Source organism: Laceyella sediminis (assembly GCF_003003125.1).
Classification (GTDB): Bacteria; Bacillota; Bacilli; order Thermoactinomycetales; family Thermoactinomycetaceae; genus Laceyella; species Laceyella tengchongensis.
The window spans coordinates 57,363-288,048 of sequence record NZ_PVTZ01000003.1; the positions used below are offsets into that span (position 1 = coordinate 57,363).

220 protein-coding genes, 4 tRNA genes, 1 pseudogene, 1 riboswitch and 3 other annotated features (2 of these 229 only partly in view) are annotated in these 230,686 nt (G+C 49.1%); of the genes and pseudogenes, 58 read left to right on the forward strand and 167 right to left on the reverse strand.

The window, feature by feature from the left end:
* From minD to mreC, 4 genes are all read right to left on the reverse strand, one after another.
* Nucleotides 1-149, reverse strand: partial view of a septum site-determining protein MinD gene (gene minD, locus CLV36_RS04940; RefSeq protein ID WP_022736051.1) — the start only. 646 nt of this gene lie to the left of the window's left edge; only the first 149 of its 795 coding nucleotides appear in the window; it begins with the start codon at nt 147-149; its stop codon lies beyond the left edge, outside the window.
* Nucleotides 150-223: 74 nt separating this feature from the next.
* Nucleotides 224-913 carry a septum site-determining protein MinC gene (locus CLV36_RS04945; protein ID WP_223248059.1) on the reverse strand — a complete coding sequence of 230 codons (690 nt, stop codon included), beginning with the start codon at nt 911-913 and terminating at the stop codon, nt 224-226.
* 68 nt (nt 914-981) lie between these two features.
* The gene (mreD, locus tag CLV36_RS04950; RefSeq protein ID WP_181352832.1) at nt 982-1,512 is read right to left on the reverse strand and encodes a rod shape-determining protein MreD; all 531 of its coding nucleotides are present in this window, start codon (nt 1,510-1,512) and stop codon (nt 982-984) included.
* Nucleotides 1,509-2,366, reverse strand: coding sequence for a rod shape-determining protein MreC (gene mreC, locus CLV36_RS04955; RefSeq protein WP_102992045.1), 858 nt, complete (start codon nt 2,364-2,366; stop codon nt 1,509-1,511). The genes mreD and mreC overlap by 4 nt, the downstream gene beginning before the upstream one ends.
* A gap of 108 nt (nt 2,367-2,474) precedes the next feature.
* Between mreC and CLV36_RS17805 the strand changes: the two genes are divergently transcribed.
* Nucleotides 2,475-2,597, forward strand: a complete 123-nt coding sequence (locus CLV36_RS17805) for a hypothetical protein (protein ID WP_281257237.1) — start codon at nt 2,475-2,477, stop codon at nt 2,595-2,597.
* Here the strand turns inward: CLV36_RS17805 and CLV36_RS04960 are convergent.
* From CLV36_RS04960 to CLV36_RS04985, 6 genes are all read right to left on the reverse strand, one after another.
* Complete coding sequence (locus tag CLV36_RS04960) at nt 2,594-3,640, reverse strand: rod shape-determining protein (RefSeq protein WP_102992044.1); 1,047 nt, start codon at nt 3,638-3,640, stop codon at nt 2,594-2,596. The genes CLV36_RS17805 and CLV36_RS04960 overlap by 4 nt on opposite strands.
* Nucleotides 3,641-3,829: 189 nt before the next feature.
* Nucleotides 3,830-4,534 (reverse strand): RadC family protein, encoded by a 705-nt coding sequence (radC, locus tag CLV36_RS04965; RefSeq protein WP_223248102.1) that lies wholly within the window; start codon nt 4,532-4,534, stop codon nt 3,830-3,832.
* Nucleotides 4,535-4,626: 92 nt separating this feature from the next.
* Nucleotides 4,627-5,217: a Maf family protein gene (locus CLV36_RS04970; RefSeq protein ID WP_102992043.1), complete on the reverse strand. Its 591-nt coding sequence runs from the start codon at nt 5,215-5,217 to the stop codon at nt 4,627-4,629.
* A 174-nt stretch (nt 5,218-5,391) separates the two neighbouring features.
* The gene (locus CLV36_RS04975; RefSeq protein WP_102992042.1) at nt 5,392-6,615 is read right to left on the reverse strand and encodes a hypothetical protein; all 1,224 of its coding nucleotides are present in this window, start codon (nt 6,613-6,615) and stop codon (nt 5,392-5,394) included.
* 46 nt (nt 6,616-6,661) lie between these two features.
* Nucleotides 6,662-7,405 carry a prepilin peptidase gene (locus CLV36_RS04980; RefSeq protein ID WP_102992041.1) on the reverse strand — a complete coding sequence of 248 codons (744 nt, stop codon included), beginning with the start codon at nt 7,403-7,405 and terminating at the stop codon, nt 6,662-6,664.
* Nucleotides 7,398-8,411, reverse strand: a complete 1,014-nt coding sequence (locus tag CLV36_RS04985) for a type IV pilus twitching motility protein PilT (RefSeq protein WP_102992040.1) — start codon at nt 8,409-8,411, stop codon at nt 7,398-7,400. Before CLV36_RS04985 ends, CLV36_RS04980 begins: the two co-directional genes overlap by 8 nt.
* Nucleotides 8,412-8,582: 171 nt before the next feature.
* Between CLV36_RS04985 and CLV36_RS04990 the strand changes: the two genes are divergently transcribed.
* Nucleotides 8,583-9,308 carry an ABC transporter ATP-binding protein gene (locus tag CLV36_RS04990; RefSeq protein ID WP_102992039.1) on the forward strand — a complete coding sequence of 242 codons (726 nt, stop codon included), beginning with the start codon at nt 8,583-8,585 and terminating at the stop codon, nt 9,306-9,308.
* Complete coding sequence (locus CLV36_RS04995) at nt 9,305-10,513, forward strand: ABC transporter permease (protein WP_146130597.1); 1,209 nt, start codon at nt 9,305-9,307, stop codon at nt 10,511-10,513. The genes CLV36_RS04990 and CLV36_RS04995 overlap by 4 nt, the downstream gene beginning before the upstream one ends.
* Nucleotides 10,514-10,596: 83 nt before the next feature.
* On the opposite strand, the gene CLV36_RS05000 is transcribed toward CLV36_RS04995, so the two are convergent.
* From CLV36_RS05000 to hemA, 15 genes are all read right to left on the reverse strand, one after another.
* Nucleotides 10,597-11,250 (reverse strand): SCO family protein, encoded by a 654-nt coding sequence (locus CLV36_RS05000; RefSeq protein WP_245888293.1) that lies wholly within the window; start codon nt 11,248-11,250, stop codon nt 10,597-10,599.
* Nucleotides 11,251-11,431: 181 nt separating this feature from the next.
* Nucleotides 11,432-12,820: a UDP-N-acetylmuramate--L-alanine ligase gene (gene murC / locus CLV36_RS05005; RefSeq protein WP_102993798.1), complete on the reverse strand. Its 1,389-nt coding sequence runs from the start codon at nt 12,818-12,820 to the stop codon at nt 11,432-11,434.
* Nucleotides 12,821-12,840: 20 nt separating this feature from the next.
* Complete coding sequence (locus CLV36_RS05010; RefSeq protein WP_106341930.1) at nt 12,841-14,178, reverse strand: bifunctional folylpolyglutamate synthase/dihydrofolate synthase; 1,338 nt, start codon at nt 14,176-14,178, stop codon at nt 12,841-12,843.
* 123 nt (nt 14,179-14,301) lie between these two features.
* Nucleotides 14,302-16,959: a valine--tRNA ligase gene (locus tag CLV36_RS05015; RefSeq protein ID WP_106341931.1), complete on the reverse strand. Its 2,658-nt coding sequence runs from the start codon at nt 16,957-16,959 to the stop codon at nt 14,302-14,304.
* A 48-nt stretch (nt 16,960-17,007) separates the two neighbouring features.
* Nucleotides 17,008-17,246: a binding site (T-box leader), on the reverse strand.
* A 125-nt stretch (nt 17,247-17,371) separates the two neighbouring features.
* Nucleotides 17,372-17,530 carry a hypothetical protein gene (locus CLV36_RS17180; RefSeq protein WP_154986126.1) on the reverse strand — a complete coding sequence of 53 codons (159 nt, stop codon included), beginning with the start codon at nt 17,528-17,530 and terminating at the stop codon, nt 17,372-17,374.
* 342 nt (nt 17,531-17,872) lie between these two features.
* Complete coding sequence (locus CLV36_RS05020; RefSeq protein ID WP_106341932.1) at nt 17,873-18,940, reverse strand: phosphotransferase; 1,068 nt, start codon at nt 18,938-18,940, stop codon at nt 17,873-17,875.
* 24 nt (nt 18,941-18,964) lie between these two features.
* Nucleotides 18,965-20,056 (reverse strand): LysM peptidoglycan-binding domain-containing protein, encoded by a 1,092-nt coding sequence (locus CLV36_RS05025; protein ID WP_102992034.1) that lies wholly within the window; start codon nt 20,054-20,056, stop codon nt 18,965-18,967.
* 241 nt (nt 20,057-20,297) lie between these two features.
* A complete protein-coding gene (gene hemL, locus CLV36_RS05030) occupies nt 20,298-21,590 on the reverse strand; it encodes a glutamate-1-semialdehyde 2,1-aminomutase (protein WP_102992033.1) in 1,293 nt (430 codons plus the stop codon).
* A gap of 183 nt (nt 21,591-21,773) precedes the next feature.
* Entirely contained in the window at nt 21,774-23,003 is a 1,230-nt protein-coding gene (locus CLV36_RS05035) for a pyridoxal phosphate-dependent aminotransferase (RefSeq protein WP_106341933.1), read from the reverse strand.
* A 302-nt stretch (nt 23,004-23,305) separates the two neighbouring features.
* A complete protein-coding gene (hemB, locus tag CLV36_RS05040) occupies nt 23,306-24,280 on the reverse strand; it encodes a porphobilinogen synthase (protein WP_106341934.1) in 975 nt (324 codons plus the stop codon).
* Between the two features lie 57 nt (nt 24,281-24,337).
* The gene (gene cobA, locus CLV36_RS05045) at nt 24,338-25,852 is read right to left on the reverse strand and encodes a uroporphyrinogen-III C-methyltransferase (RefSeq protein ID WP_106341935.1); all 1,515 of its coding nucleotides are present in this window, start codon (nt 25,850-25,852) and stop codon (nt 24,338-24,340) included.
* Nucleotides 25,849-26,775, reverse strand: a complete 927-nt coding sequence (gene hemC, locus CLV36_RS05050) for a hydroxymethylbilane synthase (protein WP_102992029.1) — start codon at nt 26,773-26,775, stop codon at nt 25,849-25,851. Before hemC ends, cobA begins: the two co-directional genes overlap by 4 nt.
* Before the next feature lie 16 nt (nt 26,776-26,791).
* Nucleotides 26,792-27,439 (reverse strand): precorrin-2 dehydrogenase/sirohydrochlorin ferrochelatase family protein, encoded by a 648-nt coding sequence (locus CLV36_RS05055; protein ID WP_106341936.1) that lies wholly within the window; start codon nt 27,437-27,439, stop codon nt 26,792-26,794.
* A 24-nt stretch (nt 27,440-27,463) separates the two neighbouring features.
* Entirely contained in the window at nt 27,464-28,279 is an 816-nt protein-coding gene (locus tag CLV36_RS05060) for a cytochrome C assembly family protein (RefSeq protein ID WP_106341937.1), read from the reverse strand.
* 14 nt (nt 28,280-28,293) lie between these two features.
* Nucleotides 28,294-29,637: a glutamyl-tRNA reductase gene (hemA, locus tag CLV36_RS05065; RefSeq protein ID WP_102992026.1), complete on the reverse strand. Its 1,344-nt coding sequence runs from the start codon at nt 29,635-29,637 to the stop codon at nt 28,294-28,296.
* Nucleotides 29,638-29,900: 263 nt separating this feature from the next.
* Here hemA and CLV36_RS05070 point away from each other — a divergent pair, with 263 nt between their 5' ends.
* The 6 genes from CLV36_RS05070 (at nt 29,901) to map (ending at nt 34,789) form a co-directional block, all read left to right on the forward strand.
* Nucleotides 29,901-30,617: a glycoside hydrolase family 25 protein gene (locus CLV36_RS05070; protein ID WP_106341938.1), complete on the forward strand. Its 717-nt coding sequence runs from the start codon at nt 29,901-29,903 to the stop codon at nt 30,615-30,617.
* Between the two features lie 174 nt (nt 30,618-30,791).
* Entirely contained in the window at nt 30,792-31,796 is a 1,005-nt protein-coding gene (locus tag CLV36_RS05075; protein ID WP_106341939.1) for an ABC transporter substrate-binding protein, read from the forward strand.
* 3 nt (nt 31,797-31,799) lie between these two features.
* Nucleotides 31,800-32,582 (forward strand): ABC transporter ATP-binding protein, encoded by a 783-nt coding sequence (locus CLV36_RS05080; RefSeq protein ID WP_022736022.1) that lies wholly within the window; start codon nt 31,800-31,802, stop codon nt 32,580-32,582.
* Nucleotides 32,566-33,390: an ABC transporter permease gene (locus CLV36_RS05085; protein ID WP_022736021.1), complete on the forward strand. Its 825-nt coding sequence runs from the start codon at nt 32,566-32,568 to the stop codon at nt 33,388-33,390. The genes CLV36_RS05080 and CLV36_RS05085 overlap by 17 nt, the downstream gene beginning before the upstream one ends.
* A 155-nt stretch (nt 33,391-33,545) precedes the next feature.
* The gene (locus CLV36_RS05090; protein WP_022736020.1) at nt 33,546-34,016 is read left to right on the forward strand and encodes a hypothetical protein; all 471 of its coding nucleotides are present in this window, start codon (nt 33,546-33,548) and stop codon (nt 34,014-34,016) included.
* A gap of 17 nt (nt 34,017-34,033) precedes the next feature.
* Nucleotides 34,034-34,789, forward strand: coding sequence for a type I methionyl aminopeptidase (gene map / locus CLV36_RS05095; protein ID WP_106341940.1), 756 nt, complete (start codon nt 34,034-34,036; stop codon nt 34,787-34,789).
* Between the two features lie 16 nt (nt 34,790-34,805).
* Here the strand turns inward: map and CLV36_RS05100 are convergent, their stop codons facing one another.
* The 13 genes from CLV36_RS05100 to CLV36_RS05155 all read right to left on the reverse strand — a co-directional run bounded on the left by CLV36_RS05100 (nt 34,806) and on the right by CLV36_RS05155 (nt 49,231).
* A complete protein-coding gene (locus CLV36_RS05100; protein ID WP_022736018.1) occupies nt 34,806-35,738 on the reverse strand; it encodes an ABC transporter permease in 933 nt (310 codons plus the stop codon).
* Nucleotides 35,731-36,624, reverse strand: coding sequence for an ABC transporter permease subunit (locus CLV36_RS05105; RefSeq protein ID WP_022736017.1), 894 nt, complete (start codon nt 36,622-36,624; stop codon nt 35,731-35,733). Before CLV36_RS05105 ends, CLV36_RS05100 begins: the two co-directional genes overlap by 8 nt.
* Nucleotides 36,625-36,791: 167 nt before the next feature.
* A complete protein-coding gene (locus tag CLV36_RS05110; protein WP_106341941.1) occupies nt 36,792-37,889 on the reverse strand; it encodes a D-alanine--D-alanine ligase in 1,098 nt (365 codons plus the stop codon).
* A 34-nt stretch (nt 37,890-37,923) separates the two neighbouring features.
* A complete protein-coding gene (gene yihA / locus CLV36_RS05115; RefSeq protein ID WP_022736015.1) occupies nt 37,924-38,532 on the reverse strand; it encodes a ribosome biogenesis GTP-binding protein YihA/YsxC in 609 nt (202 codons plus the stop codon).
* Nucleotides 38,513-40,858 carry an endopeptidase La gene (gene lon / locus CLV36_RS05120; RefSeq protein ID WP_022736014.1) on the reverse strand — a complete coding sequence of 782 codons (2,346 nt, stop codon included), beginning with the start codon at nt 40,856-40,858 and terminating at the stop codon, nt 38,513-38,515. Before lon ends, yihA begins: the two co-directional genes overlap by 20 nt.
* A gap of 151 nt (nt 40,859-41,009) precedes the next feature.
* Nucleotides 41,010-42,686 carry an ATP-dependent protease LonB gene (gene lonB, locus CLV36_RS05125; RefSeq protein WP_106341942.1) on the reverse strand — a complete coding sequence of 559 codons (1,677 nt, stop codon included), beginning with the start codon at nt 42,684-42,686 and terminating at the stop codon, nt 41,010-41,012.
* 106 nt (nt 42,687-42,792) lie between these two features.
* The gene (locus CLV36_RS05130) at nt 42,793-43,929 is read right to left on the reverse strand and encodes a lipid II:glycine glycyltransferase FemX (protein ID WP_245888295.1); all 1,137 of its coding nucleotides are present in this window, start codon (nt 43,927-43,929) and stop codon (nt 42,793-42,795) included.
* Nucleotides 43,930-44,089: 160 nt separating this feature from the next.
* A complete protein-coding gene (gene clpX, locus CLV36_RS05135; RefSeq protein ID WP_106341943.1) occupies nt 44,090-45,358 on the reverse strand; it encodes an ATP-dependent protease ATP-binding subunit ClpX in 1,269 nt (422 codons plus the stop codon).
* Nucleotides 45,359-45,374: 16 nt separating this feature from the next.
* Nucleotides 45,375-45,956 (reverse strand): ATP-dependent Clp endopeptidase proteolytic subunit ClpP, encoded by a 582-nt coding sequence (gene clpP, locus CLV36_RS05140; protein WP_022736010.1) that lies wholly within the window; start codon nt 45,954-45,956, stop codon nt 45,375-45,377.
* Between the two features lie 83 nt (nt 45,957-46,039).
* The gene (gene tig / locus CLV36_RS05145; RefSeq protein ID WP_106341944.1) at nt 46,040-47,332 is read right to left on the reverse strand and encodes a trigger factor; all 1,293 of its coding nucleotides are present in this window, start codon (nt 47,330-47,332) and stop codon (nt 46,040-46,042) included.
* Nucleotides 47,333-47,616: 284 nt separating this feature from the next.
* A complete protein-coding gene (locus tag CLV36_RS05150) occupies nt 47,617-48,156 on the reverse strand; it encodes a hypothetical protein (protein ID WP_022736008.1) in 540 nt (179 codons plus the stop codon).
* Between the two features lie 477 nt (nt 48,157-48,633).
* Complete coding sequence (locus CLV36_RS16950; protein WP_181352833.1) at nt 48,634-48,897, reverse strand: hypothetical protein; 264 nt, start codon at nt 48,895-48,897, stop codon at nt 48,634-48,636.
* A gap of 43 nt (nt 48,898-48,940) precedes the next feature.
* Entirely contained in the window at nt 48,941-49,231 is a 291-nt protein-coding gene (locus CLV36_RS05155) for a hypothetical protein (RefSeq protein ID WP_022736006.1), read from the reverse strand.
* A gap of 290 nt (nt 49,232-49,521) precedes the next feature.
* On the opposite strand from CLV36_RS05155, the gene CLV36_RS05160 reads away from it, so the two are divergent.
* Nucleotides 49,522-50,862 carry a helix-turn-helix domain-containing protein gene (locus CLV36_RS05160; RefSeq protein WP_022736005.1) on the forward strand — a complete coding sequence of 447 codons (1,341 nt, stop codon included), beginning with the start codon at nt 49,522-49,524 and terminating at the stop codon, nt 50,860-50,862.
* A 318-nt stretch (nt 50,863-51,180) separates the two neighbouring features.
* Here the strand turns inward: CLV36_RS05160 and CLV36_RS05165 are convergent, their stop codons facing one another.
* The 9 genes from CLV36_RS05165 to CLV36_RS05205 all read right to left on the reverse strand — a co-directional run bounded on the left by CLV36_RS05165 (nt 51,181) and on the right by CLV36_RS05205 (nt 57,647).
* Nucleotides 51,181-51,651, reverse strand: a complete 471-nt coding sequence (locus CLV36_RS05165; RefSeq protein ID WP_022736004.1) for a GNAT family N-acetyltransferase — start codon at nt 51,649-51,651, stop codon at nt 51,181-51,183.
* A 246-nt stretch (nt 51,652-51,897) separates the two neighbouring features.
* Nucleotides 51,898-51,974 (reverse strand) — tRNA-Arg (locus CLV36_RS05170).
* Nucleotides 51,975-52,130: 156 nt separating this feature from the next.
* Complete coding sequence (locus tag CLV36_RS05175; RefSeq protein WP_022736003.1) at nt 52,131-52,634, reverse strand: metallophosphoesterase family protein; 504 nt, start codon at nt 52,632-52,634, stop codon at nt 52,131-52,133.
* Between the two features lie 5 nt (nt 52,635-52,639).
* Complete coding sequence (locus tag CLV36_RS05180) at nt 52,640-53,278, reverse strand: XTP/dITP diphosphatase (RefSeq protein ID WP_245888296.1); 639 nt, start codon at nt 53,276-53,278, stop codon at nt 52,640-52,642.
* Between the two features lie 212 nt (nt 53,279-53,490).
* The gene (gene rph / locus CLV36_RS05185; RefSeq protein ID WP_029071764.1) at nt 53,491-54,246 is read right to left on the reverse strand and encodes a ribonuclease PH; all 756 of its coding nucleotides are present in this window, start codon (nt 54,244-54,246) and stop codon (nt 53,491-53,493) included.
* Nucleotides 54,247-54,374: 128 nt separating this feature from the next.
* Nucleotides 54,375-55,409, reverse strand: a complete 1,035-nt coding sequence (locus tag CLV36_RS05190) for a GerMN domain-containing protein (RefSeq protein WP_022736000.1) — start codon at nt 55,407-55,409, stop codon at nt 54,375-54,377.
* A 112-nt stretch (nt 55,410-55,521) separates the two neighbouring features.
* Nucleotides 55,522-56,364: a glutamate racemase gene (gene racE, locus CLV36_RS05195; protein WP_106341945.1), complete on the reverse strand. Its 843-nt coding sequence runs from the start codon at nt 56,362-56,364 to the stop codon at nt 55,522-55,524.
* 169 nt (nt 56,365-56,533) lie between these two features.
* Nucleotides 56,534-56,983, reverse strand: a complete 450-nt coding sequence (locus CLV36_RS05200; RefSeq protein ID WP_022735998.1) for a MarR family winged helix-turn-helix transcriptional regulator — start codon at nt 56,981-56,983, stop codon at nt 56,534-56,536.
* A gap of 268 nt (nt 56,984-57,251) precedes the next feature.
* Nucleotides 57,252-57,647 carry a gamma-glutamylcyclotransferase family protein gene (locus CLV36_RS05205; RefSeq protein ID WP_106341946.1) on the reverse strand — a complete coding sequence of 132 codons (396 nt, stop codon included), beginning with the start codon at nt 57,645-57,647 and terminating at the stop codon, nt 57,252-57,254.
* A 114-nt stretch (nt 57,648-57,761) separates the two neighbouring features.
* Between CLV36_RS05205 and speE the strand changes: the two genes are divergently transcribed.
* Nucleotides 57,762-58,610 (forward strand): polyamine aminopropyltransferase, encoded by an 849-nt coding sequence (gene speE / locus CLV36_RS05210; RefSeq protein ID WP_106341947.1) that lies wholly within the window; start codon nt 57,762-57,764, stop codon nt 58,608-58,610.
* A gap of 195 nt (nt 58,611-58,805) precedes the next feature.
* Nucleotides 58,806-59,960, forward strand: coding sequence for a peptidase C39 family protein (locus tag CLV36_RS05215; protein WP_106341948.1), 1,155 nt, complete (start codon nt 58,806-58,808; stop codon nt 59,958-59,960).
* A gap of 70 nt (nt 59,961-60,030) precedes the next feature.
* Here the strand turns inward: CLV36_RS05215 and fni are convergent, their stop codons facing one another.
* The 6 genes from fni to CLV36_RS05245 all read right to left on the reverse strand — a co-directional run bounded on the left by fni (nt 60,031) and on the right by CLV36_RS05245 (nt 67,066).
* Nucleotides 60,031-61,086, reverse strand: a complete 1,056-nt coding sequence (gene fni, locus CLV36_RS05220; RefSeq protein WP_106341949.1) for a type 2 isopentenyl-diphosphate Delta-isomerase — start codon at nt 61,084-61,086, stop codon at nt 60,031-60,033.
* A gap of 160 nt (nt 61,087-61,246) precedes the next feature.
* Nucleotides 61,247-62,068, reverse strand: coding sequence for a DUF5412 family protein (locus CLV36_RS05225; protein WP_106341950.1), 822 nt, complete (start codon nt 62,066-62,068; stop codon nt 61,247-61,249).
* Nucleotides 62,069-62,242: 174 nt separating this feature from the next.
* On the reverse strand, nt 62,243-63,055 hold the full coding sequence (locus CLV36_RS05230) for a YitT family protein (protein ID WP_029071762.1): 813 nt from the start codon (nt 63,053-63,055) through the stop codon (nt 62,243-62,245).
* 288 nt (nt 63,056-63,343) lie between these two features.
* Complete coding sequence (locus tag CLV36_RS05235) at nt 63,344-65,110, reverse strand: B12-binding domain-containing radical SAM protein (RefSeq protein ID WP_106341951.1); 1,767 nt, start codon at nt 65,108-65,110, stop codon at nt 63,344-63,346.
* A gap of 313 nt (nt 65,111-65,423) precedes the next feature.
* Entirely contained in the window at nt 65,424-65,996 is a 573-nt protein-coding gene (locus tag CLV36_RS05240; protein WP_106341952.1) for a GNAT family N-acetyltransferase, read from the reverse strand.
* Between the two features lie 125 nt (nt 65,997-66,121).
* The gene (locus tag CLV36_RS05245; RefSeq protein ID WP_106341953.1) at nt 66,122-67,066 is read right to left on the reverse strand and encodes a hypothetical protein; all 945 of its coding nucleotides are present in this window, start codon (nt 67,064-67,066) and stop codon (nt 66,122-66,124) included.
* 191 nt (nt 67,067-67,257) lie between these two features.
* Here CLV36_RS05245 and yyaC point away from each other — a divergent pair, with 191 nt between their 5' ends.
* Together yyaC and CLV36_RS05255 are read left to right on the forward strand one after the other, a co-directional pair.
* Entirely contained in the window at nt 67,258-67,812 is a 555-nt protein-coding gene (yyaC, locus tag CLV36_RS05250) for a spore protease YyaC (RefSeq protein WP_106341954.1), read from the forward strand.
* 129 nt (nt 67,813-67,941) lie between these two features.
* Nucleotides 67,942-69,558, forward strand: coding sequence for a M20/M25/M40 family metallo-hydrolase (locus CLV36_RS05255; RefSeq protein ID WP_106342039.1), 1,617 nt, complete (start codon nt 67,942-67,944; stop codon nt 69,556-69,558).
* A gap of 62 nt (nt 69,559-69,620) precedes the next feature.
* Here CLV36_RS05255 and CLV36_RS05260 read toward each other — a convergent pair whose 3' ends face one another.
* From CLV36_RS05260 to metA, 3 genes are all read right to left on the reverse strand, one after another.
* A complete protein-coding gene (locus CLV36_RS05260; protein ID WP_102991994.1) occupies nt 69,621-69,833 on the reverse strand; it encodes a hypothetical protein in 213 nt (70 codons plus the stop codon).
* Nucleotides 69,834-69,933: 100 nt separating this feature from the next.
* Nucleotides 69,934-70,092, reverse strand: a complete 159-nt coding sequence (locus tag CLV36_RS17185) for a hypothetical protein (RefSeq protein WP_181352834.1) — start codon at nt 70,090-70,092, stop codon at nt 69,934-69,936.
* The gene (metA, locus tag CLV36_RS05265) at nt 70,089-71,006 is read right to left on the reverse strand and encodes a homoserine O-acetyltransferase MetA (protein ID WP_106341955.1); all 918 of its coding nucleotides are present in this window, start codon (nt 71,004-71,006) and stop codon (nt 70,089-70,091) included. Before metA ends, CLV36_RS17185 begins: the two co-directional genes overlap by 4 nt.
* 280 nt (nt 71,007-71,286) lie before the next feature.
* Between metA and CLV36_RS05270 the strand changes: the two genes are divergently transcribed.
* Nucleotides 71,287-71,973 carry a Crp/Fnr family transcriptional regulator gene (locus CLV36_RS05270; RefSeq protein WP_106341956.1) on the forward strand — a complete coding sequence of 229 codons (687 nt, stop codon included), beginning with the start codon at nt 71,287-71,289 and terminating at the stop codon, nt 71,971-71,973.
* A 118-nt stretch (nt 71,974-72,091) separates the two neighbouring features.
* Nucleotides 72,092-73,318: an NO-inducible flavohemoprotein gene (hmpA, locus tag CLV36_RS05275; RefSeq protein ID WP_106341957.1), complete on the forward strand. Its 1,227-nt coding sequence runs from the start codon at nt 72,092-72,094 to the stop codon at nt 73,316-73,318.
* Nucleotides 73,319-73,667: 349 nt separating this feature from the next.
* Here hmpA and CLV36_RS17190 read toward each other — a convergent pair whose 3' ends face one another.
* The gene (locus CLV36_RS17190; RefSeq protein ID WP_181352836.1) at nt 73,668-73,826 is read right to left on the reverse strand and encodes a hypothetical protein; all 159 of its coding nucleotides are present in this window, start codon (nt 73,824-73,826) and stop codon (nt 73,668-73,670) included.
* On the reverse strand, nt 73,823-74,035 hold the full coding sequence (locus CLV36_RS05280) for a hypothetical protein (protein WP_106341958.1): 213 nt from the start codon (nt 74,033-74,035) through the stop codon (nt 73,823-73,825). The genes CLV36_RS17190 and CLV36_RS05280 overlap by 4 nt, the downstream gene beginning before the upstream one ends.
* 454 nt (nt 74,036-74,489) lie before the next feature.
* Here CLV36_RS05280 and CLV36_RS05285 point away from each other — a divergent pair, with 454 nt between their 5' ends.
* A complete protein-coding gene (locus CLV36_RS05285) occupies nt 74,490-74,927 on the forward strand; it encodes a hypothetical protein (RefSeq protein WP_106342040.1) in 438 nt (145 codons plus the stop codon).
* Nucleotides 74,928-75,099: 172 nt separating this feature from the next.
* Here CLV36_RS05285 and CLV36_RS05290 read toward each other — a convergent pair whose 3' ends face one another.
* Complete coding sequence (locus CLV36_RS05290) at nt 75,100-75,930, reverse strand: aldo/keto reductase (protein WP_083464821.1); 831 nt, start codon at nt 75,928-75,930, stop codon at nt 75,100-75,102.
* A 128-nt stretch (nt 75,931-76,058) separates the two neighbouring features.
* Nucleotides 76,059-76,301, reverse strand: coding sequence for a cysteine-rich CWC family protein (locus tag CLV36_RS05295; protein WP_245888297.1), 243 nt, complete (start codon nt 76,299-76,301; stop codon nt 76,059-76,061).
* A 533-nt stretch (nt 76,302-76,834) separates the two neighbouring features.
* Here CLV36_RS05295 and CLV36_RS05300 point away from each other — a divergent pair.
* Entirely contained in the window at nt 76,835-77,254 is a 420-nt protein-coding gene (locus tag CLV36_RS05300) for a hypothetical protein (RefSeq protein WP_022735978.1), read from the forward strand.
* A gap of 51 nt (nt 77,255-77,305) precedes the next feature.
* Here CLV36_RS05300 and CLV36_RS05305 read toward each other — a convergent pair whose 3' ends face one another.
* Complete coding sequence (locus CLV36_RS05305; protein ID WP_106341960.1) at nt 77,306-77,554, reverse strand: hypothetical protein; 249 nt, start codon at nt 77,552-77,554, stop codon at nt 77,306-77,308.
* Nucleotides 77,555-77,877: 323 nt separating this feature from the next.
* Between CLV36_RS05305 and CLV36_RS05310 the strand changes: the two genes are divergently transcribed.
* Nucleotides 77,878-78,939, forward strand: a complete 1,062-nt coding sequence (locus tag CLV36_RS05310) for an endonuclease/exonuclease/phosphatase family protein (RefSeq protein ID WP_106341961.1) — start codon at nt 77,878-77,880, stop codon at nt 78,937-78,939.
* Between the two features lie 72 nt (nt 78,940-79,011).
* Here the strand turns inward: CLV36_RS05310 and CLV36_RS05315 are convergent, their stop codons facing one another.
* The 6 genes from CLV36_RS05315 to CLV36_RS05335 form a co-directional block, all read right to left on the reverse strand.
* On the reverse strand, nt 79,012-81,687 hold the full coding sequence (locus CLV36_RS05315; RefSeq protein WP_106341962.1) for a S8 family serine peptidase: 2,676 nt from the start codon (nt 81,685-81,687) through the stop codon (nt 79,012-79,014).
* A gap of 314 nt (nt 81,688-82,001) precedes the next feature.
* Entirely contained in the window at nt 82,002-82,853 is an 852-nt protein-coding gene (locus CLV36_RS05320) for a 1,4-dihydroxy-6-naphtoate synthase (protein ID WP_106341963.1), read from the reverse strand.
* On the reverse strand, nt 82,850-83,539 hold the full coding sequence (locus CLV36_RS05325; RefSeq protein ID WP_245888303.1) for a futalosine hydrolase: 690 nt from the start codon (nt 83,537-83,539) through the stop codon (nt 82,850-82,852). Before CLV36_RS05325 ends, CLV36_RS05320 begins: the two co-directional genes overlap by 4 nt.
* A gap of 161 nt (nt 83,540-83,700) precedes the next feature.
* Nucleotides 83,701-83,829, reverse strand: a complete 129-nt coding sequence (locus CLV36_RS17810; RefSeq protein WP_281257238.1) for a hypothetical protein — start codon at nt 83,827-83,829, stop codon at nt 83,701-83,703.
* 55 nt (nt 83,830-83,884) lie between these two features.
* Nucleotides 83,885-84,256 carry a hypothetical protein gene (locus tag CLV36_RS05330; RefSeq protein ID WP_106341965.1) on the reverse strand — a complete coding sequence of 124 codons (372 nt, stop codon included), beginning with the start codon at nt 84,254-84,256 and terminating at the stop codon, nt 83,885-83,887.
* 43 nt (nt 84,257-84,299) lie between these two features.
* A complete protein-coding gene (locus CLV36_RS05335) occupies nt 84,300-84,746 on the reverse strand; it encodes a protease complex subunit PrcB family protein (RefSeq protein WP_106341966.1) in 447 nt (148 codons plus the stop codon).
* Between the two features lie 639 nt (nt 84,747-85,385).
* Between CLV36_RS05335 and CLV36_RS05340 the strand changes: the two genes are divergently transcribed.
* Together CLV36_RS05340 and CLV36_RS05345 are read left to right on the forward strand one after the other, a co-directional pair.
* Nucleotides 85,386-86,333, forward strand: coding sequence for an eCIS core domain-containing protein (locus CLV36_RS05340; RefSeq protein ID WP_106341967.1), 948 nt, complete (start codon nt 85,386-85,388; stop codon nt 86,331-86,333).
* 316 nt (nt 86,334-86,649) lie between these two features.
* Nucleotides 86,650-87,555, forward strand: a complete 906-nt coding sequence (locus CLV36_RS05345) for a PhzF family phenazine biosynthesis protein (protein ID WP_106341968.1) — start codon at nt 86,650-86,652, stop codon at nt 87,553-87,555.
* A 20-nt stretch (nt 87,556-87,575) separates the two neighbouring features.
* Here the strand turns inward: CLV36_RS05345 and CLV36_RS05350 are convergent, their stop codons facing one another.
* Nucleotides 87,576-87,992 (reverse strand): GNAT family N-acetyltransferase, encoded by a 417-nt coding sequence (locus CLV36_RS05350; protein ID WP_106341969.1) that lies wholly within the window; start codon nt 87,990-87,992, stop codon nt 87,576-87,578.
* 277 nt (nt 87,993-88,269) lie between these two features.
* On the opposite strand from CLV36_RS05350, the gene CLV36_RS05355 reads away from it, so the two are divergent.
* Both CLV36_RS05355 and CLV36_RS05360 read left to right on the forward strand, forming a co-directional pair.
* Complete coding sequence (locus tag CLV36_RS05355) at nt 88,270-88,458, forward strand: glycine zipper domain-containing protein (RefSeq protein WP_106341970.1); 189 nt, start codon at nt 88,270-88,272, stop codon at nt 88,456-88,458.
* 213 nt (nt 88,459-88,671) lie between these two features.
* Nucleotides 88,672-89,433 (forward strand): MerR family transcriptional regulator, encoded by a 762-nt coding sequence (locus tag CLV36_RS05360; RefSeq protein WP_106341971.1) that lies wholly within the window; start codon nt 88,672-88,674, stop codon nt 89,431-89,433.
* A gap of 90 nt (nt 89,434-89,523) precedes the next feature.
* Here CLV36_RS05360 and CLV36_RS05365 read toward each other — a convergent pair whose 3' ends face one another.
* A complete protein-coding gene (locus CLV36_RS05365; protein WP_106341972.1) occupies nt 89,524-90,087 on the reverse strand; it encodes a GDYXXLXY domain-containing protein in 564 nt (187 codons plus the stop codon).
* Complete coding sequence (locus tag CLV36_RS05370; RefSeq protein ID WP_106341973.1) at nt 90,084-91,187, reverse strand: DUF2157 domain-containing protein; 1,104 nt, start codon at nt 91,185-91,187, stop codon at nt 90,084-90,086. Before CLV36_RS05370 ends, CLV36_RS05365 begins: the two co-directional genes overlap by 4 nt.
* A gap of 236 nt (nt 91,188-91,423) precedes the next feature.
* On the opposite strand from CLV36_RS05370, the gene CLV36_RS05375 reads away from it, so the two are divergent.
* Nucleotides 91,424-92,131, forward strand: a complete 708-nt coding sequence (locus CLV36_RS05375; protein ID WP_181352838.1) for an N-acetylmuramoyl-L-alanine amidase family protein — start codon at nt 91,424-91,426, stop codon at nt 92,129-92,131.
* 119 nt (nt 92,132-92,250) lie between these two features.
* Here CLV36_RS05375 and CLV36_RS05380 read toward each other — a convergent pair whose 3' ends face one another.
* Nucleotides 92,251-93,159: an amidoligase family protein gene (locus CLV36_RS05380; RefSeq protein WP_106341975.1), complete on the reverse strand. Its 909-nt coding sequence runs from the start codon at nt 93,157-93,159 to the stop codon at nt 92,251-92,253.
* A gap of 289 nt (nt 93,160-93,448) precedes the next feature.
* Here CLV36_RS05380 and CLV36_RS05385 point away from each other — a divergent pair, with 289 nt between their 5' ends.
* Nucleotides 93,449-94,921 (forward strand): protein adenylyltransferase SelO, encoded by a 1,473-nt coding sequence (locus CLV36_RS05385; protein WP_106341976.1) that lies wholly within the window; start codon nt 93,449-93,451, stop codon nt 94,919-94,921.
* Between the two features lie 205 nt (nt 94,922-95,126).
* Here the strand turns inward: CLV36_RS05385 and CLV36_RS05390 are convergent.
* The 11 genes and pseudogenes from CLV36_RS05390 to CLV36_RS05440 form a co-directional block, all read right to left on the reverse strand.
* Nucleotides 95,127-95,216, reverse strand: a pseudogene (locus tag CLV36_RS05390) (LuxR C-terminal-related transcriptional regulator); the annotation flags it as partial.
* Nucleotides 95,217-95,260: 44 nt separating this feature from the next.
* Nucleotides 95,261-95,743 carry a hypothetical protein gene (locus CLV36_RS05395; RefSeq protein WP_106341977.1) on the reverse strand — a complete coding sequence of 161 codons (483 nt, stop codon included), beginning with the start codon at nt 95,741-95,743 and terminating at the stop codon, nt 95,261-95,263.
* A 167-nt stretch (nt 95,744-95,910) separates the two neighbouring features.
* Nucleotides 95,911-97,437, reverse strand: coding sequence for a tripartite tricarboxylate transporter permease (locus tag CLV36_RS05400; RefSeq protein ID WP_106341978.1), 1,527 nt, complete (start codon nt 97,435-97,437; stop codon nt 95,911-95,913).
* 15 nt (nt 97,438-97,452) lie between these two features.
* On the reverse strand, nt 97,453-97,902 hold the full coding sequence (locus CLV36_RS05405) for a tripartite tricarboxylate transporter TctB family protein (RefSeq protein ID WP_102991971.1): 450 nt from the start codon (nt 97,900-97,902) through the stop codon (nt 97,453-97,455).
* A gap of 54 nt (nt 97,903-97,956) precedes the next feature.
* Entirely contained in the window at nt 97,957-98,976 is a 1,020-nt protein-coding gene (locus CLV36_RS05410) for a Bug family tripartite tricarboxylate transporter substrate binding protein (protein ID WP_106341979.1), read from the reverse strand.
* 154 nt (nt 98,977-99,130) lie between these two features.
* Nucleotides 99,131-99,838 carry a response regulator gene (locus CLV36_RS05415; protein WP_022735954.1) on the reverse strand — a complete coding sequence of 236 codons (708 nt, stop codon included), beginning with the start codon at nt 99,836-99,838 and terminating at the stop codon, nt 99,131-99,133.
* On the reverse strand, nt 99,835-101,451 hold the full coding sequence (locus tag CLV36_RS05420; protein WP_022735953.1) for an ATP-binding protein: 1,617 nt from the start codon (nt 101,449-101,451) through the stop codon (nt 99,835-99,837). The genes CLV36_RS05415 and CLV36_RS05420 overlap by 4 nt, the downstream gene beginning before the upstream one ends.
* A gap of 118 nt (nt 101,452-101,569) precedes the next feature.
* Complete coding sequence (locus tag CLV36_RS05425; RefSeq protein ID WP_106341980.1) at nt 101,570-103,054, reverse strand: recombinase family protein; 1,485 nt, start codon at nt 103,052-103,054, stop codon at nt 101,570-101,572.
* Between the two features lie 137 nt (nt 103,055-103,191).
* A complete protein-coding gene (locus CLV36_RS05430; protein ID WP_123827420.1) occupies nt 103,192-103,380 on the reverse strand; it encodes a hypothetical protein in 189 nt (62 codons plus the stop codon).
* A 195-nt stretch (nt 103,381-103,575) separates the two neighbouring features.
* Entirely contained in the window at nt 103,576-104,880 is a 1,305-nt protein-coding gene (locus tag CLV36_RS05435; RefSeq protein ID WP_106341981.1) for an amidohydrolase, read from the reverse strand.
* A gap of 288 nt (nt 104,881-105,168) precedes the next feature.
* Nucleotides 105,169-105,633 carry a VOC family protein gene (locus tag CLV36_RS05440; protein WP_106341982.1) on the reverse strand — a complete coding sequence of 155 codons (465 nt, stop codon included), beginning with the start codon at nt 105,631-105,633 and terminating at the stop codon, nt 105,169-105,171.
* Between the two features lie 113 nt (nt 105,634-105,746).
* Here CLV36_RS05440 and CLV36_RS05445 point away from each other — a divergent pair, with 113 nt between their 5' ends.
* Complete coding sequence (locus CLV36_RS05445; RefSeq protein WP_106341983.1) at nt 105,747-105,944, forward strand: hypothetical protein; 198 nt, start codon at nt 105,747-105,749, stop codon at nt 105,942-105,944.
* 106 nt (nt 105,945-106,050) lie between these two features.
* On the opposite strand, the gene CLV36_RS05450 is transcribed toward CLV36_RS05445, so the two are convergent.
* From CLV36_RS05450 to CLV36_RS05480, 7 genes are all read right to left on the reverse strand, one after another.
* A complete protein-coding gene (locus tag CLV36_RS05450; RefSeq protein ID WP_106341984.1) occupies nt 106,051-106,896 on the reverse strand; it encodes a 3'-5' exonuclease in 846 nt (281 codons plus the stop codon).
* 300 nt (nt 106,897-107,196) lie between these two features.
* Nucleotides 107,197-107,625 (reverse strand): very short patch repair endonuclease, encoded by a 429-nt coding sequence (locus CLV36_RS05455; protein ID WP_106341985.1) that lies wholly within the window; start codon nt 107,623-107,625, stop codon nt 107,197-107,199.
* A gap of 51 nt (nt 107,626-107,676) precedes the next feature.
* Nucleotides 107,677-109,002 (reverse strand): DNA cytosine methyltransferase, encoded by a 1,326-nt coding sequence (locus tag CLV36_RS05460; RefSeq protein ID WP_106341986.1) that lies wholly within the window; start codon nt 109,000-109,002, stop codon nt 107,677-107,679.
* Nucleotides 109,003-109,131: 129 nt separating this feature from the next.
* Entirely contained in the window at nt 109,132-110,982 is a 1,851-nt protein-coding gene (gene drmB / locus CLV36_RS05465; protein ID WP_106341987.1) for a DUF1998 domain-containing protein, read from the reverse strand.
* Nucleotides 110,979-114,359 carry a helicase-related protein gene (locus CLV36_RS05470; protein WP_106341988.1) on the reverse strand — a complete coding sequence of 1,127 codons (3,381 nt, stop codon included), beginning with the start codon at nt 114,357-114,359 and terminating at the stop codon, nt 110,979-110,981. The genes drmB and CLV36_RS05470 overlap by 4 nt, the downstream gene beginning before the upstream one ends.
* Nucleotides 114,356-116,077, reverse strand: coding sequence for a nuclease-related domain-containing DEAD/DEAH box helicase (locus CLV36_RS05475; RefSeq protein ID WP_106341989.1), 1,722 nt, complete (start codon nt 116,075-116,077; stop codon nt 114,356-114,358). The genes CLV36_RS05470 and CLV36_RS05475 overlap by 4 nt, the downstream gene beginning before the upstream one ends.
* Complete coding sequence (locus tag CLV36_RS05480) at nt 116,065-118,467, reverse strand: DrmE family protein (RefSeq protein WP_106341990.1); 2,403 nt, start codon at nt 118,465-118,467, stop codon at nt 116,065-116,067. The genes CLV36_RS05475 and CLV36_RS05480 overlap by 13 nt, the downstream gene beginning before the upstream one ends.
* A gap of 1,586 nt (nt 118,468-120,053) precedes the next feature.
* Here CLV36_RS05480 and CLV36_RS05485 point away from each other — a divergent pair.
* Complete coding sequence (locus CLV36_RS05485) at nt 120,054-120,362, forward strand: transposase (protein ID WP_342748006.1); 309 nt, start codon at nt 120,054-120,056, stop codon at nt 120,360-120,362.
* On the opposite strand, the gene CLV36_RS18010 is transcribed toward CLV36_RS05485, so the two are convergent.
* Complete coding sequence (locus CLV36_RS18010; protein WP_425436561.1) at nt 120,349-120,621, reverse strand: helix-turn-helix domain-containing protein; 273 nt, start codon at nt 120,619-120,621, stop codon at nt 120,349-120,351. The genes CLV36_RS05485 and CLV36_RS18010 overlap by 14 nt on opposite strands.
* A gap of 277 nt (nt 120,622-120,898) precedes the next feature.
* Nucleotides 120,899-122,095 (reverse strand): M24 family metallopeptidase, encoded by a 1,197-nt coding sequence (locus CLV36_RS05495; RefSeq protein ID WP_245888299.1) that lies wholly within the window; start codon nt 122,093-122,095, stop codon nt 120,899-120,901.
* Nucleotides 122,096-122,236: 141 nt separating this feature from the next.
* On the opposite strand from CLV36_RS05495, the gene CLV36_RS05500 reads away from it, so the two are divergent.
* From CLV36_RS05500 to CLV36_RS05530, 6 genes are all read left to right on the forward strand, one after another.
* The gene (locus CLV36_RS05500) at nt 122,237-123,841 is read left to right on the forward strand and encodes an alkaline phosphatase family protein (RefSeq protein WP_106341992.1); all 1,605 of its coding nucleotides are present in this window, start codon (nt 122,237-122,239) and stop codon (nt 123,839-123,841) included.
* A 92-nt stretch (nt 123,842-123,933) separates the two neighbouring features.
* On the forward strand, nt 123,934-124,680 hold the full coding sequence (locus CLV36_RS05505) for a hypothetical protein (protein WP_123827419.1): 747 nt from the start codon (nt 123,934-123,936) through the stop codon (nt 124,678-124,680).
* Between the two features lie 159 nt (nt 124,681-124,839).
* A complete protein-coding gene (locus tag CLV36_RS05510) occupies nt 124,840-125,145 on the forward strand; it encodes a winged helix-turn-helix transcriptional regulator (RefSeq protein ID WP_102991951.1) in 306 nt (101 codons plus the stop codon).
* A gap of 36 nt (nt 125,146-125,181) precedes the next feature.
* Nucleotides 125,182-125,424 carry a DNA alkylation repair protein gene (locus tag CLV36_RS05515; protein WP_102991950.1) on the forward strand — a complete coding sequence of 81 codons (243 nt, stop codon included), beginning with the start codon at nt 125,182-125,184 and terminating at the stop codon, nt 125,422-125,424.
* A gap of 197 nt (nt 125,425-125,621) precedes the next feature.
* The gene (locus tag CLV36_RS05520; protein ID WP_106341993.1) at nt 125,622-127,163 is read left to right on the forward strand and encodes a fumarate hydratase; all 1,542 of its coding nucleotides are present in this window, start codon (nt 125,622-125,624) and stop codon (nt 127,161-127,163) included.
* Nucleotides 127,164-127,444: 281 nt separating this feature from the next.
* Nucleotides 127,445-128,350, forward strand: coding sequence for a DUF1002 domain-containing protein (locus CLV36_RS05530; protein WP_106341995.1), 906 nt, complete (start codon nt 127,445-127,447; stop codon nt 128,348-128,350).
* A 113-nt stretch (nt 128,351-128,463) separates the two neighbouring features.
* Here the strand turns inward: CLV36_RS05530 and sdhB are convergent, their stop codons facing one another.
* The 7 genes from sdhB to CLV36_RS05565 form a co-directional block, all read right to left on the reverse strand.
* A complete protein-coding gene (gene sdhB, locus CLV36_RS05535) occupies nt 128,464-129,216 on the reverse strand; it encodes a succinate dehydrogenase iron-sulfur subunit (protein WP_022735927.1) in 753 nt (250 codons plus the stop codon).
* Nucleotides 129,213-130,970, reverse strand: a complete 1,758-nt coding sequence (sdhA, locus tag CLV36_RS05540) for a succinate dehydrogenase flavoprotein subunit (RefSeq protein ID WP_106341996.1) — start codon at nt 130,968-130,970, stop codon at nt 129,213-129,215. The genes sdhB and sdhA overlap by 4 nt, the downstream gene beginning before the upstream one ends.
* Before the next feature lie 15 nt (nt 130,971-130,985).
* Entirely contained in the window at nt 130,986-131,636 is a 651-nt protein-coding gene (locus tag CLV36_RS05545) for a succinate dehydrogenase cytochrome b558 subunit (protein ID WP_106341997.1), read from the reverse strand.
* 298 nt (nt 131,637-131,934) lie between these two features.
* Nucleotides 131,935-132,942 carry an ABC transporter ATP-binding protein gene (locus CLV36_RS05550; protein WP_106341998.1) on the reverse strand — a complete coding sequence of 336 codons (1,008 nt, stop codon included), beginning with the start codon at nt 132,940-132,942 and terminating at the stop codon, nt 131,935-131,937.
* Between the two features lie 12 nt (nt 132,943-132,954).
* Entirely contained in the window at nt 132,955-133,878 is a 924-nt protein-coding gene (locus CLV36_RS05555) for an ABC transporter permease (RefSeq protein ID WP_106341999.1), read from the reverse strand.
* A 1-nt stretch (nt 133,879) separates the two neighbouring features.
* Nucleotides 133,880-134,794, reverse strand: a complete 915-nt coding sequence (locus CLV36_RS05560) for an ABC transporter permease (RefSeq protein ID WP_146130601.1) — start codon at nt 134,792-134,794, stop codon at nt 133,880-133,882.
* A 245-nt stretch (nt 134,795-135,039) separates the two neighbouring features.
* Nucleotides 135,040-136,269: an aspartate kinase gene (locus CLV36_RS05565; RefSeq protein WP_022735923.1), complete on the reverse strand. Its 1,230-nt coding sequence runs from the start codon at nt 136,267-136,269 to the stop codon at nt 135,040-135,042.
* Nucleotides 136,270-136,492: 223 nt separating this feature from the next.
* Nucleotides 136,493-136,679, reverse strand: a riboswitch (Lysine riboswitch).
* Between the two features lie 157 nt (nt 136,680-136,836).
* Here CLV36_RS05565 and CLV36_RS05570 point away from each other — a divergent pair.
* Both CLV36_RS05570 and CLV36_RS05575 read left to right on the forward strand, forming a co-directional pair.
* Nucleotides 136,837-137,616 carry an RNA ligase family protein gene (locus tag CLV36_RS05570; protein WP_022735921.1) on the forward strand — a complete coding sequence of 260 codons (780 nt, stop codon included), beginning with the start codon at nt 136,837-136,839 and terminating at the stop codon, nt 137,614-137,616.
* Nucleotides 137,609-138,706, forward strand: a complete 1,098-nt coding sequence (locus CLV36_RS05575; protein WP_022735920.1) for an AAA family ATPase — start codon at nt 137,609-137,611, stop codon at nt 138,704-138,706. Before CLV36_RS05570 ends, CLV36_RS05575 begins: the two co-directional genes overlap by 8 nt.
* A gap of 33 nt (nt 138,707-138,739) precedes the next feature.
* Here CLV36_RS05575 and CLV36_RS05580 read toward each other — a convergent pair whose 3' ends face one another.
* Nucleotides 138,740-139,063: an SCP2 sterol-binding domain-containing protein gene (locus CLV36_RS05580; protein WP_022735919.1), complete on the reverse strand. Its 324-nt coding sequence runs from the start codon at nt 139,061-139,063 to the stop codon at nt 138,740-138,742.
* 132 nt (nt 139,064-139,195) lie between these two features.
* Between CLV36_RS05580 and CLV36_RS05585 the strand changes: the two genes are divergently transcribed.
* Nucleotides 139,196-139,372 carry a twin-arginine translocase TatA/TatE family subunit gene (locus CLV36_RS05585; RefSeq protein WP_022735918.1) on the forward strand — a complete coding sequence of 59 codons (177 nt, stop codon included), beginning with the start codon at nt 139,196-139,198 and terminating at the stop codon, nt 139,370-139,372.
* Nucleotides 139,373-139,379: 7 nt separating this feature from the next.
* On the opposite strand, the gene CLV36_RS05590 is transcribed toward CLV36_RS05585, so the two are convergent.
* From CLV36_RS05590 to uvrC, 5 genes are all read right to left on the reverse strand, one after another.
* On the reverse strand, nt 139,380-140,900 hold the full coding sequence (locus CLV36_RS05590; protein WP_106342000.1) for a phytoene desaturase family protein: 1,521 nt from the start codon (nt 140,898-140,900) through the stop codon (nt 139,380-139,382).
* Nucleotides 140,861-141,628, reverse strand: coding sequence for a lysophospholipid acyltransferase family protein (locus tag CLV36_RS05595; protein ID WP_106342001.1), 768 nt, complete (start codon nt 141,626-141,628; stop codon nt 140,861-140,863). Before CLV36_RS05595 ends, CLV36_RS05590 begins: the two co-directional genes overlap by 40 nt.
* A gap of 5 nt (nt 141,629-141,633) precedes the next feature.
* Nucleotides 141,634-142,290, reverse strand: coding sequence for a TetR/AcrR family transcriptional regulator (locus CLV36_RS05600; protein WP_181352839.1), 657 nt, complete (start codon nt 142,288-142,290; stop codon nt 141,634-141,636).
* Nucleotides 142,291-142,517: 227 nt separating this feature from the next.
* On the reverse strand, nt 142,518-143,012 hold the full coding sequence (locus CLV36_RS05605; RefSeq protein ID WP_054095476.1) for a DnaD domain protein: 495 nt from the start codon (nt 143,010-143,012) through the stop codon (nt 142,518-142,520).
* 119 nt (nt 143,013-143,131) lie between these two features.
* The gene (gene uvrC, locus CLV36_RS05610) at nt 143,132-144,913 is read right to left on the reverse strand and encodes an excinuclease ABC subunit UvrC (protein WP_054095477.1); all 1,782 of its coding nucleotides are present in this window, start codon (nt 144,911-144,913) and stop codon (nt 143,132-143,134) included.
* A 295-nt stretch (nt 144,914-145,208) separates the two neighbouring features.
* On the opposite strand from uvrC, the gene CLV36_RS05615 reads away from it, so the two are divergent.
* Nucleotides 145,209-146,168 (forward strand): hypothetical protein, encoded by a 960-nt coding sequence (locus tag CLV36_RS05615; RefSeq protein ID WP_106342002.1) that lies wholly within the window; start codon nt 145,209-145,211, stop codon nt 146,166-146,168.
* 38 nt (nt 146,169-146,206) lie between these two features.
* Here CLV36_RS05615 and trxA read toward each other — a convergent pair whose 3' ends face one another.
* The 7 genes from trxA to CLV36_RS05645 form a co-directional block, all read right to left on the reverse strand.
* Nucleotides 146,207-146,530 (reverse strand): thioredoxin, encoded by a 324-nt coding sequence (gene trxA / locus CLV36_RS05620; protein ID WP_022735911.1) that lies wholly within the window; start codon nt 146,528-146,530, stop codon nt 146,207-146,209.
* Between the two features lie 150 nt (nt 146,531-146,680).
* Entirely contained in the window at nt 146,681-147,667 is a 987-nt protein-coding gene (locus CLV36_RS05625) for an electron transfer flavoprotein subunit alpha/FixB family protein (protein ID WP_054095480.1), read from the reverse strand.
* A gap of 19 nt (nt 147,668-147,686) precedes the next feature.
* On the reverse strand, nt 147,687-148,466 hold the full coding sequence (locus CLV36_RS17620) for an electron transfer flavoprotein subunit beta/FixA family protein (protein WP_245888300.1): 780 nt from the start codon (nt 148,464-148,466) through the stop codon (nt 147,687-147,689).
* Nucleotides 148,467-148,478: 12 nt separating this feature from the next.
* Nucleotides 148,479-149,084 (reverse strand): fatty acid metabolism transcriptional regulator FadR, encoded by a 606-nt coding sequence (locus CLV36_RS17625; RefSeq protein ID WP_022735908.1) that lies wholly within the window; start codon nt 149,082-149,084, stop codon nt 148,479-148,481.
* A 124-nt stretch (nt 149,085-149,208) separates the two neighbouring features.
* The gene (locus CLV36_RS05635) at nt 149,209-150,900 is read right to left on the reverse strand and encodes an AMP-binding protein (RefSeq protein WP_106342003.1); all 1,692 of its coding nucleotides are present in this window, start codon (nt 150,898-150,900) and stop codon (nt 149,209-149,211) included.
* Nucleotides 150,901-151,054: 154 nt separating this feature from the next.
* Nucleotides 151,055-152,536, reverse strand: a complete 1,482-nt coding sequence (locus CLV36_RS05640; protein ID WP_106342004.1) for a spore germination protein — start codon at nt 152,534-152,536, stop codon at nt 151,055-151,057.
* A 144-nt stretch (nt 152,537-152,680) separates the two neighbouring features.
* Nucleotides 152,681-153,988, reverse strand: coding sequence for a purine/pyrimidine permease (locus CLV36_RS05645; protein ID WP_106342005.1), 1,308 nt, complete (start codon nt 153,986-153,988; stop codon nt 152,681-152,683).
* A 232-nt stretch (nt 153,989-154,220) separates the two neighbouring features.
* Between CLV36_RS05645 and CLV36_RS05650 the strand changes: the two genes are divergently transcribed.
* The 5 genes from CLV36_RS05650 to CLV36_RS05670 all read left to right on the forward strand — a co-directional run bounded on the left by CLV36_RS05650 (nt 154,221) and on the right by CLV36_RS05670 (nt 159,485).
* Nucleotides 154,221-155,489 (forward strand): BaiN/RdsA family NAD(P)/FAD-dependent oxidoreductase, encoded by a 1,269-nt coding sequence (locus tag CLV36_RS05650; protein ID WP_106342006.1) that lies wholly within the window; start codon nt 154,221-154,223, stop codon nt 155,487-155,489.
* Between the two features lie 435 nt (nt 155,490-155,924).
* Entirely contained in the window at nt 155,925-156,365 is a 441-nt protein-coding gene (locus CLV36_RS05655; protein ID WP_106342007.1) for a hypothetical protein, read from the forward strand.
* A 194-nt stretch (nt 156,366-156,559) separates the two neighbouring features.
* The gene (locus CLV36_RS05660) at nt 156,560-157,198 is read left to right on the forward strand and encodes a YhbD family protein (protein WP_106342008.1); all 639 of its coding nucleotides are present in this window, start codon (nt 156,560-156,562) and stop codon (nt 157,196-157,198) included.
* On the forward strand, nt 157,191-157,922 hold the full coding sequence (locus CLV36_RS05665) for a bactofilin family protein (protein ID WP_106342009.1): 732 nt from the start codon (nt 157,191-157,193) through the stop codon (nt 157,920-157,922). The genes CLV36_RS05660 and CLV36_RS05665 overlap by 8 nt, the downstream gene beginning before the upstream one ends.
* Before the next feature lie 237 nt (nt 157,923-158,159).
* Nucleotides 158,160-159,485, forward strand: a complete 1,326-nt coding sequence (locus tag CLV36_RS05670; RefSeq protein WP_106342010.1) for a helix-turn-helix domain-containing protein — start codon at nt 158,160-158,162, stop codon at nt 159,483-159,485.
* A 1-nt stretch (nt 159,486) separates the two neighbouring features.
* Here the strand turns inward: CLV36_RS05670 and CLV36_RS05675 are convergent, their stop codons facing one another.
* Nucleotides 159,487-160,137 carry a YdcF family protein gene (locus CLV36_RS05675; RefSeq protein ID WP_106342011.1) on the reverse strand — a complete coding sequence of 217 codons (651 nt, stop codon included), beginning with the start codon at nt 160,135-160,137 and terminating at the stop codon, nt 159,487-159,489.
* 145 nt (nt 160,138-160,282) lie between these two features.
* On the opposite strand from CLV36_RS05675, the gene CLV36_RS05680 reads away from it, so the two are divergent.
* Nucleotides 160,283-161,668, forward strand: coding sequence for an RsmF rRNA methyltransferase first C-terminal domain-containing protein (locus tag CLV36_RS05680; RefSeq protein ID WP_106342012.1), 1,386 nt, complete (start codon nt 160,283-160,285; stop codon nt 161,666-161,668).
* Nucleotides 161,669-161,787: 119 nt separating this feature from the next.
* On the opposite strand, the gene CLV36_RS05685 is transcribed toward CLV36_RS05680, so the two are convergent.
* The 3 genes from CLV36_RS05685 to CLV36_RS05695 all read right to left on the reverse strand — a co-directional run bounded on the left by CLV36_RS05685 (nt 161,788) and on the right by CLV36_RS05695 (nt 165,380).
* Nucleotides 161,788-162,672 carry an RNA polymerase sigma-70 factor gene (locus CLV36_RS05685; RefSeq protein WP_106342013.1) on the reverse strand — a complete coding sequence of 295 codons (885 nt, stop codon included), beginning with the start codon at nt 162,670-162,672 and terminating at the stop codon, nt 161,788-161,790.
* Nucleotides 162,672-163,973: a phytoene desaturase family protein gene (locus CLV36_RS05690; protein WP_106342014.1), complete on the reverse strand. Its 1,302-nt coding sequence runs from the start codon at nt 163,971-163,973 to the stop codon at nt 162,672-162,674. Before CLV36_RS05690 ends, CLV36_RS05685 begins: the two co-directional genes overlap by 1 nt.
* Nucleotides 163,974-164,189: 216 nt before the next feature.
* On the reverse strand, nt 164,190-165,380 hold the full coding sequence (locus tag CLV36_RS05695) for an MFS transporter (RefSeq protein ID WP_181352840.1): 1,191 nt from the start codon (nt 165,378-165,380) through the stop codon (nt 164,190-164,192).
* A gap of 407 nt (nt 165,381-165,787) precedes the next feature.
* Between CLV36_RS05695 and CLV36_RS05700 the strand changes: the two genes are divergently transcribed.
* Nucleotides 165,788-166,024, forward strand: a complete 237-nt coding sequence (locus tag CLV36_RS05700) for a hypothetical protein (RefSeq protein ID WP_106342016.1) — start codon at nt 165,788-165,790, stop codon at nt 166,022-166,024.
* A gap of 107 nt (nt 166,025-166,131) precedes the next feature.
* Here CLV36_RS05700 and CLV36_RS05705 read toward each other — a convergent pair whose 3' ends face one another.
* Nucleotides 166,132-166,761: a hypothetical protein gene (locus tag CLV36_RS05705; RefSeq protein WP_106342017.1), complete on the reverse strand. Its 630-nt coding sequence runs from the start codon at nt 166,759-166,761 to the stop codon at nt 166,132-166,134.
* Nucleotides 166,762-167,226: 465 nt separating this feature from the next.
* A complete protein-coding gene (locus tag CLV36_RS05710; protein ID WP_102991914.1) occupies nt 167,227-168,231 on the reverse strand; it encodes an aromatic acid exporter family protein in 1,005 nt (334 codons plus the stop codon).
* A 310-nt stretch (nt 168,232-168,541) separates the two neighbouring features.
* On the opposite strand from CLV36_RS05710, the gene CLV36_RS05715 reads away from it, so the two are divergent.
* From CLV36_RS05715 to CLV36_RS05735, 4 genes are all read left to right on the forward strand, one after another.
* Nucleotides 168,542-168,736 (forward strand): hypothetical protein, encoded by a 195-nt coding sequence (locus tag CLV36_RS05715; protein ID WP_022735890.1) that lies wholly within the window; start codon nt 168,542-168,544, stop codon nt 168,734-168,736.
* 730 nt (nt 168,737-169,466) lie between these two features.
* Nucleotides 169,467-170,630, forward strand: a complete 1,164-nt coding sequence (locus tag CLV36_RS05725) for a S8 family peptidase (RefSeq protein ID WP_102991912.1) — start codon at nt 169,467-169,469, stop codon at nt 170,628-170,630.
* 88 nt (nt 170,631-170,718) lie between these two features.
* Nucleotides 170,719-171,882 (forward strand): S8 family peptidase, encoded by a 1,164-nt coding sequence (locus CLV36_RS05730; protein WP_106342018.1) that lies wholly within the window; start codon nt 170,719-170,721, stop codon nt 171,880-171,882.
* 174 nt (nt 171,883-172,056) lie between these two features.
* Complete coding sequence (locus CLV36_RS05735) at nt 172,057-173,178, forward strand: S8 family peptidase (RefSeq protein ID WP_106342019.1); 1,122 nt, start codon at nt 172,057-172,059, stop codon at nt 173,176-173,178.
* A gap of 158 nt (nt 173,179-173,336) precedes the next feature.
* On the opposite strand, the gene CLV36_RS05740 is transcribed toward CLV36_RS05735, so the two are convergent.
* The 7 genes from CLV36_RS05740 to CLV36_RS16955 all read right to left on the reverse strand — a co-directional run bounded on the left by CLV36_RS05740 (nt 173,337) and on the right by CLV36_RS16955 (nt 178,462).
* On the reverse strand, nt 173,337-175,697 hold the full coding sequence (locus CLV36_RS05740) for an endonuclease MutS2 (RefSeq protein ID WP_106342020.1): 2,361 nt from the start codon (nt 175,695-175,697) through the stop codon (nt 173,337-173,339).
* A gap of 93 nt (nt 175,698-175,790) precedes the next feature.
* Nucleotides 175,791-176,579: a spore cortex-lytic enzyme gene (sleB, locus tag CLV36_RS05745; RefSeq protein WP_102991909.1), complete on the reverse strand. Its 789-nt coding sequence runs from the start codon at nt 176,577-176,579 to the stop codon at nt 175,791-175,793.
* Between the two features lie 173 nt (nt 176,580-176,752).
* A complete protein-coding gene (locus tag CLV36_RS05750) occupies nt 176,753-176,971 on the reverse strand; it encodes a hypothetical protein (protein ID WP_102991908.1) in 219 nt (72 codons plus the stop codon).
* Between the two features lie 6 nt (nt 176,972-176,977).
* A complete protein-coding gene (locus tag CLV36_RS05755; RefSeq protein WP_106342021.1) occupies nt 176,978-177,166 on the reverse strand; it encodes a hypothetical protein in 189 nt (62 codons plus the stop codon).
* Nucleotides 177,167-177,514: 348 nt separating this feature from the next.
* Nucleotides 177,515-177,949, reverse strand: a complete 435-nt coding sequence (locus CLV36_RS05760) for an NUDIX hydrolase (RefSeq protein ID WP_106342022.1) — start codon at nt 177,947-177,949, stop codon at nt 177,515-177,517.
* Nucleotides 177,950-178,033: 84 nt separating this feature from the next.
* On the reverse strand, nt 178,034-178,279 hold the full coding sequence (locus tag CLV36_RS05765; RefSeq protein ID WP_106342023.1) for an NUDIX hydrolase: 246 nt from the start codon (nt 178,277-178,279) through the stop codon (nt 178,034-178,036).
* A gap of 24 nt (nt 178,280-178,303) precedes the next feature.
* Nucleotides 178,304-178,462 (reverse strand): NUDIX domain-containing protein, encoded by a 159-nt coding sequence (locus tag CLV36_RS16955; protein WP_146130599.1) that lies wholly within the window; start codon nt 178,460-178,462, stop codon nt 178,304-178,306.
* 603 nt (nt 178,463-179,065) lie between these two features.
* On the opposite strand from CLV36_RS16955, the gene CLV36_RS05775 reads away from it, so the two are divergent.
* Nucleotides 179,066-180,457: a helix-turn-helix domain-containing protein gene (locus CLV36_RS05775; protein ID WP_106342024.1), complete on the forward strand. Its 1,392-nt coding sequence runs from the start codon at nt 179,066-179,068 to the stop codon at nt 180,455-180,457.
* A gap of 757 nt (nt 180,458-181,214) precedes the next feature.
* Here the strand turns inward: CLV36_RS05775 and polX are convergent.
* Nucleotides 181,215-182,939: a DNA polymerase/3'-5' exonuclease PolX gene (gene polX, locus CLV36_RS05780; protein WP_102991897.1), complete on the reverse strand. Its 1,725-nt coding sequence runs from the start codon at nt 182,937-182,939 to the stop codon at nt 181,215-181,217.
* A 377-nt stretch (nt 182,940-183,316) separates the two neighbouring features.
* Between polX and CLV36_RS05785 the strand changes: the two genes are divergently transcribed.
* The gene (locus CLV36_RS05785; protein WP_223248051.1) at nt 183,317-184,291 is read left to right on the forward strand and encodes an ADP-ribosylglycohydrolase family protein; all 975 of its coding nucleotides are present in this window, start codon (nt 183,317-183,319) and stop codon (nt 184,289-184,291) included.
* Between the two features lie 289 nt (nt 184,292-184,580).
* On the forward strand, nt 184,581-185,909 hold the full coding sequence (locus tag CLV36_RS05790; RefSeq protein ID WP_102993788.1) for an MATE family efflux transporter: 1,329 nt from the start codon (nt 184,581-184,583) through the stop codon (nt 185,907-185,909).
* 57 nt (nt 185,910-185,966) lie between these two features.
* Here the strand turns inward: CLV36_RS05790 and CLV36_RS05795 are convergent, their stop codons facing one another.
* The 6 genes from CLV36_RS05795 to CLV36_RS05820 form a co-directional block, all read right to left on the reverse strand.
* Nucleotides 185,967-186,491, reverse strand: a complete 525-nt coding sequence (locus CLV36_RS05795) for a CvpA family protein (RefSeq protein WP_102991896.1) — start codon at nt 186,489-186,491, stop codon at nt 185,967-185,969.
* A 9-nt stretch (nt 186,492-186,500) separates the two neighbouring features.
* Entirely contained in the window at nt 186,501-186,749 is a 249-nt protein-coding gene (gene zapA, locus CLV36_RS05800) for a cell division protein ZapA (RefSeq protein WP_102991895.1), read from the reverse strand.
* 73 nt (nt 186,750-186,822) lie between these two features.
* Nucleotides 186,823-189,237, reverse strand: coding sequence for a phenylalanine--tRNA ligase subunit beta (gene pheT, locus CLV36_RS05805; RefSeq protein ID WP_102991894.1), 2,415 nt, complete (start codon nt 189,235-189,237; stop codon nt 186,823-186,825).
* A gap of 15 nt (nt 189,238-189,252) precedes the next feature.
* Complete coding sequence (gene pheS, locus CLV36_RS05810) at nt 189,253-190,254, reverse strand: phenylalanine--tRNA ligase subunit alpha (RefSeq protein WP_102993787.1); 1,002 nt, start codon at nt 190,252-190,254, stop codon at nt 189,253-189,255.
* 47 nt (nt 190,255-190,301) lie between these two features.
* Nucleotides 190,302-190,539, reverse strand: a binding site (T-box leader).
* 61 nt (nt 190,540-190,600) lie between these two features.
* Nucleotides 190,601-191,413 (reverse strand): TrmH family RNA methyltransferase, encoded by an 813-nt coding sequence (locus CLV36_RS05815; RefSeq protein ID WP_106342025.1) that lies wholly within the window; start codon nt 191,411-191,413, stop codon nt 190,601-190,603.
* Complete coding sequence (locus CLV36_RS05820) at nt 191,410-192,072, reverse strand: potassium channel family protein (protein WP_102991892.1); 663 nt, start codon at nt 192,070-192,072, stop codon at nt 191,410-191,412. The genes CLV36_RS05815 and CLV36_RS05820 overlap by 4 nt, the downstream gene beginning before the upstream one ends.
* Before the next feature lie 102 nt (nt 192,073-192,174).
* Here CLV36_RS05820 and sspI point away from each other — a divergent pair, with 102 nt between their 5' ends.
* A complete protein-coding gene (sspI, locus tag CLV36_RS05825) occupies nt 192,175-192,384 on the forward strand; it encodes a small acid-soluble spore protein SspI (protein WP_022735871.1) in 210 nt (69 codons plus the stop codon).
* 69 nt (nt 192,385-192,453) lie between these two features.
* Here sspI and CLV36_RS05830 read toward each other — a convergent pair whose 3' ends face one another.
* The 3 genes from CLV36_RS05830 to CLV36_RS05840 form a co-directional block, all read right to left on the reverse strand.
* The gene (locus CLV36_RS05830; RefSeq protein WP_022735870.1) at nt 192,454-192,636 is read right to left on the reverse strand and encodes a hypothetical protein; all 183 of its coding nucleotides are present in this window, start codon (nt 192,634-192,636) and stop codon (nt 192,454-192,456) included.
* Between the two features lie 91 nt (nt 192,637-192,727).
* Entirely contained in the window at nt 192,728-193,165 is a 438-nt protein-coding gene (locus CLV36_RS05835; RefSeq protein WP_181352841.1) for a disulfide oxidoreductase, read from the reverse strand.
* Nucleotides 193,166-193,185: 20 nt separating this feature from the next.
* Nucleotides 193,186-193,878: a DsbA family protein gene (locus tag CLV36_RS05840; RefSeq protein WP_106342026.1), complete on the reverse strand. Its 693-nt coding sequence runs from the start codon at nt 193,876-193,878 to the stop codon at nt 193,186-193,188.
* A gap of 183 nt (nt 193,879-194,061) precedes the next feature.
* On the opposite strand from CLV36_RS05840, the gene thiD reads away from it, so the two are divergent.
* The 3 genes from thiD to CLV36_RS05855 all read left to right on the forward strand — a co-directional run bounded on the left by thiD (nt 194,062) and on the right by CLV36_RS05855 (nt 196,438).
* Nucleotides 194,062-194,877 carry a bifunctional hydroxymethylpyrimidine kinase/phosphomethylpyrimidine kinase gene (gene thiD, locus CLV36_RS05845; RefSeq protein ID WP_102991890.1) on the forward strand — a complete coding sequence of 272 codons (816 nt, stop codon included), beginning with the start codon at nt 194,062-194,064 and terminating at the stop codon, nt 194,875-194,877.
* Entirely contained in the window at nt 194,867-195,505 is a 639-nt protein-coding gene (gene thiE / locus CLV36_RS05850) for a thiamine phosphate synthase (protein ID WP_102991889.1), read from the forward strand. Before thiD ends, thiE begins: the two co-directional genes overlap by 11 nt.
* A 510-nt stretch (nt 195,506-196,015) precedes the next feature.
* Complete coding sequence (locus CLV36_RS05855; protein WP_181352843.1) at nt 196,016-196,438, forward strand: MarR family winged helix-turn-helix transcriptional regulator; 423 nt, start codon at nt 196,016-196,018, stop codon at nt 196,436-196,438.
* Between the two features lie 137 nt (nt 196,439-196,575).
* Here CLV36_RS05855 and rplT read toward each other — a convergent pair whose 3' ends face one another.
* The 12 genes from rplT to nrdR form a co-directional block, all read right to left on the reverse strand.
* On the reverse strand, nt 196,576-196,929 hold the full coding sequence (rplT, locus tag CLV36_RS05860; protein WP_022735864.1) for a 50S ribosomal protein L20: 354 nt from the start codon (nt 196,927-196,929) through the stop codon (nt 196,576-196,578).
* A 43-nt stretch (nt 196,930-196,972) separates the two neighbouring features.
* A complete protein-coding gene (gene rpmI, locus CLV36_RS05865) occupies nt 196,973-197,170 on the reverse strand; it encodes a 50S ribosomal protein L35 (protein ID WP_022735863.1) in 198 nt (65 codons plus the stop codon).
* Between the two features lie 19 nt (nt 197,171-197,189).
* The gene (infC, locus tag CLV36_RS05870) at nt 197,190-197,648 is read right to left on the reverse strand and encodes a translation initiation factor IF-3 (protein ID WP_425436562.1); all 459 of its coding nucleotides are present in this window, start codon (nt 197,646-197,648) and stop codon (nt 197,190-197,192) included.
* 83 nt (nt 197,649-197,731) lie between these two features.
* Nucleotides 197,732-197,872, reverse strand: a sequence feature (ribosomal protein L20 leader region).
* Between the two features lie 164 nt (nt 197,873-198,036).
* On the reverse strand, nt 198,037-198,930 hold the full coding sequence (gene ytxC / locus CLV36_RS05875) for a putative sporulation protein YtxC (protein WP_102991887.1): 894 nt from the start codon (nt 198,928-198,930) through the stop codon (nt 198,037-198,039).
* Between the two features lie 105 nt (nt 198,931-199,035).
* Complete coding sequence (locus CLV36_RS05880) at nt 199,036-199,674, reverse strand: metal-dependent hydrolase (protein ID WP_102991886.1); 639 nt, start codon at nt 199,672-199,674, stop codon at nt 199,036-199,038.
* A 123-nt stretch (nt 199,675-199,797) separates the two neighbouring features.
* On the reverse strand, nt 199,798-201,270 hold the full coding sequence (locus CLV36_RS05885; RefSeq protein WP_223248050.1) for a flavin monoamine oxidase family protein: 1,473 nt from the start codon (nt 201,268-201,270) through the stop codon (nt 199,798-199,800).
* A 255-nt stretch (nt 201,271-201,525) separates the two neighbouring features.
* On the reverse strand, nt 201,526-202,638 hold the full coding sequence (gene mqnC / locus CLV36_RS05890; protein ID WP_102991885.1) for a cyclic dehypoxanthinyl futalosine synthase: 1,113 nt from the start codon (nt 202,636-202,638) through the stop codon (nt 201,526-201,528).
* Between the two features lie 160 nt (nt 202,639-202,798).
* Nucleotides 202,799-202,887, reverse strand: a tRNA-Leu gene (locus CLV36_RS05895).
* Between the two features lie 9 nt (nt 202,888-202,896).
* Nucleotides 202,897-202,971, reverse strand: a tRNA-Gly gene (locus CLV36_RS05900).
* Between the two features lie 3 nt (nt 202,972-202,974).
* Nucleotides 202,975-203,050 (reverse strand) — tRNA-Phe (locus CLV36_RS05905).
* A 119-nt stretch (nt 203,051-203,169) separates the two neighbouring features.
* Nucleotides 203,170-204,627: a replication initiation and membrane attachment family protein gene (locus CLV36_RS05910; protein ID WP_102991884.1), complete on the reverse strand. Its 1,458-nt coding sequence runs from the start codon at nt 204,625-204,627 to the stop codon at nt 203,170-203,172.
* Between the two features lie 93 nt (nt 204,628-204,720).
* Nucleotides 204,721-205,218, reverse strand: coding sequence for a transcriptional regulator NrdR (gene nrdR, locus CLV36_RS05915; RefSeq protein WP_022735855.1), 498 nt, complete (start codon nt 205,216-205,218; stop codon nt 204,721-204,723).
* Between the two features lie 298 nt (nt 205,219-205,516).
* On the opposite strand from nrdR, the gene CLV36_RS05920 reads away from it, so the two are divergent.
* Nucleotides 205,517-207,118 (forward strand): peptide ABC transporter substrate-binding protein, encoded by a 1,602-nt coding sequence (locus CLV36_RS05920; protein ID WP_181352844.1) that lies wholly within the window; start codon nt 205,517-205,519, stop codon nt 207,116-207,118.
* Between the two features lie 127 nt (nt 207,119-207,245).
* The gene (locus CLV36_RS05925; protein ID WP_102991882.1) at nt 207,246-207,716 is read left to right on the forward strand and encodes a GyrI-like domain-containing protein; all 471 of its coding nucleotides are present in this window, start codon (nt 207,246-207,248) and stop codon (nt 207,714-207,716) included.
* Between the two features lie 140 nt (nt 207,717-207,856).
* On the opposite strand, the gene CLV36_RS05930 is transcribed toward CLV36_RS05925, so the two are convergent.
* The 18 genes from CLV36_RS05930 to citZ form a co-directional block, all read right to left on the reverse strand.
* A complete protein-coding gene (locus CLV36_RS05930; protein ID WP_102991881.1) occupies nt 207,857-208,879 on the reverse strand; it encodes a glyceraldehyde-3-phosphate dehydrogenase in 1,023 nt (340 codons plus the stop codon).
* A 130-nt stretch (nt 208,880-209,009) separates the two neighbouring features.
* Nucleotides 209,010-209,624 (reverse strand): lytic transglycosylase domain-containing protein, encoded by a 615-nt coding sequence (locus CLV36_RS05935; RefSeq protein ID WP_102991880.1) that lies wholly within the window; start codon nt 209,622-209,624, stop codon nt 209,010-209,012.
* Complete coding sequence (gene coaE, locus CLV36_RS05940) at nt 209,594-210,196, reverse strand: dephospho-CoA kinase (protein WP_102991879.1); 603 nt, start codon at nt 210,194-210,196, stop codon at nt 209,594-209,596. Before coaE ends, CLV36_RS05935 begins: the two co-directional genes overlap by 31 nt.
* A gap of 13 nt (nt 210,197-210,209) precedes the next feature.
* Entirely contained in the window at nt 210,210-210,872 is a 663-nt protein-coding gene (ytaF, locus tag CLV36_RS05945) for a sporulation membrane protein YtaF (protein ID WP_102991878.1), read from the reverse strand.
* A gap of 63 nt (nt 210,873-210,935) precedes the next feature.
* Nucleotides 210,936-211,760 carry a DNA-formamidopyrimidine glycosylase gene (gene mutM, locus CLV36_RS05950; protein WP_102991877.1) on the reverse strand — a complete coding sequence of 275 codons (825 nt, stop codon included), beginning with the start codon at nt 211,758-211,760 and terminating at the stop codon, nt 210,936-210,938.
* A gap of 93 nt (nt 211,761-211,853) precedes the next feature.
* Nucleotides 211,854-214,502 (reverse strand): DNA polymerase I, encoded by a 2,649-nt coding sequence (gene polA / locus CLV36_RS05955; protein WP_102993783.1) that lies wholly within the window; start codon nt 214,500-214,502, stop codon nt 211,854-211,856.
* 173 nt (nt 214,503-214,675) lie between these two features.
* Nucleotides 214,676-215,887, reverse strand: coding sequence for a GTP-binding protein (locus tag CLV36_RS05960; protein WP_106342027.1), 1,212 nt, complete (start codon nt 215,885-215,887; stop codon nt 214,676-214,678).
* Between the two features lie 220 nt (nt 215,888-216,107).
* Nucleotides 216,108-216,758: a phosphate signaling complex protein PhoU gene (gene phoU, locus CLV36_RS05965; protein ID WP_106342028.1), complete on the reverse strand. Its 651-nt coding sequence runs from the start codon at nt 216,756-216,758 to the stop codon at nt 216,108-216,110.
* Between the two features lie 27 nt (nt 216,759-216,785).
* Nucleotides 216,786-217,544, reverse strand: coding sequence for a phosphate ABC transporter ATP-binding protein PstB (gene pstB, locus CLV36_RS05970; RefSeq protein WP_223248049.1), 759 nt, complete (start codon nt 217,542-217,544; stop codon nt 216,786-216,788).
* A gap of 22 nt (nt 217,545-217,566) precedes the next feature.
* Nucleotides 217,567-218,490: a phosphate ABC transporter permease PstA gene (pstA, locus tag CLV36_RS05975; RefSeq protein ID WP_425436563.1), complete on the reverse strand. Its 924-nt coding sequence runs from the start codon at nt 218,488-218,490 to the stop codon at nt 217,567-217,569.
* Nucleotides 218,490-219,419 carry a phosphate ABC transporter permease subunit PstC gene (gene pstC / locus CLV36_RS05980; RefSeq protein WP_102991873.1) on the reverse strand — a complete coding sequence of 310 codons (930 nt, stop codon included), beginning with the start codon at nt 219,417-219,419 and terminating at the stop codon, nt 218,490-218,492. Before pstC ends, pstA begins: the two co-directional genes overlap by 1 nt.
* Nucleotides 219,420-219,518: 99 nt before the next feature.
* A complete protein-coding gene (locus tag CLV36_RS05985; protein WP_102991872.1) occupies nt 219,519-220,451 on the reverse strand; it encodes a PstS family phosphate ABC transporter substrate-binding protein in 933 nt (310 codons plus the stop codon).
* Between the two features lie 120 nt (nt 220,452-220,571).
* Entirely contained in the window at nt 220,572-222,329 is a 1,758-nt protein-coding gene (pnpS, locus tag CLV36_RS05990; protein ID WP_102991871.1) for a two-component system histidine kinase PnpS, read from the reverse strand.
* Nucleotides 222,326-223,039: a response regulator transcription factor gene (locus CLV36_RS05995; protein WP_102991870.1), complete on the reverse strand. Its 714-nt coding sequence runs from the start codon at nt 223,037-223,039 to the stop codon at nt 222,326-222,328. Before CLV36_RS05995 ends, pnpS begins: the two co-directional genes overlap by 4 nt.
* 181 nt (nt 223,040-223,220) lie before the next feature.
* On the reverse strand, nt 223,221-223,694 hold the full coding sequence (locus CLV36_RS06000) for a hotdog family protein (RefSeq protein WP_123827415.1): 474 nt from the start codon (nt 223,692-223,694) through the stop codon (nt 223,221-223,223).
* Between the two features lie 120 nt (nt 223,695-223,814).
* Entirely contained in the window at nt 223,815-224,753 is a 939-nt protein-coding gene (gene mdh, locus CLV36_RS06005; protein ID WP_022735837.1) for a malate dehydrogenase, read from the reverse strand.
* A gap of 21 nt (nt 224,754-224,774) precedes the next feature.
* Complete coding sequence (gene icd, locus CLV36_RS06010; protein ID WP_102991868.1) at nt 224,775-226,070, reverse strand: NADP-dependent isocitrate dehydrogenase; 1,296 nt, start codon at nt 226,068-226,070, stop codon at nt 224,775-224,777.
* A gap of 88 nt (nt 226,071-226,158) precedes the next feature.
* Nucleotides 226,159-227,274, reverse strand: coding sequence for a citrate synthase (citZ, locus tag CLV36_RS06015; RefSeq protein WP_102991867.1), 1,116 nt, complete (start codon nt 227,272-227,274; stop codon nt 226,159-226,161).
* Nucleotides 227,275-227,807: 533 nt separating this feature from the next.
* Between citZ and ytvI the strand changes: the two genes are divergently transcribed.
* Nucleotides 227,808-228,947, forward strand: coding sequence for a sporulation integral membrane protein YtvI (gene ytvI, locus CLV36_RS06020; RefSeq protein WP_022735834.1), 1,140 nt, complete (start codon nt 227,808-227,810; stop codon nt 228,945-228,947).
* Nucleotides 228,948-229,029: 82 nt separating this feature from the next.
* On the opposite strand, the gene CLV36_RS06025 is transcribed toward ytvI, so the two are convergent.
* From CLV36_RS06025 to pyk, 3 genes are all read right to left on the reverse strand, one after another.
* A complete protein-coding gene (locus CLV36_RS06025) occupies nt 229,030-229,422 on the reverse strand; it encodes an FxsA family protein (protein ID WP_029071719.1) in 393 nt (130 codons plus the stop codon).
* Between the two features lie 5 nt (nt 229,423-229,427).
* Complete coding sequence (locus CLV36_RS06030) at nt 229,428-229,868, reverse strand: acyl-CoA thioesterase (protein WP_022735832.1); 441 nt, start codon at nt 229,866-229,868, stop codon at nt 229,428-229,430.
* A 489-nt stretch (nt 229,869-230,357) separates the two neighbouring features.
* Nucleotides 230,358-230,686 carry the 3' portion of a pyruvate kinase gene (pyk, locus tag CLV36_RS06035; protein WP_022735831.1) on the reverse strand. Its footprint extends 1,426 nt past the window's final position, so 329 of the gene's 1,755 nt are visible here — the last part of the coding sequence; its start codon lies off the right edge, out of view — the gene reads right to left on this strand; its stop codon occupies nt 230,358-230,360.

The window sequence follows — 230,686 nt, forward strand, 5'->3', positions numbered from 1 at the left end:
ATCAACACGTCGAGATTGCGAAGACCGATATCCGTATCGACCAAACATACCTTTTTGCCGGTCAAAGCGAGCGCGGTCCCAATGTTGACTGAAGTGGTGGACTTGCCCACGCCCCCTTTTCCGGACGTTACAACGATACTTTCCCCCATCCATAACCTCCGTCTAATCCTACACTCTCATGAACCACATCGGTATATTTCACCAAGCAATGACTGTAAGATGGTTATAAATTTAATCGCCTGCGATTCTCATTCCACTCGAGTTCAGGACGCAATTGTCCAAGTTGAGAAATTTTTTCAACGATAATCTGGTTGTCCGCCAGATAAGCAAACCGCATCCCTACTTCTGAGTCATCCCATTTGTCCGGCGGGCGGGAAATGACATCAGCGATGCGAAGTTGAGTTGGACGCAGTGTGGAGGCGACGATCACCGCATTCTGATCACCATGGCTACCTGCGTGAGCCAATCCGCGTAGCGATCCCAACACGTAGATGCTGCCGGTGCATTGGATCGTTCCTCCCGGGTTGACATCACCCAAAAACAATAAATTTCCGCTATGTACTAACACCTGTCCAGAACGCACCGTCCCGGCCTTCGTCGCCAGATCTGTCTCCGCTCCGCGCAAATACGGCATGCCATCCGCCTCAAACCGATGAATGATTAAATTCTGGCGGATAGAAAACAACTCCCGCACCGCCAATTCTTCTGTGCGGGTAATCTGCCGTTGGCCCAATTTGATGGTGACTTTCATATCCGGGCCATCCCAAATCTGGGCCGCCTGCGTATTTTCCAACTTATGCTTCAATTCCTCCAAAACATAAGAAAAGGGTCGCGAATCATCGAGAATAAACAGCAGGCCTTCTTTGTTGCCCTTAATTGTAACGCCCGGTTTCATCACTTTCCCCATACTCATGTCACCCCGCCTCACTAATGATTTCGCTCCTCCCCTTTATTTTCCTTCCTTTTCCATTATAAGCCGCATCAGCGAATAATCGTATCAAACACGACCTGCCGGTTCCGCTTTTTCATGTAAACATAATGTATGAACCGGAAAATGGGATAGGCGCTGATGGCGTTAAAGACCAACGTCGGCACGATATGTGTCATGAAAGAAAAAAGGAAAGGCATGTTCGTGAACCCAAACAAACGATACCAACCATACACCAAGAGTGTATAACAGCATTGCCCCAATACGATCGCCACACCGACAATCCACACAAAAGGCGGAAAATGATTGGCCAACAAATACGTGCCGTAGGCTACTGCCGCCAATGTGAAGGCAGTGACCCCCCACGCCGGGCCGTAGACGATGTCATGCAACAATCCGAAGGAGAAGGCGAACATCAGCACATAACGTTTGGGCAAATACAAAGAAATGACAATGATCCCACTAACCACCAATTGGGGGATAACGACAAAAGTGCTCCCCCACGCCTGAGGGAGCAACAACTGGAAGACAGACCCTTCTAACAAGAAGAGGATCAAGAGGAAAGCGACGAAACCCTTTTTCACCGTTTGTCCCCTCCCGTCTTCGATTGAAGCTCGTTCTTGTGTTGTTGCAACTGCAACTTTTCCGGGTCTCTCACGACCATTACATAGTCCAGCCGTTCAAAAGTAGCAGACGGTTTCACATACGCGATTTGTTCAACCCCGCTTTCGCCGGGTTTAATTTCAGCAACCGTCCCAATCAGAATACCACCTGGATAAATATCTGACAATCTCGATGTTACCACCGTTTCACCTGGCTTAATTTTGGCGGTCACCGCTACTTTTTTCATGATCAACCGTTTCTTCACCGCATCATATCCTTCGATGATGCCCAAAACCTCTTCATTCTCCCCTTGGATCATCGCGGCGATGCCAGGGCCGCCACCCGTGTCAGTCAATAGTTGCACATCCGCCATATGGCTGGTCACTGACTGCACTCGGCCGATCAGCCCTTGCGAAGTGACGATGGGCATTTTTGGCTCCACGCCATCTGCCTTGCCCCGGTTAATGACCACCTTATTATGCCAACGGTCGGTGTTTCGGAATACTACGCGTGCCGCAATGTATTCGATGGGGTTTTCTTTTGCGTATCCCCATTGTTTTTTTAATTCTTCATTCTCCCGCTTCAATTCTTTCAACTCCGCTTCCATGCGAGCCAACTCCGTCTTCGGGGAGGCAGCTTCCGTGGAAGAGGAAAGGGCCAGCGCCGAATGCACGGGCGTGTAAAAAATGCCTTCTACCACCGCCGCTACATTCTTTACCCAACTTTCCGGACCGATGAGAAGCCCGCGCTCACCGCGCGTCATCCCCACCGAAATAAACAGCAGCAGCGACAAGCAAACAAAAATGAGAATGTGACGAGCGTCATTGCGTCGCATGGCTTCACTCCTTCGGGGCGATTTTCATTTCTCTTCCGGCTAGCCCGCGAAAAAGGGGCGCCAATCCGCCCCCTTCCGAGCCAACCGACGACTACTAGGGCGTGTCTGGTGAATCAAGTTGGTAGGGAAGAAGCGGCGGAAAAACCTTTTCTCGAGGAGCGCCGATGCACAAGTGAAGCGAATGAGAAAATGGTTTTGGAGCCGCTGGCCTATTCATCAGACACGCTCTAGAAAAAGCGCTTGCGCCGAAAACGGTCAATCGCCGAAGTGGGTTTAAACAGCCCGATCTGCTCCAGGGCCGAACCGGTACCGACGGCCACGCAATCCAACGCGTTTTCCGCCACATGGCATTCCATGTGGGTCTCTTCACTCAAGCGGACATTCAAATTGCGCAACAAAGCTCCGCCACCCGTCAACATGATACCCCGGTCCAAGATGTCCGCCGACAATTCCGGTGGCGTTTGTTCCAATGTCTGCTTGACGGAGTCGATAATCGCCATGACGGTTTCGTTTAAGGCCTCGGCAATTTCACTCGTCGTAATCTCAATCATGCGCGGCAAGCCCGTAATCAAGTCCCGGCCTTTGATCTCCCGCGAGTCACCGCCCTGATCATCAGGGATAGCTGAGCCGATTTCCAGCTTCAGCGTTTCCGCCGTGCGCTCTCCAATCAGCAAATTGTGTTTGCGACGAATGTATTGGATGATGGCATCATCCATTTTGTCACCAGCCACCCGCAGCGAATGACAAGTCACGATCCCCCCCAAGGAGATCACCGCTACCTCCGTCGTCCCGCCACCAATGTCAACCACCATGCTTCCCGTCGCATCCCACACGGGCAAACCGGCGCCGATCGCAGCCGCCAACGGCTCTTCAATGGTGTAAGCATCCTTGGCCCCAGCTCTAACAGTCGCCTGCTCCACCGCCCGCTTTTCGACCGCGGTGACTCCTGACGGCACGCACACCATCACATTGGGTTTGCGTGGCAAAATGATGTGCTGGTCAGAAGCCTGCTTCAAAAAGTATTCAATCATCGCCGCTGTTGTATTGTAATCGGCGATCACGCCATCTTTCATCGGGCGGATAGCCACGATATTACCAGGTGTTCGCCCGATCATCGCTTTCGCTTGGTTCCCAACCGCCTTGATTTCTTCCGTTCCCACTTCCATCGCCACCACAGACGGTTCACGAACCACAATCCCTTGCCCTTTTACATAAACGAGGGTATTGGCCGTTCCCAAATCCAATCCCATATCTTTCACAAATCCGCCAAACACGGCAAGCCCCCCCTTTCATTCATTCAAAATCAAAATATTATCAAACAGAAAGCCTCTCCACATAAGCTCCTGGTATAAACCGCCCTCCACACCCGAGCAAATTCGGACAATTTCGTCAATAGGAAAACAGCACTAAGAAAACGGCTGTTAGTCAGGCGATGGCATGCGCATGATCAAAGGGATTAAAACCTACTCGGCAATCAGCCCTTTCTCTTTCATGCTGAAATACGTTTGATCCCCGATAATCAGATGGTCCACAACGTCTATGCCCAACAATTTACCGACTTCCACCAACCGCTCTGTAACCAAGAGATCCTCCGTGCTGGGCGTGGGGTCGCCGCTGGGGTGATTATGTACGCAAATGATTGCGGCGGCGCTACAGCGGATCGCTTCGTGGAAAATTTCGCGCGGATGCACAACCGAGGTGTTAAGGCTTCCTTTGAAAATGCATTTTTTGTCAATCACACGATATTTTGTGTTTAAGTATAGGCAGATGAAGTGTTCCTGTTGCAGGAAGCGGAGTTCATCCATTACGTAACAAGCTGCATCATCCGGCGACCGAATCGCATGGCGGTCTTCCGGCATCATACGTGAAATCCGCTGTCCCAACTCAATGCCAGCCATCAACTGAATGGCTTTGGCCGGCCCGATTCCGTGAATGCCCATTAACTCTTGCAACGAAAGTCGGGTCAGGCCTTTGAGCCCGCCCCCCTTGTTCAACACCCGCTGGGCCAACGTCATCACGGATTCACCCGTGCTGCCCGTGCGCAACAACAAGGCAATCAACTCCGCATTAGAGACATAATTCGGTCCTAACCGAATCATGCGTTCACGCGGCCGCTCCTCTTCTGGCACATCGCGCAGCAACATGTAATTGCGACCGGTTTCATCCATCATCTATTCCTCCTCTGCCTCTCTCCACTTCCATTTAGGAATTTGATCCCCACGGGTGTGCTCGGCAGAGTTGTTACGTTTGCATTTATCTTCTATGGTACCAACGAATAGCCCATGTCTTGGAACATTTGATCCAATTCGACCAATGAAAGTCCGACAACATTGAAATAACAGCCGTCGATCTTGTCGATCAGACATGCGCCCAAGCCTTGGATTCCATATGCGCCCGCCTTGTCGAGCGGTTCTTTCGAATTCACGTACCACGAGATTTTTTCATCTGAGAGCGACCTCATCCACACATGGGTCATGCGATGGCTGACACGTTCACGCACCACTTGGCCATCAGCCACTTCAACCAAGGCAATGCCCGTGTATACTTGATGCGCGCGGCCTTGGAGCCTGGAAAGCATCTGAACCGCTTCCCGCTCATCCCGCGGTTTGCCCAAAATCTCACCGTCACAGACCACTATCGTATCCGCGCCGATGACAAGAGCGGCATCCAACTGCCGGGCCACATCCTTGGCTTTGCGGTGCGCCAATTCCTCAGCCACTGCGCTCGGAGGGCACGAAGGGTCAAACGTTTCATCGACCTGGCTCGTTTTCACCTCAAACGGAACGCCTAAGCCCGCAAGTAACTCTCGTCTCCGTGGAGAACCGGATGCCAAAACAATTTTCGGCCGCATATCGCGTACACACCTTTCAGTGATAAGTAAAAAGTAAAAAAGAAGGATGTTCCTTTAAGGAGTGCATCCCGTCCACGGAAAAAAGCACCTCTGCGATTAAGGTGCCTTCCAACCTTGGAACAATTTAAGTTTAGCAGATGAAGAACCGCCCAACAAGCGATGGTCAACGCTTTGTCAAAATTTGTTTTCCCCTCCTTCTGCCGCCGCTTTGGCCACCCGTTCATAAGCCAATGCATATCGAACCAACCCTTCTTGAATCTGCCACAGCAACGCTTGATTAGGATGTTTGTCTGCCGTTTCCCCGCTTTGAATCGCCAAATCCAAAGCGCTGAGGCATTGGTTGAGCGACGACCGTAACGCTGGCGGCAACCCCTTTTCCATCGCGTGAAAGTCGGAGAGCATCTGTTCATATTCTTTTTTCCAAGAGGATTGAAATGCGAATGCCGGCGTCTCCGTTTGGGGATTGCCCTGTATATTGACGATGGCGGCGTTCCCCAGCTGTTGGATCAGTTGGTTTCCACGCACAAGCAAGCGGGCCAGCTGTTCCCGCTGGTTCCATTTCTCAGGCAATGTTCCGGTCATCTGCCATTCCTTTAAATACACTTCCACTTCTTTTTTTTGATAAATAGCAGAAAGTTTCAACGCTTCATCCCTTGTCCAACCCATTCCCAGGAAGATGCGGTAAGGGGGATGATCAGACATCACCGCGGCTAGCCCTTGCGTGCGATATTCCTGCACTTTCTTTTGGGCATGCTGCTTGTTTTGAAAATTCCCCGCTTGCAACATCACGACCTTTAGCGCTGGAAGGGGGCTTTCCACTTCCTTGTCCTTAGCTTTGTTCCCTTTGGCGTCCGTGAGCGGCATCTCAGCCACCATATTGCTCTTGGGCAAGTGATCATCGATCGACCGGGCCGAATGAGAGGCGTTTTCCAAAAAGAAAATCCGCAATATGGAAAAGCCCATAATCAGTCCCACCACGATCGCGGCAGCGATCGACAGCAGGAGTTGTCCCAATTTCACGTTTGACGGGCGCATTTTCAACTGTCTTTGCACAAAGGGATTGTTGGGAGAGCTCCACTCGATTACTTGTTGCTTTTTATCGGCGCGCCCCAAGGTAAAAGAAGGCGTTTGTCGAATCGGCCCGGCGATTGCTTCCTGCGACGCCTGCCACCCCTCCTTCTCTTGCGGATAAGCGGTGGTGGAGACGGGCGCCGTTCTCACTTTTTCCCATGTCACTTGTATACCTCGGGCATTGGCTTTTTCCTGCCGCTTCGAAATGGTGATCGCTTGCCCTGTTGGTTTATCCGCTTTGACAGAAGACGTTTGGGATGGATGGGGTTGGATGGTCACTTTCATGCCAGACTGCTGGGAAGAAATTCTTGGTTTTGTGTTCTCCATCGCAATGATCCGCTCCTTCAAAAATCTATTACTAGAGTTTATGAATTCATAGAGAAGATAGAACCTGAATTTCCGGCCAATCAGCAAACCAGCTAAAACCAGCGCACCATCCATTCAACCAATGACTGGCCGCGCCATCGAACAGCAGAGCAGTGATCATCCCTGCCGCCAAATGAGGAGCGTACGGCAACGGGGAACGGCCCGTCCACTGGCCGCAGGCGAGCGAGCGTCCGACCACCGTCAAAAAGGCACTCCAACTCGACAGCCACAAGGCGAAGAACAAATCCAATCCCAACAGCCAGACCGCCATCGCCAGCAACTTCACATCTCCCATACCGATCCCTTTGGTCTTCCGCCATACGAGATAGCCGACACCGTAAATACCCAGTGCCGCCAAGCTGAGCCATCCAAACGAATCTGGACGCTCAAACCAACTATGAATAGCAAAGAAGAGGCTCCCCCCCAAAGTGAGGGAATTGGGTATCAGCCAAGCCATCAAATCGGTCAGAACCACGGTGAACAAAATGGACAAAAATATGACCATGGCAAACTTGTCAGACAAAGAACGCGGCTGTTGCACCACCCACCAGACTAGACCTGCGTAAAACGCCATGATCCCCACCCGGGCATAGGCGAAAAACAATCGCTCCGCCGTCGGTCGCATCCGACGGTAAAACGCGCGCACCAGTGTATCCTCCCTCCTGCGTCGCAAAAAGCGCTCCGCACATTCCGGCAACCAATATGCTCCCATTCCCGCCGCTAACACCGCCAATCCTTCCCACTCAACCATGGGACAACAACCACTCTTCTTTCACCGCTGCACGTTCCACTTCCTTGCTTTTCATCAGAGCCTGCACGGCCATGTCCATCGTTTGCATCCCCACTTGTTGACCCGCTTGCATAATAGAATCAATTTGATGAATTTGTTCAGCCCGAATCAAGTGTTGCACCGCCCGGGTGTTTACGAGCACTTCAAACGCGGCGATCTGGTTGTTGTATCCATTGCCAGGAAATAAGCGCTGGGCGGCGATACCTAGCAAACTCATAGACAATTGCGTACGGATCAGGGTTTGCTCTTCGGCCGGAAACTGATGGATGATGCGTTGGATGGCTTGCGCAGCCCGAGCAGCGTGCATGGTGGCCATGACCAAACGCCCCGCTTCCGCCGCATACAGCGCCGCCCGAACCGCCTCTGGCTCCCTTAACTCCCCGATCATCAGCACATCGGGATCTTGCCGTAATGCCGCCTGAACACCCGATTGATAACTGTCCGTGTCCAGGCCAATCTGCCGCTGGATCACCAAGGATTGTTGGGAGCGGTGCGTATACTCAATCGGATCTTCCAACGTGATGATCAAGGAGGAGCTTGTCTGATTTTTCAGCTCCAACAGCGCGGCCAACGTCGTCGACTTGCCGCTACCCGTAGGGCCGGTGACCAGTAAAATCCCTTGCTTCTTTTGGCTTAAGCTGAGGAGCGCTTCCGGAAGGCGCAATTCCTCGGGGCTGGGAATGTCGCGCGGAAACAAACGAATGGCCAACCCTACCCCCGTCTGAAGCCGATATGCGTGGACACGCAACCGAATTTCGTCAAACTGAAAGGCAAAATCCAATTCCCGGTCACGGATCACCTTTTTATGCGCGGCCAAGAATGACCAAATCATTTTTCCTTCCACTTGTTCCTCTGCCAACAACTCCATCTTGCCCTGTATGCGCACCCGTGGAGGCTGTCCTTCCACCAAGTGAAGATCAGAAGCTTCATTTACGATGGCCAAGGATATCCAATCAGTGATTTGCATGTCTAGCTCCTCCCATGTTCCATTTATAACCAATTTCCATTGTAAGGAAAAAACAGCCAAAGAAACGTGTCTATATCAAGAAAATTTGGGCAACATCGATGTTCCCCTTGCCGGACGCGGCGTAATCGAGTAGATTAACATAAGAATCCATCCAGCTAAAGGAGCGGACTTATGCTAACTGTTCATGAATTGACTGGCGGCTATTCGCGGGTGCAACCCGTCATCCATGACTTGTCTTTTGATGTGAAACCGGGTGAAATGGTCGGCTTGATCGGTTTAAACGGAGCCGGTAAAAGCACGACGATCAAACATATCCTCGGCCTGATGACCCCAGTTGCCGGGAAAGTCACCCTCCATGGGAAAACATTGCAGGATGATCCCATTGCATTCCGCTCACAAATCGCCTACATACCGGAAACCCCACAATTTTATGAAGAACTTACCTTATGGGAGCATCTGGAGTTGACGATCCGCGCATATCGATTGGACGAAGCTGAAGCTAGCCGGCGTGCCCACGACTTGTTGGAACAATTCCGTATGGGTAAAGCCAAGCATTGGTTCCCTCACACGTTCTCCAAAGGCATGCAACAAAAAATCATGATCTTATGCGCTTTTCTCGCACAACCTGCCCTGCTGATCGTCGATGAACCTTTCGTCGGCCTCGACCCACTGGCCATCCAGACGTTACTCGATCTGTTGCAGGAAGGTAAACAGCAGGGGATGGGCATCCTGATATCGACTCATATCTTGGACATGGCAGAAAAATACTGCAACCGCTTCATCCTTCTGCATGATGGGCGCATTCGGCTAAAAGGGGATTTGCCAGCGATGCAACATACGCTCAACAAGCCCGGAGCCAGCTTGGAACAGCTGTTCATTCAGGTCGTGAAAGGGTGAATCGCTTGGAAACCTCCACTCTATTTTGGAGCCGCATGCGCAGTTCTTGGACAAAGGCATTGCGGCTGATCCGCATCATCGCAGGCGGGGGAGGCACCCCGATCATCTTGGGAATCACCATCATCGCTTTCTCATTCGGATATAACCAATTGCTGGCTTGGTTGCCTGAATCGTTTCCGTTGGCACCCGTTTTGGCCGTCATGATCGGTCTTTTCCTGACCCACCACCGCATCCGAACCTGGATTAAGCCGACTGACGCGGTGTTTCTGTTGCCCTTGGAACCTCATATGGGAAGATATTTCCGGGCGAGCTTGCTCTACACCGGCGCGGTGAAGCTCCTCCATTTGGGAGTGATCATGAGCATTTTGTATCCGTTATACCGCGCCAACCTAGGCACACTGGGAACCTATGTCGTTACTTGCTTTCTCTTGGCGGGAGTCCTTCTTCTCAATCTTGTGCAGGAATGGCAGGCGACGAGACTGACCGTCAACTCTGACGCCGGCGACTTGCGCTTATGGAAAATTTGCCGTTTTGGTTTGAACCTTCTGTTGGCCTACGACGCACTGGCATCCGAATGGTGGTTTGTGCTCTTGCCTCTCACCGCGCTGGCCATCTGGTGCTGGCAAGGGTTTCGCCTGATCCCACAAGCCCCCTATCCCTGGCAGCGTTTAAGTCGACTGGAGCAAGAAACCTTGGCCCGATATTACACCGTCGCCAATTGGTTCGTGGATATGCCCCGCTACAAACGCCCATTGCGCCAACGAAAATGGTTAATCCGCCTCGTCAACCGCTTGATCCGCGACGATGCAGTTTACCCTTACCTCTATTGGCGCACATTGGTGAGGCAGAGCGATCTGTTGGCGATGTTTGCCCGCCTCTTGGCATGGGTAATCCTGCTCTCTTTCTGCGTGCCCCATCCGTGGGTCATCACCCTGCTCACTCTCTTGGGCAACTGGATGTTTACTGTACAATTGCGGAACATTGAACATGCAGCGCATTACCCGGTCTTGTTTAAGCTCATGCCCCGACCAGCATCTGAGCGGTCACAAGCACTTCAGCAAATCGCACGGCTGTTATCAACCGCGTTTGCGTCGCTCATCGCACTGGTCGGCCTTTTGGTCGGTTGGCTGGACGGTAAGGGATTGGTCATCTATCTGATAATCAACGGCGCGGCGATTCTCTTCTTTAGCCGCACCAAAAGATAAAAGACGGGAGCGGCTACTGGCCAATCCCGTCTTTCTCATGTCAAACGATGAAAAACGACTCCGCAACAACGGAGTCGTTTTTTTCACTTCCCTTTACTCAGAGATGCAACATCTTTAGCAATTTGCGCCGCATCAGGTTGTAGGCCGTTATAGAATCGAACCACTTTTCCAGTTCCGTCAATCAGGTAAAACTGCGTAGGATGGGTGACTAACAGCGGAACGTCAGGGGAAGTTCCTTTTTGATGCGCGATTTGCGCCTTGAAAGTATCTTTTGTCACCTTGGTTATTTCTTCTAACGAATAACCTGTTAAGAGATGCCAATTGCTAAAGTCAGCACCATGTTTCTCCGCATAGGCCTTCAACACTTCTGGTTTGTCATACTCGGGATCCACGCTAAAGGAGACCAATTCCACCTGTACGCCAGCCTTTTTCAGCTCCTGTTGTACCTTGGCCATGTTGGCCGTCATCGGCGGACACACATTGGGGCAACGGGTAAAAATAAAATCAGCCAACCAGAATTTCCCTTGCAAATCCTTCAGCCCAAATGGCTTGCCCTCTTGGTTGGTGTACGTAAAATCGGGGACACGCCAATTGAGAGCGGATACATCATTATTGTTAGCGGACGCATCTTGGTTTTGGCCCGAGTCAGGAGACTCCGTCTTAGTTGGAGCACAACCAGCTACCAGCAAAAAAGCACACAAGATCAGGGAAAGTCGTCTGAATGTGAATAAATTCACAAAAAGTCATCTCCTATCTGCATCACATCGCGATGGATGCTTCTTAGTTCAACGTTTGGCAAGCAGCGCCGTCAAACGCCGCACAATCTTACTATAGCGCGATTAAACGCAACAGGGCAACCCGCATTTAAGCGGATCGCCCTGAAAGGGAATCAGGCAAAGCGTATGGATAAGTGCAAATTCATCTTTTCACGGTCCGCTTCTCCAACTCAGGCACCAAACCGTGCGAAACGCGCCAGATGTCTCCCGCGCCCATGGTCAATACGAGGTCGCCCGGCCGGACGTGATCTAAAAGATAGGCGATCACATTTTCTTTGGTATCAATGAAGCGGGTGTTGGGGTTGCTATTCTTTGTGATCAATTCGGCCAAGCGCTCGGCAGACACGCCCGGAATCGGTTGTTCACCGGCCGGGGCGTACAAGGTATTGATAATAACCTCGTCGGCCAAGGCAAACGCCCGGCTGAATTCATCCATCAACAGATGCGTGCGAGAGTAACGTTGCGGTTGGAACACCACGATCATCCGCCGCCCCAGCGCTTTAGCACCTTTCAAGGTCGCTTCGATTTCAGTCGGATGGTGGGCATAGTCATCGACAACCACAATGTCGTCCACTTCGCCAATTACTTGGAAGCGGCGTTTGGCCCCTTGAAATTGATACAGGGCAGCTGCCGCGCGTTCAAATGGCACGCCCACTTCCAAACAAGCGATGATGGCCGCCAAGGCGTTGGCTACGTTGTGGCGCCCCGGAATCCGCAGGGATACATCTCCCAGCTCCTGGCCATTTTTAACCACCGTAAACGTCATTTCGCGCTCTTGTTCGCGGATGTTGGTCGCCATATAGTCGGCTGGATGATCCAACGCATACGTGATGTAACGGCCGCGCACTTCTGGAGCAATGGCTCGGACATATGCGTCATCCCAGCACAAAATCGCCGCTCCCTCTGGGCGAACCTGGCTGGCAAATACGCGATACGCTTGTTTTAGCTTTTCGAAGTCACCTTCATAATTCTCCAAATGGTCGGGCTCAATATTGGTTACCACCGCCAAGTAGGGGAAGTATTCCAAGAAAGAGCCGTCGCTCTCGTCGGCCTCGGCCACCACATAATCGCTTTGCCCCGCTTTGGCGTTGCCTTTTAAGCTGACGATTTCCCCGCCGATGATGTATGTTGGATCGACATCGCACAATTCCAACGTTTGCGCAATCATGGAAGACGTCGTTGTTTTGCCGTGTGCGCCAGCAACAGCGATCCCTTTCTTGTCGTTTAACAAACGGGCCAGCATTTGCGAGCGGTGCAACACTTCAATCCCCTGCTCTTGGGCTGCGATGCGCTCCACATTGTTTTCCGAAATGCTTGTGGAGAATACGACCATATCCGCTCCGTTGACATTGTCGGCATGATGGCCGATGGTCACCTTAGCGCCGCGTTCAATCAGCTTTTGCACCAATGCGTTTTCCGCGACATCAGACCCGGACACTTCATACCCCAAGTCCAGCAACACACGCGCGATCGCGCTCATCCCATATCCACCAATTCCAACGAAATGCACTCTTTTCTTATCCAACAGAATCACCAGCCTTTTTTAATACCTTATTCGTCTTTTGCTTGTATCAGTAATGAGCGGGCTTCAGATACGAGATAGAGAGAACCAGCGATCACACCCAGATCGCGTTCACCCAACTCAGCCCGTAACAACGCCAGCGCCTTTTGCACAGAGGATGCACTTGACACCGACGCGGACGGATGCAGACGCCGTGCCACTTCGGCCAATTCGCGTCCCGTCATGGAGCGCGGTTGATCAGCCACTTGCGTGGTGATCACATGGTCGGCCACGTCCAACAAGGGTGCCAACATATCCTCCACCCGTTTGTCATTCATCATCGCCAAGATCAACACAAGGCGATCATAAGTATAGTGGTCACGAAGTGCGTTGACCAATGAGTGAACCCCGTCGACGTTGTGTGCACCATCCAATAAGATGCGCGGATATTCACTCACTTGTTCCAACCGGCCCGGCCAATGAACAGAAGCCAAACCGCGTTGAATATGTTCATCTTCAATTACCGTGGCATAGGCTTGGCGCAACACATCCAGCGTCATCAAGGCTGTGCCTGCGTTTTTCAGCTGGTGTTCCCCCATTAGGGACACATTGGCCGAAAGCCGACGATAAACATTGGAAAAAGTAAACGCTTGTCCTGTCTCCGCCGTCTGTTCTGCTGGCTCTATCCGATAATCGCGGCCCACTTGGTAAACCTTGCAGTTTTTCAATTGTGCCGCTTCATGAATCACAGCTTGCACTTCCGCCCGTCCCGCACCGCACACGACAGGTACCCCCGCCTTGATGATGCCCGCTTTTTCCTGCGCGATGTCCGCGAGGGATTCCCCCAACCACGCTTGGTGATCCAAACCAACCTCGGTGATCACCGAAACCAGCGGATAGCAGACATTGGTGGAATCGAGGCGGCCGCCAAGGCCGGTTTCCCACACCACAAACCAAGGAACGGCATCCTTAGCAAAGTATAAAATCGCCACAAGCGTCCAAAATTCAAACGGAGTGAGCGGGCCAGGCCCTTCCGTTCTAATCTCTTCCGCCAATGGACGCAACTGATTGGACCAATGCACGAACGCCTCATCGGAGATCGGGTTCCCATCCACTTGAATCCGTTCGCGCCATGAAAGGATATAGGGGGAAACAAACAAACCAGTCGAATATCCCGCTTCCTTAATCACCGATGCAATCATCGCCGCAGTCGACCCTTTGCCATTCGTGCCAGCGATATGAATAAATTTGCATCTTCTCTCTGGATGGCCCAGCCGCTCAAGCACCCACTCCATCCGCTCTAAACCGGGCTGGATCGCTTGCGCACAAGTTTGTTCCATCCAGTCGAACACATCACTTGGTACAGCAAATGAAGTCATTCGATCCATGACCTTCTTCCCCTTCGTTAAACAATAAAAAAACTACCTCTGTACATTTTGCATTTAAAAGGACGCTCCGTCAACAATACGGGACGGGAGGAATCTTTGGTCGTTCCTCCCGTCAACCGCCTTTTATGAACCTTTGATCTCCTGAATCCGTGCCAACACTTTCTCGCGTTTTTCCTTGTACTCTTCCCCTTTTTGCCGTTCCGCTTCCACCACATGTTCAGGTGCTTTGGCGACAAATCCCGGATTGGACAATTTCTTTTCAACGCGTTCTACTTCGGCGTTTAACTTTTTCAACTCCGCCTCCAAGCGTTTCACCGTCTGTTCCACATCAACCAGCCCCGCGAGCGGCAAGAACAGCTCAGCACCGGTCACTACCGCAGCCATCGATTTGTCGGGTCGCGCCAATGCAGGATCGATGGTCAATTGGTTCACTCCGCACAAACGCTTGATAGCCGCTTCGTTCCGTTCAAACGCCTGCCGGGTTTCCCCATCAGGACGCACCATCAATGACACTTGATGCTTAGGAGGTACTTCCATTTCAGCACGGATGTTGCGCACCGCACGGATCGTTTCGATTAACACTTGCATTTCATGAACCGCTTCTGGCGCGTCAAACGCTTCATTTACCTGAGGCCAAGCGGAAACGGTGATGCTTTCCCCTTCCACCGGCAGATGCTGCCAAATCTCTTCCGTGATGAAAGGCATCATCGGATGCAACAACCGCAATGCTTGATCCAGCACATGGGTCAGCACCGAGCGGGTCACGCGTTTGGCTTCTTCATCTTCTCCATACAGCGGTAGCTTGGCAAATTCAATGTACCAGTCGCACAGTTCATCCCAAATGAAGTTGTAGATCACACGTCCCACTTCGCCAAATTCGTACCGTTCCAACAGGCGAGTGGCGTCTTTCACTGTCTCGTTGAGTCGGTGCAAAATCCATTTGTCGGCGATGGAGAACGGCCCTTTGAGTTCCAGTTCTTCAGCCGACACCCCTTCCAAGTGCATGAGCGCAAACCGGGACGCATTCCAGATCTTGTTGGCGAAGTTGCGCGCCGCCTCCACCCGTTCAAAACGGAAGCGGAGGTCATTCCCCGGAGTACAACCAGTTGACAGCATATAGCGCATCGCATCTGCGCCATACTGGTCGATCACTTCCATCGGGTCAACGCCGTTCCCCAGAGACTTGGACATCTTTCTGCCTTCCGCATCGCGAACCAAACCGTTCATCAGCACATCTTTAAATGGAATCTGATCAGTGAATTCCAACGCCGTAAAGATCATGCGCGCTACCCAGAAGTAGATGATGTCATAACCTGTCACCAAAACATCCGTGGGGAAATAACGCTTGAGGTCGTCCGTTTGCTCAGGCCAACCCAGCGTGGAGAAAGGCCACAATGCCGAGCTAAACCATGTGTCAAGCACATCCTCGTCTTGGCGCAATGCGTTGCTTTGGCAATGCGGACAAGTGGTCGGTTCCTCTCTAGCCACAGTCATTTCACCACACTCGTCGCAATACCACGCCGGGATGCGATGCCCCCACCACAATTGGCGCGAGATGCACCAATCGCGCACGTTTTCAATCCAATTCAAGTAGATTTTCTCAAAGCGGTCAGGCACAAACTTTACGCCTTTCCCCTGTGTTTGCGCGTTGATGGCCCGTTCGGCGAGAGGCTTCATGGAAACGAACCATTGCGTGGACAGATACGGTTCGACTACGACTCCCGTCCGTTCACTGTGACCCACCGAGTGGACATGCTCCTCGATTTCAATCAACAAACCCGCCGCTTCCAAGTCTTTGACGATCTGTTTGCGGCATTCAAAGCGATCCATGCCTTGGTATTTCCCAGCCAACTCATTCATCCGACCCTCTTCATTCATCACGAGGATTTGCGGCAATTGATGGCGTTGCCCCATCTCAAAGTCGTTCGGGTCATGAGCCGGCGTGATCTTCACTGCTCCGCTACCGAATTCCGGGTCAACATACGCATCGGCGATAATCGGAATCTCCCGCTCCACGAACGGCAAGATAACTGTTTTGCCGATAAGCCCTTGATACCGCTCATCATCGGGGTGAACGGCCACCGCCACGTCACCCAACATCGTTTCGGGACGCGTTGTCGCTACTCGGATGTAGCCTGAACCATCTTTGAGCGGATATTTTAAGTGATACAACGCGCCTTTAACTTCTTTATGGATTACTTCAATATCAGACAAAGCCGTGCGAGCTTTGGGGTCCCAGTTGATGATATATTTGCCGCGATAAATGAGCCCCTTCTCATACAAGCGCACAAACACTTCTCTCACGGCGGCGGATAACCCTTCGTCCAATGTGAACCGCTCACGGCTGTAATCCAAGCTCAACCCCAATTTGCGCCACTGGTCGGCGATGTTCTGGGCGTATTCATCTTTCCATTTCCACACTTCCGCCAAGAATTTTTCCCGACCCAAGTCGTGTCGGCTGATCCCTTGCTCCCGCAACTTCGCCTCGACCCGCGCCTGGGTGGCGATGCCAGCGTGGTCCATTCCTGGCAACCACAGGGCGTCATACCCGTTCATCCGTTTGAAACGAATTAAGATATCCTGGAGCGTTACGTTCAGCGCATGGCCAATGTGTAGCTTGCCGGTGACGTTTGGCGGGGGAATGACAATCGTAAACGGCTGTTTGCTTTGGTCTTTCCCCGCTTCGAAAAACTTCCCTTCAATCCAATAGTTGTACCATTTCGTTTCCGCCTGTTTCGGGTCGTAGGCGGATGGCAAATTGCTTTTCACTGGTTCACCCATCTTACATCCTCCTCACTGTTAGACAAAATAAAAAACCTTCCGTCCCATGCAAAGGACGAAAGGTTGTTTCGCGGTACCACCTTTGTTCACCGAACCCAACTAGTCAGTTCAGTGCACTCTAGGGCCAGGTATCGGTTGGCGCCGGAACATCTTACACAGCAACACCCTTCAGATGTTCAGCTCAAGGGCGACGTTCAACGGTGTAACCTGAAGAAGCCTTCCAGCCGTGGGCTCCTCTCTCTGACAGGCTCTCTATCCCGCCTACTCTTCCCTTTCATAGCTTAATTAATCATTTATTGATTGTTTTATTATATTACAACCTTTGAATGTGAGAGTCAAACAAACGCCCAAACAAAATAAAAACGGCGATGGAGATCGCCAATGAATCATATGAGTCCAGTCCTGCCATATATCAGCGAACACCAAACGTTTGTCTGATGTGATCATACATCGCCTGAGGATCGGCCAAGAAGGTCATCAACAATACTGTCACCAGCATCAGAATACTGAGAAACACCAAAAACAAAACACCGCGATATGCTTTTTTCACCATGGTTTTTACCATACTCAACTTGAAAATCCCCTTCCTGTCAGCATCCGCTTTTGGTCCCTATAACATATTCCTATTCTCCACGTTTCGTTCACTTCTGTCTAGTCTTTCTCCCAAATCTCCAAAAAAACAAGCAACCACGCAACCTGTGGCATATAATTTGGTCATAAGCAACTTTTTTTCATTGGGCAACAAAAGATGAGGGGACGCTTGTCCCTTACCCTTTCTATACCATCTTCTATGTAAGTGAGGAGATCCTTGATGTTGGAAGTGATCTTATGGGTGCTTGCCCTTAGTTTACCATTAAAAGCCCTGCACAAACTTTTACAAAAAATAAAAAACCGGGGATAACCCCGATTCAAACTAGCGATAATTTGCCCTTTTCCTTTTCTTCTTGCGTCCGGGTTGGTGAGAGGCGACCTGGACTTTTTCCCGCTCTTCTTTTTTCTTTTTGGACGGCCACAAACTTTTCACCAGCTCCTGCATTTGTTCATGCTGGCTGATCTCGCGCTCGAAACGCTTGGTGAATTGCGGCTCTGCCATGGCGGTACGCGGTTTGTCGAAATACCGCCCTAGTGTTTTCAATATTCGCTCGGGGTATGACAAATACAAGGCCAACAACCGTTTCTCTTTGGGCTCTAACTTCCACACCCGTTCATAAGCCTCAAACAGCTTGAACGGATCTGCCTCATCATGGAGCGAAAAACGCTGGATGGCGAGAGCTACATCACGGGCTGGCGTATCTACTTGCGCGTGGTCAAAATCAATCAGATACACTTGCTCCTCGTCCTGTACCACATTGCTGGGATGAACCCTGCCATGGCAGAGAACGGCGCGCGGCAAGGAGGCGTTCTCACTTTCGCGGTAGCGTTCCAATCCCCGGATGGCAAATTGAAAGCTACGGTCCAGCTGTTCTTTGGCGCTTGCGAAGGCCTGTTCAAATGGGGAGATGAATTCGCGATCCTTCCCGTGTTTCGCATATTGATCCAACATCTCCATCTTGCGCTTCCAAGACTCGATGTCTTCTTGCCGGATGGACGGCGCCAACTCATCCAATTTTTTGCAACCTGGTTCCGTCGCCTGATGCAAACGGGCTAAAGCCCCCATCGCTTCCTCAGATGACCAGCGCTTTCCATCTGGGACAGACCGCCGCTTCCAAGGAACCATATACCAACAGGTGCCTTCCACTTCGGCCACTGGCTCCCCTTGTTTGGTCTCCATCCAAGGCAACAGATGGTTACACCCCGATTGAATTGCCTCATTCAACAGTTGGTGCAAGAGGTACAATTTTTCACGTGGGGCTCTGGAACACTTCAGCGCATATTCCCCTTCAGGCAAAGCCAGGTAGATCACGCTACCCACTTTTTCCATATACGCATCTTCATAACCGTATTGCCGCAACACTTCCCACACTAAAGCTGATCGGTCCACTGCCACTCCCCCTTTCCGTGGGCATCAACGCTTTTTGCCGTGCCAACCAAACGCAGAAATCTCTGCATGCGGACTTGGGTGTTCAGGCTGCTTGGGCACATTTAAAATCTGCCCTTCAACCAGCACGTCTGTCTGCAATCGGTTTAGCCTGATCAACTCATTAGCCGATACGTTATATCTGTTCGCCACTGTGTCAATCGTGTCATCTTTCTGGACAATAACCATTTTCATCGGCACAAACGCTTCTTCTTTTTCCCGCAACAACCAGCCGATCCAGGAAGCGTTTTCCTGCTTCTCGTCGGGTTGTGCGCCATCCGCTTGTTCCGTATCGGCTTTTTCCGAGTCATCCGAATCCGACATTTCCACCGGCTCAGGCTGTTCCCCTTCCTTGATCGACTCCGCCGTCTGTGCCTGCTTGCTCGCCTGGCGTTCACGCCAGAAGTCTTGGGGATCGACTGTCAACGCCTTTTGCTCTTCGGAATTGGCTTGCATCGACTCGATCGACTCCACCGGTTGAATCAAATGCACATCTTGCTCTTCGTGCTCGGCGTCACCCACCTGCGGATCATCAGGTGTCTCCAATTCAATCTCCACTTTGGCGTCATCAAAATCATGCTGTTGCGCAAGCGAAGCCATCGGTTGGGCCGACTGTCCCGAAAAGACCGGCAGGGATTCTTCCTCTCCGGACCGTGCCACTTCGCTAGGCGTCTCCTCATTTCTTTCAGGCAACAACCCGTCGATCATCAGAATCGCATCGATCTTCAATTCGTAAGGGGACAACACTTGATAATCAAATGCCTCCACCTCCGCCGAGATCTGGTCTTCTTCCGCGCGGTCACGCGGGAGCGTGATCTCAACCGGAATGACATAAGCCAGTTCTTGCTGATCGTCCTCTCCATTCGTATGTACATCTGGCTCACTTTCGTCTTCCCGCTGCTTGAGATAAGACCCATTCAGCCGCAGATACCCCTGGATCTTCAAATGTTGCCCTTCATCCTTGATTTCGATGTCGGGATACAAGTCCAGCTCCAGGAGGGTGTCAATGCCAGGTTGCTGTGATTGGAGGCGAACATTTTCCGATATGTCGAAACGGAGTTGGGTGAAACTGCTTTCCATATACACAATCCCTCCTTGTGAGGTTCGTGCCGTACCGCTTGACTCAACGTTCAAACACGTGGGTCATCGGTTAAGACGTTACTGTATCTATATGCGTTCAAAATGGAGTTATAACCCAACCCAGACAAGACCGGGTCTTTAAGCGGAGAGCTTGTAGGGAAAACTGCCGGAGTGATGCCGCGCAACAAAAAAAGCCTATCTTTTCGCCAACGCGAAAAGATAGGCTTTCATTAGAACAAATTTATTTTTTCAAGCGGGCCAGTGCGCGGCGGTTCGCTTCCAACGTACGGTTCAAATCCTCATCCTGATGAGCCATCGAAATAAACATGCCTTCAAATTGTGAAGGGGGAATCAGAATCCCTTCCTCCATCATCAGGCGGAAATACTCGGCAAAACGCTCCGTATCCGCTTGCTTCGCTTGGGTATAGCTCGTAACCGCCTCTCCGGTGAAAAAGAGACAGACCATCGAACCAACACGGTTGATATGGTGTGGGATGCCCGCTTCTTCCGCATTGCGGCGCAAACCCTCCTCCAAAATCCGTCCTTTGCGTTCTAACTCTTCATAAGCAGCTGGTGTCATTTCTGACAAGGTAGCATAACCGGCGGCCATGGCCAGCGGATTGCCCGACAGCGTTCCCGCTTGGTACACCGGACCAACTGGTGCGACCTGTTCCATAATCTCCTTTTTGCCACCATAAGCCCCCACCGGAAGGCCGCCGCCGATCACTTTGCCCATCGTCGTCAAATCAGGAGTGATGCCGTAGCGCCCTTGGGCCGAGTGATAACCAACCCGGAAACCGGTCATCACTTCGTCAAAAATGAGCAATGCTCCATGCTGTTCCGTCAACTCCCGCAACCCCTCAAGGAACCCAGGCTGAGGAGGAACGACGCCCATGTTTCCAGCCACCGGCTCCAAGATGACGGCGGCAATTTCTTCACCCACTTTTTCAAACACCAGCTTGACGCTATCCAAATCATTGTAAGGTACCGTCAAGGTGTGCTGAGCGATATTCTCGGGCACGCCGGGGCTGTCCGGCAAGCCCAAGGTGGCCACGCCGGAGCCAGCTTTAATGAGCAGGCTGTCGGAATGTCCGTGATAGCTTCCTTCAAATTTGAGGATCTTGTTGCGTCCGGTGTATGCGCGAGCCAAACGCAAGGCACTCATCGTGGCCTCCGTTCCCGAGTTGACCATGCGCACAATCTCAACCGATGGCATGCGTTCAACCACTGTCTCAGCCATCAAGGTCTCCAATTCGGTCGGAGCACCAAAGCTGGTTCCCTTCTCCGCAGTCGTTTTGATAGCTTCCACCACTTTAGGGTGAGCATGCCCCAAAATGAGAGGCCCCCATGAACCGATGTAATCGATGTATTCGTTTCCGTCCACATCCACCACTTTGGAACCGAACCCGCGCTCAACAAACACCGGATTCATCTTCACTGATCTAAATGCGCGAACCGGACTGTTCACTCCGCCTGGAATCACTTGTTGGGCTTGCCGGTAATTCGCGATGGAACGATCATATCCTTTATGCATCCATATCACTACCTTTTATGTAAAACTCTTCACAAACATATTGTACCTCAAATAAAGCAAACCCATCTAATGGAAAAGCGACTTTTTTGAGAAAATGGGAGCTTCGCCCGTAAACCGGCCCGCTCCCATCTATGATGTAAGTCTGATCAAGCTATTGAGGAGTATCGGGTGCAGCCGATAACCTCACTCTACTAGATTGACCGGCATTCCGGCGCTTGCCTCCACCTCGTCCCCGCCGAAGAACGCCCGCAATTGGCGAAACACGTCCTTAGAACGCTGGATTTGTTCCAGCGACACACTGAAGGACACGCGGAAATGACCCGCTCGGCCAAATTGGCTACCCGGCACAACCAAGAGATGGAACCGCTCCATCGCTTCCATGCAAAAAGCCACGTCATCGGGAATGGGCGACTTCGGAAAGATAAAAAATCCCCCTTGCGGCGGGAGAAACGAAAAGCCCGCTTCCCGCAGGATATCAGACATCATCTCGCTACGAAGCCGATAAGGAGAAGCATCCACTTCTAGACTACCCATACCGGCGATAGCCCGTTGCATCAGCATCGGAGCGTGCAAAAATCCCATCACCCGGTTGCAGTAAGCCAGCGCAGCCGCAAGCAAATCCTTGTGCTCAAATGCTTCATTGAGCGCAATATAACCGACCCGTTCCCCGGCGAGTCCCAATTCTTTGCTGAAGGAACCAACAAAAATCACACGGTCGCTGGCGGAAAACGGATTAGCGTATGTGCCACCAAAGGTCAATTGGTCATAAGGGGAGTCATACACCAAAAACAGCTGGCGCCCTGTCTCTGCTTCCCACTCAGCCATCATCCGGCCCAATTGCGACAGGTTCTCCTGTGAAAACACTTTGCCGGTCGGATTGTGGGGTGAATTGACCATGATCGCTTTCGTCTTGTCCGTAAGCGCCTCTTTAACGCAGTCGATGTCGATATCAAAAGACTCCTCCGTCAGCGGAACGATGGTGCAGGCTCCACCGAAGTTGGTCACATACCGCTCGTATTCCAAAAAATACGGAGCCAGTAATACCACTTCATCACCGGGGTTCAATATACTTCTAAACACCAGGTTCAGCGCTCCCGCCGCCCCCGATGTCATTACTACATGTGCCGGTGAGAATCCAGTTTGATAGCGGTTGGCCAAGTAAGCGGCAATGCGCTCCCGGGCTTCATACAACCCTTGATAATCACCATAAGAATGCTTGCCGGCCAGAGGTTCATCCACAACCTGGCGCAAGGACTGATAAAAGGCTTCCGGTGGCTCCAAGGCAGGGCCACCAATGGAAAAGTCAAACACATGCTCCTCACCATGCAACTGTTTCAATCTCTTCCCTTCTTGAAACATGACGCGAATCCAAGAATGCTCATTGAGTGAATTGGCAATGTCATGGGAAATCATCGTATTCTCCTTTTACCGTCTTTTGCGGATAGGTATGGGCAGGCAACCGCACAACATCGCTTGTCCCACCCTCTTACCACTAGCAGAATGGTCAGACGAATCCGACTTAATATCAAATCATACCGCATAACCATCTGCTTATCCAGAACCTCTTACAAAAAAATATCTCCCCTTGTGATTCCGCCGACATTTCCTATAAAACGTGCAATCAAAAAACGAGCCTCTGTTTTCCAGGAGGCCCGTCATGCGGCTGGACTCTTGGCTAAAGTCCAGCCATCCTTTATGCATTTGCTTGCATTGGCTTATCCTTTTCGCAACCAGCGGGCGATGTCTTTGGCATGGTAGGTGATAATGAGGTCAGCACCAGCACGTTTAAACGAAAGCATGGTTTCCATCACTACTTTTTCCTCATCAATCCATCCATTGAGCGCCGCGGCTTTGATCATGGAGTACTCCCCGCTCACATTGTAGACAACGACGGGCAAATCAAACCGCTCTTTCACCCGATAGATCACATCCATATAAGACATCGCTGGCTTGACCATCAGCATATCGGCCCCTTCAGCGACGTCGGATGCCGCTTCCCGCATGGCTTCACGGGCGTTGGCTGGGTCCATCTGATACGAACGGCGGTCACCAAATTCCGGAGTGGAGTGGGCTGCATCACGGAATGGACCATAGTAGTTGGAAGCGTATTTCACAGCATAAGACAGAATTGGAATATGCGCGTAACCCGCCTCATCCAAGCCTTTCCGAATCGCGTAAACAAACCCATCCATCATATTGGAAGGAGCAATCATGTCAGCGCCCGCTTCCGCTTGCGACACGGCGGTCGCCGCCAACCGGCGCAGGGAGGGATCATTGAGCACTTCCCCATTTTCCACGATACCGCAATGGCCGTGCGAAGTGTATTGGCACAAACAGGTGTCGGCAATCACATAAAAAGAAGGATGCGTTTCTTTGATCTTGCGAATCGCTCGTTGCACAATGCCATGATCGTGGTCTGCTTGGCTACCCACCTCATCTTTCTCGGCGGGCACACCAAAAACCATCAAAGATGAGATGCCCAATGCCTTGAGTTCCTCCAACTCTTCTTCAAGCCGGTCTAGCGACAAGTGGAACACGCCAGGCATTGATGGCACTTCATTTTTAATGTTCTCCCCTTCAACCACAAACATGGGGTAAATCAAATCCTCCACATGCAGATGGTGTTCGCGCACCAAGTTACGGATCACTTCGTTGGCGCGTAAACGACGATGGCGCATGAATGGTTGCATTGCGACTACTCCTCTCTGTTCCTTGAGCCTGAGTAAACTCTCAGCATTTCGGGTGCGTTACAATTGTTTCATTGTCTCCACAAGCCCGTCAATCGTGTATGTTTCAGCGGTCGCATCGACTCGCACTCCAAGTTCCCGCGCAGTTTGTGCGGTGATGGGGCCGATGCACACAACTTTCGTTGACGCCAGCAATTCCTCGGCTTCTTCTGTGACTGATCGCACTGCCTTCAAAAAATTGCGTACGGTGGAAGAACTTGTGAAAGTAATCACATGAATGGCGCCTTCTTGCAACAGTTTAACTACTTCGGATGCCTCCGTTGCATCTGCTACCGTGTCATAAGCATCGACTTCCGTCACATGGCATCCCATGCGCGCCAGTTCGGTCGGCAACACCTTGCGGGCGATATTCGCGCGCGGTAACAAGATTTCCTGCCCCGCTTTCACCAAGGGGCGCAAATGCTCAACCAACGCTTCTGCTTGATACTCCCCTGGCAAAGATTCAACCAGCAACCCTCTATCAAGCAAGGCTTCCGCTGTTTTAGCGCCTACCGCCCCGATGCGCGCCCCGGCCAATGTCCGGATATCGATGCGCAATTCGCGTAAGCGTTTGAAAAAACAGTCCACCCCGTTGACGCTGGTGAAGATAACCCAATCATATTTATCTAGTTGCTTGACGGCTTCATCGAACACATCCTGCCGTTTGGGCGAAGTGATCCGAATCACCGGGAACTCTATGGCTTCTCCGCCTAAGGCTTCGATTTTTTCAACCAGCGCGCTGTTCTGGCTACGCGCCCGGGTCACTAAGATCCGTTTGCCAAACAAGGGCTTTTTCTCAACCCACTGCAAACGTTCGCGCAATTTCACTACTTCACCGACAACAATGACAGCCGGGGAGCGTAATCCGGCCTCCTCTACCTTCTGCACGATGTCTGCAAGGGTGCCGACAATGGTGCGCTGTTCCGCCCGCGTGCCCCAGCGAACCAATGCGATCGGTGTGTCCTCGGAGCGTCCGTGCTCCAGCAAGCTACTCACGATATGCGGCAGGTTACTCACACCCATCAAAAACACCAGTGTCTCCGAAGCCAGTGTCACCTTATCCCATCGAACCGACGACTTAATTTTCTTGGGGCACTCATGTCCCGTCACCACTGTAAAAGACGTATTATAATTGCGATGTGTCACGGGTATACCCGCGTAAGCAGGCACAGCAATGGCAGAAGTGATACCGGGAACCACCTCAAAAGCGATGCCCTCTTCCACACAGCATTCCGCCTCTTCGCCACCTCGGCCAAAGATGAAAGGGTCGCCTCCTTTGAGGCGGGTGACCACCTTGCCCTCCTTCGCCTTTTCCACAATCAGTTCATTGATCTTCTCTTGTTTAAGCGTATGGCGATCAGGTAGCTTTCCCACATAAATCAATTCCGCACCAGGGCGTGCGTGCTTTAACAGCTGGGGATTCGCCAGACGGTCATAGATGATCACATCGGCTTTCTTGATGGCTTCCAAGCCTTTCACTGTGATGAGACCTGGGTCTCCGGGGCCCGCACCCACCAAATACACTAAGCCGGTCATCCGACTAACCCCTCTCGCACCTCACTCAACAATTCCCCTGCGCCCTGTTCCTTGAGCTCCGCGGCTAATTCTCGACCTACGGCTTTTTCATCCGAACCCTGTTTGATTCCTTTGATCACTCTGGTTCCGTCCGGATGCGCGACCAACCCAGTCAGACACACCTCATCACCGAGCACTTCCGCATGCGCGGCCAGCGGCAAATGGCAACCTCCTTCAAATGCACGCAAGAAGGCCCGTTCCGCTTGAACCGCCCGCGCCGTCTCTACATGATGAATTTCCAACAGCAATGCCAGCAGTTCATGGTCGTCTTCGCGGCACTGGATCGCCAAAGCCCCTTGACCCACCGCCGGCAACAAGATATCCTTCGACAGGGTTTCCGTCACCTTATCCTGCCAGCCCATACGAGCCAGTCCGGCCTGCGCCAACAAGATCGCATCAAATTGCCCTTCTTCCATCTTAGCAATGCGCGTATCCAGATTGCCACGCACCGGTTTCACCTTCAAATCGGGACGGTAAGCCAATATTTGCGCTTGGCGGCGCAAACTGCTGGTGCCGACCACCGCGCCAGATGGCAATTCAGCCAAAGAAAGACCGTTCCGCGACAACAGGCTGTCACAAGGGTTTTCCCGTTCAGGAATCGCTCCGATCACCAATCCCTCAGGCATTTCTCCCGGAAGGTCTTTCATGCTGTGAACCGCAAAATCAATCCGCCCATCCAACAGCGCCTGTTCAATCTCTTTGACAAACAGTCCTTTGCCGCCCACTTTTGACAAGGTCACATGAAGAATCTTATCCCCTTTGGTCACAATCTTTTCCAATTGGACGGTCAGATCAGGACGTACCTTCTTCAGTTGTTCGACCACCCAGTTGGTCTGGGTTAAAGCGAGCAGGCTCTTTCTCGTTCCTACCGTAATCGTGCGCACGCGTCCAACCTCCATTCTAGGTTTGCGGGGACAAGGCGTGATCCAACCACTGATACATCTTGCTCCGCACTTTCTCCGGATTGGCCCGGCACTCTTCCAACCATTCTTCGCCGGCCAATTCTTTCACCAATCGGTACCGTTCTTTGGGAACCGGTACGCGTTGTTGAATGATCCCGCGCATTTCTTGAAGCAACTCCAAGTGCAATTCATACTCTTCCCCATACATCGACGCCAATTGGTCGCGTATCATTTGGGCCAGGGAAGGGCTGGCCCCGCCGGTGGAAACGGCAATGCAGAGCTTGCCCCTCGTCACCGTCGCGGGAACGGTGAACGTGCACAGCTCTGGATGGTCGATCACATTCACCCACTGGCCGCGCGCGTCGGCTTCGTGGCGGATCTGAACGTTGACCTCCGCTTGGTCGGTCGCAGCGATAACCAAGCGGCATCCCTCATGATCTTCCCGCCGATAAAGGCGACGCCGCCACACAATCTCACCGGTGTCCGCCCATTGCGCCAACTGAGGAGTCAGCTTCGGACTCACCACGGTGACCAAAGCTCCCGCATCGAGTAGCCCTCGCGTTTTCCTTTCGGCCACCTTGCCGCCCCCTACCACCAGACAGCGCAATCCGTTGATGTCCACCATCATGGGATAGTATTTTTTCATCTCCTGAACCCCTTATCGCCCGAATCATATCCAGTGATGAAATGAAAAACCGGAGCGTGTGATGATATAATTGCTCAACACGGCAAACAGGGACAACAGCGTCCACCAAGCCAACTTGCGGCCATGCCACTGGCGCCTCGTCCACTTCCACAAGATGAATGCGTACAGCGCCAACACCCAGAGCGAGCTCCACACCTTGGCATCCTCCCAAAACTGGGCGCCGATTGTTTGGTACGCGTAAATCGCCCCCAACGTCATGGCTGTCAACAACAGGCTGGTGCCCAATACTAACAGCCAGGCCGACATCCCTTGTAAACGGTCGAGACTGGGAAGACGCCGCAACAAATCATTCCATTTTTTTTGTTTCAACAAATAATTGTTCACCAAATAAAGACCCGCTCCAATGCTGGCCAAAGAGAAAAACGCGTTGGCCATCATTGCTAGCGTCACGTGCAAAAAAACCAATTCCGACAGTAGCAGCTTCTCCATAACGGGTGATGATGACCTCACAAAAAAAAGATGGATGGCCAGCATGATGAAACTCAAAGAGTTGGCAATAAAGAAAAGAATGGACATCCGATACACAAAATGCATGACCAAGGTAAAGCTGATCAACACCCAACTATAAATGGACAAAGCGTCAATACTGGCAGAAATGGGAATCAGCGCCAATCGCTGTACGACCAACACGATGGTCTGTAAGACCCACACCCCTGATAAAAAGAGGATGGACAATTGTTCCAACCGCTTGCTAGGGCGCAACAGATCGGCAAATGAAAACGCCAAGCTGATCGCATAGACGTACACCATGAAATCGATGATCCAACGCTCTTGGAACAAAGGCGCCTCCCCCTTTAAGCGTTTCCGCTGGCAAGCGCTGCCGTGTTAGGAAGCTCGACAGAATCAGACTCTTCTTGCTCCTGCTCCGCATTCAGCTGTTTTTCAAGAGCGAACAATGCGACGAACATCTCTTGCGCCAATTCTTTTTGAGGGGACGTTGCCAACTCTTTGACCCGCACGATGGGGTCACGCATCAATTGGTTGACAATGCTTTTGGTGTGCTTGCGGATGACGCGCTTCTCCTTCTCCGTCAATTCCGGAAGTTTGCGTTCGATCCGCAACACTGCCTCTTCTTGGATGGCAAGTGCCTTATCGCGTAAAGCGGTGATGAGCGGAACCACCCCAAGTGTGTCAAGCCACTCGTTGAACTGCCGCAATTCTTCTTCGATCCACAGCCGCACTTTGGCCGCCTCTTGTTCCCTAATCGCCATGTTGGCGTCAACGATTCCGTTCAAGTCATCAATATCATACAAAAACACTTGGTCGAGCTCATGGATCGCCGGATCGATGTCCCGCGGCACCGCAATATCAATCAGGAACAAAGGGGAGCGGCGCTTCTTGAGCACAGGCTCGACCATCGCCCTAGTCAATACAGGCTCCTTGGCGCCAGTCGAGCTCACAACGATATCCGCCTTTAACAGGGCGGGGATCAGCTCGTCCCATGTCCGGGCCTCGCCTTGAAACTTGCGCGCCAATTCCTCCGCTTTGCTGAGCGTGCGGTTGACCACCAACACCCGGTTGGCGCCGATTGCATGAAAATGCTTGGCGGTGAGCTCACTCATCTTTCCAGCTCCGATCAACAGAATCGTTTTGCCGGAAAAAGAATCAAACATTTTCTTGCCCAATTCAACCGCCGCATAACTGACGGACACGGCGTTCTGTCCAATTTCGGTCTCCGAGTGGACGCGTTTTCCAAACGTGACCGCTTGTTTGAACAACGCATTAAACAGCGTTCCCGTCGTCCCCGTCTGCTGGGCGGTCAGAAACGCTTGCTTCACTTGTCCCAGAATCTGCGTCTCTCCCAACACGAGCGAATCCATTCCGCACACGACGTGGAACAGATGACGCACAGCTTCTTGATTCGCTTTCACATAAAGGTGTTCGGCAAACCCCTCTTTGGGCAACCGGAACCAGCTTTCCAAAAAGGCTTTCGCATAATACTCTCCTGTGTGCAGTTGGTCAGCGACCACATACAGTTCCATGCGGTTGCAAGTGCTGACAATGACACATTCGAGCACACTCTTCATGTCCCGCAAACTCTTTAGCGCTAGCTGAAGCCGGTCTTCCTGAAACGCCAACTGTTCTCTGATCTCCACTGGAGCTGTTTTATGGTTTAAACCAATTACTAGCGTATGCATGCTTTGTCACCCCGAACTTCAGTTTAGCCGCTTTTCGGGCTAAGCTGGCCGAAAAAATCATTCTTAATCAAATTACATTATAGCACAACCTTTTTCAATCCCAAGTTCTGGGCTGTGAACAGATTTTGAAGGGCCGGGCAGATGGCGGCATGGCAATCGGAGAATTTGTCGGCCATTGTTCATCTTTTTGCTCCCTTGCCAACTTGTTCAACAAGTGCTTCCCTTTACAATATAAGTTGACAGCATTGAGAGAGGAAACTGCTATGAGACCTTATCTACGCTACATCCTCATCCTAATCGCTATTGTCCTCCTGTTGACTCTCGCCGCCGCACTCGAATACTTTGGGATCATTTGGCACAATGACCTGTTTGCGTGGCCTTATCAAGTGAAAGGCTTAGATGTTTCCCATCACCAGGGTGACATTGATTGGCATACGGTCCAGGCCGAAAATGATTTTCACTTCGTGTTCATCAAAGCCACTGAAGGACAAGACTTCATCGACAAACGCTTTAAGGAGAATTGGCGGGAGGCGAAAAAACAGGGATTGCTCGTGGGCGCTTACCATTTTTTCTCCATGCAAAGCCCGGGCGCGCGACAGGCGGACAATTTTATCCGCACCGTCCCCAAAGAGCCTGACAGCCTGCCCCCTGTGATCGATGTGGAAATCCACTTAAACCACGACCGACAGAAAGTGCATCGGGAGTTGCTGGTGCTCTCCCAGCGCTTGGAACAATACTATGGCCAAAAACCAATCCTTTATGTGACGTATGATACATACGGGCAATACATCGAGTCTAGCTTCCCGACTCATCCCATTTGGATCCGCGACATCAAAAAATTCCCTACCTTAGACCGGGACTGGCTTTTCTGGCAATACAGCAACCGCGGGCGTATCCGAGGCATAGACACATATGTGGACATCAATGCCTACCATGGGGAGCTTGACGAGTTTCTACAACGCTTCACCACCGTGAAGTGAAACCTCCTAGACTAGCTTGGACGGGGAAGATGGCGCTGGCAATGCTTCCGGCACCGCCTTCCCCTTCATTTAGGCCATGAAAATGATTAAACGGCAGAATATTTACAATTTCTTGTCAAATTTCGCCGGAAATGTCAAAATGAAATTAATCCAATGAAAAAGAGGTGGCGTTTGATGGCAAAGAAAATCAAGCCGTTTTGCATCCGGTTGTTGATATTCTGCATCGTTTGTCTGCTCGCCGCCTGTTCCCCCTCTACCCCGTCGAATCAAATCCGACTGGTCGAGGTGACGCATTCCCTCTTTTATGCCCCACAATACGTCGCTCTGAGCAAGGGCTTTTTTAAGCAGGAAGGGCTTAACATCGTGTTAACCAACGGCAACGGCGGCGACAAAACGATGGCGACCCTTCTCTCTGGTGACGCCGATATCGCTTTGGTCGGTGCCGAAGCCGCCATTTATGTGACCGCCCGCTCCACCAACCAACCCGTCAACGCCTTTGCTCAACTGACACAAACCGATGGGACATTCCTCGTCTCGCGGACACCCATTTCCTCATTTAAATGGAGCATGTTAAAAGGAAAAAACCTGCTTGGCCAGCGGCGTGGGGGGATGCCCCAGATGGTGAGCGAATATGTACAACGCATCAACGGCTTAGCCCCTCATCAGGATGTTAACATCATCCAGAACGTAGACTTCAAAAACTTGGGCAATGCGTTTCTCGCAGGAACTGGCGATTTCGCCCAACTGTTTGAACCCACTGCCTCCAAAATCGAGCAAGCCGGCAAAGGAACCATCGTCGCTTCTTTCGGCAAAGACAGCGGACGCCTGCCATATACCTGTTATCTCGCCAAAGAGAAATGGCTTGCGCAACATCCTGATTTGGCCCGGCGTTTCACCCGCGCCATCTATCAAGCACAACAATGGGTCGCTTCTCACTCCGCTGAAGAAGTGGCCACCGCCATCCAAAGTCATTTCCCCGACACCAGCAAAGACATCCTGATCCGCGTCGTAAAACGTTATCAAGAGCAACAGTCCTATGCCACTTCCCCGATGATTGAAAAGCCAGAGTACAATCACCTGTTACGCATTATGAAAGAAAGCGGGGAACTGCCCAAATCCATACCTTACAGTGAGCTGGTCAATTCGGAAATCGCCAGCCACGTGGTAAAGGGGGGATAAAACATGGCTTCAGACTACGCGGTACAGATTGAATACCTCACGCACACTTACTTTACCAAGACGGAAGAGGTAACCGCCATCCGCTCGCTCTCCCTGACCGTCCAACCCGGGGAATTCGTGGTCTTGGTCGGTCCTAGCGGCTGTGGCAAGAGCACCATCCTCTCTCTGATCGCAGGATTAATCACCCCCGCCAGCGGGCGCATTCAGTTGTTTGGCGACCCGGTGAATGGCCCTTCTCCCCGAATCGCCTATATGCTGCAAAAAGACGGACTGCTGGCATGGCGCACCGTCGCACAAAACATGATCCTCGGCTTGGAACTTCGCCGACAAGCCACCGCCGCGGCGATCGCCGACACACACCGGCTTCTGGATGAAATGGGCTTATCCCATGTAGCCCACCACTACCCCCACCAACTGTCAGGAGGCATGCGACAACGCGTGGCCCTCGTTCGCACCTTGGCGGTACGCCCCGATCTTCTGCTATTAGATGAACCCTTCTCCGCACTGGATATCCAAAACAAAATCCACTTGGAGCACCTGCTGACAAACGTGTTGAAAGAGCAACAGAAAACAGCCATATTGGTCACCCACGATCTGGAGGAAGCGATCGCCATCGGGGACCGCGTCCTCGTCATAGGTGGACGACCGGGGCAAATCAAGTACACACTCCCGATTCCGGCAGACATCCGCGCGCTTCCCCCTCTTGAAGCGAGAGCCCACCCATCCTTCCGTTCGTTGTTTAGCGAGTTGTGGCGGGAGGTGAATCGCATTGAAAAGCTGGCTTGAGCGCGGTGCGGCAAGTCCCCATCACGCCCTTTATCTGCGTCGGCTCCGCATCCGGCAAACATGGGTATGGGTCCTTCGCATCCTGATCTTCATCGCCTTTGTGGCAGTGTGGGAAGGGGCGGCCCGTGTCGGCTGGATTGATCCGTTTCTCTTCAGTAGTCCGTCTCTCATCTGGTCGCAGGCGGTACAATTGGCAACAGCAGGCGAACTGTTCCATCACATCGGTTTGACATCATTGGAGACCGCCGCCGGATTCATCCTGGGCACTGTCGGCGGGATTAGCTTGGCCACATGCATTTGGGCGTCTCCGTTTCTGTCACGCGTGCTTGACCCTTACCTCGTCATCTTAAACAGCATGCCTAAAGTGGCCTTGGGTCCTTTGTTCATTGTGACATTGGGTGCCAATGGCGCCTCCATCCTGGCCATGGCTGTCGCTATCACGATCATCATTACTACCTTGGTCATCTACACCCGCTTCCAGAGCGTGGATGAGAGCTATCTGCACCTGGCCCGCTCGTTTGGCGCCACCCGCAGCCAAATCTTCCGCAAAATCATCTTCCCTGCCTGCATCCCCGACATGATTGCCGCTTTAAAAGTAAATGTGGGATTAGCCTGGGTAGGAGTGATCGTCGGCGAATTCCTGGTGTCCAAAGCAGGACTTGGTTATTTGATCATTTATGGATTCCAAGTGTTCAATCTCAATCTGGTCATGTTGAGCTTGGTGGTAGTGGCCATCATCGCCACTGTGATGTACCAATTGATCGCTTGGTTGGAAGCCCGGTTGTTGCGCCACCGTCAGCGCGGTTGATGTAGTGGTCGCCGGCAACCAAATTATCGGATAAAAACGGGGGACGTCTGACACCGACGCCACCCCGTTTTTCATTTTTCTGTCCTGACTCGTCGCTGAATTGTGATAAGATGGAAAAGGAAAAATCTACTGATCTTCAAGGAGAGACGCTTTTCATGCAATCAAAGCTGATCGGATTTATCCTGATCCTTGGCGGAGCCTTGTTGTTGGTAACCAAATTTGAACTCGCTCCGCTCCAATCATTTATCACCTGGCCCTTTATCATGTTTTTAATCGGAGCGATCCTGCTATTTGTCGCTTTTCTAAAACGAATCGGCTCCTTGGCCTTATGGGCTGGGTTAATTGCCTTTCTCGGATTGTCGGTCTGGGGCATAAAATATGTAGAAGGCTGGCCCAACCACTGGAGCATCCTGCTCGTCTTCGTCGGTTTGTCCGTCTTGTTACAGTACCTCCTCACCAAACACAACATGAGCGGGATCGTGGGCGGCATCTTGGTCTTGACGGGTGTGGTCGCTTATCCGGGTGTCACGGAACTGCCGATCGTTTCCCCTGTCACCACCGTTTTGCATAACTATTGGCCGGTTTTTATTGTCGTTTTGGGATTGATCTTCTTGTCCAAAAAATAATGCGAGGAGTCAAGCCAATGAGCAAATCATCGGAAGGGATTCGTCACATGCGAACAGCCGGCCGAATTTTGGCTGCCTGCCACCGGGAAATTCGCAAACGCATCCGCCCGGGCGTTTCCACTTGGGACATCGACCAATGGGTAGAATCCTATTTAAAGCGGCACGGGGCCACCCCAGAGCAAAAAGGATACATGGGCTATCCTTACGCCACTTGCGCTTCCATCAACGATGAAGTCTGCCACGGATTTCCCCGCAAAACCCCACTCTCAGAAGGCGATATCGTAACTATCGACATGGTGGTGAACTATAACGGCTGGTTGGCCGATTCGGCTTGGACTTACCCCGTCGGCGTGATCAGCGAGGCTGCGCAACGGTTGCTAGAAGTCACCAAAGAATCGCTGTACCGCGGAATCGCCCAAGCACAAGTGGGAAACCGCGTCGGTGACATCTCCCACGCAATTCAAACTTTTGCCGAATCTAAAGGGTATGGCGTCGTTCGCCCGTTTATCGGCCACGGGATCGGGCAGCACATCCATGAAGAGCCAGAAGTGCCCCACTATGGACCGCCCCACCAAGGCCCATTGCTAAAAGAAGGCATGGTGATCACCATTGAACCGATGCTGACATTGGGCAACCATCATGTCACCATTGCAGCAGATGGCTGGACAGCCAAAACTGTGGACGGCAGTCTCGCGGCCCAATATGAACACACCATCGCCATCACCAAAGACGGCCCGGAGATTCTAACTGATCAAGGCGAAGCGGGCGCCTGACAAAAAAGCGCCCGCTTCACACGTATGGATATTCCTCTCGCTCCCGCTGGTAACCCCGCTCCAGCCCCCGCGACACCAAATATAACGAAAACAGCAACAACAAAAACAATCCAACCGGGATCAGGATAATTTCCGGATAAGAAATGACAAAGCTTTTGTTCTGCGTCAACAATCCCGCCCACTCAAATGAACGAGTGATCGCATGTTCCCGTTCAAACACATTTTCTATGCGAATCATTCCGCCGACAAACACCCCCAACACCCCCAGTTGTCCCAACAAATTTAACACCAGGATACATTCCTGAAACATAAACAAAGCACCCACATCTTTCAACCACGGCCACAAGTGCTTACGCGCTAGCCACCATTTGCTGCCACCCATGAGTTTCGAGGCCTCCACAAACGCTTGCCCCTTCCATTCAATCACATATGCTTTAAAAATATGTGCCACCTGTGGGATACCGATCAACACCAACACCGCCAGTTGAATCAAGGCGATGGTCAGCACCTCCACACTTTCCATTTGGTTGATGTTAAACAACAGAAAAAAAGCAATGAAAAACACTGGGAATAGCCGGGCTACCCGCATCAGCGTACCATCCTGGCGGCGCTTCCCTGCCTGCGGGGACAATCCTTTTAGTACGCCAATCATCCCACCAAACAAGATGCGAAGCCCCGCTACCAACAAAACGGTCAGCAATGTGTAACGCAGCCCCAACAGAACCAACGTCAACATATCGCGACCAAACGCATCCGTCCCCAACCAATGCCTCTCCGAAGGAAGTTCTGGCGGCCCGACGATTTCCCCAGCCCTGACGGGGAGCAAAAACATTTGATGAGGAGAGTAGGGAATCACCCACGGCCCGATGAGCGCCACCAGCGACAATAATAAAAGCAACCCCATTCCTGTATAAAAAGCGACTGGACGGCGTAATTTCCGTTTAATCATGAGCTACCCCCCTGACAATCAGCGAAAATGCCAGCCGCATCAAGCCGTAAAGGCACATAAACAAGATGACCAACAGGAACAGCGAATTGACCAACACTGGATAGGTAAGCAGTGGCGTAATCTCAAACTTATGCAGGATAAACCAACCCACACCATTAACGTTCATCCACTGCTCCACAACAATCATACTTCCGATCATCGCGGACACCAATTGGGGCAAGTGTGCCCTTACCTGTGGCAACACATTGCGCAAGACATGCCTGTTGAGAATGGCCGAGCGCGGAATGCCTTTTGCTTTGGCTAACAATACATACTCTTTGCTCAATTCGGCATAAGTGAGATGGGAAACCAGACGCACAACGTAGACAAAAGGCAAGATAAATAACACCAATATCGGCAACAACACCGCCTCTTCTTGCTCGATGGTCATCACATTGGCGAGCAGCACTCCTGTTCGCTTATACACCCAGATGACCAATAATTGCAATGTCATGGCCATCATGAGATCGGGAACTACATTGCAAAACCCCACCACTTCTTTCAACCAACCTGTGGAACTGGCAAACCGCACTCCCACCCAGATCCCAAGGAACAAGGCGATCACCCCGGCTCCGCCCACATAAGCGCAAGAATACCAAAACAGCGGCCAAACCGCCTGCAAGAAATTTTCATGCACCAGCTCCAAGTTATGTAATCGGTTATACATCAAACTTTCGCCACTATAAATGCCAGCGAAATAGTCAACCACCGAGTGAATTGCTTGACTAACCGATTGAATCTGCTTAGTTGGCTCCACTATCTCTCCAAACGGCAGCAAAGGGCACAGCGCCAACAAAAAGACCAGCGCCAGCACGGCAAAGAAAGACGAACTCCAACGGCGTATCATAAGATCGACTCCTGCCTTTGTTGTTATAAATATCAAACAATTCCAATATAACATATAAATTCTTTTTCATTTTTTCAAATAGCCTTTCCACTCGGCCGCTTGCCTCCCTTGTATATTGCAACAAAACACAAAACCCCCTTTCCAAATGGAAAAGGGGTCTCTTGTTGTTATTCAGCGGCAAAGTCGGTGCGAAGTTGGCTTTTTTCCTCATATCGTTCCAGGGCCAGCTGGATCAATTTGTCTACCAGTTCCGCGTAGGTCAAGCCGGAATGCTCCCACAATTTTGCATACATGCTGAATTGGGTAAACCCTGGCATCGTGTTGATTTCGTTCAACAAGATCTCACCCGTGTCTTTGCGGATGAAGAAGTCCACCCGCGCCAGTCCGCTACCATCAATGGCCTTAAACGCGCGAATCGCCATTTCGCGCAGTTGCTCGGCGGTGTCTTGAGGCAGTTCAGCGGGAATGCGCATGACCGATTTGCCATCGATATATTTTGCTTTGTAATCATAAAACTCATTGGACGAGACAATTTCTCCCGGCACAGAAGCTTCCGGTTCGTCATTGCCTAATACCGCAACTTCCACTTCATGAGCCGGCACAAATTCTTCGACCACGATTTTCCGGTCATACGCCGACGCCAAAGCGAGCGCCTCGATCAGTTCCTCACGGTTTCTCGCTTTGGAAATCCCCACACTTGAACCGAGATTAGCCGGTTTGACAAAACAAGGGTAACCCAATTCCTTTTCGATGCGCGCAAGCACCGCTTCTTGATTGCGCACCAAGTCAGCCTTCAAGAAAGAGACATAGTTGGCCTGTGGCAAGCCGGCTTCGGCAAACACCTTTTTGGAAACGGCTTTATCCATACCAACGCTGGAAGCCAGTACACCAGCGCCTACGTAAGGGATGTTGGCAATCTCCAGAAATCCTTGAATCGTCCCGTCTTCCCCATAAGTACCATGCAACACCGGAAACACGACATCGATCTCTTCTCGCTGAAACGCAGGCAATGCATGCGTCCCGGTCGTCACGGCGGGCATCATCTGTTGCAAGCGGTTGATCTCCGCCTGTTCCGCCTTTCCTTCCAACATCGGCAATGCAGCTTGCCCCAATAGGAACGATCCTTCTTGAGTGATACCAATGGGAATGATGTCGTATTTCTTGTGATCCATCGCTTTCATCACTGAAGAAGCCGAAGCCAAAGAGACCTCATGCTCTCCCGATTTTCCCCCAAACAGTACGGCCACCCGTAATTTCTTGCTCATCCTTCCCCACCCCTTCTTCTGTTATGACTCATGTTTATGTGGTTAGCTCTGCATTCTGTTCTTCCATTCGTTGGGTGATTTCCCGCCACACTTCATCGCGCCCTTGTCCCGTTTCGGAAGAAAAGCAGATGAGTGGGTCTCCTTTTTGAAGCTCAAGCCCTTCTCTGATTACTTTCAAATGTTTCTGCCATTGCCCTTTTGAAATCTTATCCGCTTTGGTTGCCACGACAATGGTTGGAATGCCGAAATGCTTCAAGTATTGATACATATTGTAATCATCATTGCTTGGCGGGTGGCGCAAGTCAACCACCTGAATCACCGCCTTGAGCTCGTCGCGCTGACTCAGGTACGTTTCCATCATCTTTCCCCAAGCATTGCGCACGCTCTTAGGCACTTTGGCGAAGCCGTAGCCCGGCACATCAGCAAAATATAGGGCATCATTGATCTTATAGAAGTTGATCGTCTGCGTTTTGCCAGGCTTGGAACTTGTACGGGCCAAGTTTTTGCGCCGAATCAGGCAGTTGATCAACGAAGATTTGCCCACATTGGAACGCCCAGCCAGCGCGAATTCTGGCAGGGCGTCGTCTGGATACTGCGCCGGCTTCACAGCGCTTATCACAAATTCAGTTGTTTTCACGATCATAAGGATCCCTCACTAACGCCAACTTCAACACCTCATCCATTTGGCTGACCGCGGTGAAAACCAAATCTTTGCGAACGCTTTTTGGAATTTCCTCCAGGTCTTTTTCATTGTCTTTTGGAATGATCACATGTTGAATGCCGGCTCGATGAGCGCTGAGCGCTTTCTCTTTTAATCCACCAATCGGTAGCACCCGTCCGCGCAACGTGATCTCCCCAGTCATCGCCACAAAGCGGGATACCGGAATGTTGGTCAAGGCCGACACCAATGCGGTAGCCATGGTAATCCCGGCGGATGGCCCATCTTTGGGAATCGCTCCTTCCGGCACATGAACATGAACATCCATTTTCTCATGGAAATCGGGGTCGATGTTGAGCGCTTCCGCCCGGGAACGAATGAAGCTGAACGCCGCTTGCGCCGATTCTTTCATCACGTCCCCCAGTTGACCGGTCAAGGTCAATTTTCCTTTGCCCGGCAAGAGTGAGACTTCAACCGATAACGTATCGCCGCCTGTCTCCGTCCAAGCGAGACCGGTGGCCATGCCGACTTGATCTGTCTCTTCTGCCCGACCATACCGGAATTTTTCTGGGCCGAGGTATTCTTCCAAATTCTTGGCCGTGATAACAACTTTATTCTTCTTACCCGACACAATCTGCTTGGCAGCTTTACGGCATAATGTGCCAATCGTGCGTTCCAGGTTGCGTACGCCCGCTTCCCTGGTATAATGGCGAATCAGCTTCAATGTAGCCGCTCCCTGAATTTGCAATTGCTCTTTGGTCAGCCCATGTTCTTTCAGTTGCTTGGGAATCAGGTACGATTTGGAAATTTGCTCCTTTTCCAGCTCAGTGTACCCGGAGATGTAAATCACTTCCATCCGATCCAAAAGCGGGCGTGGAATGTTGTGCACAGCGTTGGCCGTGGTTACGAACATCACTTTGGAAAGGTCAAAAGGAATTTCTATGTAATGATCGCTGAATGTGTTGTTTTGGTTCGGATCTAAGACCTCCAACAACGCTGCTGATGGATCACCACGGAAATCCATTGACATTTTATCAATTTCGTCCAGCAAGAAGACGGGGTTCGCGCTACCGGCTTGCTTCATCCCCTGAATGATCCGTCCGGGCATCGCACCCACGTAGGTGCGCCGGTGGCCGCGAATTTCCGCTTCATCGCGCACGCCGCCTAGGGAAATCCGCACAAAATGACGATTTAATGCCCGTGCGATGGAACGCGCCAATGACGTTTTCCCCACTCCGGGAGGACCCGCCAAACAGAGGATTGGCCCTTTCAACTGTTTCACCATCTGCTGCACGGCCAAGTATTCCAAGACCCGTTCCTTTACCTTTTCAAGTCCATAATGGTCTTCATCCAAGATGGTTTCCGCTTTGGCCAAGTCCAGATCGTCCACAGTCACCCGCTGCCACGGCAGGTCAAGCAACCACTCGATGTACGTGCGCACCACGCCGCCTTCAGCAGATGTGGTCGGGATTTTCTCCAAACGATCGATCTCTTTTTCGATCTTCTCTTTGACCTCCTCCGAAGCTTCTAATTCTGCCAGCTTCTCACGCAACTCTTCCGCTTCGGCGAGGCGCCCTTCTTTTTCTCCCAACTCTTTTTGAATGGCTTTCATCTGTTCGCGCAGATAATATTCTTTTTGCGTTTTTTCCATTTGTTTTTTCACGCGCGAACTGATTTTCTTCTCAAGCTCCAGCACTTCTTTCTCGTTGTGGATGATGGCGAGCAATTTTTCCAAACGCGCTTTGACATCAATCGTTTCGAGAATGGACTGTTTGTCGGAAATCTTGAGGGGCAGATGAGAAGTGATCACATCGGCAAGGCGTCCCGGTTCTTCAATGTCAGATACGACAGAATAGGTTTCAGGAGAGACTTTTTTGGACAGGCGCAAGTATTGTTCAAAATGGTCCAATACGGAGCGCATCAGGGCTTCCGTGTCCATATCTCCCTCATCTATGCCTGCCAATTCTTCATAAGTGACGATATAACATTCTTCTGAATCTACATATTCCTTGATACGGGCTCTTTTTAACCCTTCCACCAGAACCCGAATGGTGCCGTTGGGCAATTTAAGCATCTGCCTCACTTTGGCGACCGTGCCGATCTCATAAATGTCTTCGGCCAAAGGTTCTTCTATTTGAATTTCCTTTTGTGTCGCAAGTAAAATATGATGTTCATCATCAACCATTGCCTTTTCCAAAGCTTGAACAGAGCGTTCCCGCCCCACGTCCAAATGCAAAACCATTGTCGGAAAGACAATCAACCCTCTTAAGGGGAGCAAAGGCAATGTGCGTTCCTCTTCTTTTACAGCCATACATGCACCTCCGTTGCTGACACTCAAGGAACTGAATAACTTTGTACGATTTTATCTTATTCGATTTGTTTTGTCTATGACATAACCAAGTCGGATTCCCACTGCGGGAGGCCGACTTGGCACGTTTGACCAGGTCAATTCCGCTCTTACATCACACTGGTGCCGAGGTGGGGGCAAACACGGACGGCACAGTCGCGTCCTCGGTCTGCTTTTCCTCCTCTACAAGTGCCAGATCCAACACCGCTTCAATCCGTTCTACGGGAATTACTTCAATCCCTTCCATGTGCTCGAAAATGGATTGCATATTCTCACGCGGTATCAGCACTCTGTTCGCACCTGCTTGTTTGGCCGCATCTACTTTGGCTATGATCCCCCCCACTGGCTTCACATAGCCGTGTATGCTCAATTCACCCGTCATCGCCAAGCGATGATCTACGGGTTTCCCTTTGATTGCCGAATAGATAGCCGTGGCGATCGCCACCCCGGCCGAAGGGCCATCAAGCGGCATGCCGCCTGGGAAGTTGATATGCAAATGATAATCGTCGGGATACAGGTCCGTGCTTTGCCTCAAGACAGTGATCACATTTTCAACGGAACCCCGAGCCATGCTTTTGCGACGGATGGTACGCTCGCGCCCGGCCATCTCTTCTTCTTCGACCACTCCCGTGATCTGGATGCACCCTTTGCCTGATTCTGCGGGTGTAGCTGTCACTTCGACCTCGATCACGGTGCCAAGATGAGGGCCGTACACCGCCAATCCCGTCACCAATCCCACTTGCGGGGCGACAGGCATTTTCTGCTCTGGCCGCGGATTGAGCTGACTACTGTGGACAACCCATTCCACATCTCTCGCCTCAACCACTCGGCGATTTTCCGACAAGACAAGCCCGACAGCGGTTTGGACGATGTTTACCGCGTCACGCCCGTTCGTCGCATAACGGGTGATCACTTGAACTGCTTCCGGCTCATAGTCAAAATTGATGCGTTTCAACGCTTGTTCGGCCACTTGTTCGATCTCATGTGCTAACAAGGGACGGAAAAAGATCTCCATGCACCGGGAGCGAATGGCCGGTGGGATTTCAGCAGGCGTGCGAGTGGTGGCGCCGATCAGTCGGAAATCAGCGGGTAGCCCATTTTGAAAAATATCATGGATGTGACTGGGGGTGTTGCTATCTTCAGAGCTATAGTAAGCGCTCTCGAAGAAAACTTTGCGGTCTTCCAACACTTTCAGGAGCTTATTCATCTGCACCGGGTGCAATTCACCGATCTCATCGATGAACAAAACTCCCCCATGCGCTTTTGTCACCGCTCCGGGTTTAGGCTGGGGCACGCCGGCGACTCCCATCGCCCCCGCCCCTTGGTAGATCGGGTCATGCACAGAACCGATCAGCGGGTCTGCGATACCCCGTTCATCAAACCGCGCCGTCGTCGCATCGATCTCCACGAATTTGGCATCGCGGGTGAAGGGCGAAGCGCTATTTTTAATGGCTTCTTTCAAAATAATGCGCGCCGCGGCCGTTTTGCCCACCCCTGGCGGACCATAAATGATCACATGTTGGGGATTGGGGCCGCACATGGCCGCCTTCAACGCGCGTATCCCTTCTTCTTGCCCGATGATTTCGCTCAATTCCGAGGGCCGGGTCTTTTCCGCCAATGGTTCCGTAAGAGAAATCTTGCGCATGGATTGCAATTTCTCCAATTCCCTCTTGGCTTCGCGATCCACGGCGCTACGGTTTGTCTGTTGGCTTTTAAGCAAGTTCCAAAAGTATAACCCGATGACGATGGAGAAGAACACTTGTAAAAACATGAGTAAAGCAGTCCAACTCATTTGACGCCCATTCCTTTCTGCTTCGCGGAACTCACCGTTTCTTTGTTTTGTATTATGACCGCCAACATGAAGGGCTACTCATGTTTTTATTTCCTTCCCCGCCGTCCTAACGCCGTTTCATATACATGTCAAACGCCCAGTGCAACATCGGTATCACCGGGTAATCCCATTCGCCGACCATTTCGCACGCTTCGCCCCCAAAACCCATTTTGAAATGCAACAATTCAAAATTAGGGTGGTTCTCGTCCAACGTAGTGCTGATCCCACGGAAATCAAAGATGCGATCTCCCTGCTGATAGGCGTCTTGGATCATTTTCCAACGCAACAGATACGGAGAAGGCTCTTCCATTGTTTCGCTCAACCGGGCGTTATATAAATCCCAGGTGTGGCCGTCGACGCGCACAGCAAGCGATGTGCTCAACAGCTTGTCCCTCTTGCGGGCCAAATAAAGGCGAACGCGATAAGGGTCTTCCAATATCAACGTTTCAAACATTTTTTCAAAATAAGACACATCACGAACTTGCGATTTTTCGCGTTTTGCCGCTAAAGCCAGTAGCCGGTGAAATTCCGGCAAATCCCGCTCCGTGCCCAATTGAACGCGAATCCCGTCCCGCTCCGCATTCTGGATGCGGTTTTGCCAGTAAGGATGGAACCCTTTATATACTTTTTCCAGTGTCTTGTTTTTCATGTTGAGCCGATACACAAACTGCGGTTGCACCGTTTCAAAACTATCTTCCACCACATGCTTCCGCCATCCCATGTCAGCCAATTCCTGCTGAACGTATTCTACCGCGTTGAACACCTGATCTGGCCGGATATCTGTCAACCGTCTCCCACGCAAACCGTGTGATTTGAATTCCTGGATGGATTGATTGATCGTATCACAAGACCATTTCCGGCGCACCAGCGGAGGGTCCATTTTGACGCTGAATACTTGCCTTTGTTTCAAATGATTGAATAAGGGAGCGAACCATTCTTTCATCTTGCGGTCGGAAAACCAGTCGATAATCGGACCGCGAGGTATGTATGCCAAAAATTTATTCATGCCTGGCACTTTGCGGTACAGCACAACCGCGCCGCCAACCATCTTGCCATCTTTGTTTACCCAGCCTAAGAAATCACTATTCCATTGCCACTCCCGCTTGAGATCAGCCCATGAAGGGTATTGCAAAAAATTGCGATAAGGTTGGGTTTTGACAAAATTGATATAGCGTTCACGATCAATTGCAACAATTTTCAACATATCCCTTTCACCTCTTTCTTTATCGAAAAAGCAGCCCTACCCCACAAGCAGTAGAACCGCTCCATTGTCGAATGGAAACTCCTACATTTTAACATATCACGACTAAATGAAAAAAGCATCTGCCTTGGAAAAGCAGATGCCAAATTTCGCGCTTTTATGGCTAAGCGGTTTCTTCTTGTTTGTTGTTGAGAACGTGCCCTTCTTTTGTCATCAATTTTGGGGGCACACCATGGATCACCGTTTCTTTGGTAACCACGCACTTGATGACATCATCCCGGGACGGCAACTCAAACATGACATCAAGCATGATCGACTCAATGATCGCTCTCAAGCCGCGCGCACCCGTTTTGCGTTTGATGGCCTCTTGAGCAATCGCCTCCAAGGCCTCCATCTCGAACTCCAACTCAACATTGTCCATTTCGAGCAGTTTTTGGTACTGCTTGACAAGAGCGTTTTTGGGCTCTGTCAAAATGCGCACCAATGCGGTTTCATCCAGCGGTTCCAAGGTGGAAATGACCGGCAGGCGACCGACGAATTCGGGAATCAATCCGAATTTCAACAGGTCTTCCGGCAGAACCATCCGCAAGAACTCGCCTGGCTTCATGGTGACCGTTTGCGTATCCATGCCAAAACCGATCACTTTTTTGCCGATCCGGCGCTTAATGATGGTCTCCAATCCATCGAAAGCGCCACCGCAGATGAACAGGATATTGCTGGTGTCGATTTGGATGAACTCTTGATGCGGGTGTTTACGCCCGCCTTGCGGAGGCACGCTCGCAACAGTTCCTTCCAAAATCTTCAGCAGTGCTTGTTGCACCCCTTCTCCTGAAACATCACGGGTGATAGATGGGTTCTCCGATTTGCGGGCAACTTTGTCGATTTCATCGATATAAATGATGCCGCGCTCGGCCTTTTCAATATCGTAATCGGCAGCCTGTATCAGTTTGAGCAAAATGTTTTCCACATCTTCCCCAACATATCCCGCTTCCGTGAGTGAGGTTGCGTCGGCAATGGCGAAAGGAACATTCAAGATGCGAGCCAGCGTTTGGGCCAGCAAGGTTTTCCCGCTCCCCGTGGGACCCAGCATCATGATGTTGGATTTTTGCAATTCTACCTCATCCGACTTGGCCGTATGTGAGTTGATGCGTTTGTAGTGGTTGTACACCGCGACGGACAGCGATTTTTTCGCATGTTCCTGGCCGATGACGTATTGATCAAGGATTTGGCAAATCTCTTGCGGTTTGGGCAAGTTCGCCAAGTCGATATCCTCTTCGTTCCCCAGTTCTTCTTCAACTATTTCGTTGCACAGCTCAATGCACTCGTCACAGATGTAAACACCCGGACCTGCGACCAATTTGCGCACTTGATCTTGCGATTTGCCGCAGAAGGAACATTTGAGCTGCCCTTTTTCTTCGTTGAATTTGAACATGTCTCTCACCCCTTTCCTAAGTCCGTGCCATCACCTGATCCACGAGGCCGTATTCTTTCGCTTCTTCGGCACTCATAAAGAAGTCACGATCTGTGTCGCGCGCAATCTTATCCAATGGCTGCCCAGTGCGTTCAGCCAGAATTTTGTTAAGTTGGTCTTTGGTGCGCAAAATCCAATCCGCGTGGATCTTTATGTCGGAAGCTTGCCCTCTGGCGCCACCCAGTGGTTGATGGATCATCACTTCACTGTTTGGCAGGGCATAACGTTTCCCTTTGGTTCCAGCCGCTAGCAGGAAAGCACCCATGCTAGCCGCCAGTCCCACACAAATGGTGGATACATCGGGCTGGATATGGTTTATGGTATCGTAGATAGCCAATCCAGCCGTCACGGAGCCGCCGGGAGAATTTATGTACAAATGAATGTCTTTTTCCGGGTCTTCTGCGCTGAGAAACAACAATTGGGCTACAACGAGATTTGCGACGTTATCATCAATCGGACCGCTCAGAAAGATGATCCGGTCTTTCAATAGCCGGGAGTATATGTCGTACGCACGTTCGCCCCTGTTGGACTGCTCCACGACCATTGGCACTAAAGGCATAGGAAACACCTCATTTCGGAGTTTCAAATTTTAAAACAAGGCACGTAGTTTCACGTGCCCCGTTCCCTGACTCCCTATCACCATTATGCCTTATTTTTACTTTGGGATACAAGTAGATCAATCGTTTTCTTAACGCGAAGTTGTTCTTTGACGGACTCCAGCGCGTTTTGCGCCTCCAAGATACGGCGAACTTCATCCGCCTCGCGGCTCATCTCTTTAGCCATTTCTTGGATTTCCTGTTCGATGTCTGCTTCAGTTACTTCGATGTTTTCCGCTTTGGCGATCGCTTCCAACACCAAGTTGGCACGTACGCGTTTGCCTGCATCATCTTTGAATTGCGCTTTCAAAGCGTCTTTATCCTGACCCGTGAATTGGGCGTACAGATCCAAGTTAAGCCCTTGTTGCATCAGGCGTTGTTCAAATTGGTGCAACATGTTTTCGGCTTCATTTTCGATCATGACTTCCGGAATTTCCACTTCGGCTTTTTCCGAAGCCAGTTCTACCAATTCGTTACGGATATAGTTTTCTTTCTCTCTTGCCGCTCTTTCGTTCAGGTTTTTCTCGATGTCAGCTTTCAGCTCAGCCAATGTGTCAAATTCGCTCACATCTTGCGCGAATTCATCATCCAGCTCCGGCAGGTTGAGGCGCTTGATTTCATGCAATTTCACTTTGAAGGTGGCTGGTTTCCCTTTCAACTCTTCCGCATGGTACTCTTCCGGGAAAGTGACGTTAACGTCTTTCTCTTCGCCGACTTTCATGCCAACCAATTGGTCTTCAAATCCAGGGATGAATGTACCAGAACCTACTTCCAAGGTGTATCGCTCGGCTTTGCCCCCTTCAAAGGCTTTACCATCAACAAATCCTTCAAAGTCGATGATTACACGGTCGCCGTTTTCCACTACGCCGTCTTCAATCGCTTCCAATTGGCCTTGTTGCTTGCGCATTCTCTCCAATTCAGCATCCACATCTTCCGGTTTGACGGAGAAATCTTTGTCTTCAACTTCCAGTCCTTTGTATTCGCCCAGAGTTACTTCTGGCTTCACCGTCACCGTCGCTTTGAAGATCAGAGGCAATCCTTTTTCCAATTGCTCGATGTCGATTTCCGGACGATCCACTGGCTCGATGCCGGTTTCGTTTACCGCTGCTTCATAAGCTTCCGGCAGCAGAATGTCCAACGCGTCTTGGTAGAGGGCTTCTACACCGAAACGCTTTTCAAAGATGGGACGTGGAACTTTCCCTTTGCGGAATCCTGGGATGTTTACTTGTTTCACGACTTTTTTAAATGCTTGATCCAATGCTTCTGCCACTTTTTGTGCATCGGCTTCTACTGTAAGTACGCCTTTGTTTGTTTCTGTTTTTTCCCAACTTGCCTTCATTAACTGTACCCTCCTGCAATCTATGAATGATTGACATCAGTCCGATTTCAAAGTAGTCAATAAAGCCACAATAACCCTTTCATTATAACACAGCGCGCCCGCTTTGCAAGAAAACAACGTCAACAGGCGTAACCCCTTGGGCAAAGGGGGAGGAACAAGTTGTTATGTAGCCTTCTTGCCAACTTACTTTATGTTACTTCAGGAGCGTCGGGATGTAAAGGATGAACCAAGATATACCATGCCACGCCACAACCTGATCCCGCTGGAAAAACGGCAGCGGGAGGTCAAGATCGCTTCGGCGCAAGGTTGATATGGACGATGTCCTCCGTGATCATCTCTTTCAAAAACTCCAAGACATCATCCACAATGTAGACAATCCCGCTCACCTCTTCGCTGCTCCATACCTTTTTCAGCCGCTTTCCATAACTGTTCAGATCCATGTGAAGTGATTCTAGCGCGGCCAATTCCTCTGCTGAGATGATTTCTTGGTAGCGTTTTCGCTCGATGTGCTTGGCCACTTCATCTTTCAGCCCGATCAAATCCCGGTAAGCGTCATCCACATCGGTAATCGCCAGGAAATTGCCGATAATTTCTTTAATCACCGTGCCCAAGTGGAAACTCGGCACCTCAATCCCCGAATTTTGTAGCGTATGCTCTAATTCCACCGCGCCCTGCAACGCCTTCATTGCCTTCTGTTTGTTCGCCTCGATGTACTTTAACGACCACTCCAGCTTTTCAATCACCTGCTCGATCCGTCGCGTCCAGTCCGTGATATCCACAGCGCATTTCTCTTGCAAGTGCATTTTGTGCAAATGGCGGATCATCCGTCAATCCTCCTTCCCGTTCAACATGCGACATTGGATAGTTATCCCTATCATATCAGTAATCAGAATGATCTGCATTATCATCTTGACTGGGGTGTGTCAGGCAAATCAAGTTAGTTGGGATGCCCTATTCATCAGACACGCCCCGAAAGTCCATCCTATCGTTATGCGAACACACGATGCTAGAACGTAGAAACGCCTCCGTTTCACCGAAAACGAAGGCGTCTGCTCACATTCGTCCTGCAAGCGTGAAAGTGACTCCACGTGCTTCGCTCCGCTTGCTCCCCTCTCATGTGACACTATGCACAAGCCAAGGCTGACCGTCACTGTCTTCATCGATCTATCTGATTCCACTCCATCCTCCTAAGACCGTTTTGCATCGTCTTCGCCCGCGCGCATTCCATTTCCATCCAAATCATGTTATAATAAGGGCAAACTAACATCGCATAGTTCAGAGCCGTTTTGTTGGCTCTTTTTTTATTCCCTGCGTTCATAGCGACTCACCGTTATGGTCCCCACCTCAAGTTGCTGCACCTCGGCATGGTTAAATGGCGTACAACTCAACATTCGTCCCATCTCTTCCACATCATCAATCATCTGGGTACGCCAATAGCGGATCACACGTTTCTTTTGATCGTGACAGTGGGGACACTGATGAACTTGCCCCATTCTCGGCATGACCGTCTGGCAATGATGCCGCGTGACAAAACGGTCGCAGTCCTGGCAATATATACGGGACAAGTACAATCTCATCGTTTCGCAAAGCATTCCCTCACACCCATTGTTAAGAGAATAGGTCATAACAGCGGCCGGTCAACACATACTTGCCATCCTCCAACTCCGCACACACCAGATCGAGCATTGGAATCGCAATCTCACAACCGGAGCGATCTTGCAAACGGACTACACTCAATTTGCTTGCCGGCTGATGTTGCACATCGCATGTTACCTCTCTCTCCTCCGCATCTGTCACTTCCACTTCCTCTGGAATCAGTTTTAATTCCATCAGTTGGCTTAACTCATAAAGGAAATGATTTACTTTATGGGCATTCCCCTTCACCGTGATCGATAGCATCTCCCTTCACCTCCCTCGATTTCAGCTCGAACCATTCTTTTTATAAATGAATGGCTTATCTATATAAATTGTAATATAATTTAATATATTCATACAATACAAATTTGATTTAATATCATTCCTTTAAATCATTTCTTTTTTCATTGGCACAAGCACGAAAGGGCGCCTTCTTCGCACCACTCTCCGCATTGATTTAAGCCGATTCCGTTAAATGAACACGCTCTCACTCGCCCTCGGCCTCCTTTCACAGCGGCACGCCGACCCATTACCAACAAAGCGAGGGAAAACGCATGGTATATGGACTTGACCCGCATGTTGTTCGTTACGTCATGCGCAAAGTGAGAAAAGAAAGCGGCTATCGTCAAGAGGACATCGCCGACGCCACCATGTCGTACGGCACCATTTCCAACATTGAACGCGGTGTGGGGAATGTGGATGTGAAAACCGTAACCAAATACCTCACCAAACTGGGACTTAATGAAGCGACACTGAAAAATTTGGTCAAAAAAGAGCTGGAACGCATGGAAGAACTCTCTTTTCAGCTTCAGTTGATCGAAGCCATGCTGGACAACAACAAACTGGTAGAACATGCCGAGCAATTGCTCAAAAGCATTGCCATTGAACGCTACCACCCCCTCGCCCCTTTTTACACATACTTGGAGGGGCGGTGTTTCCACGCGAAAAAGGCATACACCAAAGCCGAGAAGCATTACAAACTGGCAATCCGCTTAAACAACCAATACAAATTGTGCTCCAGAGACAACATCGTCTCCATCTGTTACAACGAATTAAGCATCTGCCACTATGTACAAAACAACATGAGCAAAGCCCTCCATTACGTGGAAAAGGGGCTGGACGCATATTCGGAGCGCAACGGCGGGCGGGATGTGAAACACCCCATGCTATGTAACAAAGCGCTTTATCTCCTGAACATGACCCGGTTCGAAGCAGCCAAACAAATCGTCGATGAGTTGTGGGCCAAGCGCTTTCACATCAGAAGCAGTTTATATACTTTGCTCAATATTTACAAATATCGGGCCATCCTGTTGCGCAGAATGGAAAAATACAGCGAAGCCATCGAGATCTGCAAAGAAGGCATCAACATCGGCATCTGCAATAAAATCCAAAACCGCTATCTTGATATCATGAACATTTTGGGCAGTGTTTATCTGCTTCAAAAACAATGCGACAAAGCTGAAAACTGCTTCCAAATGGTGCTCAATTATGATTACGAACGCAATCATCCCCGTAGCCATATTGACGCCTTGATCTATCTATCCATCATTTATTCCCATGAAAAAAATTGGCCCAAAGCGGAACAGCACATCGACAGCGCGCTTCAGATCGCCCGGCGTGCCACCCGAAACCAATTGTCCAAAGCATTGATTGTCGCCGGTAACATCTACGCGGCGCAACACAAATTTGCGGAAGCGATTCCCTGCTATCAGGAGGCTGAGCAAGCCGCGCTTCAGGCAAACCTGCCAAAGCGTCAGTACACCGCATTATTGCAGATGGCCAAGTGCTTTGATAGTATGAAGGCAGAAACCGAATGGAAAGTCACGATCAAAAAACTTCTCAATCTTCAGCAAAAATTGAATTTACAAAGTGAGGAGGAAATTTATGAGGTATGACATTTCCGCCTTAGTGCGCCTGCCAAGAGAAGACAACGATGACGAGCCGGATCGCCAATAAAACAAATTTCTGTGACCGTGAAGCCATTTTCCCACTCGGTTGTATGGAAAATGGCTTATGTTTATTTACAGACAAAAAAACCGCCCTTTAGGCAGCTTATCCGTTGTTTGATATTGATTCATGCTGGCACAACACCGACATGATGCATTATGTATTTGGCGTATGCCGCTGATCGAAACCTGTATCCGTTCATCGCCTATACGAATGAACATGCCGTCGGTTTTAGACTTCAGAAAATTTTCCGGCCGTCATCCTGATTAGTCTAGTATTTTCACATATTTAATCGTTTCCTCTGTATAGTTCATTTTTTCATACAGACTACGCGCCTTTTTGTTTTTTGCGAAAACATACAATACGATTGTTCCATATCCTTGTTCTTTTGCCCACTTCTCAGCAAAGCACATTAAAGACTTGCCAACTCCTTTCCCTTCGGCTTCTTTTGCTACTGCTATTGAATCTATAAACCCTTGTTTCGTCTTAGTGAACGAGTCCGTAAATTCTCCGAGCTGAATATATCCTAAAAACAAACCGTTTGAGTCTTCGGCAACAAAAATGTTATATTCAGGGTTATTGACAGCTTCTAATGATGCTTGTTTTTGTGCATCTTCCATAGCCTTTCGATCTCTCCAACTTGAAAGTTCAAACTCTGTATAACGAGAAGAAAGGGAAATGATTGCTTCTTTATCTTTCTCTTCCATGGGTCGAATATTAACTTGCTCAATTCTCACAAGAATACCTCCAAGATTTATTTTGAAACGTACTTTAAATAAGATCATTTTAACTCATTCGTCATTTAAAAACAGAGTTTTGAACTGACTACTTCATTAATCATATTCTCTTGTGGCAAACGAATCCGTCCATCTGCTTACGATCATTCCGTCTGGTTACTCGCCAGCTTTTCTCGACATAAAAAATACACTTACCTTCGCAACGTGCAACACACGGCTAAGGCAAGTGTATTCGGTAAACTGATTTGGCGTCCCAGGGAAGATTCGAACTCCCGACCGACGGCTTAGAAGGCCGCTGCTCTATCCAGCTGAGCTACTGGGACATGTTGAATATCAATGATATCGCATCAGCGACAAAATTATATTAACTCATCTAAGAACACTTCGTCAAGACTTTTTTTTTGCTAATTTTTCTTTTTCCATTCCAATTTATGCGCAAAGCCAGGCCATGGTTCCTACAAAGCCCGGCTCTGCTTCATTTATGCCCAAGATTCCTCATAGCCGCGTGCGGTAATCAACGTCCCGTCCGTTTTATAATAGGTCACTGCCAGCTTTTTGTCGGTTTTCTCCAACACGGCGTAGGTGGCATGTGGAAACCCTCGAGGGTAAGAAATGCTTCCCGGATTGATCAGCAACACCTCTCCCACTTTTTCACAAAATGGAAAGTGGGAATGACCAAAACAGCCAATCTGCGCTCCCACCTCTTCCGTCCGGTAGCGCATGGGCAATGGCGTCGTTTTCACTTGGTATTTATGGCCGTGGGTGATGAAAAAACGCACTCCTTCGCCTTCCCAGATTTGTTCTTGGGGAACCTGCTCCCAATCGCAATTCCCACGCACCACGGTGAGCGGCACTTTGGGCAACTCCGCTTCATCCGTACAGAAATCCCCGCAGTGAATCACATGATCGGCTTTGACCCGCTTGACGATTTCGTTTAACAGCTTCGCTTCGCCGTGAGAATCGCTTATGATTAGCACTCTCATCAAGCTCACTCCTCTTTCCCACCGTCAAAATCATATTGAGCCTTCAATAGCTGGATCAGTTTTCCCGTCGCATTAGCGCGGTGGCTAATCTGGTATTTGCGTTCCTTAGGCAGCTCAGCCATCGTCTTCCCTTCTTCCGGAACATAAAACAGCGGATCATAGCCAAACCCCTCCTGCCCGCGAGGTTGACGGGTGATGACACCGTGACACTCCCCGCGCACCACTTGGCTCTCCTCACCCGGAACAGCCAACGCCATGGCGCAAACATACTTGCCCTGCCGATGCTCATCAGGCACCTCGCTCATCTCCGCCAGCAATTTCTCGTTGTTGGCTTCATCTGTCGCACCTTCCCCGGCGTATCGGGCAGAGTAAATCCCAGGCGCACCTTGCAAAGCGGGGACAACCAACCCAGAATCATCGGAAATGACAGGTGCCTGCAAGGCAGCGGCAATGGTTTCCGCTTTTTTAAGGGCGTTTCCCTCAAAAGTGTCCCGATCTTCCACGATTTCCGGTAATTGCGGAAACTCATCTAATCCTTTTACCCTGAGATGGAGATGATCTTGAAAAAGGTCAGCAAATTGTTTCAACTTTCCTTTGTTTTTGGTTGCGATGATGATATAGGGAAACGGCCAACGCTTTTTCACTCGGCGCCACCCTTTCTTCATTATTTTTATCAAGAAAAAGCCCATGCCCCATGATCATGGACTCACCCTTGCCGAATGCATGGCCGGAAGCGGCATCTCGCCGCACCACCATGGTGGAACCAATCGCATGTGTCTACCTTTCCTTCTCTTACCTATGCCACGCCGATTGGCCCCACCGCGGTTTGCGAACCTTTTGAGAAACAATCAAACCGCTAGGATTTGCTTGTTTTTTGAGCCCCTATCAACTGCGCGTCTTCTCCCAACAGCTCGCTTTGCAACGCAATCAATTCATCTGTCCCTTTTTTCGCCAATGCCAAAAGCTGGTTCAACTCTTCGGGCGAAAATGGGGCTTCCTCTCCCGTACCTTGCACTTCCACATATTTGCCTTCACCAGTCATAACAATGTTCATGTCGACAATCGCGCTGGAATCTTCTTCATAACAAAGATCAAGGCATGGCTGCCCATCGATGATTCCCACACTGGTGGCCGCCAAGAAATCCTTGATCGGTAACACAGGGAGTGTGCCGTTTTTAACAAGGGGAACCAATGCGTCAACCATGGCTATGAACGCGCCGGTGATCGATGCTGTTCTGGTTCCGCCATCCGCTTGAATGACATCACAATCAATCCACAGCGTCCGTTCACCCAACGCGTTCAAATCGACTACGGAGCGCAAAGCCCGGCCGATCAAGCGCTGGATTTCCATGGTGCGGCCACCCAGTTTCCCTTTACTGGCCTCACGGATCGTCCGGGTTTGGGTCGCGCGGGGCAACATAGAATATTCAGCGGTGATCCAACCCTTGCCGGAGTTGCGCAAAAACGGAGGCACGCGATCTTCAACTGTAGCAGTGCACAGTACGCGCGTATCCCCAACAGATATGTAGACAGAGCCTTCCGCGTGTTTGATGTAGTGACGCTCCATCTCTACTTTTCTTAGCTCATCAAGTGCACGTCCATCTACTCTCAATGATGTCCCCTCCTGTGTGAAGTCCCTTAAGTATAGCATACCCGATGTTCAATTTCCGAATGTGAAAACAAAAAAGGAATGACGTTGTGATCATTCCTGTGTAAATCTCTCTGGTTCCTATGTTTTTTCTACAACGATTGCGGATTGATTTTTTCCGGCCGCATGACCGGCTTGGTCAAATCCCCTGCGCTCCCGGAGACGCTCACATTTTGTTTGCCGTTGACAGTCAACTTCACTCGCTTTAACCCTGTGTTCTCCGTCAGGGACAGGACCAGCGCACCGACGGCGTCTTTGGAGGCGCGATGATCCGCGCTGTATTGCAACAACTGCTCACCCACATCAGCGACAACCATGTTCTTGTTGACACTCACCTTGTTCACTTGCAATGTTTGATCGATGGCGCTGGAGAGGGAGGATTGTTGCCTTGGACCTTTGATCAATTCAGAAAGGGTTGCCTGGGCCACATTTTCCGTCCGTTTAACCATCCGGGTGACGGGGACATAATACACCTCATTGTCTGGTGTTTGCCCCAAGAAATAAAGTGTCACAGGCATGCTGTTCGAGATGTCAATCCCTTCAGCCCTTTCCAGGTTGATGCCACGGTTACGGGTGAGACGGAGAGCGGGCGTTTTTTTCTTCGGCATCTCAGCCAGCGGCTTTCCCTCTATCCAGATGTTGACTTCTTTCACTTTTGGGAAACCGGTCAATGTCCAAGTGACCGCACTCAATACCTTTTCTTCCAGGTCGGCGGGATAATTGAGAAATTCTTTCGAAAAATCGACTGTCGCCGTGCCCTCTTCAATGTTTAGGGCCTTGATCTTGGTGTTTTTCGGCAATATCGGCTCAAACCCCGCAGGCAGCATTTGTTCACCGGCTTCGCCCTTCACCATCAGACGCATCGCCGCTTTAGCCACTTCCTTGGTAGCCGGCACCTCCACTGTATAGGGTACGACATAGCCAGCATCCGTCAAGAAATAAAGCTCGGTCCCCCGCCCTTTTTTCACCTCAGCCCGCTTGACGACAACCGGCTCAGCATCCAGCTTGGCGTTGGTCGGCGGAGGATCGATCGCTTGGGAAGCGGGTTTGTCCCCCCAAGTACAGCCAGTGAGCATCAACGGCAGAATCAGCCATGCGAACGACCTTTTTATCAGTGAATTCGGCATTGCATATCCCTCCAGGACAAGTCATGGTAGTAACATGTATACGGTCTTGGAGGGATTTTAGCACTCTCTTTTCGTAAATATTTGCGCGAATGGCAGGCGTCAGGCTGAAAAATCACCAGGTTTGCGTTTTCAGGCCAGCCGCATCTGACTCACTCAACGTGATCTGCTCCACCTCAATCGGGTAGCCAAACCAATCTTCGGCGATCTGGGCAAACGGTTCAGCTTCTCCGGTAGTGAAGAAACGATGGCGCGGCGCTTTCATCATGGTCAACAACCCCTGATGTTGCAAAATGGTGCTGAGTTCAACCGCAGTTTCTTCTGCCGAGCTGATGATATTAACATCCGGCCCCATCGCCTTCTGCACCGCGTCAGCCAACAACGGATAATGGGTGCACCCCAAAATTAACGTGTCCAGCTCTGTTTTTTTCAGCGGTTGCAAGGTGTCATGCACAATCCGATCAGCCAACTCCGTACGCCGATATCCACTCTCCACCAACGGGACAAAAGCTGGACAGGCCAAGCTGTGCACTGTCAAGTGGGGATGGATGCGGCGGAGGGCTTGCTCATACGCCCCGCTTTCAATCGTTCCTTGCGTTCCGATCACTCCCACCACATGGTTTTGGGTCACTTTGATCGCAGCACGCGCTCCTGGGTCAATCACTCCCAGCACGGGGACAGACACTCGTTCTCTCACTGCTTGCAGGGCTGCGGCCGTTGCCGTGTTACAAGCGATGAGGATCGCTTTTAGCGGCTGGCTCATCAAAAACTCGACGATTTCCAGGGTATAACGTCGTACTTCTTCTGTACTGCGCGGTCCATATGGGCAGCGCGCGGTATCCCCTACATAATAGATTGTCTCGCGAGGCAGTTGTCTCATCACCTCTCTGGCGACCGTCAAGCCCCCAACTCCCGAATCCAGAATGCCAATGGCACGCTCCGTAGCTGAAACTGTCATGTTCACATTCATCCCCAATCGTCGCTACACTGTTCATTGTTGCAATAAACAGTATAGCGGTTATGTCAAAAGCCTTTTTCAATGAACGCCCCACCTTCGCCACAAGTGCGTGGGAAAACGGGCATCGCATCAAAAAAAATCTCCCTCTTTGGCACAAGAGGGAATGGATTCAAGACTTTTTCATCTCTTCATGCAATACAGACAGATACTTTTTCATATGCAATGCCTCTTCGTCGGACAGATGGGACAAAATCTCGGAAAGATATTGGCGTCGCGTTTTCATCACTTCATCGATAATTTCTCTACCTTTTTCCAACAGATGGATCCGAACGACGCGCCGATCCCGTTCATCCCTCACACGCTCGACCACCCCGTTTTTCTCCATGCGATCAATCAAATCGGTCATTGTGCTGCAAGCCAAAAACATCTTCTGGCTCAATTCGCCGATGGTCATGTCGCCGTCTTCATACAGCCACAACAGCGCGTTAAATTGCGGCGGAGTGATCGGAAAATGATTTAAAATGTCTCTGCCCTTTCGCTTCACAATCACGCTGATCTCGCGTAAGAGCCGCTCAATCTCGTTTACCGTTTCTGGTGACAAGGGTTGATGTTTATTCATAAAGCACTCCTTTAAAGCCCCACGTCAAGGGTGTTGACATAAATGTTAGTTGTGAGTGGAGGCAGGTTTGAATCTGCCCCTCGGCCAATCGGCTCTTTCGCTTTCATCGCTGACATCCACTCATCGATTCGCGGCCGTTCAACAATGACACTAAATAATAGGTTCCATTGACAAAAAGTATATTAAAAAAATGGGCGCGTGACAAATGCGAACAGTTTTTCGCACTGGGATGCGGGTCAATGTGCAAAAGAGAAGCGATCTTCCTAGCCTAATGTCGGCTTCTCACATACTTAACCCAATCCCCTTCTGGGATCACCATCCCCCTCTCTTTCAGCCCATCCGCATCAACATAGACGTAAGTGTATGCGGTGTATTGCCTATCCGGCGACCTTACTGCCACAGTGATCCGCTCATACAGATTATCGGGATGGCCGGTTCCGTGATAATCCTCCAACTGATCAATCCATCTCAACTCTTGATTGGAGACCTGGTACACCTCTCCCCATACGCGCTTGCTACCTGCGACTAATCCCGGATATCCGTAGCCGGTGTCATACAGCGCGCCGCTTATCCAAGCTTTCTCCGCGATCAAGCGCGCCTTACGCAAAAGAGAAGCATTTCGCATCCCGCGCCGCAAACTGCCGTACACAAACAGCAATGTCACTCTCTCTTCACTCCTTTTGACAGTGCTTTCCCAATCTCCCCTGCAAAAAAGGCATCACATCTGCTAAAATGTCTTTTTGTAACCTTGCATCAGACCAAAGGAGGTTGTATCCACATGAATGATATGCCAAAATTCTTGCAGCGCATCAATCAAGATCTGTGGCTCGTGGAAGATGAGCGGGAAAACATGAAGATCAGTTACCGCATCAAAGACGTGATCTTCTCTGCCCAATCAGAATTCCAACATGTCATGATTTTGGATTCCTATGATTTTGGCCGTATGCTGGTGTTGGATGGGGTCGTACAAACCACTTCTTTGGACGGACACATCTATAACGAAATGATCACACACATCCCATTGTCGATCCATCCCAATCCCGAGCGCGTCCTCATCATCGGCGGCGGCGACTGCGGTGCAGCCCGGGAAGCAGCCAAGTACGACGAGGTCAAACACATCGATATGGTGGAAATCGATGAAATGGTGGTCAAAGTATGCAAAGAGCATCTTCCCGCCGTCTCTGGTAATTTGGCTGATCCGCGGGTTCATTTCATTTATGCTGACGGCATGGAGCATGTGAAAGAAATGAAAAACCATTACGATGTGATCATCGTAGACTCTTCCGATCCTATCGGGCCAGCCAAACAATTGTTTGAATATGATTTTTATCGGAACATCCATGATGCATTGAAAGAAGACGGATTGATGGTCTGCCAAAGCCAATCTCCACTCTTCCACCGCGAAATCATGGAACAAACCGTGAAACACATCAAACAATTGTTTCCCATCCACAAAATTTACACGGCAACTGTGCCAACCTATCCCGGCGGATTTTGGAGTTTCACGCTTGGTTCAAAAAAACATCAGGCTTTGCCGGAAGAACCGTTCGACAAAAAAACCAAGTATGTAAACGACGCGATCTTGCGCACTTGTTTCGAATTGCCGGAGTTCTTACGCACAAAGTAACCGTCGATCCCTGGAGGAACTCGTCCTACTCACCGCGCCTCCAGGGATCAAACCTTCTTTCCGGCAAAACCCTTCCCAAGAAAAAGAAAGAATCAGGAATAAAACATATTTTCATAATAGATTCAATTGACAATTAATTTATTATACAATAATATCGCATCACCACACATCTCGCTGAAGGAAGGGGTTTTTGCCATGCGCACGTGGATCGTTTGTGTTGTTGCGACAATGGTGCTCAGTTTACTTTTTGTCCCCCATTCAGCCAACGCCCGCGCCGCTTCGAGCAACAAAAAGTATGTGGAGACGTCCCGCTTCATCTTCGGCTCTTTCAGCGGCACCCGCAACAAAGGCGGTCAATTGCAATTGGACGGAAACCGGCTTCGGCAGGGAACCGATTCAACCGGGCGATACAATCAAGGCACTTATTACTACGGTCAATGGCTTTCCCCAATCTCCCATCACCGTTTCAATGAAGCCATTGTCTCTTGGCAAGCCAACACCCCGGTCAACACTTGGATTGAGGCCGAACTTCGCGCCAAGGTGAACGGTCACTGGACAAAGTGGTATTCCATGGGCGTCTGGCTTGAACACGATCAGCCTTTCAAGCGCCATTCCGTTTCGGGACAAGGGGATGAACACGGCCGCGTCGCCACCGACACACTGATTTTAAAAAGCTCGGCCACAGCTTATCAGACGCGGATCAAGCTGTTTACAACAGACCCTGCAAAGACGCCAAGCTTGCGCGCTTATGGGGTGGCCCTCTCCAATGGGCAAGACGAACCCGGCACCTTCCCCAGCCGCGGGTTGAACAAAGCCCTGGATGTGCCGACACGCTCACAGATGGTCTTCCCAGATGGCGGCGAAGTGTGGTGCTCCCCCACTTCCACATCCATGGTCATGGCCTATTGGGCAAGGGTGACCGGCCATGCGGAATGGGACCAGCCCGTTCCCCATGTCGTCAGCAAGGTGTGGGATTATGTATATGACGGAGCGGGCAACTGGCCGTACAACACGGCATATGCCGCATCCCAAGGCTTAGATGCCAAAGTGGTCCGCTTCAGAAGCTTAAGCGAGGTGGAACCTTGGATTCGAGCGGGTGTCCCCGTGATTGCCAGCATCGCTTTTGGGCCAGGTGAGCTGCCAGGCGCCCCAATCTCCCGTTCCAATGGCCATCTCTTGGTCATCCGTGGCTTCGACCGTGATGGCAATGTGCTCGTCAACGATCCTGCCGGTCCCGCAGATGACCAGGTGCGCTTCACCTATGGACGAAAGGAATTCGAAAGCGCTTTCCTCAAGCATTCCAATGGAACCGCCTATCTCATCCATCCGCACGGATGGAAAACGCCATAACCTTATGCCGCTCGTCTCGGAGCGGCATCCTATTAACGCCGCAAAACCGCCCGCTCGTCCCGCCACTTATTCAACCATTGGCTTTCTCCAATTTTTCCGTGTGTTTCAATTCCGTGACAGCACGGATGCCTGAGGCGAACATGCATATGCGCATTTCCAATTCAATCTGCTCCAATCGCTGCATGAGCGCATCCAAATCCATGTCTGCGGCCGGTTTCAACAACGTTCGGCCAAATCCGGCCAAATCGGCCCCTAACGCAATGGCTTTAGCCGCGTCCACGCCATGATGAAGCCCTCCGCTAGCAATGACCGGAACGTCGGGGACGTGGCGGCGCACATCGATGACACACTGTGCTGTGGGAATCCCCCATTCGCGAAAAGCATCCGCCGCGGCAAAGCGGACCGGGTTATGCGAACGATATTTTTCTACTTGGCTCCATGACGTGCCACCTGCGCCGGCCACATCGATAAACGCAATTCCCCGCTCAACTAACGCTTTGGCTAATGGGCCGTGAATACCCCACCCCACTTCTTTCACACCCACCGGGAATTCCAACGTCCGGCACAGGTGTTCAATCTTTTGCAACAGCCCGCTGAATTGGGTGTCCCCTTCCGGCTGAAACACTTCTTGCAAAGGGTTTAGATGCAACACCAAGCCATCCGCCCCAATAAGGTCAACCAAGCGCCGGCAATCGTCCACTTGCAATCCTTTGTTCAATTGCACGGCGCCGATGTTGGCCAGAATCGGAATGTCCGGGGCGAATTTACGCACTTGAAACGTCTCCAATGCTTCCGCGCTCTCCAAAGCGACCCGCATCGAGCCCAGCCCCAACACCCATCCCCGCGCTTGTGCCGCCTGCGCCAACCGGCGGTTGATTTCACCCGTCTCCTTTGTGCCTCCAGTCATAGAGCTAATGAGCAAGGGCGCTTTCACCTGTTTGCCCAAAAAAGACGTCACCAAAGAAACCGCGTCGAAATCGAGCTCCGGCAAGGCTTGGTGCCGAAAACGGTACTGTTCAAAACCGGTGGTGATCGTTTTGCCCGTCACATCCCGCTTCAGCACAATATCGATATGTTCCGCTTTGCGGCGTTTCGTTTCATCGGGCCGCTCAAGCATCGTCTTCATCCTTTCGTCACGCTGTCCGTTATCAATAATATCTCCCACCCGTCTGTTTTTGTATCCTGCCAGGCAGATCATCGCATGGACACGCGTGCAAAAAAAAAAAAGCGGCTACGCGCCGAATAATGATTTTTAGAGGCACCGGATAGATTGCTACAAACGCACCCTAACGCCGATCCGGCACTACATCTGCCTCTTCTTCTCTTCCCCTCACCTGATCGGTGAAAATATCTAGTCTTCTTCCTTCGATTCGAACCGTACGGTTATTCAGCCAGGTTCCATCCGGCCAGCATTCATTTTCTTTAATATATATCTCTTTTGAAGGGCGAAAGGGATTCTCATTGCTCGATACTTTCACCCTGGCCAAACACTTGGTCGTGAGGCTGGAAGCATGATTGACGGCGATGGTCAAGCGATACCTGCCGTCCGGGGAATCCACTTCCTTGATCACATCATCATGGGCGATGAGTGTCAACACAAAAAAAGGCTGGGTGAACAGGAACACAGACCCCATTCCGACCGCCCCCAAGACGGTGATCGCTTTCGTCATCCGCCGATCCCAGTCCTCCGTCCGCTCTTGAACCCATTGGGAGAATGGAATCCTGAAGCGGTAATCGGCATACCAATATCCCATGAAACCGGCCAAAAATAACATTTTCAGCAAAAAATCCCCTTGGTACAAAACCACCAAATAAAAAAGGGACACCACCAGATGCGTCGCCAAGGATAAGATGGCTCGGTTGGGACTAAGCTTTAACAGAATCAAGTAGTCGATCCAAAACGTGAGTGGAAATATCACGCCATAGGTAAAGAAAAAATAGGACAGGATGATGACGCTCCAATGAATGGAGTGTCCCGGATATGCGATAATCATCAGACTCAAAACCAGCCACAGGAAAAAGCAAAAGAATCCTTTTCTGATCATATGAAGACCAAAGGATGAAAACCCTTTTGCTTGCCGACTGCTTTGTGCGTAAACTGCCTCCACGGGTCGCCCTCCTTTGACAAAATTGTCCGGTCAATCTTCACCATTCACCATTTTTCGCCCCGCAGTTGGCATATTCCTTTTTTTGCAAGCTGCAAATATCTCTGCCGCGTCGGCTGACGGCAAAGAAAAAACCCCTTGATGCCCTAGGAACGGGACTGAAGGGGTTGCCTCACGCTATCCGTCTCTGCGAAAATATCCCATCACTTCAACTGTCTCCATGACATTGACAAATGCTTTGGGATCGATTTCTTTGATCAAGCGCTTCACACCAGCCAGTTCGTAGCGGGAAATGATCATGAATAACACTTTACGCCGTTCACGCGTATAGGCACCTTCACCATCCATGATCGTAATGCCTCGAACCAATTTAGAAATAAGGTGCTCTCTTACCTTTTCACCGTTATCGGTGATGATCATCAATGTTAATTTAAGGTGTTTGGTATGAATCGCATCAATGACTTTGCCGGAAACGAAAATAGACAGCATCGTGTACAATGCGCTATCCCAATCAAACACAAAGCCAGCCACAAAGATGACAATCGCATTTAACGCAAACATGAGCATTCCCGCCGGAAGCTCTTTTTTTCGCGTCAACATAAAGATGATAATGTCGAATCCACCGGTCGAACCGGAAGATTTAAAAATCAAACCCGTGCCGATCCCGGCCAGCACGCCGCCGAAAACCGAAGACAAAATAGGGTCTGACGAAATCGCCTTGATGGGAATCAACAATAAGGCAATCGATGTGACAGTAACCGAAAAAATCGTGTAAAACATAAACCGCTTGCCCAACTTGCAAAATCCGAGCACCATCAGCGGAAGATTGAGGGCGTAGTTGATAATCCCCGTATTGATTGGCGTAATTAGCGCCAACATCATCGCGATGCCCGCAACGCCGCTACTCAGAATCTTGTGTGGCAGCAAAAACATATTCCAAGCGAAAGCGATCAACACGGACGACAGAAAGATGTTCACGAAATTAATCACACGCAGTTTAACCATATCCACCACTTTTTCCAATCCTTTTGTTATCAAATCCATCCATGAGTATACCACCGGCACAGCACCATCGACATGTCACATCGTACACATTTCCACGGTCATTTCTCTGACACCTTGTATGAATACAGCCACACCTGCGCCGCGCTATACTATCAGGTTTCCTACATGCGTTGCCGGATAAACATGAACACCGCGCTCAACAACAAAGCCCCTCTTTTCCGTTTAGAGGGGCTTGTTGTTGATGTTAATTGTATAAGAAACTGCTGTAGAGAGCTAAGCCAATCGTACCGCGCCTTCATCCAATTTCATCGCGTAGCAACGCACCGGCTCCCCGCCTTTTGGCCGATATACCGCAAACAAGGCGGTTCGTTGCTCCAACACGCGGCCAGTGGCGAGATAAGCATCCAAATCAAACGGCAATATCTCCACCACGGCATGCTTATGCAAGTCCCGTTCGTTCAAGCGGTTTGAAGCAAACTCGTCCGACAAGCGCCCCGGCTGTTCAGCTGCCTGGCGCAACAAGTCGGCATGCGTGGCCTTGTCCATGTTAAAATCCCACCAAACCTTGCGAGGACGTTGTTTGTGGTTCAGGTAATAATCATATTTCATCAAGCCGAGGATTACATCCATCCGCTTGGTTCCGCGCTGTTGCAAAAAATCCCGCAAACGCGTAAACAAATCCTCCAACTGATGGCCGATCTTCCGCCATCCGCGCGCTTCCCAATAATCACCGAATTCCTGGAAAAAATCAAACGGCGATGGGAATTCGTGCCGGATCAAATAGCCGATGGTGTGATCCATGCGGTGGGCATTCCAATATTTCTCCAAAACATCCTCCACCCGCTTGATTCGGACGATGTCCGAAAACGGCAGGTGATCGTTGCCCAAAATTTCATAAGGGGCCCGCTCCATGAAGACGTAATTGTATTTTTCCGCATCATGGCGCATACCCGTCCCCCGTAACATCTTCAAGAAACCGAGCTGCAACTCCTCTGGCTCCAAGGCAAACACATCGTTAAAGGTCTTTTTGAACGTGGTGTAATCCTCCAACGGCAACCCCGCGATCAAATCCAAGTGTTGAGCAATCTTACCGCTTTCTTTCACTTTGGTTACCGTCCGGGCGAGTTTGGTGAAATTTTGGCGCCGCTTCACCAGCAAATTGGTAGGATCGTTGGTTGACTGGACACCGATTTCAAACCGGAAGATGCCCGGCGGCGCATGCTCTGCCAAAAAGTCGAGCACTTCCGGGCGCATGATGTCCGCTGTGATCTCAAATTGAAACACGCAACCTTGGTGGTTGTCGATCAGAAACTGGAAAATTTCCATCGCATAGTCCCGTTTGATGTTAAACGTACGATCCACAAATTTAATCAGCTTGGCACCATGGTTGATCAAGTAGAGCAAGTCTTGTTTGGTACGCTCTATATCGAAATAACGGACACCCACTTCAATGCTGGACAGGCAAAACTGGCAACTAAATGGACACCCCCGGCTCGTCTCAAAATAAACGACGCGATTGGACAAGTGGGCCACATCCTCCGGGAAGCGGTGCGGAGATGGCAAGTGATTCAAGTCCAATTTGGGGCGCGGGGGGTTGATCCGCACCTCGTCCCCATCGCGGTAGGCCAAACCCAATACAAAATGGAACTTCTGCTCACCGCGCAATTCGGTCAATAGCTGGTGAAATGTAGCTTCCCCCTCGCCGACGACAATGAAGTCGACTTGGGGTAGACGCTTCATCCAATAATCGGTGTCATAGGAAACCTCTGGCCCTCCTAGTACAATCTTCACATCCGGCTTCACTTTCTTCAGCATGTCGATCACGGTGATCGTCTCTTCTATATTCCAGATGTAACAAGAGAACCCCACCACATCAGGTTGTCGTCCATACAGGTCGGACACAATGTTCATCACTGGGTCCTTGATGGTGTATTCGACAATCTCGATCTCAAAATCCCGCTCACTGTACGCCTTCAGATAACGCAAGGCCAATGAGGTGTGGATATATTTTGCATTCAATGTAGCTAGCGCGATTTTCATTCGATTCAACCTCATCACTTTGTTCTCAAATCCATTGTCTCCGCGTCGGGAAACAATCCTGCCCCTATTCTACACTGTTCCCAGTTAAAAAGGGAATCTCCACCCATATTTCATAATCCGCCCCTGCCACGGAATATGCTGTAGCATGCACATAGCTAACGCAGAAATGGAGGGTACGGATTGAAATCATACTCTGTCTTGATCCGGTCCTACTCGTACTCGCACCGATTCTCGATAAGCAAGGCCCTTGGGGAAGGCTGATTCCATAAGAAAACCCCTGCCAGTCACGGCAAGGGCTTCTTTTATGCCCGAATCACACATCACTTATCTTCTCCCTTTCCGCTTGCTCCCAATCCTCCCGGGTCAGGGCATAGATAAGATGATCCTCCCACACTTGATTGATATATAGATATCGTTTGGACAACCCTTCATAGCGAAAACCCGTTTTTTCAAGAACCCGACTAGACCGCCGATTGCGTGGCATCACCGCCGCTTGCACCCGGTGCAAATCCGCTTCATTGAAGGCGAAACGAAGTGCCAGCCCCACTGCTTCGACCATCAATCCTTTTCCTTGTTGCTCCTCGGCGATGAAATAGCCTAAAGTGCAGTTTTGCCAGACCCCGCGCACGACATTGCTCAAATTGACCCTGCCTATTAATGAACCCGTCTCATTTAGAAAAATGCCGAACCCATACCCTTGATCCTGATCCCACTTTGCCAAATCGCGCTCAATCACTTCCAGTTGCCCGGCCATCGTAAAATGACTATCGGGAAACCTTGGTTCAAACGGCTCCAAATACTGCCGATTGGCCACCCGCAACTGCAACAGCGCTTCTGCATCTTCCCGTTCCAAACGGCGAATCGTGATTCGTTCTGTTGACAGCATGACTCATCTCCACCCTTTTTTTCGTATATTCCCAATCATCGGGTTTACAGTATAAATGGGAAATGGTGAGAAAGTCAAAAAACCCGGGTCCTTGATCAACCCGGGCGTGATGCATAAGCCTAGCTTTATCGGTATGCGTTTTTCACATAATCGGTACTAAATTGGCCCAATCCATTGAAGTAACTATCGGTCAGTCGGGCGGGATCGGTAGCCATGGCCCCACGAGCGACAGAATCATCTTTGTCATCCCATCCCCATGCGGCGTTGGCCGCGTTATCCTTGCCATTGTCTCCGGCAAACGTCCCCCAGCTGGCAAAGGTTTGACTGTCTGAACGGTGATCCCACAACCCCCCGGCTTCAAATGTGTTTACCAACCGATATTTAACATGGCGATCATTCCCATGCTCCGGCACCTCTGCTACTGAACGGTCTGGGTAGTAGATCACACCATCTCCACCTGGGAATTCTCCACCGTTCCACGCTTTCAGTCCATGCCCCTTCGCTTCTTGGAAAGTAGCCGGGTGCAACGCACCGTCATAAGTCACCATCCGCAATTGGCCGTCAATATTCTCTTCCCCATCGGTAAGCGGACTGCCCGCTGGAGTGAAAGAATAGAAGTTGGTGTGGAAGACGGTGACCATGCCTTCCAATTTGCCGTAGGCGCTCCCATCCTTCCGCACAATCGCCATGGCTCCCTCCATGTCATTCTCATGTGTGTCTAGCCCGAAATCGGGATAATCCACCCAATCACGCGGATGAAAAAAGCTGTAGACGATATACCAGTGAGTGCCAGTCTCCACGACAGAATAGTATACAGTCGCCCGCAGGCGGCCTAGATCATCGTCTTGGTTTTCCCAATTGTTTTTGGCGTTCCAATCCCCGTCATAGTCGACCGCTGTCAAGTAATCGGCGTCCGCGTCAGTATCATCCGTATCCTGATAGTGAACAGGAGCCCAGCGATAAGCCAAGTCCAAATCGTCGGCCGCTTTTGCTGGTTGGGGCCATACGACCGATGTACACACTACCACCACCGCACAACAAATCCATGTTTTCCATCGGCTAAAATCCATACGTTCTCCTCCTTCAAATCAATTATCACACTTTTCGATCTTACTAATAAATTCTTATCTCAACAAGAGAATATCCTATAAACCAACAAAAAATTGATCCATTCTTAAAGGAACATGATAAACTATTACCGATATTTAGGAGCCTGATCCCACTGACTGCGCGATGGATCAAGTTTTTGTTGGAGGTTTTCATGGAGAAAGAAAAGTGGCAAATCCCTTTCGATCACCCCAATGCGGTATCCCTCCTCACCCAACGCTTGGATGAGTTGCTGGCGCCGCATTCCCATCGGCCGCTTCTATGCCTGTGCATCGGAACAGACCGCAGTAGCGGCGACACCTTGGGTCCCTTGGTCGGCACGTTGCTAACTGAAGCGCCTTCACCCAAAATCCAAATCTGCGGCACCTTGGCCCAACCAGTCCATGCTTTTAGCTTGAATCAAACGGTCGCCGAAATCAAACAACTCGCCAACGCACCGTTCATTATCGCCATCGACGCCAGCCTGGGCAAACAGAAAGAAGTCGGCATGGTTGAAGTTGGGGAAGGTGCGCTTGTTCCGGGAAAAGGTGTCGGCAAAAAACTGCCACCGGTTGGGGACATCCATATCAAGGGCTTCGTCAACGCTGCCGGAGCTATGCCCTCTCACATTCTGCAAACCACCCGATTCCATGTGACGTATGAGATGGCAACCAAAATTAGCCGCGCGCTGTTAACCGTGGCCGCGGCCCATAGCACGCCACCCGACTGAGGTGGCGTCCGGCTCAACATTTGTCCTCGAGAATGTTTCCTGATACATTGAAATTATCAGCTAGATCTTTATGCTTGGCCATGTGCAAACATTCTTTTTAACTATCGTCGAAAACGGAGCGGATGAATGATGAGAAAATGGCAAACCACGGCGCAATTGGTCGATCTTTTATGCGAGCTAGTCCATATTCCAAGCATCACCGGCAGTGCGGGAGAGATTATGCTTCCCGGATTGGTGACACAACAACTACGATCCCTTTCTTATTTCCAAGCCCACCCCGATCATATCGAAACCCATCCGACCGGCGATGGGCGCGAATTTGTGACGGCGCTGGTCAAACATCCAAGCAATGTGAGCAAAACGGTCATCTTGATCAGCCATTTCGATGTTGTGGATGTGATCGATTACGGGATATGGGAACAACACGCGTTTGATCCAAAGACGCTCACTTCCCTGTTTCGCGACAATCGGGAGACCCTGCCCGACGCGGTCCGGGCCGACCTCGAAACCGGTCATTGGCTTTTCGGCAGGGGCATCATGGATATGAAATGCGGCTTGGCTCTGCACATGGCCATGATTGAACAAGCTTGTTATCAAGCCTTTGACGGCAACGTGTTGTTGTTGACCGTGCCTGATGAGGAGATCAATTCGGTAGGGATGCGGGCAGCGGTTCCCAAACTTTTGGAATTGGCTGAACGGCATGGACTCGTTTACCGAGCTGTCCTAAACTCCGAACCCATGTTCACTCGCTATCCCGGCGATGAAACAAACTACATTTACACCGGCTCCATCGGCAAAGTGTTGCCTGGGTTCCTGTGTTATGGCAAAGAAACCCATGTCGGTGAACCCTTTGCTGGGTTAAACGCCAATTTCATGGCCTCCAAACTCACCAACGCCCTGGAGTTGAACACCGATTTTTGCGAAAGGATCGGAGAGGAAGTGACGCCTCCCCCGACCAACCAGATGCAAACGGATTTGAAAAAAGATTACTCCGTTCAAATCCCGCACCGAGCAGTCACTTTGTTCAATCTATTCTTATATGATACAGGCATCGATGAACGCGTTACACAGTTGCTCTCACTCGCCCGGGAAGTGGCGGCCGACATCAAAGAAACTGTACTCATGCAGGCGCAGCGGTTTGGCACGTTCACGCCGACGGAAACGGATATCAACGTGCTTACTTATGAACAACTTTATTCCTATGCGGCGCGCACGCACGGCCAGGACCGCTTGGAACAAACCCTGCAAGAAGCGGTACGCCGGAGCGATCCGGGAGACCAACGGCAAACCACGATAAACATGGTTGATGAACTGGCTATCTTGTGCAAAGAAATGGCTCCCATGATCGTGTTGTTTTTCTCTCCCCCGTATTATCCGGCGGTGAACAGAAGCGACCATCCCTTGATCAAACGGGTTGTTGCTCATATGATCGACACAGCCCAAAAAACGCATGGAGTGGCGCTGAAACACCAGCATTATTTCGGGGGAATTTCTGACCTGAGTTATGTCGGATTGCAAAGACCCTTGTCCACCCTAATCCCGCTTGTGAACAACATGCCCCTATGGGAGCGCGGCTATGATATTCCGCTGGCCGCGTTGCAACAACTCGATGTGCCGGTGTTAAACTTTGGTCCTGTCGGCAGGGACGCCCATCAATGGACAGAGCGGATCAATGTCGATTTTGCATTCGGTCCAATGATGAAATGGTTGCCTGAATGCATTCAACAGCTTCTAGCCGATGATTGACCACTTGGCCCACATCACCCTGAAAAAAGCAATGCGGTCAGCCCATGGCTGACCGCTTGTTTTCAATATTCCCCTTTATCCACGATTTCGCCCAATTGACGGGACATCAAATACTCAGTCGCCGCTTGCACATCCCTTGTCAAAAACGGGGGTTTGCCCGGCTCGTATATAATCCATCCCAGCAATTCCACATCGGCCACATAGCGGTCAATCGTAAACGGACCATACCGAACGGGCTCACCGATCTCAATCCATTCCAGGCTCCATTCTCTCATCGGCGCCAACTCCGTACACCATTTTACAATAATTGACGGAACACCTTCCTATTTTGTTTCATTTATCGAAAAAAAAATCCTTATTTTTTATCTGTTGTTACTAGGTTGTGTCTGATGAATAGGCCAGCGGCTCCAAAACCATTTTCTCATTCGCTTCACGCGTGGCGAGGCGCTCATCGAGAAAAGGTTTTTCCGCCGCTTCTTCCTCACCAACTTGATTTGCCAGACACACCCTAGTGACGGTTTGGCGCAATCTCATTTAATACGATTCAAATCATATGGCGTTTCTTGGTATACGTAATAATTGAGCCAATTTGAGAACAACAAGTTCCCGTGGGCGCGCCAACGTTGTAGTGGTTGCTGATTGGGGTCATCCTGTGGGAAATAATGTTTAGGAAGCGGCACTTCGATCCCTTTGGCCCGGTCACGTTCATACTCTTCTTTCAAAGTGTACAGTTCATATTCCGAGTGGCCCGTCACAAAAATCTGGCGTCCATCTTTGCTGATCACGATATAAACGCCCGCTTCAGGGGATTCTGCCAATATCTCCAGCTCCCCGACCTTCTCGATCTCCTCTCTGCGCACCTCGGACAAACGGGAATGCGGCGCGTAGAAACAATCGTCAAACCCGCGCAACAGCTTAGTGTTTTGCTTACAGATCATATGCTCAAACACACCAAAACACTTTTCTTGCAATCGGTGTTTGGGGATACCGTAATGATGGTACAAGGCGGCATGCGCCCCCCAACAGATGTGCAAAGTGGATGTTACGTGATGCAGTTTCCAATCCATGATCTGCCGCAACTCGTCCCAATAGTTGACCTCTTCGTATTCTAAATGGCCGACAGGAGCGCCCGTGATGATCATGCCATCGTATTTTTGGTATCGAATTTCATCAAACGTCTTATAAAACATGGCCAAATGTTCCGGCGGCGTATGCCGGGTGGTGTGCGTCTTGGGATGAATCAGGTCAATCTCTACTTGCAGGGGCGAATTCCCCAAAAGGCGTAGGATCTGGGTTTCGGTTGTGATCTTGATAGGCATCATGTTCAAAATGACGATTTTCAGCGGGCGGATATCCTGACGAAAGGCATCCTGCTCTCCCATAACAAAGATGTTTTCCTGATTGAGAATATCGATTGCCGGCAATTTATCCGGAATTTTGATCGGCACAGACTCTCCCCCCGTTTCTCCTCGAGCGCATTCATTTCCTTGCTCGTGGGAAATTTCTCGTTATTTAAACTTGTAAACCAACATACCGCCTAACGCAAGAGGAACAAATGGATTTCGAATATTGGGAAACACCTTGCAATTTGCCGAAGTGGATAGCCAAAAAATAACTTCTCTCCGCCACGGAAAGTCGATCAGGCTCCCCCCCTTCTCTTCTTCTGGCCACTTTCACGGTGTATAATCGAGCATACGAGCGTCATTCCACTTCAGGAGGAACTCAACCATGAATCATCCCATCGAATTATTGCAAGCAATCCCCTTGTTTCAAGGCCTCACGGAAGCTGAGTTGGAAAAACTATGGGAAATCGTAGGCATCCGCCACTGCCACAAGAAAGAAATCATCTTCAGAGAAGGTGCTGCTAAAACGGCGATTTACATCATTCAAAGCGGCATGGTGAAAACGTACAAAACGGACGACCAAGGGCATGAGCAAATTGTTTGTTTGCTCAGGCAAGGGGACATGTTTCCCCACACCGGTTTCTTCAACCAACTCCCTTACCCAGCGACGGCTGAAACCATTGATCAAACTGTGTTGATATCCATCCCGGTGGAACCGTTTGAACAAGTCATGCTGTCTAATCCCACCATGGCAGTCAAGGTCATGCGAGTGATGGGTAACAAAATCTTAGATTTACAAAAGCAATTGCACGAGTATGTCGGCCATGATGTACAACAGCGCGCGGTCACCTTTTTGTTGGATCTGGCGGACAAATACGGTGAAAATCGGGATGGCACCATTTTAATCAACATTCCGCTCACCCACCAGGACTTCGCCAGCGCCATCGGCACCACCCGTGAAACGGTCAGCCGGCTTTTGAGTCAACTTCGCAAACAAGGGTTGCTCCGTATGGGTCGGAATCAGTTTGTCATCCCGGATCTGGATGCCTTGCGCCATTGGGTAGGTTCTTGAACAACCTGGATGTGCTGTTCACCTCTTGTTCACATGATTTGTGATATCTATCACATACTTCCTCGGCAAATCCCTTTACCATGAAAAGAGAACACACATCAGAAGAGAGGGATTTTCCATGTTACAAAAGGAAACGATTCGACTGATTCAAGAATCTGTCCCCTTATTACGTGAATACGGGCACAAAATCACCGCCAATTTTTACAAACGTATGTTCAACGAACATCCCGAATTGCTGAATATCTTCAACCACGCCAATCAACGTAAAGGCCATCAACAGCAAGCCTTGGCCAATGCCGTCTATGCTGCGGCCGCGAACATCACACAATTGGAACAAATCCTGCCGACAGTGAAACACATCGCCCATAAACATCGGAGCATCGGGGTGCTACCGGAGCATTATCCCATCGTCGGCCAAAATTTGCTTTTAGCCATGCGCGACGTGTTACAAGACAAACTGACGGAACCGATGCTGAACGCTTGGCAAGAAACGTATGGAGTCATCGCTGACCTCTTTATCCAAATGGAAGAAGAATTGTATCAGCAAGCCGAACAGCAACCAGGTGGCTGGCGTGGATTCCGGGATTTGGTCGTAACCAAAAAAGTGCGCGAAAGCGAGCACATCACGTCCTTTTATTTGGAGCCAAAAGACGGCCAACCGCTGGCCACCTTCCTACCGGGTCAATATATTAGTGTCAAAGTAGAGATTCCGGGCGATCCCTACACACACATCCGGCAATACAGCCTTTCTGACGACCCCAACGCATCACATTACCGCATCACGGTGAAACAGGAAGAGAATGGCAAAGTGTCGACTTATCTCCATCAAGAAGTCGAAGAAGGAAGTGTGCTGTCTGTCAGCGCCCCAGCCGGCGTGTTCACACTGGAGCAAACCGACTCCCCTGTCATCTTGCTCAGCGCCGGCGTAGGCTTGACACCGCTGTTGAGCATGCTCAAAGCCTTAGCCCAATCTCCCTCTTCACAGCGAGTCATCCATATTCACGCCACGCACAACAGCCAGACACATGCGCTGCGGGAAGAGGTACTCCGCATCGCCAACAGCCATGCCCATATCGAAAACTATTTCTGCTATTCTCAACCTACGGACACGGATCGGTTGAACCGGCTATATGACAAAGAAGGGCTCATTGACGCCGAGTGGCTGAAAACGGTATTGCCGTCCACTGGGCATTTCTATTTGTGCGGGCCGTCGGCGTTCATGCGCGATTGCTACCAAGCACTTCTGTCACTGGGCATTGCTCCGGCCGCGATCCATCATGAAATTTTCGGCCCAGCCGGAGCATGGACCCCACCTGCTGCTGCACCGATGGGAGCAACGCAATAAATGCCGTCTGGAGCTGACTTGCCAACATGCCCCTGTTTTCTCCTTGCTATGCCACAAACACTTGCATCGTCCTTGGCTATGCCCGAACGCATGGCCAAGGACGTTTTGTGTTACTATCAACAGTGAAACTTGCTGATACCCGACTCCTTTTCAAATCCATCAATATCTACTATACAGCCTAAGACGCATGCTTGCTGAGAATTGGCGTGCGAGTTGGAACCTGTCGCTTTCTACAGGAAAAGCCTCTGTTTGCAAAACCTTGCTTCATTAGTAATTTGCCTGTTAATATATTGTTTGCTCTACAAACATATTTACAATAATTCTGCGCGAGAAACACCCCTTGCCCGCATTACTTTCCTCTTCCCTTGCTTTTCTTGGTGTTTGATCGCGGTTTGAGCGTGACATCGTCATCGTCCTCATCATCCAGGATGGTTTCATTCGTCTCCTCCTGCGTTTGATTTTCCTCTGACACGACCGCTGGCTCTTCCTCTTGTTTGACCCGCTTCATTTGTCTTGTTCATAACGCAATTGGGTATAACTTGGCCCAATGATCCCCGACAAAATGACCGCGAGGATGAAAATGGCCGCATTCCACTTCCTCCGACCTAGGTCAATTCGCCACTTCCCTAAAGGGATAACCAGTTTTCGATGCCAGCGGCTCGGGTAAACCATGCCAATCAAGGTGTACAACCCCACACACCCAAGAATAAATTCCATTAGCGGCCTCCCACGAGATAATCCAAAATGCAGACAAAGCAACCCGGAAAGTTTTTACCTAGGATGGAACACTGCTTCGTCCCAACAGCCCGGCCCTGCTTGGTCTGAATTTTCATTTACCAGAAAATGAAAAAATCAACCCTTCATCCATTCATAATAAACCATTTATTTAAGGCTATTTTTCATGTCTATTGGTTCACGAAAGCTTTGTTTCGTAAACCATTTATTTTTAAAGCGCATGTGATGCTGTATTCTGCACACAAAATCTCCTTTTCGCATCCTCCAAACTGATGATACTTGCATGGGCACACACCTCCGCAAAACTTTAGCCTCTGTTCATCTTTGATTCATCTGCCATTCAGCTTGAAGAGTTAAGATTGAATGGAATCATCAAGCAACAGGAGGCACCACTGTGAAGAAACGTTTATGGCGGGCATTATGCAAATCGTTCCCAATGACGCTCCGTTGGTTTATGGCGATGATCTTTCTCTTATATGGAGGAGTTAAACTGATCTTTGGACAATTCGGCCACATCCCCTTAAATGAAATCACACAAGCAGCTGCTCAAAAAGGGGAGGGATTCGCCATCACTTGGGCTTTTTTTGGTTATTCCCGCCCCTATGAGCTTTTTGTCGGCCTCGGGGAAGTGATCCCCGCATTGCTCCTGCTCAACCCCCGTACTGCCACGCTCGGGGCAGTGATGTACTTCCCGGTAGCCTTTAACGTCATGCTCGTAAACTATTTTTACCATATCGGTGTGCATGACCTCAGCACGGTGTTGGTCATCATGAACCTCGTGCTCTTGTGGCTGGACCGACGGAAACTGTTGATGATTTTTTGGAAGAACATCCCTACGGGTCAAGCATCAGAGAAAGGAAGGGAAGTGGCATGACTCCGTTTATCACGAACGGACTGATCATTCTGTTTGTGGTGATCACCCTTTTTTACTTGGTCAAAGATTATGTGGAAGAAAAGAAGAAAACCAAATCCTGAATGCACGGGCCTACTCACCAAAATCAAAGAATCCCCAGCTGATTCAACCAACTGGGGATTCATGCTTCACATTAAAATTTGAAATGGTCGGGATGTTGCCCAAAGCGGTGATTTTGATTTAATCCATCCAGTCGCGCCATATCCTCAGGCGAAATCTCAAAGTCAAAAATGTCTGCATTTTCCTCAATCCGACTTGGCGTGACGGACTTGGGGATGGTCACCACCCCATGCTGCAAATCCCACCGCAATACCAATTGCGCCGGCGTCTTGCCATATTTTTTGGCCAACTCCACAATCACCGGCTGATTCACAACATTGCCGCGCATCAACGGACTCCACGCTTCCAACTGAATCTTCTCCCGCTCGCAAAAGGCGCGCAACTCCTCCTGCGTTAACAAAGGATGGAATTCCACCTGATTGACTGCTGGCGGCACTTCACAGGTAGCAAGCAACTCTTCCAAATGATGCGTTTGAAAATTGCTTACCCCGATTGCTCGTACCCAGCCATCCCGGTACAACTTCTCCAAAGCCCGCCATGTATCCCGGAACATGCCCGGCACTGGCCAATGAATAAGATACAGATCGAGGTAATCCAAGCCCAACTTTTTGCGGCTACGGTCAAAGGCAGCCAGCGTGGCTTCATACCCTTGATCCGTGTTCCATACTTTGGTGGTGACAAACAGTTTATCCCTTGCGATACCTGATTGTTTGAGCGCATGGCCCACGCCGGTTTCATTATGGTAGAAAGCCGCCGTATCTACACTGCGATAACCTACTTGAAGAGCCGTTTCCACCGCCTGCTCCACTTCTTTGCCTTCTTGTGCCTTATACACCCCCAAACCCAACCAAGGCATTTCCACCCCGTTGTTTAGCAAAACACAATCCGTAATATGACGCACCATCCTTCTACTTCCTTTCCATTCTTCTGATTCATCCCGGATTCGCCCATCAGGGATGGCAAGCAAGTACATTATACCTACCCTCCCCTGCCCATGAAAGGCGCACCGCAAGCACGATTGTGCGTTAACGCTCATCCCGGCAAGTTTCCACGCTTATATCGGTCTAGGCAACTTTTGCAGATGCATGCCTTGTTTTTGTACGCTGATGGTACCTGTTCAAGTAGACCCGCAGGAAACGCTTCTATTCTACACCAACAGTCACCAATGCGCTGCTCCGACAGATTGCCGCACTGGTTGTGTTTGCCGCATAGCGGACAAGCTGCCGGATTCACTTCACCGCCCATTTCTCCACATCCTTTCCTATCTTCTCGCATCGCCCGGTACCACCGATATACACTCGGTCGCTCCTCTCCCTTACAAGCAGCCATTCTGTCACTGTCTTCAACCTGTCACACAATATTTTGCAACTATTTCAGAATAAGACACGTCACAATTGAGCAGTAACCTTATCACATTCAAAGAAAAACTGGAGGAAAGAAACATGCATTCAGGTAAGCGCCGATCTCAAGCACTCTTGTTCGGCCTGGCTTTCACCCTTTTGGTCGGATGCTGCCGAGTGAAAAAGAAAAATAACCAGCCGACCCCACCTCCCGCTTCAGAATCATCCTCGTAGCGGGCGGCATGGACACGCATGGTTTCGGTCAGCAATGCAAAAGAGCGGGGCACGTAATATAGCCCGGCTTTTTGCGTCTTGCAGGTATGCTAATCTAGCGATTCACTCGCCGAAACGCCATCTTCCATCCTTTTTCCTTTCTCGCCGATTTTATATACAATGGGTAGGTTGAAGGGGAATCAAAGAAAAAGTGGTAATTAGTACAAGACAAGCTGTGAAAGGATGGAGATGGCAGTGGCGACTAGATCAAATGAAGAATTGCAGTTATTGAGCATTCCTTTTCGGAGCAGACTGAATCAATTTATGAGCAGTCTGACCAAAAAGCGGATTGTGTTGAATTGGCACAAGGACAAAGAACGTATACAGCGCAAACTGTATAAGGATGATGTGGATTGTGACACCCAGTTCCTGTTGTGCTTGGCCGATTATTATCATGAGATCAAACCCATCTTGCTGCAATCTTATCGGGAGGAATATCCCGAAGAACCGCCCACGCCAGCCAAATTGAAAGAATGGATGGAAGACTGCGCCATCGCTTCCAGCGTGCTTGGCCACAAAAAAGCCCGCAATGTATGGTTGGAAATCATCCGTGTATTTGAATGGTTGATGGAAGCCAACCTGATCCCGATGAATGAAAAAAACGTATTGATATAAAAAGGCTGAGGATCCCCCTCAGCCCACATTTTACAAAAACCGGTCACCCCATCAGCGTTTCCGTTTTCCCCGATTGGCCAACTGGATGGCTTCAAGAATTTTGCGCTGATATTCATCTTCTTCGGATTGGCGCGCTTCTTGAAGCCGTTTTGCTTCTGCTTGCAACCGCTTTCTCTTTCTGTCTAAAATTTCAAGATACTTTTGATCAAAATCATCCCCGCTGTACCCCGCAAACAGGGACATTTTACTCGCATCACTTTGCTTTCTCCTCTGCTGCTGATGCCCACTAAACAATCCCATGTCAAGCCCCCCATCATTTTTTCTGTTTGGGGTGTGTAAAATGATCATGATTACCTTTATACATTTCTTATATGACGGAATGATCGATCGATTCATTCCCCTCCCTTCTTACTATGCGATAAACGGCCAACGCAATTCAATAGGCTCACGCAAATGACATGGATCATTCACCGTTTTGCCCTAGTAGCGCCAAAAAACGTTTTTTCATCAGACAAATAATTCAATTGCTTGATACAATTTAGTATTCTTAAACATAGAGATCATATCTACAAAAAGAATAGAGATATGTAATCCGCATAGAGCGACAACTGGGAGGATTCGCAATGGTAAAAAAGGCGTTATGGGGATTGGCTTTGTTCTGCTCCCTGGTCTTGCTGTGTTTTGGCGCTTTTTTGTTGTATGTGACGCTAACCGATTATGAACCTGAACCGGCCCTGCCCCTCACCGTCAGCAATAACGCGAGCCAGAAATTGACCACTGGTGTCCCGTTCACGGTAACCACGTTTAACATCGGCTACGCCGGCTTGGACAAAGACCAAGACTTCTTCATGGATGGAGGAACCCGCTCCCGCGCCGCCAGTAAAGAGCAAACGGCAAAAAACTTGAGCAAGATTCTTTCCTTTTTGAAAAGGGAAGCTTCTTCGTTCTATCTATTACAAGAGGTGGATGTGGACTCATCCCGAAGCTATCATATCAACCAACAGGCCGCCATGCGGCAACATCTTCCAGACTATGGATTGGTGTTTGCCCAAAATTATTTGGTGCCATGGGTGCCAGTGCCCATCTTCGACCCCATGGGTTCTGTCAACGGGGGACTGGTCACCTTATCCAAGTACCAGTTGAAGCAAAGCACCCGCTTCTCCCTGTATGGCAAGGAAGATTGGCCACAACAACCCTTTGACCTGGACCGATGTATTATGGAAAACCGAATCCCCTTAGAAAATGGGAAAGAATTGATCCTAGTTAACCTGCATTTGTCTGCCTTCGACAAAGGCGGAAAAGTAAGAAAACAACAACTAGCCTTTTTGAAAGAATTTATGCAGCGCCATGTGCAAGCGGGAAACTATCTGATTCTGGGTGGAGACTGGAACCATCTGATCCCTGGCACAGCCCCCAAACGGTTTAAAGCGAAAGAATCTTGGCCTGAGTGGATGCAAACGATCCCGTCCGACTTTCTGCCAAAAGGGTTTACTTGGGTGGCAGATGGCAGTGTTCCCACATCCAGAACGTTGGCACTCCCTTTTAAGCAGGGAATCAACTTTCAGTCCAACATCGACGGTTTCTTGATCTCATCCAATGTGGAAGTGAAGCGTGTGTACGGCCATTCGCTTCAATTTGAATACAGTGACCACAATCCGGTTACCGCCGAATTTGTATTAAAATAACTAAGCAAAGCATGGAAAAAAGCCGCCGGCCCGCCTAATTGGCGGATGTCAGCGGCTTTTTTCCTGCCCGTGTCACTGTGGCAATTCAATTTCCACCTTTTTGGTGGTCACATGACCCACAGAATCTTTCACTCGAACGATGATCGAATTTTTGCCGGGTTTCAATTGGCCCTTTGTAAACGCATGATGGAACTCAAATAATCCGTCTTCAACATAGTTCACATCTTCGATGATCTGCCAATCTTTCTCTCCAGCGAGACGCCAGCTTACCTCTTCCAGCCAAGCTTCTTTCACTTTGCCCGACAGTTGATCGGCGTCGGCTGTTAATTCGGTGATGACTGGGGCTTTGGTGTCGATGAGGACGAAGAAGTTGGCTTCCGCTTTTTTCCCCAAGTATTCGCATTCGACGATAATCGCGTAATCTCCATCAGGCAACTTCTTCCCTTTGCTGTCTTTCCCATCCCACATCCAATCCGTGTAGCCAGCGGCCGGATTGTTGGTTTGATAAAGCAGATACTTTTTCCCGCCTTCCGAGCTTTCGGCGGTGATTTTCAACGATGATGGCGCCACAGCCAAATAGTACGTCAAGAGCGTAAATTTGTGTTCATCTTTGCCGTTTGGTGAGATGATGTATGCAGATTGTCCCAAACTGGTGATGACTTCATAGCCCTTCGGTTCATTCAAAGCGATGAAGGGAACCTTCAATTCCTGTTTTCCATCTTTCAAAAATACGGCTCCCGTGTAAATCCCGCGGGGCAAGGAAGTGTTGAAGCTCATCGTCACCGGTACCTGCCCCTGTGATTTAGCACCAACTACTAGGGTGGACGGAACAGTCACGCGAATCCCTTTTTTGCCATTGTCTAGCTCTACCCGTACGGCATAGCGTTTAGCTTTACCAGACAGGTTTTCTACCCGTAAGGTTCGATCGATCTTCTTCACCCCAGTTTTGGGCTGTAACAAACCAAAGCTGAGGCGGTTTGAAACGACCAGGGATTGTGTAGTGATCGCCTTGGGCAAATCGATACGCCCAGCTCCCTGCGAAATGGGGGAATACTCTTTCTTCTCCGTATCCTTCAACTCGACCGCCGTATTGGACAAGGCCGATTTTACTTGTTCCGGATTCCAGTCGGGATGCTTCTGCAAAAGCAATGCGGCAGCTCCAGCCACGTGCGGGGTAGCCATGCTTGTTCCGCTCATTTTTCCATATCCCGTTTTCTCCAAGGAACGAGGCAAGGTGCTTACAATGTCGACACCAGGTGCTGTCACATCCGGCTTAATGTCCCAGATGCCGTTGGCCGGTCCGCGCGAACTGAAGTCGACCATTTTTTCCCGTTTGACTGAGCTGAGCTTGATCTCTGTTTTGCCAGCAGCTAGCTGATTCTTAATGTGGGTGCCAAAACCGCCAGAAATCGTCACGATTGGCACAAAGCGCTTCGTATCCGGCTCGCCATTTTCATCTGTTTCCATCGGGATGGCAAACCAGTCACCTTTGAGGTGATTATAGATGATCACAGCCGCCGCTCCAGCTCGTTTGGCGTTTTCGGCAACCGACTGTACATCATCACCGCTCCGTTGAACCAATGCGATCTTACCTTTGGCATCGATTTTTTTGAAGTCAGACTTTTTACCTTTTCCTGCATCTACTAGCTGATACGTTCCCTTCAATGGAAACTGGGGCGATGAAGTGATTAAATTGGTCTCCATTTTCTTGTTGTCCCCGACTACCTGCACAACCGGGGAAGGAATGATCTTCGTTGAAGCCCCGACGGAGATGATATTGGGGGATGCGGCAGGTGCTCCGACACTCCAAGTAGCGGGGCCCGCATTGCCGTTGGCAACAACGACCACAATCCCTTTTTTGATGGCCCGTTCAAGAGATTGAGATACCGCTTCATCCGGCACATTGACATCCATCCCCAAAGAGAGGTTCATCACATCGGCCCGGTCTTTGACCGCTTGCTCGATCCCACTGATAACCCAGTCCGTGGTTCCACCGCCATGCGCCCCCAATACCCGGTAAGCCAACAGGGATGCTTCGGGAGCCACCCCTTTGATTTTCCCGTTGGCCGCGATGGTGCCGGCGACATGGGTGCCATGCCCCACTTCATCCTGCGGAATCTTGTCATTTTCTACAAAGTCATATCCGCCAATCATATTCTTTTTCAGATCGGGGTGTTTCATGTCCACGCCCGAATCGATGACAGCAACTTTGATTCCTTTGCCGGTGACCGCCTGTTTTCGGCCATCGCGCATCTTCCAAACATCTGGTGCTCCGATCAGCGGGGCGCTTTTTGACATCAAGGCTTTGTAAGTACGTATGGGGTGGATGCGTTTCACACCGGGCAAAGCGGCCACTTTTTGCAAGTCATCCCCTTTGAGGGTGACAGCCATGCCCGAGAAGACCGTATCATAGGTACGTTTCACCCTCAGGCCAGGAGAGCGTTCTTTCATTTCTGCAATCAACTGCTTTTGTTTTTGGCCCAAGTATTTGCGATACTCCCCTTCGCTTTTTGCCGACACCTTCTTGGTTTTAGACAAAGAACTGTACACCACGGTTGGCGCTTCGCTCATCTCAATGATGACAGAAGCCTGTTTCCCTTTGCTGGCAACCACACCCGGCGCCAATTTATTTTTTTGCGCTGTTGCCGCAACATGAGGAGTAGGCGATGCGGCGACAGCCGGACTCCCCCATCCCCCCGTTCCCAGCACAAGAGAGGCACACAATACATAAGGGATAAGCTTTTTCACGGTGAATCCCCTCCGTATAATCAAACATTTTAATAAATGAAAATGTTCATCCTACAGACAACTAGTTCACCTTTTCGCTGTAATCACCACCATTATAAAAATTTTTAAATTTAAATTAAGTATAAATCTATACCTAGGAAAAGTTGTTTCAAAATCGTTACATAAATGCTACGAAAGTTTGTTGTTAACAAATTTGTTGCTTTTTCCCTTCTTGGCGCCCCAGACAATCTCGTTGGTCATGTAAACACCCCCGCCATGCATCGTTGACGGGGATGGATAACGCGTCCTATAAGCCTAGGGAGGTACCGCTTCTATCAGGCTCTTTGCGGAAATGAAAGCGTCGCCGGATCGATTTTTGGCACCAGCCCTTCTTGTGCGGCCCGGCCAAGCAAAGCATTGATTGCCGCATATCCAGTCTCGCCCAAATTGGCCGTGTATTCATTTACATATAGATTGATGTGCGCTTGGGCCACTTCCGGATCCAACTCTTGAGCGTGGCGCAACACATACTCCCGTGAAGCGTCGGGGTGCGCCCATCCGTATTCGACCGACGCGCGGATCCAGCCTGCGATGGCCTCAACGTCGAGAGAGCGCCGGGCGATAATCGCCCCCAGTGGAATCGGCAAGCCAGTGTCTTCCTCCCACCATTGCCCTAAGTCGACCACCTGTTTCAAACCATATGACGGGTAAGTGAAACGTGCTTCATGTATCACCAAGCCAGCATCGACTGCGCCGTCACGCACTGCCGGCATAATTTCATGAAACGGCATTACCACAATCTCACCCACGCCCCCGGGCACCTGTTGGGCCGCCCAAAGCCGAAACAGCAAATAAGCGGTAGAACGCTCACTGGGAACAGCCACCCTACGCCCTGACAACATCGCCGGCTGACAGGCATCTCCTTCACCGGCCGTCAACACCAGTGGGCCGCAACCCCTTCCCAGGGCCCCCCCGCACGGCAACAAGGCGTATTCTGACATCACCCACGGCAAAGCCGCACACGATATCTTCAACACATCCGGTCCGCCCGGCTCGGCGGCTAACCCGTTGGTGATGTCAATATCGGCATACGTGACGTCTAATTGCGGCGCGCCCGGCACGAATCCATGCACCCAGGCGTGAAATACAAAAGTGTCATTGGGACAAGGAGAAAAAGCGATCTTCATGTCAACACCTCCCGTAGTACTGAGCTGGCGGCGGCCAACGCCTCCAACGCCTCACTGATTCGCCAAGCATCCCGGTCGCGCGGGCCGACAGGATTGGAGATGGCGCGCAGTTCAAGAATTGGCACACCGCAACGGCTCGCTGCGGCGGCCACACCAAATCCTTCCATCCCTTCAGCGGTGGCTCCTGGCACCCGTGCAACCAGCTCGGCGGCGGTCTCTGCCGTGCCCGTCACCGTTGACACGGTAAGAACTGCACCAGTGGTGACCGGCAATCCAGCCTTGTGCAAAGCCTCAACGACTCGTCTCATCCAGTCTTCGTCCGCCCGAAACCTGGTTGAACCAAAGCCAAGCTCGTCCAAGCTGAGGAACCCTTCTGGTGACTGCGCTCCCAAATCGGCGGCGACGATCTCATCCGCCACTACAAGGGAGCCCAGTTCGGCTCTTCCTTTGAACCCCCCGGCGATGCCAGCCGCGATCACTAGATCGTACTTGTCGGTAGCCAATGCCGTCGCTGTACCGATAGCGGCTGCAACGGGACCGACACCAGCAGCCAATACATGAAAATTTGCGGTGTCGCCGATCCCACGCAACACTGCTTCTTTTTCAACTGAAACAGCGGTGACCACGAGCACGCGCATGCCTGCTCCCTGCTTCTCGGCATGAAACACTGTAGGCGATTCTTGCATCTGATCAAGATTCATTTGCACTATCTCCTTTATTTCGCTTTCCTAATTATAAAGGGGATACGCCATGACATCAAATCATGCGAAACGCGTTCCTGCATTTGCCGTACCAGTCCTGCCATCAGCCATTCACACCCGATATTGGGCAATAAAAAAGCCCCGCCTTAGGGCGTGTCTGTTGAATAGGCCAGCGGCTCCAAAACCATTTTCTCATTCGCTTCACGCTTGGCGAGGCGCTCCTCGAGAAAAGGTTTTTCCGCCGCTTCTTCCCACCAACTTGATTTGCCAGACACACCCTAGTCAAGGCGAGGATCTTTTAGGCGTGCAGTCACAGGGACAACAGCCGATTCATTTTGCGTAATTTATGCATTGGATGTTTTGCAGTTCAGAAGCATGGACATAGCGAAAACCCATAAATGTATTAAAGAAGTACCAAACATTTGAACCGTTTACCAAATCACCCTTTACCATCCCGTTAAAACCATGGATGGTTCCTCTCGGCCACGTAAGTTCCACCTCCGCATCCACACGCGGCGCAACACGAACTGACGCTCCTCCATCAACTACTGACGCTTGCAGCCGTCCATTCTCACAGGCGGCATCACCCGACTGGCCGACTGCTGCTTGCATCGGCGCCACATGCTCCTGCGCTCCGACCATGGACACTTGCCCCCATATGCTCACTAAAACCAATGCTACAGATACCAACCACTTATTCATGCTCTTTCCTCCAACCGAATAAATAAGGTGAATGTGATTCTATTCAATTAATCCACACGGAAACATGCTTAATCTTGTGGAAAGGATCAGGCATTGACAGGACTTGGACGGGGCTGGTCAATTGCGGAGAGACCACGGCATGAGGTTGTGGCTTAACTTCATTAGCCCAAATGAGCAACCGAGTGTCATTGATCCGGACAATACTATCAACCTCGATCGCATAGCCGGTTGTCGGCCGAATTCCCAAGGACAATATCACATAAGCAATTCCATCTTTATGAACCAATGCATGGCCATCAGTAACCCGCCACTGAAGTTCTTGCACTTTGTTTTTCACTTCATTTGGTAAATACTTAATATTTTCTACAATTTTAAACGAGGTTTCAAGTGGTTCTTCTGCAGACGCGTAAGAACCGGACGGAATTACTCCCCAAAACGCAAAGACCATCAAGAAAGCGAGCAAACAAACTCTCATTCTTTTCCCATCCATATTTAAAAACTCCTTTCTAAAATTTATTCCTTCTCTATATTAACATACTTAGCTGAATATTTGCATATAGAACACAATAAAAATAAATATGATTTACAATATAAAAAGTAGGTAACACGCCTGTCATCCGCTAAAACCTCACTTTTCCTTTGTATTTTCCCAATCCAATTAAAACCAATACGCACGAAAAAGTTAAATAATAAAAATCAATATATATTTTTCACACAAACCCCATCTCTACACTGCTATTTATTCTCCCCTTACACCAGTCGCTTTACACTGGCATTATCGCACTCCCGGCAAATCCTCCTCATCCAGCTACTCGCCGAACACTTTCCCCAAGGGTAATAATGTGTGTAAAGACGCCTCTCGACGTATGATTAACAAATATTTCACTCTAGTGTGCCGTTTATAAAAAGGCTGTCCTGTATAATCCAACTAGGGTATGTCTGGCAAATCAAGTTTTATGGAAAAAGCGGCGGAAAAACCTTTTTTCGATGAGCACCTCGTTACGCGTGAAGCGCATGAGAAAAGGTTTTGGAGCCGCTGGCCTATTCATCAGACACGCTCTAGGGCATGCCTCACACGGAAAACAGTTAGTGCAATGCACCCTCCAATTCATCACGAAAGGAACATGACATGAAACATTTGCAACACTGGAAAGTGATTTTGGCCTCCTCCTTGCTCGCAACCAGCCTTCCATGGGGCTTCGGTCAAGCAGCTGCTGCCGAGAAAGTCGTCACCAGCCACGATTATAAACTGACCATCACCTATGACGACAAAACGCTCGAACCAGCCATCGCCAAATACACGCTCGCTTTCAAACGCTCTTATTGGCTGATGGCCAAAGCCTACAGTCCACAAATTGCCCCCAATGAGGTATTTATCCGATTTGTGAAAAACAGCAAATACCCCATCGCCTACACCGTGGGCAACACGATATACATCAACCCCGACTGGGCGAAGAAAAACCAACATGACGAAGGCATGCTCGTGCATGAGCTGTTTCATGTCGTCGATGCCTATCCCAATCAGACGACTGCCCCGAGCTGGGTGAAAGAAGGGTTGGCCGATTACGCTCGCTCGCGTTACCATATCAAAAAGCCCGGAACCATGTTGAAAATTCATCAAAAGATCCAACAAAACCAATATTCCGAGCAACTGTTTAAAGAATATACAGGAAAAACAGTTGATCAACTCTGGGCTGAATACAAAAAAAACCCAGGCTCGGTGGAAGCGCTCAATTGGGTTTTCAAAAATAACAAAGCCCGTTACAACGGTGAACAAGGAGCCGGAAAATGGGTAACATATTTCGATTTCAATTACGTTCCTGGCTCCCAAAATTATTTGCGTGTGCGCAATATGAGCAAAACGCAAGGCACCGTCACCTTTCAAGTGTTCAACAAAAAAACGGGCAAGGCAGTCCGCACTTACTCCGTCGTGCTCAAAGCAAATGAAGTCAAGCGTTACGATCCCCTGTCCAAGGCACTGAAAGAGCCACCGAAAGGTAATTACACCTTGCGCGTCAAGATCCCCAAAGGCATGAAGATCGATTTTGAACTTAATTACGGCAATCAAACTTATTGACAAAGAGGCTACCACACACCGTGGTAGCCTCTTTTGCATGTTTTGTTGCAACAATAAATCGCTTATCTATTTTTTATTTGCTTGCGTCAGTTCATAACAAATCGCATGATTTTAATAGAGGTGTTTTGAAAAACCTACCGCATTGCTCCCCAAGTGCTGGGGAAACAAATGCCAACCTTCAGTGTATGCTCATGTGAGAAACACCTCGTTTTATGCCATCCAGCTACAAGGTGGCGCATCATAATGAAGCCCGAACCAAGAACAATCTGTCTCGGCCTTGTTTTTCTCAAATAAATCCAGAAAGGGGGCAACGCAGATGGCAACTGTGGTGCAAACCAATGTATTCGGCATGACTACGGATGGTGGTAATCCTTGTCCCTTGGTATTGGGTGGGGAGTCCTTGACAAGTGAGCAAATGCAGCAGATCGCCGCTCGTTTTGGTGTTGAAACAGCCTTTATCTTGTCTCCTGACCGTCCCGCTTCGCTTTTCAAACTGAGATACTTTGTTCCTAACCATGAGATGTCGATGTGCGTTCATGCCACTGTAGGAGCTGTCAGCTATTGGTGCATGTCGCAACAGATGAACCAAATACAAGGAACGATAGAAACTTCGCTGGGCGAGGTGAAAGTGCGGGCGCAAGAAAAGTACGGCCGTTTGCAGGTCACCGTGAACCAATTCCCCCCTGTGTTCAGCGAGAAAAATCCTGGGATCGCAGAAGTGGCGCAAGCCTTAAAGATCAGCGAGGAAGCATTCGATCTGAGTGTGGGGCCGATCCAATCAGTCTCCACCGCCCGCCCCAAGCTAATGATTCCCCTTCGCAACGGCAACACACTGCAACGATTGGAACCTGATTTCGCATTACTCTGGGAACTGTGTGACCGATTTGGGACAACCGGCTTTTATCCATTCACATTGCGTCCCCAATCCACCCCATGTGATGTTGAAGCCCGACAATTTCCCAACCAAGTCGGATACAACGAAGATCCGGCGACAGGAGTGGCTGCTTGTGCACTCGGTGCATACCTTGCTTTTTATTCCCCTTCCCGCCATCAGCAGAATGGTCGGTATGCGTACACTGTCGGACAGGGATTTGCCATGGGAAGGCCCAGTTTGCTCGAAACGGCAGGCATTGTGAGTAGGAACCGCATTACCCAAACATACGTGGGTGGAACGGCAACCATTTCGCAAATGAAAGAAGTGGCCTTGCAATCGCTCCTTTGACAAGCGGCAAACGTCGTTCTTCAGCTGTTAACAGGCCTTTTGTCCAATATCTCCCGCCGTTGGAACCCAAACTGCTCATACAAGCCGTGCGCATCGCGCGTAGCCAGTATCATATACGTGTGACGCACGGCGGGGTGCTCCCCCAACACTTGCATCATCCATTTTGCCAGCCCCTGGCCCCTGTGGCGCGGATCGATAATCACATCACAAATCCATGAAAAGGTCGCGTAATCTGTCACCACTCGCATAAATCCGACTTGCCCTTCCTCTCCGTAAAGGCCGAAACATAATGAGTGTTCAATGCTCTTTATCACCGTTTCCCGCGAACGTTTTGCAGCCCAATAACTTGTCTGCAACAACTGATGAATGGTATCCAACTCCAATAACTCTTTGCTATCACTGATACGATACGGTAAACTTGCGTGCTTCCATTCCATCTTTTGTTCCTCCAAGATGCATTTTTTTCAGTATAATCGAACAGGATGTATAGAAGAATAGTTTATATTTTACCTATTTTCACAGACACAAAAATGTTAGAAATAAAGAAAATTGGATACAAAACGAGGAACTATCCTCATACATACGATAACTGGCATATTACGTGATTACATCCATCATAAAAAGGGTATATGGGAAGTGTCAGGAGACAGGGACAACGAGCTCCTCCTCCCAACTCCTTCTCATCATGAGTCAACACATAAGGAGACGAACATTATGAATAATCGTCAATCATTTTATGCCTTAGGCGTGGGCACCGGCGTCTCTGTGGGCGTAGCCATCGGCTTAGCCCTTGACAATTTGGCACTCGGCATTGGCATCGGCCTTTCCATTGGATGCTTGTCCGGCTCGTTCCTAGAGAGAAACTCTTCTAAATCGACTGAAAAGAATCAAATAAACCCATAATAAGCAATTGTTTATCAAAAATAAAAAACGGTGCAAAAGGAAAAGAAGGGGAGAAGCTCTTCTTTTTTTTTTGGCTGAACCGCCGCCTGCGCCATGCGTAAACCCGGCACACCTCACGTATTTTTTCACCAACAAGGGCACACTTCTCAAAAAAAATGATTGACATTGACGTATACGTAAAGGTGTACAGTGAAGGTGTCAGGAGGTGAGCACATGGAATACACGGTGCAGAAGCTAAGTCAGTTGGCGGGGGTAAGCACACGAACATTGCGGTACTATGATGAGATCGGGATTCTGAAGCCGGCCAGAATCAACTCCTCGGGATATCGCATCTATGGGTCGGCGGAAGTCGACCGCTTGCAACAGATTTTGTTTTACAAAGAATTGGGTGTCAACTTAGACACGATTAAAAAAATCGTTACTTCCCCCGATTACGATGGAACAACAGCGCTTCGAGAACACCATGAGCGGCTCCTCGACAAACGCAAGCAGCTAGACGTGCTGATTACTAATGTGGAAAAAACCATCGCTGCGGCGGAAGGGAGAACCATCATGAGCGACAAAGAAAAATTTGAAGGTTTCAAGCAAAAGTTAATTGAGGAGAATGAAGCAAAATACGGGGAAGAAATCCGTTCCAAATATGGTGACGATGTCGTAAACCGGTCGAATGAAATATTAAAAAACATGACCCCCGAAGCATTTGAGAGGGCGAATCGGTTGGCGGATGAGATCTTGGACACGCTGGCCGAAGCTTTCGCCAATGGCGACCCGGCAAGTGACCTCGCACAAAAAACAGCAGAATTGCACAAGCAATGGTTGCTGCATTATTGGGCTGAATACACCCCGGAAGCCCATGCAGGCCTGGCTCAGATGTATGTGGAAGATGAACGGTTCAAAGCATACTATGAAAAACAGCCAGGCATGGCCGAATTTTTGCGAGACGCCATTCACATCTACACCGGCGCCGCGAAATAAACAAACCGTGCAGATGCAAGAAACCGGCAGGCTTAGCCCGCCGGTTTCTTTTGTGTGCATGCGATATGTTGGCGTACCTCGGCGCCGTATTCATTGAGCTGGCTTAAGCTCAAGCATGACGCCATATCCTCCCTTCACCTTCACATCAGCCCAGACCTTGCCTTGCCGGGCCAGCTTTTCCCACTCCAGACCGCTGTCTTCCTCAACATAATAGCGATCCAATTGGTAATCGATAGCGTACTTGGTTCGCCGTTGGCCGTTTTCCCATTGCCAAATCGGCATCAACTCGCCCTTGAGATACAGGGAAGTGCGAGGTCGTTGCTCAGACACATGGGCGACAACCGCTGTCCGCCCGTTCTTCCGCAGGGAAACATACACAGGATAACGGTCGACTCCTGGATTCTTCTCCATTTTCTGCACCAGCGCTTTGTCAACCACGGAGCCGTCCACCTCTTCAATCGCAAATCGGAGTTGTACATAATCACCGTAAAATAGATCCCTGGGGTCAACCGGAACGGTCTGCAATGTGATACGTTCCCCCGCGTACAATGCCAGCAACGGCTGAACCGTCATTGATAACAAAATCCCCACCGGAACAAGGAGCGCAATCCAAAACCAACGAGTTGGATAAATGCGGCCTGCGTTCTTCTTCATGCTCGCTCCCCCTTTTTCTTCCGGCTTCTTTCAATCCAAAATCCACAACCGATCAGCAATCCGCCCGCCAGCAAGAAATAGAGCGATTTGGGCAAGAAGTCATAGGACAGATCAAGATAAAAACGGAAAATGAGTACACAAGTAATGATGACAGCCGGAAGGCTTCCTTTTTTTATGGAATACAAAATCAGAGCCAGATAAGCAGCGGCCACAAGCACGCCCAACCCCGCAAAACCGAAGGTCCGCTCCCATACTTGCCAATATTCCGGAAAGGTGAGAAAAACGGCAGCCAAGCCATGAACCATCCCTCCCTGCCACTTTAGTACAGCCGCATACCTCTGGCTAGGGAGCAAAGCCATCGTGACACCAAGCACTAACAAAACCGCTGACATGACGCCTCCAGACAGATTGAAATAACCCATCGTCGCCCAAATCAAATAAATCGCCAACCCATTGGCAAAGAATAACACGAGCTTCGATTTTCCCAACACCCGTTCATTCAGCCAATAGCTCAACGGAACCATCGCCAATGTCAAAAACGGATAATCAACCCCCTCATCCCAAGCTGCTGACGTATAAACACCCATTAAAGTAATAGCAAACAGAGCCACCCATTTGTCTTTCAAGTAAAAGATCAGCGGGATCGCCCCGATGGCCCACGCCAGAAAAGCCTGAGAATAATGTGATGAGAAATGAAACATTTGTCCAATCAAAAAGATGCCCGCTCCAAAAATCGCCAAACCAATATAATACAAACTTTTTGCCGTTTTGGGATAGGGCCGCTCCAGGCGCCAACCCGCTACATAAGCCCCTACCAAGCCACACAAGATGAGCAGGAACTTCACGATTCTGGGAAGCTCACTCCAGTTGCCGGCAATGAAACTTAACACCCCGACCCCCACCAGCAATGCGCCGATAACCAAAAGAACTCGGATGAAATTGAGCCCGCCCCGCACTTCATAATCCGACAGGATCGCGCGCACCTGCTCCGCCTGGATCCGTCCTTCTCGTTCATGCCATAACAACTCTTGTTTCAGCCATGCAAACCGGGAAGGAGAAATCATCCTGTGTCCTTTTTGATTCACATCATTCTTTTCCATTCATCAAACTACTCCTTTCTCCGTAATAATCCCATGCATACGCCAATTTCCCTTCACCCTCAATCTCAAACCTCTTCCGTCGGGAAAACTTATTGGCCGCCGCTCTTTTTTAAAAAACAATAGGAAATCGTCATTGATTTATCTAATATATACTTATTAGCCACACTATATCACCCATTGGATGTTGCCGTCATCTCGGGACTTTTCAGCTTAACCCATTTTTTAGAAAGGGGAGGGTGACCCTGAGCAAATATATCATCATTGATCCCGGCCATGGAGGGAAAGACACTGGTGCAGTAGGATTCGGACTGCAAGAAAAAGAGGTTGTGCTTAACATTGCCAAGCGAATGAATGACCACTTTGGCCAATATGATGATGCAGTGGTTTCTCTGACAAGATGGGACGACCGCTTTCTTGAGCTGAATGAGCGAGCCGCCTTCGCAAATAAACGAAATTGTGACTTGTTCATATCCATCCATAACAACTCCGCCAGTGGTTCAGCAAGCGGATTTGAATCATTTATCCACCCCAATGCGGCTTCAGTGACGGCGCGTTATCAAGGAATGGTGCATGATCGCGTGATGGAATATTTGACGCAACACAATATTAACGATCGGGGTAAAAAACGCGCCAACTTTGCAGTACTCCGAGAAACCAACATGCCGGCGATCTTGCTTGAAAATTTGTTCATCTCCAACAAAAAAGAAAACCAGTTGTTGCGTGACGCGCAATTTTTGGACGGGTTGGCTCAATCCATTGTCGAAGGAATCGCAAAAGCGCTGGGATTGAGCAAAAAAGATACAACTCCGAAGCCGATGTATCGCGTCACCGTAAACGGCGCCTTTGTTGTAGATACCGCTTACCCGGCTATCATCAAAGAGAAAGTCGAAAAAGCGGTGCTTGACCAAGCCGATGAAATTATCATTAAAAAGCGAGATATCTGATTTTTATCATCGCCTTTTCCCTTTGATTCGTTATTTCAGGCCCTTGTCGCATTAAATCGACAAGGGCCTGATCTGATCGTTAAACGGTAAAGGTTTCCCGGGAAATATTGACGCCTTGATCACCCGTTCATTCGCCGTAGCCTCTCCCATCCTGTGGCAGGTGGGCAAACAACATACTTGCACATCTTGCCATCCGGCATTTCAACTGCAATCAACAACCCATCGGGAACTGGTAGAAGGTGATGGATCTCCCCATCCGGCACCTTCTCCGCAATGAGTGGTGACAGAATCGGGATGAACAACTCTTCCAGCCACACCCTTTCTTCAAACCAGCGTGGTACGGAAAGCGGCGGAGGATATCCCTCGACGGGGGCACCCAATTGCTGTGCCAAGCCGTCAGGATCACATGTGAGCTTATGCCCTGCCCCAACCGCAGCAACAAAGCGCAAGCAAAGTTCAATGGTGTTCACAATTTCTTTGAAACAAAGGGTCCCGTTAGCATAACGAATCTCCACAGTGCCGAAGTAAAACCAGGAAGCCAAATTAATGCCGCAACGTTGGGATTGTGGACGACCCGGGCGGAGAAGCGCCTCCTCGCACCTATTAGCAATAAAGCGCTCACATATCTCCTGTGTGACCGGAGGACAGAAAATCAAGCGGTGCGCGCTAGTACGCAACAAGGATCGCATAGCCTCCTGGCACGACAGCGCCGCGTCCAACATCGGCAACAAAATGCTCTCTCCCCACGGCTCCAATCCAACATGGACATGAAGGCCACAACTCCAATTGGCACATGCGCCTTGCTCTTTAAGCCTGGACAGCATCGTTTGGATCTGTTGCCTATCATCCCAGCGGATGGAAGGGGATTTGAGCTCGCTTCCTGAAGCCCTTCCCGTTTCGTCCAGTTGTTTCTCTTCCAATGACATCACCCAACCCGGCAAACAAGCCAAACGAGCTGGATCACCACCGACAAATTCTATTTCCACGCCAAACGCAAGCTCTTTCCAATCAACGATTTTCGGCCACACTATACCCACTCCTCTCTATTTGATCGGATCAAACAGAGAGAAGGTGGAGCCCGAGATTAACGGGGGATTTTTTTTCTGTGCATGATGCCTCTCCTTTTTACGAATTGGTCATTGACCATTCATCATCAAACTACTTCTCTTAAACCGCTTTTTTTCCTCCCCCATTCCCGTTTTCACGATCCCTATCAGATGAAAAAAGGTATAATCATTTGCCAACAGTAGACAATAAAAAGGGTTAATTGAACGATATAATAGGTGTGAAGACAAAAAGATAAGAAAAGGAGACACTATGACACCGAAAAACGGAATGATGGCAGCAGGATGGAACTTTGACAACAGTTACGCCCGCCTGCCACAATCTTTTTTCACCTTACACAAACCAACGCCTGTGCGCACTCCGAAACTGGTCATTCTCAACGAACAGTTGGCAACTTCCCTAGGATTGGACATCGAAGCGCTCCAAAGCGAAGATGGCGTAGCAATACTAGCCGGCAATCGGATACCCGAAGGTGCTTTGCCCCTCGCTCAGGCGTACGCAGGCCATCAATTCGGACATTTCACCATGTTGGGAGACGGGCGAGCACTGCTACTAGGCGAACAAATCACGCCCGCGGGTGAACGGGTCGACATTCAGCTCAAAGGGGCCGGCAAAACGCCCTACTCCCGAGGCGGGGATGGCCGGGCAGCACTCGGGCCGATGTTGCGCGAATATATCATCAGCGAAGCGATGCATGGGCTAGGCATCCCTACCACCCGAAGTTTGGCGGTAGTGACAACAGGGGAATCCGTGTTCCGCGAAACAGAACTTCCTGGCGCCATTCTGACCCGTGTAGCCAGTAGCCATCTTCGCGTCGGCACTTTTGAATTTGTGTCAAATTTTTGTACACCTGAGGAGCTTCGAAGCTTGGCCGATTATGCATTGCAACGCCATTTCCCAGAGATCGGCGATGTTGAAAACCGCTACCTGTCCCTGCTTCGGGAAGTGATCAAGCGCCAAGCCGCGCTGATTGCCAAGTGGCAATTGGTCGGCTTTGTTCATGGAGTGATGAACACGGACAACATGACCATCAGCGGAGAAACCATCGATTATGGGCCATGCGCTTTCATGGACACATACGACCCGGCAACGGTATTTAGTTCGATCGATCTTCAAGGTCGCTATGCTTACGGTAATCAACCGCACATGGCTGCATGGAATCTAGCACGATTTGCAGAAGCGCTGTTGCCCATATTGCACGATAATCCAGCAGAAGCGGTCGAACTGGCCCAAGAGGCCGTATCGGACTTCGCCAAGCAATATCACTATTACTGGCTTCATGGCATGCGTGCCAAGCTGGGGCTTTTTAATGAAGAAAAAGAAGACCTCTCCTTGATCAAAGGTCTCCTTAACCTCATGCAAAAACACCGTGCAGACTATACCAACACCTTCCGCGCATTAACTTTTGATGAGACAGAAGACACCGCCCTGTTTCGATCTCAGGAATTCGCCCAATGGCGCAAGCAGTGGCATAACAGGCTGACACGACAATCAGAACCTAAGTCCGCTTCTCACCAATTGATGCGAAACAACAACCCTGCGTTAATTCCTCGGAACCACCGAGTGGAAGAGGCACTTGAGGCCGCTGTAAATGGGGACAAGAGCGTGATGAAGAAGCTTCTTAAAGCTCTTTCAAACCCCTTCGCCCACTCACCTGAACAGGCTGATTATTGTACATTGCCTCCGAAATCATCCCAACCTTACCGAACTTACTGCGGTACATGATATCTAAATAACACAGGTGTGCTATTGACAGGCTCCTCCGGCTTAACTAGACATAGCCGGAGTTTTCCCTCTCTTTACCCTTGCGAAAGCGGCAGATATGAAATGGAATCAATACCAATAATATGATATGTATCGATACTCAACTGAAGCTAGCAACCAGGGGCAGACAAAAACACCCCCACTTCACCGCAGGGGTATCCATCGATTATATCTTTAGTTCGCCCAGGCGCACCAACTCGACGACCGCTTGGGAACGACCTTTGACATTAAGCTTCTGCATCACGTTGCTAATGTGTGCCATTTGCAAAAAAGGGGACGAGAGCTGAAATTAATTTTGTTTTAAAACATCTCAAACTCCCGCCAATTTAATGTGGGATGAAGCTCACCATCATGATCAAAAAAGTGTTTGACCGCTTTGATCATAAGGTTCCAGCAAACACATACATTTTCCGGCATAACGGTAAGCTGCGAAATTGTAATTTGGCATTCCTTTTCCTCTGTTTTTGTATCATCCACTAACTCAAAATGCATATCATATGGATACAACTCTTCAATCCCCATTTCTTCTTCCTCCTGAAAGAGTTGATCCGTTATTTCATACCAATAGTTTACGTAGTATATTTTCTTACCCTCTGAAAAGTTTCCACCATGAATAATGATTTCGCCTTTGGCCTTTCTACGAAGCAGGACCATGGATAAACGTTGCCCATCCATCTCGCTGAGACTGTTTTGAATCAAGTCCCAATTAGGATTTTCAATATACGGATCGCGATTGATTTTTAATAACCATTGATTCGTTTTTCTGCTTTTGCATTTCATCATCTTCTTTAGTAACACTCCAATATTTCGGAAAGATCATGTTTAAACAATTCTCTCTTTCATTTTACCTTTATCAGATCATGCACACGCAACCTCTAAAGCAACAAAAGCACTCCCTAGTCATACACACTAGGAAGTGCTTCTTTCTTTTCTCATATGAATCGTACCCATCAACCCTCTTCATTTATCACCACGTTTTTACCCCGTAGCTTCATGATAAATGGAATGATTAGCCAGAGGGCAGCGATGATAAGAAAAGTCAGGGAGAGCGGATGGGTGACAAACACGCTCCAATCCCCATTGGAAGCGGTTAGCGCACGGCGCAAATTGTTTTCAATCATCGGCCCAAGCACCAAACCCAGCACCAACGGAGCAAGCGGATAATCATGTTTCGCTAAAAAGTATCCGATCACCCCAAACCCTATCAATAAATAGAGATCAAACGTATTCACCTGTACCGCATACACACCAAAGAACGAAATCGCAATAATGATCGGAATCAAGTATTTCGCCGGAGTTTCAATAATCTTGGCAAACATCTTCACCAACGGCATGTTGAGAACCAGCAACATCACATTTCCGATAAACATACTGGCGATGAGTCCCCAAGCCACCTGCGGATGCTCATCAAATAATAGCGGGCCGGGTTGCACGTTGTACATAATCAAGGCTCCCATTAGAATCGCCGTTGTGCCCGAACCTGGTATTCCGAGGGTTAACAAGGGAATCATCGCTCCGCCTGAAGCGGCGTTGTTAGCCGACTCCGGCGCTGCCACTCCTTCAATCGCCCCTTTTCCAAATTTGTCGGGGTTTTTGCTCAGTTTTTTCTCTAAAATATAGGAGAAAAAGGAGGCCAACGTGGCACCAGCTCCTGGAAGCACACCAATGAAAAATCCCAACAGCGAGCCTCTTGCAATGGGGCCTGCGCTATCTTTCAAATCTGTTGCCGTGGGAGTCACTCGTCCGATCTTCACAATATGGCCATCATTGCTTTCTTTCTCCAAAATCGTTTTGAACACTTCACCCAAAGCAAACAGCCCCACGGCCACCGTCAAAAATTCCAATCCCTGATACAGGATCGGCATATCATAAGTAAACCGGGCCACTCCCGAAACATTGTCGATGCCGATGGTAGCGAGCAGGAGCCCGGCCACGGTCATGATCAGTCCCTTTGTCATCGACTTGCCAGCGAGTCCGCTTACCGCACACAACCCCAAAAGCATCAAAGAGAAATACTCAGCCGGGCCGAATCGGATGGCGACTTCAGATAGAGGGACAGCCAGAAAGACAAGTGCGATCAGCGAGACGATCCCCGCGACAAAAGAGCCAATCGCCGCAATGGACAATGCGGAGCCAGCACGTCCTTGCTTCGCCAGTTGGTACCCGTCAAGCGCAGTGACAACGGAAGAAGATTCCCCAGGCGTGTTTAACAAAATGGACGTGGTTGACCCACCATACATCGCTCCATAATAAACACCCGCCAACAGAATGATTGCACTGGCCGCCGCCTCTTCAGGGGTTGTTCCCGCGGTGAGCGTGGAGGTGATAGGGATCAACAACGCCACCCCGCTCATCGGCCCGATTCCGGGCAACACTCCCACTGCCGTTCCTATCAACACTCCGACCAAAGCATAGATCAGATTCTCCGGTTGCAAAGCGACTAAAAATCCGTTGTACAAAAATTCCCACGTATTCATCAAGTCACCACCCCTCTATAACAACGGGAAAGCTGGAAGGGTTCCCTGCAGGACATGTACATATGCATAATAAACCCCGCCTGAAAACAGAGCGGAAATCACGGTCGACTTCAGCCATTTGCCCCGCTCCATAGTTTGAAAACCAATAAGCAAAAACAAAAAGGTAGACAGTACATAACCGATCCATTCCAGAATTAACGCATAGCCAATCGCTACAATGAGCAAAGTGCCAAACCTCTTCCAATCTAGTTTTGCCTTTTTATCATTGTCTGGCGGATATTTGAACGTTTCGTAGAAAAGCCGGATACTTAATAAGACCATAATGATACCAAGACATGTCGGGAATAGATCGGGACCCACTCCACTCCCATACGCAGCGGTAGAAAACGCTCTGCTTTCTACAATAAAAAAGATACCAATCAACAAAAACACGACACTTGCATATCGATCAAACACACGACTCATCTTGAACCCCCCTTAATAAAGGAAGGGCGCGCCTCCTTCCTGTGCTTAAATCCGTTATTTGCTCATACCCAATGCTTTTAAGAGTTCAAGAACTTGTTGATCTTGCTCCTTGAGAAAAGCAGTAAATTGGTCTGAATTTTTGTACTCGCTCTGCCAGCCTTTCGCTTCCAACTCTTTTTGCCATGCTTCATGTTCAGACAACGCTTTTAACTTCCCATCCCAAAACTTCTTGGCTTCCGGTGTCATCTCTTTCGGGCCAAACACTCCGCGCCAAATGGTGAATTCAGCATGATTGATGCCTAGTTCTTTGAGGGTTGGAACATCTTGCAATTCCCCGCCCAGCCGCTCGGGAGCGGTGACAGCGAGCACCCGCACTTTGCCGGCCTTTTTATATTCACCCACTGCGGATGCATCCGTTGCGATCATGTCCACGTTGCCACCTAACAGTGCCGCAATGGCTTCTCCGCCGCCATCATAAGAGACATACTTAAGTTTTTTCGCATCGATCCCCGACTGGTATGCGGGCAAAATCGCGATCAGGTGATCCATCGAACCAGGAGCAGAACCCCCGGCCAAGGTATATTTCGTCGGATTGGCTTTTAGTTCGGCCAGCATGGAGGGCAGATCTTTCACTGGCGAATCAGCTTTAACCACATAGACGCCATAATCTTTGGTCAACTGGGCGAGCGGTGTCACATCTGTATAGCCAAATGGACTGTTCCCTTCTTTTTTAAGATGGTTGATTAACAAAGGCGGAGAATTGACAAACAGTTTGTAGTCATTCTTTGCCTCTTGGGTGGCATACTCCGCCAAGAAAACCGCGCCTCCACCACCCGGTTTATTTTCTACGATCACGGATTGATTCACCAATTTACTTTCTTGCAACACCTTGCTGATGGAGCGTGCCGTCTGATCCCAACCGCCTCCTGCTCCTGATGGAGCGACCATCGTAACAGCTCTGCTTGGATAGTCGCCAGAACCAGACCCACTTCCCGCGAAGTTAGGCTTTTGTGAACAGGCGGCAAGGCCAAGGGCCAACACTCCCGCAAATAAGGCGGTGGAGATTTTTTTCATCGAAACCCCTCCCCGTGTGAACGCTTTCATTGTTGTGCAAAATGGATTGCGTGATATTTCTACTGTACACGGAGCAGGATCAAAAGCCTAGTTAAGGCAAATAAAGAGAATAAAAAAGATAAGGAACATTTTGTTCATATTGTTCACTGATTGTTCAAATTTGTTCAGCATAATACTTCCGTTCCGGCCTGCCAATCGCTCCATAAGTGTGATCAGCGCGAATACGTTTGATTGACACTAAATACTCCAGGTATCGCCGCGCAGTGGTGCGACTGGCGCCCAAATGCTTGCCAACCTGTTCCGCCGTCAAGCCCTGCTCCGAATGTGCTTGCACGACTTGCACCACCTTCTCCAAGGTTACTGGATCGATCCCCTTGGGAAGCGCTTTGGACAAGCTTCTTTCCGGTATGGGTTCCTGCACATGGCCCAATAGTTGATCCACTTGTTTTTGATCCAATCTTTGATGGGAGGATAAGGTTTGCAAATGCAACCGGTATTTCTCCATACTCTGCTTAAAGCGGTCGAAGAGCACAGGCTTTACCAAATAATCAAATACACCACCACGCAATGCGTCTTGAATAACCTCTATCTCCTCTGCTGCGGTAATCATGATGATATCGATATCTTTGCAGTGCTGCCGAATATACCAGACGAGCTCGATTCCTTTCATATCAGGGAGATAAACGTCCAGCAAAACCAACTGGGGCCGCATCTCCTCCAGCCACACTTTGGCTTCTTGCCCATTCGCCGCAATCCCCACCACTTGAAAGCCTTCGATTTTCTCCATAAAACGCCGGTTCACGTTAGCCACTCGCGCATCATCTTCTACGATTAAAACTTCAATGGGTTTCAACTTGCTCATATCCTTTCCCTTTCCTGTTTGGGAAGAGCGACCGCAAAGACGGCTCCACCCCAGTCTCCTTGTTCGATCGTAATAGCTCCACCCAGCTCGTCCGCCAATTGTTTCACTTTGGCTAACCCAAAACCCCGCCGCATCCCATCAGCAGAAGGCTTGGTCGAAAATCCCCGGTCAAAAATGCGGGCAAGATGTTCCTCGCGAATACCCGCTCCCGAATCTTCTACTTCTATCCAGATCGAATCTCCAATATCCGTGATGAAAAGCTTCACTTTGCGTTCTCCCTCTGCCAAACTCTGCACCGCTTCAAACGCATTGGTGATCAGGTTTCCCAAGATGGAAACAAGAGACGAAGGGCTGATGGATGGAGGAATTCTGCCCATACTGCTTTCGCGTTCAATGATGAGATCGATCTTTAGCTCGCGTGCCCGGTTGTAGAAACCGATCAGAATCGCACCCAACCAAGGATCCGCTATCTTCTCCAGCACCCATAACACATGATCTTGGTGAACTTCGCTCTCATGATGAATAAGCTCAATCGCTTCTTGATAAGACTTGAGTTGAATCAACCCGGAAATGGTGTAGAGGGTGTTTTGGTATTCATGGGTTTGTGCTCTTAACGCTTCGACATACCGCTTCACTTGTGATAGATTCTCGTTTAACTCATCCAGCTCCGATTTCAAGCGAAAACTGGCCACAACTCCTACCACCTGTCCATTGTTGCGAATGGGCAAGCGGTTCACTACGATTTCCCTACCATTGATGACCATTTCCCGATCTAGTTCTGCTTCTCCCGTATGTAATACTTCCAAAAGTCTGGTATTGGGAAGGATCGTCTGGATAGGAGAACCTATGGCCGGTTTGGAATCGACAAAACCCAACATGCCGACCGCCGCCTGATTGAATAGAGTTAAATTTCCGTCTCCATCGATCATGATAATCCCTTCTCTGACTGATTCAATCACTGTATCCCGTTGTTGAAACAACTCAGAAATCTTTTCGGGTTCCAAGCCAAATATCGATCTTTTCAACCGCTTTGCCAGGTACGCAGCGCCAATCACAGCAATCGCAAATACCAGAATGATCACCGTGGCAATCCTCGCGAAATAAGTGTGAGACATCTTATCAATATCGCTCAACAAAATTCCCACCGACACGATTCCAATCACTCTGCCACGGTCATCCCGGATCGGGGCTTTTCCCCTCAAGGATGGCCCCAAACTCCCGATGGCCTTCGATACATATGACTCCCCTCGCGATAAAGCCCGCTCATTATCCCCGCCGATCATGTATTGGCCGATCCGCTCCTGAACCGGATGAGAGTAGCGAATTCCTTTTTTATTGCCCACAACGATAAACTCTGCTTCGGTTTGTTTGCGAATCTTTTCAACCAATGGCTGAATGCTCTGCGATGGTACTTCATCGTCAAAAGCACGTCTAACTTCAGGCATTTCCGCCACCGTCAGCGCAATCCCAAGCGCCCGTTTGCCCACTTGTTCTTGGATATAATCGACCATTAAAACATAATAAGTGCCACCAAGCAAACTAATAACCAAAATCAGCAACAAACTGATCCACCAAACCATGCGTGCTTCCAAAGACCACTTCCGTTTGCCCATCGTCGCCTCCACTTATACAATCAAAACTTCTGCATTTTAGGTCCAAAGCTATGGGTTTTATATCAACATCTATTTTTCCATATCTATCTCACTAGAAAAATAGTCCAGTACCTAAGTACTACTTTCCACTAGGCTCTGCAAACGCGTACACCACATCGATTTTGCCATGAGGATGAATGATGACTTCATGTAACAGCGTTGTAAACAGCTGATGCAAATCCCTGTGTTCACTGTCTATCGCTTCCAACGCTTGGTGCACATTGCAAATCTGTTTATGAGGGTACTCCTTTTGACTAAGTTCGGAAATCTCGGCCTCAAGCTGATAAATGTGTTCATCCAGTTCCATTCTTTTCTCTTCAAATTCTTCTTTGGAGATCAGCTTCTCCAACAATACGTTCAGAAGATTTTTCTTTTTCATCGCCAATTGCTTCAATTGTTTCTGCAACTGTTTGATCTGGCGTTGCTTTCTCTGCTCCATGTCGTTGACGAAATTAAATGTGATCGATTCCCCTTTTTCTTTCAGCCGCTCAATCAGAAACTGTCGCACCTCTTCATAAAATATGGGGTAATGATTGACACAACCATGTTCCTCGCCACTGCGCCGGTAGGCGGAACACTTCAAATAATTATATTGTTTCTTCGAACCGTCGGCCAGTTTTCGTTTGGATTGAACAATCACCATGTTGCACCCGCACTCACTGCATTTGCAGAACCCGCGCAAATCATTCCAAGGGGTGATGGCGTGTTTTTGATCCTTGATGTGATCCGAATTGGCTTTTTCCCACATGGTTCTTGAAACGATTGGCACATGATGGTCTTTAAACACGATCCACTTTTGCCTAGGATTGCGGATTTGCTTTTTCTTGCCCTCCGCCTTTACCTTGCTATACTGATTCAGAATAAAGTCCCCACAATAGATGGGATTTTGAATCAGCCGTTGCACTGAGGTCACTTGCCATTTGTTTTTTTCTTTGGCAGGAATGTTGAGCCGGTTTAATTCATGCGTAATTCTTCGGAATCCCCATCCATCATTTACGTACCAACTATAAATCTGGCGCACCACGTTGGCTTCTTCCTCGTTGATCTGGAGAAACCCGTCTACACGGTCATAACCATATGGGATTTTACCGATATGCTCGCCACGTCTCACCTTGGCGGCTAACGCGGCGGAAACGCTGGACGACAGCGTGCGGCTGTACTGCGCGGAAAATAAAGACCAAAGCTCAAACGCCATGTCATTTTTGCCTGCTTGCAAGGAATCATATCCCTCTTCGACGGAGATAATCCGGACATTATGAGCGATAAACACTTCCCTGATTTCCAACGAATCCTTTAAATCACGAGCCAAACGGCTGATGGATTTAAAGATGACCATATCGATTTCCTTTCGTTTGGCCTTTTCCAAGATATGCTGAATGGCGTGCCGTTCAAGAAACACCGTACCACTGATTCCATGGTCTTTATATACGCACTGTTCGTCCCACACAAACCCGTTTCGTTCCAGCCAGTTGCGGCATATGTCGATTTGGTTTTCAACAGAAGAGATCTGTTCATCTTTTTCTGTGGAAACCCGGACATACACTGCATATGTATTTCGGTTCATAATCTCCTCCCATCTTATACACACTTCTTGCAATGTATGAAAGCGCTCATGCCAGCAAAACGTTCAGGCGCTGATCCAGACCTGTTCTGATCTCCATCGACCAACGGCATCCTCCACCACCAAGTTTAAACTCATGCCTATTGCGTGATCTTCAAACCTCTTTTGCCGCTATATTTCACGGAGCTTTTGTGTAAACGGCTCAATCGCTCCCCCAGACCGTCCTTCATTTCGTTAACAAAATAAGGAGCGAACGCTTCGTGAAATGCTACCTCCGGATTCTTATTGCCAAACGTCTCTTTTCCCAGCACCAGAGTTACTTTCTTCACGATCATCACCTCTCTCTTCACTTTATGCATAAACAACGGTTGTACGAGCCTGGAACTTCAACTTTAATCCTAATTTGTCTTGTTCTCGAAAGTGTGTGATCATGAAAATGCAACGTACTACCGTTAACGGCCCTTTCCACGGAGAGAGCGAAAAACGGTGTGAAAGCAAAAAAACGGGGACCCTTTGGCCCCCAATTAAACCCCTTCCACAATCCGCTTTGCTCGTCTTTGCGCCTCGTATATTAATTTCTCTTCATCAATCGTCAGTAATTGGCGATGCTTCATCAAGATTTTCCCATTTACAATCGTTGTATCCACGTCTTGGCCAAATGCGGAATACACAAGCAGAGAAACCATATCATGATGCGGTACCAAATGAGGCTGATTGACGTTAACCAAAATGATATCCGCCTTTTTCCCCTTCTCGATTCTCCCTACTTGGTTATCAATCCCCAAGATTTTAGCACCATTTACTGTCGCCATTTGCAAAATCGCATGCGCATCAATGATCGCCGGATCAAAGTGTTCCAACTTCTGCAAACCAGATGCCATCTTCATTTCCTTAAACAAATCGAGTGAAGTAGCACTGCCCGCCCCATCTGTTCCCAAGCTGACCAAAATTCCTTTTTCGATGAATTTGGAAACAGGAGCAATGCCGCAACCTAACTTCATATTGCTGTAAGGATTGTGCGCAATCCCGCCCTTCATATTTTTCAGCAATGCAATATCCTGCTCATCTAAATGAACAGCATGCGCTAACAAAACATGATGCTCTCCATCAAACAAACCCAGATCAGCCAAATACTCGGTGGGGCTTTTTCCATATTTCTTGTTGATTTTCTCCACTTCTTCATGCGTCTCGGCCAAATGAATATGAATGGGTACGCCTAATTCTTTGGCGATTTCCATGATCTCTTTCAAGTTCTCCGGGGGACAGGTATATGGTGCATGAGGCCCCATCATGGTTGTGATGCGACCATCCCCTTTCCCCGACCATGACTCAACTAAATCTATGCTCTCCTTTAAGCGCTGTCCCCCATCATCACCCAAAAACACGAGCCCCCGTGTCAGCGATGCACGGATTCCCGAATCGTAAACAGCTTGTGCGATTTGATCCATATGGATGTACATGTCCGCATACGCCGTAGTTCCTGATTTGATCATCTCTGTGATTCCCAACAGGGCTCCCCAATAGATATCTTCTTGCGTCATGTTCTCTTCCGCAGGGAGCATTTTTTTATCAAGCCATTCCATCAAGCGCAAATCATCGCTGAATGACCGCAACAAGCTCATTGGAGAATGGTTGTGGGTATTGATCAATCCTGGCAAAGCCACCAATTGGGACGCCTGAATGATCTCATCAAAACCAGATATATCCTCTGGAAAATCGCTAGTAATGTCGGAGATCATCTCATTCTCGATTATGATGTGAGCTCGATATGTAATGAATTTCTCTTCCTTAAAATCTAAAATCAACGGATTTTTAATTAGAATCTTCATAACCATTCCCCTTTTGTTTTTAGAATTATTATTTATATAATTGCATTGCATTTTACATCGTAAAGTACATCCCATCTATTGTCTGATAAGCTTCTCTTGAGACCGATTCAACGGTGAGAGGAGCAGTATTGAAAATAAGACCCATGATGATTTCTAATTGCTACTTCGTTTTTCAATCTAAAAACAAAAAGAGAGGGAACCAACAGGTCACTCCCCCTCTTCACAGCCATCCATAAGATGGATCAGATATCCATCTTTCTTTGTAACTTAATCAGGCTTACACCTTTTTTATTCTGTTTCCATTTTATTGTACCAATCGGCCAACTCCATCATTTCAAATTCCTCTTCCACATCAAGTCTAAGAGGTGAGATCAATTCCAACAAATTGCCGTCAGGGTCATGAAAATAAATGGCTGCGTGTGCTTGTGGATTATTTGGAAGTACAAGAGGTTGTCGTTCCGGAGAAAAACGAAAAGCTTCTTTAACCTCAATTCCCTTTTCTTGTAGCCATTTTTTAGCCTTGGTGATATCTTCCAGGCTGACATGAAAGGCAATGTGTCGGATAGAGGGATGATAGGGCAGGGTTACTTGATCTGTTTCCCATAAACCAAGCCAGCTCTTGCCTTTTTCAATCCAAACAAATGCAAGCTTTTCACCTTTATATGCTAGTTCCAAGCCAAGTTTTTGATAAAACGCAATAGATTTTTCGATATCACTGACAGGCAAATGCGCTTCATATAACCCTTTTATCATTAAAATACCTCCTGATTTGTATGCTCAGAGATGTGGGCGTGTCTGGTGAATTAGGTTGGTAGGGATTAACCTTTTCTCCAAGAGCGCTGATACACAAGTAAAGAAACAAGAACATGGTTTTGGAGACGCTGGCCTATTCATCAGACACGCTCTTGTATCCAGGAAAAAAGATGACCAGATTGAAACTGGTCACCTTGCATATGGTTAAATCAAATAAATATGATTATCAACGCAAATTGGATCAGTTGGATGTGCTGGAATCACCCGCAGGAAATTTAGCAATCGAATGGGCAACCACTACCCCCGCATAAAGCTGATGAATGATCTTGATTACTATAGAGATCATGATCGGGTGTAATTTGCTGACGAATCCACCAAACGGTTACCCGGCTCAAACAACGAGCCAGGTATAAGATCTTAATTTCTTAAAAATGGCGAAAGTTTCCCATACGAAGTAATAAACAATTTCTCTCGCGCTCTGGTACTCGCAACATACAAGAGAGACCTTTCTTGTTTGATTTTCTCTTCTCTTTCTTCAATATCTTCAATTTTGGTAAAAGCATCAAGGGGAACGACTTTTTCATTGACCCCAGCCAGAAAGACAACGCGAAATTCAAGCCCCTTACTCCGATGCATCGTGCCGCAATGGACTCCTTTATTGCTTAAATGAGATTCTGTGGTAAGAAGCGAGACAGCCATTCCATTCTCCTCCAAAAACTTTTGATACCTCTCAACCATTTTTTTCGTTCTCGCAAAAAGGCCGATCTCATGAGGCAAAATTCCTTCTCTCAATAATTCCTTCATCTGTTTCAGAATAAACTGCCTCTCAAGGTTTACGTTTGCAAAGTTTACGCATACGGGTTCCGTTCCTGACATAAGCGAGATATCATCTGCAAAATTTTGCCCTCCATCTAAGTCATCAAATGGAATATCTCCGATAACTTGTATCGCCTGTTTTCGAATTTGTTCGGTGGTGCGATAGTTAATGCGTAAGCGTCTGGATCTTTGTCCCCTGACATCGATTCCGCAACGTGAAAGAACCGCAAACCGGGAGTAAATCCGTTGGTGGGGATCACCCACAATAAACAGGTCATTTCTGTTTTTTGGGACCAAGGCCCTCAACAATTTAAACGACTCTTCAGTAAAGTCCTGAGCTTCATCAACAATAGCCGCACGGTAATTCAATCGGCCTGGGTTCGCTTCCAACCATTTTCGGGCCATGCGAATGATATCAGGATATTCATACCAGCCTCTTTCCTCCATCTCATTGCGGAGAAAAAATCTTACTTCATCATCATCAAAGTGTTTGATTTGCCACTAAAATGATCTGAATATTCGGCACCACCCCCCTTCTTCTATAAACCGGATCGGACATGACGGCTCCTAAAGAAGCGAAAGTCTTATATAGAAAAATGGTGGCGTATCAGATAAAATAACCAAATATCCAAGAGGAGTAAATGGCAAAAACGCCGATCTTCTAAAACAACCGGCCTCCCGTACACTAAGGGACAGCCGGTTGTTTTGGCATTATCGTTTGTTTTTTGTTATTTTGTCGTCGACTTATTATATGTTTAGAAACTCAACTCTTTTTGTATTTTGAACACATTCAACAAGTTCATCAATAACCCCATCAAAATCTTCTTTTAATCTGTGCTCCCAGATCCGAAACACATACCAACCGCGTTCCCGGTAGTATTCAGTCACCTCTTGGTCTCTTTCTTTATTTCTTGATAATTTGTTGATCCAAAAATCCCGGTTTCTTTTTGGTATGGTTGTGTGGTCAGAACAAAAATGCCAAAAACATGAATCAACGAAAATCACTATCTTATATTTCTTGATTGCTATATCGGGCTTTCCGTATAAATCCCCCACATTTCTGCGAAATCGAACACCGCGTTGCCATAAAGCTTTGGCAACACATTCTTCCAATTTCGTATTCTTTCCACGAATAGCTCTCATGTTTTTGGAACGAGTCGGGTCCGGTTTATCCATAACCGTCTTCCTCCAAAAATATAAAAATTTCATTATAATAAAAACTGTATTTCATTTTTCCAACATTTCTTTGATTGAACGAGAGACAATTTCAGACATTAAGGGTGGTACAGCATTTCCCACTTGAACAAATTGAGCGGTTCGAGGCCCCTCAAATTTGTAATTGTCGGGGAATGTTTGTATTCTGGCTGCTTCTCTGACGGTCAGGCTACGGCACTGTTTGAAATCTGGATGAATATTGTAATGCCCGTCTTTCGCTATATGAGCAACAACGGTATGAGGCAACCCGTCCACACGATGAACTCTGAATCTGTCAGTGAACGAACCGCGATTTTTATGAGTTTTCAATCTCTCCGGCAATTCATCATAATGAAGCTGTAGCCCTTGTGATGCCTTTTCAAGGGCAATGAGGTAAATCTCCCTGTCGAGATCTCTGAGCTGACGAGCTTTGTGATTCAAAACACCGATACTGTTCTCTCTCATTTTTCTTTGAAAATCAGAAATACGGCCATCAATTTCTGGATATTCACAGAAAAAATGATCATTTCCCTCTCCGGGATTCAACATTGGCAAATCATACAAAACATTTCTCGTCGTGAGAGGGTCCTTCCAAACAATTTTATGGTTTTCAAAATTCGGGTATGTGTAATCAAACCGACTTTGAAATCCAAAAAGAAGCACTCTTTTTCTGGTTTGCGGAATTCCGTAATCACTAAAATCCAACACATTCTTCAATTCATCCTTGTTCTCTCCCGATAACAGCTTGTAACCGATCCGTTCAAACTCTTCTTTTATTGTTTCAAACACCTTTCCTTTTTTTGCACTAAGGATCCCGGGTACGTTCTCGAAGATAAACACCCGTGGTTTATAATAATTAACCAGATTTAAATAATAATAGAACAAATAATTGCGTGGATCTTTTTCAGCAAATTCCCTCATCCTCCCTCTTCCGACCAGTGAGTACGCCTGACAAGGAGGGCCACCGATAATCAAATCGACGCTGGTCATTTTCTGTTTTTTAAGAGACTGGTCAATTTCATGAATAATTTGGGTCGTTGAAGTAGCCTCTTTATCATTGCTGGGGTTTCCAAACTTTCTGTTTAAAACCACCAGTTCCAATAAATTTCTTAAATCAGGATATTTCTTAAAAACGGCCTCTCTGTGAATATCGATGTTTTTGTACTCACCGGACGAACGAAGATAAGCAAAATAAGTATCCAAATCTTTTTGTTTCACTAAAAAATGATACACTATCCTCGTTTTCAGTGTCTCACATGCCCACTTGTCTTTTTCGACCTTTGCCGCAAACCGGAATCCCAACCTGTGAAAGCCTTCACTCAATCCACCTGCACCGGAAAACAAATCAATGACGACCAATTGCCATCCCTTCTTTTCAGCTGTAATATCTCAATTATACCATCGAGGGTTATTTGCGAACACAAGTTCTCATAGAATAAAGAAAGTCGGGGCAAAGTTACCCGACTGTTAATTATAAATAATGTACCATTATTGTATACACACCAATGATGAAAAGAAACCGACACTTTCATCGTCATCCGTTCCCACAATCAATGCACGATCAAGAATTCGGTTTCCGAACTCACACGACGTTTCCGGCAACAAGGCACAATTGTGGCATGCAGCTAAATTGCAGGAGTCAGGACCCTGACCATTGCTTTGTATACAGATAGGATCAGCAGAACACCATCTTGCATTCTGGATGGCAGAAAAAACAATGTTCTCTAAACGACCTTGAAGACCTTGCCTGACCAAACCACCCATCGACCCTTCCGAATCGTTGGATGCCGTATAAATCAGGATTCCGCTCATGGTATCGTCCGAACCGTCTTGACTGCAGTAAATCCTCTCTCTGAGTGAAGAACTGCCGTAGCCACATTCATAACTGAGTTGATTGATTAGGAGATGAGCAAAAGTATGCAACAAAACAAACTTAGGATTTAATTCAAAATCACCCCCATGGTAACGTTTTTTCTTTTTGAGATTTGACTCCAGTTTTTTTATTCTTTTTTTGACGGAATCATTAGAAACCCATTTTTCCAATTGCTCTTTGTCAAAATCAATGAAAATGCCTTCTCCTCTTACTTGAATGGCAGGCAACCAATCGACTGGTTTCTTGGTAAGCTCATACTTTCGGCTGACCACATTGTTGTTATCGGGAGGTTCCAATCTTGTAAAACCTAATAAGACCCTTGTTTCTTTTAGTTTATGAACAAGTGACACTTGCTTGAAATATCGAGAAACCTCAGGATCAAACTCTTTTGCGTCTATTTTCTTTACATACAAATCTTGATCATCTGCTCCGGTTTCAGTCAATATCGCCTGATACTCCGGCATCCGAATCTCAACATCCAAGTTTTTGCTTGGACCATTCTTTTCAACTGCTTTTCTGTCCTTTACCTCATCCAATCTCTTAAAAATCAAATTCAGCAGTGTATCTTCGTTAACATTGTACTGTTCGGAAAAGACCTGGACCAAAATCTTTAATGCCTCTTTGGATGATCCTTCAATTGTAGGTCTGTATCTTTTCCAAACATCTTCAAACGCTTCAACCGTTTTTGTGTCAACTTCTCCATAATCGGGAAGAAAAATTGCGCTTTTTACAATTGGAAAATAAACGTTGGATGCCCCGCGTTGAACAACCGTCAAACTTTCTCCGCATCCTTTTGCCTTGTCTTCCACTTCTCCTAACCACGGTCTGTTTCCACTGCACTTTTTTAGGTTGTCAAGCGAACCTTCCGAAAAGGCTCCGGCCATGGTATTTTTGAGTCCACAAATGCATGAAATCTCTATTCCTGCAAGACTACTGCTTTTGCCGGCGATCAATCGCAATTGACTGCGACCTTTTTTACACTTTTCTCCCCTGTGAACCCATTCTTCAAAGGGAAAATCTTCAATATGCCCATTCCTGCATAACGTAATGAAACGTACCGGTATCAAACGCGGACGTTTTTTCAACTGATCACATGAAAGTCCTTTACTGAACTCATAACCAATACAGAAACTCTGCTCATATCCAACCAGAGAACGCTTTGTCATCCAGCCGCACCTGGGACAATATTCCCACAGGGGAAAGTTGACGAAAGGAATGGAGAGATTTGAATTTTGAACATCTCTCTTCCGTTCCCGATAGTCGGGAGGCAGCCGAAAATGACTGACTCCCAATTGTTTTTCCAGTCTTTCTTCCCTGATTTTGAATTCTTCAAGATCTTCGGCATATTGATAAGTTCTTTCCCATGCATCTAAACCACAAACCATCAGGGACACATCATTGGGAAAGTTTACGATTTGACCAATTCCCCATGGAGAAATCAATTGACTTTGCCTGATTTTATTCAATTTGCTTCGTCTCCTTCCGGGTAATTGTAAATCACTTCAACCTTGCATTCAACATCCACATTTCTCATGGATGTGGGAGTGGGCCAAGCTCTTTTCAACTTATTATCAGGCTTCATTCCATAAGGATACATGAGAGGCTGATTACGAGTGTAACCCATTGGATTACCATACTCCAACGGTTTAAGCCCTTCCCATTCGGCAAATCTCTTTCCCAACATTTTTAATGTATCTTCCAGTTCGGCGGGATCAATTTGTTCCACTCTTTCATGAATTGTATTTAAAACAAACTCTTTTGTTTTTTCATCCGGGGGAGGATAGGGCCACTTTAAGTTCTCTTCTGAGCCAAGAAAGCGCACAATACCTGCAATCACCGCATGAAGTGCACGTTCTCTGACCGGCGTAGCAAACGGTGTAACACTTGTCGGTTCAACATGAGAATAAATCTTGCTGTGGTAAGAGTAAAATTGCTCATACTGGGAACGGTCCCTAGGTTTTTGAGTATTGTAGATCACGACCACCAGTCCGGGTGCGTCTTGACTCCTTCCAACCCGGCTTGTGGCTTGAATATATTCCGAAGTCGTCTTTGGTTGTCCGATTACTGTCATTAAACCCAGCCGTGGAATATCCATTCCGACCGAAATCATATTGGTTGCCAGACAAATATCAACAGGTTTGTGCTCTTTATTTCCTGGATAACTGCATTCAAGTTCCTGTAAATATTGCGGGATCTCACTTGATTTTACCCTCGAAGTCAGCTCAATGGTTTTGAGAATGATCCTTTTCTTGTTGTTGTCGCCCAAAACATTTTTACGGAACCACATGGAACGGATATATTCATTGATATCCGCAGAAACAAGGGTTGCGGCGTGTCCAAGCTCTCTCAGACTGTTAAAGTAGTTTACAATAGTCCAATACGGATCTCTTTGTTTATCATCTGCTTCGATCATCTTCACGGCTTGGCTCAGAGCAGAAATTACACGCACTTGGGCAGTAGCATGTGACGGTAGTCCGGAAGCATGTACCCCCACGTAGATCCGTCCAGAAACCTTGGCATTATCGTGCTCCACATATGCAAAAAATGATTCTCCCGCTTCCAAACACTGTGGAGGGAACAAAAAGACATTATCCTGATCGCAGTTGTACAACGCATGAACCTGCTCTTTGGCCCTGCTGATGGTGGCAGTGGATGCGATGATTTTCGGACCGCTTCCCATTTCGTTTTTTTTGCACAGAGCCTCCACCAAAGTTTCGTAATGCCCCGCCATTGAACCCAACGGTCCGGAAATGAGATGAAGCTCATCTTGAATGATCAAGTCCGGAGGTGAAACATTTTTCCCGTTATCCCTGAATCCAAAAAATGCTCTTGCTGCCGGTTTCCAAGGCAACATGGCAAATTTGTCGACCGTTGCGATGACCAAGGAAGGAGGCTCCATGTACATATCTTCATCGACCACCAGAACGGGCAATGCCTTCTCGGAAAAATGACAATTTTTATCACCGCACTGAAAATCAACAGTTTCTCTTGTTTTTCTATAACCAACAATCTTGATCTCCAATTTTTTTGATTTCCTTTTCCTTGGCACCGGCCCCATTTGTGCTCCGCACCACGGACATTTGAGCAATACAAACTTATTTTCTTGTGTACTGTTCCTCTCTAAAGCCGAATACGCCGATTTTGCTTCCTGACGAGTATTTGGAGAAATACCCTCTTTACCCCCTCCGGCCCAAAGTCCGATGGTTATTCGATCATTGCCCAACACATCAGACTTTTCTTCTCTGATACGCTCACAAGCCGTGATCAAGGCAGCGGCTCTTTGGAATTGTTGAGCGGTCAACAGTCTCAAAGTATATCTCATCAATACGGAAGTTCCCGAATCCTCAGGTTTTTTCAGTCGTCTGATAAAGATGGAAAAAGCAGTAAGTCCCAAGTATGCCTCTGTTTTTCCCCCGCCTGTCGGGAACCAGATGATATCGACCATCTTTCTTTCTTTGCAATTCGGATCCGTTATCGACTTCAAGTTCATCAGGATAAACGCAATCTGAAACGGACGCCAGTTTCCAAGATGTTTCTTCGGCCAAGTATTTCTGTTCAACACCTCAATTTCTTTGAACGGTTCTATCTCATTTTCATTCCAATTTCTGAGCGGAAGGGCATACCGGAGTTGTTGTATAAGCATTGCCTTGTTCATAAGTTGAAAAGCTTGCAATACTTTTTCATCGGATTTGAGAAGCTGAAGTCCTTCCCTCATTCTGTTCAAACAACGGTAACAGTTTTCAATTTGCTTTTGTGCAATATCCTGAAAGTCCGTTTCAAGAAGCGGGATTTGCTTTTCCTGCTCCTTGATCCATATTTCATATTTAGTACACAAAAGTTTCAAATTGCTGATACCCTTTTCAAATTCACCCAAGTCTGCCAGATCCAACATGCTCAACTCAACATCTTCCAATCTGACGGGAAGAATAGGTTTCATTTCAAAGGAAGGCAGGATGCTTGTTTCAACTCTTTTGGCTCTCCCTTTTCCACCTTCCACCCAGTGGGCGGCACACCCGTGCCCGATTGCATAACTCTTATGGTTTCTGTATAACAGTTTGTTCACTTTGTCATCTTCGTGTGCAATGTACCGGTTTTCGGGATAAGGCAGAATACATGCTTCTCCGTTTTTGGATTCTATTTTCATATTAACTTGGAAAAAACATTTTTCACTGTCCCGACTGGATGCATCTCCCTTCATTTCATTTACCAAGGAAAAAGTAATCAAATGGCGGCCGTTGATGACGGAACGATTGGTCACATAAACAGCCAAACCGATCTCTTCTTCTCCGTAAACAACCGGAAATCTTCTGCTCTCTCTTGCTCGAAGGGGCAGCTCTTCCGTAGCGATCGGGATGAATGAGTCAATACTTTCCCGAAGATAAGCATTCTTTTTCACTTTTTCATTGCCGTTTTGATCCCTCCAAGAGAAACTATCGATCTTATATCTTCCAGCGTATACATGTACAACCACACCGTCTGCAGGGGATTCCATGAAACAGCTCAACCCGATCGCGGACGGAAAAAAAGCATTGGAGAGATTGACAACATCCTCATAAGGCTCTTCCTCGTCTTCATAATCGTTTCCGAACCTGATGTTTGTCCTGTCAACAGCCTCTTCCGTATATTCCTCTTCATCTTTCTCCTCGTTCAACGAAGCCAATTCTTTTTCAGACAACTTTTCGGAATCGTCCATGACAAATCCCTGCGGGAAGAGGATTGCGGCACCATATCTTTGCCTGGGCGGCTCCAATAATACCTCCTCCCCATTGTCCTGTACAAAAGGTGGGATCGGATCGGGGCCAATCAATTCCCTCCTGAGAAAATCAATCATCTTAAGTCTCATCGCAGAACCCTCCTCAGAAAAATCTCACTCCAAGTTTCCTTCAAGTCTGATTTAATGAACAAATACAAACCGAGTTTTGCCCTGGTCATCCCCACATATAACAATTCTCTGATCCTGGCCGACTCAAGATCATCGAGATCAACGATAAAGATATACTTGTTTTCCAGCCCTTTATAGGAATGTATGGTACAGAATCCGACACTACCGTCAGGCTTGGGAAGGCGGATCGTCAAATCGTGTATTTTCAAACTTGGCCCGGAAACCTTTGATATAGCGGAATTCCCCCATCTTCCTGGAGACAGAATGGTCAAAGAATCCGGGCTTATTCCTTCATCTCTCAATTTTTTCCATGCATTCATAACCTTGTAGCACATATCATTTTCATCATCGAAGAAGTAATAGTCCACCGGAAGACCTTCAACTTCACTTACTTTGTAAGCATCCTTGTCAGCCTGAGATAAAATCAGGGCATGCTCTGCAATATATCTTGTATTTCTGCAATTTTTAGTTAATCTGAAAGAGGCAAATTGAGCCCTGTTCTGAAGAAGATGCAACATTTCATCACGGCTCTGATCACTGTAGATGGACTGATATTTCAAATCACAGAATATCTGCCACTCTCCCTCTTTCAATCCACCTTTGATCAACAAATCCAAAACATCTAGATAATTTTCACGGATCAAGTCTTGCCCTTCATCCAAAATCAACTTGTCGTACGGTTCTAAACCGTATTCAACAATATTTTCAAATGCTTTTTCCGGTAGAATTCGGTTAAAAAAGTCAGGATGTTTTTCATCCAAATGATCTCGTTTGCATATCGTTCTCAGATATCCGTGAAAAGTAGATACCGTTACCATGCACTGATCCGTAAAGCTTTGTTTGAGCTTATCCGCAAGTAAGCTGTTGTAACATAAGAACAAAACTCTTTGATTTTTTAATTCACTCCTTCTCGCAGATTCAACAGCCAACATGGTTTTTCCGGTTCCTGCTCCGCCTTCAAACAACACCTGCTTGTTAAATTGCATTCCATCCAAACAAGCATACTGTTCTTCAGTGAGACGAATGATTTCGTTTTCGGCCATTTGTTCCCTGTGCCACATTGGAACGATGATATCAAAATCCTTTCTTAAAAAGGATACCAACTTCTCGATATCCTTTTTTTTTGGCAATATTCTCGATATGCCTTTCTCCTCCAACAGCTTTTTTGTATTCTCATACAACCGTTTGATATATTCGGTAACCGGCTTGTTCTTGCTGCGTAAATCATAAACCTGCCACTGCTCCATGTCTGGGCCGCTTTCTTTGAACTCTATATCTGTGAACATCACACCGCATCCAAAAAGCAAATTTCCCAGACGATCGTACTTGCCGAATCGGCTTTCCACTGATTTCATCAAACTGAACATTCCGTCCCTCGCCTGTTCAAAAGGACCCACCTTTTTTTTGAACGATTTTCCGTGTCGGTTCGTGAAGATCCACAACCCGTTCTCTCTTTTGACGCCCCCAGACTTCACTTCCAGACAAAATATCCCCAAATTCGGAACCAAGACCACAAAATCAATTTCTCCATACAATCGTTTTACGTGACGTGAAATCCCCAAAGAATGCAAAACTACCCAGTCATCTGATTTGGGGGCATTTTTAAAAAGTTCAAATACCTCTTTTTCGCCTTGGCTTCTTAAATTTTTGTCATAAACATCGGGAATCATCCGTGCCATGTTTCCACCCCATCTTTGATTTCCAAAATTTTGTTGACGCAAGACTTTCTAACATTCTTCAATAATTTGGAAACCCGTTTGACGACAAGATATTGATACATACCCGTTGTTGTACCTGATTCGAGTGCAACAGCTGACTCACCGTAACATTTCTTGATTTCAGTCAACACTTGATTTGCCAATATGTATGAAGCTTGGATGTGAGCAGATTTCAGTTTGACAATTGCTTCCTTCACTTCTTTAATCTTGGATAGAAGAGGCGGATACTTGGTTGCTTGGGCAATAATATCTATATCGTCCAGTTGAGCCGGTCCGATCATTTCCTTTTTCAGCCAATTGCTTACGGTAACTTTAGTTCGTTTCAAACCGTGTTGCTTCAAAAGCTTGAACAGTTCGTCAAGATTTCTGTTCTTTTCTTCAAACTTTATTCTTAGGGCGGTTTGCCAGAGAATTGCCATTCCTCTGAGATCAAGATTGTTGTTTTTTTTGAAATAATCGTCAACAATCTCCTTGATTTTGTCAGGACATGACTTGACAAAGATGATCTTGTCCCCTTTCTTCAGTACAGAAGCCTCAATCTCTTTAAAGAAATAATCCTCAAGATCATCACCTTCGTCTATCACCTTGTATAATGGATAAGTTTGAGTGAAAAATGCCCGATATCCGTCTTCAAACTCAATAAGAAATGCATTTTCGGCAAGATTTTTGTCACTTGTTAAGTATTTTTTAAAGTACCTGCCCTGAAAGTATCTGAACTCAATTTTTTCCGGTTCGAGCTGCAATGTCCCTTTCAATTCTTCTGTTGTCGGAATTTTTTCTGTCAATTGCTCAATTTTTTTCCAAACAATGCGCCCTGAAAAAACTGAAAAATTTCTTTGGATTATTTGATAAAAAGTCCAAAAATAAGTTTTCATCTCATGATCCCACAAAAGGATAGTCAGATCCTTGCAGGAATACAAAGCTATTAATCGATGCATATCTTCTAATCCCAAATACCCTGACACAAACAATCTGTCATAATACCGGTCTCCCGACATCAATAATTTTGGGGTGACTATCTCAACTTTTTTCAATCCCTTGGCTTGAAAAAACTCCTTCCAATACTCTTCGCATTTCAAAAATTCTTGATTATTTTTTACCACTATTCCAATTTTATCGGTCCGATATGTCAATAGTAAATTCTTTAAATATCTGATCTTTTCATTTTCTTGCCTATGCCTGTATTCCTCGTTTTCCAACAACTCCAAAGCCAATGTCAATTCATTCAGTGACTTGTCCAAACTAAGAATTCTTCTAATTTCGGACAAACGCTCACTGAAATAAACTGTCGGAGTAATAGACAATGCCATGAAATAAAGATACATGGCCGCCTCTGAACGTAGGTCATTAACTTTTTCACCCAAATGTATTGCATCACGATGAAGAGTTTCAAATGCCCTTGATAAATTTTCGTTTTCAAAAACAACGGGTTCAATCTGAATCTCACGGGAGATTTCGAACATTCGATTTATGTATTCAAATTTCCCGGATTCAGGCAACCTCAATTCATCGATCCACCTTTTATCCATTACAATCTTAAACCCCAAATCTCGAAAAAAATTAACATTTTTACTCTCGCTATGTTCAACCAAAACCGTTACCGGAATACCTTTTTCAAATACCAAGTCTTCAAACTGTGATCGATCGTCTAACAAATGTCTGGATCCATCAATGATCAGGTGATTGGGTAAGGGATTATCAGAGTTTAAATAGCTGTAAAATCGATGAATATCACTTGAAACAACGAGATTGTTCAACATTTGCTTTGAACAAACGTCAATGTCAACTATATTTCCATCTCTATCAAGTCTTGCACAGGATGCAAGGTCAAGATGTTTCAACTTTCCCCATGCTTCTTTAAATGATTTCATACTTCCAATGAGTGCTGTATGAATAGGAATATTTTCGTCCAAAATCAGTTTTTCATTGGATTCTGGATCATTGATCAACGTTGTAGCAATGGTCAAAGAAGCTTCATTTTTTACAGGATACAGTCTGAAAATCTTATTTAAAGGAATGATATGATTTACCCTTCTCTTTTTGGGATGTCTTACAGAAAGTTTAATTCGTCCGGCCGAATGGTTAATTGATACAAACTCGCATACAACATTGTTAACCAACAACTTCTGCCCCTTTTTGAATGATAAGCTATCGATATCCAGACCTTTACCATGTTTATATCGTTCCCACGCTGCATCCCAAATGCCCAACCAAACTGCAATATCATATTTTCTTGGGAGTACAATGACCTTTCTGGAGGATTCAGGGGTTGCTTTATATTTCAGTAAAACCTCAAACAGTGGATGAATCAGAGAGGTGTCGCCTTTTTTAACCAGCTTCCTCAAATCCATGATCCCACCAACTTCTCCGAAATTTTTATCTAATTGTCAAACAGTATACATATATAAATTCGATTAATAATTAATTTTTTGTGTAAGATCTTGCAAATAGAGAGGACTAGGTTAATTCTTCTCCTAAGCTGCTAAACTCATTAATAAAGGAGCCTGTCCCATGTCTAAGCGCGTTTACCGCACCACGAAAAAGTTAGGCTTGTTAGCCTCACTCAGGGCGCGATGGCTAGAGCTACCTATTACCATGATCTATGCCTATAACAAATAAAATTGGGCTATTCATTGTCATGGTTCTTCCGAACCGATGAGCTTCTTTCTGTTGTCAACCGAGCACTAAAAACCATTTTCCTCAAGGAGTTAAAGGCTGTGTCGATCCGCATTGACAATGGTTGACCAAATAACCAGCCACCGTTATGTCAAAGCACTTCAAGACACCGGAATTAAGCAGGAGCGAACGGGTTACAACAACATGCTAATGATTCCAGACACTAAAAGAAGAAATGGTTTAGTTTCAGAATACTCCTCCTTTTTGGAAGCAAAAAAATGACATCGACTAACTACACTTCTACAATGCAAAGCGACCGCATTCTTAATGGGGATACCCGTCTCCAAAAGAGTTCCACCAACTTTCTACTTCAAATGCGGCTTAAATGTCTGGAATTTTGAAATTCATTATGAAAAGATACCTTCCTGAATCAGCATAGCATCTTTTTCAATACTATTCAATTTTTTATTAAGACTTATTATATAAATGAAGTTCTTAATACAGCACGGAATACATTGATTTCTCTCGGACATTCACAGTTATTGTTGAAAAGCTTCTTTTAAATTTATTTTGATCTACTTAGAACTTATTTCAAAATGAATAAGTAAAGAATAATTCATAGAGGTTGTTGCTTAATTAGCGAGAGGAGCTAGAATCTTAGTGTTTCCATGGCGCTTTCCTTGTATTTAAACCAAGTTACTTATTAACTAAGCAATCAAATAAATATACCAAAATCACCAATGACAAGTGCCTGCGTTTTGGTAACAGTTTCTTTCCTAAGCCACAAATCACAAAAAGCCTATTTTGCCTACAGCAAACCCCTAAAATTACCAAGAGGATCGTATTTGGCGAGCTCTTTTTTCACAGCTAGACGCACAATCAAAAATAGAGCGGGCTCAGGCCTTCCTCGACGGTAGCTTCGTACCGTATAAAAAAGAGGGTCTCATGTAGGGAAAACCAAGTGGGGGAATGGATCCAAAGTCATGGTTGTAGCAGACGAGAACGGTCTGCCTATTGGTGTCCGTATGACAAGTGCTCAACCCCACGAAAGAAAACTTGCCCAATGCTGGGATTGTTCTCTATATGATTAATACTTTCAACACACAACTCCCATCCCATTGTTTATATTCTTCCTTTTCTACTAAACTTTTTTATCTATTCCATTCTGAGCATATCCAAACCTTCTATTCAGTTTCTGATGTCGACTGGGTCGTCCTCGTCAACAGCACAATTGTTCGAGCTCATCAGCACGCCACAGGCGCGCCGAAAAAAGGGGGATCCTCACTTCTAAACTGAGGCACTGGGGCGGAGCTTTGGAGGACTGACGACCAAAATTCATCTTGCTTGTGATGGAAAAGGTTGCCCGCTCGCTTTTACCATCACCCCAGGTCAACAGCATGACTGTACCCAATTACAAGCATTGCTGGACTCCATTTGTGTTCCCCGTTTTGGAAAAGAAAGACATCGCAAGAGGCCGGATCATTTGATTGCAGATCGCGGCTACAGCTATCCGTTTTGTCGTCGCCTACTCCTCAAACGTGGCATTCCCCACACGATTCCAGAGCGTAAAAATCAGGCTGAGCGCCGGTCCAAAAAGCCAAGTCGTCCTCTCTCCTTCATCCTTCAGTAAAGAACGATACGCACGTCAAAACATAATTGAGCATTGCATTAACCGTCAGAAGCAATGGCGTGGCTTTGACCAACCACTCCATATGCTTTTCCCCTTTTTTGCAAATACACCACATCACGTTGCTGATGTGGTTGCGGACAGTTTTCTCACTAATGAAGAGTTGTTGGGCGATTTCTTTGGTGGTCCTGTCTTGGACTAACAGCTCGAATACTTCCCTCTCCCGATTAGTCAATAAGGGTTTGCCTTTTTGGTTACTCAAATGTTGACACCCTTCCTTGCTCAAGCACTGGAATACAAGGGTCAGGGACCAGTCAAGTTATACTATGAGCAGGGAGGCTGCGTGGTGAGCGGTGGCGGAGAATTTAGGCAGGTTTGCTTGGTATTTCTTTCCTCTGCTCCACTTTTCTCCTCATCTTATGTCGCCGGTGCGGCGTTGGTTCCTGGCCTCTCTTGTCTTTGTTTGGCGTCACTGCGTAAGAGAGTACCAACAAGCAAGCCCAGCCATCCAGCGGGCTGGGCTGTGCTTGCGTTAAGAGCTACTCAGGAATCCGGACGATGTCTTCCGGAGTGGTGGTGATGGCTTTTAATCCCTGCTCAGTCACAACATAGGTGTTTTCAATACCGATGACGCCCCGGCCCGGGAAGGTGAATTTGGGCTCAATGGCGATGACCATGTTTTTCTCCAAGGGTTGCGCAAATCCACGTGCCAAGACCGGCAATTCGTCAAACTCCAATCCGACGCCGTGGCCGAGGAATTTGGCTTGGTCGTTTCCAAAGCCCATGAAGTGTTGTTGCAGGCCGGCGGCTTCGGCCATCTCCAAAGCCTTGAGGTATAAGTCCTGCCAGGGGACGCCCGGTTTTCCCATGCGCTCCGCTTCTCTGATGATGGACACAGCCACTTCATAGGCACGGGTCAACTCCTCGTCCAATTCGCCGATGACGGCCATGCGCGTCTGGTCAATGATGTATCCTTCTACCACCGTGCTGATGTCGAAGAGGATGGGCTCCCCCACTGAGAATGTTTTACGGCTCGCTCCTTGTGGGCTAGCGACGGACATACCTAAGCCCCCTGCTGGGCCGTCAAAGTAAGTTGGGGTAGCAGCAGCCTCTCCCGATGCGACCATGCCCAAGCAAAGTTCCTGGTTGTAGCCGCGCATGCGATAAATGCCAATGTTTCCTTTCAATCTGAGCGCGTGTTCGATTTGCGCGGACAGTTCGACCTCGCTCATCCCCACGCGGATCTGTTGCGGCAGCATGGCTACCATCTCCTGCACATGTGTAGCGGCGATCCGTAGCTGGTTGAGTTCGTATTCCGACTTCACTGCCCGGACCAGTCGAAGCATAAAGGCGACATCCACGGCTTCGGCATCCGGGAAAAAGCCGAGGTACCGTACCGCCAAACCATAAGGCAACACATCCATTTCGATCCCGATCCGCTTCACGTTCCCGAAAGTTGAACGCAACCGCTCGCCAAGCTGTTTCATCCGGCCCATTTCCTCCACGGGAACGGACGCCTCAAATTCGGCCCGAGCGACGCTTTTCTTCACATAAAAACGGGGCTCCCCCGACTGCGGCACATATAGCAGGCCGTTTTGCATCGACCCGGTCAAATAATACAAGTCCACATTCTGTGTAATCATGGCCCCATCGATCTGATTCTCCTGTAGTTTCGCCTGAAAACGAGCAATCCGCTCTCTTACTTCCATTGTTGGCACTTTTGGCAATGGGTGCATTGAAATCCTTCCTTTCTATATGACAAGCCTCTATATACTTCCATTCTCTCTCTCACTTGCTTTACCCTTTCCATTTAGCATAAAAAAACCGGTTCCATGGCACATTAAGGGTTGAATCTGCGAAAACAGAGGTTGAAACATATGATATGGATAGGGTTAATTGGTTTGCTTATCATCTTGTTTTTCATTCTGATTGGATACACGGGCTCTCAGGCTTCCCGCAACAAAGAAACATTTGCTAACAAGGAGGCGTTGGCGGCGGCGCCGGTGAAACCCATCATCTTATTGATCATTGATTCCTTGATGGATGCACCGTTGCGTGAAGCCATACAACTGGGCAAAACGCCCGCGCTCCGGTTCCTCAAAGAGCGGGGCCAATACCATCCCCGGGTGGTGACTTCGTTTCCCAGCATGTCGGTCTCCATTGACTCGACTTTGCTGACGGGCACCCCTCCCAATCAGCATCAGATATACGGATTGGTCTACATGGACCCACAAGAACAGCGCATGGTCAATTTCGGCACCGGTTTAAAGGAAACGTTGAAGTTCGGTACACGCACTGTATTAAAAGACAGTCTGCAACGTTTGAATCAAGTCTGTCTTAACCCAGATGTAAAAACGATTCATGAAGCGTTCGACGGGCCGACCGCTTCCATCAATGCCTTGATCTATCGCGGTCCCCACCAACAAACGCTGACCGCGCCCTGGCTAGGCCGACTCTTTCGCCTCATGCCCAAAACGATTGCCACGATGGCTACCCGTTATTTTTCGTTTGGCGCTATGGCCAAGATCGATCACAACAGCAGACCGACGGGTCCTTTGAGCCGCTTCGGCTTCCATGACACCTTCACGCGCAATGAAATTTCCCACCTGCTGGAATCCGGCCAATTGCCCCCTTTCACCATCGCTTATTTTCCTCGCAACGATGACTATGTGCATCAAAAAGGAACATCGGAGATCAAGGGGATTGTGAAAGCCGATGAGGAATTGCAAGCGTTGTTAAATCTGTTTCCCAGCTGGGATGAAGCGGTGGATGACGTGATCTGGATTGTCATGGGAGACAGCGGGCAAGTACCCATCATCCCCAACCGCAAAGAAGCATATATCGATCTGCGCAAAAGCTTGCATACGTACCGCATCATGCCCATCAAACAGAAAAAGCCACGTCCCGATGATCAGCTCGTCATCTGTTGCAATGAGCGGATGGCTTATATCTATGTATTGGACGAACAGCTCGATCTCGCGGAAGTGATCACCACGCTCAAGCAAGAGCCCAAACTGGATATCATCGCTTGGAATGATCAAGGCCGCGTTTCCTGCGTAAGTGGCCAAATGGAGGGCCACCTAAGCTTTAAAGAAGGCGGTTCCCTCGCCGATGAGTATGATCAAACGTGGGATTTGATCGGCGATTTGGTTATTCTCGATTTGAGCGTAGATGATCAGAATCGGATTACGTATGGCATCTTCCCCGACGTATTAGCCCGGTTGGGCGGGGTGATGGACACATCAGAGCGAGTGATTGTGGTGACGGTATCACCTGGATATGAAATGGTCAGTGAAGCATCGCCCACTCACAGCGGAGCCTCCCACGGTTCTCTGCATCATCTGGACTCCCTAGTGCCGATGATCATCTGCGGCACTGACTCCTGCCCCTCCTATATGCGGGTGATTGATTTGAAGCCTTGGCTGCTCAATTTGTTAACCACTCCTCGCAAGCAAAAAAAGGAAAACGCACAGAATCCATGACGCTAGCTCATGGATTCTTTGTCCAGTTTGGGAATGAGTCAAGCCCTTGTCGACATAGAAGTGAGATAAACATGTCGAAATGGGGAAAAAGCATGAAAACAAATGCAGTCAAACCGTTTCGCAAGCCATTGGCAGAGATTCATCTTGACCGTCATTGGCCGTCTGTGGACCCACAAACGCTCTTCCAACTTGAATTGAAGCAAGATGAGTATTATGAGCACATTCCCCCCGACGCACTCCCCTATTATGTGGAGCAAGCCATGAAGAAAGGGCAAACCGTAGCTTCCCTCCACGGCCGCCCACTGTCGTTGCGGACATTGCTGAACCAGTTGCTGAAAGAAGGCGTTTGCATTCGTTTTCGGGATGCGCACCCCCATGACCCCTTTATTCGCGCGCAATACAGAAAAAAGCCAAAAACGATCGAAATCTACCGACGCTCACTCCAACAGATCGACCAATTTTTTGATGCCATGGGCGAATCCGTGGCTGAAGAGGAAATCATGTTGCTTCATTTGTACCACGAGTGGTTCCATCATTTAGAGGAAACGCGGTGTGGACGGACCGACGCTGACCTAGACAAAGTCGTGGTCAAACAGATTGGACCTTTTAAACGGCGGAAAGGGATTTTGCGGACAAGAGAGATCGCCGCGCATACATTTACCCAATCGGTCATGAAACTTCCTTGGTCCCCTCTGCTCTTGGATTATTTATTGGATTTCCAGCAGCGCGGATGGTCCAAAACGGAAATCCGCGAACACTTTCAAAGCCTGAAACAATCACCCCCACCAAATCCCCCTCCCCCATCGCCGTCAGAACATGTTACAATCAACAATAATTAGCATGCGCGGCACCATCACGAGCATGGACCCTACCGACAGATCCATGCTCCCCTCTCTTACAACCACCTGCGAGCCGTCAGGAAAAAATCGAAAATGATGTCATAGACAGATGCCAAGCATCCACAAGATTTGTTAAGATATGAAGAGAGGTGAAACAAAATGGATCGTTGCATCTGCCCCAAATTCGAATCGGCTATTGAAATATTGGCCAAAAAATGGACAGGTTTGATCATTCGTGTGTTGCTTGAAAAAACAAGTCGTTTTCGCGATATAAGAGAACAAATCCCATTGATGAGCGAACGGATGTTGGCAGAACGCCTGAAAGAGTTAGAAGCCCACGGGATTGTTGAACGAACCGTTTATCCCGAAACGCCTGTGCGAATTGAATACGCCCTCACCGAAAAAGGGGAAGCCCTCGCTCCGGTGATCGACTCAATCCAAAACTGGGCGGAAGAATGGATCTAAACCGTTTGGGGCAAGGTAAGGATGGAGGTGTCTAAGGTGTCGTATCCTTATCTTTGTCCCGTGTGCGGTACCAACCGCAGTCGGTTTAACATCATCGAACAAATCCCATTTGCCGTGAAAAAAGATGCCCGCTCAGGCATCATCACTGAGCGAGTGCCGGAAGGCGACCCCTTGCACCATCACTACCGCGGTGATGAATATCGCGTGCAATGCGGCATTTGCGGAGTAATCGAAAATGAACAAGTGTTTATTAAAAGCGCCCAACGCAACCCGTTGTGACCATCGGGTGTTTTATTCATGTATCAGCCGTTATTCAAACCGTTTATACCCGTTCTGACGTGACAGGACGGGTATTTATTCTTTTTTAGTTGACGCAATTTTCAGACATTGCGAGCGGATGAGAAAAATGGCAACACCCGTTATAATATAAAAGAGAAGCGATCCAAATAACCATGTGGAATAAAAGAGGGGTTACCATGCAATCTTTTAAAGACTCGATTTTAAAGCTAATCACCGAAACATCAACCAACTTGCCACCCGATGTGCGCTACGCCATCCAGGAGGCTCGGTTGCGTGAAGATGCCGGCACACGCTCGGCACTGGCGCTTGGCACCATCACCGACAATATCAAAAGGGCAGAAGAGAACGTATCCCCCATCTGTCAAGATACCGGGATGCTTACATTTAAAATTAAAGCACCGGTTGACGCCAACCAAATCGAAATGGCTAAACAGATTCGCCAAGCCGTAAAAGAGGCAACCCAATTGGGGAAACTACGCCCCAACTCCGTCGATTCGCTCACAGGTGAAAACAGCGGTGACAACCTGGGTGAGGGTGTGCCGGTGATCCACTTTGAGCAATGGGAAAACGATTACATTGATGTGCGCCTGATTTTAAAAGGCGGCGGATGTGAAAACAAAAACATTCAATACAGCCTCCCTTGTGAATTGGAAGGCTTGGGTCGGGCTGGTCGTGACTTGGACGGCATCCGCAAGTGTATCCTGCATGCTGTGTATCAAGCGCAGGGTCAAGGATGCAGTGCCGGGTTTATCGGCGTTGGCATCGGAGGGGACCGCACGACTGGTTATGAGCTGGCGAAAAAACAACTGTTCCGTTCTGTAACCGATACCAATCCGAATCCTGATCTGGCTCGCCTGGAAGAGTACATTATGGAAAAAGCCAATACCCTGAGCATCGGAACCATGGGATTTGGCGGCAACACAACGCTTTTGGGTTGCAAGATTGGCTCCATGCACCGGATTCCGGCTAGTTTCTATGTTTCCGTCGCATACAATTGTTGGGCTTTCCGTCGCCAAGGCGTCACCATCGATCCGGAGACAGGAGCCATCCGGGATTGGATTTACACTGATGACGCGGTACCGGCTGATGCAAAAGACGCATCCGTTGTCGAAACCGCCGAGGAAAAGCTGGGCGGACGTCAAGTTGTCCTTACCACGCCGATCACCGAAGAGCAGATCCGCGATTTGAAAGTCGGGGATATTGTAGTGATCAATGGGTTGATCCATACCGGACGGGATGCGTTGCATAAACACCTGATGGATCATGATTCCCCGGTTGATTTGAATGGCGGCGTCATTTACCACTGCGGCCCTGTAATGCTTAAAGATGCGGATGGCAAATGGAACGTGAAAGCAGCCGGACCTACCACCAGCATCCGTGAAGAGCCTTACCAAGGCGACATCATCAAGAAGTTCGGCATCCGGGCTGTAATCGGGAAAGGTGGCATGGGTGCGAAAACCTTAGCAGCGTTAAAAGAGCATGGCGCTGTCTATCTCAATGCGATCGGTGGGGCAGCCCAGTACTACGCGGAATGCATTGAGAACGTGGATGGCGTTGACTTCATGGAGTTTGGTATACCGGAAGCGATGTGGCACCTGCAAGTCAAAGATTTTGCAGCGATTGTTACCATGGATGCCCATGGCAACAGTTTGCACGCCGATGTGGAGAAAACCTCCCTCGACAAATTGGCGGAATTAAAAGAGCCTGTCTTCAAATAAACTGTCGCCCTGTCACGCCATCTTTCACGACAATGTGACAGGGCTTTTTATCTTCTCTTAAACAAAGCCAAACGATCCCCAGCAATACCCGCTCCAATTTCATCATCACTGACCTGTACTGGAGCAATTTGATCCAGTTTGGTAATTTACCTACTTTTTTACTGTTCACAGATGCGACAATACACGATACAATAAAATCTGATATGGACTTTCGACCTTTGGCAACTTCATCCATTGCCGGAGGCGATTCTTTTCTCTTCTATAAGGGGGTTTCATTTCTAATGAAACATTTGAAGAAATTTAGCTTGCTGGCCTTGGCTATGCTTACGGCCGTTGCGCTCGCCTTGCCGCTTAGCGCATCCGCCGACGCCATCGCCGGTCAAACTGTGGTGACGTTGGGTAAAGACCTGACAGGAACCCAACGCGATGCCATCTTGAAAGAGATGGGCGTTGACGAAACGCAGGCGAAAATCATCGAAGTCACAAACCAAGAAGAATATCAGTACTTGGGGAAATACTTGAAAGCGGATGTTATCGGTCGTCATGCTCTGTCTTCCGCTAAAATCGTCTTGACTGAATCCGGTAAAGGCATCTCGGTGAAAACCAACAACATCTCCACCATCACCGACAGCATGTACGCGAACGCAGCCATTACCGCGGGTATCAAAGATGCGGACATCTATGTAACCGCACCGATCCGTGTATCCGGCACCGCCGGCTTGACCGGGATCATCAAGGCCTTTGAAACGGCCACAGGCAAAAAGATCGATGAAAACACCAAGCAAGTGGCCAACGAAGAGATCGTTCGCACGCAAGAGCTTGCCCAAGAATTGGGCGACTCAAATAAAGCCGTGCAATTCATCAATGCCGTGAAACAGGAAGTGGCGCAAGAAAAACCACAGACTCCCGAGGAATACAGAGATATCATCATCAACGTTTCCAACGATTTCAATATTAATTTGAACGAACAAACCATCAACCAATTGATCCAATTCTCTCAGCACTTCAGCTCTTTGAACATTGATTGGGACCAACTCGCCCAACAATTTGAAAGCTTGCGCGGGGACATCAAAAACATTTTGAATGCCGAAGTAACTCAAGGCTTTTTTGACACCATTTTTGAATGGTTAGGCGACTTGTTTAGCGCGATCGGTGACTTCTTCACCTCCGCGTCTTCACAAAAATAAACTTTGGCATTTTAAACACAGAACCGACTTAAAAAGTCGGTTCTGTTTTTTTTGATCCCATTTTGTTATCCAAACAAAAATACTGCCGGCTTTAACAACCGGCAGTCAGTGCATTAATTGGATAGCCACTTTTTGAACATATGAACCGTTGCATCCCGGTTGCTCTTGGCAATCGCTGTCGTGAGCGGAATCCCTTTGGGGCAAGCTTGCACACAGTTTTGCGAGTTCCCGCACTCTTGCAACCCGCCGTCATCCAACAGCGCTTCCAGTCGCTCTTCTTTGTTCATCGCCCCAGTCGGATGGGAGTTGAACAGTTGTACTTGACCCACGACAAACGGGCCGACGAAGTTGGATTTGGTGTTTACGTTAGGACATGCTTCCAAGCATACGCCACAGGTCATGCACTTGGACAATTCATAACGCCATTGTCGATCATTTTCAGCGATACGCGGACCAGGTCCCAGATCATGGGTGCCATCGATCGGAATCCAAGCTTTCACCCGCTTCAGGGCGTTGAACATCCGGCTGCGATCCACAACCAGGTCGCGAATCACAGGGAACGTGCGCATCGGCTCAATGCGAATCGGTTGTTCCAACCGGTCGACAAGCGCCGTGCACGCTTGGCGTGGCTTCCCATTGATGACCATGGAGCAGGCACCACACACCTCTTCCAAGCAGTTAGATTCCCACTGAACCGGCGCGACTTTTTCACCTTTCGCATTAACGGGGTTCCGTTGGATCTCCATCATCGCAGAGATCACGTTCATGTTTTTGCGATAAGGGATTTTAAACTCTTCTTTATACGGTTGGCTGTCTGGACCATCTTGACGTGTCACAATCAGCTGCACATATTGTTGCTCACTCATTTTTTGTCCCCTCCCTTATCCACATCGTAACGGCGCGGACGGGGTTTAATCAGAGAAGTGTCAACCGGCTCATACTCGAACACCGGACCGTCAGGGGTGAATTTCGCTTTGGTCGTTTTCAACCATTCTTCGTCATTGCGATCCGGGAACTCCGGTTTGTAGTGTGCCCCACGGCTTTCGTTACGATGGTATGCGCCAAGCGTGATAACACGCGCCAATTGCAGCATGTTCCACAGGTGGCGAGTGAACGGCGCCGCTTGGTTGCTCCATTTGCTGGTGTCGATCATGTTGATATTTTGGTACCGCTCCATCAATTCTTGGATTTTTTCATCCGTTTTCTTCAGACGGTCATTGTAGCGAACCACCGTTACGTTGTCCGTCATCCATTCACCCAGCTCTTTGTGCAACGCATAAGCGTTCTCGTTTCCGTCCATCTTCAGGATATTTTCGTACTTCTCTTCTTCCAGCTTTTGCTGTTGGTCAAAGATGTCCGTGTTGAGCGAATCGACATGTTTGTCCAGTCCGCGCACATATTCAATCGCTTTCGGTCCAGCAACCATACCACCGTAAATGCAGGACAAGAGGGAGTTCGCACCCAGGCGGTTCGCACCGTGGTATTGATAGTCACATTCACCCGCAGCGAACAATCCGGGGATGTTGGTCATTTGGTCATAGTTGACCCACATGCCGCCCATGGAATAGTGTACGGCCGGGAAGATTTTCATCGGAACTTTGCGTGGATCTTCACCCATGAATTTCTCATAGATTTCAATGATCCCACCCAGCTTGATATCCAATTCCTTCGGATCTTTGTGGGACAAATCAAGATAAACCATGTTCTCCCCGTTGATCCCAAGCTTATCGTCTACACACACTTTGAAGATGGCGCGGGTAGCGATATCGCGTGGTACCAAGTTCCCATAAGCTGGGTACATCTCTTCGAGGAAATACCATGGTTTGCCGTCTTTATAAGTCCAGACGCGGCCACCTTCACCACGAGCCGATTCGGACATCAGGCGGAGTTTGTCATCTCCAGGAATCGCGGTTGGATGCACTTGAATAAACTCACCGTTGGCGTAATAAACCCCTTGCTGGTACACAGCAGCCGCCGCCGTTCCGGTGTTAATCATGGAGTTAGTGGACTTACCGAAGATGATACCAGGTCCTCCTGTCGCCAAGATCACCGCATCGGCAGGGAAAGCGACGATTTCGCCACTGCGCAGGTTTTGCGCGACGATCCCGCGGCAACGTCCTTCATCATCTTTGACAATGCTCAAGAACTCCCAGTTTTCATACTTGGACACTTTACCTTCAGATTCATAGCGACGTACTTGTTCATCCAACGCATAAAGCAATTGTTGCCCTGTGGTGGCACCTGCAAAAGCGGTGCGGTGGTGCTTCGTTCCCCCGAAACGGCGGAAGTCGATCAACCCTTCCGGCGTGCGGTTGAACGGAACCCCCATGCGGTCCATCAGATAAATGATCCCGGGCGCGGCTTCACACATCGCTTTGACCGGTGGTTGGTTGGCGAGGAAGTCGCCTCCATAAATGGTGTCGTCAAAGTGTTCCCATGGGGAATCCCCTTCCCCTTTGGTGTTTACCGCACCGTTGATGCCGCCCTGTGCGCACACAGAGTGAGAGCGTTTCACCGGTACGATGGAAAATAGTTGGACGTGGGCTCCAGCCTCAGCTGCCTTGAGCGTTGCCATCAAGCCAGCCAGACCCCCACCGACAACGATTAGTTTTTCATTCATGAGAAAAGCTCCCTTCTAATGCTGTGCCATTTGACCCATAAAGTCAGATTGCGCGAAGGCCAACAGCGCAGAAATGCCGAGATAAGAAACAAGGACAAACACAACCGCCCACACATAGGAAGAGACGCGTTGCGCGCGCGGCCCCACTGTCACACCCCAAGTAATGAGGAACGTCCACATACCATTGGAGAAGTGGAAAACAGCCGCAACCAGACCGATCAAATACAACGCCAAATTGACTGGATTTTGCAGGATATCGTGCGTCAAATTGGCAAGCTGGGTAGCGTTCATGTCATAAAGCGCCACTTGCACGCGAGTCTCCCATACATGCCACACGACATAAATGAGGGTGGCGACACCTGTGATCCGTTGCAAGGTGAACATCCAGTTGCGAAACGTATTAAAGTTGCCGACATTGTTTTTGGCTTGCAAAGCAATATACAGACCATAGACGCCATGGTAAAGGAGCGGCAAGAAAATAAAAAAGATTTCCAGAACAGTGATGAACGGGATCCCCCAAATCCATTCCACCTGTTCAACAAATGCTTGTGCCCCTTTGGTAGCAGCATAGTTGGTAAATAAATGTTCCACCAAAAAAAAGCCCACCGGTATCACGCCTAGCAAAGAGTGTAACCGACGGTTGAAGAAACTGCGTTCTCTGCTCATCATTTGCCTCCAATCTTGGACATAGTCGCAGTAGAGTCAGTGGGTTTCAGCACTCTCTCAAACTGCTGACAGAAAAGTTGAGAAAGGGGTTTCAACTCGCTATTTATTTTACTCCCATCCGGATGGGGGCGTCAAGGAATGTCAACCTTCCTCTCTTTGCTTAAGCCGCCCGGAATGCGCTTTACCTCCCGCTTTCGTCGACCACATCCGCCAATTCGGGACCAGGTGCAATCTCATGGGGGAAAACGCAAGAAACTCCCTCCAGCAAAAGCGGGGGAGTTTCTTGCGTAGCGATCGCCTACCAAGCAAATGGCTGATCCATCTCCACTGGCGGCGCTTCGGGGTCTTCCAGCCAGCACTTGACTTGATGGGTATCCGACAGCCGGGTCTCCGGAGGCGCTTCTTCAAAACAGACATGCATCGCGTAGGGGCAACGGTCAGCAAATGGACATCCTTGCGGCGGTTCATACAAGTCGGGTGGCGATCCTGGGATGGGTTGCAACTCTCGATCCCGCGGCTGATCCAACCTCGGCATCGACTGCAACAACCCCCACGTATACGGGTGACGGGCCTGACGGAAACATTCATTGACTGTTCCCGTTTCCACAACTTGTCCGCCGTACATCACACAGACGCGATCAGCCGTTTCAGCCACCACGCCTAGATCGTGCGTAATCAGGATGATAGAAGTTCCCGTCTCCTCTTGCAACATTTTCATCAATTCCAGGATTTGCGCCTGAACCGTCACATCCAAGGCCGTGGTCGGCTCATCCGCAATCAGCACCTTCGGGTTGAGGGCCAAGGCCATCGCGATCATCACCCGTTGCCTCATCCCTCCGCTGAATTCATGCGGGTATTGCTCCAATCTGCGTTCGGCTTGCGCAATACCTACCCGTTTCAACATCTCGGCCGCACGCGCTTTGGCCTCAGCCGTTCCCATCTTCCGGTGCCAGCGAAGCCCCTCGATGATTTGCTCGCCGACTTTCATCGTCGGATTGAGGGAAGTCATGGGGTCCTGAAATATCATCGCGATTTCCGCGCCGCGGATGCGAAACATCCCCTTCTCTTCCATCCGCGTCAACTCAATGCCATCATAGCAGATCTCCCCGCCCTTGATCCGGCCCGGGTGTTGGAGCAGCCGCATCACAGCCAAGGCCGTCACGCTCTTTCCGCTTCCCGACTCCCCTACAATCGCCAACGTTTCCCCGCGGGCCAGCGAAAAAGAAACGCCTCGCACCGCTTGCACTTCCCCTTTGTCCAGCTGAAAAGACACTTCTAATCCGTTTACTTCAAGCAGCTTCTCCACCTTTTTCCCCCCTTATTTACGCAATTTCGGATCAAGTGCGTCGCGCAACCCATCCCCAAACGCATTGAAAGCCAACATGGTCAGGCACAGGAACAATGCCGGGAAAAAAAGGCGCCACCATTCCCCTGACAACACTGTTACCAGCGCATCATTGATCATCGTGCCCCAACTGGCTACAGGCGCTTGCACTCCCAACCCCAAAAAGCTTAAAAACGCTTCTGCAAAAATGGCGCTTGGCACGGTCAGCGTCAACATGATCAGGATGGGCCCCATCGCGTTTGGTATCAGGTGTTTGACCAGCAGACGGGAAGTGGAGGCCCCCAGCGCTTGTGCGGCCAGCACATACTCCTGTTGTTTCAGCTGAAGCACTTGTCCCCGCACGAGCCGCGCCATGTTCAACCAACCAGTCACAGTGAGCGCGAGAATAATCGTCCCCAATCCCGGCGGCAAGATAACCATGAGCAAAATCACAGTCAATAGATAAGGAAGGCCCCACAGGACATCCACTATCCTCATCATCACTTCATCCATCCGGCCACCGCGAAGCCCGGCAATGCCGCCATAAACCACGCCGATGCCCATGTCGATCATAGCGGCCGCCAATCCGATTGTGAGTGAAATGCGCCCACCTTCGCACACCCGCACAAACACATCTCGCCCCAAATCATCCGTACCAAACCAATGCTCAGCCGACGGCGGCAAATTGCGACCCGTTTGCAGGTTTTGCTCATTGTATTCATATTCGGACAGCATCGGGCCGACAATTGAAAGGATCGCGATCAAGACAATGGTAATGAGACCCGCCATAGCTAACGCGTTTTGTCGCAACCGTCGCCAACTCTCCCGCCAATACGACACCCGGGGGCGGCGGATCGCCTCCATCGCCGGCCTTGAACGGCTCACACGCTGAAAACGGGGATGATACACCGGTTCCATGTCACTTGCCTCCTTTGGCCAACTGAATCCGTGGGTCAATCCAGCCATAAGCCAGATCAACCAGGAAATTGACGATAATCAACAGCGAAGAGTAGAACAGGGTGATTCCCATGATCAAAGGATAGTCACGGTTGGTGATGCTCTCCACAAAATACTTGCCAATGCCCGGTATGGAAAAAATGCTCTCAACCACAAAACTGCCCGTCAACACCCCGACCGTGAGCGGTCCCAACACGGTGACCACAGGTAAAATCGCGTTGCGGATCGTATGGCGGACGATCACGAACAAGGGTGGCAACCCTTTGGCTCTGGCCGTACGCACATAATCTTGCGTCAAGACCTCGACCATGCTCGACCGCATCAACCGAGTCACGCTAGCTAGAGGGAACGCGGCCAGCGCGATTGTTGGCATCACAGTAGACGCGAACCCTTCCCACGTGGCCACCGGCAAAAGCTCCCACTCGACCCCCAAATATTTTTGCAGTATCGGGGCCAGCACAAAGCTAGGCACAGAGATCCCCAACACCGCCACCAGCATGGAGAAATAGTCCAGCAACCTGTTTTGCCTAAGCGCGGCCAAGACGCCCAAAGCAAGACCCGCCACAACAGCTACCAACAACGCTTGCGCCCCCAGCTGGGCCGAGACAGGAAAGCCTTCCGCCACAATCTCATTGATCGTGCGGGTTTCATATTTGAAGGAAGGGCCCAAATCCAGCAATACCAGATTTTTCATATAATGGACATACTGAACGGGCAGCGGATCGTCCAATTGGTAATAAGCATACAGATTACGCAACACTTCTTCGGGAAGCTTCTTTTCATTGCTGAACGGATCGCCTGGAATCGCTTTCATCATAATGAATGTGACCGTCGCGATCACCCAGAGTGTCAACACCATCTGTAACAATCGGGACATCACATATTTGACCAACACCAACCCCCCCTAAAACAAAGATAGATAGATCGATTCAATTATTTTAATCATCACCTAAATAATGATTTTCAGTCAATAAATAATTTTATCATTAATCAGTTTATTATAACTCCACTTAGCTTTGCTCAGCGGAATGGGGATACTTATCTACTCCGGTCTATTATATGAGATGAAATGACAGAATAGAAAAGGCAGTCCGCCCTCCCCAGACAGACTGCCTCGCTTGTCTACACCTTCACTTCGATCCGGTCTAGGCCAAACGCCGAATGTAGGCGGCGCGCCCCTTCCAGAGCCTGCTCCCGCTCCACCACGCAGGAAATTTTAATCTCGGAAGTGGAAACCATCTTCACCCGAATGCCTGCTTCACTTAACGTGGCAAACATTTTGGCCGCTACGCCCGGGCGAGCCATCATTCCCACGCCCACCGCGGAAACCTTGGCCAATCCCCCTTCATACAAAATCTTGGCAAAGTCCAACTCACTTTGCGCCGCCTCCAATACCTGCCGCGCTTCCAAACCTTCTTCTTCATTCACACTGAAAGCCACATCAACCCGTTCATGATCATGTTCGCTCTGGACGATGATGTCCACATTGATGTGTGCCTCGGCCAACAATCCAAACAGCCGCGTCAACGTTTCTTCATGATTCGGCAATCCCAACACCTTGATTCGTGCCACTTGCAGGTCGTGTGCGATGCCGCTGACATGATGCGAGGTTTCCATCTCATTTTCCCCCTTAATCCAAGTGCCCGACTCATTGACAAAGCTAGAGCGCACCACTAATTTCACCTTGTTCCGCAACGCGGCCTCCACCGAACGGGGATGAAGCACGCCCGCCCCCAAGTGGGCCAGCTCCAACATCTCTTCGTATGAAATCTCGTCCATCTTCTGCGCCGCCGGAATTACGCGGGGATCTGCCGTATACACGCCTTCGACATCTGTGTAGATTTCGCAATAATCAGCTCCCAGCGCAGCCGCCAATACAACGGCCGTCGTATCTGAGCCGCCCCTTCCCAATGTCGTGATCTCCCGTTGAGAAGAAATCCCTTGAAACCCGGCGACGACCACAATTTCCCCTTGATCCAACGCCGTAGTGATCGTCTCCGTGTCCACATCATGAACCATCGCCCGGCCATGGACACAATCGGTGGTAATCCCTGCTTGCCAGCCAGTGAGCGAACGAGCTTTCATTCCTTTCCGATGCAAGGCCATGGTTAATAACGCGATGCTCACTTGTTCACCTGTCGCAAGCAACATATCCATCTCACGGGGAGAAGGGTGTGGATGGATCTCTTTGGCCATCCCAACCAATTGATCCGTGGATTTTCCCATCGCCGACACCACTGCCACACAACGCTTCCCTTGTTCATAGGTACGAGCTATGATCTCTGCCACGGCTTGAATCCGTTCAATGCTTCCTACCGAGGTACCGCCAAACTTTTGCACCACGATGCTCATGCTTACTCTCCTCTCGATTCTGCATAGCCGGCTGGGGCCTGACTGGCAAAGCAAACTGACCCCTAAAAGCGGCGGACAAACCGGTTTTCCATAAACCGATGGCTTAAAAACCGCAGATATGAATCAGACATGACCCAGAAAGGCCTGTAAAAAAACAGAAAAGGCCACAGCAGAGAATCGCTCGCTGTCGCCTTTGTTTTTTTTGCTCCAGCTCGCTCATCTACTGCGGATTAGCGCTTCACAAAAGCAACCCATGTACTTTTGTGACAGTCCTGTTCCTGTTCGGATACAGTCCCAGCCTGCTTTCTGTCGGGTCTTCCAGCAAACTTCGGCGGTGTTTCCCTTTCCTTGTCCATCAACGGCCCGTCCTCCGAACAAGTACTCATGAAACCCGCGCCTCTACTCCACAATGAGTGGCGAGAATTCAAATAAAATATTAATTTTTATGATATTAACATAGCTCGATCCAAGTTGGCAAGGGCAAAAAAACATTTGCGCAAGACATTTTCACACTGATTCTTTATGATTAACATATAAATCCAAAATGTATTTGAAAGGATGAAGCAGATGATCAAATATCCTCGCACACGCCATTTGTCGGGGTCAGGACTACAACCCGGCGATGAAGACCTAAACATTGCAGCTTATAAGGAACTGATCGGACGGCATATAGTCATCGAAGAGAAGATGGACGGGTCCAACACAGGCATCCGTTTTACCTCGGACGGCTCCTTGCTATTGCAAAGCCGTGGGCATTACCTGACGGGCGGCCCCCGAGAGCGGCAATTCACCTTGTTCAAAAGCTGGACTCATCACCATGCCCCTGCGCTTTGGGATTTGCTCAGCGACCGATATATCATGTACGGCGAATGGATGTATGCCAAACACACCATCTTTTACACCGACTTGCCCCATTATTTTTTGGAGTTTGATATTTACGACACACAAGCCGGCGCCTTCCTTTCCACGGCCAAACGGCGGGAATTCTTGGCCAAAGCGCCTTTTATTGTTTCAGTGAGAGTCTTGTATGAAGGCATCGCTGCCAGAAAAAACACCTTACCGGATTGGATCGCTCCTTCCCCGTTCATTGCCACAGACCATATGGAGAAACTGAGGCAACTTGCCGACCGATTGGGACTGCAACCCGAACTGGCTTGGCGGGAAACGGACCCTTCCGGATTGATGGAGGGTTTGTATATAAAAGTGGAAGAGGGCGATTTTGTGCAAGACCGGTACAAGTGGGTGCGTTCCGACTTTTTGCAAACCATCATCGATTCTGAATCCCACTGGATGAACCGGCCACTCATTCCCAACCAATTGCGGAAAGGAGTGAATCTTTTTGATTGATTCCGTGCCATTTAACCGCCAGCAAGCTCTTGATCAATTCCCTTGGTTGCAAGCACTCAGCCACGTGAACCAAGATCCACATTATCATGGGGAAGGCGATGTGCTAACCCACACATGGATGGTGGTGGATGAACTTCGCCGGCTCCCCGCGTGGCAATCCTTGGCGCCGGCTGAGCAATCCTTGTTGCTAAAGGCCGCCTTGTTTCATGATATCGGTAAAGAGGCATGCACAAAGATCGGCGACGACGGCCGCATCCATGCTCCTAATCATGCCAAAGTCGGAGCCCAGATCGTGCGGGAGAAAATGCAGACCCTGCCGCTTCAAGAGCGGGAGATGTTGGTGCAACTCGTCCGACATCACGGCTTGCCACTGTGGTTTTTTGAAAAGCCTGACCCCGAGAAGGCGGTGGTTGGCGCCAGCTGGCAGATCCGCCTCGATTGGGTTGCCATGTTGGCCGAAGCTGATGTGCGCGGGCGAATTTGCCCAGACCAAGCGGAATTATTGGAGCGGATCGCCTATTTCCGCCAATACGCCACCGAACTGGGCTGTTACACACAACCCAAACCCTTCGCCAACAACCATACGCGCTTCCGTTATTTTCGCAGTGACCACCTGCGAATCGACGACGTGCTATATGACGATACTGACTTTGAAGTGATCATGATGTCTGGATTGCCCGGAGCGGGCAAAGACACTTGGATCAGCTTAAATCATCCGGATCTCCCAGTCGTTTCTTTGGATCGCATTCGGCATGAACGCCGCATCCCCCCTACAGCCAATCAGGGGGAAGTGGTTCGCCTTGCCAAAGAAGAGGCCAAATACTTGCTGCGACGAAAACAACCATTTATCTGGAACGCCACCAATCTCACTCGGCATTTGCGAGATCCACTTGTTGATCTATTCGCTTCCTATGGTGCGCATGTTAGCATCGTGTATATCGACGCGCCGCTTACGCTGTTATTGTCCCGCAATCGCAACCGAAAACAGGCCGTTCCTGAAGCAACGATCCGCAAGCTGATGCAAAAGTTAGAAGTTCCTACAGCCGAAGAAGCGCACCAGGTACGGTGGATTGAAAACAAAAAAGCCTGACTCCCTATGGAAGCCAGGCTTCTCTTTCACCCGTTAGCTGGCATAATACTTTAATACCTTTTGCAAGCGGAGCGCAGCTTCAATCGAGCCTTTTACTTTCAGCTTGCCCATCATCACCGCTGTCGTCGCTCCCAGTTTTCCCGTGACAAGCTTCAGCAAATCCTCATCTTTGATCTGCAACGAACAAGTGGGCTCCCATTTGTTTCCTTCGGCCCACTCCGCTTTTCCATCTGCAAACCGCACCTGATACGTCCCACTGGTCACTTCCAACTGATATACATCGTTCAAATGACTGATTCCCGTTGGATCTTGATTGATTTTCTCCGCCAATGAAGTGAAAACCTGGATTAGTTCCACACCTGCCACTCCTTTTTGTCATGATAAATTGATTATAATGCAAAAAAAGCTTTACTTGGCATCTTTCTGGCGAAGCGATATAATGGCTAAAGAACAGACCAGGCTAATTTTAGCCTGTTGGAGCGTGAAAATATGTTCAGTAGTATCGGTTTACCCGGACTTATTGTCATCCTCGTTGTCGCCCTGCTTTTGTTCGGGCCAAAAAAATTGCCCGAATTGGGACGCGCAACTGGACAAACTTTAAAAATGTTCCGCGATGCAGTATCCGGTAAAGACGATTCCAAAGAGAAAAAAGAGGATAAATCATGACGCAAGCTCACCCCAAACGGGTGAGCTTGCTCTCTTTTCTCTCTTCTTCCAGCTTGATGAGCTGAGCGGTATGCAGCCCGCTGATCGCCGCCATCGCTTGATCCCCTCCCGGATACGCTCCAGCTCCTGCATAATACAACCCTTGCCGCTTGCGATCCTTGAGCGGTTGGCGAATCGCCGCGCGAAACCCATGAAAAGCACGTCCATTCAACGCTCCACCATAAGCCCCCGTCATTTCCTGCAAATCAAGGGGACCCAACCACTGCTCTACTTCGATCTGCTCACTCAGCCCTTGCAGACCCCAAACCCGTTCCAGCAAGTACAAAAGTCGCTCGCGGTACAATTCAAACTGGCCCGGCTTCAGCCCGAAGCTGGCTGGCACCTGAGCAGTGACACACAGATTGCAACCTGCGCTGGTGCGATCCGCTTCATACAAACAGGGGTTCCCCACATAAATCAGAGGGGCGTCAGGCCATTCCCGCTGTTCAAACAAATCAATATAGTACCGCTCCATCTCACGCGGATAAAAATAATTATGATAATGCAACACAGGATACGTTTCTTTGCAACCAAGCAAACCCACGACCTGTGAACAGCTGAGTTGCCTCATATCTGGCGTGTATTGCTCATCCTTCAACAACGACACCCTCGTTTGGATGGGATCGATGCAAGACACCACTATGTCTGCCTCCCATTTTTCCCCGCCTGCATCTACACCTGTCACTTTGCGGTCAGACCACAGGATTTCATCCACAGCGCATCCCGTGTGCAACTCCACACCCCGCGACTGCGCCAAGCGCACCAACGCCTCAATCAACCGCTCATTCCCGCCTTCGACGTAAGATACTCCCTGCACCAATTCCAAGTAGGCGAACATCGCCACCACCGCAGGCGCCTTATAGGGGGAAGAGCCAACATAGGTTGCATAACGGTTCATCATCGCCAGCATGCGGGCGTCGTCGAAAAAGCGCCGATGAAAAGCATCCAGCGGCTGCAACAGCTTCATCTTCCATGTCGATTTCACCGCTCCCGGTCGGAGCAGATCTGTCCAACCCACTGTCGGACTGGCTAAGAGCGTTTCTTCCACCCACTCGTATATGGTTTGTGCCGCATACAGATAGTCCAAAAAACCGGTGCGGTTTTCCGGTGAAAATCCCGTCAGTTGATCCGCCATCGCCTCGCCATCTGCAGTTAAATCAACAATCGACTTATTGTAGAAAAAGTGCCGGCTGTTTACTGGCAAGGGAATGAACCGCAGCGAAGGGTCAACCACTGAGCCAGCTTCCCGAAAGATGCGTTCAAACACCCATGGCATCATCATCGGCGCCGGCTCCAAATCAAATTGATACCCTCCTCCCAATTGGATTGCGCGGCACGATCCGCCCACCTTGCTTTCTTTTTCAAACAGGGACACCTTGAAATCCATCGTGGCCAATTTGATCGCCGTCACCAAGCCGGCCAAGCCGCCACCAATGATGATCGCTTTTTTCATTGCTGTGATCGCCCTTTCTTCCATCTTCGCCACCATTGGCTGGCCTGCTTCAGTCCGTCCCGCGCGCGATTCCACTGTTCCGGAAATGATGAGAAGCCCTGCCAAGCCAGCTCGAAACCGGTGAGCCGGTTGGCAATCACCCCTTCACGCATAGCATCCAGTTCTAGCGCCAACTCCCTTTCACAGGCGGCGACCCATTGCCGACGATGGCCTTTGGTAAATGTCTCCGGCAACAATGGATCTGCAAGGCGGATATAGACATCCGGCCGACTTTGGGTAAATGACGTGTAAATCGCCACCGGAACAACTTGTACCTGCCCGCCTGTTTCAAGCAACGACCCCAGCCCCGGCATGAAGCGGATAGGGCGCGCGTCTTGATGGACGGCTTCTCCTTGGCCCAAAATCCACAACGAACGGAACCGCGAGGACAACAGCTCTTTTCCAGATTCCAGCGCTGACCGCCACTCCTGATAATCATCCGGGTCGACTTCGATGAATCCTTGATCTTTCAATAATGAAAAAAAAGGCCACGCCCGCTCTTGCAGCAGGACATAGGCGTCTTGGCGCAGATATGCGTGATTCAGCCACAACACGAACAACGGATCCCACCAATGGCTATGATTCACCAAATATAAGGTGGGGGTAGACACATTGATGCGTTCCGAACAGTTGACATACATCCGCGCAAAATGACGCCGCAACACACATGTCACCATGGCATGCACAAGCGGCGTAAATCGTTTATTTTTCTCTTCCGCAATCATCCGAGTCACTCCTCTGTCCGCATATGACGCCCTTCTTTGGCAATGCCGTCCATGAACACAGTGACTGCCATCTCCGCTAGCCGGCCGATCTCCTCCGCATCTGTTTCCTTGCGGCAATGTTTCGCCAAAGTATCCAACATCCCCAGCCACAATTCCACCAGCATCGGAATCTGCTCGGCCTGCGCACGCACTTCCCCTTGCTCCACCCCCTCTTGAATCAGATCCTGCAACGGCTTCACGATTGCACGATGCAACGTGAGATGCACGCGTTCGGTCAGGTCAGGACGCAGTTGTTCATCCACGTCGCGCATTAGTGGTTGCATCGACATGGAGGCATAGTGGAAAAAGCCCGTCGCCAAACAAATGAGGCGTTGCCGGACACTTCCCCCTTTTGCGATTCCCCGTTGGATATGCGTCCCAGCCAACTCAAGTTTTTTGCACACCACCGCCGCGAACAATGTCTCTTTGTCAGGAAAATAATGATACAGTGTCGGTTTGGTGATGCCCACGGCGTCCGTTATCATACTGATCGAAACGGCGGCATAACCACTTTTTAAAAACAATCCCGCCGCTTCGCATAAAATCTTCTGTTCAGTGTCCATTGTCCCTTCCAAATCTGAGCGCCTTGGCCTACCCGGCGCCCGCTTTACCCGGTCCTTCAATCTCATACCCCTTTTGATTTGAATTTCAATCCATGTACCATCATACCAATCGCGATCAAAAATACAATCAACTTCTTTTAAGCCGATTCTACACGGTTTCTCCCCTTGTTTCCACCCTGTTTTTTCCAACAAAACAATGAAAAAACGCCTCTTCAAGGAGGCGAAACGCGACCGGCTGACGAGCAATCGTTTAAATATTCCAAATTAACATCCCAAAAAAACCCATTTCATTTCAACCAGTCTGCAACTTGAGACAGACGCCGCTCGATTTGATCTAGCTGTTGGTTCATCAAGTTAAACTTCAAATTCATTTCTTTGCGAAGTTCATGCAATTGTTTGGCGATGAGGGCAATATTGGTTTCCACATATTCCATGTTGTAATCAGCATCGTCCGACACATGCGGGCTGGACTCAGGTTGCCGCTTTTGATACGGTCTCTCCCGCAAATAACGGAATACCTCATGCGCGTTTCGCACACCCACTTCATCCAGCTCCTCAGCCAATTGCAATACATATGTACGAACGATTTTATAATTATTTTCGATGAGACAATACTCGAACAACGCGTTGATGACACCATTAGAAAAAGCGTGTGTCTTCTTCAATTCATATACCAGCTGGACCAACTGTTTGGACAAAGGTTGGCCTCCCGTATATTGGCGCAAAAATTCTACCGGTTCGGTATTCTCCATTTTAAGGATTTGTTTGTCAAGTGCTGTCATAAATACCCTCCCGCATCAGATATGTACCCTCATTATATCAAAAATTGCAAAAGAACGATTATAAATTTGAAAGATACGAACATAAATAAAGCCCTGCCCGACACACTGACCGGGCGGGCTCATGTCTTCACAGGCGCTTTTCGCTTCAGGGCTTCCATAATTGATTGGGCTAATTTGTCACTGATGCCGGCTTTGCGGAATTCTTCTAGGCCGGCTTCGCGCATCTTGTCAATCGATCCGAAATGGCGGAACAATTGTTGCTTGCGCTTCGGCCCCACGCCTGGAATATCGTCCAGCTCGGACTTGATCAATTGTTTGCCACGCGTTTGCCGGTGAAAAGTAATTGCAAACCGGTGCACTTCTTCCTGAATACGTTGAATCAGATAAAACGCTTGGCTCCCTTGTTTGATATCTGTTTCTTGCGGCGGATCTCCAAAAAGCAACCTTGCGGTGCGGTGCTTTTCATCCTTGACCATCCCCCCGACCGGAACATAGAGGCCCAGTTCGTTTTCCAACACATCCAAGGCCGCGTTCATCTGCGTTTTGCCTCCGTCGACTAAAATTAAGTCGGGCAACGGCAAATCTTCCTTCAACACGCGCGTGTATCGGCGGCGAATCACTTCCCGCATCGTCTCCACATCATTGGGCGATTGCACGGAGCGGATTTTGTACTTGCGGTATTCTTTCTTCTCTGGTTTCCCATCGATAAAGCAAACCATCGCCGATACGGGATCAACCCCTTGAATGTTGGAGTTGTCAAATGCCTCAATCCGACGTGGCAAACCGATGCCAAGCGCGTCCCCCAATTGGTTGAGCGCTTGAAACGTCTTCTCTTCATCTCTTTCCATCATCTGAAACCGTTCATGCAAAGCAATTTTGGCATTTTCCATCGCCATTTGCACCAAGTTCTTTTTCATGCCTCGTTGCGGAATGGCTACCCGCACCCCGGAAAGCAATTTTGCAATTGTTTCCCAATCCGTTTCTTGCGGCAAGTCTACTTCTTTAGGGAGGGTGGGCGCTTCATGGTAAAATTGCGCGACATAAGACAAAAAATCTTCCTCCGGTTCATGATAGTGGGGAAACACGGAGACATCACGCTCGATCAGCTTTCCTTGCCGCACATAAAAGACCTGTACGCACATCCAGCCTTTCTCCGCGGCGTATCCAAACACATCGCGATCCACATGGTCATTGAGAATGATATTCTGCTTTTGCATCACCGCATCAATGTCTGCCAGCAGATCGCGAATCTCTTTGGCCCGTTCAAACTCCAGATTCTCAGCCGCCTCTTCCATTTTTCTGCGCAGATCCTGCTTTAATTCAGGGTACCCCCCGTTAAGAAAACGGGTCACTTTGCGTATAATATCTTCGTAAGCTTCCGCTTTTACCTCATATTCACACGGCGCTAAGCATTGGCCCATATGGTAGTACAAACATACCCGTTTAGGGATCGTCTGGCACTTGCGCAACGGGAATAAACGATCCAACAACTTCTTAGCTTGCTGGGCGGCTCCGGCATGAGGATACGGACCGAAATACTTCGAACCGTCCTTTTTCACCTTGCGCGTCACTTCCAAGCGGGGATGCCGCTCTTTGGTCAACCGGATGTATGGATAAGATTTGTCATCCTTTAACATCACGTTGTAACGCGGCCGATGCTTTTTGATCAAGTTGCACTCTAAAATCAAGGCTTCCACCGGCGAGCCGGTCACAATATACTCGAAATCGCAAATATCCATGACCAATCGTTGCGTCTTACCGTCATGGCTGCCTGTAAAATAAGAACGAACCCGGTTTTTTAAACTTTTGGCCTTGCCCACATAAATGATTTCCTGATCACGATTTTTCATCAGGTAACACCCAGGTTGATCCGGCAGCAGGGCCAATTTCTCTTTCAGCATTCCCCTCTCCTCCTTTCCGCGCGGCAGTGCTCTGTCCCATGCATACCAACAGCGGCAAAGGACCGCCCCTGTCGCCGTTTTAAGCCTTCCTCCGGCGATGGCTAGGCTATCTTAGCTCGCTAAAGAAGGCCTAATTTATTATATCAATTTGCGGAGCCTGCGGCATGGTGAATCTTGCCTTTGGCCGACCGCTCTGGAACGTTTGGTGAATCTTCCCTTCTCACGATAGACAAATATGTAATTTATGTTTAATATTATTTAGTCTAAAAATATACAAACTGTTCAGGAGGAACCAATGGAACACATAAAAAAACATGGTTTTAAACTGGCCTGGATCCAACTTCTCGGCATGATCGTCCTCTTCGTCATGTACTTGGGGGCCATGCTCGTGTATTATCTGATCTCACTAGCCCTCGGTTTGTCCAACATAATGGCCAATACCAATCCGTTTGAATCGGCAGCGCAACTGGGTACCGGCCTCATCACCCTCAGCATTGTTCTTTATTTGGGCCTGCTGGCGGTCGAAATGATCATCGGCGCCATGTCAACAGGGGCCATTTATGGGATCAGCATTGAAGCAGTGTTTAACAACCGCGTTACTTTAAGCTTGTATTTCCACCACATGTTTCGCCACATCAAGCGCTTAACTCTGTTGTCGCTGACGACATTTCTCCTACTGGTTCCATTCATCATCGCCATCGTGGTGATCTCCGTTATCGCAATCGCAAATCCACACGACGTCGGTGCCATCAGTCTGTCGCTCGCCATCTTAGCGTTCGTGGTGTATAGTTTGTTCATCATCGCCATCACCATCTTCGCCCCCATCATGATCATTCATGAAAAAAAACCAGTATGGGAGTCGATCAAGCTATCGGCAAAGTTGTGGGGACGCGCCTTCGGCAGATCCCTTAGTGCCGTGCTATCCGCTTTTTTCATCACCTTACTCATCGTCCTAGGGTACTTATTGCTCATGCTGTGCTTCGCTCTTCTCACGGGCGTCTCTTTCGGTAACGGCTTGAACGGCTTGGGCTCCATGTCAATGATCTTTTTGGTGATTTTCTGGATTTTCTTCTTTATCTTCATCCTTCCTTTAGCATCGGTCAGCTTCTATCTGATCTTGATCGGTCGTTATAAAAAACGTCTGCGTCCTGTCCTATTCCCAGCGCAAAAACAAGAGGCACCAGCGGAAGCGCAATCCGGTGAGGAAAAACCGGCAGATGCCAACGAACAGTCCAACCAACCTTCAGACATGTAAAAAGGCCTTGGCATTACGCCAGGCCTTTTTTCTTGCTTTTACAGGTGTTCCTTCACCCAAGCAACCAATTGCTCTTTTGGTTGAACACCCAACGCTTTGTCTACCGCTTTCCCGTTTTTGAAAATCATCAGGGTCGGAATCGACATGATGCCAAATTGGCCAGCAGATTCTGGGCTGTTGTCCACGTTTACTTTCACGATTTTCACTTGCTCGCCGATCTCCGCATCGACTTCTTCCAAGATGGGAGCCAGTTGGCGGCATGGGCCGCACCACGGAGCCCAAAAATCGACCAAGACGACACCAGCGTCCGGGCTTTGGACTTCTTTATCGAATGTTTGATCCGTAATTTCCACAATCGCCACGGTCAAACCCTCCTTCTATGTGCCTATGTAACAGGTTCTTTGCTAGTATACCACTTCATCAAAAAAAGTTCCAAGCGTTTCGTCTCACGAAATGAAAAGAAGAGCACAACGGTGTGCCCTTCTCGTCTTCACCCAAAATCACTTTTTCATTTACGCTTGATCCGCAAGCAACTTCTTCAGCTCTTCGGTCAACAGCGGCACAACTTCAAACAGATCGCCGACAATGCCGTAATCGGCTACTTGGAAGATCGGCGCTTCAGGGTCTTTGTTGATGGCGACGATCACTTTGGAGTTGGACATCCCCGCCAAGTGCTGAATCGCTCCGGAGATACCGCAGGCGATATATAGGTCAGGGGTGACCACCTTACCTGTTTGCCCGATTTGCAAAGCGTAGTCGCAGTATCCTGAGTCACAAGCCCCGCGTGAAGCGCCCACAGCGCCGCCCAAGAGGTTGGCCAGCTCTTGCAACGGTTTGAATCCGTCTGCGCTTTTCACACCGCGTCCGCCGGAAACGATGACGCGCGCTTCGGACAGATCCACCCCGTCAGTTGATTTTTTCACCATGTCTTTGATCAGTGTGCGCAGGGAATCTGCTGCAAACGTTACGGTCACCTCTTCGACGTTCGCTTGACGAGAAGCGTCGGGTTCTCCTGCAGGAATGTTGTTGGGACGCAAGGTAGCAAAAACGGTACCCTCAGTGAACACCTTTTTGACGAACGCTTTGCCGGCATAAATCGGACGGGTGAAAACGATTTTGTCCCCATCCAACTCCACCTGCGTGCAGTCGGAGACGAGCCCTAAGCCAAGACGCGCGGCCAGGCGAGGGCTAACATCTTTGCCCACGGCCGTGTGACCAGTGAAGATCACATCCGGCTTCACTTCTTCGATCACTTTTTTGTACGCTTGGAAGTAAGCATCCGTCGTATATTGATCCAACTCTTTGTTCAACACGACAACCACTTTGTCCGCACCGTGTTCAGCAAGGGTGCCGGCCAAGTCCTTAGCTCCTGATCCCAACACCGCCGCCGTCACTGTTCCTCCCGCCGAGACTGTGCGTGCCGCTGCCAGCGCTTCCAAGCTAACATTGCGGAGTTTGCCCTCACGAACATCAGCCAGTACCAATACGTGTTTGCCCATGTTTCGCTCCTCCTCGCCGTTAGATCACTTTAGCTTCCGAATGTAATAATTGCACCAGTTCTTTCACTTGATCAGGAATGTCCCCTTGCAACACTTTGCCCGCTTCTTTCTTAGGCGGCAAGAAGATTTCAGTGATCTCCGTTTTGGCTTTGATGTCTTCTTCATCCAAGTCGAGATCATCCAACTCCAAGCGCGTAAGCGGTTTCTTTTTGGCTTTCATGATGCCTGGCAGGGATGGATAACGAGGGTCGTTCAATCCTTGCTGTGCCGTCACAAGCAATGGCAACTTGGTCTCAATGATTTCCAAGTCCCCTTCCACGTCTTTCTCCACTGTCACCTTATCGCCATCCACTTCCAGTTTCACAATCGTTGAAACATGGGGGATCTCCAATAGTTCTGCCAATCGGGGCCCCACTTGGGAAGAGCCGTCATCCACCGCCATCGACCCACACAAGATCAGATCGTATTCCAAGTCTTCCTCTTCGATCGTCGCATGCAGGATTTTTGCGATAGTGTGTTCATCAACGGCGTCGTCCAATTCTTCGATGTCGACAATCACGCCTTTGTCAGCTCCCATCGCCATCGCCGTGCGCAACGCCTGCTCGGCGCGATCTGGCCCGATGGTCAACACCGTCACTTCGCCACCGTGTTTTTCTTTTAGGCGAATCGCTTCTTCTACTGCATACTCATCGTAAGGGTTGATGACGAATTCCACACCCTCTTCGCTGATGCGGCCATTTTCAATGGTGATCCGCTCTTCGGTGTCAAACGTTTGTTTCAAACATACGAGGATATTCATGCGGCTTCCCTCCTAAGCGTTTGCATCATTTCGTTGGCTTCCCATCCCATTGACAAATAAGCGATGCAATTCATCCACTTGGTCCATCAACCGATACTTGTGATCCTTCATGATCCAAGATGTGACGGTCTCATCCAACGTGCCGAAAATCATCCTGCGCGTGATCCGCACATCGAGATCCTGGCGAAACACACCTTCTCGCATCCCTTTTTCGACAATGCCGTCGATTACATCCAAATACCGTTTGAGAATTTCCCCAATCCCTTTGCGTACTTCAGGATTGGATTGCCTCAGCTCAATCTGCGTGACAATCGCCAGTTGATGATCCTTTTCCAGATGCTCAAAATGCAAGCAGATCAGTTTGTACAACTGGTCGACAGCTGAATCGACTTGAGCCAGTTCCTCTTCTGCCCGGCTGATAAATGCTCCCATCTTCTCACTGAACAAGGAGATGAGCACGTCATCTTTATTTTCGAAGTAGAGATAAATGGTACCATCCGCCACCTTGGCTTCACGGGCAATTTTGGACACCTGGGCGTTATGATAGCCGTATTCGGCGATCACGCGAGTTGCCGCATCAATAATCGCTTCATACTTTTCTCCTGTCCGTTTAGCCATGGTCATGTTCCCCTCTGCCTTATCACTGAATGACTATTCATTCAATTTCAAGTGTAGTATGACATTATTCAATTGTCAATGTATTTTTATACTTTTGATGTCGACTTTACCGATCAACTCTTCATTACGCTCCTTCGTTCTTGTTTTTTTGCATTTCTTCATCCAATAATACCCTTCTTAATACTTTTCCGATTGTCGATTTTGGTAATTCTTTTCGAAATTCGACTAGTCGCGGAATTTTATAGCTGGCCAAGCGCTCCCGGCAAAACTTTTCCAACTCTTTTTCAGACAATTGCATGCCTTCTTTTAACACGATATACGCTTTGACCGTCTCTCCCCGGTAAGGATCGGGCACACCGACCACTGCTGCTTCCTGAATGGCGGGATGCTCAAACAGCACTTCTTCCACCTCGCGCGGATAGATGTTGAATCCACCGGCGATGATCATGTCTTTCTTGCGGTCAATGATATAAAAATATCCGTCTTCATCCATCTTGGCAATATCTCCTGTACACAACCACCCGTCAACCAACACTTTGGCCGTCTCTTCCGGACGCTTCCAATACCCTTTCATCACTTGGGGCCCTTTCACTTGCAACTCCCCTGCTTGGCCCGGTGGCAGCACTTCCCCCGTTTCCAAATCCACAATGCGCGCCTCCGTGTCCGGCCACGGCAACCCGATCGTCCCGCTTTTGGTTCGCTCCCAGATCAAGTTGGCATGGGTGACAGGGGAAGATTCGGTCATGCCGTACCCCTCGATCAACAAGCCACCCGTCAACGCTTCAAACTGCTCTTGCACTTCGATTGGCAATGGAGCCGAACCGCTCAGACAGGCGTTGATGGAAGATAGGTCATACTTTTTGATATCGGGGTGGTTGATCAATCCCACATACATCGTGGGCGCCCCTGGAAAATACGATGGGCGGTGTTCCGTAATCAGCTTAAGAATCAAGTCGCGATCAAACTTGGGCACAAGGATCATCGTTGCCGCCAAGCGCACCGCAAAGTTCATCACCACTGTCATCCCATACACATGGAAAAAGGGAAGCGCTCCCAAAATCGTGTCTGCACCCCGTTGCGCTTGGTACATCCACGCCTCCGCTTGACAGCAGTTCACCACCAAGTTGCGATGGGTCAACATCGCGCCTTTGGCAAGTCCGGTCGTCCCTCCGGTGTACTGCAACAACGCCACGTCGTCTCCGGAGTCATATGGAGTCTCCACCGGACTAGACGGGGCTTGAGCCATGATCTTTTTCAATTTGAACACGCCAGGCGCTTCTGGAATCTCCACATGCGTGTTGTCAAAACGGCTCTTAAGCTGGAACAACCAGTTCTTCGGAAACGGCAAATAGTCAGAAATACTCGTAACTATCGCATGTTTCAGTTTTGTTTGCGCTTTCACTTCACTGACTCGAGGATACACCATATCCAAACAAATGAGGGTCTCCACTTCTGCATCATTCAATTGGTGCTCGAGCTCCCGCTTCATGTAAAGCGGATTAAATTGCACCACGATACCGCCTGCAAACAGTGCGGCGTAATAAGCGATGACGGCTTGTGGTGAGTTGGGCAACATGATGCCGATCCGCTCTCCCCTTGAGATCCCCAGCGACTTCAACGCATGTGCGAGGCGGTAGGAATCTTCCAACACCTGGCGATATGTCATCCGTTTTCCCAGGAAGAAAATCGCGTCACGCTCCGGATAGTCGCGAGCGGCGTCCACCAAAAACTGCGTCAATGGAACATCCGGGTAATTCAGATGATGGGGCACTTGTGGCGGGTAATGTTTAAGCCACACTTTTTCCGTATCGGCCATCAGAACTCCTCCTCTTTTCGACTGAACAGTCATTCAATTTAGCGGTGCGATTATTAAGAATTAACACTATGATCACTATAGATTATTTTATCTAATTTTTGACCATTTTTAAATACATATAAAAAAATCCCTGTGATTTTTCACAAGGATCATTTCATTTGCGGTCAGGATCTTGGGGTGACAGCACGCGCGGCCGCTTCGTCTTGTTGGGCATCGGCGTCCGAACGAGCACATCCCACATCGCTTTACCATTAAAAGGAATCAACGGCCACAGGTAAGGCGTTTGCAATACTTCGACGCGCATCAGCCAAACAAACCAGAACAAAATGCTGCCAACAAAGCCGATCCATCCGAATAATGCCGTCATCGTCAAAAAATAGAGCCGCGACAGCTTATTGGCCAACCCCAATTCATAACTTGGGGAAGCAAACGTACCAATCGCTGAAATGGCCACATACAAGATGACTTCCGAAGTGAATAGCCCCACTTGCACCGCGGTCTCCCCCAACAAAATCCCGGCGACCAAGCCCATGGCCGTAGCCAGCGGTGACGGGGTGTGAATCGAAGCCATCCTCAACACTTCTACACCGATATCGGCAATCAATATTTGTAAAAACAAAGGAATCGCAGCCTTCTTGTCCGGCCCGATCACCGCGAGCTCGGCGGGGAACAGTTCGGGTTGAGTGGCGATCAGATACCACAAAGGCAACAAAAACAGGGAAGCCAGCAAGGCCAACAACCTTGTCCAACGCAAAAACGCCCCGACCACAGGCTGTTGGCGGTATTCTTCCGCATGTTGCACATGATGAAACATGGTGATAGGGGTAATCATGACACTGGGAGAAGTGTCCACATAGATCAGCACATGTCCTTCCAACAAGTGTACCGCCGCCACGTCTGGCCGTTCCGTGTAACGAACCATCGGATACGGATTCCAATACCGCTTGAACAGGTATTCTTCCAAGCTTTTCTCCGCCATCGGCAGACTGTCTGTTTTCACTTTACCGATGGCCCGCCGCACCTCTTCCACAACCTCCGGATCGACGATATCTTTCACATAAGCGATGCACACATCGGTCCGCGACCGCGTCCCCACTTGCATATATTCCATCCGCAAGCTGGGATCGCGCAGATGACGGCGTGTTAACGCCGTATTGAAGATGATCGTCTCTACAAACCCGTCGCGCGCCCCCCTGACTACCCGCTCGATATCCGGCTCTTCTGGACCGCGGGCCGGATAGGTGCGGGCGTCGATGATGATCGCGGTCGCTTCCCCTTCCACCAACAACACCGTAGGGCCTGACAACACCGCGTTCACTGCTTTTTCTAGCTCATCCGTCGTCTCTACTTCGATGTAGGCGATTTCCGTATTTACCAACTTCTCAATCGCATCAACGCGCATATCCCTGGGGCTCAATCGGGCCAATTGCTCCATGATGCGATTGAGGATATCGTCCTTGGCAAACCCGTCCACAAAATAAAATGCGCACGCTTTGCCCCCGTATTCCGTTCGGCGGCAAATCATATCAAAACTCTCATTAACCCCCAATATTTCATTTAACCAGCGCACATTGGTTTCCAAATCAACGGTCAATTTGGCTGTTTGCCACCAAGGCTTTTGCTGTTGTTCGGCCATCGGCACCACCTGCTTTAACACTGATGGTTCCATTATGGTCATAATTGAAAGCCGGCAAACAAAAAAGGTGCGGGCGTCCATTCCCTCAATGGAGAATTTCCACCCGCACCCTGCGGATAGCAAGCATCCTTACCAATTCCCGCGTCAATTCTTGGCCCATTTGCTCCTGTTCGGCGGCCACAGCTGTTCAAACAAAATGCAGATAACGGTTCCCACCAACAATCCATTGCTGAAAAAGGACTGCAACACGGAAGGCATGGATAGGAATAGTGAAGCCGGCAAAAACATCATCCCGGCTCCCAGCGACAGCGTCAAACCCAATATGCGTGTTCGCCTTGGATCAAGTGGCTCTTTTAACACACCGTGCAATCCCAATCCGAACATCTGGCCAAACGATGCCAATAAAGCGGCGTAAGCGATCGGCCCTGGCAACTTGGACAAAAATCCGATTACCACCGGAATCAACGCCACCCCGGCCAATGCCAAACAAGCGGTCAAGAAAGGCCCCCTGCGCTTTTGGCCGGTCATTTCCACAAAGCCAGCCGCCACCGTCAAGGGAACCATCCCCACAGTGGAGAACAGCGCCGACAGGATGGTGGCCACTCCCGACCAGACCCCTGCCCGAGTCAGCACACTTGGCGAAACCTTCGTTTCCCCTGTCAATACCTGCTGCATCGCGTTCGTGCTAGCAATCAGATTGGACAGCAAGATCAAGGCGACCACGATAGCAGATACCGCCATACCCGGCTCAAAAATAGGCCCGCCCCAAGCCAAAAATTCAGGCAGGGTGAAAAAACCGCTATGGGTGACCGAATTGCTTTGATAGCCCAAGGCCGTAAATCCGGCCCAGCCAACCACAATCCCGATCAACACGGCATAGCTACGCATCCAGCCTTTGCCCCACGTAGTGAAACATAAGACCAACACAAACACCACTAAGGACACGCCGACGAGATCCCAGCGAACCGTTCCGCTCGCCGTTCGGATATCCATCATTCCACGCAAGAAAACGCCGCTCAATTGAATGGCTAGTAACATAAGGAAAGAACCCGTCACCAATGGCGTAAATATCCCTAACATCTTTGGGATTAAGCGCAACCCGGCCAAGAGCAAGATCAATAGCCCAGCGATGATCATGCCGCCAACCATGACACGCAACACCTCTTCGGGCTGCTGACCCGTGTTGGCCGCCAACTCTCCCATGATGACAAAAATACCGAGCCAAATTCCGGCCGGCCCGTCTGATAGCGGAAAACGGTGACCCAACCAGCCTTGTAAAAATGACGTCAGTCCTATCACAAAAAAAGTACGTTGCATCAACCCGGCGACTTCCTCCGGCGGCAAATGATAAATTTGCCCGATGACAATCGGCAAGGACAGCGCATTGGCGAGCAAAAAAATAAACCATTGCGCCGTGGTGAAACCGAAGGAAAACCAACTTGTCTGTCTCATGGCAGTACCATACCCTTCTAACCTAGCTATCACTGTTATCTCACAACTCTTTCGATTATAGAAACAATATCGCGGGAAATCCACCCTTTTTTCTTTTCACCCGCTCTGCCCCTGTCGCATCGAGATGAGCTAAGTGATGACACCCGCTTCCCTTTTCAATGACTACGCTTTCGCCTAAAATGAATAAGGTTGGGCAAAGATACCCCTAGAGGCGATACAAAGGAGTTGGCATATGAATTACGATGTCATCGTGATCGGCGGTGGACCGGCAGGCTTGATGGCCAGCGCCGCGGCCGGAATGCACGGCGCCCGCGTCCTGCTCTTGGACAAAGGCGAAAAACTCGGTAAAAAACTGGCTATCTCGGGAGGCGGCCGGTGCAATGTCACCAATATCAAAGAGATTGACGAATTAATCCAGAACATTCCCGGCAACGGACGGTTTTTATACAGTGTTTTCTCCGTCTTCAACAATCGCGATCTCATGCATTTTTTTGAAGACCTTGGCGTGGCCTTGAAAGAAGAAGACAATGGGCGGATGTTTCCCGTGACTGACAGCGCCAAAACCGTGGTACAAGCCCTGGTGAAAAAAGTGAAAATGGTCGGAACAACGATCCGCGTAAATACGCCCGTCAAACGGGTGCTTTATGAAAACGACCGGGTCGTTGGCGTCGAAACGCAAGACAAGGAAAGAATCTATGCGCCATCGGTCATTGTGGCAACAGGGGGAAAGGCGGCTTCCCACACCGGTTCCAGCGGGGATGGTTACGCCTGGGCGGAAGCGGCTGGTCATACGATCACCGAACTGTTTCCCACCGAAGTCCCCCTCACGTCATCCGAAGCACTGATCAAGCAACGGACCCTGCAAGGCTTGTCCCTGCGAGATGTGGCACTTAGCGTGCTCAATCCCAAAGGTAAGAAAATCATCGAACACCGCGGAGACATGCTATTCACCCATTTCGGCCTGTCCGGCCCTATCGCGCTAAGATGCAGTCAGTTTGTCGTCAAGCAGTTGAAGAAAACGGGCGCACGCACGATTCCCGTGGCCATTGACTTATTCCCCGACCAAAAAGCGGGACCGTGGGAAGAAAAGCTGTGGGCAGAAATGAAAACCAATCCAAAGAAAGCCGTGCGAAACATCTTAAAGCCCCTGATCCCTGAACGCATGGTTCCTGTCTTGATGAATCGGGCGCAGATCGACGAAGATCTAAATGCCGCCAATCTTTCCCGGGAACAATTGCACCGATTGTGCCAAGAGGCCAAACAATTCATTATTGAAGTGAATGGCACACTGCCTTTGGAAAAAGCATTTGTTACTGGCGGTGGCGTGCATGTGAAAGAAATCGATCCCAAATCGATGCAGTCGAAACGGATGGCCGGTTTGTATTTTTGCGGCGAGATTCTGGACATTCACGGATACACCGGCGGCTACAATATCACTGCGGCTTCTTGCACCGGCTATGTGGCAGGCAAAAGCGCGGCCGAGCAGGCGGTCAGGAATTGATCTTGTTGCCCCACTTTACGAACGAAATCGGCACTCTTTTTAGTTGACAAACCCGGCGTCAATAAAAACGCCGGGTCAAGCAATGCATAGATTCTCTCTCAGAGAAAATACTATGGTCAATCATTGTCGTCCTGTGGAAAGGGGTAGCCGTGTTAGCATGAGCATATTAAATTGGACTTTGTTGATCATCTTTATTTCCATTCCTTTTGTGGCTATCGCATGGTGGCAAATCAAAGCCAGCAAAGCGAATAAACAAAAATGACGGCAGCGCAAACACATCTTTTTTTACATTTAAAATGAATATCTTTCGATTTTTTTAATGAATGATTAATTAATTTAAATTAATCATTCACTTCAAACATTTATTCACCCAACATGCTAGAATAAAACGGGGGCGCGGTTAAGCCCCCGTTTTATTCTACAGGAGGGATGGCAATGTTTCATATCTTACGTCAACTTATACTCGCCTTCTTACTGGTCTTCTCCGTCATGCTGCCTGTCCAAGCAGAAGCCGGGGTGCCTGAACAGCAAACTGTCAGCATCGAATCATGGCCTGTTGTGACCATCACCGGTACAATTCAATCTCTACCCGGATATGACTCCGACGGGGAGCACCAATACGCACTGATCAGCAACGTCCGCCGCGTCAGTGGATCTGTATCTGTACCTAGCACAATCTTCGCGTCCATCCGGATCGATGAGCGGGGAACGGAAGGAGCCCTTCCCTTGCGCGTCGGTTCTTCCATCCAAATCAAAGGGGAATTCATCCCTGAAGATGAGGCTTACAAAACACCGGAAAACTGCTGTTACGCCGTGATCCATTTCACACATGATCCTGTCGGATACGTATATTACAATGGCGTCTATTACAGATGATTGCCCTTCCCATGTGATAGCGCACCTGATCCGTGGCAAGCGTACATTTGCCGCAGATCAGGTCTTTTTTATGCCCTGAATCCATGTTTTCCCGCCACGTATGGGAATATAATGTGAAGCAAGCCCCATTCCACAAAACCCACTTCACAACGTAACAATGTTATGTTACACTATCGACAAAGGAGGGTGCCGCGATGGAGCAGGAACTCATTTCCAAAAAGGACCTACTGGAGCTGACCGGAATCTCTTATGGCCAGCTTTACCGATGGAAGCGCAAAAACCTCATTCCCGAAGAATGGTTTATTCGCAAATCGACTTACACCGGGCAAGAAACTTTCTTTCCCAAAGAGCAAATCCTCGATCGGGTAGAGAAAATCAAAAACCTGAAAGATGATCTCTCTCTGGATGAGATTGCCGGCATGTTCTCCACCGTTCCAATAACCACCGCGCTGGAGAGACACGAATTAATCGAACGTAACATTGTTTCGAATATTGCTCTGAAATTGTACACGCAACAGTTTGCTGAGCAACAACGCTTCACATTTAAAGAAGTTCTCCACATCTACATTCTCGACAAATTGCTCTCCAAAGGAGACATCAACCTGGAGGAAGGAAAGACGCTCCTCCAACTGTTGCACGACCACTTTGGGAAAGTGGAGCAAGCCGGTGGGCAACTAATCTTCATTCGCAAAATGGGTGTCACTTCATTTATTCTGGCCCAATCAGGAGACATCTATTTTGAAGAAGGCGTCCGCGTGGTATTCACCATGAATCTGTTGACCTGCATTGAAGAATGCAAATTGAAATGGCATGGAGGCGAGTCGCATGGATAAAGAAAACCGCCGTGATTTGACTATCTCTGGTACCGGAAGCGCCAATGGCGGCGTATACGACCGTTTAAGCATTAATGGCGAGGGACGCATCCACGGCGATGTGGACTGCAACAGCATCAAAGCTTACGGCGTGACCACATTTAAAGGCAACATCAAAGCCGAACGGTTTGACATCGTGGGGGAAACCACAGTCAAGGGCGAGGTACACACCGATGAAATGAAAGTGAAAGGGCAAGCGCACATACACGGGCAAGCGCATTGCCAAGAGCTGACAGTGATCGGGTCTGCCACTGTCAACGGCAATCTGACCGGTGAAGAAATTGAAATCAAAGGCGGTGCCACCGTCAATGGGGATTGCTCTGCAGAATCGTTCCAAGCGCGCGGAGGGTTCACCATCGATGGCCTACTTAACGCGGGGCTAATCCACGTGCGGCTATATGGCAAATGCCAAGCAAGGGAAATCGGCGGGGAAACGATCCGCGTCGAGAAAGACGGATTGGATTTCTCCCTTGTCAAATGGCTTAAGTCCATCCTCCACTACACCAATGAACTGGTCGCCGACACCATCGAAGGCGATGATATTTACCTGGAGAAAACCAAAGCCAAAGTCGTACGCGGCAACAACGTCCTCATCGGTCCCGGTTGTGAGATCGAACTTGTGGAATACAAAAATCACTTTGAACAAAAAGGAGATTCGATCGTAAAAGAACACAATCAGGTCTGAGGTTCCCCGCCAGGCATCCGCCCCAAACGGCGGATGTTTTTTTGTAAATCCGGAGAGTGAATAACAAATCATTTTTTTAAACAATTTTTAAAAAACCGCAAAATAGGATCAAAAAAGACTCAGATACACATTTTTTAATTATTTATTTCAAATTATATAAACTTTGCGATTTAATGCGAAAAAACGCTAGACAAATCATTATCAAAAAAATAAGATTAAAGCAAAGAGGTGATCACAGTGAACGTGAATGACTTAAAAACATTGGGTGAAGCCTTGCGAAAGATACGCAAAGAAAAAGGCTTGCGCTTAAAAGACTTGGAGGATGAGCATATCTCTTTTGCCACCATCAGCAGTATTGAGCGAGGCATTCCGACGGTTAAACCTCAAAACCGCGAATACTATTGTAAAAAACTTGGATTTAACATCGAAGACATTCCCCAATTGATCCATCGCGAACAAAGGGAACACAAGCAATTGGAAAACTTGCTCTTCCTTATAGAAACATGTATCAACCTTGATTGCGATGGCGCATTGGAGCGGCTTCGCTTTCTGCAAAAGCATACCCAAGGCGGGTATATGGATATCATTCTGTATCTGAAAGGCTTGTGTTACGTTAAGAAAAACAACTTAAAAACGGCTGAGAAGTTTTTCAAACAATCCATCCAACATATTAACTCTAAGCCGTTCTTATCCAACAGCAATATTAAAGCCGCCTGTTACAAGGAATTGGGTCGCATTTATTATCAACGGGACAACTCGCTCCAACAAGCGCTTGAATATACCAACAAAGGCTTGGCCGCATATAATGAAAATGCCGACCGCCAAGAAATCAAATATTTCTTGATGATCGACAAAGTGTCTTTCCTAGAAAAACAATATCGCATTGATGAAGCTTTGCAGACTCTGGATGAACTGTGGAACTCCATCCAAGATATCAACAGTTTGGAAGTAAAGCTCAATATGTATGAGTTGAAGGCGACGCTGCTCAATCAGAAGAAAAAATACGAAAAAGCGTTGCAATATGCCAAAGAAGGATTATTTATCGCCCGTGAAAACGGAACCCATGAAAAAGGAGTTGAGCTACTCACTGTTTGGGGGAATATCCTGCAAAACGCGGATGACTATATGACCGCCGAAAATTGTTACAATCTGGCTCTCCGCCTTGAAGGAAAACTCAAGGACAAAAAATATGTGTTAGTCTCCACCCATACGCAACTCGGGAAACTGTACAGCAAAATGAAAAAATACGATCAATCATATGAACAGCTGACCACAGCGGTAGCCAAAGGCCGCAAATACAACGACGCCCATCGCTTCTGCGAATCACTGGTCGCTCTAGGTGATTACTATCTTGAGACAGGGAAACACCAGGAAGCCATTCAACCCTATGACGAAGCATTAACTATCACCAACCAATATTCCTTCCAACGCCTGAAAGAACGAATCTTACTCAACTTATCTGAGTGTTGGAAAAACATCGGCAACAATGAGAAGTACATTTCACTCCTCGTAGAGTTGCAATCCGAACTTCGGTTGCGCGAACAGGAAGTAGCACAAGCCTGACTCACAAACCCGTAATCTCTTTCTCAAGCGGCGTCAGATGACCGCGTTTTCCATACGCCACCATGCGCAAATACTCACCGTACACCACCGCTCGGTGCGCCAACACTCGCGACCATCCCCAAGATGTTACAGGAATCTTGCCGATGGTCGTGAGTGCTGGGTAAGCTGCGAGGGTGATCCGCTCCGGCAGATGCCTCGTCAAGGTACGATGCTGCCTGCCCACAGCATACGCTTTGCTGACAAATAAAATCGTCGAAAGGCGACTCACGTCGACTCGTTGCAGTCCAAACCGGACATTTTCCAATGAATTGGCCGATTGATCTTCCCAGACCATCTTCTCTTTAGGAACCCCCAACTCCACCAACTTGTCACGAATCACCTGCGCTTCCGGCGTTCTTCCATAGGTCCAAGTGTGGTGTCGCGTGGCATTTTCCTTATACCCCCCAGTGATCAAAACCTGCTTGATGATCCCTTGCTGATAGGCGTGTGCCGCCGTTATCCAGATTTCTGGATGAGAGCCCCCAAAAACAAACAACAAATCATAACACGGCACTGTGCGCTCGGTCAGATCAGGCCTGAAGACAAGCTCTGTCAACGCCCGGATTTGTGCCGCACTGAGCGGAGGAACGCTGGGGAATTTCGGAATGCTCATCTCATCGCCTCCTCATCGCCGTCTGCCCAATTCATCTCCCCCTTTTCCCCTCTCCCCTTTCGCTCAAACCCTCTTGTCACGCATGAAGGGAATCACGCCATTTTATGTTATAATTTCGTGTATCTAGGTTTTGAGGAGGACAAGCATGGTTTCACTGCCAGAAGACTACTTGAAGCAGATGCGTGCATTGCTTCAGGAGGAATACGAAACGTTTATCCATACATATGAAGAAGCGCCCACCCGTAGCCTGCGCGTCAACACGCTTAAACTATCCCCCGCGCAATTGGCTGAACGTGTCGCTTTTCATCTGCAACCGATTCCCTGGTGCAGGGAAGCCTTTTATTATGATCATGAGCAGGACCGACCGGGCAAGCATGTCTACCATGCCGCTGGCCTTTACTACATTCAAGATGCCAGTGCGATGTCGCCGGCAGAGGCGCTTGCGCCACAGCCCGGTGAAACGGTATTGGATCTGTGTGCCGCCCCCGGCGGAAAGACAACGCAAATCGCGGCGAAGATGCAAGGCCAGGGTCTCCTCGTCGCCAATGAGATCGATGGTAAACGGATCAAGGCGTTGGTGGAGAACCTCGAACGATGCGGGGTGACTAACGCGGTAGTACTAAATGAAAACCCGTTGCGTTTGACCGATCGTTTCGCTGGCTTTTTTGACCGCATCTTAATCGACGCGCCCTGTTCGGGGGAAGGGATGTTCCGCAAAGACAAAGATGCCCGTGAACGCTGGAGTGTGCGGGCCACAAAAAAATGCGCTGATCTCCAGTTAGAAATCGTGTCCGCCGCCGCCCCTATGCTGAAACCCGGCGGAAGGTTGGTCTACTCTACCTGCACCTTCAATCCGCAAGAAAACGAGCAGTTGCTGGTTCGCTTCCTGATGAAGCACCCTGAGTTCCGCTTGGTGCCGGTGCCGCAAGCGGAGCATTATCAGCCGGGACGACCCGATTGGACTACTTCCGCCGACCCCGAATTGAGCAAAGCAGCTCGGCTCTGGCCGCATCACTTGCGGGGGGAAGGACATTTTGTGGCCGTCTTGGAAAAAGACCCCGACGCGGAGGAAAGCAAGCAACGGCCCGGCAAATTTCCGCCCGTCCATGCGCAAGCTAAAAAGCTTTGGCAACAATTTGCCGCAGAGACATTTCGCGAACCCGATCACATACAAGGTCAGTTAACCCTGTACGGCGAACATCTGTATTTAGTTCCTGACGAACTGCCTTCCTTGAAAGGATTAAAAGTGGAGCGACCGGGACGTTACTTGGGTCAAGTCAAGAAGAGTCATTTTGCTCCTTCCCACGCCTTGGCCTTATCCGTTTGGCCGGATCAAGTAACGCAAACAGTCAATTTCAACGCAGACGATCCTAACCTGTTGCTGTATCTACAGGGAGAGGCATTGCCAGTTTCGCGGAAAAAAGGCTGGACCTTGGTCAGTGTTGACGGTTTTGGACTCGGCTGGGGAAAAGTGTCGGGCGGTCTCTTAAAAAACCATTACCCCAAATGGTTACGCTGGGATAAATATTAATATCATGAGCAAGAGAAGTGACAAGGCATTTGCGTCCGGATGCAACCAACACGCAAATGCCTTGTATAAAATGCTTCTACGATTAGGACTTGTCCACGTCGGTATTGATTAAGCGTACCTCAGGCCAGCCCCTGTATCTCCTTTTGCACAGCCATCAATTTATCCGGATTGACAACCATGTAGATCGCCTTGATGCGCTCCTCTTGCATGTGAAACGAAAGGACACAAAAAACCTGATTGCCATCTAGCGCAACGATGCCTGGTTGCCCGTTGACGTTGCGCATCTGGAATGACGCCCCCGCCGGCACCTTGGGCAAGGTTCCAGCAAAGAAACGAATAATGCGGTCCATGCCCAAGATCGGATGGATCGCCGCTCTGACCTTACCACCGCCATCGGTGATCAGGGTCACATCTGTCGACAGCAGATCCAACAATTGATTCACATTTCCGATTGATAGCGCCTGGATAAACTGTTCAACCACTGTCCCCGCCTTCTCATGCATTTCCCCACCATTTGCAGGGACGCCATGGATGCTTCGTTTAGCTCGGCTGAAGATTTGCCGGCAATTCACACTGCTTTTGTTTACAATCTCCGCTATTTCATCGTAATCAAACTGCAAAACCTCCCGCAACAAAAACACAACGCGTTCCGTCCAAGATAGCTGCTGCAACAGCAATAGATAGGCTGTGGAAATCGTCTCTTTCTGCACATACTGTTCCGAAAGCTCATCTGGATTTCTATCTGTAATGATCGGCTCCGGCAACCACGGACCGACATATACCTCACGCTGTTTGCGGGCTGATTTGAGCAAGTCGATGCAACGATGGGTCACTATTTTGCACAAATAAGATTTTGGATTGCGCACATGGGCTGACGGGATTTCATTCAAGGAAATAAACGCTTCCTGTACAATGTCTTCCGCATCCATCATGCTACCCAACATGCGGTATGCCAGTGATATAAGCAAAGGCTTCGTTTCTGCGTACAGTTTCTCTGTTTCCATCAGTATGGGCTGACCCCGCTTTCGTCATGGTTTATAGCAAATTCCTGAATGATGCGAAGAGCTGCCCTTTTCCCGCTGGCCAGCGCCGCATCCGCCAACATCTCTCCATGCCCGCACCCATCGCCCGCGATGTACAAGCCACGCATTTCAGGAACTTCCGGTCCGGGGAATGATGTTTTATCCACCGTGACCGAGTCATGTACAACGGTCATGTTTGGTAGGAATTGCCGAGCGACAACTTCCTTTCGCCACTGGGGATGAAGAAGGTCCATGACCTGCTCTAAATGTCTTTCATCCTCGCTGGGGTTGCCAGGCTCCGCACCGAGATACTTGACGAGATGCACCACCGTGATGCCGTCTTCGCTCAACCTGGAAGCCGCGGAATGATTCGTGAAAAAGACAGGCTGGTCGATGCCGATAACAAAATGATGCTTGGGATTGGGCAACCTCTTAAGTCCCAGATCTAGGCAGGCGGCGATAATCGGGCGGGCTTGCTCTCTCCATTTTCGGAGCGAAGTGCGCTCTGCATCCTTAACGAGCCGGCAAGTCTGTGCGGGGCCGATGGTGACGATCACGAAAGGAACTTCCAGCATAGCGCCATCCGCAAAATGGAGGCGATAAATCTTGCCGCTTTGCTCGATTTGTGTTGCTGTCTGCCGGTTCAGCAAGGTAACCCCAGTAGCGATGGCTTGATCCCGCAGGCTGTTGACAATGGACTCCCAGCCTCCGTCCACATAGAGAATATTCTCCTTCAATCCTCTCTGTAACTGTTTTATGGTCGCACCAGCAAGCTGATGATCGGGATCGTTCGCAAAGGTTGTGGTTCGGCATAATGCATAAAAGATATGGCGCGCCATCGGATCCTGTATGTTTTTTTCCGCCCATTCTCGCAAACTGATTCGGCCGACGGCATGGGGCTCGATCCGGCTTAGTCGAACCATGAGGCTAACAAACTCTTTTTTCCCGTAAAGGGTTAACAGCTTGGAAGTTAGAAGCGAACCCACGCTGGCCGGCAAGGGATAAATGTCATTGTTCCACATGGCGTAACCCTTTGCGTTAGGAATCCCGCCTTGCACCTCGACACCCAATTCCCGCAAAATAGAAAAAGCTTCACCCCCGCGATACAACGCATGCCCACCAAGATTAAACAGCGCTCCGTTCTTGTGTGCCGTGCCTGCGCGCCCACCCGACCGATCAGATTTTTCCAACACAGCAACCGCTTTCCCAGCTTTGGCCAGATAAATGGACGCCACCAATCCGGAGAGCCCGCCACCTATGATTGCCACATCATATTTTTTCATGTTATCACCTTATTCCCTGTTTTACTAATATGACGAGAAAGCAGGTGACTTTGTGACAGAACCAAACGGGGTATTTTAATCGAGCTACCCATGCATGTGCCGTTTCGCTCAGATATTTCCGGGGAAATCGCACAGGGCGACTATTAAAAAAAGGATGATTCTTGGACGCATTTCGCACCAAAAACCATCCCTTAAGCATATTCCTTCACTTTTCGATTACGCGCTTAAACGCGTCACATCCGGGTGACCAGAGTCTGTTTCCGCTCGCCGCGCCTTCCAATACAACAGCCCAGAAACGGCGACAAAGAACAGTGCGAACAAAAACATCCCCCGGTAACCCAACCAGGCGGCGATCATCCCCAACAAGAAAGAGCCTACGCCAATTCCGACGTCTGCAGCGATGAAAAACGTCGCCGTGGCCGCGCCGCGCCTTGCCGCTGACACCTTTGAGATAACCATGGCCTGCAAGCAGGGCTGAATACTACCATACCCAGCGCCGATGAACGCCCCCGCTGTGTAAAAAAGCGCCTGGTCTTCCGCCATCGCCATGCAGATCAATCCGATAATATAACAGGCGATGCTCGGGTACACGACAGAATCCGGCCCTTTGCGGTCAAATAGGCGCCCTGACAACAATCGAGCGACGACTAAGGCCAACGCATAGAAAAAATAAAAGCCGCCAGCCATATCTGCGTCACCCAGTTCAGCTGCATACAGCGAAATAAACGACACAATGCCCCCAAACACCATGGCAAAGCCGATAATCGGCATAGAGTAGGCAAACGCTTTGCGCTCAATCATTTTTCCCCAATCCGTAAGGCGGATGCGCATAGCTGGAGCGGGGTTAGCTTTTTTAGGAAACTTCACCCGCATGATCAATAGCAAGCTGATCAATACAAATAAGCCGCAAAACAGAAACAGCCAAGTATATGACAGGGATTGGACCACCCAGAGTCCAAACGCCGGCCCGACAACCATCGCCAGCATGTTGGACGTACCAAAGTAACCCAGCCCTTCTCCGCGTTTGGCAGGCGGAATGATATCATTCACCGCCGCACCCAAAGCAGTGGTAGCCATGCCAAACGCCCCGCCGTGCAACAAGCGGATCGCCAACAGCAAGATGAAGCTCATGGCCGCAAAATACCCGATCGTCGAGGCCAAATACAATCCGATCGTCCACACCAGAATCGTTTTTCTATCCAACTGATCTACCAGCAAGCCACCGTAAGGCCGCATCAGAACAGAAGCCATCGTGAATATACCGATCACCAAACCCACTTGTTGTTCCTGTGCGTGCAACTCATCTACAGCATATACCGGCAAGGTTGACAACAACACAAAAAATCCGCCAAACAAGAAAAAGTTTGCCAGACAAATCAAGATAAAATCTTTTGTCCACAATCTCATCCGTATCGTTCCTTCCATATCCCCCATCTGTCCGTATCCACTTGCGTGTGTTTGGCGCATGCCAACTGGCTACAAACGTTTTTCCCATGCTTGTCACAGGAACTGGACGTATGAGAAAAACGTTTGCAGCCAAATCCATTGGGACGTATCTAGCAAATAACGTAAGCAAGGCACAAAAAGACCTTTTCCCGATGCGAACCTCATCACGTGTTACGCGAACGAGAATATGGTGTTAAAGCCGCTGGACACATTTATCAGTCACGACCCGGCCATGCACACGTTAGTTATTATATTTCGTAATCCGAAACAAACTCAATAAGAAAAATGCGGCAAAAAAACGCTTTCTTTCACATGGGGCAAGCTCGCACAAGCATATACTTGATCATAGGCACACGGAGGTGTTTTCTTTGACAAAAGAAGAAAAAATCCCAACCCACCCAAGATTTCTTCCCTATACGCAAGTGGCAATGGGCATGATTCAGCCGGAATGGATTTTCATGAACCATTTTTTTGAACGAGATATGGAAGAAGAACAGCTGGATTCCACAACCCTCTCCATCTCCACAACTTCCCCTAGTGAAACCGAAAAAAAAGCCATCCAGATCCATTTCCACGCTCGCCGCGAACCTAGGGGAAAAGAGTGAGCAATCCCTTGGCTCTCTCAGCATTTCACTGCATACTCCACACAAAAACCGCTTCCCCCGAAGGGAAAACGGTTTGTATGGGGAAGATGGCTTTTCATTTCGCCCCATCACTTTTGAACATCATCAAGTTTCGCAAACAGCAATTCACACGATGTGTCTTGCTCTATTCCCGAAAAAACAGCTTGTCCTTGATAAACAAATTCCTTATAACTGATCCCGCTAGCCACCGTGGCCGGAAATAACTTTCGAAAAATATGCTTGGAGGCTTCATTGGTGCATATCATCGCCACTTTGTTATACCCTTGTGATTGTCCTTGTTCAACGACGCGTTTCTCCAATTGTTGAACCAATCCTTGCCCAGTAAAATCGCTATGACTGGCCCCCATGTCCAAAACAAGTGTATCAGGGCCGAGACAAGAGGTAGCTTTTTTCTCTATTTCTTCAAATAAGGTGATAATCGGATCTAGTTCCGGACACACTTTCTTGATTTCCTCTTTTTTAAGAAAAGGCACCGTCGCTTTTCGACCAAGAACGACGGCAGCCAAATGCTCCCCTTCTATCGCCACAAAAGACATTTGTTGTTCCACAGCTTTAACCAAAGTCAAATAACAATAACGGTAAAATGCATCCTCGGGAATCCGCAAGAAAGCAGCCATCGGTTCATTTTTAATAAAAGAATGGGTAAGTAAAATGCTTGCTTTACTAATATGTTGTGCTCCCAACTGTTTAATAATCATTTCATCATCCCGCTTCCTACAAAGTTTTTACACAATCGGTGTCCCAATCTAACGGCGGCAAAGGAAGTTGATTTGCATTCCTGCCTTAGTGGTCGGGCATCGTCCACTTACTACTAGAGCGTGTCTTATGAATAGGCCAGCGGCTCCAAAACCATTTTCTCATTCGCTTCACGCGTAGCGAGGCGCTCCTCGAGAAAAGGTTTTTCCGCCGTTTCTTCCCTATTAACTTGATCTGCCAGACACACCCTAGTGACACCGCACCGCAAAACACGGCACAGGTGCCCGCCGAGCGCCTTTTACTGCGCTAAAGAAATCCCATCTCCCCCATCCCATTATATAGTAAATTTCATATCTTCCAAAAACATTTCATGCGGTATTATATGATTTAATCTTAAAAACATAAAACACCGGGAAGAAAAGGGGCTCTCTTAGGCGGTCGAATCCCCATTTCCCTCCCGGCGCGAATTACAAACATCCCGCTTTTTTCCAATTGAATTTGTTCTTTTTAGTTTCTTCCTTCTGCTTCTGCTTAATCCATAAGTCCCTTTTAATTTTCAAATAGCGCTTCATTTCACCGATAAAGTGATACACCGCTGCGCGCGTCTCAAATTCCTCAAGCGTTTGCGGCAAGGCTGACTCTTTAAAACGACGACTGATCTGCTCCAATTCCTCCAAATAATGCGATGCGGTATTGCCCGGATGAACCGCGCCGGCCAAGCGATCCAAGAATTCGCCGACGATAAGGCTCTCCTGACAACAATGATCCAATGAGGAAACACTGGGCGCGATCCGTTCCAGAATTTCAAACTGCCGCTCACGCATTTCAAAGTAGCGGTAATAATACGCGCAGTCGTAAGGAGCCACATTTTCTATGTCACGCAGAGCCAACGCCTTAGCCTCTTTCAACAACTGGGCCGTCTCCGTGATCTCTTTGCCGTCCCACTGTTGATCCTTATCGCGCAAATAAGCAGCCAGTTCGCGCAAAATGGCCTTGAAGTTGGCTTCGATCTGCTGTTGAATCTCTTTCAACTTCTTTTCGCTGCTCGGCATATGCATATTGGCCAGCACCGCCATCCCGATCCCGATAACAATCAGTAGCCCCTCGTTAATAACAATGGGGAGGGACACCTCTTTCAGGATATACAGATGCAAAATGACCACGGTCGCCGTCGTAATGCCGTCCGTTGCTTTCAGCTTGACGCAGAGGGGGATCAACAAAAGCATCAGGATGGTTAACCCCCAAGCGTGGTATCCGAGCAGTTCAAAGACCAGTATGGCCAAGACCAATCCCAACACACAAGCGAGCACTCTCTCCCATGCGGTTTGGTAAGATTTTTTCTTCGTCGTTTTGATGCATAAGATAGTAATCACAGCAGCTGAACTATAAAATTGCAAACCAAGCCATTGGGCGATGGCTAAAGATAAACCCGTCCCAACAGCTGTCTTCACCGTACGATACCCGATCTTCATATTGCCTCACTTTTTCTTTTAAGGAATGTCTGATAAACATACCCGGTGTCACTCACACCGATTTCCCATTCGTTGGCACTCAACAGAGAAAGCGTTTTTCGCCACCTCCCTATGTGCCAACTTGATTGATCAGACGATCCCAGTTATGTAACCATTATAATACAACAGAATAATTTCTGGTAATCCAAGTCCCTCCTTTTTTCACCTGTTTCATGAACAGCCTTCAGAAACGGACACCGTCATATTCCATCATTCCCGACGATTTGATATCATTGGAATTGTCGGGAACATTTCGCAAGGAGTGGTCATCATGAACACAACCACCACACCGGCTAAAATCTCTTATTATCGGCTGTTGCAAGCCAGCTACCGCAGAGCCGAGCAACTCTTGCGTGAAATCTCCGAACATCCCCACCGCTACCATCCAGCAAAAAAACAGGAAACGGCGGATTATTTAACCCAATTACGCAAAGAAATGGGGAAATTTCATATCGACCAATCGTAGTGGGGCCTGATAAGGCCTTTTTTCTTTGCGCTTAACGCGCCATTTATAACCGAGAATGACCAGTCGCGCACATGAGATTTTGTTACCCTTTTTAAATTCTTATCATATGTATCCATTTTCCCGATTTACATTGCTTCAGTATATGCCAAAGCAAATATTTCCCATATCATTCCACATCTTCTAAGTTGAATATAAATAATTCCATTTATTATCGGTAATAAATTTATTTATTTTTTTATCGATTAAAGAAGGAAAACTTAATTTGTTCACGAAAAGATAATATAACAAACTGAAAGGAGGCTGGAAAAAAAGCACTCCCGCCTGTGCCATTCCTACGCGAGCAATCACCTCATCCAACCCTTGGATTATAATTATCTTGGCTTTATATGACAATTGTCCTTCCACAGTACGACATCAACCCAAAGGCAGGGAGGCATGTTTGAGAAATTTGTATTCCCACCACATCCCGTCGAAGTGTTATGTCCGCCCCGCGTTCTGACTCATACCACGTACTCATCTCCGAAAATGACTGATGAATCATATATTTTCGTATATTCTGCTAATTTCTACCTACTAGCGCGTCGAGTCTCCTCGCCGGGGGACGGATCACTGACAGGCATCGCTTGACTCATGACAACAGGTGCATTGTGCTGACGCAAATCATGTTCTTTTGCATCGGAACCACTTACCCAACCAATCAAATCCACAAATCAAAAGGAGGATATTTTTCGTGAAGAAACGCGTTTCCCTCATCGCTTCCTTCGTTTTGATGGCCAGCGCCGCCCTGCCTTCCGCCATTTTTGCTAAGGAAGTAGATAGCCAAGCGGGTAAACTCTATGCCCCCGGACAAGTCGTGGTGAAATACAAAGCCAACGCTTCGGCCAACGCCGTCAAATCTGCTCGCGCCAAAGCCAACGGTACAGTCATGGAGAAAAACAACAAGCTCGGCTTCGAAGTGGTCAAAGTGAAAGGCTCTGTGGAAGCGACCATCGAAAAGCTGAAAAAAGACCCCAACGTGGAATATGCTGAGCCCAACTACTATCTCCACGCTTCCTACACGCCTAACGATCCTTACTTCAGCTCCCGCCAATACGGTCCGCAAAAAATCCAAGCGCCGCAAGCATGGGACATCGCTGAAGGCTCTGGCGCAAAGATCGCCATCGTCGACACCGGGGTGCAATCCAACCATCCCGACTTGGCCGGTAAAGTAGTTGGCGGCTGGGACTTCGTTGACAACGACTCCACTCCGCAAGATGGCAACGGCCACGGCACCCACTGCGCTGGTATCGCCGCAGCAGTGACCAACAACAGCACCGGTATCGCTGGTACTGCTCCAAAAGCATCGATCCTCGCTGTGCGTGTGCTGGACAATAGTGGTAGCGGCACCTGGACTGCTGTCGCCAACGGCATCACCTATGCTGCCGACCAAGGCGCTAAAGTCATCAGCTTGAGCTTGGGCGGCACCGTCGGTAACTCCGGCCTGCAACAAGCTGTCGACTACGCTTGGAGCAAAGGTTCCGTTGTCGTGGCCGCAGCTGGTAACGCCGGCAACACCGCTCCTAACTATCCCGCTTACTATTCCAACGCCATCGCGGTGGCTTCCACCGACCAAAACGACAACAAATCCTCCTTCTCCACTTACGGTTCCTGGGTGGATGTAGCTGCTCCCGGCTCCAGCATCTATTCCACTTACCCGACCAGCACTTATGCTTCCTTGAGCGGAACCTCCATGGCTACTCCTCATGTAGCTGGAGTGGCTGGACTCCTGGCTTCCCAAGGCCGTAGCGCTGCCAATATCCGCGCCGCCATTGAAAACACCGCCGACAAAATCAGCGGCACTGGCACCTACTGGGCCAAAGGGCGCGTCAACGCTTACAAAGCCGTTCAGTACTAAAAAAGCGGCCACACCAAGCGCATGGTGTGGCCAACAAAAAAAGAAAAGTCTCACTATTAAAGCTTAACACACAAGGAGGACGTTTACCATGAAGAAACGCGTTTCCCTCATCGCTTCCTTCGTTTTGATGGCCAGCGCCGCCCTGCCTTCCGCCATTTTTGCTAAGGAAGTAGATAGCCAAGCGGGTAAACTCTATGCCCCCGGACAAGTCGTGGTGAAATACAAAGCCAACGCTTCGGCCAGCGCCGTCAAATCTGCTCGCGCCAAAGCCAACGGTACAGTCATGGAGAAAAACAACAAGCTCGGCTTCGAAGTGGTCAAAGTGAAAGGCTCTGTGGAAGCGACCATCGAAAAGCTGAAAAAAGACCCCAACGTGGAATATGCTGAGCCCAACTACTATCTCCACGCTTCCTACACGCCTAACGATCCTTACTTCAGCTCCCGCCAATACGGTCCGCAAAAAATCCAAGCGCCGCAAGCATGGGACATCGCTGAAGGCTCTGGCGCAAAGATCGCCATCGTCGACACCGGGGTGCAATCCAATCATCCCGACTTGGCCGGTAAAGTAGTTGGCGGCTGGGACTTCGTTGACAACGACTCCACTCCGCAAGATGGCAACGGCCACGGCACCCACTGCGCTGGTATCGCCGCAGCAGTGACCAACAACAGCACCGGTATCGCTGGTACTGCTCCAAAAGCATCGATCCTCGCTGTGCGTGTGCTGGACAACAGTGGTAGCGGCACCTGGACTGCTGTCGCCAACGGCATCACCTATGCTGCCGACCAAGGCGCTAAAGTCATCAGCTTGAGCTTGGGCGGCACCGTCGGTAACTCCGGCCTGCAACAAGCTGTCGACTACGCTTGGAGCAAAGGTTCCGTTGTCGTGGCCGCAGCTGGTAACGCCGGCAACACCGCTCCTAACTATCCCGCTTACTATTCCAACGCCATCGCGGTGGCTTCCACCGACCAAAACGACAACAAATCCTCCTTCTCCACTTACGGTTCCTGGGTGGATGTAGCTGCTCCCGGCTCCAGCATCTATTCCACTTACCCGACCAGCACTTATGCTTCCTTGAGCGGAACCTCCATGGCTACTCCTCATGTAGCTGGAGTGGCTGGCCTCTTGGCTTCCCAAGGCCGTAGCGCTGCCAATATCCGCGCCGCTATTGAAAACACCGCCGACAAAATCAGCGGCACTGGCACCTACTGGGCCAAAGGGCGCGTCAACGCTTACAAAGCTGTGCAATACTGAGCTACCAACCGCTGACCATACCCAACTGGGTGTGGTCAGCTTTCCACATGCATCCAGCTGCCCTTCTGGGATTTCGGGGCGATGATTAATCCGAAACCATACTGCACCGGCCCTATGCAGTGAGGGTACAGGAGCCTCACGCTTTTCCCACCCTTTTTCAAGAGGTGACCCATCTTGAGAAAATGCGCAATGATTATCTTCGTCATCCTGTTGGCTATAGCATGGCCGGTTCCCTCCCCCGCACAAGCCGATGCTTCCCCGCCCTACGCGCCTGGCCAATTGATAGTCAAATTCAAACCCGACTTGACCATGAAAGCGAAGGCGAACTTCCATCAACAACAAGGGGCTGTCGTGCTGGAGAAAAACGCCCAGTTAGGGTTTGAAGTCATCCAATTTCAAGGCACATCGGTTCCCGACATGATGAAGCGGTACCAACAATCAACATATGTGGAATACGCGGAGCCCAATTACCTCGCCCAAGCCCTAGCCGTTCCCAATGATCCTCTCTATCCGCAACAGTGGGGCTTACAAAAGATCGGCGGCCCATTTGAGGGAACCGCAAACGCGGTGAAACTGGCAGTGATTGACACCGGCGTTCAATCCGACCATCCAGACCTCAGTGGAAAAGTCATACAGGGCTGGGACTTTGTCGATGATGACAGCATCTCACAAGACGGTAACGGTCACGGCACCGCTGTCGCCGGAATCGCTGCAGCCAAAATCAATAACGCCATCGGCATCGCAGGAACGACCAACACGGCGCAAATCTTGGCCATTCGTGTACTGAACAACAGCGGAAGTGGCACGTTCGCCGATATCGCCAGCGGAATCACGTATGCCGCGGATCAAGGAGCACGGGTTATCAACCTCAGCTTGGGCGGGTCCACCAGCAGCTCCGTCTTAGAGAATGCTGTGAATTATGCTTGGAACAAAGGCGCTGTTCTCGTGGCCGCGGCAGGTGGTTCCGCCAACACGGCTCCCTCCTATCCGGCTTACTATTCCAATGTGATCGCCGTTGCCTGCACGGACCCAAACGACAACAAATGCTCCTTCTCCTCATACGGAAATTGGATTGACATCGGCGCTCCTGGACTAAATATCATCACTACTTACCTTGGCAACACCTACCAAACGATGTCCGGCGTATCCCTCTCCACCGCGTTTGTCAGCGGAACTGCGGCCTACCTGGCAAGCCTTGGCAAGACCAACTCCCAGATCCGCCACACCATTGAAGACCAATGTCCGGCCCCCGTCGCAGGACATTCCTTTGGCCGGCTGCGGATCAATTGCCCCTGAAAAAAGCCCGGCGATCACTCCATGATCGCCGGGCTTTCCCCATTTTAAGCGTTGATGATGAACCAAATAACTCCCACCAGAAAGAAAAGCAGGGCTACTGTGCCCAATATTGGCGGTAAATACTTCATATCGTCCCTCCGTCGCAACCAACCTCGTTTCTAACGCAACTCAACAACAGTCACTCCCGATCCACCTTCACCGTGGGCTCCCAGACGGAAAGTCTTCACTGCCCGGTGCCGGCGCAAGAATTCTTGCACTCCTGTGCGCAAAGCGCCAGTACCTTTACCGTGGATCAAAGAGATTTGTTTGTAACCCGATAGAATCGCTTTGTCCAGATATTGATCAATCTCCATCAACGCCTCTTCCACCAATTTGCCCCGCAAATCCAATTCCGGTTTGACATCAGCCGTTGACCGCTTCACCGTCGCATGGCTTTTCGCTTTTGGTTTTTGTTTCGGCGCCGCTTGTTTCTCCAGTTGATCACGATGCACTTTCATTTTCAAAAAACCGATCTGCACTTGGTACTCGTTCTGACCCAGATCCTCCACGACGGTGCCCTTTTGGTTGACGGTCAAAACGAGCACTTCATCCCCCACTTGGATCTGTTGCGGCTTGGGCGGACGGGAGGCCTTTTTCTTAGGCAACGCCGCTTCGGGAATGGAAGCGTCCAATCGTTTTTTTAGCTCAATCAATTCGTGTTCCTTGATATCCTGCGGACGCAACTTCGCCCACTCCCGCAACTCTTTCAGCACGTCTTCAGCTTCCGTTTTCGCCTTGGCCACAGCCTCAATCGCTTCTTGGCGCGCTTTTTCCTTGAGCCGTGCCTTTTCTTCTTCCCATTGATCCATCTGTTGCCGTAAGTCTTCATACAATGCTTCCGCTTCATTGCGCAACGCTTCCGCTTGTTTGCGCTCTTCCTCAGCCCATTTGCGCTCATTGGTCAAGCTGGTGATCATTTCTTCCAACTTGTTCTCCTCGCTGGAAATGTGCCGTTTCGCCAAGTCAATAATCGGTGCCGGCAATCCGAGTCGGGTCGATATGGCAAAGGCGTTGCTCCGCCCCGGCACGCCGATCAAGAGGCGATAGGTGGGCCGTAAGGTTTCCACATCAAATTCCACGCTGGCATTAATCGCCTGCGGATGCGTGTGAGCAAACAGCTTCAATTCACTGTAGTGAGTGGTCGCCACTACCATGGAACCGCGCTCAATCACATGTTCCAAAATAGCCATGGCTAAGGCTGCCCCTTCGGTGGGGTCAGTCCCCGCCCCCAGTTCGTCGAACAGAACCAGACTCGACTCATCTAGTTTCTGCAAGATGCCAATGATATTGGTCAGATGACCGGAAAATGTACTCAAGCTTTGTTCGATGCTCTGCTCGTCCCCGATGTCGGCGAACACGCCGCTGAATATCGGCATCACGCTTTCTTCCTGAGCGGGGATCGGCAGGCCCGATTGCGTCATCAATGCCAGCAAGCCGACAGTTTTGAGAGTGACCGTTTTCCCGCCGGTGTTCGGTCCCGTAATAATGATGGCTTGATAATGTTTTCCCATCTCCACATGGATTGGCACCACTTCTTCGCTGGGAATGAGCGGATGCCGCGCTTGTTTCAACACCAGCACCCGATCTTCGGCAATCTTTGGGCACACCCCTTTAATAAGGTAACCATAACGGGAGCGGGCCACGATAAAGTCAAGTACTCCCAGCCGTTCGATATTCTGGCTAAGCTCTTCTGCCACTTCTGCGACTTTGGCTGTAAGCAGGCTCAGAATTTGCTCTACTTCCTTCTGCTCGGCCATCTCCAACTCGCGCAATCGGTTTCCCAAATGCACAACGGCTTCCGGTTCAATGAACAAAGTGGCTCCCGAAGAGGACTGATCATGCACAATGCCGCCAAACTGTCCCCGGTACTCCTGTTTGACGGGAATCACATAGCGGTCGAACCGTTGTGTGATCAACGGCTCTTGCATCATTTTGGTGTAATGGGAACTGCGCAACATCTGATTCAGTGTTTGCTGGATTTGTTGTCGAACACCGTCCATTTGCTGTCGAATGCGACGCAACTCTGGGCTGGCTTGATCTTTGACTACCGCATGTTCATCAATACAAGCCAAGATCTCCGCTTCCAGCTGGTCTAGACTTTCTATTTGTTCAGTCAGTTCACGCAACCGCGGCAAAGGCGCCGTCTCCACTTCAAGTTGGCGCAAGTGGGACTTCACCTTGCGACCGCCTGATATGGTCGTGGCGATATCCAAGCACTCCGCTTCATTCAACATGCCGCCCACCTTGGCTCGGCGAATGGAGGCGCGAATGTCGCGAATGCCGCCAAAGGGGACATCTCCTTTGAGGCGCAACAGATCCATCCCTTCCCGCGTTTCAGCGAGCCACTGCTCCACCATGTCGCGGTCAGCGGACGGCGCCAATTGATCTATTTTTTCTTTTCCTAAAAACGTCGCCGCTTGTTCTTTGACGATTTCTTTCACTCGATGAAATTCCAATGATCTCAGCGTCCACTGTTCCACGCCGACAACTCCTCTATCGATAAAATCCTCTACCATTATAACATGTTCAAACAAAAGGAAACATCGAGCCCCAGAAAGGCTCGATGCCTGACTTTATCGACAGAAAATGTGTTTGCCGATGGTCTTGATTTGAGGGCGGCTCCAAATCCATTTGGAAGTCGCGCGAGCCGGATTGAAATAATACAACGCACCTCCTGATGGATCCCATCCATTCACCGCATCCATCACCGCTTTTTTGGCCGTCTCATCGGGCTCCATCCAAATCTGGCCATCAGCAACCGCTTCAAATGCCAATGGTTGGAAGATGATTCCTGATACGGTATCAGGAAACTTGTCGCTCTCAATCCGATTAAGAATCACCGACGCGATGGCCACTTGACCCACATACGGTTCGCCACGCCCTTCGGCATAAACGGCCTGCGCCAACAATTTTAAATCGTTTTGGCTAAAGCCGTTAGAAGAACGCGGAAGCTTGGTTCCAGTAGCTGGTGCCGCTTTTTTGGCGATTTGTTTTTTGGGTTCCGTCATGGACGGGGTCCAATGCTTCGTCGCTTTCCATAACATCAGTTTCGTTTTGGGTCCAACCGACCCGTCCACTTTTAAACCAAAGCGGTACTGAAACAACCGCACAGCCAAATAGGTGCGATGGGTGAACACGCCGTTAATCGGACCAGTGTAAAATCCCAACAACTTCAAACGGCCTTGCAATTCATTGACATCTTTACCCTTAGCTCCCGGCTTTAACACACCCGGTCCGAAAGCGGGCACCGCAGTTTCGTCTGGCGGTGCAGCCATCGCGGACAATGAAGTCGCCCCGCTAGACAACATGAGCGCCATCGCTAGCACGCTGAGAAGAATTCGATATATGGTTCGGCGTTTCATAAGCAAACAACAACCCTTTCCCAGGTTGGTATTTTTCGTTATTATGCCGAACCAGGCGCCGATTCATTCCTGTGGTGGAAAATTCACTTGGCCAGCTTTTTTTCAACTCTGCCAACTATAAGACCTACACCTAAGCCATCAGCAATAATATACCTACCTTGATCTTTTCTTTATTACAAAAAACCTTTTTCTTCCATATCCTCTTTCATATTCATAAACATACGATACATATTCTCTCCCTGCCTACGATCTACACTAGCCAAAAGAAGTGACCACGGAGACTCAGCATAGATATTGTCGTGATCGTCTCTCTGCTTTACCAAAGGCATACTGTAAAAAACATCATTCTTATCGTTCAGTTCTACATCCCATATCCATTTTAACTGCTTCACATAAACTTACCCAACATATCGAAGCATACCATCAAGTACTGCTTCCTTTTCATTTTTCACTAAAGTTTGGGGAGATGAATGCCGATCTAAAATCCATTTTTCCAGTCTAAGTAGTGATTCTGGAGAATAGTCCAATTTTAAGTGACTAAACTCATCAATAAAGTTTTCAACTGCATCCGATTGAAAAAAAGCCATTCCTCAAATTCATCTCTTGAAGAAAAAAACCCCTGTCTTAACATAATCAACACCTACTTATCAGATCTTGAATTAAGCTCCTGTTTTAGAAGCTCACTAGTAGCGGCATCTTCAAGTACCCAGGTTATATCCCAGCCTCTTCTTACGAGACCGGAGGAAGATGTTACAATTGAGAAATCATTTACAGATAAAAAGGGGACGTCCTCTTATAATATTCGCCTAATATTTGAGCATAAGTCGTCTTTCCGATACCAAACATTCCGCCAAAACAAATCATATGAGTCTACCTCTCTTTTTAGAAAAGGAACCCCCAACAGGCTTTCGCTGAGAGTTCCCTTTTCTGATCCCCTACCAACCGTAACTATCAAACCATCTTCCTTCTTTATAGTTGTCGATCGCCCGAAGAATATAGGGAATGATATTTGTAGGAAGTTCATTCAACGGGAAAAACCGTAGATCATCGCATTTGTGGGGCTCCAGATTTTGAATCTCTCCTTCCCAGTTTTTAACGACCGCGAAGAAGTCTACCCGCTCATCACCTGCTTTTCTGTGCATGACCCCAACGATTTCCACGTCGTCTTCTTTCAACTGAACTCCGGCTTCCTCTTTTGCTTCCCTAACTGCCGCTTGTTTGACGGTCTCCCCACCATCCAAATGCCCCGCAACTACAGAATAATTCCCATCCTCGTATCCGGTATTGTAGCGGCGGAGCAAGAGGATTTTATTATCTTGTACAAAAAAGAGATGAATCGTTACTGGAGCAGTAAAACGTTTTTTTGGCATATTGCACAACTCCTTTATTAGGAACTTTCAATAGATACCCCTTCAAGAGGATAGGTAATAAGCATAGCTAAGGTGTTTAAAGAATTAGCGATTAACCATTTCAGGCGGAACCGCTTTAAATCCGCGAAGAATCGAGTCTTGCGTTTCGTGGGTAATGAGATAATTCTGAACATCTTTTTCGGAAATCCACTGGTAAGCAGAATGGTCTTCACTCAATTGGATCTTCGCCGAATCATCGGTCAATCGAACCAGACACACGATTTCGACTGTGTGACTGTTTCCGTTCTCTGAGACATAGGAAAAGACTTTGTATGGTTTGACGATTTCCACGTTTACATTGATTTCTTCACGAAATTAGCGTTTCAGTGCTTCTTCCGGGTTTTCACCAAAGTCCACTTTTCCTCCGGGCAGTTCATAAAACCCGGGCAAAAACGCTTCTAGTAAAGACCGCTTTATAATGAGCGTCTTTCCTTGATGATAAATAAATCCTGTACAAACGATTTTCTGATACATTTTAGTCCTCCAATTATTACATTTGAATAGATCACCAAGTCATTTCCGAAATCTACTTGACTGATCCTGTCAATAAAAGATCAGCTATTTCTCTTGGTCGAACATCATGATCAGCTAAATCCTCGATCTCCATCCATACAGGTTCAAACGTACCACGTTTTCTATCCGGCTGAGTAAATTCTTTTCCTTGGCCTGTACCAAAAGTACCTCCAGTAATCTCACCGAGGAAATAATATTGCAACCCGCCATTAAATTCTATTATGGCTACCCTTTCTTTTATAGCGATGGTAATACCTAATTCTTCATATGCCTCGCGTATTGTTGCATCTTCTGGCTACTCCCCTTCTTTAATTCCTCCACCAGGGATAACATAAAATGTCATCCCATCACGAACTCTTTTTATTAAAGCGACACGGTTGCCAGCGGATGTAAATTTTCTAATATAGCGAATTATCGAAATGAAATATATTAGAATATAGGGCTAATTCACTCCAATATAAAGCACGATACATTTAATATTCAGAAGAAGGAATAAAATAAATTCGAAAACAGGCTATTTCACTCCGTTTTTTCCTTAAAAAAAATTTTTTTGAGGTGAATATAATGAATATAATTGATCGTGCTGCTTTTGGAGAGTATATCAGAAGAGTACGCAAACAGCAGAAGTTACAACAGAAGGATCTAGTTGACGATGTTATGACTCAACCACTGTTGAGTTTAATCGAAACAGGGAAACCAGGTGTTAGCGAGGATAAAATGAGGTATGTACTTAAAAAGCTAAATTCATCTCTGGATCTATCAGACTTTTACATTATTGAAAATGATGAAGAAAATAAGGATACTGGTGAAGAAATAATTATCAAATTGAATATTGCTGAAAACTTAATCGACTTGTTAGATCCTGATGAAGGACTTGAGATGATAAGGAAGCTAGATCTTTCGGATGACAATCCGTTTATAGTTTATAGCAACTACCTAAAAGGGAAAGTATTTATGCACAAGAAGAACTGGAAAAAAGCGCACAAATATTTCCATGACACTATTTATAATATTCAGCATCAGTTTAAGGACCTGGCTTATTCAAACTTGCAAGCAGCTGCCTATCATGAGCTAGGGATTATAGCGTATTTGCAGAATAATTATCGTGAAGCACTGGCTTGTTCCCAAAGAGCATCAATGTGTTTTTTGCCAGATGGAGAACGAGAATATTATCAAGAAATGATCTTAACCAGTAAAGCAATTTATTTGCAAAATCTGAATGATATTGATGGTGCACAATCAACCCTTGATGAAATGGAAAACATAATCTTTCCTAAAGAGAGAAATCATCGCAAATGCTTTAGTAAAGAAGCCGCACTAAATATGTATGATGTTCGCTCAAGTCTTTTTATGAAATCTAAAATGTACAAACAAGCTATCCAATACGCACTTAAAGGCATAGAGCTCGCTCGTATTGATAAAATGTACAACCGTTTATGTGAACTTTGGACCACTTTGGGTAAAATCCACGTACAAAAAAATAAGCTTGACTTAGCTCAGCTTTGTTTTGAAACAGCGTTAAAGTTCGAAAAGCTCATTGACAGTCAATCTCTGCTATCGTATATTTACAACCAGTTAGGCCTGTTGTACTCTAAAAGTAGAGAAAACAAAAAAGCAATAGACAATTCACTAAGGGCAGCAAAATTCGCCAAAAAAGCCAATAACGCATTTAGATATTGTGAAGCACTTATCATGTTAGGACAGCTTTATTTTAAGGAACATCAAAACGACGAGGCCATTCAAATTTTGAATGAAGCTCGGGAATTAAGTAAGCAACATTCATTCCAAGATTTAAAGAACCGAATTAATCTAATTTTGGGTAAACAACTAGTGAAATTAGGTGACCCCAATGCGAATAAGTTTATACGAGAGTTCTTTGATGACTATGCTGATACTCTGGAGGGAGGTGAAGAAAAGATGATCCGTAGATCTATCGGTGAACCGCCATCTGGCTAAGAAAAAATAAAAAAACTCAGAGAAAACACCTATTATTTTCCTGAGTTATAAGAGCTGATCCATTTTTTATTAGTCCTCATTACCTTTTTTTAAAGGTTCTGAGGATTATTTATTTATCGTTTATCAAACAACCATTATTATTATATCCTATATTTAAAATAAGTGTAAACTCCAGTTTTTTACGATCCAAGAAAAATTAAAACCAAAGCAATTTCCTCGTTTGGGCGCAATTTAGTCGGAGTCTTTTTGAACATTCTCTTTCATAATAACAGGCCGCCATTGAGTTTACAGAAAAAAGTGATGATATTGTCCGTTATCATCACGCGCTGGTTGCTCTCGGTGACTACTAAAAAATGAACGATTCCAAAACTGCCATTATTCATTACGAAAAAGCGCTAAACAAGCGAAAAAAAGGTGGCTAGTGACATCCCTTTCGACTAGCACCAACCTAGCAAACCCTATATTCGCCTATATTTTACGCTGGTATGTCGCAGTATTTTTAACGCGCCTAACCGATAGTCAGTCGAACATTGAACCAACCGAAAAACCAATTCTATCGCATCGTTTACATTTACTTTTTTTCCCTGAACGAAAGTAAATATTATAATTCTGCTGCGCCTACGGGACTGAAAAGTCTCGTAATCATTATTCTAGTTTTAATTCGTTCTTGTTTAAGTTAGTTCTTGTTAGTGCCAAGCTGAACGGTGTCGGTTAGACCTGACACAGACCAACTTGGCATGGTTTCTGATATTAAACATTAATTTTTAGCTAAGACGGTTCTTAATTGGCCCAATGTGTATGTATTAATCACATCTTTCTTTTCCAACCAACCCCGACGTGCTGTAGCAATTCCATAAATAATATAATCATATCCCTCGGCCGAGTGTGCATCCGTGTTGATGGTAAATTTTAATCCATATTCTTCTTTGGCTTTCTTTAACAACTGGTCATTTAAATCCAGACGATGAGGATGAGCATTTAATTCCAAAATAGTACCCGTTTCCTGTGCAGCCTTAAATAACTGATCCGCATTGACTTCATATGAATCCCGCCGCAATAACAGTCGTCCTGTCGGATGTGCAATGATATTTACATAAGGATTTTCCATCGCTTTGATTATTCGACGTGTCATGGTTTCTTCGTCTTGTTTAAATTGAGTATGTACAGATGCAATAACCAAATCCATTTGTTTCAGCAATTCATCTGGATAATCAAGTGTTCCGTCTGCTAAGATATCTACTTCAGCACCTTTAAGAATTGTGATCCCTAAACCTTCTTGGTTCAGTTGATCGATTTCAGCCCATTGTTCGTAAACCTCATCCACTGTCAAACCACTTGCTACTTTTAGCGACTGTGAATGATCAGTTATTGCAATATACTCATATCCTTTTGCTTTTGCGGCTAACGCCATGTCTTTGATCGAATGAGAACCATCACTATAGAGTGTATGGGCATGTAAATCTCCGCGATAGTCACTTAGCTGAATTAATGCAGGTAATGCTCCCAGTTCAGCTTTTTCTATTTCACCACGATCTTCACGAAACTCTGGTGGAATAAAAGGCAACTCCAACTGAGCAAAAAAATCAGCCTCATCTTTAAAAGTCATTGTTTGATCTGTATCAGGATCATAAATGCCATATTCACTTACTTTCCAGCCATATTGCTTCGCTCGTTGCCTGATGAGTATATTAAATTCTTTAGATCCTGTGAAATGACTTAAAGCACTACCGAATTGATCTGAGGTAACTAGCCGTACGTCTACTCCCATCACCATACCATCTACGTCAACAACAATGCTAACTTTGGTTTCACCTTGCCCAACAATTTGTATTACTTCAGGTAAGTTAGCAATCTGCTCAGCCACTTTTACAGGATGATCTGTTGCTACAACAAAATCAATATCTTTGATTGTTTCCTTATATCGCCGTATACTTCCTGCTAACTCAATCTTCTCAATTTCAGCGATCCCTTCCAATCGTTTTTTGATTGCAGAAGCAACAGCCATTGCCACATGAAGATGCGCTCGTTTGGGGCGATTTGAAAATTGTTCAATTGCTTCGAGTATCTTTTGTTCCTTTTTCGGTCCAAATCCAGCCAAGCTGCGAATTTTTTCCTGTTTAGCCGCTTGTTTCAATTCTTCCATATTGGTAATATGTAATTTTTTATATAAGGTATAAATGGTTTTCGGACCTATTCCCGGCAGTGCGAGTAAGTCAGGCAGTTCGGGAGGCAGCTGTTGTCTTAATTCATCTAGTTGTGCTAAACGTCCTGTCTCAATAATCTCCCGAATCACAGATGCAGTCCCTTTTCCTATTCCTGATAATTTTTCCAATTCGTCACTCATCTCAACTATTGGTGTACGACTATTCTCTACTGTGCGTGCTGCTCTACGATAAGCTTGAACTTTAAATGCGTTCTCACCGCTTAGTTCCATCAAATCAGCCAACTGGTTTAATATTGCTACGATCTGTTTATTATTCATCGAATTCCCCCCTACCTTTCCTTATTCTAGACAAAATCATCACTAATCGCTCCACTTCATGGACTTTTTTTCTATAATCAGAATACCTCTATGCTTCCTCCATTTTTCTCCGTTCTACGCTTATTCTTTCGCAACCCACGTAGAATCAGCAACGTGGTTCCATTGTTTTCATCTGGGTACGTTTGAAAACTATGATACCACCATAATCCATTTTATAGTAAATCCACTGCAAATGCCGTAACATCAATCGCACGAACTCTCCTGTTAGCTGAATACGATTAGCCACTTTTCAGATGGGCGTTCTGAATTCATCCAAATTGCTTCGGCATACGACCGCCCGTTCCCTTTTTGATTTATAATATAGGGGAATTCATCTAATGGAAAGGAACAATGCCATGGCACAAGCTCAAATCAACATAGAAGACCGCATCTTAGGAGGCTTGTGGGGGCTCTTGATCGGGGACGCACTCGGAGTTCCGTACGAATTTAAGCAACCACGCGAGCTACCCCCGGCTAGTCAGATCGACTTCCACCCGCCAGCCGGGTATCCCCGCACTTATCCAACCGTTCCGCCAGGCACCTGGTCAGATGACGGTGCGCAAGCCTTGGCTCTGCTCGATTCTTTGATCACATGCGAACAATTGGATCTCGACGACTTTTCGGCGCGGTTGATCGCTTGGGCTGAGCGCGGGGAATATGCAGTCGATCACCGCGTCTTTGATATCGGTGTGCAGACCAGTGAAGCATTGCGCGCCATTCAACACCACGGGGTACCCCCGACTCGAGCCGGATATCTCCGTCCTGAAGGGAAAGGCAATGGATCATTGATGCGCGTATTGCCACTCGCCCTGTGGCATCATGGCACAGATGAAGACTTGGTTCGGGATGCACATCTACAATCCATCGTCACGCATGGGCATGAGACCAATCAAGCTTGTTGTGCCCTGTATTGCTTGTGGGCACGGCGCCTTCTACAAGGTCTAGAGTGGAATGAAGCCTACAACGATGCCGTGCGCACGTTGCGCGATCTATATAGAGACCTGCCGTCACATGAACAGGCCTTGGAATGGGAAATCCGACCCGACAGCGAACCATTCAGTGACGGAAGCGGTTATGTTGTCGCCAGTCTGCACGCTGCCCGCTTAGCCTTAAAGGAGAAAACATATCCCGATGTGGTGAAGGCGGCCATTCTCTTGGGACAGGATACCGACACCAATGCAGCGATTGTCGGCGGCCTGGCCGGATTGCGCGATGGCATCCAATCGATTCCTGTTAATTGGCGCTCCGAACTCCGCGGCCAAGAACGATTAAACCCATTAGTTAAAAAATTGTTAGAGCACCGTCATGCCTGAATCCGACTTCCTTCATTTGGCGGCCTTGACACCCTAGCCGAGAACGGCTGGGGTGTTACTTTTTAAGAAAGCGCCCACGCCCGAATAGACAAGGGGGGTAATTCATCCATTCCAATGAAGGGGTAGCTAAATCGATAAAAAGAAAGCATTGGTAACAACATCTCGTTTCAGTCACGCTTGCATCGGGAAAAATATGCTCTGGCCGTAAAAATAAGATAAAGGATGTATTAAAGTGGAATCAGTGCAAGGAATAAACCACAAACAACCAGACACCCCTGTCTGGCGCGCAATGTTCATCTTTCTGATCCCGTTGATCCTCAGCAATGCACTGCAATCAATCAGCCAGTTAGTAAACAGCTTGATTGTAGGTCGTTGGCTCGGTGTGGAAGCGTTAGCCGCCATCTCGTCCTTCTTCCCACTATTTTTTCTACTTGTCTCATTCACCATTGGAATCGGTTCAGGCAGTTCCATTCTGATCGGTCAGGCACATGGTGCGAAAAACGAAGAGCGCTTAAAAGCCATCGTCGGCACTACGCTCACCTTTACTTTTATTCTCGGCGTGGTGTCATCCGTAGTCGGCAGCTTGTTTACTTGGGAGATCATGCGCTTCATCGGCACACCCGAGAACATCATCACCGTTAGCGTGCATTATGCGCGCATCCTCTTTTGGTCTTTGCCGGTGATGTTTTTATATATCTCCTACACCACGTTTATCCGGGGGATCGGGGACTCCAAAACGCCATTTTACTCTCTGATTGTCAGCACGGTGCTGAATGTGGCTCTGATGCCGTTTCTCATCTTCGGATGGTTGGGTTTGCCCCGTCTGGGCGTCTACGGCTCCGCTTACGCGTCTGTGATATCCACCGTACTGACGTTTATCATTACGCTGATCTACCTTAGCAAAACCAAACATCCGTTGCAATTTGATGCCTCTGTACGCAAACACTTGCGGATGGATTGGGATTTATTGAAATTGCTCCTTCGCCTCGGGATTCCGTCCAGTATCCAAATGATCCTCATCTCACTGTCTGAAATCGCCGTCATCTCCTTTGTGAACAAGTTCGGCTCCAACGCCACCGCCGCCTATGGCGCAGTCAATCAAGTAGTGAGTTATGTATCCATGCCGGCCATCAGTTTGGGGATTGCCGTCTCGATCTTCGCAGCCCAATCGATTGGCTCTAAGCAATTGGATCGCCTGAAACAAGTCATTCGGGCCGGCGCGTTGCTCAACGTCGTGATGGGCGGCGTATTAATCACCTTGGTCTATCTGCTCTCAAAAGAAATTTTATCCTTATTCCTGACCAATCAACCAACGCTAACCATCGCCCATGATCTGCTTATGATCACGCTGTGGAGTTATTTGATCTTCGGCCAGGCCATGATTATCAGCGCCACCATGCGCGCCAGTGGCACCGTCTTTTGGCCGACCGTGTTTAGTGTTGCTTCTATCTGGCTTGTAGAAGTGCCTGTTGCTTATTTCCTGTCCAATTTCACCAGTCTTGGCATCATTGGGATCTGGATCGGCTACCCCGCCGCATTCATCGTCAATTTAGGCTTGCAATACGCCTACTATCGTTGGTCTTGTAAACAAAAGAGCATCACCAGTCTGATTCATTAATCGGTCCATGTAATGCACACAAAGAAACACCTTGCCACAAAGGCAAGGTGTTTGCTTTTACCGTTTCAACCAACTCGTCAGCTCTTCAGCTAACGTCGGGGTCATTTGGATACAAGCCTGCGCAACAACCGATTCTTTCATCGCCGTTTGGCCGGTCGCCCATGGCAAGACCGTCAGCATGTGCACGATGACCACAGTTATCACTGTGAGTTTGGCCACCGCAAACAGCACGCCTCCGGAACGGTTCAAGGTGGACACCACAGGCAGTTTAGTCACTTGATTGATCAAGGTGACCACCAAGGACAGTACAAGCCGGATGCCGATCATCAAGACAAAAAACGCCAAGACCGAATACAGCAGTTTATCCACCTTCAGGAAAGTAAGCAAAGCGGTCTGGCCTGTCTTTGGCAAAGGCCACTTTTCCGCCAAAACAGGGGCCAAATCATCGGCGAACAGATACGCAAGCCAAATGCTTACCGCATAACAGACGAGCGAGGCGGCCTGAAGCACCAACCCCCGCCGGTAACCTTGTAACACAGCCCCGATCAAGAAGAGCAGTACGATCAGATCAAACCACCCCATACGATCCTCCTACGGTTCTTCATCTTCGATCAGGTGCATGATTTCATCATGTTCTTGTTTTAATTTCAAAAACTCATCGGCAATGTTGACCGCGGACAACACGGCCAGTCGCGTCGTGTCGAGCCTGGGGTTTTTGTCGGCGATTTGCCGCATCTTCTCATCCACATGGCTGGCCACTTGGCGCATGTGCCCTGGACTCGCTTTGCCGGTTAAATTGTATTGCTGACCGTATATCTCCACACTCAATTTATTTTTCATCTTACGCCTCCTTCACAGAAGGTGAAGGCCTTTATGCCCGATGGATTCACAGGTCCAAAAAAGCCGCAATCCGTCAACGCAACTTGGCGCCAAACGTTTCTTCCAGATGGCAAATCACACGCTCATGCACTTTAGATACTTCCTCATCAGTCAACGTGCGGTCCGCCGCGCGATAAGCTAATGAGAAGGCGACATTTTTCTTGCCGACTCCAATCTGCTCTCCAGCGAAAACATCAAACAACACCACAGACTCAACCAATTCTCCGCCAGCCTGCCAAATTCCTTCTTCCAACAATCCGACCGGAACGGCTTCATCGACAACGACGGCCAGATCACGCGTAACCGCAGGAACACGCGGAATCGGCTGATACACCAACGGCCCCTCGATTGCTGCGAACAATCTCTCCACATCTAGCTGGAATGCGACAGGGCGCGAGAGATCGTGTTTTTTGGCCAGCTGCGGATGCAATTCACCAAGCAGTCCAGCAACCTCACCGCCAATCAAAATCTGGGCGGTTCGTCCCGGGTGGAAACCGTGAGGAGCGACAGCTTGATATTCCACATCAACAACACCCAAGCGAGCGAACAAAGCATCCAAAATCCCTTTGGCCTTGTAGAAATCGCCAGCAGGCAATGGCTGCTCTTTCCAGATGCCGGCGGGTTGCTTCCCAGTCAATAACCCACCCAAGACCAACCGTTCTTCTGGCAACGTCTCGTCCGCATGTCCAGGCAAGTACACATGAGCCAACTCAAAGATTTGCACTCGTTCGTTTCCATGGCGATGGTTGTATGATGCGGCTTCAATCAAGTGTGGAAGTAGGTTGCTACGCAATACAGCATGCTCCGCGCTCATCGGCATGGCCAGAGATACATGGTTCTCCACCGCAAACAAAGAGGCCACCTCTTGTTCCAGCGCCGTCGAAGTCAGGCTGTACGTCAACACCTCATGCAATCCCAAATCCATCAATGTGTGACGAATCACCCGGCGCGCCTTTTGTTCCTCAGTCAAGCCCCCAGGCGGTTGCTGACCCCACGGAAGTGTCGTCGGGATTCGGTCATATCCGTACAACCGAGCCACTTCTTCTATCAAATCCACCTCAATTGTGATGTCCGGACGCCGTGTCGGGATCTGCACAGCATACCCCTCATCGGTCACTTCGGTCGGGAACTGCAGACGACGGAAAATATCAAGCACTTCTTCTGGATCTACCTGCACGCCCAGCAGATTGACCAAGCGTTCATGGCGCAGATTGATCACCATCTCCTCAACATCGCCCACTTTTTTCACGATCGCTTCAGAAGCTACCGCACCGCCGGCGATTTGGCAGAGCAACTGCACAGCCCGCGCCAGTGCTGGCAAAATCCCTTCCGGATCGACACCTTTTTCAAAGCGAGCGCTCGCCTCGGAACGCAATCCCACTTTGCGGGAGGTTTGCCGCACCATTTGCGGATCGAAGAACGCGGATTCCAACAAGATGGTCACCGTTTCGTCGGTCACCTCGGAAGACTCTCCGCCCATGACTCCAGCTAAAGCCAAAGGCTGTTCACCGTCGGTGATGAGTAACATTTGATCGTCACATGTGCGCGTCACACCGTCTAATGTCACGATCTGTTCGCCGGACAGCGCGCGGCGGACAATGATTTGCCCCCCTTGCACGCGGTTGTAATCAAAGGCGTGCAACGGCTGGCCCGTCTCCAACATCACGTAGTTGGTAATATCCACAATATTGTTGATCGGACGAATACCCGCCGAAATCAAGCGGTTTTGCATCCATTGTGGGGACGGCCCGACTTTAATGTCATGCACCACTTGCGCCGCATAAAAAGGACAATCTTCTTCCGATTCAATGTACACGTTGATGGGTGCCTCGTATTGTAAAGGCATATCTTGCGTCATGGGCAAACGCAACTCACGGTCAAAAATAGCCGCCACTTCATAAGCAACTCCGATCATTCCCAAGCAATCGGAACGATTCGGCGTTAATTGCAATTCGATTACCTGGTCATTCATGCCCAGGAATTCTTTGATATCAATGCCAATCGGCGCGTCGGGCTCCAACACCAAAATGCCTTCAGTCTGTTCTTTCATCAGCACTTTTTCCGGGAAGCCCAATTCTTGAGCGGAACAAATCATACCATTTGACTCCACCCCGCGCAGTTTGGCTTTTTTGATGTGCAATCCGCCCGGCAATTTGGCCCCGACCAAGGCGACGGGCACCCGTTGTCCGGCGGCCACGTTTTTCGCGCCGCACACAATCTGCAACACTTGCCCTTTCCCTACGTTAACCAAACAAACATTGAGCCGATCCGCTTCGGGATGGCGTTCCACTGACATCACTTCCCCGATGATGACACCAGATACGCCGGGATCGCGGGTATAGATCACTTCCACTTCAATCCCCGTCCGATTCAGCTCTTCAGCGATATCTTCCGGAGAAATCCCTTCTAAATCCACATATTGAGACAACCATTCATACGATACTAGCATTTGATGTCACTCCTCTCACTCAGAACGAAATTGGCGCAAGAAACGCAAATCATTATTGTAAAAATGGCGAATGTCATCAACGTCGTATTTCAGCATGGCGATCCGCTCCACCCCGATTCCGAAGGCGAAACCAGAATAACGTTCCGGATTGTAGCCGGCTTTCTCCAACACGCGCGGATGAACCATGCCCGCTCCCAAGATCTCTACCCAGCCTTTTTCCGGATGATAGATATCCACTTCCACACTCGGCTCAGTGAATGGGAAATAACTGGGGCGCAACCGCATTTCGGTTCCTTCGCCAAACATCTTTTCAATTAAGGCCAACAAGACACCGTTTAACTCACTCATCGACACGCCGCGGTCAACCACCAGGCCCTCGACTTGGGTGAATTGATGTGAATGTGTCGCATCGTCATCATCGCGGCGGTACACCTTACCAGGGCAGATGATCCTTACTGGCACATGCCCTTCTTTTTTCTCCAGGGTGCGCACTTGCACCGACGAAGTGTGTGTGCGAAGCAACGTCTCCGGCGTTATGTAAAACGAATCTTGCATGTCGCGCGCCGGATGTTCTTTGGGCAGGTTCAACGCTTCAAAGTTGTATTGATCCGTCTCCACTTCCGGCCCTTCGGCGATTTCAAATCCCATGCCGATGAAGACGTCTTCCAGCTGTTCAATCACCAGATTCAATGGATGAATCGAACCCAACTTAACAGGGGTTCCCGGCAACGTGACATCAATCGTCTCTGTGGCCAGCTGCTCATTGAGCGCCGCCTCTTCAAAGGCTGATTCTTTCTCCGCGATCAACAGGTCGAGTTGTGCCCGAATCTCATTGGCCAATCCGCCGATCACCGGCCGCTCTTCCGGGGGCAAGCTCCCCATGCCGCGCAATACACTTGTTAATTCACCTTTTTTTCCCAGATACTTTACTTTTAGTTCCCTCAGTGCGTCCAAGCTCTCCGCATTAGCGATCGCAATGGCCGCTTCATCTTGCAAACTTGTTAAACGTTCGCGCATCATTGATACTCCCCTCTTTTTGATGGAAAATAAAAAAATCCCGCGTCCAAAGGGACGAGAGATTCGCGGTACCACCCTTTTTGAAAAGAAGGCAGTCTTCTCCTTCTTTTCCACTTACAGAGATAACGGTCAAACCGGTTCCCCCTACTCGCGTTCACGTTCACGTCAGTTCAGGGGACAGCTCCAGAGCGAACTTCAGCAGCCAGTTCCTTAGGAACACTTCCAGTCATGGTGTTCCCTCCCTGAAAGGATGCACTGCTTACTCTTCTCTGTCATCGCTTTTCAAATCCATTGTCAGATTAAATTATTTAATATTATAAGCTATGGCAAAGTCAACCTGCAACAGTTACCTTGCCTGAAAATGTTGCCGGATTCGTTCATACAGCAAAATCGCGCCGGTGATGGATACATTTAATGACTCGGTTCCACCCGGCATAGGGATGGTGACATCCGCATCCACCAGCGGCAGGTATTTCTCATCGACGCCTCGGCCTTCATTGCCCAGCAACAGTGCCACCCGCGCCGGAAAAGCATAATCAAAATGGTGCGTGCCAGCATGTGGATAGGCATTCACAACTGTCACTCCCCGGGACTGCAACATTGGGATCGCTTCCGCCAAATCAATCTGGATAAGCGGCATGCGAAACAACGCACCCATTGCCGAACGGACTACTTTGGCATTGAATGGATCAACCGTCCCTTTCCCCAGCAGGATGCTATCCACTCCTGCCGCTTGAGCTGTACGGATGATCGTCCCCAAGTTGCCAGGGTCTTGGACAGCGTCCAGAAGTAGCACGGTCAAATCACCATCTTTGTCTAGCCAAACGTCACGCGGCCAAACTGGCGCAGTGATGACAGCTGCCAACCCTTGCGGCGTTTCAGTGTCCACCAGCGCGGCAAATACGGCAGGAGCTAGTTCGTACACGGGCGCATCGGGCGGCAATTCCCCTTTGATGCGTTGGTAGACCTCTTCTTTATCCCTATTGACCAGCACCGCTTCAAACTGTGCAGATGCCCGCGCCGCTTCCAATAACAGGTGTTCGCCTTCAATCAACAGCGCCCTCTCTTGCGCCCGCCCTTTTCTGGTGTTCAACTTTTTCCAGCGTTTTACTTGCTCATTATGAGGAGATGTAATGGAAATGCGTTTTTTTATTGTCATTGGTCATCTGTCTTTTCCTGTAATTTTTTCAAATCGTCATTATGGCCGATCACAACCAACGTGTCACCTTTATGTATCATATCGGTCGCCGCAGGGTTAATGTTAAACTGCGACCCGTTCTTAATGGCCATCACATTGCAACCGAATTTCGCACGAATATTTAATTCCTGCAGTGTTTTCCCGTTGAAAAATTCACCGGCGATCACCTCAATGATGCTATAGTCATCGGATAGCTCGATATACTCTAGGATATTGGGTGAAATCAAGCTGTGAACTACGCGCACCCCCATGTCGCGTTCCGGGAACACCACGCGGTCGGCTCCCAATTTATTCAATACCTTGCCATGCATCTCGTTGATCGCTTTCACCACGACTTTCGGGCATCCGATTTCTTTGAGCACCAACGTAGTCAAGATGCTGGCCTGGATGTCATTGCCAATAGCGACCACCACTACGTCAAAATTGCGTATTCCCAGCGCTTTCAACGCGTTTTCATCGGTCGTGTCTGCTTCCACGGTGTGCAGTAGCACTTGGGACATATCCTGAACGCGTTGGTGGTCTTTATCAATGGCCAACACTTCGTACCCCATGGAATGAAGTGTTTTGGCCACGCTTCCTCCAAATCGGCCCAAGCCAATAATCGCAAACGTTTTACTCACTTTTGTCGCCTCCGCAAAGCCTCTGCAAATTAGCTTAACCCAAATCGTTTAGGGATAAAGTTATTTTTTCCGTAAAGACTTATGTAAAAGGGGGTTATCAGGATGAATTTTGACATTCGCGGTGCAGTAATACACAACATTCATACCATGAATCCGCAACAACTGCAAGAATTAGTGGTGGACTCTATTCAACAAGGCGAAGAAAAATTGTTGCCCGGACTGGGTGTGCTGTTCGAAGTCATCTGGAAAAACAGCTCCGACGCCGAGCGCAATCAACTCATCGAAACACTGCACGAAGCGCTTCCTAAATAAGGATTAAAAAAAAACAGGCAAGCCCGTCGTTCGTTCTTAACGAACAGGCTTGCTTTTTTCGTTATGCAGTTACAGGCAGAATCCGGGGAAACCACCAAAGCCCCCACCGAAACCCCAGCCGCCTCCGAAAAAGCCCCAGAAGCAGAAGAAGGCGATGATCAGGATGACGATGATCGCGATGGCGATGGCCGACCCTATCCCGCCAAAGCCGCCAAAACCTATGCCGCTTGTCTTCAAAGTTCCATTTTTCACAGATCGATCTCCCTTCGTTGTGACTTCAGTACTAGTCTATGTACCCACCGTCACAACAGGCTCCGGCAAATGCCAAGGGAAATATGCCCGTTTATTCTGAAGCTTCGTCTTCAACTGCGCCACTGCGGGCAAATGAGAGAAAGACAACGATCAAGATGAATGCAACCAACGCCAAAAATGGAATCGTGATAAACCCAAACCAATCAATATAGGCTTGCGCGCAAGGCACACCGACGCGGCAAGGAAGGATCGTAGCAAAACCCGGCACTTTCTGCTCCAGATAGTGCCAGAGCGAAACGCATCCCCCTAACACCGACAACGGCAAAACATAAGGGATGATACGATGGTCGTTGCGATAAGAGGCGATTCCGAGCAGAATCACTTGCGGATACATAAAAATCCGCTGATACCAGCACAGGGTACAGGGAATGAAGCCCAATACTTCACTAAAATACAAACTGCCTCCTGTGGCCACAAGCGCGACCAACCAGGCAAAGTAAAGACCGTATGTAGACAACATCCGCTTCATCGTGGATCAGATTCCCTCTCTCATTTTTTCTTCAGCTCGGCGTCAATCGCTTTTTTCAAGGCGGCATAGTCCATCGCGTTATCCATCATGACGCCGTTGATAAAGACAGTCGGAACACCGTCCACTTTATAGGTATGCGCCAACTGGTTGTCCGCGAGCACGTCTTTTTCGTATGCTTTGCTTTTGAAGTCTTTGCTCACTTGATCTGCATTCACTTCTGGAATGTTCTTCTTGACCAATTCAGTCAAAAACTCGGGAGTGGCCCAGGTTTCCGTTTCCTGCCCTTGATTTTTGTAGATAGCGTCATAAAACTTCCAGAAAGCTTCCGGATTTTGCTTGTATACCGATTCGCCCGCAATGCCAGCGGTCACGGAATCGGCACCTAAAAATTGATAATTGATAAATGCCATTTGCACTTTGCCGGTGTCGATATACTCTTTTTTCAGCAGTGGATAAATCTCATCGTGAAACATTTTGCAGGTCGGGCATTTGAAATCGCCGAATTCAACCAGCTTGATCGGCGCATTGGGGTCTCCGACGGTCGGTTGCCCGTCAAGCTTAATGTTCACTTTTTCTTTCGCCTGTTCACCGCTTTGTGTAATGGATTGGATCACCGCAAAAATGCCCAAACCCAAAAAGACCAGCAAAACGGTAACCATGGTGATCATGCCCATCCGATCAGACACGCTTTTCTTCTTGTGCTTATTGGCCATGTTTTCACACTCCTTCTTCTAGATGGTACAATAAAAATATGTAAATTTCTATATGTGCTAGCTGCCCGCTCACGCTATAGACGAACTATTCAAATTTATATTGAACCCCTTTATTTCTGATAGAATATGGTTGTATAAATGAAGACACCGGATCTCACACAACTGATAGAAAGGGGTACCCTGATGACTCAACCTGCACGGGCCCTGACCATCGCCGGTTCAGACAGTGGCGGAGGCGCTGGCATCCAAGCAGATTTAAAAACGTTCCAAGAACTCCGGGTTTTCGGCATGACCGCGATCACGGCAGTGACGGCACAAAACACCCTGGGGGTCTTTGATGTGCAAACCCTCCCTGCGGAGGCTGTCGCCAAGCAGCTAGATGCCGTGGCAACGGACATCGGCGTAGACGCGACCAAAACCGGCATGCTGGCCAATGCCGAGATTACGTCTGTTGTCGCCCGCAAAGTGAAAGAGCACCAATTGTTTCCCTTGGTGGTTGATCCAGTGATGGTCTCGACCAGTGGGCATCTGCTGTTGGATCAGGCGGCCAGAAAACAATTCATGGAAGAACTGATTCCGCTCGCTACCGTAATCACCCCCAACATCCCTGAAGCCGAAGCATTGACGGAAACGCCGCTTACCGATCTGAACGCACGCAAACAGGCGGCACAAGCCCTGCATGCACTCGGCGCCCAATCCGTGGTGATCAAAGGTGGGCATCTTGAAGATGATGATGCCGTCGATCTCTTTTATGATGGCAAAGAGTTCGTCTTCCTCCGTTCACCCCGGTTCGACACCTCTCACACTCACGGAACGGGATGCACGCTTTCGGCTGCGATTGCCGCCTATCTGGCCCGCGGCTTCACCTTGGCCAACGCCGTCTCCCAGGCGAAGCAGTTCATTTCGGCTGCCATTTCCCATGCATTTCCTCTGGGAAGCGGCCATGGGCCAACCAATCACTGGGCTCATCGCCTAGGAGGTGAGCTGTATGCCGATTAAAGCAAAAGATTTGCGCCTATACCTGGTGATGGGCAGCCAAGATTGCCTCGACCGCGATCCGGTTGCCGTGCTTCAGGCCGCCATCTCAGGGGGCATCACCTGTTTTCAGTTTCGCGAAAAACATTCCGCGCGCAATTTGCGTGAAACGGTGGAGTTGGGTCACAGCCTGCGCGCCCTCTGCCGCACACACCGGATTCCCTTTCTGGTGAATGACCGGGTGGATTTGGCTTTAATCCTCGATGCCGACGGAGTTCATCTCGGCCAAGACGACTTGCCCGTGCCCGAGGCCAAACGCATCCTTCCCCCGTCTTGCGTGATTGGGGTATCCGCCCGCAGCATCCCTGAAGCGCGACAAGCACAGCAAGAAGGGGCGGATTATATCGGCATTGGTCCCATGTTTGCCACGACGAGCAAGCCGGATGCGAAACAACCAATTGGACCAGAGGCATTAGCTGAGATTCGCCAAGCACTTGGTGACTTTCCTATCGTCGGCATCGGTGGCATCACCGTTGATAACATGGCTGCGGTGCGTCAAGCTGGGGCAGATGGCATTGCCGTCATCTCCGCCATCACTCGCGCCGACTCCCCCGAACAGGCCGCGCAACAGTTGCGCCAATGTTCCCGTTAACGCACATTCGCTCGGTCACTTGTCTCACCCGCCGACTCGACGTGGCGGGTGATTACATTCATCCGCTGATTATTCAATAAATTATGTATATTCAATTTACAACAGCAGAGAAATATAATAAAATGAAATGTAGCAACCAGGATAACTGTGTGTGGAGGTGAACCATATGAACACCTTTGTTGAACCCCGCACTTCCAAATGCAACAAATGCGGCACTCCCGATTGCCAATGCCCTGACTGCGATTGCAAAAAATAACCTAAATCCAACTTGACGATCACAACCAGTCCAGCCGGCTGGTTCTTTCTTTAGTCGTGGCTATGCATCCCGGCGACCGCAATCTCTATCGTGGTTATGCGCATTCATTAGCTTTTGCTACTATGAGCACAGAAATTTTGCACAGCCGCACTGACGTTTACAAAATTTCCATTTGCCCAAACATCATCAGAACGTTATAATACAGCACAGCGCAATTACTCGATTTTATGAAACAAGCATTAAGGAGATCCGACATGCCAGATCGCTTAGAAATGATTTTAGAGTTGGAACAATCTTTCCGCCACATGTTCCGCCAAATGCGCAAAGATATGGCGGATATCTGGGAAGAACAAATCAACGGCGCCGAATTCAATGTGCTCAAAAGTCTGCAAGACAAAAGTCCGCAAATCGTGACGGCTCTGGCGCAAGAATTTGATTGCTCCGTCAGTCACATCACTCACGTCGCCGACCATCTGGAGAAGAAAAACCTGGCTTACCGCAAGCGTTCGCAGCTAGACAAGCGCGTCGTGGAGCTTCACATCAGCAAACAGGGGCAAGACGTGATTGAAAAATTGGCACGGCGGAAAACGGAATACTACAGAGAAAAGTTTGAACACTTGGCTACCGATGAAATCGAAACCCTACTCACCCTGCTAAACAAAATTGACTGGAGCTAAGTTCGCGGTTGCCGTCATGGGTGAAAAACCGCCTTTGATGATCGGTTTAATCCTCATCGGCTCCGTTTCCGATACAAAAGACAAACCCCCCCGGTTCATCATGATCCGGGGGGTTTTGCATTATGATTGCTGTATGATTACTTCGCGTTTTTTGCGATGTTAGCCAGATCAGCAAATGCTTTCGCATCGGTTACAGCCAATTCAGCCAGCATTTTGCGGTTGATGTCGACACCAGCCACTTTCAAGCCGTGCATGAATTTGCTGTAGGACAAACCGTTCAGGCGTGCCGCAGCGTTGATCCGAGTGATCCACAGTTTGCGGAAGTCACGTTTGCGTTGGCGACGATCGCGGTAAGCGTACATCAAGGATTTCATCACTTGTTGTTTCGCCGTTTTGAACAGTCTGTGTTTGGAACCAAAATATCCTCTAGCCAGTTTCAGTACCTTTTTGCGACGAGCGCGAGTTACGGTACCACCTTTTACTCTTGCCACTGTAAATCCCTCCTGAAGTAAACCTTTCCTATCTAAGCGAACATTACATGTATGTGATCAGTTGTTTAATGCGTTTCACATCGCCGGAGTGCATAACAGCGTCTTTGCGCAGATGACGTTTGCGTTTCGCCGTTTTACCTCCAAGCAAATGGCTTTTGAACGCGTGATTGCGTTTTACTTTGCCGGTACCCGTTTTCTTAAAACGCTTTGCTGCAGCGCGTTTCGTTTTCATTTTTGGCATTGGATGCTCCTCCTTGCAACTACTGTTTCGGTGTTAAGATCATGATCATTTGGCGGCCTTCCAATTTTGGTTGGCGCTCAATATCAGAGATATCTTTCACTTCGTCGGCCAAACGATCCAAAATGCGGCGACCAATGTCTTGGTGGGTGATTTCCCGACCGCGGAAACGAATCGACAATTTGACTTTGTTTCCGCCTTGCAAGAACTTGCGCACATGGTTTAGCTTGGTCTTAACATCGTTTTCCTCGATGGTCGGACTCAGGCGCACTTCTTTGATCTGAACGATCTTCTGGTTCTTGCGAGCTTCTTTCTCCCGCTTGCTTTGCTCGTAACGGAACTTACCATAGTCCATGATACGACAAACCGGCGGTTTTGCTTGTGGGGCTATGTTCACCAGATCCAAGTTCGCTTCTTGCGCCAAATGCAACGCCTCTCTGAGCGGTTTGATACCCAATTGCGAGCCGTCGACTCCAATCAAGCGAACCTCACGAGCGCGAATCGCCTCGTTGACTTGGTGTTGTTGATCCTTGCTGATAACCTGCCACCTCCAAAAAAAATTTAGGCAAATAAAAAATGTGGGCGTCAGATAACGCCCACATTCAATTTCCCTGCGCAAACATAGGAAATGTGTCTTCCGAACCATTAACCTGCCAACTGCGTTCGCGTCGACCAGGTGAGAAGCGGGCGCCTCTGCTTTGAACAATATCATTATGTTAGCACACTGACAAGTCATATGTCAAGGATACGGCTTGTTGCTTCCTAGAATCAACGAGTATTAGCTTACCGAAAAACAGCACCGGCGTCAATTGGAAAAAAATCACCCACTATGTATACCAATCTGATCAGTTCTGCGTCACACGCCGGAATCACGCATCTTCCTGACAATGCACCGTGCGTCCGCAAAGATGACATCCTTCGCAAAGGTGCAGGCGCCCCTCAAAAATCTGAATCAGGGTGCGGATCACATTTTCTTGAGGATTCTGCGTATGCAGGCACATTTCTTGTGGAACGATCGACAACAGGGTGCTGACAATCATATCCTCACGCGAAAGGGAAAATTCAAACATCTCGTTCAACGCTTCGTTTCCCTCTTTCCATGCCAACGGCGTACCATCCGCTTGCATCAGCCGGAATGCGCCCCTCCCTTCATGGATCAGGTGGACGAAATCCAGCTTGGGCGGTTGCACCTCCACAAACGAACGCAACAAGTGGATGAATTCCTTGTATTCTTGATCCAACAAATAGTCGTGTAACGCTTCTTGCACGCATGTTGCCAGCACATAGCGATATGTTTTCATCCGGAACCGAGCGAATCCATCAATCGCCAATTCCGCCGACCCTTTCAAAAAAGAGCTGACTTGACGGGCGATTTTGTCCCGGCGGTTGGCATACACCACCTTTGCGCATTCCCAGGCGCTCGTTTCAAGCAAGCGCCTCACTCGGCCCTCAATTTGCTTCACTTCTTCCTGTTGTCGCAAGCCGTGTTCGTGTTGAATGATTTGCCGGATCATTTCCGGTTCCATGTGTTCGCAAATGAATTCGGCCACCGCTCGCCCCAGCCGTTTGCGAAATTCCCTCTCCTGAAACCGGCTGCGGCGTTCCAGTCCGATGGTGCACCTATACCGCGTTCCCCATATGGATTCATCTATATGGCAACCCAGCACATTTTCTTGGAAAAGGGCGACACATTCCTTCAAATGGGCGCTCAGACAAATGATTTTCGCACGATCATGATGATCTAGCGAGATCACATAAGCCACCTGGCTCCTCCTTCCTCCTCCCTTAAATTGATAATAGTATATGGGAGATAAAGGAAGTGTATACTTCAATTGACCAAAGAAAGACCTTGTCCTGCCCAGTCTACCTTAGGGGGAGATCCACCCCGCCGTCAGCGCCTCATCATACAAGACCTGTCCCACCAAATACACAAAGCCCAAGGCCGCCACAATGATGGCTACCGTGCCGATGAGACGGTCACCCGCCCCTCCTGTTTTTACTTTCACGCCAAACCCTTTGAGATTGAACCGCTTCTTGTACGGCCACAAGTAAGGAACCCCGGCGCTGGTCATGGTGTCGGCAATTAAATGGGACAAATATCCCAATACCACCGCCCATGTATATGTGGGCGCGATCGTATAGACGACCCAGCCCACATACGCGCAAGCCAACAGCGAATGCGTGACGGTGCGGTGGGGGACATAAGCGACCGCCGCGGCATACAGCCCCAACCAAAGCACCCATGCGGGCAAACCCTTGAGGAAATAAAACAGCACCATCACAGCACCCAAGGCAGCCAGCGCAAACGAACGGTATGTTCGTTTAAGCGAAGGGAACAAAAAATTGTTGATCATGCTCCCATCCTCATCTATGTCCGGCAAAAGCGATCCGATCACCGCTGACACTACTGTCAAGCCCAACACCGCCACATCAGCGGATTCACCCATGCCGCACGCCAAACCCACACCGGTGGCCATGCCAATCGCCGCATGTGTTTTTCCTTCCACCGATTCTTCCCTCCCTCTCTCTTTATCAAGGGGCAAACAGTTGGTAAACGTTACTATTTGGTTTCATATTAAAAATATCAAAATTGAGAAACCAAATCTATGAAATAGAGATATTTTATTGTCTTATCCTTTAAATTGATGCACTTCCACCGCTGTACGAATCGCTGACTCGATCGCCCCCTGAATCCAAGTCGGTGTGGAGGATACATGCTCGCCTGCAAAAAAGATTCTCCCCTCCGGCTTGGCCAAGTGAGAACCCAGCTCATTCTGCTGCCCAGGCCGGTACAGCACAAACGCGCCGCCACTATATTGATACTGGGACCAACTCCACGACGTTCCGGTGTCAAACGCGCGAAACACCTTTTTCCCATGCAGCTTCGCCCAATCTTCCAACGCTTGTCGCACTCGGTCTTCCTGTTTCAACGCATTCCAGGGCAAAGCGTCATCCTCCCATGTATAACTAGCCAGCACCGTGCCTGGTCCCCGCTTGCCCAAGCCATGGCTGGGATAAAATGCATAGCGCACCGGCAAATCAGTCACAATCTTGCCACCTAAATGTCCCTCCTGCTCCCAGAAACGGCGTTTAAACTGGATTCCGATCTTGGTGGCTGGTGCGTAATGCAATTCGCGAATCGCTTTGCGCTTGCCGTAGGAGAAAAGGTGCTTGGGTTCCACTTCCACCAATTGCAAAAGCGAATAAGGGACAGTAATAATCGCCACATCCCCCATCGTCTTGGCAGGCTGTTTCGTTTTCGTATGCACTGAATGGATGGTGACCGTTCCATTGCGTTGGGAGATCTTCGTCATCTTGTGGTTAAACAGGATGTCCCGCCGCAACTGAGGCAAGAACGCTTTGGGTAGCTTGTCGTTGCCACCGGTGATTTCATAAAACCGGATGTTCGGTTGATAAAGAAGCTGAAATGCTTGCAGGGTCTGAATGTACGAAAGTTGCGAAATGCCTTCGGTATCTTGCATGATCTGAATCATGTCGATCGCCTGATGAGAGAGTCTTGGGCCTACCGGATTATGTCTTAAAAACGTGTCTAGTGAATAGTGGTCGAACCGGCGCACGACGATGGGCCAGTTGCGCTTCGGATTGCGCTTGACGAAGTCGAGAATTTTCCGCGAAGCAGCCAGGAACAATTCGTCCGCGGACTTGCCCCTTTCTATAGCCGCTACGGGAAACCGCAGGATATCAGGATTGCGATCAGCCTCCTTGGCCGTTGTCCGCACCCCGTTGGTGTAAATCAGGTCATTGGGGGTCGCATTGATAAACGGATTGATCGGCAAACCAAACTTCTTGATGTAAGCCAGTGTCAACTGATGGACATTGGGGATGCGCATCGCCCCCGCTTCCAAGTATTCCCCTTGGGCAAATGGACTGCGGAGCGTGTATACGCGCCCTCCTACCCGAGAGCTGGCCTCAATGATTTTCACTTGATGTCCCGCCTGTTTCAACAGCGAGGCGGCGACCAACCCGGCCATACCAGCCCCGACAACGATCACTTTTTTGGGTTGCCGCGTTTTCCGCAACCCGTCACGAATGATGGACAACATTCGCCCCGTGCTCATATCAGTCATTTGTAACACACTCATGTCGTTTCCCCTTTGCGGTTCTGCCAAACGACAGCCCTCTAAATTTTTCCAAACTAAATTATTCATCCAAAGAAAAGGCGGTCGCGGCATCTGCCACATCTGAGCAATTCACACGGACAAACCATTATTGAAAACAAAAAAACCCCGCAACCGTTGCGGAGTTTTCTTAAAGCATCCATGCTGTTTTAGTGTATGTCTGATGAAAACATCTTTTCCCGATGAGCACCTCGCTACGCGTGATTCACCAGACACGCCTTAGTTCTGCATCACAAAGTCATGCTCGAATTGTTCGTCATCCTTAAACACGCGCAAAATGCGATAATGGGTGTTGCGTTGCGCCGGAATTTTGCCGGCTTCCCGAATCAGCCGCAAGATGAGGTTGTTGTTCACCTTGTGCGTGGTTCCCGCCGCCGAAACGACATTCTCTTCAATCATCGTGCTACCAAAATCATTGCATCCGTATTGCAGGGACAACTTGCCCACTTCTGGTCCCATCGTCACCCAGGAAGACTGCAAGTTGGGGATGTTATCCAACATGATGCGGCTGACAGCGACCGCTTTGAGGTATTCTTCCGCCCCCAGCTTTTCGCGCTTCAAATTGGTGTTGTCCGGTTGGAACGTCCAGACGATGAACGCCAAGAATCCGTTGGTTTGATCCTGCGCCTCCCGGATGCGCAACAAATGCTTGACGCGGTGCTCCAATGTCTCGCCAAAGCCGATCACCATGGTAGCGGTCGTCGTCATGCCGAGGCGTTGAGCCGTCTGCATCACATCCATCCAATCCCGCCAAGAGCCTTTTAAGCGGCTGATCTTCCGTCTGATTTCATCATCCAGAATTTCTGCTCCGCCTCCGGGAATAGAGTCCAACCCGGCTTCCTTCAATTCCCGCACAACCTCTTCCAACGACAAGCCGGAGACTTCTTTCATCTTCATCACTTCCGCTGGAGAAAAGGAGTGCATATGAATCGTTGGAAACCGTTTTTTGATTTCGCGAAGCAAATCCGTGTAGTAGGACAGCGGCAAATCTGGGTTGGTTCCACCTTGCATCAGAATTTCGGTGCCGCCAACGTCGATCGTCTCTTGTATTTTTTGGAAAATCATCTCATTCGGCAATACATAGCCTTCTTTGGAGCCCGGCGCACGGTAAAAAGCGCAAAAACGGCAATAAGTGTCACACACGTTGGTGTAGTTAATATTGCGTCCGACTACGAAGGTGGTAATCGGTTCGGGATGTCTTCTTAACATCAGCTGATTGGCCACTTGGCCCAGCTTCTCAATCTCATTGCTTTCCCATAAAGCGATCCCATCCTCAAGCCCGAGACGTTCTCCGTCCAGAGCCCGCTTCAAGATCGCATCAATGTTTGGCATGCTATCCACCCTCCAACCATTCGGTCGAAACTCGATTCAATATGCTATGTTATCACAAACAGAAAACCTTGTCTGCCCGTGCTCACAATCTGCTCCATCAACAATAAAAGCCCCCGAATTCACAACGGCATTAATCCGTGTGCATCCGGGGGCACGCATTTGGTGCTGAGGGTCGGACTCGAACCGACACGGTGGTCACCCACCGCAGGATTTTAAGTCCTGTGCGTCTGCCTATTCCGCCACCCCAGCATATTAGATTGGAGCGGAAGACGGGATTCGAACCCGCGACCCTCGCCTTGGCAAGGCGATGCTCTACCCCTGAGCCACTTCCGCGAATGGTGGTTCGGGACGGAATCGAACCGCCGACACGAGGATTTTCAGTCCTCTGCTCTACCGACTGAGCTACCGAACCATTTAAGAATAAGAGAATCATTTGCTGACAAAGAAAATTATAGCACGGGGGTTTATGCAAAAGCAATACTTTTTTAATGTTTTTTTGATTTTTATCAAACCCCCGGCCAAAACACGTGTTTATGGCAAATGCTCCTTGCCCGTCTTGTTGGCTTGCAACCGTTCGTTCATCAGGCGCAACTTGGCTTGAATCGCCGCCTGTTTGTCGGCAAGCTCTTCCGAGGCGGGAAGGGCCGTTTCATCCTCCTGGTTGGCGTCCCATTGCGATTGCAGCGCTTGCGGCAGTTTTTCTTCTCTCTTGTTGGCTTTAGACTTGGATTTGCGCGGGGCTTCTTTTTTCTTGTTTGTCTCCCACGTTTCTTTCCGGGCTTGCTCCAACGCCTCTTGAATCGTTTTGATTCCCCGTCTCTTCCAATGGCCGGCGATCTTCTCAACAAGATTGCGCGGCAGGCGGTAATCATATTTCAGGAGAACGTATTCTAACAGCACATTAATCACTTCGGGCGGTAAACCGTATTCCCTGACCAATGTCTCCACTAATTCCACATCACTGTCGGGAATACGGGAGCCGCCTTGGTAAAAGGCCAATAACTCCAACGGGGAGATCTGCGCCAATTGCTGAAAATGCTTTTCTTCTTCAGACAGCGGCTCCGAACTGGCAGTTGGCACAGTCGCCGGAGTGGCTGCTTCCACTTCTTTGGGGGCGGCTCGATGCGATACAATCGGTGCTCCCCCAAATCGCAAGCGGTATTCGCTCTTGATGTAAGCACGCAACCGATCTACATCAATACGCCCATGCCTGGTCACATAGGGATTCTGCAACGCTTTTAACAAGGCCCAATCGTCCAATTGGTACAAAAAGCGAATTTGCATCAAATCCCGCATCAATTCGTTTGTCCAACAATCATCCTCAACAATGGAAGAAAGTCGCATTTTCAACATCGCAAAATCAATGTCTTCCCGCAGTTGCGGTTCTTTTCCCTCCGCCAAGCTCTCATCGCCCTCCACGCCCGACCAGACGGTGTCGCGGTTTTGTTCCGCTTCCCTAGCCAAATCTGCGGGAGAAAGGCTTTCAAACACTTCTTGAAACGACTTGGTGATATCTTTTACCTGGCCGCCATCCGGCTGTTTGGCAACCGATTCTTTATCAATCAACAACTCCCGCACCGCAAGGTAGCCTTCTTTTCCCAAGAAATGATACAGCGTCATGCTCAATATGTCGCTTTGGAAAAATTTCACCGGAGAAAGCGGCGCGATCAACTCATACTCATAGAATGAGCCGTGTTGGGAATCTTTTCTTTCATATACATTGAGCAACCCCACCCCTTCCAACAGATGACGCGCTTTTAAGAGTTGCTCTGTATTAAACGAACATAGCTTTAACAGATAGGCGTGACTGTGAATCTCTGATACCCCCGCGCGGGTCAGGGGAAGCTGATACGCCAAGGTCATGTATAACGACATGGCCGATGCGCCGATCATCGGTTGATACAAATGGATGAGACTCATAAGATCAGCACTGTGTACAGGGCGTCCCGAGCGGCAGCGCCAGCCGATATCTTTCCAGAATATCGCCATCAACCGGCCTCCTCGAACCAATGTTGCCTCAGTCAGGTTGTATCATTGTAACATACAACCAACGCTTGAAGCCAAACCTTATTTGGCAATGAATTATACGGCACCGCCCCGCTTTTTCTCTTCTGCCAACGCATTTCTTGAACGGTTTAACAACTCTTCCAGTTCATTCACAAATACATTTATGTCTTTGAACTGCCTATAGACCGATGCAAACCGGACATAGGCCACTTCATCAATTTCCATCAGCCGCTCCATCACCATTTCCCCGATCTCCTTGGAAGGCACTTCCGTCACTCCTGCCTGCCGCAGAGCCCGCTCGATTTCAACTACGAGCGATTCCAGGCGTTCCAGGGGCACTGGACGCTTTTCACAGGCGCGAATCAAGCCCCTAAGCAACTTCTCTCGGCTGAATTCTTCACGGCTTCCTTCTTTTTTGACAACAATCAACGGTTGCTCCTCCACCATTTCAAACGTGGTGAAGCGTTGCTCACACTTTTCGCACTCCCGGCGGCGGCGAATAGCACGTCCCTCGTGCACCGGACGCGAATCCAGCACCCGGCTGCCATTGTGATTGCAAAATGGACATCTCAAGAATCCGTTCCTCCTTTATCCTACCTGCCTTAGCAACGGAAGGAATGCGATACCTAAAAATCACAAATATCGACTATATTATCATTTTAAAGATAAACGTCAGCAAATCAATGCTATTTTGTCAACAGAAAAATCCTATCCCCTTCGTTATCCACTCGTCACATATTCTCTGTTTTTCCTCAACCATAAATTAACCAAGGCTTAATGAAAACGCGCATTCTCTACCATTTGGCCTTCAAACCCGCACGCTATAATAACTCATATGCTCTGGTTCCATGCAAGTGAAGGAGGGAATCCCATGTCTATGTTGCGCAATTGTTTACTTCTCCTCTCATTGTTTAGTTTGGCCGCATGCCAATCGACCACCACCGCGAACGACATCTTAACCAATGAACAAACCCTGCGGCTGACGATTCCCCATGAAATCTGGCGATTGGACGCTTCGCTCGCCGTGGACACCAACGAGACGCTGATCCTGAATCAAGTGGCCGAAGGCTTGATGCGGCTGGACCAAAACAACCGGCCCATCCCAGCTATGGCAGAAAAAGTGAGCGTCAGCGCCGACCAAACGGTATATACATTTCAGCTTAGAAACGCCTTGTGGCAAGATGGGGCACCCGTTACGGCGTACGATTTCGCGCGAGCATGGAAACGTACCTTGCACCCGAAAACCGATTCACCCAACGCTTACCTGTTTTATCCGATTGTCAACGCGCAGAGTTACCATCAAGGGGAAGTGAGCGCCGATAAAGTGGGCATCACCGTGGTCGACGAAGAAACGCTTCAAGTCCGATTGTCCCAACCCACGCGCAACTTCTTGACATTGCTGGCTCTCACTCCCTTTTTGCCGCAACGCGAATTTACCCAGCCGCCAAACGCAAACAGAAGCACCTTACTCAACCTCAAGCTCAACGGCCCGTTTGTCATTCTTGATGTGTCGGCCGACGGCACCATCGTCCTGAAAAAAAACGAACGGTATTGGGATCAGGAACAGGTGAAGCTGGATTATATCATCTTCTATGTGTCCAACCACCCCACGCAAACGATTAATTTATACAATGCCGACAAAATTGATATCACCCGAATCGCTCGTGAATTCGCCCAAGCTTACGCCAATACGCCCGAATTCCATTCCATCCAACTATGGACAACCCAATATATTCGGTTCAACAGCAAAAACAAGTTTTTCCAAAACAAAAAGATTCGACAAGCGATCAGCCTGGCGATCGACCGAGAACAGTTGGTCTCTGTACTGAAAAGCCAAGCGCAACCCGCAGGCGGACTGATTCCACCGTCTATGAAAGGCTTCCGTTCCGCATTTCGTGAAGAGGCCCCTTTGCCACCAGATAAGGCCAACTTAGGCAAAGCCCGCGCCCTATTGCAAGAAGGCATGCAAGAACTGCGGATCAGCCAACCGCCTTCGGCCCTGGTCATGCTCAGCTATGAGGATGACCGCATGCAACTGGCAGTTGAACTGAAAAAGCAACTGAAACAGGTGCTGGGTCTAAACCTGTTGCTGAACACGACGTCACGGGCTGAAAAGTATCGATTGGAGAAAAGGGGAGAGTTTGACCTCACCTTGTCCGATTGGGTGGCCACTTATCCCGATGCTTACACTCTGTTGGAAACATTCACCAGCGGCCATCCCGCCAACACCGGAGGGTACAAAGACAAACCCTATGATGAAACACTAAAACGCGCCGCCAATTCACCTCAAGTTCAAAAGCAAGTAAAGTACCTGGCCCAAGCGGAAAAATTTCTGATTGTGGAAGACCATGCCGCCATCCCGCTCTATTATGTGAATGACACCACCCTCATCAAACAAAGAGTGAAGGGGCATGTTCGCCATCCGTTCGGCCCGTCGTACTCATTCAAATGGGCGTATATCGAAGAGCCATAAGCCTTAGGTTGACGTCCAATTTCGCGCTGATATGGGAATATCGCAGGAATCTTGTTCGTATTCTGAATATGATTTACAATAATCCTGAGAACATATATTCTTTCCTCATATACCAAGGGGGGCGCTCATGCAAGGAAGGATCATTACCAAAGAATCTTTTCAGATCGTCGGATTCGGTTGGACGGGACCGTACACCATGTCCAGGGAAATCCCCAAAGTGTGGGAGCAGTTAGTTAAACGAATTCACGAAATCCCGCATCAGGTTCGCCCCGGTTCTTTTGTCTGCCCCTGCCATGACCGGGTGACAGATTTTACTTGTTATGTCGCCGTTGAAGTGAAGTTGGCCGAAAATGTGCCTGAAGGGATGTTGTCATTCACCGTTCCCTCCCAACGTTACGCAGTTTTCACCCATCGCGGTTCGATAAGGAACGTCCCCGCCACCTATCAGCGCGCGTGGAAATGGATTGAAAAGATGGGGTACCGCAAAGATCACAGCACATTGGGCTTAGAGATGTACGATCACCGCTACACACCAGTCACCCACGATCCTGATGCGCCAGACAACATGTATGACATCTACATCCCCATCAAACGGTAGACGCACATGGCGTACGCGCCGCCGGCATTCCTTTTTACATCCAGGAATGCCGGCGGCGCGTTTAAGGCGATATACCATTTGCATTAGGCATTTGGCACGCAAAAACCCTTCTCCGACAGTGGAGAAGGGTTTTTAACACGTTAGACGGTCACTTCCAATGCCAATCGCTCACCCACATATTTCGCCAAATCAACCACGCGGCAGGAGTAACCCCATTCGTTATCGTACCAAGCGAGCACTTTCACTTGGCGCTCGCCGATTGCCATCGTCGACAGAGCGTCAACGATGGAGGAGTGCTCATTGCCGTTGAAGTCGGAAGAAACGAGTGGGTCTTCACAATATTGCAGAATGCCTTTCATCTTTGTTTCGGCCGCTTCTTTTAAGGCTTGATTAACCTCTTCCGCTGTGACCTTCACTTTCAAATCGGCGACCAAATCAACTACAGACACGTTAGGGGTTGGCACCCGCAATGCAAAGCCATTCAACTTCCCTTGCAATTCTGGCAGCACCAATCCCAGCGCTTTGGCCGCTCCCGTCTTCGTCGGAATGATGGATTGGGCGCATGCGCGAGCCCGGCGCAAATCCTTGTGGGGATTGTCCAGGTTTTTTTGGTCATTGGTATAAGCATGCACCGTCGTCATCAAACCGTATTCAATCCCGAACGCTTGATGCAACACTTTCGCTACAGGGGCCAAGCAGTTGGTGGTACAGGACGCGTTGGAAATGATGTCGTGCTGTTCGGGAATGTACGCTTCTTCATTCACACCCAACACGATGGTGATGTCCTCATTTTTGCCCGGTGCCGTGATAACAACCTTTTTAGCCCCAGCTTTCAAATGCTTCGACGCACCCTCGCGGTCGCAAAACTTGCCTGTTGCTTCGATGACAATATCCACACCCAGTTCCGCCCAAGGTAATTCTTCTGGGTTGCGGTTGGACACCAGGCGAACCAGTTTGCCGTTCACCATCAACCCTTGCTCAACCGCTTCCACTTCACCAGCAAACATGCCATGTATGGTATCATATTTCACTAAATGTGCTAACGTTTCCGCTGGATAGCTCGCATTGATCGCCACTACTTCCAAAGCAGGATCAAGTGCTGCTTTGCGAAACACCATCCGTCCAATTCGTCCCAAACCATTGATTGCAATACGCACAGCCATGAAGCCGCTCTCCCCTCCGCTATATGTTACATACCATCTCTCTTTTTTATTATAAACAGTATAACACATTTTTCAATATAAAAACGAAAACCTGTCCCAAATCCGGAACAGGCTCGCACATTTAATCAAATTATTGTTCTTTGATTAAATCTTGATAACATTCTTTATATTTCTGATAGTAATGGCTGACCCGGTACACATATTCCCGGGTCTCCTTGATAGGAATCCGTACCGCTCCTTGCCTCGTTCCATCCCAAACACCTTGGTCAAGCCAACGCGAGACACGGTTGTGTCCGCCATTGTAAGCAGCAATTGCCGCCACTTTGTTGCCATGGTACCGCTTGGTCAAATACGCAAGATACCAAGCGCCCATATGGATGTTGATCGCCGGATCGCGGATGTGCTCCTTGAGCGCCGGCGAAAACCCGCCCCGGCGGATCATCCAATCCATGGTTTCCGGCATGAGCTGCATCAACCCTTGTGCGCCCGCCGCCGATACTCGGTCCAGCTGAAATCTGGACTCCACTCGGATCACTGCCATAATCAAAAACGGATCTGCTCCGGTGGCTTCGGCACTGTTGAGGATCAACTCCTCATACCGCAAAGGATAAATCAGGCATTCCAACCAATGGGCCACAATCATGCACAACACCCACAAAAGCGCCAGCAACACCCAGGCCTTTTTCCGACCTGGCCATGTTCCCTTGACCGGATTCAGCCAACTTTTGCGCACAGTTCGCTCCATAGGCGCGCCACCTGCATCTCAGTCTCTTCCCGTGTTCCGCTGTTGTCGATCACATAATCGGCCCACTTTTTTTTTTCATCAATCGGCAGTTGTGCCGCCAAGCGCGCAGCCGCCTCGTCGGTATCAAGATGATCTCGCGCCTGCAACCGAGCCAATTGAACCCGTTGCGGCACATAAACCAGAATCACTTCATCTACTAGGTCGGTCATTTTTTCTTCAATCAATAGCGGCACATCCCATATGACCACCGCGTGCGGCTCAGTCTGCCACACCTTCTCCGTGTCCCGCCGCATTTTATCCATGATGAGCGGGTGCAACAACTCATTCAGCTTGCGCCGCGCCTTTTCATCATGAAAAATGATGCGACCCAGCGCGGGCCGGTCAAGCGTCCCCTCCCGGCTTATCACCTCGTCGCCGAAAACAGACGCAATCCGCTTCAAGCCCTCTTCCTCTGGCTCGACGACTTGCCGGGCTACCTTATCCGCATCGACAATCACTGCCCCGTGCCGTTGCAACATCTCGGCCACAGTGCTTTTTCCCGTCGCAATTCCACCGGTCAATCCAAAAATCATCCACACCGCTCCTCTAAATTAACCGTAACAAGCCCAATATGATCAAAAAAACGCCGGGCGCGTATCCCATCCAACGAAAACGGGCGCGTTCGGCGTACTTGAAGCCGAACCACATGCCCGCGCGCAGGCAGACTGCGCTCATCAACCCAATCGCCAGCGCCGCCACCAGTGGGGACATCCCGATGAACGCAGCTCCTACCCCCGCGGCAAAAGCATCCAACGACAAGGCCGTTCCCAACAAAACAGCCTCATATCCTGAAATCGTGCCGGATTCATCCATATCCGCAACCATGGGCGTTTTCAATATTTGCACAACCAATCCCCACTTCTCAAGCTGAAACGTCCAAATGGTGGGCTCGGCAGGTTTGGTTGGCGGTAGGGCGGCCGCCTTCGTTTCCACTTTCTTCGGCGCCCTACCTGCTTGCGACAGCGCAAATAAGCCAATCGCGATAAAGAGAACAGCTCCAATCCCATGGGTCAACGCAGGTGGAAGGAAATGAGAAATCCCTTGTCCCATTAACATCGCTAAATAAATGACCATCCCCGAACAACCAGCAATGATCAAGATGGAGCCAAAAGGAATGCGAACTTTTCTCATCCCATAAGTCGTTCCGGCCCCAAACCCGTCCATGCTCACCGCCAGTGCTAACCACATCACCGATAACACGTGCCACATAATCAATCACCTCTTTAAGATGGGCTGATACTTCCCATCTTATGAAAGAGGATCAGGGCGGGGTTACCTTTGGCAAGTCCGGCAGATGTGAGTGCCTCGTCCACCTACTACGATCCGCTCGATCGGCGCGCCGCATTTTCGACACGGTTCACCTTTGCGGCCGTACACTTGGATTTTGAGTTGAAACATTCCCATCTCACCCTCGCCGTTCAAATAAGAACGAACGGAGGAACCACCCGCTTCTACCGCTTCAGCGAGGATTTTCCTGATGCTCTGGTGTAACCGCGCCACTTCCTCCTCCGTCAACGACGACGCGGCACGCTCGGGATGAATCCCCGCGGCAAACAAGGACTCGTCCACATAAATATTGCCCAAGCCGACGAGATATTCCTGATTTAGCAAAACCACTTTTACTTTGGCCTTGCGCTTGACCAGCGTGGATTGAAACCATTCCAAGGTAAACGCGTCCGATAACGGCTCCGGCCCCAGTTTTTTTAATGGTTTGTGTTGCTCCTCTTCACCCATGGTAAATAAATGCATCGTGCCAAATTGGCGCACATCGCGATAACGCAACTGCGCGCCGTCCGTAAAATGGAATATCACATGCGTGTGCTTCTCCAGCGGCTCCGTTTCCTCCGCTAACCGATACTTTCCCTCCATCCGCAAATGGGATACAAGCACCCATGGCGGACAAATGATTTTCAAAAATTTCCCCCGGCGCTGAACGGCAGTAATCGTGCAACCCACCAAATGATGGCGAAATTGTTCCACGTCATCAGGATGTTGAATGATGCGGCCCAGCTTGACCGTCACATCCTTGATCGTCTTGCCGACCACCAACCGCTCCAATGTTTTTCGTACTGTTTCTACCTCTGGCAATTCAGGCATGATCTACTCCCTCCCCAATGCAATAATCAACGCAAGGCCGCCACCCTGTCAAGGATGACGGCTTGTCTCATCTTCTATGTGACTGATGCCAAATCACTTTGCTTCATACCAGGTCTTGCCACTGTTCACATCGACGGACAGTGGGACCGACAGCGGCAATGCATCTTCCATCACCGCTACGACTAGCTCTTTCATCTCCTCCAGTTCAGCTTCCGGCACTTCAAAAATCAATTCGTCATGCACTTGCAACAACATCCGGCTCGCCAGCTTCCGCTCGTTCATCGCTTGGGCTAATTTCACCATCGCCAACTTGATGATATCCGCCGCCGTCCCTTGGATGGGCGTATTCATCGCGGTTCGCTCCGCAAAACTGCGTTCACCAAAGCTTTTGGCGTTGATCGCTGGCAAGTAACGGCGCCGACCAGAGAGCGTAGTAACAAATCCATCCTTGCGCGCTCGCTCCACAATGGAATCCATGTAGCGTTTCACACCAGGGAATGTTTCAAAATAGCGATCGATGAATTCACGTGCTTCCTTTTGAGGGATGTCCAACCCTCTAGCCAAGCCGAAGCCACTGATCCCGTACACGATCCCGAAGTTGACCGCCTTCGCTTGCCGACGCATCAGTGGCGTGACTTCGTCTTCAGCCACCCCAAACACATCCATAGCCGTTTGCGTGTGAATGTCTTTGTCTTCTTTGAAGGCCTTTTGCAACTGCTCATCTTCAGAGATATGGGCCAGCACGCGCAATTCGATCTGTGAGTAGTCAGCAGCCAAGATGTGCCAGCCCGGCTCGGAGGGGATGAACACTTGACGGATACGCCGCCCTTCTTCCATCCGAATCGGGATGTTCTGCAAATTGGGCTCGGTCGAACTCAAGCGGCCCGTCGCAGTGACGGTTTGGTTAAACCGAGTGTGAATTTTGCCGTCGGCGCCAATCTCTTTCTTCAACCCCTCGATATACGTGGAATACAATTTGCCGACTTGCCGGTAATGCAGGATCTTGTCGACGATCTCGTGCTGGGGCGCCAGCTTTTCCAGCACATCTGCACTCGTCGAATATCCCGTCTTCGTTTTCTTCAAAACGGGTAGACCCAGTTTGTCAAACAGGATCTCTCCCAGTTGCTTGGGGGAGTTGATGTTGAAAGTCACCCCCGCCAACTCGTAAATCTCCTGCTCCAGCCGATCCAAGCTTTGCTTCAGCTCCACCCCTAACTCCTCGAGACGGGCTTGGTCAATGAAAACGCCTTGGCGCTCCATCTCGGCCAGCACACTGGCAAGCGGCATCTCCAACTCAAACAGCAATTGATCCAGATTGAGTTCCGCTAACTCTTGCTTCAGCACCGGCGTAACGTGATGGATGGCTTTCGCTTTGGCAGCCAAGTGCCGAGCCAACGTTTCTCCGGTAATCGCCTTCCGCTTGGCCCCCTTCCCATACACATCCTCATCCGCCGGAATCGGCTCGTCCCCATAGCGGGACACGATATCACTCAACTCCAATTGCGATTCGGAAGGGTCCAATAGATACGCCGCCAACAAGACGTCAAAGGAGAGACCCGCGGCCATGATTCCTTTGTTCGCCAACACGATCTGCGTTTTCTTCATGTCATAAACCAGCTTGTCGCGCTCCTCATCCGCAAGCCAACCCCGAACCGCATCGCTTTGCTCCGCCACTTCCCAAGGCAGGTACCACTGGGCCTGACCATCTGAAATGGCCAATCCAACCACATCCGCGTGATGAGGGTTGTCCTCCGACGTTTCGATAAACAAGGCAAGCGATCCCGTATTGAACACGTCCACCATTTCTTCCAAGTCGGACAGGGATGCCACTTCCCGGACATCCACCTCGTTTTTGACCGCCTCACCCTTTTCCGCATGGTCTTGCTTGTGCACCCTCGACAACAGTGTTTTAAACTCCATCTTTCTGAAAAACTCGACGATGCGCTCTGTATTCCGTTCAGGCAATTGCAAGCGATCCAATCCGAAATCAAGCGGCACTTCCGTATAGATCGTGGCCAGCTTTTTGCTGAGCAACGCCTGCTCTTGATGTTCGCGCACTTTTTCTTGCAGTTTTTTGCCGGGCAATTCATCCACATGCGCGATCACTTCTTCTACAGTGGGAAACTTCGCCAACAATTTCAACGCTGTCTTCTCGCCTACACCAGGAATGCCGGGGATGTTGTCTGACGAGTCCCCCATCAACCCTTTTAAGTCGATGATCTGGGCGGGAGTCAACCCGTATTTCTCCTTGATGGCATCGATGTCGTAAGACTCAGTCTCTGTCACCCCTTTGCGGGTCAACAAAAGCCGAACATGCTCATCCACCAGTTGCAACAAATCTTTGTCTCCGCTAACGATCAATGTCTCAACGCCTTGGCTTCCACTCGCTTTGGCCAAGGTGCCGATGATGTCATCTGCTTCATAGTTTTCTACTTCAAAGGCGGAGATTTGAAAGACTTCCAACAGTTCTTTTACAAGCGGAATTTGTTCCGCCAACTCACTTGGCGTTTTCTGCCGGGTTCCTTTATATTCCTGATAACTCTCATGGCGAAAAGTCGTTTTTCCCGCATCGAATGCCACCAACATATGGGTGGGCTTCTCTTCTTCAAGGATTTTCATCAGCATCATCGCAAACCCATACACCGCGTTGGTATGGATGCCGCTTGAATTTGTCAATAGCGGCAACGCATAAAACGCGCGATAAGCAATGCTGTTGCCGTCCACCAATATCAACTTGCTCACGAATGCATTCACACCTTTTTCCAAAATTCACTACCTTATGCCTCTTTCATTCATACTTATCTATTGTAACACGAGCAAAAATCACGCTTCCAGTTTTTCGGTAACAAAAACCGAACAAATGCTCGATGCATATAAAAAAGCCCAGTGACGTTGATTCGTCACCGGGCTTTTATTCACTGGCCAGCTACCCATTCTTCCTCTACCCCATCCTCCTGTGGCAATGGATCATGCAAGAGACGCCAATCCAGCTCCATCTCTTCATCCGTCAATAAGATGGCGTCCAACTGCGCTTCGATTTGTGCATGATCCATATCGATGCCGATCATCACTAACTCCGTCATCCGGTCTCCGTACTTTTCATCCCATTCTGCTTGAATCTCAGGATACTCGGCCAACACCTCACGCCGCTCTTCTTCTGGCAGGGCCGCGATCCAATATCCTTCCGCGCCCAGCTGGATCGACGGGCCAGCTTGGCTGAATTGCACAGCGAATTCATTCCGAGTAGCCAGCCACAGGATCCCTTTGGCCCGCACCACTTCTTCCGGCCATTGGTGCAACCAATCGTTCAGGCGCGCTGGATGGAACGGTTTGCGCCGGCGGTACACAAACGAGGTGATGCCGTACTCATCCGTCTCCGGAGTGTGCTCCTCTTGCAACTCTTTCAGCCATCCGGCCGATTGGCTAGCCTCCTCAAAGTCAAACAGGTGGGTGTGCAAAATCTCTTTTGGGTCGATTTGCCCTTGCACCGCCCGAATAAATCGGGCCTTTGGTTGCAGTTTGCGCAACACCGCTTCCAACTGATCCGCCTCTGCCTCGGAGATCAAGTCGCATTTGTTTAAGATCAACACATCGCAAAACTCGATTTGATCAATCAATAAACTGACCACGTCGCGCGTATCATCTTCTCCCAATGCTAGCTTGCGGTCTATCAGGCTTTCCCCAGAAGAGAAGTCATGCCAAAACCGGTTGGCATCCACCACGGTAACCATGGTATCCAATCGGCACAAGGAAGGAAGATCAACGCCATTCTCTTCATCGGAGTAGGTAAACGTTTGCGCAACCGGAATCGGTTCGCTGATCCCCGTCGATTCAATCAATATGTAGTCATAGCGTTGCTCCCTGGCCAGCCGTTCCACCTCTTTTAGCAAATCCTCCCGCAATGTGCAACAGATGCACCCGTTGGACAATTCCACCAGCCGCTCTTCGGTGCGGGATAGATTGGCTTCTTTTCCGATCAAATCTGCATCGATATTGATCTCACTCATGTCATTCACAATCACCGCCACTTTCAACCCTTGCCGGTTATTTAAAACATGGTTAAGAATCGTCGTTTTGCCTGAACCGAGATACCCGCTCAACACGGTCACTGGAATCTTCTTTTGCATTACCTATTGCCCCCTCACTCTTTTTCCAACCTAATATATCGTAACCATTACGATTTGTAAACGAAAATTAACCGTACTCCCTCGTGTAAAACGTATTTATTTTTATTTATAGCAACAAACTTCTTACCAGCGGGGAGCTACATATGCTTGCAACAAAAACAGCCCTCCTCATCAGAGGGGGCTGTCTATATCATGATCGCTTATGTTGAAAAAAGGGGGGTTAATTCAAGTCAACTTGCTTACCGGTCTCAATATACACAACGCTTTCCGCGATGTTGGTCGCATGATCGGCGATGCGTTCCAAATACCGGGCGACGAAACAAAGTTTGATCGCCACTTCGACATGTTGCTTCTCTTGCATGTAAAAGCTGAGCTCTTTGAGCAGATCGTAATACATCTGGTCAACCTGATTGTCCGTCTTGGCCAGTTGTTTTGCCAAATCGGTATTGCCGTCAATGTAGCTATTGATCCCATCATTCACCATCTTCTGCGTGATCTGCGCCATTTTGGGAATATCGATCAACTCTTTGAACAGCACCAAATTGCTTTCTTTCATCTCAATCGTGACTTGGGCAATGTTGACTGCCAAATCGGCCATCCGCTCCATGTCGGACGCGATTTTGATCGCGGCGATCAACAGGCGCAAATCCTTAGCCACCGGTTGCTGGGTCGCTATCAGTTTGGCGACAGTGTCATCGATCACTGTCTCCAGGCGGTCCATCTCTTTATCATCTAACACCACTTGCTTGGCCAAGATGTCATTCTGAATAGCCAGCGAACGAACAGCCTTGTCCACGGCGATTTCCAATTTTTCTCCCATGGTGAGCAACACGCGCTTCACTTCTTTAAGTGACTGGTCAAATTGACGCATGCCAAACGCCTCCTTATCTGCCGGGCATTAGCCGAAACGGCCAGTAATATATTCTTCCGTCTGTTGATGATCCGGATTGGAGAACAGCTTATCCGTGTCGTTGTACTCGATCAGGTCGCCGTTCAAGAAAAAGGCCGTCTTGTCGGAGATGCGCGCCGCTTGTTGCATGTTATGGGTTACAATGACAATCGTGTAATTCTTCTTCAGCTCTTGCACAAGCTCCTCAACTTTCAGGGTAGATATCGGGTCCAAGGCTGAGGTGGGTTCATCCATCAAGAGAATATCCGGTTCTACCGCTAGGGCCCGTGCAATGCACAAGCGTTGTTGTTGTCCGCCGGACAATCCTGTCGCCCGGTCCTTGAGGCGGTCTTTCACTTCATCCCACAAGGCCGCCCCGCGCAAACTCCGTTCAACGATCTCATCCAGCTTCTTCTTATCGTTTAGTCCATGAATCCGCGGACCGTACGCGACGTTCTCATAAATGCTTTTGGGAAAAGGGTTGGGAGCTTGAAACACCATGCCCACCCGTTTGCGAAGCATTTCCACGTCTACTTCGTCAGAATAAATATCCGTGTCTTTAATTAGAATTTGCCCTTCAATCCGCACATTGGGAATCAGGTCGTTCATGCGGTTCAATGTACGCAAAAAAGTGGATTTTCCGCAGCCGGAAGGCCCGATCAACGCCGTAACCGACCGTTCATCAATATCGACATGAATATTTTTTAGCGCTTGTTTCTCGCCATAATATAAATCCAAGTTCTTCACTGAAATCGCCGTTGGATTCACCACAATCTCTCCTTCTTGCGGTTTACCGCTGAAATTTGTTACGCAGGAAGATCGCTAGTCCGTTCATTGTGAGCAAGATGACCAGCAAGACGATGATTCCGGCCGCAGCCAAATTGGAAAATTCCTCTTTGGGTTGCGCCACCCAGTTGTAAATCTGAATCGGCAACGCGGAAAACTCATCAAACACACTGCCCGGCGTAAAGGCCAAAAACGTGGCGGCCCCCACCATGATCAGCGGTGCCGTTTCGCCAATCGCACGCGACAAGGCCAGAATCGTGCCCGTCATAATCCCCGGCAAGGCATAAGGAAGGACAACCTTTTGTATGGTTTGCCATCTCGTTGCTCCCATTGCAAGTGATGCATGACGCAAGGAGTTGGGTACACTGGCGATGGCCTCGCGCGCCGCCACAATCACCACTGGCAAAATGAGCAAAGTAAGGGTTAAACCGCCGGCCAGCACGCTTTTTTTCAACGCCAAGATTTGCACGAAGATGGTCAGCCCCAGCATACCGAACACAATGGAGGGGACTCCCGCCAAGTTGCTGATGTTGACTTGAATCAGCGTGCTGATCCACCCTTTTTTGGCGTATTCTTCTAAATAGATCGCAGCACCCACGCCAATGATAAATGTCAACGGTGCCGTGATTGCGATCAACCAGATCGAGCCCCACAGGGCGCCTTTGATTCCCGCCCGCGATGGAAACCTGGAGGCGAAATTGTTCATGAAATCAGCCGTCACATAAGACCAGCCACGCTGGAAAATGTCAAACAGCAGGACGGCTAGCACCAGCACCCCGACCAGCGTCGCCAAGAAAAACAGCCCATGTGCCAATCGGTTTCGGCCGCGGCGTTGTTTCACCCGGGACGCGATTTTGCGCTCTTCGTCGAAGGCCCGTTCGTGATTTAGAGCCGTTTTGTGTTTGGACATCAACTCTTCAGCCGCCATCAATATTCCTCCTTATAGCGGCGCGAGATATACAGCGCCAACAAATTCATAGTGAGCGTGATTACAAACAGGGTGGCTCCCACCGCATAAATGGAATAATAAGGCAGGCTGTGATAAGAGATGTCCCCAGTCGACGCCTGCACCATAAATGCGGTCATCGTTTGGATCGATTCCAAATAGCTAAATGACATGCTCGGCGTCGATCCCGCAATGATGGTCACCGCCATGGTTTCACCCACTGCCCGGGAAAGCGCCAGCACAAAAGAAGCCACAATACCTGACAACGCCGCGGGCAATACCACTTTCAAAGAGACTTCCAAACGGGTAGAACCCAATCCGTACGCCGCCTCGCGGATATTGCGGGGCACCGACCGCATCGCGTCTTCGCTCAGGCTGGCGATCATCGGCAGAATCATGATCCCGACCACAATGCTTGCGCTCAACGCATTAAAAAAGTCCATATCAGGAAAAAAATCGCGCAATAAGGGCGTGACGAACGTGACACCAAAATAACCAAACACAATCGTCGGGATGCCCGCCAGCACCTCCAGTACCGGTTTGATTACCCGGCGGATGCGCTCCGGTGCGTATTCGCTCAAATAAATGGCACTGCCGATGCCAAGTGGCACAGCGACTACCGCAGCACCCAATGTGATTTGCAACGATCCGATCAGCAAAGGTAAAATCCCGAATTCGCGCTGATCTTCACTGAAAAGCGCCGTCCATTTCGTTCCAGTAATAAAGTCGACAAACGGCACTTCCGCAAAAAATGAGGCGGTCTCTTTGATAAGTGTGAACACGATCCCCACGGTGGTTAGCACCGACAACAACCCGCACAGGAGTAAAAAGCCGGGGATCAAGGCTTCCATCTTCTCTCGCCAAGTCTTTTCCTTGCGAAAAAAATTCTTCTTTTCGGCCAACTGGGACATGGTTACTCCCCTTTCTATCGTTAAAACGCAAGAAAAACGGGTACCCCTTTCCCGTGTGAGAAAGAGGCCCCAACTTCCGCATGGTGTTCCCATGCTAGATTATTTCACTTTACTTAGACCCTCTTGATATTTCGCATCCGGCAGTGGGACATAGCCTACTTCTTTGACAAGGTCTTTCGCCGTTTCCAGATAGAACTTCACAAATTCTTTCACTTCCGGCTTTTGCAAAGATTTTTTGCTTGGATAAATGTACACCGGACGGGACAGAGGTGAGTAAGTTCCATCATGGATCGTTTGGTCGGTCGGAGCGATAGCGCCTTTGCCCGCATCAATTGGAACGATTTTCAGATTGTCTTTGTTCTCCAGGTAGTAGGCATAACCAAAGTAGCCCAATCCACCTTTGTCGCCTTGCACCCCTTTGACCAGTACATTGTCATCTTCGGATGCAGTATAGTCGGTGCGGCTTTTCCCTTCTTCACCAACGATTTCACCCGTGAAGTAATCAAACGTACCCGAAGCGGTTCCCGGTCCGTACAATTTGATCGGCTCCGCCGGGAAGCTGTCACGGACGTCTTTCCAGGTTTTCACTTTGGAGTTGGGCTCCCAGATTTTTTTCAATTCGTCAACGGTCAATTTGTCGACGAAGTTGTTTTCTTTATTTACAACCACCGCGATGCCATCATAAGCGACAGGAATTTCAACCGGTTCGATTCCGTTTGGCTTCGCGGCTTCTTTTTCTTCATCTTTGATCGGACGAGACGCGTCAGAAATGTCGATTTCACCGCTGGCCCACTTTTTGAAGCCCCCGCCAGTGCCCGATTCGCCAACGGTTACATTCACATCAGGATTGGCTTTCATAAATTCCTCCGCCACTGCTTGGGAGATCGGATACACGGTGGAAGAACCATCGATTTTGATCGCTCCGCTCAGTCCTTTCCCACCGCTATCGTTCTGTTTTTGCCCACCGCAACCAACAAGGGCACTGAAAGCGAGTGTGAATGTTGCGCCGAGGATAAGCCCCTTCTTCAACATAAGCGTTTTCCCCCTAAAAGAAATGAATAATTTCCTTTCGTCACTTGTACTATAAGCCTTTACCTTTATTGCAAAATAAATGGGATGTAAACGTTTTGTAAATGAAAAAGACAGGAGCACCTAAGTGTTCCTGTCTTTTTTCGTCATTGGGAAAGAGAGGGTGAAAGTGGTGCCTTGCCCAATTTGGCTCGACACCTCGATTTCTCCTTGATGGGCTTCAACTAGATGCTTGACAATCGCCAAACCCAACCCGGTGCCGCCGGAGTCGCGCGCACGGGCTTTGTCCACTCGGTAAAACCGCTCAAACACGCGGGGAAGGTCTTCCTTGGGAATGCCAATGCCAGTATCAGACACTTTGCACAACCAGCTCTCGTCGCGCTTTTCCACTTCGACGGTGATGCGCCCACCGGGTGGTGTGTAGTTGCTTGCGTTGGACAACAGATTCAGCAAGATTTGTCGGAACCGGTCCTTGTCAACCTCTACCTCAAACGGTTCTGCAATCTTTACACTCCATGCTTGTTGTTTGGCGCGGAACCGTTCCTCCATGGTCTTCACCACCGACTGAACCATCTGATCGATACGGATCAGCTCCCTCTTCAAGTTGATCTGTTTTGACTCGATTTTGGACAAATCCAATAACTCCCCGATCAACCTTTGCAAACGCAAGCTTTCTTCATTGATGATTTGCAGGAACTCGCGGCAAGTGTCGGGATCGCCCATGGCTCCGTCAAGAAGCGTTTCCGAAAACCCACGGATGGAGGTGATAGGCGTTTTCAATTCATGCGACACATTGGCCACAAAATCCTTGCGCAACTGTTCCAGGCGGCGGATCGCCGTCAGGTCGTGCAAAACGACAACCACCCCCACGCCGTTCCGCTCCACCCACATGGGCGCCAAATTGGCTTCTAGCATTCGTTCTTCCGGGAAATAAATCTGGATTTCATTTCTCATCCGCTCTCCCGATTCCGCGCACTCTGTAATCCAATCCGTCAAATCGTACGGGTAGGTCAATTTCTTATAGGAGCGACCGATGATGTCTTGCGCCGGCACGCCAAACAGCCGTTCAAAGGAACGGTTGACCAAGCTCACCTTGCCTGTCGGGTCAATCATGATCAATCCAGATTCAAGTGACTCGATGATGCTGTGCAAGCGGCGTTCGCTTTTCCTAATCGTTTCCATTTGTTTTTGCAAGCTGTGAGCCATACGGTTGATCGCTTGCCCCAATTGGGCCACTTCGTCTTTCCCTGTCTGTTGTACGCGCCGGTGGAATTTCTTCTGGGCGATATCTCTAGCCACTTGGGTGATTTCCTCCAGTGGGCTGGTAACGCTGCTGGCGATGCGGGAACTGAAGAAACCTGCCAAACCATACGCGATCATCAGCCCCAAAGCGAGGGAAACCCACACCTTTTCTAATGACTGGTTCACCTCTTGAATATCCAGTGAAATCCGGATGGCACCCACTACGTCACCATCCCGTTCCACCGGCAGGGCCGCGTGCAAAAAATTGTCTCTGATAACCGTCGGATCTTTCTTTTCCTTTTGCAACGCGCTTTCCACTTCGGGATACGCCTTGTAGTTCAACGACAGATCACCCGTAGAGTCACCCAGCACACGCCCGTTTTTGTCGAAAATGGTGATCTGTGCATCTAGCGCTTTCCCATAAACTTCAGCGACCTGCTGAAACTGACGCCGTGAAGGGTGGGAGTCTGTCCAGGCGATGGTTTCTGCCAGCATCCTCCCTTCCGTTTCCAGCCTCGTCGTCAAGGAATCGATATAGGAGGAGCGGAGCAACAACGCAACGAAGATCCCCGTCCCCAAGACGGAGCAACCGATCAAAAGGAGAAAAGACCAAGTAATGCGAGCGCGCAGCGACCTCATCCCCGTCTGGGCCCCTCAAATTTATACCCGATCCCGCGGACGGTCTTAATATAGATCGGGCTACGCGAGTCCGTTTCAATTTTTTCCCGCAAATGGCTCACATGCACATCAACGATACGGGAGTCGCCAATGTAATCATAATTCCAAACCGCATTCAACAATTGATCCCGCGACAACACCTTCCCCCGGTGGTTGGCCATGTACAGCAATAACTCAAACTCCTTTGGCGTCAAATCGATCTCTTCTCCGTTCCTGGTGATGACATAACCCTCAGGGTCGATCACCAATTCTCCAATACGCATCAACGCTTCTTTCTCTTCCGTCTGCTCCATTCCTTTTAAAGCGTCAATACGGCGCAAAATCGCCTTGACCCTGGCGGTCAACTCCCGCGGACTAAATGGCTTGGTCATGTAATCGTCCGCACCCAATTCCAATCCCAACACCTTGTCAAATTCGTCCGTTTTGGCGGTTAGCATCAAAATGGGGATGTGCTTCTTCTCCTGGCGCAGCCGGCGGCACACTTCCAAACCGTCCAGCTTGGGCAACATCAGGTCCAAGATAAGCAGGTCGGGAAAGCCGTTTTTCATCATATCCAAAGCCATTTCGCCGTCATAAGCTACATCTACTTGGAAACCCTCTTTTTCAAGGTTGAATTGCACAAGTTTCACGATGGAAGCCTCATCATCCACAACCAAGATTTTCTTGCCCATCTTATGCCCTCGCTTTCAAAAATGCTTGCTTAATCATCGTGCTTCTATTAACAAAGAAAATCATAACACAACAAAGTTAAGATTCCGTAAAGATGCATCCCCACCATAAAAAAACAGCATGGGTGTGAAACGGAAGAAACCGCCTTCTCCCTCTGTTTCACCCCATGCTACAAAAAACCTACTAGAAATTTTCAAATGCATCTTTGAACAACGGTTTCAACGGCCGCGGCGGACAAACCACCAGTTCCCCTTCCGCCACAATCTTGTCCCCGCTCATCCCCTTGGCCACCAACTTGACTTTCTTGTCATGATCTAGTTTGTCGCTAATTTCCAACATTAATACCACTTCTTCCTGGATAAACAAGGGAGCTGGAAAATCAAACTGCATGGATTGTACCAAGCTTCCCGGACCAGGCAATTTCATTGACACCAAGGCGGAAAACCAGTTGACGAGCAGGCTCGGCGGCACGACTACCTGTTCGAATTCGGTGCGCTCAGCGTAAGCACTCTGCGAAAACAACGGGTTCAAGTCATCCGCCGATCCGAGATACGAAAACACATCGCGCCGCTCTACCGTTTTGCTTTCCTCTATCCGTTCCCCTAACATCAATGTTTCATATGTTTTCCCTTGGGATTTCATATCTCTTAAACGCAAGTTGGCAACCCCTTTCACTGGTGTATCCGCTTTCATTTTACCGTATTTTCTCAATCTTCCATATACAATTTGGTCAAATACGCCCGGGAAAGTTCCCGGGCATGATGTCGCCTGTGGTTATTATTTTAATACTTTCATGACGTTGCGTACAGATTCGGCCGAACGATCCAACGCCGCTTTTTCCTCTTTGGTCAGTTCCAGCTCGATAACCTTTTCTAAGCCGTTTCCGCCCAGAATGGTCGGCACACCGAGAAAGAGGTCGGTATAGCCATACTCCCCTTCCAAGTACGCCACGGCGGGCAGAATCCGCTTTTTATCCTTGAGGATCGCTTCGGTCATTTGCACCAAGGATGCGGCCGGCGCATAATAAGCACTACCCGTTTTCAGGAGGTTGACGATTTCGCCGCCTCCTTTGCGTGTGCGCTCGATGATCGCGTCGAGCCGCTCTTGCGGAATCAGGTGTTGCAACGGAATGCCTCCGGCGTAAGAGTAACGGATGAGCGGAACCATATCATCGCCATGTCCCCCCAGCACAAAGCCGGTCACGTCTTCAACGGACACATTCAACTCTTGCGCCACAAACGTGCGGAAGCGGGCTGTGTCTAACACACCGGATTGCCCAATCACGCGGTTTTTGGGGAAGCCGGAAGTGCGGTACGCCTCATACACCATCGCATCGACCGGATTGGACAACACAATGATGATACACTCCGGGGAATACTTGACGACCTGCTCCGTCACAGAACGGACGATCTTCGCATTGGTGGTCACCAAGTCATCGCGGCTCATACCCGGTTTGCGGGGCAAGCCAGCAGTGATGATCACGATATCAGACCCCTTGGTGTCCTCATAATTGCTCGTACCGATGATGTTGGCGTCAAATCCTTGCACAGGACTTGCTTCCAACATGTCCAACGCTTTGCCTTTGGTTGGGTCTTCGGCTTGCGGAATGTCCACCAACACGATGTCACCCAGTTCTTTTTGCGCCAGCATCAATGCTGTTGTGCTTCCGGTGAAGCCAGCGCCTACCACAGTTATTTTCCTACGACGGATAGCCATAGTCATTGCCTCCTGATTCTATTACATATTTTTGATCAGATGGTCGGCAAACTCGGAGCATTTCACTTCCGTAGCCCCATCCATCAAGCGGGCGAAGTCATACGTTACCGTTTTATCTGTAATCGTTTTGCTCATCGCTTGATAGATCAGGTCAGCCGCTTCTTGCCAACCGAGATGTTCCAGCATGAGGACGCCAGAGAGAATCACAGAACCTGGATTCACTTTGTCCAAGCCTGCGTATTTGGGGGCGGTTCCATGGGTTGCTTCAAAGATGGCGTGCCCCGACACATAGTTGATATTGGCTCCCGGCGCGATACCAATGCCGCCCACTTGTGCCGCCAGCGCATCGGACACATAGTCGCCGTTGAGGTTCAGGGTGGCAATCACATCGTATTCAGCCGGTCGGGTCAGGATTTGTTGCAGGAATGCGTCGGCAATCACGTCTTTCACGATAATCTTGCCCGCTTCAATCGCAGCCGCCTGCGCTTGATCTGCCGCTTCGGTGCCTTGTTCAGCCTTGATGCGGTCATATTGAGCCCAAGTGAACACATGGTCTTTGTAATCCCGCTCGGCCACTTCATAGCCCCAGTTTTTAAACGCCCCTTCGGTAAACTTCATAATGTTTCCTTTATGTACCAAGGTCACGCTTTTGCGCTTGTGGCGAATCGCATACTCGATCGCCGCTTTCACCAGACGCTCTGTCCCTTCGCTCGACACAGGTTTGATACCGATGCCAGAGGTTTCAGGGAAGCGAATCTTCTTCACGCCCATTTCCTCCTGCAGGAAACGAACCACTTTCTTCACTTCCTCCGATCCGGCTTCCCACTCAATACCGGCATAAATGTCTTCGGAGTTTTCACGGAAGATCACCATGTCCACATCTTGCGGCCGTTTCACTGGAGAAGGAACCCCTTCGAAATAACGGACGGGGCGCAAGCACACATACAGATCCAACTCTTGGCGCAAAGCCACATTCAAAGAGCGGATACCTCCGCCAACTGGCGTCGTGAGCGGCCCTTTGATCGCTACCAAATATTCGCGCACAGCTTCAAGCGTATCTTCCGGCAACCATTCGCCGAATTGGTTGTACGCTTTCTCTCCGGCAAACACTTCAAACCAGGCAATCTCTTTCTTTCCATTATATGCTTTTTCGACTGCGGAATCGAGAACCCGTTTAGCAGCACGCCAAATATCCGGACCGGTGCCATCCCCTTCAATGAATGGAATGATCGGGCGATCTGGTACGTTCAATTTGCCGCCTTCTACCGTTATTTTTTCCCCGTGTGCAGGAGCTACAAGATTTTTAAATTGCGCCATGGAATCATAACACCCCTTTTTATTTATCACGAGCCTAGATGGACAAAGGGAGCGGGATCAATCGCCCCTCTCCCCATTGTATACGATTTCACTTTCTTTGGTCGATTGGAACATATGCTTGATTCGTTTTCCCTATATACTCCGCACGCGGACGGATGAGGCGGTTGTCGGCGTATTGCTCCAACACTTGCGCGGTCCAGCCCGTCACCCGGCTCATAGCGAAAATCGGGGTGAACAGATCCCGCGGAATGCCCAAATAAGTGTACACAGAAGCGGAATAGAAATCCACGTTGGGTTTGATGCCCTTTTTATCCACAACGATTTTTTCGATTTCCACTGACATTTCGTACCAGAGTTTATTGCCCGTCTGATTTGCCAGTTGGCGGGACATTTCGCGTAAATGTTTGGCGCGTGGGTCGCCGTCTTTATATACGCGGTGCCCAAAGCCCATGATTTTTTCTTTATTGTCTAATTTTTGTTGAATGGACGAAGCGATGTTCTCCAACGAACCGATCGACTCCAGCGTCACCATCACTTGCTCATTGGCGCCGCCATGCAATGGCCCCTTCAGTGTGCCGATCGCAGTGGTGATCGCTGAATAAATATCGGACAAGGTACCCGTGGTCACGCGGGCGGCGAATGTGGAAGCGTTTAACTCATGGTCGGCGTGCAACACGAGCGCCTTGTCAAACGCCTTGGTTGCCACATCGGAAGGTTCTTGCCCGTTCAGCATGTAGAGGAAGTTGGCCGCGAATCCGAGCTCCGGCTTTGGCGCCACTGGTTCCAGCCCTTGTCTAATGCGCGCAAAAGCGGTTACAATTGTAGGAATTTTCGCAGTTAATTTGATTGCTTTGCGCTGATTCGCCTCAAGGCTGTTGTCTTCCGCTTCCTCATCATATAGGGCCAGCGCGGATACGGCCGTTCTAAGCACAGACATCGGATGAGCATTGTTGACATTGATTTTCAACAATTGATGCAATTCATCCGGGATGTTGGCATGGCGGGCCAGCTCGCTTTTCAGTGCTTCCAATTCAGCATGGTTCGGCAAATGACCGTACCACAGCAGATGGGCGACTTCTTCAAAAGAAGCGTGATCGGCCAAATCATCGATGTTATAGCCCCGGTAGGTAAGTACTCCGTCAATAATGGAACTGACCGCGGAAGTACAAGCAACAACACCCTCTAAACCTTTAGCAATCGTCATCACTATCGCTCCTCTTGTTAGATTTCTATATGAAAGGGCACAACATTAATAACAGATATTCATTTGTAAAGCAGAGGAATGAATGAATCGTCATTCTGTGCCGGGCAACACAGATAACTGGCGGCAAAAAGAACACGCTTGTTCTCACTTACACAAATTTCATTCCCGCAAATTTCCAAACGCTGTAAATATATTCACGTTTTAGTGCAAGATTAAACATGATCATGATTAGCGTATGAAGCGGGATATGTGCCCATTCTTCTTGTCGTTTTTATTTTAACATAAATTGAACAAATTCGCACATAATGTGTTTTTATTTATTTCAAACGAAGCCATTGCTTTGTTAGAGTCTGTAGGACGGCGAGCGGCTTCAAAACCCTTTTCTTCGCTTCATTTGTGCATCGGCGCTCCTAGAGAAAAAGTTTTTCCATCGTTCTCACACAGCCTGATGTGCGGCTGTCTTTTGGTTTCTCTAAAAAATGGTATAATTATTGGGAACCTAAAACGGATTTTAGCTGATGGGAGGTTATTCCATGTTATTTCCCGCCTGGTTGGGGCCCATCGCACGTGCACTGATCGTCTTAGCCTCAATTGTGGCCGCTTTTTACATCTTGTCCTTTTTGCTCCCGCTCCTTTATCCGTTTGTGTTGGGCTGGCTGATCGCCCTGATGATTGAACCCATGGTGAAATGGCTTGAGCGTCGAGTACGCCTTCCGCGCTGGGCCGGCGTTACACTCATCCTATTCTTATTGCTCACTTCACTTCTGTCGCTATTGATTTTTATCATCGCGGAGTTGGTTGTAGAACTGACCCATCTCGCCGATTTTCTCCCCGCGTTTCTGAATAAGGCGGGCAATCTGTTTGTAGACACCTTCACAAAAGAAACCACCGGTGTCAGCCGCTTGATTGAGAGCGTCCAAGCATATCTGGAGAAAAATCCGGAACACCAGCAACGCATCTCCCAGAGCATCCAAGAGAACATCGGCATTATCGCTAACAAAGGGACGGAGTCGATCACCGAAATCGTAGCAGCCATCGGCCGGTTCCTCGGGGACTTGCCTTATTACATCACGGTGTTGGTCTTTATCACGTTGGCCGCTTTCTTCATCTCGCTCGATTGGCCCCGGCTAAGCCGCAATCTGTTGGTCTGGGTTCCTGAGCATTTCCACAAAACGGCCAGCCTGATCTCAGCGGATTTGAAAAAAGCGCTGTTCGGCTTTGTCAGAGCTCAGCTCACCTTGATCTCCATCACCGCTGTCATCATGTTTGCGGGGCTGATGATCTTGCAAGTGCCATACGCATTCACCATGGCGTTCATTATCGGGTTGGTGGACCTGTTGCCCTATCTGGGCGTCGGCGCCGTGTTGGTGCCTTGGGTCATTTATCTGTTCCTGATCGGAAACATCCAATTGGCCACTGGCTTGAGCATCGTCTATGCGGTCATCATCATTATTCGCCAGTTCTTAGAGCCCAAATTGGTCGCCAGCAACGTGGGCATCGACCCACTGCTCACCCTGATCTCCTTGTTTGTCGGGCTGAAACTTTTCGGGATCATCGGATTGGTCATTGGGCCGGTGACCGTGGTGGTAGGCTTGGCTCTCCACCGTACCAACGTGTTTCGGGATATCTGGAGATATATCATCGGAGCACCAAAAAACAATATCCCCGCATAGCTTTAATCAAGTTGGGGATATCTCAGTTGCAGCTCTTGGCACCGCTTTGGAGCGGATTTGACCAAGAGCTGCGTTCATGTTATCACCAACGTCTGATGTGCCAGTCGCCACGGGCTAATTTCGTTTGAATCCATTTTTTGAGAAAGATTTTCACAAATGTACGCGTGTATGGAAAAACCAGCACAAACCCGACAATATCAGAGAAAAACCCCGGGGTGATCAATAATACCGCTCCCGCCAAAATACATGCTCCATCCAAGAGCGCTTCGCCCGGCAGCTCACCTTTTTGCAATTGCAATTGAGCCAACCGGTATGTTTGCCACCCTTCCTTCCTCGCCAAATAGCTACCAAGTACACCCGTCGCAATGACCAAAAATACCGTCGGCCAAGGTCCGATCCACTGACCAACTGTTATCATCCCCCACAGTTCAATAGCAGGAACTACGATGATCAATCCCAAAATCAACCAAAACACGTACCTCATCCTCTTTCTACCGCGAAAATCTGTGCAAGCGTCCCATACAACTCTGGATACGCCTGTTTCAAATTCACTCTTTTCATCTCTTTATTCACCCATAAATGCACAGAACTCCCCTTGCATAGCACCGTCTCCGTCTCCGCATGAACCACGTCATACTTAAACGCGATTTTCCCACCGGACAAGTCGGCAATCGAAGTGCGAACAATCACTTCGTCATCATATCTGGCTGGATGCATATACTTACAGTGGATGTCCACAACGGGAAGCAACAATCCTTTTTGTTCCATTTGTTGATAGGATATCCCATATGAACGAATCCACTCTGTTCGGCCGACCTCAAACCACGTCAAATAATTGGCATGATACACGACTCCCATCTGGTCTGTTTCTTGATAACGAACTCGGATCTTAGTCTCGCTCACATTTGCATAGTTGGCCATTTCTCCTACCTCCACGCTTTGGGTCTTTTTTGGGATGGAATGCGGTGGCGAGTCTTTCCCTGAATGGAACCAGGGACAAAACCAGCGCCATGCCGCTTGGGTTCAATGTTTAAAATGACACTTTGTTAACAATCCATGACTTTTGGCTCATTGTTAAAAAAACGAGTTGTTCTTTATAATAGCAATAGCTCAGCTCGCACATATTCCGCAGTCGTTTCTCACATAATGAGAATGACTCGTTGATGGATACCATATTTCACGTGTTGATTCGCCATCGGCTGATCCCGCCGCTCAACACCGTTGAACATAAACGTTGCAACGAAAGGAGAGACAAACACATGAACCTCAGAAAAAGAAAGAAAATACGCAGAAAACTGCGTTGGTGGATTTATCCCCGTCTTCGGTTACTCTAACATCCAATATACCAATAAAGCCCTGCATCTAAAAGATCCAAAGAAAAAGCGCTGGACACTTCCAGCGCTTTTTTCTTTACAGGACATTGGCTTTGCCTGCATAGATATGGCCACGATCCACATTCACCGTGATTTCTTTCTCATTGGCAAGTAGCTTACATGCATTTTCCACGCCTACGACGACCGGCACGCCTAAACTTACGCCAACCACCGCAGCATGAGAGGTAAGCCCTCCCTCTTCCGTGATGACTGCCGCTGCCCGTTTGAAGGATTCGATCATCTCTTTATCCGAAGCTTTCACCACGATGATGCCGCCATCCACCATATTTTCGTTGATCTCAGCCGCTGTGCGCCCTGTGACGACAGGTCCGGTGACTACCTGTTTCCCTATCCCTTGCCCCCTTG

Excerpts from the sequence above, each read along its gene's own strand:
- CLV36_RS05415 (WP_022735954.1), bottom strand. The coding sequence starts at position 99,838 with ATGAGCAAGTTGAAACCCATTGAAGTTTTAATCGTAGAAGATGATGCG.
- CLV36_RS04975 (WP_102992042.1), bottom strand. The coding sequence starts at position 6,615 with ATGGAGAACACAAAACCAAGAATTTCTTCCCAGCAGTCTGGCATGAAA.
- CLV36_RS05270 (WP_106341956.1), top strand. The coding sequence starts at position 71,287 with ATGAATCATCCCATCGAATTATTGCAAGCAATCCCCTTGTTTCAAGGC.
- CLV36_RS05565 (WP_022735923.1), bottom strand. The coding sequence starts at position 136,269 with ATGAGCATCGTGGTGCAAAAGTTTGGCGGTACCTCGGTAGGAAGCATT.
- CLV36_RS05110 (WP_106341941.1), bottom strand. The coding sequence starts at position 37,889 with ATGAGCAAGAAATTACGGGTGGCCGTACTGTTTGGGGGAAAATCGGGA.
- CLV36_RS05350 (WP_106341969.1), bottom strand. The coding sequence starts at position 87,992 with ATGGAATGGAAGCACGCAAGTTTACCGTATCGTATCAGTGATAGCAAA.
- CLV36_RS05470 (WP_106341988.1), bottom strand. The coding sequence starts at position 114,359 with ATGAGACTTAAGATGATTGATTTTCTCAGGAGGGAATTGATTGGCCCC.
- CLV36_RS05450 (WP_106341984.1), bottom strand. The coding sequence starts at position 106,896 with ATGGAGGAAAGAGGCTGGTATGAATATCCTGATATCATTCGCATGGCC.
- tig (WP_106341944.1), bottom strand. The coding sequence starts at position 47,332 with ATGAAGGCAAGTTGGGAAAAAACAGAAACAAACAAAGGCGTACTTACA.
- CLV36_RS05655 (WP_106342007.1), top strand. The coding sequence starts at position 155,925 with ATGTTTCATATCTTACGTCAACTTATACTCGCCTTCTTACTGGTCTTC.
- thiD (WP_102991890.1), top strand. The coding sequence starts at position 194,062 with ATGACTCAACCTGCACGGGCCCTGACCATCGCCGGTTCAGACAGTGGC.
- CLV36_RS05305 (WP_106341960.1), bottom strand. The coding sequence starts at position 77,554 with ATGGGATTGTTTAGTGGGCATCAGCAGCAGAGGAGAAAGCAAAGTGAT.
- CLV36_RS05680 (WP_106342012.1), top strand. The coding sequence starts at position 160,283 with ATGGTTTCACTGCCAGAAGACTACTTGAAGCAGATGCGTGCATTGCTT.
- CLV36_RS05215 (WP_106341948.1), top strand. The coding sequence starts at position 58,806 with ATGCGCACGTGGATCGTTTGTGTTGTTGCGACAATGGTGCTCAGTTTA.
- CLV36_RS05570 (WP_022735921.1), top strand. The coding sequence starts at position 136,837 with ATGATCAAATATCCTCGCACACGCCATTTGTCGGGGTCAGGACTACAA.
- CLV36_RS05245 (WP_106341953.1), bottom strand. The coding sequence starts at position 67,066 with ATGGATTTTAGCCGATGGAAAACATGGATTTGTTGTGCGGTGGTGGTA.
- CLV36_RS17625 (WP_022735908.1), bottom strand. The coding sequence starts at position 149,084 with ATGGCTAAACGGACAGGAGAAAAGTATGAAGCGATTATTGATGCGGCA.
- CLV36_RS06030 (WP_022735832.1), bottom strand. The coding sequence starts at position 229,868 with ATGGCCAACTATGCAAATGTGAGCGAGACTAAGATCCGAGTTCGTTAT.
- CLV36_RS05155 (WP_022736006.1), bottom strand. The coding sequence starts at position 49,231 with ATGCTATCGATCACGGTGAAGGGGAATGCCCATAAAGTAAATCATTTC.
- CLV36_RS05405 (WP_102991971.1), bottom strand. The coding sequence starts at position 97,902 with ATGAGTCGTGTGTTTGATCGATATGCAAGTGTCGTGTTTTTGTTGATT.
- mdh (WP_022735837.1), bottom strand. The coding sequence starts at position 224,753 with ATGGCTATCCGTCGTAGGAAAATAACTGTGGTAGGCGCTGGCTTCACC.
- sdhA (WP_106341996.1), bottom strand. The coding sequence starts at position 130,970 with ATGAATGAAAAACTAATCGTTGTCGGTGGGGGTCTGGCTGGCTTGATG.
- CLV36_RS05625 (WP_054095480.1), bottom strand. The coding sequence starts at position 147,667 with ATGGGCAAACACGTATTGGTACTGGCTGATGTTCGTGAGGGCAAACTC.
- hmpA (WP_106341957.1), top strand. The coding sequence starts at position 72,092 with ATGTTACAAAAGGAAACGATTCGACTGATTCAAGAATCTGTCCCCTTA.
- CLV36_RS05455 (WP_106341985.1), bottom strand. The coding sequence starts at position 107,625 with ATGGATAAACCGGACCCGACTCGTTCCAAAAACATGAGAGCTATTCGT.
- CLV36_RS05360 (WP_106341971.1), top strand. The coding sequence starts at position 88,672 with ATGGAATACACGGTGCAGAAGCTAAGTCAGTTGGCGGGGGTAAGCACA.
- CLV36_RS16955 (WP_146130599.1), bottom strand. The coding sequence starts at position 178,462 with ATGTATCAGAAAATCGTTTGTACAGGATTTATTTATCATCAAGGAAAG.
- cobA (WP_106341935.1), bottom strand. The coding sequence starts at position 25,852 with ATGACCGGCTTAGTGTATTTGGTGGGTGCGGGCCCCGGAGACCCAGGT.
- CLV36_RS05935 (WP_102991880.1), bottom strand. The coding sequence starts at position 209,624 with ATGGAGCGAACTGTGCGCAAAAGTTGGCTGAATCCGGTCAAGGGAACA.
- CLV36_RS05775 (WP_106342024.1), top strand. The coding sequence starts at position 179,066 with ATGAATATAATTGATCGTGCTGCTTTTGGAGAGTATATCAGAAGAGTA.
- CLV36_RS05520 (WP_106341993.1), top strand. The coding sequence starts at position 125,622 with ATGCAATCTTTTAAAGACTCGATTTTAAAGCTAATCACCGAAACATCA.
- CLV36_RS05555 (WP_106341999.1), bottom strand. The coding sequence starts at position 133,878 with ATGGAACCGGTGTATCATCCCCGTTTTCAGCGTGTGAGCCGTTCAAGG.
- CLV36_RS05930 (WP_102991881.1), bottom strand. The coding sequence starts at position 208,879 with ATGGCTGTGCGTATTGCAATCAATGGTTTGGGACGAATTGGACGGATG.
- ytvI (WP_022735834.1), top strand. The coding sequence starts at position 227,808 with ATGTTATTTCCCGCCTGGTTGGGGCCCATCGCACGTGCACTGATCGTC.
- CLV36_RS05755 (WP_106342021.1), bottom strand. The coding sequence starts at position 177,166 with ATGGCTTTTTTTCAATCGGATGCAGTTGAAAACTTTATTGATGAGTTT.
- CLV36_RS05175 (WP_022736003.1), bottom strand. The coding sequence starts at position 52,634 with ATGAGAGTGCTAATCATAAGCGATTCTCACGGCGAAGCGAAGCTGTTA.
- CLV36_RS05105 (WP_022736017.1), bottom strand. The coding sequence starts at position 36,624 with ATGATACGCCGTTGGAGTTCGTCTTTCTTTGCCGTGCTGGCGCTGGTC.
- CLV36_RS05320 (WP_106341963.1), bottom strand. The coding sequence starts at position 82,853 with ATGAAGATCGCTTTTTCTCCTTGTCCCAATGACACTTTTGTATTTCAC.
- CLV36_RS05235 (WP_106341951.1), bottom strand. The coding sequence starts at position 65,110 with ATGAAAATCGCGCTAGCTACATTGAATGCAAAATATATCCACACCTCA.
- phoU (WP_106342028.1), bottom strand. The coding sequence starts at position 216,758 with ATGCGTCAATTTGACCAGTCACTTAAAGAAGTGAAGCGCGTGTTGCTC.
- radC (WP_223248102.1), bottom strand. The coding sequence starts at position 4,534 with ATGGATGAAACCGGTCGCAATTACATGTTGCTGCGCGATGTGCCAGAA.
- coaE (WP_102991879.1), bottom strand. The coding sequence starts at position 210,196 with ATGATTTTTGGATTGACCGGTGGAATTGCGACGGGAAAAAGCACTGTG.
- CLV36_RS04980 (WP_102992041.1), bottom strand. The coding sequence starts at position 7,405 with ATGGTTGAGTGGGAAGGATTGGCGGTGTTAGCGGCGGGAATGGGAGCA.
- CLV36_RS04990 (WP_102992039.1), top strand. The coding sequence starts at position 8,583 with ATGCTAACTGTTCATGAATTGACTGGCGGCTATTCGCGGGTGCAACCC.
- CLV36_RS05730 (WP_106342018.1), top strand. The coding sequence starts at position 170,719 with ATGAAGAAACGCGTTTCCCTCATCGCTTCCTTCGTTTTGATGGCCAGC.
- CLV36_RS05650 (WP_106342006.1), top strand. The coding sequence starts at position 154,221 with ATGAATTACGATGTCATCGTGATCGGCGGTGGACCGGCAGGCTTGATG.
- CLV36_RS05445 (WP_106341983.1), top strand. The coding sequence starts at position 105,747 with ATGGTTTTGGAGACGCTGGCCTATTCATCAGACACGCTCTTGTATCCA.
- hemA (WP_102992026.1), bottom strand. The coding sequence starts at position 29,637 with ATGCATACGCTAGTAATTGGTTTAAACCATAAAACAGCTCCAGTGGAG.
- hemL (WP_102992033.1), bottom strand. The coding sequence starts at position 21,590 with ATGCATAAAGGATATGATCGTTCCATCGCGAATTACCGGCAAGCCCAA.
- clpP (WP_022736010.1), bottom strand. The coding sequence starts at position 45,956 with ATGCCTTTAGTGCCAATGGTCGTGGAGCAGTCCAACAGGGGCGAACGT.
- clpX (WP_106341943.1), bottom strand. The coding sequence starts at position 45,358 with ATGTTCAAATTCAACGAAGAAAAAGGGCAGCTCAAATGTTCCTTCTGC.
- CLV36_RS05885 (WP_223248050.1), bottom strand. The coding sequence starts at position 201,270 with ATGAGTGTGTTACAAATGACTGATATGAGCACGGGGCGAATGTTGTCC.
- mutM (WP_102991877.1), bottom strand. The coding sequence starts at position 211,760 with ATGCCTGAATTGCCAGAGGTAGAAACAGTACGAAAAACATTGGAGCGG.
- CLV36_RS05695 (WP_181352840.1), bottom strand. The coding sequence starts at position 165,380 with ATGAGATTGTGGACAAAAGATTTTATCTTGATTTGTCTGGCAAACTTT.
- CLV36_RS05330 (WP_106341965.1), bottom strand. The coding sequence starts at position 84,256 with ATGAATAAGTGGTTGGTATCTGTAGCATTGGTTTTAGTGAGCATATGG.
- CLV36_RS05840 (WP_106342026.1), bottom strand. The coding sequence starts at position 193,878 with ATGGCCAATAAGCACAAGAAGAAAAGCGTGTCTGATCGGATGGGCATG.
- yihA (WP_022736015.1), bottom strand. The coding sequence starts at position 38,532 with ATGATCGTGAAAACAACTGAATTTGTGATAAGCGCTGTGAAGCCGGCG.
- pstA (WP_425436563.1), bottom strand. The coding sequence starts at position 218,490 with ATGGCGGCTGAAGAGTTGATGTCCAAACACAAAACGGCTCTAAATCAC.
- CLV36_RS05100 (WP_022736018.1), bottom strand. The coding sequence starts at position 35,738 with ATGATTAAACGGAAATTACGCCGTCCAGTCGCTTTTTATACAGGAATG.
- mqnC (WP_102991885.1), bottom strand. The coding sequence starts at position 202,638 with ATGCCAAACATTGATGCGATCTTGAAGCGGGCTCTGGACGGAGAACGT.
- CLV36_RS05410 (WP_106341979.1), bottom strand. The coding sequence starts at position 98,976 with ATGAAAAAAATCTCCACCGCCTTATTTGCGGGAGTGTTGGCCCTTGGC.
- uvrC (WP_054095477.1), bottom strand. The coding sequence starts at position 144,913 with ATGCTGAAAGAGAAATTGGCCCTGCTGCCGGATCAACCTGGGTGTTAC.
- pstC (WP_102991873.1), bottom strand. The coding sequence starts at position 219,419 with ATGTCCCAGTTGGCCGAAAAGAAGAATTTTTTTCGCAAGGAAAAGACT.
- ytaF (WP_102991878.1), bottom strand. The coding sequence starts at position 210,872 with ATGTGGCACGTGTTATCGGTGATGTGGTTAGCACTGGCGGTGAGCATG.
- CLV36_RS05340 (WP_106341967.1), top strand. The coding sequence starts at position 85,386 with ATGAAACATTTGCAACACTGGAAAGTGATTTTGGCCTCCTCCTTGCTC.
- CLV36_RS05440 (WP_106341982.1), bottom strand. The coding sequence starts at position 105,633 with ATGATAAAAGGGTTATATGAAGCGCATTTGCCTGTCAGTGATATCGAA.
- CLV36_RS05150 (WP_022736008.1), bottom strand. The coding sequence starts at position 48,156 with ATGATCCGCCATTTGCACAAAATGCACTTGCAAGAGAAATGCGCTGTG.
- rpmI (WP_022735863.1), bottom strand. The coding sequence starts at position 197,170 with ATGCCAAAAATGAAAACGAAACGCGCTGCAGCAAAGCGTTTTAAGAAA.
- CLV36_RS05435 (WP_106341981.1), bottom strand. The coding sequence starts at position 104,880 with ATGAAGATTCTAATTAAAAATCCGTTGATTTTAGATTTTAAGGAAGAG.
- sleB (WP_102991909.1), bottom strand. The coding sequence starts at position 176,579 with ATGAAACGCCGAACCATATATCGAATTCTTCTCAGCGTGCTAGCGATG.
- CLV36_RS17190 (WP_181352836.1), bottom strand. The coding sequence starts at position 73,826 with ATGAAGCGGGTCAAACAAGAGGAAGAGCCAGCGGTCGTGTCAGAGGAA.
- CLV36_RS05510 (WP_102991951.1), top strand. The coding sequence starts at position 124,840 with ATGGATCGTTGCATCTGCCCCAAATTCGAATCGGCTATTGAAATATTG.
- CLV36_RS05715 (WP_022735890.1), top strand. The coding sequence starts at position 168,542 with ATGAACACAACCACCACACCGGCTAAAATCTCTTATTATCGGCTGTTG.
- CLV36_RS05985 (WP_102991872.1), bottom strand. The coding sequence starts at position 220,451 with ATGTTGAAGAAGGGGCTTATCCTCGGCGCAACATTCACACTCGCTTTC.
- CLV36_RS05835 (WP_181352841.1), bottom strand. The coding sequence starts at position 193,165 with ATGAAGCGGATGTTGTCTACATACGGTCTTTACTTTGCCTGGTTGGTC.
- CLV36_RS05595 (WP_106342001.1), bottom strand. The coding sequence starts at position 141,628 with ATGATTGCGGAAGAGAAAAATAAACGATTTACGCCGCTTGTGCATGCC.
- polX (WP_102991897.1), bottom strand. The coding sequence starts at position 182,939 with ATGAATAATAAACAGATCGTAGCAATATTAAACCAGTTGGCTGATTTG.
- CLV36_RS05855 (WP_181352843.1), top strand. The coding sequence starts at position 196,016 with ATGCCAGATCGCTTAGAAATGATTTTAGAGTTGGAACAATCTTTCCGC.
- citZ (WP_102991867.1), bottom strand. The coding sequence starts at position 227,274 with ATGACGATTGCTAAAGGTTTAGAGGGTGTTGTTGCTTGTACTTCCGCG.
- CLV36_RS05690 (WP_106342014.1), bottom strand. The coding sequence starts at position 163,973 with ATGAAAAAATATGATGTGGCAATCATAGGTGGCGGGCTCTCCGGATTG.
- CLV36_RS05285 (WP_106342040.1), top strand. The coding sequence starts at position 74,490 with ATGACGCTCCGTTGGTTTATGGCGATGATCTTTCTCTTATATGGAGGA.
- CLV36_RS05590 (WP_106342000.1), bottom strand. The coding sequence starts at position 140,900 with ATGGTGGCGAAGATGGAAGAAAGGGCGATCACAGCAATGAAAAAAGCG.
- CLV36_RS05920 (WP_181352844.1), top strand. The coding sequence starts at position 205,517 with ATGTCTATGTTGCGCAATTGTTTACTTCTCCTCTCATTGTTTAGTTTG.
- CLV36_RS05660 (WP_106342008.1), top strand. The coding sequence starts at position 156,560 with ATGGAGCAGGAACTCATTTCCAAAAAGGACCTACTGGAGCTGACCGGA.
- CLV36_RS05160 (WP_022736005.1), top strand. The coding sequence starts at position 49,522 with ATGGTATATGGACTTGACCCGCATGTTGTTCGTTACGTCATGCGCAAA.
- CLV36_RS05665 (WP_106342009.1), top strand. The coding sequence starts at position 157,191 with ATGGATAAAGAAAACCGCCGTGATTTGACTATCTCTGGTACCGGAAGC.
- CLV36_RS05240 (WP_106341952.1), bottom strand. The coding sequence starts at position 65,996 with ATGCTGTCAACAGAACGAATCACGATTCGCCGTTTGGAACGGGAAGAT.
- CLV36_RS05635 (WP_106342003.1), bottom strand. The coding sequence starts at position 150,900 with ATGGCCGATACGGAAAAAGTGTGGCTTAAACATTACCCGCCACAAGTG.
- CLV36_RS05090 (WP_022736020.1), top strand. The coding sequence starts at position 33,546 with ATGCAATCAAAGCTGATCGGATTTATCCTGATCCTTGGCGGAGCCTTG.
- CLV36_RS05645 (WP_106342005.1), bottom strand. The coding sequence starts at position 153,988 with ATGAGACAGACAAGTTGGTTTTCCTTCGGTTTCACCACGGCGCAATGG.
- CLV36_RS05025 (WP_102992034.1), bottom strand. The coding sequence starts at position 20,056 with ATGGAAAGCAGTTTCACCCAACTCCGTTTCGACATATCGGAAAATGTT.
- CLV36_RS05395 (WP_106341977.1), bottom strand. The coding sequence starts at position 95,743 with ATGATGAAATGCAAAAGCAGAAAAACGAATCAATGGTTATTAAAAATC.
- CLV36_RS04945 (WP_223248059.1), bottom strand. The coding sequence starts at position 913 with ATGAGTATGGGGAAAGTGATGAAACCGGGCGTTACAATTAAGGGCAAC.
- CLV36_RS05325 (WP_245888303.1), bottom strand. The coding sequence starts at position 83,539 with ATGCAAGAATCGCCTACAGTGTTTCATGCCGAGAAGCAGGGAGCAGGC.
- CLV36_RS05080 (WP_022736022.1), top strand. The coding sequence starts at position 31,800 with ATGGCTTCAGACTACGCGGTACAGATTGAATACCTCACGCACACTTAC.
- CLV36_RS05260 (WP_102991994.1), bottom strand. The coding sequence starts at position 69,833 with ATGAGAGAATGGAGCCTGGAATGGATTGAGATCGGTGAGCCCGTTCGG.
- CLV36_RS05925 (WP_102991882.1), top strand. The coding sequence starts at position 207,246 with ATGCAAGGAAGGATCATTACCAAAGAATCTTTTCAGATCGTCGGATTC.
- CLV36_RS05815 (WP_106342025.1), bottom strand. The coding sequence starts at position 191,413 with ATGACAATAAAAAAACGCATTTCCATTACATCTCCTCATAATGAGCAA.
- CLV36_RS05200 (WP_022735998.1), bottom strand. The coding sequence starts at position 56,983 with ATGAATAAACATCAACCCTTGTCACCAGAAACGGTAAACGAGATTGAG.
- CLV36_RS17185 (WP_181352834.1), bottom strand. The coding sequence starts at position 70,092 with ATGAGATTGCGCCAAACCGTCACTAGGGTGTGTCTGGCAAATCAAGTT.
- CLV36_RS05035 (WP_106341933.1), bottom strand. The coding sequence starts at position 23,003 with ATGATTTCCCATGACATTGCCAATTCACTCAATGAGCATTCTTGGATT.
- CLV36_RS05385 (WP_106341976.1), top strand. The coding sequence starts at position 93,449 with ATGACACCGAAAAACGGAATGATGGCAGCAGGATGGAACTTTGACAAC.
- CLV36_RS05425 (WP_106341980.1), bottom strand. The coding sequence starts at position 103,054 with ATGAACCGAAATACATATGCAGTGTATGTCCGGGTTTCCACAGAAAAA.
- map (WP_106341940.1), top strand. The coding sequence starts at position 34,034 with ATGAGCAAATCATCGGAAGGGATTCGTCACATGCGAACAGCCGGCCGA.
- CLV36_RS05760 (WP_106342022.1), bottom strand. The coding sequence starts at position 177,949 with ATGCCAAAAAAACGTTTTACTGCTCCAGTAACGATTCATCTCTTTTTT.
- CLV36_RS05710 (WP_102991914.1), bottom strand. The coding sequence starts at position 168,231 with ATGAAGATCGGGTATCGTACGGTGAAGACAGCTGTTGGGACGGGTTTA.
- CLV36_RS05790 (WP_102993788.1), top strand. The coding sequence starts at position 184,581 with ATGTTCATCTTTCTGATCCCGTTGATCCTCAGCAATGCACTGCAATCA.
- CLV36_RS05190 (WP_022736000.1), bottom strand. The coding sequence starts at position 55,409 with ATGCCGAATTCACTGATAAAAAGGTCGTTCGCATGGCTGATTCTGCCG.
- CLV36_RS05480 (WP_106341990.1), bottom strand. The coding sequence starts at position 118,467 with ATGGATTTGAGGAAGCTGGTTAAAAAAGGCGACACCTCTCTGATTCAT.
- CLV36_RS05370 (WP_106341973.1), bottom strand. The coding sequence starts at position 91,187 with ATGGAAAAGAATGATGTGAATCAAAAAGGACACAGGATGATTTCTCCT.
- CLV36_RS05685 (WP_106342013.1), bottom strand. The coding sequence starts at position 162,672 with ATGGAAACAGAGAAACTGTACGCAGAAACGAAGCCTTTGCTTATATCA.
- CLV36_RS05365 (WP_106341972.1), bottom strand. The coding sequence starts at position 90,087 with ATGAAGAAGAACGCAGGCCGCATTTATCCAACTCGTTGGTTTTGGATT.
- CLV36_RS05420 (WP_022735953.1), bottom strand. The coding sequence starts at position 101,451 with ATGGGCAAACGGAAGTGGTCTTTGGAAGCACGCATGGTTTGGTGGATC.
- pnpS (WP_102991871.1), bottom strand. The coding sequence starts at position 222,329 with ATGAGGTCGCTGCGCGCTCGCATTACTTGGTCTTTTCTCCTTTTGATC.
- sdhB (WP_022735927.1), bottom strand. The coding sequence starts at position 129,216 with ATGAGTGAGCAACAATATGTGCAGCTGATTGTGACACGTCAAGATGGT.
- racE (WP_106341945.1), bottom strand. The coding sequence starts at position 56,364 with ATGACAGTTTCAGCTACGGAGCGTGCCATTGGCATTCTGGATTCGGGA.
- CLV36_RS05295 (WP_245888297.1), bottom strand. The coding sequence starts at position 76,301 with ATGCGAGAAGATAGGAAAGGATGTGGAGAAATGGGCGGTGAAGTGAAT.
- hemB (WP_106341934.1), bottom strand. The coding sequence starts at position 24,280 with ATGCAACCATTCATGCGCCATCGTCGTTTACGCGCCAACGAAGTGATC.
- CLV36_RS05960 (WP_106342027.1), bottom strand. The coding sequence starts at position 215,887 with ATGCAAAAGAAGATTCCAGTGACCGTGTTGAGCGGGTATCTCGGTTCA.
- sspI (WP_022735871.1), top strand. The coding sequence starts at position 192,175 with ATGAATTTTGACATTCGCGGTGCAGTAATACACAACATTCATACCATG.
- CLV36_RS05640 (WP_106342004.1), bottom strand. The coding sequence starts at position 152,536 with ATGGCCGAACAACAGCAAAAGCCTTGGTGGCAAACAGCCAAATTGACC.
- CLV36_RS05560 (WP_146130601.1), bottom strand. The coding sequence starts at position 134,794 with ATGTCCCGATTGTTACAGATGGTGTTGACACTCTGGGTGATCGCGACG.
- CLV36_RS05785 (WP_223248051.1), top strand. The coding sequence starts at position 183,317 with ATGGAAAGGAACAATGCCATGGCACAAGCTCAAATCAACATAGAAGAC.
- CLV36_RS04985 (WP_102992040.1), bottom strand. The coding sequence starts at position 8,411 with ATGCAAATCACTGATTGGATATCCTTGGCCATCGTAAATGAAGCTTCT.
- CLV36_RS05615 (WP_106342002.1), top strand. The coding sequence starts at position 145,209 with ATGGAACACATAAAAAAACATGGTTTTAAACTGGCCTGGATCCAACTT.
- CLV36_RS05795 (WP_102991896.1), bottom strand. The coding sequence starts at position 186,491 with ATGGGGTGGTTTGATCTGATCGTACTGCTCTTCTTGATCGGGGCTGTG.
- CLV36_RS05310 (WP_106341961.1), top strand. The coding sequence starts at position 77,878 with ATGGTAAAAAAGGCGTTATGGGGATTGGCTTTGTTCTGCTCCCTGGTC.
- CLV36_RS05130 (WP_245888295.1), bottom strand. The coding sequence starts at position 43,929 with ATGTTGAAAATTGTTGCAATTGATCGTGAACGCTATATCAATTTTGTC.
- CLV36_RS05910 (WP_102991884.1), bottom strand. The coding sequence starts at position 204,627 with ATGGCGATATTCTGGAAAGATATCGGCTGGCGCTGCCGCTCGGGACGC.
- mreC (WP_102992045.1), bottom strand. The coding sequence starts at position 2,366 with ATGCGACGCAATGACGCTCGTCACATTCTCATTTTTGTTTGCTTGTCG.
- CLV36_RS05500 (WP_106341992.1), top strand. The coding sequence starts at position 122,237 with ATGATATGGATAGGGTTAATTGGTTTGCTTATCATCTTGTTTTTCATT.
- CLV36_RS05545 (WP_106341997.1), bottom strand. The coding sequence starts at position 131,636 with ATGAGCAGAGAACGCAGTTTCTTCAACCGTCGGTTACACTCTTTGCTA.
- CLV36_RS05505 (WP_123827419.1), top strand. The coding sequence starts at position 123,934 with ATGAAAACAAATGCAGTCAAACCGTTTCGCAAGCCATTGGCAGAGATT.
- CLV36_RS05290 (WP_083464821.1), bottom strand. The coding sequence starts at position 75,930 with ATGGTGCGTCATATTACGGATTGTGTTTTGCTAAACAACGGGGTGGAA.
- CLV36_RS05255 (WP_106342039.1), top strand. The coding sequence starts at position 67,942 with ATGAGAAAATGGCAAACCACGGCGCAATTGGTCGATCTTTTATGCGAG.
- speE (WP_106341947.1), top strand. The coding sequence starts at position 57,762 with ATGAATGATATGCCAAAATTCTTGCAGCGCATCAATCAAGATCTGTGG.
- CLV36_RS04970 (WP_102992043.1), bottom strand. The coding sequence starts at position 5,217 with ATGCGGCCGAAAATTGTTTTGGCATCCGGTTCTCCACGGAGACGAGAG.
- CLV36_RS05400 (WP_106341978.1), bottom strand. The coding sequence starts at position 97,437 with ATGAATACGTGGGAATTTTTGTACAACGGATTTTTAGTCGCTTTGCAA.
- CLV36_RS05010 (WP_106341930.1), bottom strand. The coding sequence starts at position 14,178 with ATGGATCGAATGACTTCATTTGCTGTACCAAGTGATGTGTTCGACTGG.
- lon (WP_022736014.1), bottom strand. The coding sequence starts at position 40,858 with ATGGCTGTAAAAGAAGAGGAACGCACATTGCCTTTGCTCCCCTTAAGA.
- CLV36_RS05585 (WP_022735918.1), top strand. The coding sequence starts at position 139,196 with ATGTTCAGTAGTATCGGTTTACCCGGACTTATTGTCATCCTCGTTGTC.
- CLV36_RS05605 (WP_054095476.1), bottom strand. The coding sequence starts at position 143,012 with ATGACAGCACTTGACAAACAAATCCTTAAAATGGAGAATACCGAACCG.
- zapA (WP_102991895.1), bottom strand. The coding sequence starts at position 186,749 with ATGAAAAATAAATTGAGTGTGGAGATATACGGTCAGCAATACAATTTA.
- CLV36_RS05705 (WP_106342017.1), bottom strand. The coding sequence starts at position 166,761 with ATGATTATTAAACAGTTGGGAGCACAACATATTAGTAAAGCAAGCATT.
- CLV36_RS05475 (WP_106341989.1), bottom strand. The coding sequence starts at position 116,077 with ATGGCACGGATGATTCCCGATGTTTATGACAAAAATTTAAGAAGCCAA.
- CLV36_RS05355 (WP_106341970.1), top strand. The coding sequence starts at position 88,270 with ATGAATAATCGTCAATCATTTTATGCCTTAGGCGTGGGCACCGGCGTC.
- CLV36_RS05675 (WP_106342011.1), bottom strand. The coding sequence starts at position 160,137 with ATGAGCATTCCGAAATTCCCCAGCGTTCCTCCGCTCAGTGCGGCACAA.
- CLV36_RS05070 (WP_106341938.1), top strand. The coding sequence starts at position 29,901 with ATGAGACCTTATCTACGCTACATCCTCATCCTAATCGCTATTGTCCTC.
- fni (WP_106341949.1), bottom strand. The coding sequence starts at position 61,086 with ATGAAGACGATGCTTGAGCGGCCCGATGAAACGAAACGCCGCAAAGCG.
- CLV36_RS05495 (WP_245888299.1), bottom strand. The coding sequence starts at position 122,095 with ATGCACCCATTGCCAAAAGTGCCAACAATGGAAGTAAGAGAGCGGATT.
- icd (WP_102991868.1), bottom strand. The coding sequence starts at position 226,070 with ATGGCGCAATTTAAAAATCTTGTAGCTCCTGCACACGGGGAAAAAATA.
- CLV36_RS05335 (WP_106341966.1), bottom strand. The coding sequence starts at position 84,746 with ATGGATGGGAAAAGAATGAGAGTTTGTTTGCTCGCTTTCTTGATGGTC.
- CLV36_RS05995 (WP_102991870.1), bottom strand. The coding sequence starts at position 223,039 with ATGGGCAAGAAAATCTTGGTTGTGGATGATGAGGCTTCCATCGTGAAA.
- pheT (WP_102991894.1), bottom strand. The coding sequence starts at position 189,237 with ATGCTAGTATCGTATGAATGGTTGTCTCAATATGTGGATTTAGAAGGG.
- CLV36_RS05530 (WP_106341995.1), top strand. The coding sequence starts at position 127,445 with ATGAAACATTTGAAGAAATTTAGCTTGCTGGCCTTGGCTATGCTTACG.
- CLV36_RS05015 (WP_106341931.1), bottom strand. The coding sequence starts at position 16,959 with ATGGGTGAACCAGTGAAAAGCAATTTGCCATCCGCCTACGACCCGAAA.
- yyaC (WP_106341954.1), top strand. The coding sequence starts at position 67,258 with ATGGAGAAAGAAAAGTGGCAAATCCCTTTCGATCACCCCAATGCGGTA.
- CLV36_RS05345 (WP_106341968.1), top strand. The coding sequence starts at position 86,650 with ATGGCAACTGTGGTGCAAACCAATGTATTCGGCATGACTACGGATGGT.
- CLV36_RS05075 (WP_106341939.1), top strand. The coding sequence starts at position 30,792 with ATGGCAAAGAAAATCAAGCCGTTTTGCATCCGGTTGTTGATATTCTGC.
- CLV36_RS05280 (WP_106341958.1), bottom strand. The coding sequence starts at position 74,035 with ATGGAATTTATTCTTGGGTGTGTGGGGTTGTACACCTTGATTGGCATG.
- CLV36_RS05055 (WP_106341936.1), bottom strand. The coding sequence starts at position 27,439 with ATGAAAAAATACTATCCCATGATGGTGGACATCAACGGATTGCGCTGT.
- lonB (WP_106341942.1), bottom strand. The coding sequence starts at position 42,686 with ATGAGTTGGACTGCTTTACTCATGTTTTTACAAGTGTTCTTCTCCATC.
- CLV36_RS17620 (WP_245888300.1), bottom strand. The coding sequence starts at position 148,466 with ATGAATATCCTCGTATGTTTGAAACAAACGTTTGACACCGAAGAGCGG.
- thiE (WP_102991889.1), top strand. The coding sequence starts at position 194,867 with ATGCCGATTAAAGCAAAAGATTTGCGCCTATACCTGGTGATGGGCAGC.
- pheS (WP_102993787.1), bottom strand. The coding sequence starts at position 190,254 with ATGCGCGAACGTTTAACAAGTTTGCAAGATGAAGCGGCCATTGCGATC.